At 40.5% G+C, this 230686-nt stretch carries 197 protein-coding genes, 3 tRNA genes and 2 pseudogenes (2 of these 202 only partly in view); 110 read left to right on the top strand and 92 right to left on the bottom strand.

The features are described from left to right. Positions 1-23, bottom strand: partial view of a M13 family metallopeptidase gene (locus ACST14_RS03910; protein WP_459460759.1) — the 5' portion only. It extends 2008 nt beyond the left edge of the window; only the first 23 of its 2031 coding nucleotides appear in the window; its start codon is at positions 21-23; its stop codon lies beyond the left edge, outside the window. Between the two features lie 57 nt (positions 24-80). Between ACST14_RS03910 and ACST14_RS03905 the strand changes: the two genes are divergently transcribed. Beyond that, on the top strand, positions 81-2114 hold the full coding sequence (locus ACST14_RS03905; RefSeq protein WP_459460757.1) for a prolyl oligopeptidase family serine peptidase: 2034 nt from the start codon (positions 81-83) through the stop codon (positions 2112-2114). Between the two features lie 118 nt (positions 2115-2232). On the opposite strand, the gene ACST14_RS03900 is transcribed toward ACST14_RS03905, so the two are convergent. Further along, positions 2233-3306 carry a Gfo/Idh/MocA family protein gene (locus ACST14_RS03900; RefSeq protein ID WP_459460755.1) on the bottom strand — a complete coding sequence of 358 codons (1074 nt, stop codon included), beginning with the start codon at positions 3304-3306 and terminating at the stop codon, positions 2233-2235. Between the two features lie 32 nt (positions 3307-3338). On the opposite strand from ACST14_RS03900, the gene ACST14_RS03895 reads away from it, so the two are divergent. Both ACST14_RS03895 and ACST14_RS03890 read left to right on the top strand, forming a co-directional pair. Further along, on the top strand, positions 3339-4301 hold the full coding sequence (locus tag ACST14_RS03895; RefSeq protein WP_459460752.1) for an alpha/beta hydrolase: 963 nt from the start codon (positions 3339-3341) through the stop codon (positions 4299-4301). Between the two features lie 55 nt (positions 4302-4356). Then, positions 4357-5247 carry a sugar phosphate isomerase/epimerase family protein gene (locus tag ACST14_RS03890; RefSeq protein WP_459460750.1) on the top strand — a complete coding sequence of 297 codons (891 nt, stop codon included), beginning with the start codon at positions 4357-4359 and terminating at the stop codon, positions 5245-5247. A 75-nt stretch (positions 5248-5322) separates the two neighbouring features. Here the strand turns inward: ACST14_RS03890 and ACST14_RS03885 are convergent, their stop codons facing one another. From ACST14_RS03885 to ACST14_RS03870, 4 genes are all read right to left on the bottom strand, one after another. After that, positions 5323-7239: an alpha-amylase family glycosyl hydrolase gene (locus tag ACST14_RS03885; RefSeq protein ID WP_459460748.1), complete on the bottom strand. Its 1917-nt coding sequence runs from the start codon at positions 7237-7239 to the stop codon at positions 5323-5325. Positions 7240-7245: 6 nt separating this feature from the next. Beyond that, a complete protein-coding gene (locus ACST14_RS03880; RefSeq protein WP_459460746.1) occupies positions 7246-8187 on the bottom strand; it encodes a carbohydrate kinase family protein in 942 nt (313 codons plus the stop codon). Next, on the bottom strand, positions 8184-9494 hold the full coding sequence (locus tag ACST14_RS03875; protein WP_459460744.1) for an MFS transporter: 1311 nt from the start codon (positions 9492-9494) through the stop codon (positions 8184-8186). Before ACST14_RS03875 ends, ACST14_RS03880 begins: the two co-directional genes overlap by 4 nt. A gap of 78 nt (positions 9495-9572) precedes the next feature. Next, positions 9573-10289, bottom strand: a complete 717-nt coding sequence (locus ACST14_RS03870; RefSeq protein ID WP_459460742.1) for an SDR family oxidoreductase — start codon at positions 10287-10289, stop codon at positions 9573-9575. Between the two features lie 124 nt (positions 10290-10413). On the opposite strand from ACST14_RS03870, the gene ACST14_RS03865 reads away from it, so the two are divergent. From ACST14_RS03865 to ACST14_RS03840, 6 genes are all read left to right on the top strand, one after another. Further along, positions 10414-10842, top strand: coding sequence for a CBS domain-containing protein (locus ACST14_RS03865; RefSeq protein ID WP_459460740.1), 429 nt, complete (start codon positions 10414-10416; stop codon positions 10840-10842). Continuing rightward, positions 10835-11668, top strand: coding sequence for a diacylglycerol/lipid kinase family protein (locus ACST14_RS03860; RefSeq protein WP_459460738.1), 834 nt, complete (start codon positions 10835-10837; stop codon positions 11666-11668). The genes ACST14_RS03865 and ACST14_RS03860 overlap by 8 nt, the downstream gene beginning before the upstream one ends. Further along, a complete protein-coding gene (locus ACST14_RS03855; RefSeq protein WP_459460736.1) occupies positions 11665-13083 on the top strand; it encodes an amidohydrolase in 1419 nt (472 codons plus the stop codon). Before ACST14_RS03860 ends, ACST14_RS03855 begins: the two co-directional genes overlap by 4 nt. 69 nt (positions 13084-13152) lie before the next feature. Continuing rightward, positions 13153-13488, top strand: coding sequence for an ArsR/SmtB family transcription factor (locus ACST14_RS03850; RefSeq protein WP_459460734.1), 336 nt, complete (start codon positions 13153-13155; stop codon positions 13486-13488). A gap of 1 nt (position 13489) precedes the next feature. Continuing rightward, on the top strand, positions 13490-14005 hold the full coding sequence (locus ACST14_RS03845; RefSeq protein WP_459460732.1) for an ArsI/CadI family heavy metal resistance metalloenzyme: 516 nt from the start codon (positions 13490-13492) through the stop codon (positions 14003-14005). Between the two features lie 25 nt (positions 14006-14030). Further along, positions 14031-14612 (top strand): low molecular weight phosphatase family protein, encoded by a 582-nt coding sequence (locus ACST14_RS03840; protein ID WP_459460730.1) that lies wholly within the window; start codon positions 14031-14033, stop codon positions 14610-14612. Positions 14613-14698: 86 nt separating this feature from the next. Here the strand turns inward: ACST14_RS03840 and ACST14_RS03835 are convergent, their stop codons facing one another. Further along, the gene (locus tag ACST14_RS03835) at positions 14699-15124 is read right to left on the bottom strand and encodes a YybH family protein (RefSeq protein WP_459460728.1); all 426 of its coding nucleotides are present in this window, start codon (positions 15122-15124) and stop codon (positions 14699-14701) included. A 234-nt stretch (positions 15125-15358) separates the two neighbouring features. Here ACST14_RS03835 and ACST14_RS03830 point away from each other — a divergent pair, with 234 nt between their 5' ends. The 13 genes and pseudogenes from ACST14_RS03830 to ACST14_RS03770 all read left to right on the top strand — a co-directional run bounded on the left by ACST14_RS03830 (position 15359) and on the right by ACST14_RS03770 (position 33169). Next, positions 15359-18181 carry a PQQ-dependent sugar dehydrogenase gene (locus tag ACST14_RS03830; protein WP_459460726.1) on the top strand — a complete coding sequence of 941 codons (2823 nt, stop codon included), beginning with the start codon at positions 15359-15361 and terminating at the stop codon, positions 18179-18181. 58 nt (positions 18182-18239) lie between these two features. Then, entirely contained in the window at positions 18240-19535 is a 1296-nt protein-coding gene (locus ACST14_RS03825; protein WP_459460724.1) for a glycoside hydrolase family 88/105 protein, read from the top strand. Position 19536: 1 nt separating this feature from the next. Continuing rightward, positions 19537-20301, top strand: coding sequence for an SDR family oxidoreductase (locus ACST14_RS03820; RefSeq protein WP_459460722.1), 765 nt, complete (start codon positions 19537-19539; stop codon positions 20299-20301). A gap of 161 nt (positions 20302-20462) precedes the next feature. Continuing rightward, positions 20463-21623 (top strand): glycoside hydrolase family 88 protein, encoded by a 1161-nt coding sequence (locus ACST14_RS03815; RefSeq protein WP_459460720.1) that lies wholly within the window; start codon positions 20463-20465, stop codon positions 21621-21623. A gap of 53 nt (positions 21624-21676) precedes the next feature. Continuing rightward, positions 21677-23200 (top strand): bifunctional phosphoribosylaminoimidazolecarboxamide formyltransferase/IMP cyclohydrolase, encoded by a 1524-nt coding sequence (purH, locus tag ACST14_RS03810; protein ID WP_459460718.1) that lies wholly within the window; start codon positions 21677-21679, stop codon positions 23198-23200. A gap of 92 nt (positions 23201-23292) precedes the next feature. Next, the gene (gene gyrB / locus ACST14_RS03805; protein ID WP_459460716.1) at positions 23293-25263 is read left to right on the top strand and encodes a DNA topoisomerase (ATP-hydrolyzing) subunit B; all 1971 of its coding nucleotides are present in this window, start codon (positions 23293-23295) and stop codon (positions 25261-25263) included. A 1-nt stretch (position 25264) separates the two neighbouring features. Further along, complete coding sequence (locus ACST14_RS03800) at positions 25265-25483, top strand: hypothetical protein (RefSeq protein ID WP_459460714.1); 219 nt, start codon at positions 25265-25267, stop codon at positions 25481-25483. Between the two features lie 3 nt (positions 25484-25486). Next, positions 25487-27775 carry a polyphosphate kinase 1 gene (gene ppk1 / locus ACST14_RS03795; RefSeq protein ID WP_459460712.1) on the top strand — a complete coding sequence of 763 codons (2289 nt, stop codon included), beginning with the start codon at positions 25487-25489 and terminating at the stop codon, positions 27773-27775. A gap of 24 nt (positions 27776-27799) precedes the next feature. Continuing rightward, positions 27800-29031: pseudogene (locus ACST14_RS03790) on the top strand (NupC/NupG family nucleoside CNT transporter). A 1-nt stretch (position 29032) separates the two neighbouring features. After that, a complete protein-coding gene (dnaG, locus tag ACST14_RS03785) occupies positions 29033-30985 on the top strand; it encodes a DNA primase (RefSeq protein WP_459460710.1) in 1953 nt (650 codons plus the stop codon). A gap of 17 nt (positions 30986-31002) precedes the next feature. Further along, a complete protein-coding gene (locus ACST14_RS03780; RefSeq protein WP_459460708.1) occupies positions 31003-31521 on the top strand; it encodes a hypothetical protein in 519 nt (172 codons plus the stop codon). Between the two features lie 74 nt (positions 31522-31595). Continuing rightward, complete coding sequence (locus tag ACST14_RS03775; RefSeq protein ID WP_459460706.1) at positions 31596-32696, top strand: hypothetical protein; 1101 nt, start codon at positions 31596-31598, stop codon at positions 32694-32696. A 44-nt stretch (positions 32697-32740) separates the two neighbouring features. Then, positions 32741-33169, top strand: coding sequence for a hypothetical protein (locus tag ACST14_RS03770; protein ID WP_459460704.1), 429 nt, complete (start codon positions 32741-32743; stop codon positions 33167-33169). Positions 33170-33205: 36 nt separating this feature from the next. On the opposite strand, the gene ACST14_RS03765 is transcribed toward ACST14_RS03770, so the two are convergent. Genes ACST14_RS03765 through ACST14_RS03755 form a run of 3 tightly spaced genes read right to left on the bottom strand, consistent with a single transcriptional unit; the run spans position 33206 to position 36562 of the window. Then, positions 33206-34258, bottom strand: a complete 1053-nt coding sequence (locus ACST14_RS03765; protein ID WP_459460702.1) for a sugar phosphate isomerase/epimerase family protein — start codon at positions 34256-34258, stop codon at positions 33206-33208. Positions 34259-34269: 11 nt separating this feature from the next. Next, positions 34270-35415, bottom strand: a complete 1146-nt coding sequence (locus ACST14_RS03760) for a Gfo/Idh/MocA family protein (protein ID WP_459460700.1) — start codon at positions 35413-35415, stop codon at positions 34270-34272. A gap of 7 nt (positions 35416-35422) precedes the next feature. Continuing rightward, positions 35423-36562 carry a Gfo/Idh/MocA family protein gene (locus tag ACST14_RS03755; RefSeq protein ID WP_459461252.1) on the bottom strand — a complete coding sequence of 380 codons (1140 nt, stop codon included), beginning with the start codon at positions 36560-36562 and terminating at the stop codon, positions 35423-35425. 272 nt (positions 36563-36834) lie between these two features. Between ACST14_RS03755 and ACST14_RS03750 the strand changes: the two genes are divergently transcribed. After that, positions 36835-38043, top strand: a complete 1209-nt coding sequence (locus ACST14_RS03750) for an MFS transporter (protein ID WP_459460698.1) — start codon at positions 36835-36837, stop codon at positions 38041-38043. A gap of 48 nt (positions 38044-38091) precedes the next feature. Further along, the gene (locus ACST14_RS03745; protein ID WP_459460696.1) at positions 38092-38667 is read left to right on the top strand and encodes a peptidylprolyl isomerase; all 576 of its coding nucleotides are present in this window, start codon (positions 38092-38094) and stop codon (positions 38665-38667) included. Here ACST14_RS03745 and ACST14_RS03740 read toward each other — a convergent pair. Continuing rightward, positions 38627-40288 carry a sodium:solute symporter family protein gene (locus ACST14_RS03740; RefSeq protein WP_459460694.1) on the bottom strand — a complete coding sequence of 554 codons (1662 nt, stop codon included), beginning with the start codon at positions 40286-40288 and terminating at the stop codon, positions 38627-38629. The genes ACST14_RS03745 and ACST14_RS03740 overlap by 41 nt on opposite strands. Before the next feature lie 183 nt (positions 40289-40471). Between ACST14_RS03740 and ACST14_RS03735 the strand changes: the two genes are divergently transcribed. From ACST14_RS03735 to ACST14_RS03690, 10 genes are all read left to right on the top strand, one after another. Continuing rightward, a tRNA-Leu gene (locus ACST14_RS03735) sits at positions 40472-40556 on the top strand. A 69-nt stretch (positions 40557-40625) separates the two neighbouring features. After that, the gene (locus ACST14_RS03730; RefSeq protein ID WP_459460692.1) at positions 40626-41966 is read left to right on the top strand and encodes a trigger factor; all 1341 of its coding nucleotides are present in this window, start codon (positions 40626-40628) and stop codon (positions 41964-41966) included. 131 nt (positions 41967-42097) lie between these two features. After that, complete coding sequence (locus ACST14_RS03725; protein ID WP_459460690.1) at positions 42098-42805, top strand: ClpP family protease; 708 nt, start codon at positions 42098-42100, stop codon at positions 42803-42805. Beyond that, the gene (gene clpX / locus ACST14_RS03720; RefSeq protein ID WP_459460688.1) at positions 42805-44052 is read left to right on the top strand and encodes an ATP-dependent Clp protease ATP-binding subunit ClpX; all 1248 of its coding nucleotides are present in this window, start codon (positions 42805-42807) and stop codon (positions 44050-44052) included. The genes ACST14_RS03725 and clpX overlap by 1 nt, the downstream gene beginning before the upstream one ends. A 4-nt stretch (positions 44053-44056) precedes the next feature. Further along, positions 44057-44392 (top strand): type II secretion system protein, encoded by a 336-nt coding sequence (locus ACST14_RS03715; protein WP_459460686.1) that lies wholly within the window; start codon positions 44057-44059, stop codon positions 44390-44392. Between the two features lie 75 nt (positions 44393-44467). Beyond that, a complete protein-coding gene (gene cmk, locus ACST14_RS03710; protein ID WP_459460684.1) occupies positions 44468-45154 on the top strand; it encodes a (d)CMP kinase in 687 nt (228 codons plus the stop codon). Between the two features lie 4 nt (positions 45155-45158). Beyond that, positions 45159-46115 carry an NAD(P)/FAD-dependent oxidoreductase gene (locus tag ACST14_RS03705; protein WP_459460682.1) on the top strand — a complete coding sequence of 319 codons (957 nt, stop codon included), beginning with the start codon at positions 45159-45161 and terminating at the stop codon, positions 46113-46115. A gap of 34 nt (positions 46116-46149) precedes the next feature. Continuing rightward, positions 46150-49170, top strand: a complete 3021-nt coding sequence (locus ACST14_RS03700; RefSeq protein ID WP_459460680.1) for a BamA/TamA family outer membrane protein — start codon at positions 46150-46152, stop codon at positions 49168-49170. Next, positions 49171-50823: a CotH kinase family protein gene (locus ACST14_RS03695; protein WP_459460678.1), complete on the top strand. Its 1653-nt coding sequence runs from the start codon at positions 49171-49173 to the stop codon at positions 50821-50823. Position 50824: 1 nt separating this feature from the next. Beyond that, complete coding sequence (locus ACST14_RS03690) at positions 50825-52072, top strand: glutamate-5-semialdehyde dehydrogenase (RefSeq protein WP_459460676.1); 1248 nt, start codon at positions 50825-50827, stop codon at positions 52070-52072. On the opposite strand, the gene ACST14_RS03685 is transcribed toward ACST14_RS03690, so the two are convergent. From ACST14_RS03685 to nusB, 6 genes are read right to left on the bottom strand one after another with little or no spacing between them, the layout of a single operon-like run. Beyond that, positions 52069-53877: a DNA polymerase III subunit gamma/tau gene (locus tag ACST14_RS03685; RefSeq protein WP_459460674.1), complete on the bottom strand. Its 1809-nt coding sequence runs from the start codon at positions 53875-53877 to the stop codon at positions 52069-52071. The two genes, ACST14_RS03690 and ACST14_RS03685, sit on opposite strands and share 4 nt — an antisense overlap. A 23-nt stretch (positions 53878-53900) precedes the next feature. Continuing rightward, entirely contained in the window at positions 53901-54500 is a 600-nt protein-coding gene (gene coaE / locus ACST14_RS03680; RefSeq protein WP_459460672.1) for a dephospho-CoA kinase, read from the bottom strand. 4 nt (positions 54501-54504) lie between these two features. Next, positions 54505-54807, bottom strand: a complete 303-nt coding sequence (gene yajC / locus ACST14_RS03675; protein WP_459460670.1) for a preprotein translocase subunit YajC — start codon at positions 54805-54807, stop codon at positions 54505-54507. A gap of 4 nt (positions 54808-54811) precedes the next feature. Continuing rightward, positions 54812-55252, bottom strand: coding sequence for a DUF1573 domain-containing protein (locus tag ACST14_RS03670; protein WP_459460668.1), 441 nt, complete (start codon positions 55250-55252; stop codon positions 54812-54814). A 1-nt stretch (position 55253) separates the two neighbouring features. Continuing rightward, positions 55254-55550 (bottom strand): YtxH domain-containing protein, encoded by a 297-nt coding sequence (locus tag ACST14_RS03665; protein WP_459460666.1) that lies wholly within the window; start codon positions 55548-55550, stop codon positions 55254-55256. Positions 55551-55552: 2 nt separating this feature from the next. Continuing rightward, positions 55553-56716, bottom strand: a complete 1164-nt coding sequence (gene nusB, locus ACST14_RS03660; RefSeq protein ID WP_459460664.1) for a transcription antitermination factor NusB — start codon at positions 56714-56716, stop codon at positions 55553-55555. Positions 56717-56805: 89 nt separating this feature from the next. Between nusB and ACST14_RS03655 the strand changes: the two genes are divergently transcribed. Next, on the top strand, positions 56806-58608 hold the full coding sequence (locus tag ACST14_RS03655; protein ID WP_459460662.1) for an ABC transporter ATP-binding protein: 1803 nt from the start codon (positions 56806-56808) through the stop codon (positions 58606-58608). On the opposite strand, the gene ACST14_RS03650 is transcribed toward ACST14_RS03655, so the two are convergent. Further along, the gene (locus ACST14_RS03650) at positions 58579-59886 is read right to left on the bottom strand and encodes a TolC family protein (protein WP_459460660.1); all 1308 of its coding nucleotides are present in this window, start codon (positions 59884-59886) and stop codon (positions 58579-58581) included. The two genes, ACST14_RS03655 and ACST14_RS03650, sit on opposite strands and share 30 nt — an antisense overlap. A gap of 117 nt (positions 59887-60003) precedes the next feature. Here ACST14_RS03650 and ACST14_RS03645 point away from each other — a divergent pair, with 117 nt between their 5' ends. Together ACST14_RS03645 and ACST14_RS03640 are read left to right on the top strand one after the other, a co-directional pair. Then, the gene (locus ACST14_RS03645; protein ID WP_459460658.1) at positions 60004-60816 is read left to right on the top strand and encodes an MOSC domain-containing protein; all 813 of its coding nucleotides are present in this window, start codon (positions 60004-60006) and stop codon (positions 60814-60816) included. A 151-nt stretch (positions 60817-60967) separates the two neighbouring features. After that, complete coding sequence (locus tag ACST14_RS03640) at positions 60968-62227, top strand: MFS transporter (protein ID WP_459460656.1); 1260 nt, start codon at positions 60968-60970, stop codon at positions 62225-62227. Between the two features lie 2 nt (positions 62228-62229). Here the strand turns inward: ACST14_RS03640 and ACST14_RS03635 are convergent, their stop codons facing one another. The 7 genes from ACST14_RS03635 to ACST14_RS03605 all read right to left on the bottom strand — a co-directional run bounded on the left by ACST14_RS03635 (position 62230) and on the right by ACST14_RS03605 (position 69672). Further along, positions 62230-62835, bottom strand: a complete 606-nt coding sequence (locus ACST14_RS03635) for a hypothetical protein (RefSeq protein WP_459460654.1) — start codon at positions 62833-62835, stop codon at positions 62230-62232. A gap of 12 nt (positions 62836-62847) precedes the next feature. Then, positions 62848-63141, bottom strand: a complete 294-nt coding sequence (locus ACST14_RS03630) for an autorepressor SdpR family transcription factor (RefSeq protein WP_459460652.1) — start codon at positions 63139-63141, stop codon at positions 62848-62850. Between the two features lie 53 nt (positions 63142-63194). Continuing rightward, positions 63195-64088 carry a hydroxypyruvate isomerase family protein gene (locus ACST14_RS03625; protein WP_459460650.1) on the bottom strand — a complete coding sequence of 298 codons (894 nt, stop codon included), beginning with the start codon at positions 64086-64088 and terminating at the stop codon, positions 63195-63197. Position 64089: 1 nt separating this feature from the next. Further along, positions 64090-67086, bottom strand: coding sequence for a PVC-type heme-binding CxxCH protein (locus tag ACST14_RS03620; protein ID WP_459460649.1), 2997 nt, complete (start codon positions 67084-67086; stop codon positions 64090-64092). A 4-nt stretch (positions 67087-67090) separates the two neighbouring features. Further along, on the bottom strand, positions 67091-67846 hold the full coding sequence (locus ACST14_RS03615) for an NIPSNAP family protein (protein ID WP_459460647.1): 756 nt from the start codon (positions 67844-67846) through the stop codon (positions 67091-67093). Positions 67847-67871: 25 nt separating this feature from the next. Continuing rightward, positions 67872-68444: a hypothetical protein gene (locus tag ACST14_RS03610; protein WP_459460645.1), complete on the bottom strand. Its 573-nt coding sequence runs from the start codon at positions 68442-68444 to the stop codon at positions 67872-67874. Between the two features lie 64 nt (positions 68445-68508). Beyond that, positions 68509-69672, bottom strand: coding sequence for a PepSY-like domain-containing protein (locus tag ACST14_RS03605; RefSeq protein ID WP_459460643.1), 1164 nt, complete (start codon positions 69670-69672; stop codon positions 68509-68511). A 375-nt stretch (positions 69673-70047) separates the two neighbouring features. Here ACST14_RS03605 and lgt point away from each other — a divergent pair, with 375 nt between their 5' ends. After that, the gene (gene lgt / locus ACST14_RS03600; RefSeq protein WP_459460641.1) at positions 70048-70875 is read left to right on the top strand and encodes a prolipoprotein diacylglyceryl transferase; all 828 of its coding nucleotides are present in this window, start codon (positions 70048-70050) and stop codon (positions 70873-70875) included. Here lgt and ACST14_RS03595 read toward each other — a convergent pair. From ACST14_RS03595 to ACST14_RS03580, 4 genes are read right to left on the bottom strand one after another with little or no spacing between them, the layout of a single operon-like run. Then, complete coding sequence (locus tag ACST14_RS03595) at positions 70872-72098, bottom strand: serine hydrolase (RefSeq protein ID WP_459460639.1); 1227 nt, start codon at positions 72096-72098, stop codon at positions 70872-70874. The two genes, lgt and ACST14_RS03595, sit on opposite strands and share 4 nt — an antisense overlap. Beyond that, the gene (locus ACST14_RS03590; protein WP_459460637.1) at positions 72091-73095 is read right to left on the bottom strand and encodes a PLP-dependent aminotransferase family protein; all 1005 of its coding nucleotides are present in this window, start codon (positions 73093-73095) and stop codon (positions 72091-72093) included. Before ACST14_RS03590 ends, ACST14_RS03595 begins: the two co-directional genes overlap by 8 nt. Next, a complete protein-coding gene (locus ACST14_RS03585; RefSeq protein WP_459460635.1) occupies positions 73092-74105 on the bottom strand; it encodes a dipeptide epimerase in 1014 nt (337 codons plus the stop codon). The genes ACST14_RS03590 and ACST14_RS03585 overlap by 4 nt, the downstream gene beginning before the upstream one ends. Positions 74106-74111: 6 nt before the next feature. Next, complete coding sequence (locus ACST14_RS03580) at positions 74112-75248, bottom strand: molybdopterin molybdotransferase MoeA (RefSeq protein WP_459460633.1); 1137 nt, start codon at positions 75246-75248, stop codon at positions 74112-74114. 84 nt (positions 75249-75332) lie between these two features. Here ACST14_RS03580 and moaC point away from each other — a divergent pair, with 84 nt between their 5' ends. Continuing rightward, the gene (gene moaC / locus ACST14_RS03575; protein WP_459460632.1) at positions 75333-75806 is read left to right on the top strand and encodes a cyclic pyranopterin monophosphate synthase MoaC; all 474 of its coding nucleotides are present in this window, start codon (positions 75333-75335) and stop codon (positions 75804-75806) included. 1 nt (position 75807) lies between these two features. Then, on the top strand, positions 75808-76461 hold the full coding sequence (locus ACST14_RS03570; RefSeq protein WP_459460631.1) for a thiamine diphosphokinase: 654 nt from the start codon (positions 75808-75810) through the stop codon (positions 76459-76461). On the opposite strand, the gene ACST14_RS03565 is transcribed toward ACST14_RS03570, so the two are convergent. After that, the gene (locus ACST14_RS03565) at positions 76436-77680 is read right to left on the bottom strand and encodes a replication-associated recombination protein A (RefSeq protein WP_459460630.1); all 1245 of its coding nucleotides are present in this window, start codon (positions 77678-77680) and stop codon (positions 76436-76438) included. The genes ACST14_RS03570 and ACST14_RS03565 overlap by 26 nt on opposite strands. Positions 77681-77754: 74 nt before the next feature. On the opposite strand from ACST14_RS03565, the gene ACST14_RS03560 reads away from it, so the two are divergent. From ACST14_RS03560 to ACST14_RS03525, 8 genes are all read left to right on the top strand, one after another. Beyond that, a complete protein-coding gene (locus ACST14_RS03560; RefSeq protein ID WP_459460629.1) occupies positions 77755-78678 on the top strand; it encodes a sugar phosphate isomerase/epimerase family protein in 924 nt (307 codons plus the stop codon). 9 nt (positions 78679-78687) lie between these two features. After that, complete coding sequence (locus tag ACST14_RS03555; protein ID WP_459460628.1) at positions 78688-80010, top strand: amidohydrolase; 1323 nt, start codon at positions 78688-78690, stop codon at positions 80008-80010. Positions 80011-80171: 161 nt separating this feature from the next. Next, positions 80172-82250 (top strand): bifunctional aldolase/short-chain dehydrogenase, encoded by a 2079-nt coding sequence (locus ACST14_RS03550; protein WP_459460627.1) that lies wholly within the window; start codon positions 80172-80174, stop codon positions 82248-82250. Then, positions 82250-83512 carry a TIM barrel protein gene (locus ACST14_RS03545; protein ID WP_459460625.1) on the top strand — a complete coding sequence of 421 codons (1263 nt, stop codon included), beginning with the start codon at positions 82250-82252 and terminating at the stop codon, positions 83510-83512. Before ACST14_RS03550 ends, ACST14_RS03545 begins: the two co-directional genes overlap by 1 nt. 3 nt (positions 83513-83515) lie before the next feature. Continuing rightward, complete coding sequence (locus ACST14_RS03540; RefSeq protein ID WP_459460623.1) at positions 83516-84799, top strand: FGGY-family carbohydrate kinase; 1284 nt, start codon at positions 83516-83518, stop codon at positions 84797-84799. Between the two features lies 1 nt (position 84800). Continuing rightward, entirely contained in the window at positions 84801-85514 is a 714-nt protein-coding gene (locus ACST14_RS03535) for a (Fe-S)-binding protein (protein WP_459460621.1), read from the top strand. Then, the gene (locus ACST14_RS03530; RefSeq protein WP_459460619.1) at positions 85507-86850 is read left to right on the top strand and encodes a lactate utilization protein B; all 1344 of its coding nucleotides are present in this window, start codon (positions 85507-85509) and stop codon (positions 86848-86850) included. Before ACST14_RS03535 ends, ACST14_RS03530 begins: the two co-directional genes overlap by 8 nt. Continuing rightward, the gene (locus tag ACST14_RS03525; protein ID WP_459460617.1) at positions 86847-87341 is read left to right on the top strand and encodes a LutC/YkgG family protein; all 495 of its coding nucleotides are present in this window, start codon (positions 86847-86849) and stop codon (positions 87339-87341) included. Before ACST14_RS03530 ends, ACST14_RS03525 begins: the two co-directional genes overlap by 4 nt. Here the strand turns inward: ACST14_RS03525 and ACST14_RS03520 are convergent. Continuing rightward, entirely contained in the window at positions 87334-88236 is a 903-nt protein-coding gene (locus tag ACST14_RS03520) for a hypothetical protein (protein ID WP_459460615.1), read from the bottom strand. The two genes, ACST14_RS03525 and ACST14_RS03520, sit on opposite strands and share 8 nt — an antisense overlap. A 113-nt stretch (positions 88237-88349) precedes the next feature. Here ACST14_RS03520 and ACST14_RS03515 point away from each other — a divergent pair, with 113 nt between their 5' ends. From ACST14_RS03515 to ACST14_RS03455, 13 genes are all read left to right on the top strand, one after another. After that, the gene (locus ACST14_RS03515) at positions 88350-91613 is read left to right on the top strand and encodes a WG repeat-containing protein (protein ID WP_459460613.1); all 3264 of its coding nucleotides are present in this window, start codon (positions 88350-88352) and stop codon (positions 91611-91613) included. Continuing rightward, on the top strand, positions 91614-93161 hold the full coding sequence (locus ACST14_RS03510) for a PQQ-binding-like beta-propeller repeat protein (protein WP_459460611.1): 1548 nt from the start codon (positions 91614-91616) through the stop codon (positions 93159-93161). After that, on the top strand, positions 93162-94211 hold the full coding sequence (locus ACST14_RS03505) for a LysM peptidoglycan-binding domain-containing protein (protein WP_459460609.1): 1050 nt from the start codon (positions 93162-93164) through the stop codon (positions 94209-94211). It abuts the gene before it with no gap. A 10-nt stretch (positions 94212-94221) separates the two neighbouring features. Continuing rightward, on the top strand, positions 94222-94659 hold the full coding sequence (locus tag ACST14_RS03500) for a glucosaminidase domain-containing protein (RefSeq protein ID WP_459460607.1): 438 nt from the start codon (positions 94222-94224) through the stop codon (positions 94657-94659). A gap of 4 nt (positions 94660-94663) precedes the next feature. Continuing rightward, positions 94664-95554 (top strand): hypothetical protein, encoded by an 891-nt coding sequence (locus ACST14_RS03495; RefSeq protein ID WP_459460605.1) that lies wholly within the window; start codon positions 94664-94666, stop codon positions 95552-95554. Further along, entirely contained in the window at positions 95529-97019 is a 1491-nt protein-coding gene (locus ACST14_RS03490; protein WP_459460603.1) for an MBOAT family O-acyltransferase, read from the top strand. The genes ACST14_RS03495 and ACST14_RS03490 overlap by 26 nt, the downstream gene beginning before the upstream one ends. Then, positions 97016-98452 carry a LysM peptidoglycan-binding domain-containing protein gene (locus ACST14_RS03485; protein WP_459460601.1) on the top strand — a complete coding sequence of 479 codons (1437 nt, stop codon included), beginning with the start codon at positions 97016-97018 and terminating at the stop codon, positions 98450-98452. The genes ACST14_RS03490 and ACST14_RS03485 overlap by 4 nt, the downstream gene beginning before the upstream one ends. Positions 98453-98487: 35 nt before the next feature. Continuing rightward, positions 98488-99744 carry a Gfo/Idh/MocA family oxidoreductase gene (locus ACST14_RS03480; RefSeq protein ID WP_459460599.1) on the top strand — a complete coding sequence of 419 codons (1257 nt, stop codon included), beginning with the start codon at positions 98488-98490 and terminating at the stop codon, positions 99742-99744. Between the two features lie 4 nt (positions 99745-99748). Continuing rightward, entirely contained in the window at positions 99749-102331 is a 2583-nt protein-coding gene (locus tag ACST14_RS03475) for a 3-keto-disaccharide hydrolase (protein ID WP_459460597.1), read from the top strand. A gap of 4 nt (positions 102332-102335) precedes the next feature. Next, positions 102336-102797 (top strand): (2Fe-2S)-binding protein, encoded by a 462-nt coding sequence (locus ACST14_RS03470; protein ID WP_459460595.1) that lies wholly within the window; start codon positions 102336-102338, stop codon positions 102795-102797. Beyond that, complete coding sequence (locus ACST14_RS03465) at positions 102794-104878, top strand: xanthine dehydrogenase family protein molybdopterin-binding subunit (protein ID WP_459460593.1); 2085 nt, start codon at positions 102794-102796, stop codon at positions 104876-104878. The genes ACST14_RS03470 and ACST14_RS03465 overlap by 4 nt, the downstream gene beginning before the upstream one ends. Then, positions 104879-105898, top strand: coding sequence for an acyltransferase (locus ACST14_RS03460; RefSeq protein WP_459460591.1), 1020 nt, complete (start codon positions 104879-104881; stop codon positions 105896-105898). It abuts the gene before it with no gap. A gap of 107 nt (positions 105899-106005) precedes the next feature. Beyond that, positions 106006-107133, top strand: a complete 1128-nt coding sequence (locus ACST14_RS03455) for a helix-turn-helix domain-containing protein (RefSeq protein WP_459460589.1) — start codon at positions 106006-106008, stop codon at positions 107131-107133. Between the two features lie 188 nt (positions 107134-107321). On the opposite strand, the gene ACST14_RS03450 is transcribed toward ACST14_RS03455, so the two are convergent. Genes ACST14_RS03450 through ACST14_RS03420 form a run of 7 tightly spaced genes read right to left on the bottom strand, consistent with a single transcriptional unit; the run spans position 107322 to position 115778 of the window. After that, positions 107322-107996, bottom strand: a complete 675-nt coding sequence (locus ACST14_RS03450) for an ABC transporter ATP-binding protein (protein ID WP_459460587.1) — start codon at positions 107994-107996, stop codon at positions 107322-107324. A 1-nt stretch (position 107997) separates the two neighbouring features. Beyond that, positions 107998-109251, bottom strand: coding sequence for an ABC transporter permease (locus ACST14_RS03445; RefSeq protein ID WP_459460585.1), 1254 nt, complete (start codon positions 109249-109251; stop codon positions 107998-108000). Then, positions 109251-110327, bottom strand: a complete 1077-nt coding sequence (locus ACST14_RS03440) for an efflux RND transporter periplasmic adaptor subunit (protein WP_459460583.1) — start codon at positions 110325-110327, stop codon at positions 109251-109253. Before ACST14_RS03440 ends, ACST14_RS03445 begins: the two co-directional genes overlap by 1 nt. Before the next feature lie 54 nt (positions 110328-110381). After that, positions 110382-111062: a peroxiredoxin family protein gene (locus ACST14_RS03435; RefSeq protein ID WP_459460581.1), complete on the bottom strand. Its 681-nt coding sequence runs from the start codon at positions 111060-111062 to the stop codon at positions 110382-110384. A 3-nt stretch (positions 111063-111065) separates the two neighbouring features. Then, positions 111066-111836 carry a fibrobacter succinogenes major paralogous domain-containing protein gene (locus ACST14_RS03430; protein ID WP_459460579.1) on the bottom strand — a complete coding sequence of 257 codons (771 nt, stop codon included), beginning with the start codon at positions 111834-111836 and terminating at the stop codon, positions 111066-111068. 4 nt (positions 111837-111840) lie between these two features. Beyond that, on the bottom strand, positions 111841-115101 hold the full coding sequence (locus tag ACST14_RS03425) for a hypothetical protein (RefSeq protein ID WP_459460577.1): 3261 nt from the start codon (positions 115099-115101) through the stop codon (positions 111841-111843). A 2-nt stretch (positions 115102-115103) separates the two neighbouring features. After that, positions 115104-115778, bottom strand: a complete 675-nt coding sequence (locus tag ACST14_RS03420) for a hypothetical protein (protein WP_459460575.1) — start codon at positions 115776-115778, stop codon at positions 115104-115106. A 265-nt stretch (positions 115779-116043) separates the two neighbouring features. On the opposite strand from ACST14_RS03420, the gene ACST14_RS03415 reads away from it, so the two are divergent. After that, entirely contained in the window at positions 116044-116742 is a 699-nt protein-coding gene (locus tag ACST14_RS03415; protein ID WP_459460573.1) for a 6-phosphogluconolactonase, read from the top strand. On the opposite strand, the gene ACST14_RS03410 is transcribed toward ACST14_RS03415, so the two are convergent. The 6 genes from ACST14_RS03410 to atpA all read right to left on the bottom strand — a co-directional run bounded on the left by ACST14_RS03410 (position 116739) and on the right by atpA (position 123011). Then, a complete protein-coding gene (locus tag ACST14_RS03410; RefSeq protein ID WP_459460571.1) occupies positions 116739-117782 on the bottom strand; it encodes a hypothetical protein in 1044 nt (347 codons plus the stop codon). The two genes, ACST14_RS03415 and ACST14_RS03410, sit on opposite strands and share 4 nt — an antisense overlap. Positions 117783-118246: 464 nt before the next feature. Continuing rightward, positions 118247-118318 (bottom strand) — tRNA-Arg (locus tag ACST14_RS03405). 62 nt (positions 118319-118380) lie between these two features. Beyond that, the gene (hflX, locus tag ACST14_RS03400) at positions 118381-119655 is read right to left on the bottom strand and encodes a GTPase HflX (RefSeq protein WP_459460569.1); all 1275 of its coding nucleotides are present in this window, start codon (positions 119653-119655) and stop codon (positions 118381-118383) included. A 60-nt stretch (positions 119656-119715) separates the two neighbouring features. Then, positions 119716-120537 (bottom strand): DUF2911 domain-containing protein, encoded by an 822-nt coding sequence (locus ACST14_RS03395; protein ID WP_459460567.1) that lies wholly within the window; start codon positions 120535-120537, stop codon positions 119716-119718. 2 nt (positions 120538-120539) lie between these two features. Then, positions 120540-121418 (bottom strand): ATP synthase F1 subunit gamma, encoded by an 879-nt coding sequence (atpG, locus tag ACST14_RS03390; protein WP_459460565.1) that lies wholly within the window; start codon positions 121416-121418, stop codon positions 120540-120542. Positions 121419-121430: 12 nt separating this feature from the next. After that, positions 121431-123011, bottom strand: a complete 1581-nt coding sequence (atpA, locus tag ACST14_RS03385; RefSeq protein ID WP_459460563.1) for a F0F1 ATP synthase subunit alpha — start codon at positions 123009-123011, stop codon at positions 121431-121433. Between the two features lie 255 nt (positions 123012-123266). On the opposite strand from atpA, the gene ACST14_RS03380 reads away from it, so the two are divergent. Genes ACST14_RS03380 through porD form a run of 8 tightly spaced genes read left to right on the top strand, consistent with a single transcriptional unit; the run spans position 123267 to position 131032 of the window. Beyond that, positions 123267-124004: an FKBP-type peptidyl-prolyl cis-trans isomerase gene (locus tag ACST14_RS03380; RefSeq protein ID WP_459460561.1), complete on the top strand. Its 738-nt coding sequence runs from the start codon at positions 123267-123269 to the stop codon at positions 124002-124004. A gap of 4 nt (positions 124005-124008) precedes the next feature. After that, positions 124009-126111: a carboxy terminal-processing peptidase gene (locus ACST14_RS03375; RefSeq protein ID WP_459460559.1), complete on the top strand. Its 2103-nt coding sequence runs from the start codon at positions 124009-124011 to the stop codon at positions 126109-126111. Further along, the gene (locus ACST14_RS03370; protein WP_459460557.1) at positions 126111-126911 is read left to right on the top strand and encodes an inositol monophosphatase family protein; all 801 of its coding nucleotides are present in this window, start codon (positions 126111-126113) and stop codon (positions 126909-126911) included. Before ACST14_RS03375 ends, ACST14_RS03370 begins: the two co-directional genes overlap by 1 nt. Position 126912: 1 nt before the next feature. Continuing rightward, positions 126913-127077 (top strand): FeoB-associated Cys-rich membrane protein, encoded by a 165-nt coding sequence (locus tag ACST14_RS03365; protein ID WP_459460555.1) that lies wholly within the window; start codon positions 126913-126915, stop codon positions 127075-127077. Then, complete coding sequence (locus ACST14_RS03360; protein WP_459460554.1) at positions 127064-128815, top strand: ABC transporter ATP-binding protein; 1752 nt, start codon at positions 127064-127066, stop codon at positions 128813-128815. The genes ACST14_RS03365 and ACST14_RS03360 overlap by 14 nt, the downstream gene beginning before the upstream one ends. 17 nt (positions 128816-128832) lie before the next feature. Further along, positions 128833-129723, top strand: coding sequence for an outer membrane protein assembly factor BamD (locus tag ACST14_RS03355; protein WP_459460552.1), 891 nt, complete (start codon positions 128833-128835; stop codon positions 129721-129723). A 48-nt stretch (positions 129724-129771) separates the two neighbouring features. Next, positions 129772-130098 carry a DNA-directed RNA polymerase subunit omega gene (locus ACST14_RS03350; protein ID WP_459460550.1) on the top strand — a complete coding sequence of 109 codons (327 nt, stop codon included), beginning with the start codon at positions 129772-129774 and terminating at the stop codon, positions 130096-130098. A 31-nt stretch (positions 130099-130129) separates the two neighbouring features. Beyond that, entirely contained in the window at positions 130130-131032 is a 903-nt protein-coding gene (porD, locus tag ACST14_RS03345) for a type IX secretion system protein PorD (protein ID WP_459460548.1), read from the top strand. 153 nt (positions 131033-131185) lie between these two features. Here the strand turns inward: porD and tilS are convergent, their stop codons facing one another. After that, positions 131186-132514, bottom strand: a complete 1329-nt coding sequence (gene tilS / locus ACST14_RS03340) for a tRNA lysidine(34) synthetase TilS (RefSeq protein WP_459460545.1) — start codon at positions 132512-132514, stop codon at positions 131186-131188. Between the two features lie 56 nt (positions 132515-132570). Here tilS and ACST14_RS03335 point away from each other — a divergent pair, with 56 nt between their 5' ends. Further along, on the top strand, positions 132571-134106 hold the full coding sequence (locus tag ACST14_RS03335) for an OstA-like protein (protein WP_459460543.1): 1536 nt from the start codon (positions 132571-132573) through the stop codon (positions 134104-134106). A 51-nt stretch (positions 134107-134157) separates the two neighbouring features. Next, the gene (locus ACST14_RS03330; RefSeq protein WP_459460541.1) at positions 134158-134508 is read left to right on the top strand and encodes a T9SS type A sorting domain-containing protein; all 351 of its coding nucleotides are present in this window, start codon (positions 134158-134160) and stop codon (positions 134506-134508) included. Between the two features lie 37 nt (positions 134509-134545). On the opposite strand, the gene htpG is transcribed toward ACST14_RS03330, so the two are convergent. Then, a complete protein-coding gene (htpG, locus tag ACST14_RS03325; RefSeq protein ID WP_459460539.1) occupies positions 134546-136363 on the bottom strand; it encodes a molecular chaperone HtpG in 1818 nt (605 codons plus the stop codon). A gap of 87 nt (positions 136364-136450) precedes the next feature. Between htpG and ACST14_RS03320 the strand changes: the two genes are divergently transcribed. The 4 genes from ACST14_RS03320 (at position 136451) to lpdA (ending at position 143322) form a co-directional block, all read left to right on the top strand. After that, positions 136451-137344 carry a type IX secretion system membrane protein PorP/SprF gene (locus ACST14_RS03320; protein WP_459460537.1) on the top strand — a complete coding sequence of 298 codons (894 nt, stop codon included), beginning with the start codon at positions 136451-136453 and terminating at the stop codon, positions 137342-137344. A gap of 252 nt (positions 137345-137596) precedes the next feature. Continuing rightward, positions 137597-140326: a 2-oxoglutarate dehydrogenase E1 component gene (locus ACST14_RS03315; RefSeq protein ID WP_459460535.1), complete on the top strand. Its 2730-nt coding sequence runs from the start codon at positions 137597-137599 to the stop codon at positions 140324-140326. Positions 140327-140336: 10 nt separating this feature from the next. Then, positions 140337-141869, top strand: coding sequence for a 2-oxoglutarate dehydrogenase complex dihydrolipoyllysine-residue succinyltransferase (gene odhB / locus ACST14_RS03310; RefSeq protein ID WP_459460533.1), 1533 nt, complete (start codon positions 140337-140339; stop codon positions 141867-141869). A gap of 46 nt (positions 141870-141915) precedes the next feature. Next, a complete protein-coding gene (gene lpdA, locus ACST14_RS03305; RefSeq protein WP_459460531.1) occupies positions 141916-143322 on the top strand; it encodes a dihydrolipoyl dehydrogenase in 1407 nt (468 codons plus the stop codon). 187 nt (positions 143323-143509) lie between these two features. Here lpdA and ACST14_RS03300 read toward each other — a convergent pair whose 3' ends face one another. From ACST14_RS03300 to asnS, 5 genes are read right to left on the bottom strand one after another with little or no spacing between them, the layout of a single operon-like run. Continuing rightward, positions 143510-144868 (bottom strand): MATE family efflux transporter, encoded by a 1359-nt coding sequence (locus tag ACST14_RS03300; protein WP_459460528.1) that lies wholly within the window; start codon positions 144866-144868, stop codon positions 143510-143512. A 1-nt stretch (position 144869) separates the two neighbouring features. After that, entirely contained in the window at positions 144870-146177 is a 1308-nt protein-coding gene (gene murA / locus ACST14_RS03295; protein ID WP_459460526.1) for a UDP-N-acetylglucosamine 1-carboxyvinyltransferase, read from the bottom strand. Positions 146178-146183: 6 nt separating this feature from the next. Further along, entirely contained in the window at positions 146184-146849 is a 666-nt protein-coding gene (locus ACST14_RS03290) for a DUF4290 domain-containing protein (RefSeq protein ID WP_459460524.1), read from the bottom strand. A gap of 12 nt (positions 146850-146861) precedes the next feature. Then, a complete protein-coding gene (locus tag ACST14_RS03285; protein ID WP_459460522.1) occupies positions 146862-147212 on the bottom strand; it encodes a diacylglycerol kinase family protein in 351 nt (116 codons plus the stop codon). Between the two features lies 1 nt (position 147213). Next, on the bottom strand, positions 147214-148644 hold the full coding sequence (asnS, locus tag ACST14_RS03280) for an asparagine--tRNA ligase (RefSeq protein WP_459461250.1): 1431 nt from the start codon (positions 148642-148644) through the stop codon (positions 147214-147216). Between the two features lie 133 nt (positions 148645-148777). Here asnS and rpoN point away from each other — a divergent pair, with 133 nt between their 5' ends. From rpoN to ACST14_RS03260, 4 genes are all read left to right on the top strand, one after another. Continuing rightward, positions 148778-150205, top strand: coding sequence for an RNA polymerase factor sigma-54 (gene rpoN, locus ACST14_RS03275; protein ID WP_459460520.1), 1428 nt, complete (start codon positions 148778-148780; stop codon positions 150203-150205). A 228-nt stretch (positions 150206-150433) separates the two neighbouring features. Further along, complete coding sequence (locus tag ACST14_RS03270) at positions 150434-150796, top strand: four helix bundle protein (protein WP_459460518.1); 363 nt, start codon at positions 150434-150436, stop codon at positions 150794-150796. A 146-nt stretch (positions 150797-150942) separates the two neighbouring features. Continuing rightward, entirely contained in the window at positions 150943-151713 is a 771-nt protein-coding gene (locus tag ACST14_RS03265; protein WP_459460516.1) for an enoyl-CoA hydratase/isomerase family protein, read from the top strand. 74 nt (positions 151714-151787) lie between these two features. After that, a tRNA-Arg gene (locus ACST14_RS03260) sits at positions 151788-151861 on the top strand. A gap of 360 nt (positions 151862-152221) precedes the next feature. Here the strand turns inward: ACST14_RS03260 and ACST14_RS03255 are convergent. Beyond that, entirely contained in the window at positions 152222-153478 is a 1257-nt protein-coding gene (locus ACST14_RS03255; protein ID WP_459460514.1) for a hypothetical protein, read from the bottom strand. Between the two features lie 239 nt (positions 153479-153717). Between ACST14_RS03255 and ACST14_RS03250 the strand changes: the two genes are divergently transcribed. Continuing rightward, the gene (locus tag ACST14_RS03250) at positions 153718-154929 is read left to right on the top strand and encodes a PQQ-dependent sugar dehydrogenase (protein ID WP_459460512.1); all 1212 of its coding nucleotides are present in this window, start codon (positions 153718-153720) and stop codon (positions 154927-154929) included. A 9-nt stretch (positions 154930-154938) separates the two neighbouring features. Next, the gene (locus ACST14_RS03245; protein ID WP_459460510.1) at positions 154939-155811 is read left to right on the top strand and encodes a bestrophin family protein; all 873 of its coding nucleotides are present in this window, start codon (positions 154939-154941) and stop codon (positions 155809-155811) included. Between the two features lie 6 nt (positions 155812-155817). Here ACST14_RS03245 and ACST14_RS03240 read toward each other — a convergent pair whose 3' ends face one another. The 3 genes from ACST14_RS03240 to ACST14_RS03230 form a co-directional block, all read right to left on the bottom strand. Beyond that, entirely contained in the window at positions 155818-157062 is a 1245-nt protein-coding gene (locus ACST14_RS03240; RefSeq protein WP_459460508.1) for an alkaline phosphatase family protein, read from the bottom strand. Next, positions 157059-158264: a DEAD/DEAH box helicase gene (locus ACST14_RS03235; RefSeq protein WP_459460506.1), complete on the bottom strand. Its 1206-nt coding sequence runs from the start codon at positions 158262-158264 to the stop codon at positions 157059-157061. The genes ACST14_RS03240 and ACST14_RS03235 overlap by 4 nt, the downstream gene beginning before the upstream one ends. A gap of 70 nt (positions 158265-158334) precedes the next feature. After that, on the bottom strand, positions 158335-159222 hold the full coding sequence (locus ACST14_RS03230; RefSeq protein WP_459460504.1) for a hypothetical protein: 888 nt from the start codon (positions 159220-159222) through the stop codon (positions 158335-158337). A 150-nt stretch (positions 159223-159372) separates the two neighbouring features. On the opposite strand from ACST14_RS03230, the gene ACST14_RS03225 reads away from it, so the two are divergent. Further along, positions 159373-160032 carry a hypothetical protein gene (locus ACST14_RS03225; RefSeq protein WP_459460502.1) on the top strand — a complete coding sequence of 220 codons (660 nt, stop codon included), beginning with the start codon at positions 159373-159375 and terminating at the stop codon, positions 160030-160032. On the opposite strand, the gene ACST14_RS03220 is transcribed toward ACST14_RS03225, so the two are convergent. The 4 genes from ACST14_RS03220 to rsmA are packed head-to-tail and all read right to left on the bottom strand — an operon-like array spanning position 160029 to position 163022. Next, complete coding sequence (locus tag ACST14_RS03220; RefSeq protein WP_459460501.1) at positions 160029-160355, bottom strand: nucleotide pyrophosphohydrolase; 327 nt, start codon at positions 160353-160355, stop codon at positions 160029-160031. The two genes, ACST14_RS03225 and ACST14_RS03220, sit on opposite strands and share 4 nt — an antisense overlap. Before the next feature lie 2 nt (positions 160356-160357). Beyond that, positions 160358-160807 (bottom strand): D-aminoacyl-tRNA deacylase, encoded by a 450-nt coding sequence (gene dtd, locus ACST14_RS03215; protein WP_459460499.1) that lies wholly within the window; start codon positions 160805-160807, stop codon positions 160358-160360. 3 nt (positions 160808-160810) lie between these two features. Beyond that, entirely contained in the window at positions 160811-162187 is a 1377-nt protein-coding gene (mgtE, locus tag ACST14_RS03210) for a magnesium transporter (protein ID WP_459460497.1), read from the bottom strand. A 52-nt stretch (positions 162188-162239) separates the two neighbouring features. Further along, positions 162240-163022, bottom strand: a complete 783-nt coding sequence (rsmA, locus tag ACST14_RS03205) for a 16S rRNA (adenine(1518)-N(6)/adenine(1519)-N(6))-dimethyltransferase RsmA (RefSeq protein WP_459460495.1) — start codon at positions 163020-163022, stop codon at positions 162240-162242. A 72-nt stretch (positions 163023-163094) separates the two neighbouring features. Between rsmA and ACST14_RS03200 the strand changes: the two genes are divergently transcribed. Beyond that, positions 163095-166262, top strand: a complete 3168-nt coding sequence (locus tag ACST14_RS03200; protein ID WP_459460493.1) for a PAS domain S-box protein — start codon at positions 163095-163097, stop codon at positions 166260-166262. 68 nt (positions 166263-166330) lie between these two features. Here ACST14_RS03200 and ACST14_RS03195 read toward each other — a convergent pair whose 3' ends face one another. Genes ACST14_RS03195 through ACST14_RS03185 form a run of 3 tightly spaced genes read right to left on the bottom strand, consistent with a single transcriptional unit; the run spans position 166331 to position 169097 of the window. Further along, entirely contained in the window at positions 166331-167689 is a 1359-nt protein-coding gene (locus ACST14_RS03195) for an aldehyde dehydrogenase (NADP(+)) (protein ID WP_459460491.1), read from the bottom strand. After that, positions 167689-168507: a fumarylacetoacetate hydrolase family protein gene (locus ACST14_RS03190; protein WP_459461248.1), complete on the bottom strand. Its 819-nt coding sequence runs from the start codon at positions 168505-168507 to the stop codon at positions 167689-167691. The genes ACST14_RS03195 and ACST14_RS03190 overlap by 1 nt, the downstream gene beginning before the upstream one ends. Before the next feature lie 5 nt (positions 168508-168512). Then, entirely contained in the window at positions 168513-169097 is a 585-nt protein-coding gene (locus ACST14_RS03185) for an IMPACT family protein (protein ID WP_459460489.1), read from the bottom strand. A gap of 22 nt (positions 169098-169119) precedes the next feature. On the opposite strand from ACST14_RS03185, the gene ACST14_RS03180 reads away from it, so the two are divergent. From ACST14_RS03180 to rocF, 3 genes are all read left to right on the top strand, one after another. Further along, entirely contained in the window at positions 169120-170670 is a 1551-nt protein-coding gene (locus tag ACST14_RS03180; protein WP_459460487.1) for an NFACT RNA binding domain-containing protein, read from the top strand. 62 nt (positions 170671-170732) lie between these two features. Next, positions 170733-172403, top strand: a complete 1671-nt coding sequence (locus ACST14_RS03175; RefSeq protein ID WP_459460485.1) for a sodium/sugar symporter — start codon at positions 170733-170735, stop codon at positions 172401-172403. A 340-nt stretch (positions 172404-172743) separates the two neighbouring features. Then, positions 172744-173691, top strand: a complete 948-nt coding sequence (rocF, locus tag ACST14_RS03170) for an arginase (protein WP_459460483.1) — start codon at positions 172744-172746, stop codon at positions 173689-173691. 144 nt (positions 173692-173835) lie between these two features. Here rocF and acs read toward each other — a convergent pair whose 3' ends face one another. From acs to ACST14_RS03155, 3 genes are read right to left on the bottom strand one after another with little or no spacing between them, the layout of a single operon-like run. Continuing rightward, entirely contained in the window at positions 173836-175725 is a 1890-nt protein-coding gene (gene acs / locus ACST14_RS03165; RefSeq protein ID WP_459460481.1) for an acetate--CoA ligase, read from the bottom strand. A 3-nt stretch (positions 175726-175728) separates the two neighbouring features. After that, positions 175729-175947, bottom strand: a complete 219-nt coding sequence (locus tag ACST14_RS03160) for a DUF6814 family protein (protein ID WP_459460479.1) — start codon at positions 175945-175947, stop codon at positions 175729-175731. 2 nt (positions 175948-175949) lie between these two features. Then, on the bottom strand, positions 175950-177419 hold the full coding sequence (locus ACST14_RS03155) for an MFS transporter (protein WP_459460477.1): 1470 nt from the start codon (positions 177417-177419) through the stop codon (positions 175950-175952). Between the two features lie 74 nt (positions 177420-177493). Between ACST14_RS03155 and ACST14_RS03150 the strand changes: the two genes are divergently transcribed. The 3 genes from ACST14_RS03150 (at position 177494) to miaA (ending at position 180266) form a co-directional block, all read left to right on the top strand. Next, positions 177494-177973, top strand: a complete 480-nt coding sequence (locus tag ACST14_RS03150) for a hypothetical protein (protein WP_459460475.1) — start codon at positions 177494-177496, stop codon at positions 177971-177973. Between the two features lie 76 nt (positions 177974-178049). Continuing rightward, on the top strand, positions 178050-179357 hold the full coding sequence (locus ACST14_RS03145; protein ID WP_459460473.1) for a DEAD/DEAH box helicase: 1308 nt from the start codon (positions 178050-178052) through the stop codon (positions 179355-179357). A gap of 3 nt (positions 179358-179360) precedes the next feature. Further along, a complete protein-coding gene (gene miaA, locus ACST14_RS03140; RefSeq protein ID WP_459460471.1) occupies positions 179361-180266 on the top strand; it encodes a tRNA (adenosine(37)-N6)-dimethylallyltransferase MiaA in 906 nt (301 codons plus the stop codon). Here the strand turns inward: miaA and ACST14_RS03135 are convergent. From ACST14_RS03135 to ACST14_RS03115, 5 genes are all read right to left on the bottom strand, one after another. Then, positions 180255-180527, bottom strand: coding sequence for a rhodanese-like domain-containing protein (locus ACST14_RS03135; RefSeq protein ID WP_459460469.1), 273 nt, complete (start codon positions 180525-180527; stop codon positions 180255-180257). The genes miaA and ACST14_RS03135 overlap by 12 nt on opposite strands. Position 180528: 1 nt before the next feature. Then, entirely contained in the window at positions 180529-180828 is a 300-nt protein-coding gene (locus ACST14_RS03130) for a rhodanese-like domain-containing protein (protein ID WP_459460467.1), read from the bottom strand. A gap of 4 nt (positions 180829-180832) precedes the next feature. Then, positions 180833-181603: a PASTA domain-containing protein gene (locus ACST14_RS03125; RefSeq protein ID WP_459460465.1), complete on the bottom strand. Its 771-nt coding sequence runs from the start codon at positions 181601-181603 to the stop codon at positions 180833-180835. 301 nt (positions 181604-181904) lie between these two features. Further along, a complete protein-coding gene (locus tag ACST14_RS03120) occupies positions 181905-183230 on the bottom strand; it encodes a Gfo/Idh/MocA family protein (protein WP_459460463.1) in 1326 nt (441 codons plus the stop codon). Between the two features lie 8 nt (positions 183231-183238). Beyond that, on the bottom strand, positions 183239-184606 hold the full coding sequence (locus ACST14_RS03115; protein WP_459460461.1) for a 3-keto-disaccharide hydrolase: 1368 nt from the start codon (positions 184604-184606) through the stop codon (positions 183239-183241). 164 nt (positions 184607-184770) lie between these two features. Here ACST14_RS03115 and ACST14_RS03110 point away from each other — a divergent pair, with 164 nt between their 5' ends. The 6 genes from ACST14_RS03110 to ACST14_RS03085 are packed head-to-tail and all read left to right on the top strand — an operon-like array spanning position 184771 to position 192548. Then, entirely contained in the window at positions 184771-185937 is a 1167-nt protein-coding gene (locus ACST14_RS03110; RefSeq protein WP_459460459.1) for a trans-sulfuration enzyme family protein, read from the top strand. After that, entirely contained in the window at positions 185937-187025 is a 1089-nt protein-coding gene (locus ACST14_RS03105; protein ID WP_459460457.1) for a complex I subunit 1/NuoH family protein, read from the top strand. Before ACST14_RS03110 ends, ACST14_RS03105 begins: the two co-directional genes overlap by 1 nt. Before the next feature lie 56 nt (positions 187026-187081). Beyond that, complete coding sequence (locus ACST14_RS03100; protein WP_459460455.1) at positions 187082-189487, top strand: TonB-dependent receptor; 2406 nt, start codon at positions 187082-187084, stop codon at positions 189485-189487. A gap of 1 nt (position 189488) precedes the next feature. After that, positions 189489-190637, top strand: a complete 1149-nt coding sequence (locus ACST14_RS03095; RefSeq protein ID WP_459460453.1) for a DUF4249 domain-containing protein — start codon at positions 189489-189491, stop codon at positions 190635-190637. Positions 190638-190672: 35 nt separating this feature from the next. Further along, positions 190673-191683: a ferrochelatase gene (gene hemH / locus ACST14_RS03090; protein WP_459460451.1), complete on the top strand. Its 1011-nt coding sequence runs from the start codon at positions 190673-190675 to the stop codon at positions 191681-191683. Between the two features lies 1 nt (position 191684). Next, positions 191685-192548, top strand: coding sequence for an EamA/RhaT family transporter (locus ACST14_RS03085; protein WP_459460449.1), 864 nt, complete (start codon positions 191685-191687; stop codon positions 192546-192548). A gap of 224 nt (positions 192549-192772) precedes the next feature. Here the strand turns inward: ACST14_RS03085 and ACST14_RS03080 are convergent, their stop codons facing one another. From ACST14_RS03080 to pdxA, 7 genes are all read right to left on the bottom strand, one after another. Next, positions 192773-193663, bottom strand: a complete 891-nt coding sequence (locus ACST14_RS03080) for a YicC/YloC family endoribonuclease (RefSeq protein WP_459460447.1) — start codon at positions 193661-193663, stop codon at positions 192773-192775. Next, on the bottom strand, positions 193660-196098 hold the full coding sequence (locus ACST14_RS03075) for a hypothetical protein (RefSeq protein ID WP_459460445.1): 2439 nt from the start codon (positions 196096-196098) through the stop codon (positions 193660-193662). The genes ACST14_RS03080 and ACST14_RS03075 overlap by 4 nt, the downstream gene beginning before the upstream one ends. A gap of 3 nt (positions 196099-196101) precedes the next feature. Then, positions 196102-196530: an FKBP-type peptidyl-prolyl cis-trans isomerase gene (locus ACST14_RS03070; protein ID WP_459460443.1), complete on the bottom strand. Its 429-nt coding sequence runs from the start codon at positions 196528-196530 to the stop codon at positions 196102-196104. Positions 196531-196665: 135 nt separating this feature from the next. After that, positions 196666-197154, bottom strand: coding sequence for a tetratricopeptide repeat protein (locus ACST14_RS03065; RefSeq protein ID WP_459460441.1), 489 nt, complete (start codon positions 197152-197154; stop codon positions 196666-196668). Further along, entirely contained in the window at positions 197151-199592 is a 2442-nt protein-coding gene (locus tag ACST14_RS03060) for an endonuclease MutS2 (protein ID WP_459460439.1), read from the bottom strand. Before ACST14_RS03060 ends, ACST14_RS03065 begins: the two co-directional genes overlap by 4 nt. Further along, on the bottom strand, positions 199589-200515 hold the full coding sequence (locus ACST14_RS03055; RefSeq protein WP_459460437.1) for an NAD(P)-dependent oxidoreductase: 927 nt from the start codon (positions 200513-200515) through the stop codon (positions 199589-199591). The genes ACST14_RS03060 and ACST14_RS03055 overlap by 4 nt, the downstream gene beginning before the upstream one ends. After that, positions 200508-201506 carry a 4-hydroxythreonine-4-phosphate dehydrogenase PdxA gene (gene pdxA / locus ACST14_RS03050; RefSeq protein ID WP_459460435.1) on the bottom strand — a complete coding sequence of 333 codons (999 nt, stop codon included), beginning with the start codon at positions 201504-201506 and terminating at the stop codon, positions 200508-200510. Before pdxA ends, ACST14_RS03055 begins: the two co-directional genes overlap by 8 nt. 186 nt (positions 201507-201692) lie before the next feature. Here pdxA and ACST14_RS03045 point away from each other — a divergent pair, with 186 nt between their 5' ends. The 5 genes from ACST14_RS03045 (at position 201693) to ACST14_RS03025 (ending at position 209244) form a co-directional block, all read left to right on the top strand. Then, a complete protein-coding gene (locus tag ACST14_RS03045; protein WP_459460433.1) occupies positions 201693-205553 on the top strand; it encodes a pyruvate carboxylase in 3861 nt (1286 codons plus the stop codon). Beyond that, on the top strand, positions 205553-206287 hold the full coding sequence (locus ACST14_RS03040; RefSeq protein ID WP_459460431.1) for a PI-PLC domain-containing protein: 735 nt from the start codon (positions 205553-205555) through the stop codon (positions 206285-206287). Before ACST14_RS03045 ends, ACST14_RS03040 begins: the two co-directional genes overlap by 1 nt. A 36-nt stretch (positions 206288-206323) precedes the next feature. Next, positions 206324-207208: a sugar phosphate isomerase/epimerase family protein gene (locus ACST14_RS03035; protein WP_459460428.1), complete on the top strand. Its 885-nt coding sequence runs from the start codon at positions 206324-206326 to the stop codon at positions 207206-207208. 23 nt (positions 207209-207231) lie between these two features. Further along, positions 207232-208446: a TCR/Tet family MFS transporter gene (locus ACST14_RS03030; protein WP_459460426.1), complete on the top strand. Its 1215-nt coding sequence runs from the start codon at positions 207232-207234 to the stop codon at positions 208444-208446. 66 nt (positions 208447-208512) lie between these two features. Then, positions 208513-209244: a LolA family protein gene (locus ACST14_RS03025; protein ID WP_459460424.1), complete on the top strand. Its 732-nt coding sequence runs from the start codon at positions 208513-208515 to the stop codon at positions 209242-209244. 43 nt (positions 209245-209287) lie between these two features. On the opposite strand, the gene ACST14_RS03020 is transcribed toward ACST14_RS03025, so the two are convergent. From ACST14_RS03020 to ACST14_RS03010, 3 genes are read right to left on the bottom strand one after another with little or no spacing between them, the layout of a single operon-like run. Next, on the bottom strand, positions 209288-210208 hold the full coding sequence (locus tag ACST14_RS03020) for a sugar phosphate isomerase/epimerase family protein (protein ID WP_459460422.1): 921 nt from the start codon (positions 210206-210208) through the stop codon (positions 209288-209290). A gap of 1 nt (position 210209) precedes the next feature. Next, positions 210210-210566, bottom strand: a complete 357-nt coding sequence (locus tag ACST14_RS03015; protein ID WP_459460420.1) for a transmembrane 220 family protein — start codon at positions 210564-210566, stop codon at positions 210210-210212. A 2-nt stretch (positions 210567-210568) separates the two neighbouring features. Beyond that, on the bottom strand, positions 210569-211273 hold the full coding sequence (locus tag ACST14_RS03010; protein ID WP_459460418.1) for a tetratricopeptide repeat protein: 705 nt from the start codon (positions 211271-211273) through the stop codon (positions 210569-210571). Positions 211274-211451: 178 nt separating this feature from the next. Here ACST14_RS03010 and fsa point away from each other — a divergent pair, with 178 nt between their 5' ends. Both fsa and ACST14_RS03000 read left to right on the top strand, forming a co-directional pair. Continuing rightward, positions 211452-212108, top strand: coding sequence for a fructose-6-phosphate aldolase (gene fsa / locus ACST14_RS03005; protein ID WP_459460416.1), 657 nt, complete (start codon positions 211452-211454; stop codon positions 212106-212108). An 18-nt stretch (positions 212109-212126) separates the two neighbouring features. Continuing rightward, on the top strand, positions 212127-212798 hold the full coding sequence (locus tag ACST14_RS03000; protein ID WP_459460414.1) for a cell division ATP-binding protein FtsE: 672 nt from the start codon (positions 212127-212129) through the stop codon (positions 212796-212798). Here ACST14_RS03000 and porX read toward each other — a convergent pair whose 3' ends face one another. Next, a complete protein-coding gene (porX, locus tag ACST14_RS02995; protein ID WP_459460412.1) occupies positions 212799-214364 on the bottom strand; it encodes a T9SS response regulator signal transducer PorX in 1566 nt (521 codons plus the stop codon). It abuts the gene before it with no gap. Between the two features lie 64 nt (positions 214365-214428). Between porX and ACST14_RS02990 the strand changes: the two genes are divergently transcribed. Next, complete coding sequence (locus tag ACST14_RS02990; RefSeq protein WP_459460410.1) at positions 214429-214710, top strand: iron-sulfur cluster biosynthesis family protein; 282 nt, start codon at positions 214429-214431, stop codon at positions 214708-214710. Continuing rightward, positions 214707-215597 carry a Ppx/GppA phosphatase family protein gene (locus ACST14_RS02985; RefSeq protein ID WP_459460408.1) on the top strand — a complete coding sequence of 297 codons (891 nt, stop codon included), beginning with the start codon at positions 214707-214709 and terminating at the stop codon, positions 215595-215597. Before ACST14_RS02990 ends, ACST14_RS02985 begins: the two co-directional genes overlap by 4 nt. Here the strand turns inward: ACST14_RS02985 and ACST14_RS02980 are convergent, their stop codons facing one another. From ACST14_RS02980 to ACST14_RS02960, 5 genes are all read right to left on the bottom strand, one after another. Continuing rightward, entirely contained in the window at positions 215598-216488 is an 891-nt protein-coding gene (locus ACST14_RS02980) for a DUF3078 domain-containing protein (protein ID WP_459460406.1), read from the bottom strand. 33 nt (positions 216489-216521) lie between these two features. Then, positions 216522-217400 carry an aldose epimerase family protein gene (locus ACST14_RS02975; protein WP_459460404.1) on the bottom strand — a complete coding sequence of 293 codons (879 nt, stop codon included), beginning with the start codon at positions 217398-217400 and terminating at the stop codon, positions 216522-216524. Next, positions 217391-218173: a TIGR02757 family protein gene (locus tag ACST14_RS02970; RefSeq protein WP_459460402.1), complete on the bottom strand. Its 783-nt coding sequence runs from the start codon at positions 218171-218173 to the stop codon at positions 217391-217393. Before ACST14_RS02970 ends, ACST14_RS02975 begins: the two co-directional genes overlap by 10 nt. A 162-nt stretch (positions 218174-218335) precedes the next feature. Continuing rightward, positions 218336-219208 carry a LysM peptidoglycan-binding domain-containing protein gene (locus ACST14_RS02965; RefSeq protein WP_459460400.1) on the bottom strand — a complete coding sequence of 291 codons (873 nt, stop codon included), beginning with the start codon at positions 219206-219208 and terminating at the stop codon, positions 218336-218338. Continuing rightward, the gene (locus ACST14_RS02960) at positions 219195-219854 is read right to left on the bottom strand and encodes a hypothetical protein (RefSeq protein ID WP_459460398.1); all 660 of its coding nucleotides are present in this window, start codon (positions 219852-219854) and stop codon (positions 219195-219197) included. The genes ACST14_RS02965 and ACST14_RS02960 overlap by 14 nt, the downstream gene beginning before the upstream one ends. Positions 219855-219918: 64 nt before the next feature. Here ACST14_RS02960 and kdsB point away from each other — a divergent pair, with 64 nt between their 5' ends. The 4 genes and pseudogenes from kdsB (at position 219919) to ACST14_RS02940 (ending at position 225792) form a co-directional block, all read left to right on the top strand. Beyond that, a complete protein-coding gene (gene kdsB / locus ACST14_RS02955) occupies positions 219919-220671 on the top strand; it encodes a 3-deoxy-manno-octulosonate cytidylyltransferase (protein WP_459460396.1) in 753 nt (250 codons plus the stop codon). 64 nt (positions 220672-220735) lie between these two features. After that, positions 220736-224490 (top strand): annotated as a pseudogene (metH, locus tag ACST14_RS02950) (methionine synthase). Continuing rightward, positions 224483-225436, top strand: coding sequence for a methylenetetrahydrofolate reductase [NAD(P)H] (gene metF, locus ACST14_RS02945; protein ID WP_459460394.1), 954 nt, complete (start codon positions 224483-224485; stop codon positions 225434-225436). Before metH ends, metF begins: the two are co-directional and overlap by 8 nt. Further along, the gene (locus tag ACST14_RS02940; RefSeq protein ID WP_459460392.1) at positions 225436-225792 is read left to right on the top strand and encodes a CoA-binding protein; all 357 of its coding nucleotides are present in this window, start codon (positions 225436-225438) and stop codon (positions 225790-225792) included. The genes metF and ACST14_RS02940 overlap by 1 nt, the downstream gene beginning before the upstream one ends. A 3-nt stretch (positions 225793-225795) precedes the next feature. Here the strand turns inward: ACST14_RS02940 and purS are convergent, their stop codons facing one another. Genes purS through selD form a run of 6 tightly spaced genes read right to left on the bottom strand, consistent with a single transcriptional unit; the run spans position 225796 to position 229903 of the window. Further along, entirely contained in the window at positions 225796-226047 is a 252-nt protein-coding gene (purS, locus tag ACST14_RS02935; protein WP_459460390.1) for a phosphoribosylformylglycinamidine synthase subunit PurS, read from the bottom strand. After that, positions 226044-226760: a CDP-diacylglycerol--serine O-phosphatidyltransferase gene (gene pssA, locus ACST14_RS02930; RefSeq protein ID WP_459460388.1), complete on the bottom strand. Its 717-nt coding sequence runs from the start codon at positions 226758-226760 to the stop codon at positions 226044-226046. Before pssA ends, purS begins: the two co-directional genes overlap by 4 nt. Next, a complete protein-coding gene (locus ACST14_RS02925) occupies positions 226757-227398 on the bottom strand; it encodes an MBL fold metallo-hydrolase (protein ID WP_459460386.1) in 642 nt (213 codons plus the stop codon). The genes pssA and ACST14_RS02925 overlap by 4 nt, the downstream gene beginning before the upstream one ends. 10 nt (positions 227399-227408) lie before the next feature. Then, the gene (locus ACST14_RS02920; RefSeq protein WP_459460384.1) at positions 227409-228107 is read right to left on the bottom strand and encodes an SAM-dependent methyltransferase; all 699 of its coding nucleotides are present in this window, start codon (positions 228105-228107) and stop codon (positions 227409-227411) included. Next, positions 228104-228865, bottom strand: a complete 762-nt coding sequence (locus ACST14_RS02915) for an alpha/beta fold hydrolase (protein ID WP_459460382.1) — start codon at positions 228863-228865, stop codon at positions 228104-228106. The genes ACST14_RS02920 and ACST14_RS02915 overlap by 4 nt, the downstream gene beginning before the upstream one ends. Continuing rightward, positions 228866-229903, bottom strand: a complete 1038-nt coding sequence (gene selD, locus ACST14_RS02910; protein ID WP_459460380.1) for a selenide, water dikinase SelD — start codon at positions 229901-229903, stop codon at positions 228866-228868. 245 nt (positions 229904-230148) lie between these two features. On the opposite strand from selD, the gene ACST14_RS02905 reads away from it, so the two are divergent. Beyond that, positions 230149-230686, top strand: partial view of a TonB-dependent receptor gene (locus ACST14_RS02905; RefSeq protein ID WP_459460378.1) — the 5' portion only. Its footprint extends 2825 nt past the window's final position; the window shows 538 of its 3363 coding nt (coding positions 1-538); it begins with the start codon at positions 230149-230151; its stop codon lies off the right edge, out of view.

Below are 230686 nucleotides of genomic sequence, written 5' to 3'. Positions count from 1 at the left end.
AGTTGTAAGTAATTATTTTTCATTTGAAAAAGGTTGATGTGACATTAAATTAATTAATTTAATGTATCTAAACTATCAATATGAAGAAATTGTTACTAATACTGTCCTGCTTTTTAGCATTTACCCTCTCTGTAAACGGCCAAAAGCCTATGTCACATGAGATCATGATTAAATGGAAAAAGATAGGAGCCCCCAAAATTTCCCCCGATGGGCGCTATGTGATTTATTCTCGCATCGAAACCTCCTACAATCTGGAGGAACAAACGTCCGATCTTTGGATTGCCTCAGCGGACGGTTCGTCAGAGCCACGAAAATTAACAAATTCAAAAGGCGGCGAAGACAATTACCAATGGTCAGCGGCTTCAGATAAAATCTATTTTGTTGCCAAACGTGATGGAGACGAGGCAGCTCAATTATATGTATTGCCTTTAGCCGGTGGTGAAGCCCAGCGCCTAACCTCACTTTCTACAGGCGTGAGTGATGTTAAATTTTCCGCAGATGGTTCACGAATCATATTCTCGAGCCGTGTTTTCCCAAAAGCTTTCAACGATTCAGCTAGCAAAAAGATGGCTGATGAAAAGAAGAAAATTAAGACCAAAGCCCGTGTCTATCAATCTTTCCCCGTGCGCTATTGGGACTCTTGGTTAGACGAGAAACAAGGGCATATCTTCGTAATGGATTTAAAATCTGGTGCTCAACCTTTGAATCTAATGGCGAATGTTTCCCTAGTTAATTCACTAGGATTCCGTTTAGGCTCCTATAATTTTGGCCCTGATGGCAAATCAGTCGTGTTTACGGCAACCACCGAATACAATACGACTGCTTATCAATCCGCTAAGTCGAACATTTATTCTGTTAGCGTATCGGGTGGTAAGGAGACGACCCTAGTGAATGACGAGACAGATTATTCAACTGCTGAATACACAGAGGATGGTAAATATTTGGTCGCAACCGGTTCTGCGATAGGGAATAAATTATACTATTTGAATCGCATGTATCGTTTCGATGCATCGTCTACGTCTGCCAAAAAAGAACTAGCCGCCACCCTGGATCGTCCCATCAATGATATGGAAATGGCTGGCTCATCTGTTTTTGCTAGCATCGAAGATCAAGGGATAGATCGAATAGTTGAAATTTCGGTGGCTGATGGTTCGATTAAACCCGTTTTAGGGGCTGAAACAGGATCATATACAGGACTAAGTCTTTCGGCTAAACCATCCATTTTCGCTTATTATTACCAATCTATTTTCTCTCCACCCGAGGTTTGGGTGTCTTCTGGCGGAATTGTGAAAGCAATTTCAAAGGCAAACGATGCTGTTTTAGCAGGTTTGGATTTACAGAAGCCGGAGGTGATTTGGACTAAAACATCCCGAGGCAAAAATATTCGATCCGTCGTTTTGAAACCAACTGGATTTGATGCTTCGAAGAAATATCCCTTGTTTGTACTAATGCACGGTGGGCCCGCCATATCTTTTAAGGATGTGTTCGGTTACCGTTGGAATCCGTACGTGCTAGGTTCCACTAACTATGTACTAGTGATGACAGATTATACAGGTTCTGTGGGTTATGGTGAGAAATTTACGCAGGATATTCAATTTGACCCGTTCAAAGGTCCAGGACAGGAAATCCAAGAAGCCGCAGCCGATGCTATCAAACGCTTCTCGTATATTGATGGCAGCAAACAAGCCGCTGGTGGTGCTTCTTACGGCGGTCACCTTGCGAACTGGATGCAGGCATCAACCTCACATTATAAATGTTTAATTGCACATGCGGGTTTAGTAAACTCTGAGGCACAATGGGGAACATCTGATGTGATTTGGGGTAGAGAATTAATGAATGGAGGTGCTCCTTGGGTACCTACCAAAACCTGGAAAGAACAAAACCCCATGCGCTTCGCGGCTAACTTCAAAACGCCTATGTTATTAACCGTGGGAGAAAATGATTTCCGTGTTCCTATTAACAATACCCTAGAAAACTGGAGTATTCATCAACGTCTTCAGATTCCAAGTAAGTTAATTGTCTTCCCTGGCGAGAACCATTGGATCCTAAATCCAGACAATTCGAAATTTCATTATTCGGAAATTCAGGGTTGGTTAGCTAAGTATTTAAACTAAATAAAAAAGGTCTCGATTTGAGACCTTTTTTATTTAGTTTAAATAGTCCGGAGTCTATAGTCCGGAGGTAAAAAGTATAAACTAGCGACTGAATCCCTCCGGACTAATTCCCTTCGGACTAACTTAGCCTAACCATCCCCCCCGTCTTCACCGACTCATCACAAGCAAAGGCAATTCGTAAACTATTCACCGCATCTTCCACGTGATCCGTTAGATCTACGTCGTCTTGAATGGCACGTAAGAAATAGGCCTGCTCGCGATCGCAAAGTCCTTGGTGATCAGGCTCATCGGTTAAGTTAACCCATTCGTCTTCTTTTGTAAATTCGTTTTTGGAATCAATATCTGCATGGTGTACACGGAGTGATTCAGTTTTGGTATGGGATTCCACGTCGTCTGATTTTCCTTCGCCACCGGCATTTTTAGCGACGATGGAAACGGATCCTTTTGGCCCAAAAACATCTTTTACAAAATACGCATTCTGCGAGATCATCGGTCCCCAGCCAGCTTCATACCAGCCTACGGAACCATCTTCGAAATGGATTTGAAGTTGACCGTAATTATAATTTCCTGCCGGAATATCTTCCGTCATTCTAGCACCGATGGCAGAAACGCGAAGAGGTTTAGAACGAGTCATTTGGCACATCACATCGATATAATGCACTCCACAGTCCACGATGGGGCTTAAGGATTTCATTAAATTCCGATGCACGTCCCACATATATCCGTGTGATTGTTGATTGAGGTTCATCCGCATCACGAGGGGTTTCCCCATCGTCTTCGCTATCTCAATGAATTTTATCCACGAGGGATGGTGGCGTAAAATATAACCTACCACTAGTTTTTTGCCACTTTTGCGAACGGCATTTGCCACATTAATGGCGCCTGCTAAAGAATCGGCAATCGGTTTTTCCAAGAATACATGGCATCCCGCTTCTAGGGCAGCAATGGAATATGCTTCGTGGGTATCCGGGTAGGTGGAGATGCAAACTGCATCGGGTTTTGAATCGGCAAGGGCGGTATAGTATTCGCTGTAGAGCTTTTGGCCACCACCTAATGCTTCATTCAACGTTTCTTTACTATTTCCAGGAGAAACGAGACCGCAAATTTCAAATCCAGCTAGGTTCTGGTAGGCTTTCGCATGGGAGGCTCCCATGTTTCCGCAACCCACTACGAGTACGCGTATATTTTTCATGTTAATCGATTTAGACCCTTAAATTAGGAAGAATGATTAGAATAATCGAATCTTCGCCTTTACAAATTATGCACAAACTCCTTATTTTCATCTTACTTAGTTCGTGGAGCCTTCAAGCCCAAAACAAAACGGGCATCACCGGGAAACCAGACACTTCTTTTGCCAATTATTCTGCCTGGCGGAGTCTGTTGAAAGAGGATTCTACGGTTCGGCTAGCCAAATATCAAAGTTCAAAGTGCAAAGTTCAAAGTTCAGTGTATAAGGTGATAGGAACGAGAAAATTAGTCGTGGATGAATATTCGATTTCCACCTCCCGCGTACAGCCTACGTTGCTTTTCTTCCACGGAGGCGGATGGCGCACGGGGCATCGTTCACAACACATTCCATTGGCGAAAGCCTTAGCTGACCGAGGTTATCGGGTCTTTTTAGTGGAATATCGCTTGTCCACCGAAGCCTTGTACCCGGCAGCTATGCAGGATGCTCAAGCGGCATTACAATGGGTTTCGAAGCGGAAGAATGTAGGAGAAATATATGTGGCGGGTTATTCAGCAGGTGGCCAAATGGCCGCACTTCTGGGATCTGTTCAAGATGAAAATACCTATGGTAAAGGAGTCAAAGTCGCAGCAGTAATTGATATAGATGGGATTTTGGCATTTATTCATCAGGAGTCGGGGGAGGGGGATGATAGTAAAAAGACATCGGCGGCGACCTATTATTTCGGATATAACAAAGTAGATGGTGAAGCTATTTGGAAAGAAGGTTCGGCGCTCAGTCATGTAACTAAAAGTGATCCCCCTGTGCTATTTTTGAATTCCGGTGTGGAAAGAATGCATGCAGGACGAACAGACTTTATGCATAAAATGGCAGCGTTAGGGATACATTCGGAGTATTATACCTTCGAAAAATCACCACACACCTTTGTTTTAATGAATCATTGGTTCGATCAGGTTGTAGATCGAATGGAACGTTTTATGAAGAATTTTCATAAAAATTAGTTATTGTATCAATAAAATACATTAACTTAGTGCCACTACTTCTAAACCTATTTTTATGAATTCCAGAAGAAAATTTCTTCAACAATCTAGCGCTTTCTTAGCGGCTAGTATTCTTGCCCCTCGTTTTTTGTCAGCTCAATCTTATACGAATCGCCCAGTAGGTATACAATTATTTACGTTTTTTGGCAAATTTGACCAAGATGTAAAGGGCAATTTGCAGAAAATTGCAGAATTGGGTTATACCGAAATTGAATCTGCATTCAGTATGTTACCAGGTTTCTACGGGATGAAGGGCAAAGAATTCATGACTTTGAATAAAGATTTAGGCCTAAACTGGGTATCACACCATGTGGTGGGAGCTCCTTTGAAGCCTCGTCCAGGCATGGATATGTCGCGTTTTCCTAAGATGTTGAATTTGCGAGATGATGCACAGCAAGCGGTAGACAATGCGGCGGAAGCGGGCGTGAAGTATTTAGTTTGCGCGAATATTCCGATTGAGACGAAAGACGAAGTCTCAGCTGCAGTAGTTACCTTGAATAAGACAGGGGAATTAGCGAAGAAAGCAGGTTTGACTTTTTGTTACCATAACCACGATGCAGAGTTTAAAGCAGTTGATGGCCAAAAAGCCTTCGACGTTTTTACCTCTCAAGTCCCTGCTGATCTATTGAAATTCGAATTAGACTTAGGTTGGGCTTCCAAGGCTGGAGTTGATATTATTGAATTATTTAAACAACATCCTGGCCGTTTCCCCTTATGCCATATTAAGGACTTTGACTCAGAATTTAAAAATATTCTCCCTGTGGGAGAGGGGGTGGTGAACTACAAGCGCATTTTTGATGCAGCTAAAACAGGGGGACTAGAACACTTCTTTGTAGAACATGATTTCCCGAAAGACGCTTTCGAAAGCCTTCGCATTAGCAAGAAGGCTTTGGACATAATTTTATAATCCGCCTACGTTTTTTAGTATTTAATGATTGAATTTAGAATCTGGAAAGACATCCCCTTATGGAGGATGTTTTTTTTATTTTAGGACATAAAATTGATAGGGAGCGAAGGCTAAATGCTCGTGATCCATGCCGATTGAAATAGTTTTACCGGACCAAAGATCCTTCATCTGATTCGCGCGTTCTCCGGACGCACCTAGTACATAATACGTAACGTCCTGTGCTTGCAAGCTAAAGTTGAATAGAAAATAGACTTTCTCTCCATTCAAATAGCGCTCAAAACCAATAATCGAGTTATTGTGAATCTCTAACCAATGGATATTTTTTAAGTCTGCTAGCACCTTCAAGGATTTACGCAGCTTAATCAATTTCTGTAGGTTAGTAAATACCTTATTTTCCACCGTATCCTTTTTATCGACTGCCGCATTTTTCTTCCAGTCAATTATAGGACGGTGCATCCAACGGTTATCATAGGATTTACCAGGATCTTCTAAATAAGCATAATCGTTTGTATAGGCTGCCTCATCCCCGTAGAACAACATGGGAACTCCCCCCACAAAAATGCTTTGGGCTTGCATCAGCGTTATTTTATCAATGGACGTCTGAATATCAGCCGCATTTTTAGAATGGATGGCCTTTTCTAGTCCGCAAAGAGACGCTAGTGATCCTGATAGTCGTGCATCCTGCGTTTTGGGATTAATAGCAAAAAGTGCTCCAGTTGCCGGAGACTCTATTCCACCACTGTAATAGTTTTTAACGTAAGACCGGTGATCGTAGGGGCTGTAACCTGACTGTTCTATCATCCAGTCATCATAACCTAAACCAATGTCATCATGACAGCGGGTGTAGGTTAACCAAGTCGCGCCTTTCGGTTTACGCACTAATTCATTTTGTGCATGACGCATCACTCGGATATCGCCTGTTGCGAGAGCATCCCATTGAACTGCCATTTGCGTTGCATTATAGGCAAAATCACATTCGTGTGTGGCGAAACGACCTGTCCCAAAATACTCCATAATCTGAGCCGGAGCCACAATCGCCTCGCCCAAAATGGCCATTCCAGGTGTCGCCACTTCCACACACATTTTAATGAGTTGTAATAATTGATGAGCTTCCGGTAAGTTTTGACAAGTCGTGCCCATTTGCTTCCAAATGAAGGCTGGCGCATCGATACGAACTACGTCTACCCCTAAATTCGCGTAGAAAAAAACGTTGGCTAGCATTTCTATGAAGACTTTGGGATTCGTATAATTCAAATCCCACTGGTACTGGTGAAACACACTCATCACCCATTTGTCTAATTTTTCGTCGTAGGTAAAACTTCCCGGCGAACTTTCTGGGAAAATTTCCGGCATCGATTCTTCCATCGCATCTGGGATTCGACGGTCATCGTACATATAGAAATAGTCTTGGTATTCTTTGATTCCCGCTTTTGCAAGTTTTGCCCATTCGTGGTGATGCGAGGTGTGATTTAGCACAATATCGATCATCAAATACATATCTTTTTGCTGCAATTCCTGCTGAAAAGCGCGCAAATCTTCAATGGTCCCTAGTTTTTCCTCTACTAGTCGAAAGTCTTCCACCGCATAACCCCCATCACTTTCGCCTTCTGGACTTTTGAATAAGGGCATCAGATGAAGAAAATTAACTCCTAACTTTTCCAAATAAGAAAGTTTCGCTGGCATGTCGTTGATTTTTCCGGCAAAGCGATCCACGTACAAACTCATTCCCACTAGATCTTGGCTCAAAAACCAATTCTCCTCTAATTTTGCCTTCGCTTCATCGCGCTTTTTTAAGGCAGGACTACGGTCTATATAGGCTTGAAAAATAGAATTAAGTAATTCTGCGAACAAAGGGCTATCTCCATAAATCGCTTTAAAATGCGCATGGATATCATCTAGATTAGCTGTCAAACGCTCTTGGAAGCCTAAGTCTTTAATCTTATGGTTTTTAATTAGCGAATTCGCCTGTTTTTGTAATGCGGAATTGTACACGGTATATTAATTAAAAATACTATTATTTAAGTTTTTAAAGGCCTCCATTGCCCCTAGGTATTCGCAGGTTCTGGCTCCGGCTTTGTTTGCGTTTTCAATCATCTTTTTCCAAGCAGAAAAATCAAGATCTTGGATTTTTAATCCATCTAATTGATAAAGTACAGCACCCACGAAGGCATCTCCAGCCCCCGTCGTGTCGACAGGATTTACTGGGATACTTGGTATAATGTATGTTTTATCTGCAAGACCTAACAAAGTACCTTCTTTACCTAGGGTAATCGCAAATACGCCGGTACATAAATTAACTAAAGAAGCCGTAGCCTCTTCTAAGGTCTCCGTCTCCGTGATAAGCATGGCTTCTTCATCTGAAAGCTTTGTGAAATCTGCCTCTTTTAGAAAGAGTAGACTCTGTTTGATAAACGAAGGAATTTTATCCCCAAACAATAAATGCCGATAATTGGGGTCAAAACTGATGATTTTGCCCTCTTTTTTAGCTCTTTCCTTCAAAGAATAATAGGCGGCATTTAAGGGGCCATCTAAAAAAGCTGTCGCAGATCCAAAGTGAACAATATTCGCCCCAGCTAGATCAATAGCCGCCACTTCTGATTCCGTTAATTCTGCATCAGCGCCGCGGTTAAACACAAAATCGCGCTCTCCATCTAACATGAGAGAAACGAAGGCAAACGTCGTGAAAGATTGCGAGTCTAAGTGAACGTGTTTCGTATCCACATGGAAATCTTGCATGACGGTGATCAGTTGGCGACCAAACGGATCGTCCCCTACTTTTGCACTTAATAAAACATCTCCACCTAAAGCACCTATCGCGGCTGCCACATTCGTGGGAGCACCTCCCGGTTTCTTTAAAAAATGTTGACCGTCTGACAAGCTTGAACCTTTATCAGTACAAATCATATCAATTAAGGCTTCGCCTATACAAATGACACTCATGCGGATTTTTTAGAAGGGGATGGTTGAATAAAAGCAGTGGCTAGGGCCGCTACGGCTAATAAAGCTCCTGCAAAGGTAATCGCATTTCTGGGATCGTTATCTAAAAAATGCTTTAAAATAAAGCCAAATGACAGATTCTGTAAGATCATCGGAATAACAATCATCATATTGATGATGCCCATATAAACCCCATAACGTTCCTTGGGAATATCGCTAACTACCAGTAAATAAGGGATTCCCATCATACTTGCCCAGCCGATTCCGAATCCAGAAATGGCAAAAAACAATAGATTCTTATTTTCGATATGAGGAAAGGCAAAAAATCCAGCTGCTGCTAAAATCAGGCAAATCATATGCACCGACTTTGCCCCATATTTCTTGGCAAAACCGGCTAGGGCTAGAGCAGACAAGAAGGTGACAATATTATACCAACCATTCACTAAGCCGGTCCAGGAAACCGCTTTTTCGTATAATTCTGGATTGCCTTTAGGTGTCGCATTCCAAACAGAAAGTGCAATACTTTTAGACGAGTTTTGCCAATAACAGAATAAGGCATACCATTGGAATAAATAAACCAAGGCTAATTGCCACATGACTTTAGGCATTTCGCCTATCGCATGAAAGATTTCAAAGATGGATTCAAGAACGCTTGATTTACGCGATCGAATCTCTGCTAATTCTTCTGCTGTAGGTTCGATTTCAGAAGTGGTATGCATGCTCCACCAGATCGATCCGATGGAACAAACCGCTCCTAAAAAGAAGGAGGCGTATACCCAGGTGGGTAGTGAACCGGTTTTTCCGATGAAGATCATAGGGAAAATGAAGAGGGAAAGGTTAGCTAGGGTTTGGCCAAAACCCGTAAAAAAACTCTGCATCTGAAAGCCCATCGGCTGCTGATCTTCATTTAATTTATCTGCCACAAACGCGCGATAGGGTTCCATCGCTGTATTATTTCCCGCATCAAGGATCCATAACAAACTGGCTGCCATCCACAAGGAGGAGCTAAATGGATATATAAGAAGGCAAATGCTGCAAATTAAGGCACCTATTAGGAAGAAGGGCTTGCGACGTCCCCATTTGGGATGCCAGGTGCTGTCGCTTAAGGCACCGATAAATGGTTGAATTAATAAACCTGTCACTGGGCCCGCTAGATTTAATAAGGGGATCTCGTCCGGACTCGCTCCTAGAAAGTCATAGATGGGATTTACAGCGCTCTGCTGCAGTCCAAAACTATATTGAATGCCAAAAAATCCAACATTCATGTTGATGATTTGGCTAAAACTTAGGGAGGGTTTCCAATTGGACATGTCTAGGATAGGGTTATTAGTAGATTAAATTTAAAAATTCTAACCTAGACCTGCAAGCTGTCCTACACTGTTAGCGAATTAATATTCTTGATTAAGCGGATGTATCATCAATTCGTCAATGACCACATGCGCCGGCTGATTCATCACATAATAGATACTGTTTGCCATATCTTCGGGACTGAGCCAGCCCTGGTGCGATGGATCCCCAGCAGGATCTGCATGAAAATGCGAATCTACTAATCCGGAATAGACCGTACTTACTTTTATACCGTCTTTTCTAACTTCTTTGCGCAATGCCTCTGTAAAGGCATGCTGGGCATATTTTGAAGCGCAATAAAGTGATCCACCATCAAAAACACGTTTCGCCACATCAGAGGCGATGGTAATGAAATGGCCTTTTTTTGCGGCTTTCATATGTGTCATTACTTTCTGAGAGAAAAGAAAAGTTCCTTTTACATTCGTATCGAATACTTGATCCCATTGCGTAGCAGAATAGGATTCCGTAGGGCCAAAAGCTCCAATCCCCGCATTATTGATCACAAAATCAATATGACCAAAGGTGTGTATCGTCTTTTCCACCGCGTCCGTCACAAAATTTTCATCCGAAACGTCTCCGTCAAAATACAAAGGACGATGTCCGATTTCCGTAATTTCAGCTGCTAAATCTTTTAATTCTCCTTTATTACGTGCTACTAGGCTTAATTGAAAATTGTTTGTAGCAAGTAAAAGAGCAAGTGCACGACCGATGCCACGAGAGGCTCCGGTGATGATGGCGGTAGGGAGGTTAGAGTTCATAATTTAAAATTACGTAATATTTCACTAATCTAGGAGTGAGCTTAAAATTTAATCAGTGTCGTTAAAATCTGTTGCTTATTGAATTATTTTTGTATTAATTTATATAATTCTAATCTACAAGACAATGAAAAAGGTAAATGACATTTTAACAAAAAAGGGAGCGGTAGTCATCTCTATTTCTTCTGATGCAAAGATTATTGAGGCTTTGCAATTAATGCAAGACAGTAATGTAGGTTCCGTGGTGGTTATGGATCAGGGAAAATACCGAGGAATTTTGACTGAGCGTGATTATGCTCGAAAGGTCATATTACTAGATAAAAATTCATCAGATACGCTCGTTTCTGAAATTATGTCGGTGGATTTACCAGGTGTGCAATTAGGAAGTTCGATCGAGGTCTGCATGATACTTATGTCAGAAAACAATATTCGCTACCTTCCTGTGATAGAAAATGGGGAGTTAGTTGGAATTATTTCTAGTAATGATTTGATTAAAGCTACGATTCAGGATCATTTGGAAACAATTGAACACTTGAAAAACTACATACATGCCTAGTAAAGTGGCATTTTTGATTAACCCATTAAAGCGGCTTCAATTGAACTCTTATGTAGCGTGGGTAAAAGCTAGAGTTCCTTTTCATTTGGAAGTTTTTGATCAAGTATGGCCCTCGGAGTTAGGTGATTTTGATCAAGTTTGGGTGATGGGGGGTGATGGCACATTTAACTATTTTGTAAATAAATATCCTTCAGTCGAGATTCCCATTGCCTTATTTAAAGGAGGAACCGGGAATGATTTTTACTGGAAATTATTCGGCGAACGATCTAGGCTGGCTCACTTAGAGGCGGTTCTAGCTGGACACGCCGAGGCCTTCGATGCCGGTTCATGCAATGGCCAGTTATTTTTAAATGGTGTCGGCATCGGAATTGAAGGAGAGGTCTTGAAATCGATGGACTCGATACGTTATTTTAAAGGCGGATTAGGATATTATTTGGCTGCCATACCGAACTTATTAAAGTTTAAAACCTATACTGTTTCCTATGGTGAAACGGCTCGTCGAGATGTCTTTTTATGCATGGTTTTTAACTCGTCTCGGGCAGGAGGAGGATTTCATTTTTTCCCCAAAGCTTCTGTACAAGACGGCCTGCTCGATATACTTTTCTGTCAGCCCATCCCTGTTTGGAAAAGACTTTATTATATGCCCATCATTCAATCTGGTAAACACGTAAACTTACCCATCGTCGAATTTTCTAGAGAGAAAAAGATCACCATAAAAACGAGTCGCGAGCTAAGTGCCCAAGTGGACGGAGAAGTCCAAACATCGGACGTATTTGATTTCTCCGTACTTCCTGCTAAATTTAAGTTCATCATACCTAAAACATGAAAAAAATACTTTTGCTTGCCCTTATAAGCCTACCAGTTTTTGCACAAGATGCTGACAAAAAGAAAGTCTTAGCCAGAATTCAACAACAAGAATCACACTACAGTGCCATCGCACAGAAAATCTGGAACTTCGCAGAAGTAGGGTATAAGGAAAAACAATCCTCGGCCTTATTGCAAGAAACCCTGAAACAAGCGGGATTTACTATTGAAACCGGAGTAGCTGGAATTCCTACCGCTTTTGTAGCGACTTATGGTCAAGGCAAACCGGTTATCGGGATTATGGCAGAATACGATGCTTTACCAGGTTTATCCCAGGATTCCATTCCGACCAAACGTTCTTTGGGAGGTTCTTCCGGACACGCTTGCGGCCACCATTTGTTTGGGACAGGTTCTTCAGCCGCAGCAATTGCAGTCAAAGAATGGCTGAAAGAGACAGGTGGAAAAGGAACCATTAAATTATACGGATGTCCTGCGGAAGAGGGTGGTTCGGGAAAAGTTTATATGGTTCGCGAGGGTTTATTTAACGACGCGGATGTGATGTTGCATTGGCATCCAAGTGACGCGAATTCGGTATCAACAGGTTCTTCTTTGGCCAATAAAACAGGTAAATTCCGATTCTATGGACTTTCCTCTCACGCAGCTGCCTCTCCCGAAAGAGGTCGTTCTGCACTAGATGCGGTGGAGGCAATGGACTTTATGGCGAATATGATGCGCGAACATGTTCCTTCCTCTACTCGAATTCACTATGTGATTACAAACGGAGGGAAAGCCCCTAATATCGTCCCTGATTTCGCTGAAGTATATTATTATGTGCGCTCACCGCAACGTGATATCGTAACGGATGTGTGGAATCGCTTGGAAAAAGCGGCAGAAGGCGCTGCTTTAGGTACCGGGACACGCTTTGAATTAGAAGTTATCGGTGGGGTATATGAAATTTTGCCAAACGATAAATTAGCTTCGGTCATGAATACAAACCTGCAAAATGTAGGAGGATATACATTAAATCCGACGGAATTAGCCTTTGCAAAACAAATTCAGCAAACGACGGGTATGTTGCAAACAGATTTAGCGTCCACCTCATCTGTGGTTCCGGGTCGTCCAGATCCGAGTGGTGGTGGTTCCACAGACGTTGGGGATGTAAGCTGGGTAGTGCCTACTATTGGTTTAGGAACAGCTACTTGGGTTCCAGGAACTTCAGCACACAGTTGGCAAGCGGTAGCTGCGGGCGGAACGAGCATCGGTAAAAAAGGAATGATGGTGGCTGCCAAAACCTTAGCCGCAACCGCCCTGGATCTATTTAAAAACCCTGCACTTATTGATGCTGCTAAAGCCGAATGGGCTAAACGCAAAGGGGCTGAGTTTAAATACAAAGCGCTTTTAGGAGATCGCAAACCGGCTTTGAATTATAGAGACTAAAAAATAAAAAGGCTTCGGCCTTTTTTATTTAGTTTATTCATCGTAATATTGCAATGTAATAATTGACCCATGGGAATCACTAAAACAGATCTGTTTACCGAAGAGCAAAATACCATCGCGCAAATGGCCAAAGTATTGGGTCATCCAGCCCGCGTAGCGATTTTGCAGTATTTGGTGAAATCAAATACCTGTATAAATGGCGATCTAGTTCACGAACTTGGCCTAGCGCAAGCGACTGTTTCGCAACACCTTCGGGAATTAAAAGAGGTTGGTTTTATCCAGGGAACTATCGAAGGGGTTTCGGTTTGTTATTGCATAAACCCAGAAAAATGGGCAGCCTTTAGCCAGCTTTTTGGGGAGTTTTTTGAAAATTATTTTGTTGCACAAAAATCAAACTGTTGTTAATATGTCTTTTCCACGAATGCACATCTCCTTGTATGTCAGCAATTTAGCGGTATCGGTGAATTTTTATTCTACTTTTTTCGGTCAACCTGCTACGAAAGTGAAGCCTGGCTATGCGAAATATGTGTTAGATAATCCAGCGTTAATTATTTCCTTTATTGAAAACCCAGAACGCGTTCAGGCAAATTTTGGCCACCTAGGTTTCCAATTGGAGACCTCTGAAGAAATGCAAGATCGTTTAGAAGTAGCTAGAAAACAGGGTATTGTTTCTAAAGAAGAAATAGGCACCTCTTGTTGCTATGCGGTACAAGATAAATTTTGGGCCACAGATCCAGATGGCGTTCAATGGGAAGTCTATTATTTCCACGAAGACGCAGAATTTAATGACCCACATTATGCCACACAAGATGCATCAGCTTGTTGCATGCCTCCAGAGGCAGCCGTTGTGGAAAAACCAAAATTAAAAATCGCCGAAGTTCAAGCCGCAAACGCTTGCGCTCCAGGCTCAGGATGTTGTTAAGATGAAGGATATTTTAAACCAAAATTTGGAACAAATTCTCTCCCTCGAAATTTCGGAGGAACGCAGAGGAATTTTACAAGTCTTGATTGATTACATCATAGACAAGCGTAAAAAAGAACAGCCCATTCGCTTGAATTTCATTTGCACGCACAATTCGCGTCGCTCACAATTCTCGCAAGTTTGGGCTCAAACCGCCGCTGATTATTTTCAAATCCCAGCTCAATGTTATTCCGGTGGAGTGGAAGTGACGGCTTGCAATGAACGCACTGTTGCGTCTTTAGAACGCATGGGTTTTATTATTTCCAAACACGGGCATTCGAATCCAATTTATTTTGCCCTACATACCCAAGATTCACGTCCTATAATTCTTTTCTCGAAATTATACGATGATGTCATCAATCCGCATGGTATTTTCGCTACCGTCATGACTTGTTCGCATGCCGACGAAAATTGTCCCTTCATTCCAGGTGCTGAAGCTCGCATTCCGGTGCGTTATGAGGATCCCAAAGCATTTGATGATACTCCCGAGGAGGCTGAGCGATATGATGAAAGGTCAAGGCAGATAGCGAGTGAGATGTTTTATGTGTTTTCAAGAATAGGAGTTTAGTCCGAAGGGAGAGAGTCCGAAGGAAAAAAGTCCGGAGGGAATGAGTCCGAAGTAAACATTCACCATTTACCATTTACCATTCTCTCCTACGAAGTATGATCTCTACAAATGAGCCATTTCCCATCAATCTTTTTCATCAATAACGTAAAATAGCCACCAGCATCGCCTACGGTAGGTCTGGTCAAATGCCAGCGACCTAATACATAAGCCGTTTTTCCTGCCGTAACATCTATTTCTTGTATATCGAAATCAAGTGTTCCCATCGCTTCTTTATTGGGATAGGATTTTAAATAGCGCTGCAAAGTAGCCTCCCACCCAGATACCACGCCTGATTTTCCAACAAATTTTAGGTTAGGGGATTTTTCGTAATATTCCATAAAGCCTTTGACATCACCTTTGTTCCATAATATAATCTGAATATTCAGGACAGATTTGATATCAGATTCGTCTTTATTTGTTTGAGCGAATAAGAGAGCGGGTAAGAAGAGGAGGAGGTAGGTTAGTGTTTTCATCTTGTAAATATATTTACAAAGTTCAAAGTTCAAAGAGCAAAGTTCAAAGTCTGGAGCAAATTTAACTGAATTTATCCCCATAGGGGATTCCAACTTTGAACTTTGAGCTTTGCTCTTTGCAATTCCCTGTCTACTAGCGACTACAGATTTCTGCATTTCGTCTCAATTTTGCCTACACATTTTTTTAAAACTAATTATTGTATCATTTTTGTAAAATACTAAACCTTCCATGCTATGAAGCAATTATTACTAGCTATTTCGCTAGCATTTATTTCAATATCTGCCTTAGCGCAGGCCCCAGATGAAAATCGTTTTGTTAAATCGGTCCTAGTGGACAAATTGGATGAGCCTATGGAGTTCACCTTTTTGCCGGATGGACGTATTCTTTTCGTTGAAAGAAAAGGCGATGTGAAGTCTTATGATACGAAGACCAAAGAAACGAAAACAATCGCTCATTTAAATGTGAATACAAAATACAAGAACCGCCTAGGTCAAGAGCGTGTGGCAGAGGAGGGATTGATGGGTATTGTTTTGGACCCTAACTTCAGTAAAAATCACTGGTTATATCTGTATTATGCCCATCCGACAGAGACGAAACACATTCTAGCGCGTATGGAATTACGTGGAGATGAGTTGTTAGTAGAGCAGCAAAAAGTGCTTTTAGAGGTTCCTACACAGCGCGAGGAATGTTGTCATACAGGTGGTGGAATGGTTTTTGACAAATCTGGAAACCTGTTCTTAACCGTAGGAAATAATACAAGTAATAGTAATTCAGATGGTTATGCGCCTATCGATGAGCGTACAGGTCAAGCGTATTGGGATGATCAGCGCGGTGCTTCGAATACGAATGATTTGCGTGGAAAGATTTTACGCATTCACCCAGAAGTGAATGGAACATATACCATTCCAAAAGGCAATTTATTTGCACAAGGCACGCCTAAAACGAAGCCAGAAATCTATACAATGGGTCACCGTAATCCTTGGAGACCTAGTATTGATTCGAAAACCGGCTTTTTATATTGGGGTGAAGTAGGCCCGGATGCATCGGTGGATTCAGAAAAAGGCCCGCGTGGTTATGATGAATTTAATCAGGCCAAAGGCCCAGGTTACTACGGTTGGCCCTATTTCATTGGAAATAATCAAGCTTATACGGATGTAAATTTTGAGACGATGGCTATTGGACCTAAGTTCAATCCAGCGGCCCCAATTAACGAATCCCCTAATAATACGGGTTTACGAGATTTGCCAGCGGCGACTAAGGCGATGATTTGGTATCCTTATGGAACATCAGATGAATTTCCATTAGTAGGTTCATCGGGTCGTTCGGCGACGGGTGGTCCTGTGTATAGAAAATCGGATTTTGCAGGTGCGAAACGTGCATTCCCTTCTTATTATGACGGAAAATGGTTAATTGTGGAGTTTATGCGTGGCTGGATTATGGCCGTAACAATGGACGAAAAAGGGGATTATAAGTCGATGGAGCGCTTTATGCCTTCGACGACTTTTGGTTCTGCGATCGATATGGACTTCAGTCCTGAAGGAGATTTATATGTATTAGAATATGGATCAGCATGGTTCCGTGGCAATGAAAATGCCCGTTTGGTTAAGATTGAATACCAAGGGGGTAACCGCAAGCCGTATGTAGAAGCGTCTGCAATGAAAAAGGCGGGTGCCGCTCCATTTACAACGACGCTTTCTGCGGAGGGTACAAAAGATTATGATGGTGATAAATTAAGCTATACTTGGACAGTGAAGAAGACGGGTGTATTCGTGAAGAGCCTAACAGGTGCTTCGCCCACCTTGAACTTAAAAGATCCCGGAAAATACGAGGTAGTTTTAAAGGCATCAGATCCGAAGGGGTTGTCTAATTCCACTTCTTTGGAAATATTAGTAGGAAATGAGGCCCCTGTAGTAGATATCGCAGTAGAAGGCAATAAGTCATTCTATTTCGAAGGACAGCCTCTTAAGTACAAAGTGAAGGTAGATGATAAGGAAGATGGATCTTTAGGAATGGGAATTCAGACCGAAGCCGTAGCAACGACGGTTGATTATATCGCTTCAGGTTATGATCCTATCGAGATGGCACAATCGCACCGAAAAGCAGATAGCGATTTACTGGCTTCTGCAGGTCTTCGTTTAATCAACGCGAGCGATTGTAAATCATGTCACCAAATGTCCCTTCGTTCCGTAGGACCTTCTTATAAGGAGGTAGCTGAGAAGTACAAAGGACAAGATATGGTAGAGAAATTATCTGATAAGGTGATTTCAGGTGGAATGGGAGTTTGGGGAGAGCATGCTATGTCTGCACACCCGAACATTTCGAAAGTGGATGCGAAAGCGATGGTGAATTATATCGTAAGTTTAGGCGATGCAAAAGCTAGCAACGCGATTGCTTTAGCTGGTGAATTAGGATTAAAGAAACCTGCAGATCAATCAGCATCGAAAGGAGTATTCATCGTTCGTGCGACTTATTTAGATAAAGGAAATAAGAAAATTGCTCCGGTTCAATCCGAGAAGTGGTTGTTCTTACGTCATCCAGCTTTAAATGTGGAGAAAGCAGATATCTCTAAAGGAATCATGCAATTAATTACCCCGGGACGTTCAACGAATATGGTAGGCCAAAATCCTTATTTGGGCTATAAAGATCTAGATTTAACAGGGATTTCAACGATTGAAATTGCTGCTTCGGCACAAGCGAGATCGAACGCTACTGGCGGTATCATTGAAATTCACTTGGATTCTCCTTCGGGGGCCATTATTGGTAAGACAACTGCCATTGAAGTGGCTCAAGGAGGTTTTGGCGGACCACCTGCAGCAGCAGCAACACCAGGAAAAGGGGCTCCACTAGGAACAGCTGTAGCTGCACCAGCAGCAACTGCCCCTTCAGCTGCGCCAGCTGCACCTGCGGGTCAAAGAAGAATGTCAGGCCCTGCTGCCCAAAAAGTAGCCATTCAAGCCACTTCTGGATCACATGATCTGTATTTTGTGGCAGTGAATCCGAAAGCGACAGAACAACAAATTGTCGTTCAGATTTCGGGTATTGAAATGAAAAAATAGTCATTCGATTATAGTAATTCTGGGGTTCTCTCTGCTTTAATAGAGAGAACCCCTTTTTATGCGCTATACATTTTTGTTCTTGTTGCTTTCCGGGGCTGTTTTTGGTCAAAAAAACATCATCGCCGTTTCTGATGCCACGGCGCCTTTACACGCCTTGCAGCCGGATTACCCCACCCCTTATGGCGCGCCCTCAGCCGAAAATATTCAAAAAACGATCGATCGAGTATTCACCTATTTAGAGGTCGCAACTCCGAATCGCTTTGTGGATAAGACGAGCGGAGCAGAGGTGAAAACATATAACGCGAATGCCATTTTTAGCAAAGGCGATTTTCGCCCCATTTCGTACGAATGGGGAGTGACTTATTCTGGGATGTTGGCCTTAACGGAGGTAACCGGTGATGTGAAATACAAAAACTATGTTTTTAATCGCTTGAATCTGATTAATTCGGGCGTTCCTGAGGCGATTAAGATTCCAGCCGGGCAATCCCACGTTTTACGAGGTTTAGTGCATCCTCGCGCCTTGGACGACATCGGAGCGATGGGAATGGCGGTTATTAAAGCAAAAAAAGCGGGCTTCACCACCGATATATCTTATATCACGAAACGTGCCTCGGATTTTATATTGAAAGAAGAGCATCGTTTGCCAGATCGAACTTTGGTTCGCATTCGTCCTTTGCAAAACACCATGTGGTTAGATGATGTGTATATGTCCATTCCAGCCTTATTGCAATTAGGGGAGTATGAGGAGGCCGTTTTTCAGTTTAATGCCTATCAAAAGCGGATGTTCAATCCAAGCCTGAATATATATATGCATGGCTATTTAGTAGATGCGTCAGAGCACCCTGAATTCCATTGGGGTCGTGCGAATGGCTGGGCCTTGTTAACGAATGCTGAATTAGTGGAGTATCTTCCGGCGAATCACCCGGCACGTCCAGAAATGCTAAAACAATTAAAAAATCATTTAAAAGGCTTGATGGCCTTGCAAGATGGAACCGGATTTTGGCATCAATTACTAGATAAAAACGATTCCTATTTAGAGACCTCTTGCACGGCGATTTATACCTATGTGATGGCCAAAGGAATCAATAAAGGCTGGTTAGATCCCAAAACCTTCGGCCCCGCAGCTATCTTAGGCTGGAATGCCGTGAATACCAAAGTAAACGAAAAAGGCCAGGTCGAAGGCACCTGCGTGGGTACAGGTTTGGCCTGGGATCCCGCTTTCTACTACCACCGACCAATTTCCCCTTATGCGGCACACGGCTACGGACCCGTTTTATTAGCTGGAGCAGCCATGTTGGATTTAGTGAAAAATTATACTTACCAAATCAACGATTCCGCCGTACATTTGAAATAACATGAAAAACCCATTTGATTTAACAGGTAAAATAGCGCTAGTTACAGGTTGTAAGCGAGGCATAGGAATGGCGATGGCTATAGGCCTGGCGGAGGCTGGTGCAGATATTATAGGAGTTTCGGCTAACTTAGAATTAGCGGGTTCTCAAGTGTCTACATCCGTCGAAGCCTTAGGTCGCAAGTTCAAAGCCTACCAAGCAGACTTTTCGAATCGTGATTCGCTCTACGCTTTTATCAAGCAGTTGAAGGCAGATTATCCACGCATCGATATTTTAGTAAATAATGCGGGGACCATTAAGCGCAATCCGGCTGCGGAGCATTCGGATGAATTTTGGGATGAAGTATTAGAAGTAAACCTTTCGTCTCAGTTTATTTTGAGCCGTGAAATAGGATCTATTATGCTAGCGAATGGCGGAGGCAAAATCATTTTCACTGCCTCCTTATTAAGTTTCCAAGGCGGCATTAATGTGCCGGGTTATGCGGCAAGTAAAGGCGGAATCGCTCGTTTAACGATGGCGCTGGCAAATGAGTGGGCAGGGAAGGGTGTGAATGTGAACGCGATTGCCCCAGGCTATATTTCAACAGATAATACGGCAGCTTTGCGGGAAGATAAAGATCGCAGCAGCTCCATTTTAGGACGAATACCGGCAGGACGTTGGGGAGAACCGGAGGACTTTAAAGGTCCAGTGGTTTTCTTAGCATCAGAAGCCGCTAACTATGTACATGGAACCATTTTGACCGTTGATGGCGGCTGGATGGGTCGGTAGGAGTCCGAAGTGAAGTAGTCCGTAGTCCGAAGGAAAAAAAGACCTTTGCAGTGAATTTTTATTTATTACTATTATCATTTTAATGTTTGTAATTGTCTATTAATTTTTAAATATTTCACTCCGGACTACGGACTCTTTTCCTTCGGACTGAATCTACACCTATGAAAAAAATCTTATTCCTCATTTTAATTTCCTCCTCCCTTTTCGCACAGAAAATCGACGTGGACAAACAAATCGCTTTAGCTGGTCAGCAATATCAACTCATGCTAGCTGCTCGACCAGATACAAGCACAACGATTCACTCCGCAAAACAAGATGGTTCGTATAGCAATAAGCCGTCTAGCTGGTGGTGTTCAGGATTTTTCCCGGGTGGACTTTGGTATTTATTTGAAAAGACAAAGGATCCGAAGTGGGAATCTGCGGCCAGATTATGGACGGCGGCTGTGAAGAAAGAGCAGTTTAATACGGGAACCCATGATTTAGGGTTTATGATGTTTGACTCCTTTGGAAACGGATTACGTTTAACGAAAGATCCGGAATATAAGAAGGTATTGATTCAGTCGGCGAAGTCTCTGGCGACGCGTTTTGATCCAAATATTGGTTTGATTAAGTCTTGGAATGGGTTTAAGGGCGGTTATAAATATCCCGTTATCATTGATAATATGATGAATTTGGATTTGTTATTCTGGGCTTCTACTGAGACTGGCGATCCACGTTTTCGTCAAATTGCGCTTACGCATGCAGACAATACAATGAAGCATCATTTTAGACCCGATTATTCGAGTTATCATGTGATTTGCTATGATGTGGATGGAAAGGTTTTGGCCAAAAAACAACACCAAGGCTACCAAGACGAATCTACCTGGACACGTGGACATGCCTGGGCGATGTACGGTTATGTGGAAATGTACCGTAATACGAAGGATTCGAAATACCTGGATTTCGCACAAAAAATCTCTGATTTCTATCTAAATCACCCCAATATACCGGCTGACAAGGTCCCTTATTGGGATTTTTATGCACCGAACATTCCTAGAGAAGAGCGCGATGCCTCAGCGGCTGCGATTGCAGCGTCTGCCTTGCTAGAATTGAGTACCTATTCAGGGGAAAAAGGGAAGCGCTACTATGCGGATGCGTTGAAGATGTTAGAATCACTTTCATCGCCGGCGTACCGGGCGGCTTTGGGCGAAAATAATCACTTCTTGATCAAGCACTGTGTGGGAGCGAAATCGTTGAATTCGGAGATTGATGTGCCGTTAATCTACGCGGATTACTATTATTTAGAGGGCTTGTTACGCTACCAAAAAATGGCTAAAAAATAGACGAATTTTGGGCTGAATTTCGTACCTTTGTGGCTTCAATTTTATCAAGCCCCATGTCAGTAAAGAAAATTCAATCAGCCTTAATTTCGGTGTATTACAAGGACGGTTTAGCGCCCATTATTCAAGAGCTTCATAAGAACGGAGTGATACTTTATTCTACGGGAGGGACGCAGTCTTTCATCGAAGAATTAGGTATTCCCGTGATTGCAGTCGAAGATTTAACGGGTTATCCGTCCATTTTTGGCGGTCGCGTTAAGACCCTACATCCGAAAGTTTTTGGTGGAATTTTGCACCGCCGTGATCTTCCTGAAGATGTTGCAGTGGCTAAACAATATGACATTCCAGCCTTAGATTTAGTGATGGTGGATTTGTATCCATTTGAAGAAACAGTAGCTTCTGGGGCTTCAGATGAGGATATTATCGAGAAAATTGACATTGGTGGAATTTCTTTAATCCGCGGTGGTGCGAAGAATTTTAACGATGTTTTAATCGTTTCCTCTCGTGATCAATACGCGGAGGTATCAGCGATTTTTGCAGCACACGGTTCTGCATCTACAACCTTAGAGGAGCGTAGAAGCTTTGCTGGTAAAGCATTCGCGGTTTCATCTCATTACGATGGAGCCATTCAACGTTATTTTGCAGGTCAATCAGCAGATTTAGCAAATTATACCACCTTGCCAGCGCACAGCTTACGATACGGAGAAAACCCGCATCAGCAAGGTAAATTCTATGGAGATTTAGCGTCATTATTTGATAAATTACACGGTAAGGAATTGTCTTACAATAACTTAGTTGACGTAGATGCGTGTCTTTCTCTTTTGGATGAGTTTAACGAAACAGCTTTCGTTATCATCAAACACATGAATGCCTGTGGTGTGGCGACGGGTTCAACGGTTAAAGAAGCCTATGATAAAGCACTTTCTTGTGATCCTATTTCTGCTTTTGGTGGAGTTTTAGCCACAAATAATACGGTGGATAAAGCGGCAGCCGAATCCATTAATCCATTATTCTGCGAGATTTTGATTGCTCCTGACTTTACCGTGGAGGCTATGGAAATCTTACAGACGAAGAAAAATCGTATTTTATTAAAACGAAATCAGGTTTCATTCCCTAAAGTGATGTTCAAAACCCTTTTGAATGGTGTTTTAGAGCAGGACAAAGATTTAGTGATGGAGGGTGTGGAAGATTTCAAAACAGTGACCAAACGCATTCCTACAGACGAGCAGATGCGCGCTTTAGCCTTTGCATTAAAGATCTGTAAGCACACGAAGTCGAATACAATCATTTTAGCGAATGACGGTCAGTTATTGGCTTCAGGAGTAGGCCAAACCTCTCGAGTAGACGCACTAAAACAAGCAATTGATAAGGCGAAGGAATTTGGCTTTGATTTAACTGGCGCAGTGATGGCTTCAGATGCTTTTTTCCCCTTTCCTGATTGCGTAGAAATTGCTGGTAATGCAGGCATTATAGCGGTTACACAGCCAGGAGGTTCCATCAAAGATCAAGATTCAATTAATTATTGCGATGCAAATGATTTAGCGATGGTAATGACGGGAATTCGTCACTTCAAACACTAGGATTATTCAGTTAAAATTACTATTTTTAAGGATTAAATTCAACAACAAATGCGGAGGTTTTATCCCTCCGTTTAACCCAGTTAAATAACATTATGTCAGAAGCACAAGATTCATCAGCTGAAGATCGGGCAAATTACGGTGCAGATAATATTCAAGTTTTAGAGGGATTAGAGGCGGTTCGTAAACGTCCTTCCATGTACATCGGTGATACCGGCTTTAAAGGTCTTCACCACTTGATTTGGGAGGTTGTCGATAACTCGATTGATGAGGCGTTAGCAGGTCATTGCGACATGATCAAAGTGACGATCAACACAGATAATTCCATTTTAGTAGAAGATAACGGTCGCGGTATCCCGACTGGAATGCACACGAAAGAAAAGCGTTCGGCCCTTGAGGTGGTAATGACGGTTCTTCACGCCGGCGGTAAATTTGATAAGGATACGTATAAAGTGTCAGGAGGTTTGCACGGTGTGGGTGTTTCCTGCGTAAATGCTTTATCGACTGATTTAAAAGTTACGGTTTACAGCCGTGATGGTAAAATTTACCAGCAAGAATACAAAATTGGTGTTCCTCAATACCCGGTGAAAGAAGTAGGAGTTACGGATCGCACGGGTACCTCGGTTTTATTTAAGCCGGATGAGACGATTTTCACTGTTACGGAATACAAGTACGAAACCGTTGCGGGTCGTTTACGTGAATTATCTTTCTTAAATGCTGGAATTCGTATTCAATTAACAGATTTGCGTGAATTAGATGAAGATGGCGAAGCGAAATCAGAAGAATTCTTTTCTGAAGGCGGCCTTCGTGAATTCGTTTTGTATTTAGATTCAACGCGTGAGCCATTACTTTCTGAGCCTATCTACATGGAAGGCGATAAGAATGGTGTTCCTGTTCAAGTGGCGATGATGTACAATACGTCTTACTCGGAGAACGTGGTTTCGTATGTGAATAACATTAATACAATCGAAGGAGGAACGCACGTAGCGGGTTTCCGTGGAGCATTGACGCGTACCTTGAAAAATTATGCAGATAAGTCAGGTGCGTTAGAAAAATTAAAAATTGATATCGCTGGGGATGATTTCCGTGAAGGTTTAACGGCGGTTATTTCAGTGAAAGTAGCTGAGCCTCAGTTTGAGGGCCAAACAAAAACCAAGCTAGGTAATGGTGAGGTTTCTGGTGCGGTTTCCTCTGCTATGTCAGATATGCTAGAGTCTTGGTTAGAAGAGCATCCTAGAGAGGCTCGTCAAATCGTGGCTAAAGTTATATTAGCTGCGCAAGCGCGTCACGCTGCTCGTAAGGCACGTGAAATGGTACAGCGTAAAACAGTTTTAGGTTCGAACTCTCTGCCAGGTAAACTAGCAGATTGCTCGGATTCTGATCCAGAAACATGTGAGATCTATCTTGTCGAGGGAGATTCAGCGGGTGGTACGGCGAAACAAGGTCGTAACCGTGCATTCCAAGCGATTCTTCCCTTACGTGGTAAGATTTTGAACGTAGAGAAAGCGCAAGAGTACCGTATCTACGAGAATGAAGAGATTAAAAATATGATTACAGCGTTAGGTGTTTCCTTCGGTAAAGATGGAGACGAGCGTGCGCTGAATATGGACAAATTACGTTACCACAAGGTGATAATCATGACCGATGCGGACGTTGACGGTAGTCACATTCGTACCTTGATTTTGACTTTCTTCTTCCGTTATATGCGGGAGTTAGTAGATCGTGGATGTATTTACATCGCTCAGCCACCGCTTTACCAAGTGAAGAAGGGGCAGCAAGTGCGTTATGTTTGGACAGAAGATCAACGGACACAAGCTATTCAGGAATTAGCCGGAGGAGGTAAAGAAGATAATGTGGGTGTTCAACGTTATAAGGGTCTTGGAGAGATGAATGCGGAACAATTGTGGGAAACGACAATGAATCCAGAATCTCGCACTTTGAAGCAAGTGACCGTAGAATCAGCGATTGATGCAGATTTGTTATTCTCTATGCTAATGGGTGATGAAGTAGCGCCACGTCGTGACTTTATTGAAAAGAATGCTAAATACGCTAAAGTAGACGTTTAGAATGAGTTTTGATTTTAAATCCTATCATTTGCGTGGCATTCACGCGGAAACCGTAGAGGAAAAGCAAAAGATCAATCAAGAGTTGAAGGACTTTTACAATTCCTTAACAGAGGAGGAGAAACGCTTGTTTAATTTAGAACTTCAGAAATTTTTAGCCACCGAAATGGGGCGATTAGGTTCTGATTACCAAGCAATTAAAAACCAAGTCCCTACTGAATAACATATGAGTGAATTAGATAAAATACTGAAACACGAAGACTCAAAAGATTCCCTTACTGGGAATCTTTTGTCATTACTCACGCCTACGAATTGGAAGATTAATTTGATGGCTCCTAGAGAGCAAAATCGGAAGACAGATAAGCCAACTCAAAAGTCGAATGAAACCATTGCTAAAGCGAAGTTTATCTCCCGAGATTTATCTTGGTTGAAGTTTGATGAACGCGTTTTAGATCAGGCTAGAGATAGTTCTAAATCCTTATTTGATCGGTTGAAATTCTTAGCCATTACGGCGTCTAATTTAGATGAGTTCTTTACTATCCGAATGGGTTCTTTGCTAAATTATATCGATTTAGGGAAAGAGAGAACGGATTATTGTGGCTTGCGTGAGATTCCCTTTAAGCAAGCGATAATTAATGAAGCACAGGAATTTACACAGGAGAAGCACCGTCTTTTCATGGAGGAAATTTTGCCCCTTTTTCCAGAGAATGGACTTTTATTAGCCTGCCTAGATGATTTAGATTCGGAGGAAAAAGAGGAAGTGGCGTCTTATTTTCAACGGACTATTTATCCGATGTTAACCCCGATGGTATTCGATCATACGCATACTTTCCCTAGTTTGCTGGCGAAGACCTTGATTTTTGGGGTAGTGACGGTAGGTCTTTCGGATAAGAAGAAGACGAGAAATGAAAAGGAACAAAAAATCTCTTTTGTCCAAATCCCTTTAAATCTAAAGCGTTTCTACGTGATTGAGCGGGAGGATAAAGTGTTATTTGTCCCTATTGAAGAAATTATTCGCCATCATTTACAGCTCTTGTATCGAAATGTGGAAATTGAATCCACGACTTTATTCCGCATCACGCGGAATGGGGATTTTGATTTAGTAGAGCATGAGGATTCGGATACGGATTTTGTTGATGAAGTAAAGAAGAAGATCAAGGATCGCCGTTTGGGTCGGGTAACCAGGGTAGAGGTGGAGAAGTTTCATTCGGAGTTCTTATTGACTGAAATGCTAAAGCGTTGGAATCTAGACCAGGTCGATATTTTTGTAAAGAACTCTATTTTGGACTTTACGTCTTTTTGGCAAATACTAAAACACCCGGAATTCAAATCACATCAGGCCATAAGTCCTGCGGTTGTTCCTGCCTTAGGCTTAAAATCAGTCGTGATTGATGATATTTTTGACACGATTAAGCGGGGTGATATCTTATTGCACCATCCGTATAATAATTTTGAGCCGGTCATTCAACTCTTAGAACAAGCGGCGGATGATCCGAATGTGCTAGCGATAAAGATAACGCTGTATCGTATTTCGAAAAATTCACGTATTTCGAGTGCCTTATTGCGCGCGGCTGAACAAGGGAAGCACGTTTCTGTTTTATTTGAGGTGAAAGCTCGTTTTGATGAGGAAAATAACATCAAAGAAGCAACGCGTTTACAGAAAGCAGGTTGTTTCGTGATTTATGGTATTCCAGGACTAAAAACCCACACGAAATTATTGCAAGTAATTCGTAATGAAGGAAATCACGTCGTGAGTTATGCCCATCTATCCTCTGGAAACTATAATGAGGATACGGCAAAATTATACACCGATATTGGTCTTTTAACAACTGATACGCGTATTACACAAGATATAGCCGAGTTCTTTAACGTAATTACGGGTCATTCGATGCCCACTCATTATGAGCATTTAATCACAGCGCCTCGCGATATGCGGAATCGCTTGATTGAAATGATCGAGAATGAGGTGAAAAATCACAAAGAAGGTTTGCCAGCGGGTATTTGCTGGAAAATTAATTCATTGCAAGATTTGAAGACGATGGAAGCGCTTTATAAAGCGTCGCAAGCAGGTTTGCCGGTCCTATTAATTGTGCGTGGAATTTGTTGTTTGCGTCCACAAAGGAAGGGCCTATCAGAAAACATCTTTATCAAGTCGATTGTGGGAGAATATTTAGAGCATACCCGACTTTATTATTTCCATAATGCAGGAGATCCTATCATTTATGGTGGTAGTGCGGATGTGATGGTTCGAAGCTTTGATAGACGTATTGAATCTCTTTTTGAATTAGTTAATACGCGGGCTAAAAATTTAGCTATCACCATCTTAGATTGGAATCTACGAGATACGAAGAATTCTTATGAGATGCAGGAAGATGGCACTTATTGGAAAATTGACAGTGATATTCCTTTTGATATTCATACGAAATTTTTTGAAATCAAAGAAGAGGATTTGGTTGCCGAATTAGCATTTGATAAATTTACTGTTAGCCTAGAATCAAAACTAGAAAAAAAATAGGCTGATTACACCAACAAAAAACACATGGAAAGATTTACTGGATTGCTCGGTATCGTATTGATTTTGGGCGTGGCATTTTTGATGTCCAATAACCGAAAAGCGATTAATTACCGGACAGTAGGAGTGGGTCTTTTATTACAGGTGTTGTTAGCTGTATTTATTTTAAAGACGGAGGTAGGCCAAAACCTCTTCCAGTGGTTAGGTGATTCCATCAATACCCTGTTAGGTCAGGCAGACAAAGGAGCCCAATTTGTGTTTGGTTCCTTAGTAAATCGCGACTTGATGATCAAGGCTTTTGGTCCAGGTAATGATTATATTTTCTTCTTTAAAGTAGTCCCTACCATCATTTTCGTGTCTGTATTAGTGAACATGTTCTACCATTTAGGAGTGCTTCAGCGCGTCGTTTCCTTCGTGGGTAAAGGTGTTCACTGGTTAATGGGTGTTAGTGGTGCAGAAGCACTTTCGAATGTAGCATCTACTTTCGTAGGCCAGGTAGAGGCCCAAATCATGATCAAGCCTTATTTAAAAAATATGACGAAATCGGAGTTGATGGCTTCGATGACCGGGTCTTTTGCCTGTATTGCTGGTGGTGTAATGGCTGTTTATATCTCTTTAGGAGTACCTGCTGCCTATTTATTAGCGGCTAGTTTAATGGCGGCTCCAGGAGCTCTAGTTATTTCCAAAATCATATTCCCTGAAACCGAGAAGTCGGAAACAGAAGGGGAAGTGAAATTAGAATTGACTAAAACACATGCAAATCTAGTGGACGCGATTGCTGCAGGTGCGAGCGAAGGTTTGAAAGTAGGGATGAATGTGATCGCGATGTTGATTGGATTTATTGCTTTGATCGCCTTAGTTGATCTAGGTTTAGGACATATCGGTGCTTGGATTAATTATCCAGAATTATCGATGAATACGATTTTAGGAAAAGTATTCTCCGTTTTCGCTTTTGCGATGGGCGTTCCAGCACAAGATGTCGAAGTAGCCGGAGCCCTAATGGGTAAGAAAATGGTCGTAAATGAATTCGTAGCGTATTTAGATATGGTACATTTGAAAGCGACATTAGACCCTAAGACGATAGCGATTACGAGTTTTGTGGTTTTGCTAATTTTTCTTCCGTTGCTATCCAAATCGGTGGTATCGGTGAATTAGCTCCATCACGTCGTTCAGACCTAGCAAAATTAGGTTTTAAAGCCTTGATTGCTGGGACGTTAGCTTCTTATTTATCTGCCACTTTAGCTGGTTTACTATTGTAATATGCGCATTGATCCCGAAACCGTCGAGCGAATAAAGCAAACGGCTGCGGTAGCAGACGTGATCGGGGATTATGTAACCATTAAGAAAAAGGGAGCGAACTATTGGGCTTGTTGTCCTTTTCACGGGGAGAAAACTCCGTCCTTCTCTATCTCACCCGCAAAGGGAATTTATAAATGTTTTGGTTGTGGTAAGGCCGGCGATTCTGTTCGTTTCGTCATGGATATGGAAGGCCTAGGTTATGGAGAGGCATTACGACATTTGGCCAAAAAATACGGCATCGACATCCAAGAAGAGGAAATGACTGACGACCAGCTCGTTCGTCAAAACGAACGCGAAAGTCTCCTGATCATACTCGAATACGCGAAAGAATTCTTCAAAAAACAATTATACGATACCGACGAAGGAAAATCCATCGCTTTGCCTTATTTCAAGGAACGGGGATTCTCAGATGCAACTTTGCAATCCTTTGATTTAGGCTATAGTCCAGAAGCTTGGGATGCTTTCTTGAAATCGGCCTTAAAACAAGGTTTTTCACAGGAAATCATCGAAAAAGCGGGGCTAGTCACCCAAAAGAATGACGACGGAAAGGTCTATGATCGCTTCCGCAATCGGGTGATATTTCCCATCCACAATGTGTCTGGGAAGATTATTGCCTTTGGCGCGCGTATCCTCCGCAATGATGCAAAGAATCAGGCAAAATACCTCAATTCCCCTGAGACCGAAGTATACCACAAGTCAGCGACACTCTATGGCATCGCGCAAGCGAAGAATGAAATTCGCACAAAAGACGTCTGTTACCTGGTAGAAGGGTATACAGATGTTATTTCCTTACATCAGGCCGGCATTAAAAATGTGGTGGCTTCGTCTGGAACTTCTTTAACCATTGAGCAGATCAAATTAATAGGTCGTTTCACGCAACACGTGACGGTGCTCTATGATGGTGATTCGGCGGGTATTAAGGCCGCTTTGAGAGGAATGGATTTAATCCTCGAAGAAGGTTTGCAAGTGAATTTAGTGGTGTTTCCGGAAGGGAATGATCCTGATTCATTCGTCAGAAAAATCGGCTCCGAGGCTTTCGTAGATTATATTAAAAAAGAAGCTAAGGATGTGATTTCCTTCCAGGCGAATCTCTTTAAGGAGGAAGCGGGGGACGATCCATTCAAAAAAGCAGAAATGATAAAAGAAATGGTGCAATCCATTTCCAAAATTCCTGATGCTATTCAGCGTAGTCTTTTCATTCAAAAGACCGCAGCCATGATGCGAATGGATGAAGACGTCTTATTAGCTGAATTAAATAAGATTCAGCTGAAGAAAATAAAGGGCGCAAGTTCAGATCCTCAACAAATCTCAGCGCAGCAATACGCGGAGGTAAGGGATCTTATTGAGCCGGTGGGAGCGGATCAGCCTTTAGAGGTTCAAAATCTAGCCTATTACCAAGAATTAGAATGTGTACGTTTGATGATCAATTATGGTCATTTGGAGATTAATCCGGAGAAGGCACCCGGTTTAACCTTAGTGCATTATCTAATTGATGAATTAGAGGGAACTGTTTTTCAGACGCCCTTATTTATTCGGATTTTGGACCTATGCAAAACGGAATTTAATGCCAAAAGAGCTCCTCAAGCAGATTTCTTCCTACATCACGCCGACGAAGAAATTCAGTCTTTCTCGATTAATATATCCTCCGATAAGCATTCTATTTCCTCTGAATGGAAGGACAAGCATGAGATTCGAGTGAATACGGATGAAGAAATGTTAGAGGATCTTGCTTACAAGAATGTTCTGCGCTTAAGAAAAGTGTATAATGATCAGCATTTACAGGAGACACTCTCGCATTTACAATCCTTGCAAGCAGATGCTCCAGAAATGAGTGAGGTCTTCAACGAATTCATTCGATTGAAAGAAATTCAGAAAAATATTTCCCAAGAATTAGGCACAGTAATCGAAAAATAGCCTATTTTTGCCATTGAATGAAAAAATTACTTGCCATAATGCTATTCGGTGTACTGCTTTACCAAGCGGGAGGATTTGCATTGCAGTATTTATCAGAAGGCAATACGGTAGCTATTGACCCTGAAACGGAAGAAACGGTAGTCGTTAAAATCCCGATCAACTTGCCCTATCAAACGGATTGGGTTTCAGCGGAAGAAGTCGAAGGTTCTGTTCGTCAAGGCGATGAATTCTATGAAATGAAGGAACGCAAGGTAGAAAATGACACCTTAGTGACGGTGATGGTAAAAGACCGTAACGCGCGTGAAAACTTCTTTGATTTAGCAGCGCAAGTGAACGAACATTTGACTGATGAGCCGGGTTCTACACCATCCAAAACGAAATTAATCAATACTTTAGTGAAAGAATATTGTGCTCAGTCTTCAGGCTGGGTATTTTATATTATGGAATGGCCTACTCCTTCAGAGGATCCCGTTCATCCTATTTTATCTACCCAAGACATCTCGTCTGATTTTTTCTCGCCGCCACGGCAAGCTTAATTTTTCTTTGATTCTCAATTAGCCTAGGACTAGTATGTCCCGGGAAATCGTGTATTATTTAAAATTTAAGCAAAATGAAAAATCTTTTATTATCACTCCTGTGTATAGGAGTATTTACGTTAAATTCTTCAGGTCAAGGTTGTGTAGCGGTTCGTCATATGAGCTGCTCCGTAGGAACAGGTGCAAATACAAATTCGATGATGCACCCCGGTCAATGGCAAGTTTCTCTAGGTTTCAGAAACCTACATTCGTATAAGCATTTTGTGGGTGCAGATTACCAGCCACAGCGCGAAGCAGCAAGTACGAATGTGATCAATGATTCACAGAGTTTTGATTTAGGGGTTACCTATTCGGTGACAGATCGTCTTTTATTAGCGGTTAATCTTCCTTTGAATTTTAATTACCGTACCTCGTTATATGAGCATTACGGTAATGCGATAACCGTTAATCCAGCGCAAAAGCGTTTCGGAACCATGGCAAATGGTATCGGTGATGCACGTTTAACAGCGTCTTATTGGTTATTAGATCCTTTGAAACACATGAAAGGAAATTTATCTGTTGGACTTGGATTGAAATTGCCTACTGGCGACTGGAAAGCAATGGATAAATTCCATAGAAGAGCAAGTGATGGGTCTGATTATACGATCGATAAACCAGTAGATCAATCGATTCAATTAGGTGACGGTGGCGTAGGGATTAACCTAGAAATTCAAGGCTACCAACAATTGTTTAGCCGTACTTCTCTGTACTACAACGCTTTCTATATGTCCAATCCGAAGAATGTGAATGATGCGGCTAATGTAGCACCAGATAAAGTGGTGACGGATGAGATAGTACGTTATATGTCAGTAGCAGATCAATATGCGGGTCGTGTAGGATTGAATTATGCGTTGGCTCCCAAAGCCGGTATTGGAGCAACCTTAGGTGCACGAATCGAAGGAGTTCCAGCTTATGATTTAATTGGAGATTCTGACGGCTTCCGTCGTCCAGGATATATCTTTTCGATCGAGCCTGGTATCAGCTATTCGACAGCTAAAAACACTTTTTTTGTTTCATTACCTATTGCCACTCAACGTAATCGTATTAAAAGTGCAAGTGATTGGGTGAATAATAAGCATGGTGACGCGGCTTTTGCAGATTATTTTATTTCAGCGACGGTGACGCATCGTTTCTGATAAATATCATTTTTTGAATTAAGCTCAATAAATAAATTTGCACCATGGTATCTATTAGCAAAACACGCCTACAAGCCTTAGTAACGGCTGCTTGGCTAAACCGCGCGATGATCGCAATGGTTTATATTTGGTTCGGATTTTTAAAAGTGTTAGGAACTTCTCCGGCAGAAGGATTAGTGACGAAGCTTTTTCATCTGACGCTCGAACCCATGATGGGAATTCAATCGTTTCTATTGATTTTAGGAATAGGGGAGTGTACCATTGGATTTTTGTGGTTATCCCCTCGGTTAACTAAATTAGCTTTTGGGCTAATGATCGTTCACATGTTTACGACATTTATGCCCGTTATATTTTTGCCAAACGAAACCTGGCAATCCTTTTTCAACTTAACACTAACTGGCCAATACATTATTAAGAATGTGGTCTTGTTATCTGCCGCTTGGTTTGTTTATATATTCTGGGAGAAAGAATAAAGAAAAAAAGCCCCCGACACGTCGGGGGCTTTTTTGTTATAGACCTAAAATCTTCTTATTGAACTCTTCGTCTGCTCCGGTTCCAGCGAAATCATCGAAGACCTTTTCAGTCGCTTTGATGATGTGGCTTGAGATAAATGGCGCACCTTCCGTCGCTCCTTGTACAGGATCTTTGATACAACATTCCCACTCTAAAACTGCCCATCCGTCGTATCCGTATTGGGTTAATTTAGAGAAGATGCTTTTGAAATCGACTTGACCGTCACCTAAAGAGCGGAAACGACCTGCACGATTGATCCAAGATTGGTATCCACCGTATACGCCTTGCTTTCCTGTTGGGTTGAACTCGGCGTCCTTGACGTGGAACATTTTGATGCGCTCGTGGTAAAAGTCGATGTATTGTTTGTAGTCCAAAGCCTGTAATACAAAATGCGATGGATCGTATAATATATTCGCGCGCTTGTGGCCTTTGACCTCGTCTAAGAACATCTCAAAAGTTACTCCATCGTGTAAATCTTCACCTGGGTGAATCTCGTAGCATAAATCCACATTGCATTCATCGAAGGTGTTCAAGATAGGTAACCAACGGCGACCTAATTCTTTAAATCCTTGCTCTACTAATCCAGCCGGGCGTTGTGGCCATGGATAAACCGTGTGCCACATCAAAGCGCCAGAGAACGTGGCGTGGGCATGTAAACCTAAGTTTTGAGATGCTTTAGCTGCATATTTCAATTGTTGGATCGCCCATTCCGTGCGAGCTTTTGGATTTCCTTTGACCGAATCCGGAGCAAAAGCATCGAATCCTAGATCATAAGCCGGATTTACCGCCACTAATTGACCTTGAAGGTGCGTCGATAATTCAGTAATTTGTAAGCCTTTAGCAGCTAACATTCCGACGATTTCATCGCAATAGGTCTTAGATTCTGCTGCTTTTTGCAAGTCAATGCAGCGGGAATCCCAAGACGGGATTTGTACTCCTTTGTAACCTAAAGAGGCTACCCAAGTCGTGATGCTGTCTAAAGAATTAAAGGGGGCTTCGTCGCCCATAAATTGTGCCAAAAATATCGCTGGCCCTTGTATCGTTTTCATATGGTAAAGGTTTAGATTTTAACCCATTTTTGAGAACGCGTTGAATCTAAAATGCGCTCGCATATTAATAATTCGCGGTATCCATCTGCAAAAGTGGGGTATTGGGGATTTTCAGGTTGCTTACCAGCTTCTACTGCTGCATAAACCTCCTTGAATAATTGCTTCGAAGTATCTGAGAAGCCTTCGTTATGTCCTCCAGGGAAGGTCATCAAAGCACTTGCTTCTGGGTAGGCTAAAGATGGATCGCGCATCAATACTTGATTCGCTTGATCACGGTTACCGATCCACATTTCGTTAGGCGACTCGGAATTGAAAGCAAAAGTCTTGTTTGATCCAGAAATTTCTAATTTCAACTGGTTCTTACGACCTGCTGAAACTTGAGATACCGTCACACAACCGCGGTTTCCATTGTCAAAACGTAATAAAACGTTCGCGTGGTCTTCTGTGTTAATGGCTACATCCGCATAATCTTCTGGTTGTAACATTTTGCCGGAATAAGTCTCTACTGGCTTTAAAGGCTTCTTACGCACTTTGTGAACCGTATTAAAATCAGCCATTACTTCCACCGTTTTCAAACCAGTAATGTATTCAATTACATCTAACAGGTGAGATCCAATATCGGCGATAGCACGTGAATCCCCTGATTTGTCCGGCTCTAAACGCCAGTTATAATCCGTATTGTAGAATAACCAGTCTTGTAAATAGCTACCGATGATCGAATAGATTTCGCCTAGATCACCTTTCTCGCGCATCGTCTTCATTTGACGAACTAGAGGGTAGTAGCGCAAATTAAAGTGAACTGCGTTGACTAAGCCTGTTTTTGCCGCTAATGCGACTAATTCTTCTGCTTCGTGTAAGTCTTTTGCCAAAGGTTTCTCACACACCACATGCTTCCCAGCTAATAAAGCCGCTTTCGACTGTGAATAGTGTAGGAAGTTAGGCGTACAGATGTGTACACACTGAATATCCTCTTGTTTTAATAGGTCTTCGAAGGTATACCAACGGCTGATGCCTAATTGTTTGGCTTTCGCTTCTGCTAGTTCGATAGTCACCTCGCAAAGCGCAGCGACTTCTATATTAGGTAAACGGCGTAAAGCCTCGATATGAGCGGGTCCGATAAATCCGGTTCCTACGATTCCAACTTTGATTTTAGTCATGGTTATATTATAGTTCAAATTTTGTCCACTTGTTTGTATTGTCTTGGGCTGATCTCACCACGTTTTCGATGAAAGCCATGCCCATAATTCCTTCGTCGATTCCTGGAAAATCGTACATTGGATCCTGTGCTTTTCCTTCCCATCTCGCTCTTAAGGCAAAAGCAAAGTTGCGGTAAATATTCGCAAACGTCTCCACATAACCTTCCGGGTGACCTGCAGGCTGACGTGTATGCGCATTAGCGGCAGGAGATAGCTGGCCTACGGCCGTACGAATAATCCGCGCTCCTTCGTCGCGCGTCCTAAACACCATCGTATTCGGCTCCATTTGGTGCCACGTAATTCCCGCCTTGCTTCCATAAATGCGGAAGTTGAAGTCATTCTCTTCGCCATTACAGATTTGAGAGCAATGCAAAATACCTTTAGCCCCATTATCATAATGGATTAAGATATTACCGTCGTCATCCAGAAGTCGACCCTCCACGAAGATGGTTAAATCCGCGCAAAGCTCTTTAATATGTAATCCGGTGATGTATTCGATCAAATTTTCGCAGTGAGTTCCGATGTCACCGATCGCACCCGCGGCACCGCAACGAGCTGGATCTGTTCTCCAAGCGGCTTGTTTTTGGCCGGTTGCTTCTACTAAGTCGATTAACCACCCTTGAGGATATTCCACGATGATCTTGCGAATTTCGCCTAATTGACCTGAGTCCACGAGGTGTTTCGCTTCTTTAACCATCGGATAGGCCGTATAATTATGCGTTAAAGCAAAAATCAAACCTGATTTATCGATGATTTTTTTTAGTTCTTTGGCTTCCGCTAAATTCAAGGTAGCCGGCTTATCGCAAACTACATGGAATCCATTTTCTAGGGCCATTTTAGCCGCCGGGAAATGCACGTGATTAGGGGTAACGATGGAAACGAAATCCATTCTTTCTCCTTCAGGTAATTCTTTTTCTTTCAGAATCATCTCCTCGTACGAACCATAAACCCGGTTTTCTGGAAGATATAAAGCGTTTCCTGTGGCTTTCGATTTCTCCGCGCTAGAACTAAAAGCGCCGCAAACTAATTCGATTTCTCCGTCTAATTGGGAACCGCGACGGTGAACTGCACCGATGAATGCCTCTTGACTTCCACCGATCATTCCCATTCTGATTTTCCTACTTTGGCGTGATTTTGCCTGTGTAGCAGAACCTCCTTGAATCATAATTTTAATAGATTTAGATATGTTACAAAAATAGAGCAAAATTTGGTTTTATAGCCTCTAAATAGCTCTTTTTTTAAAAAAGTATCAAAAATAATTGCCCATGCATGCCATTATCCCAAAAACTTTTTGTTTTTTTGTTACGATTTTTCTAATGAAGAATTTAATTTTTTAAAGATTAACCAAATCTAAACCTATTATTTAAACCCCAAACAATTATGAATCAAACGGTTAATGCCAATCGATTATTTTTGGCCTCCTGTTTTGCCTTGATTACTACTGCTTTCTCATTTAGTATTCGAGCAGGTATTTTACCGCAATTAGGACTAGAATTATCTTTGACTAATGAACAATTAGGTCATATAAATCAAATGTGGTTCCTAGGTTTTCCTATTTCCATGATTTTAGGAGGAGTTTTTTACACATCCGTAGGTCCTAAATTAATCATGCAAATTGCCCTGGTTGCGCATGCGGCTGGTATTTTATTAACTATTTATGCGGTTGATTATAATACCTTACTAATCTCGACACTATTAATTGGTTTAGGCAATGGTTGCACAGAAGCAGCTTGTAATCCGATGATTGCTGATGCCTATACAGGTAACGAGATGAGTAGTAAATTGAATCGTTTCCACATGTGGTTTCCCGGTGGAATTGTTGTGGGTTCATTGATTTCAAAGTTCATGACAGATGCAGGAATGGCTTGGCAAACACAAGTTTGGGTCATTATTATTCCTACAATTATTTATGCTGTTTTATTCTTTGGTCAAGCTTTCCCTAAACCTAAGGCGGATGCAAGTTCGACTATGGATAGTTTTAAAGCTATGCTAAATCCTTTGTATTTATTTATGGCGGCTTGCATGGCCTTAACAGCGATCTCAGAATTTGGTCCTCAGCAATGGGTAGGACCTATTTTAGCGAAAGCAGGAGCAAGTCCGATGTTAATTTTAGCCTTAGTAACAGGTTTGATGGCTGTAGGCCGTTATTTCGCTGGTTCTATTATTGCTAAAATCAATACGGTGGGTGTGTTATTAGGCTCAGCTATTTTTGCACTAGCTGGTCTATATATGATGAGTACTATGTCCGGAACTACTTTATATTTCGCAGCCTTTATCTATGCCTTAGGTATATGTTATTTCTGGCCAAATATGTTAGGTTATGTAGCTGAAGCGATGCCTAAAACAGGTGCTTTAGGTCTATCCATTATGGGTGGAATAGGTATGTTTTCGTCTTCTATGTTCCAGCCAATTATCGGCGGATGGATTGATAAGAATAAAGTAGCAGCAGTAAGTAGCGGCTTGACTGGTGATGTAGCTGATTTAGCTGCAGGGCAGGCAACACTATCTAATATGTTGTTATTCCCAGCGATCTTAATCGCGGCTTTTGCCGGTCTTTATTTCTTCGGAAAGAAAGTATCTCACGCTTAGTCTAGATTTTTAATTAATTTAGGGGGCTCTAAAGGCCCCCTTTTTTTTATGCGTTTTCTATTAGTTGTTCCCTTCTTGTTTTTTGCGTGTAAGCCTAATTGGAGGATTGATCCTGCCAAAGTAAAGGAAGAATTACAGGCGCAGGCAGCAGAAAACAAGGAGCGCAAAATAAAAGTAGAAACTCGTTTGGGTGACTTTGAGCTCGAATTGGATGATCGAACTCCCTTACATACGGTGAATTTTATTCGCTTGGTGAAGATGGGTTATTTCGAAGATCGCTATTTCTACCGCAATGTGTATGAAATAGGAATTCAAGGTGGAGGAGAATACTTTGATCGCTTGAATTTCTTGGTTCCTGCGGAATATTTGGATGAATTGAGGCCGGTAAGAGGTGCTATTGCCATGGCTCGTTATGACGAAGGAAATCCCTTGCAATCATCCTCGCCTACAGAATTTTTTATCGTGACAGACACAGAGCAGGCGAGTCGCTTTTATCGAAAATATGTGGTGTTTGGTAAAGTCACCAAAGGCATGGCTGTGGTAGATTCGATTAAAAAAGAACGCTCCTTCGATGAGAAACCGGTTATTCCGGTGAAGTTTTCGATGTCTGTTTTGGCCCCATAAAAAGACTTAAAACCAGGGCAATCGCCATCACTAATAAACAGCCTAAGACATTAAGCCAAAGGAAGGCCATCCAGTCCATTTTCCACGCATAAATCACGAAGGCTTCAGCAATCAATGCTGCGATAAACACCTGCGTTCCTGTCGTTCTGGGTAAATAAAAGGCACATAAAAAGATGCCTAAAATGGTTCCATAGAACCAAGAGCCCAAAATATTGACTACTTCAATCAGACTCCCCATATTGACGGCAAACTGAGCCACCACTAAACAGAGAATTCCCCAGCCTAGCGTAATTAATTTAGAGATCCACCAATAATGTTGATTTCCGCGATCAGGTGCTATAAATCGCTGATAGATGTCCACCATCGAGATAGAGGTCAATGAACCAAACGCTGAAGCCATCGAGCCCATAGAGGAAAGCAATATCATCGCGATGAGGAAACCGATGAATCCGATCGGTAAATGATCTATGATGTAGCGTAAGAATATGTAATTAGTGTCTTGAGCGTCTGTGTTTGGTTTAGCCGTTTTTAGGAGCGCTACTGCCTTTTCTTGGTTCTTCGTGGCTTGTTTATTCAAACCATCAAGACGATCAAAATCCTGCTGTAAAATGGCCGTTTTCTTCGCCTCAAAAATGGCTCCCTTTTCTTTATCAATGGCTTGATGTCCCGGAATAGTGCTAAAAATGGCATCTGTATTTTTATTGAAAAAAGTAGGAGGGGCGTTAAACTGGTAAAAAGTGAATACTAAAATTCCTACGAGCAAGATGAAAAACTGCATGGGGATTTTTAGAAATCCATTCATTAAAAGACCTTTCTTGATTTCTGAAGCTGAAACGCCTGAAAGGTAGCGGCCTACCTGACTTTGGTCCGTACCGAAATAAGAGAGCTGCAAAAAGAATCCACCGATAATTCCGGACCAAATATTATAGCGATTATTCAAATCAAACTTCCAATCAATCAGATTCACTTTGCCCATTTTGCCCGCAATCTGTAAGGATTCCTTCACCCCGATCCCATCCGGCAAAGAGGAAACAGCATAAAACCCGACGAAAACCATACCGACTAACACGACTGCCATCTGAAGCATTTGCGTATAGGAAATGGCTTTAGAGCCGCCTAGCATACAATAAGTAGTTACAATGGCTGCCGTGATGACGTTAGTCCAAGCTAAATCCCATCCTAATAAAGTGGATAAGATAATGGAGGGAGCTGCAATCGTGACCCCAGTAGATAAAGCACGTGGGATTAAAAATAAGAAGGAGGTGAGCACTCGGGTTTTGGCATCAAAACGTTTCTCTAAAAACTCATACGCAGTAAATACTTTCAACGAAAAATAATGAGGAATAAAGGTCACCGAGAGGATAATCATCGCGATCGGTAAACCTAAATAGAATTGCACAAATCGCATTCCATCATGGTAGGCCTGACCCGGAACAGACAAAAAAGTAATCGCAGAGGCCTGGGTGGCCATTACTGATAATAAAATGTGGTACCAAGGTAGTTCCCGATCTGCTAATAAAAATCCCTGTAAAGAATGTTTTGTTTGCTTTCCCTTCCAGCTACCATACGCCACAATTCCACCAATTGTGCACAATAAAATGATCCAATCTAGTACTTGCATTTATTTAAATGTTTCAGTCAGGTAGATAAATAAAAGAACGATTCCTCCTAAGAAGGCGAGCAAGGTTCCGTACCAGCGATTGAAATTCATAGCACACTAATTTTGTTCAAAGTTAATCCAATATTTATATTTAAAAGCTTTTGAAATTTTAAAATTGCTGACTACCTTTGCACTCCAAATTACGCGGGTGTGGTGGAATTGGTAGACATACCAGACTTAGGATCTGGCGCCGCGAGGCATGGGGGTTCGAGTCCCTTCACCCGTACCAATAGCAAGCCCTCAACACCAAAAAGGTTTTGAGGGTTTTATTTTAATAGCTAATTATAAATAAGAACAAATGAACATTTCACTTAACAAGGCAGGGGATTTAGAAGGTCGTTTGACCGTTGCAGTTTCACCAGCAGATTACGCGGAAAAAGTAGAGGCTAAATTGAAAGATTATCGCAAAAAAGCATCCATTAAAGGATTTCGTCCGGGTATGGTTCCAGTAGCGTTAGTGAAGAAATTATATGGTCAATCTGCTTTAGTAGACGAGATTAATCACTTGTTAGGCCATGCCGTTTCTGATTATATCAAGGAGAATAAATTGAACCTAGTAGGGGAGCCTTTGCCAGCAGTAGACGAGGCAGATGCAATCGATTGGGAAAAAGATACAGAATTCACTTTTCACTATGATCTAGGTTTCCACGGAGATTTTACGGTGGATTTGGCCAAAATCAAATCAATCAACTCTTACGAGATCAAAGCAGATAAGAAGGAAATCGAAGAAACGATCGAAAACCTGAAGAAGCAATTTGGTGATCAAACACATCCAGATTCAGTAGAAGACCGTGATTTAGTTTTCGGAACTTTCACACAAGGTGACTGGGTTGAGAAATCGGCTATTCCAATGCATGCCATCAATGATAAATCGAAAAAGGTTTTCATCGGTGCGAAAAAGGACGATACCTTGAAATTTGCAATTGATAAAGTGTTCGTAGATGCGAAAGCTTTAGCGCTTGCAACGGGTAAAAAAGAAGACGAAGTAGCTGATTTAACAGGCGAGGTTTCTTTCGTAGTGGAAGATATCACGCGTCAAGTTCCATCAGAATTGAATGTGGCGTTTTATGACAAAGTGCTAGGTGCTGGAAAAGCGACAGATGAGAAATCATTCCGCGAGCAAGTCGAAACAATTGTTACAGAGAACTACAAGCGTGAAGCAGACTATTTATTACGCATTGATGCAGAAAAGGCAATTTTAGAGCAAGTAAAAATCGCTCTACCAGAAGCATTTTTACGTACTTGGTTGATCCGTATCAACGAAGGTAAATTTACGGCGGAGCAAATTGATCAAGACTTTGATAATGTGAAAAAAGACATGCGTTGGAACTTGATTAAGAATGAAATCGCTGAGAAATTTGAGGTGAAAGTGGAATATGCTGAGGTGGTAGAGAAGGCAAAAGAAATGGTGCGTGGGCAATTTGGCGGATATTTATCGTCTAATGAGCCAGGTATCGAGGAGATGATCGAAAAAATAGCTATGGGTTATTTAAGTGATAAGTCGAAATCTGATAACTTCATGAATTTGTATAATCAAGCTTTCGCGGATAAAGTTTCTGCTGCAATCGTAGAAAATATTCCTCATAAAGTGACGAAAATAGATGTTGACAAATTTAAGGCGATCGCTGCGGCGCTTTAAACCTAGAATTGTCATCATTTTTTGAAAGCCCCGCATATCGCGGGGTTTTCTGTGAACTAAGGTTCGTATATTTGTGTTTTACTTATTAATTGCAGAAATATTTTAATTTTGATTTTTAAACATTGAGACCTATGTATCCAAAGGAGTTGTCATCAGAAGAGTTTCGCAAATATGCGGTTCACCACAGAGGTTTGAACGGTCTTGCGGTAGATCAGTATATGAATAATGTCGGAAGTCGTCCGATGCATCAAATCGACGATATGACGCAATATATCATTGAGGAACGTCCGATGCGTTTTGCTCAGATCGATGTATTTTCTCGTCTCATCATGGACCGCATCATCTTTATGGGTGTTCCGGTGGATGATTATATGGCGAATATCATCGTGGCTCAATTATTGTTCATGGAGTCCACAGATGCAAAAAAAGATATTGTAATGTACATTAATAGCCCAGGTGGTTCTGTTTATGCAGGTTTGGGTATTTATGATACGATGAATTATATCCGTCCTGAGGTAGCGACTGTATGTACTTCTCTTGCAGCCTCTATGGGTGCAGTTTTGTTAGCAGGTGGCGCAGCAGGTAAGCGTTCTGCTTTAGAGCATGCACGCGTTATGATTCACCAACCTTCAGGTGGTGCTCAAGGACAATCTCGTGATATCGAAATTACAGCGCGTGAAATCGTTAAAATTCGTCAAGAATTATATGAAATTTTATCGAAACACTCGGGTAAATCGTTCGAAGATATTGAACGCGATTCAGATCGTGACTATTGGATGAAAGCAGCTGAGGCGAAGGAATATGGTTTAATTGATGAGATCTTAACGAGAAAAGTCTAGTGGCTAGTAATAAAAAAACAAGTTGTTCTTTCTGTGGTCGTCCTAAAAGTGAGGTAGGCTTATTGCTTTCTGGAATCGATGGTCATATTTGCAACAACTGCTTGCAGCAGGGGTATGAAGTAGTGAAAGAGGAGTTAGGAGAAGCAGCAAAGGCGAAAGCGGGGACCAAGCATTCTTTTGAATTAGTGAAGCCTAAGGATTTGAAAGAATACTTAGATGAATATGTTATAGGCCAAGAAGAAGCGAAAAAGCATCTTTCTGTCGCGGTTTATAACCATTACAAACGTCTGATGCAGGTGCCCTCCACCGATGATGTGAAGATTGAGAAATCAAACATTTTGATGGTCGGAGAAACGGGAACGGGAAAAACGTATTTGGCTCGGACTTTGGCCCAAAAATTACAAGTTCCCTTCTGTATCGCCGATGCTACCGTTATTACGGAGGCTGGTTATGTAGGAGAAGATGTGGAAACCATATTAACGCGTCTTTTGCAAGCGGCTAATTATGACGTAGAAAAGGCGGAATGCGGTATTGTTTTCATTGATGAAATCGATAAAATTGCCCGCAAGTCGGATAATCCATCCATCACGCGTGATGTTTCAGGCGAGGGTGTTCAGCAAGCGCTTTTAAAATTATTAGAAGGTTCGATTGTGAACGTTCCCCCACAAGGCGGTCGTAAGCACCCAGACCAAAAAATGATTGCCGTTAATACGGAGAACATTTTATTTATTTGTGGCGGTGCTTTTGACGGTATTGGTCGCCACATCGCGAAGCGATTAAATTCCCGTCCGATCGGTTTCTCCGGTGATGATACTTTCCACGAATCTTTCGAGAAGGATCAGATCATGAAATATGTGACGGCGCAGGATTTGAAATCTTTTGGCCTAATTCCAGAATTATTAGGTCGCCTTCCGGTGGTAACTTACCTGAATCCATTAGACGAAACTGCCTTATTATCGATTTTAACTGAGCCTAAAAATGCCCTCGTAAAGCAATATGAGAAGCTTTTCGAAATGGAAGGCGTTCAATTAAGCTTCGAAAAGGATGCACTAGTTTACATGGTGGAACAAGCTATGCAATTTAAATTAGGGGCCCGCGGTTTACGTTCGATCATGGAGGCCGTGATGATAGATGCCATGTATGAGATCCCGTCTCAATCGGAAATTAAACAATTCGAGGTTGATTTAAACTATGCTAAATCGAAGTTCGAAAAAACGGTTTTTCATCAAATGAAAGTAGTCGCTTAGCTTCATGAAAAAGTTTCTATTTCTATTTTTTATCAGTTCATCCGCTTTTGCAGGGGAGGAAAACAAGCAACCCACAGCTATTCAAATGGCTCCTGTGGAGGTAATTGCACCGGTAAAAATTAAAAAACACATAAAGGTGGTAAAATCCACTGTGAAGCCTGAGATTAAAGTGACAAAAAAACCTGTGGAACCACGCGGGTGGCATCCTAAGTTAAAAATCGGCTTTACGCTAATTGCGTTAGGAGTCGTTTTAGTCATCATAGGTTTGGGATTCGTGGGTGGTTTGTCGGCCTTTATTGGCTTGCTATTCACTATTGCGGGATTACTGCAAACCTATTAAAATGGCAACGATTTAGTTCATTTTTTACCAAGTTTAGGGTAAGTACTTGTGCTGAAGCTAGTATAACATTTATTCATGTCTGATATTATCATAGCCCTCGATGGCTTTTCTTCTTGCGGAAAAAGTACCACTGCACGTCACGTAGCGGCGGCATTACATTATGCTTTTTTAGATACAGGGGCCATGTACCGAGCGGTGGCACTTTATTTTCATCGCCAAAAGGTAGATTTAGCTAATCTTGTAGCCGTGAAAGAAGCCCTTGCTCACGTAGAAATAACCTTTCATTTTAATCCTTCTAAGCAAGCCTCTGACACCATTTTAAATGGCGAAAATGTGGAAGTGGAGATTCGCAAAATGTACATTTCTGATTTAGTTAGTCAAGTGGCTGCCATTCCAGAAGTACGACATGCGATGGTAGCCCAACAGCAACGATTAGGTGAATTGAAAGGGATTGTAATGGATGGTCGTGACATAGGTACGGTTGTTTTCCCTCAGGCGGAATTGAAAATTTTCATGACAGCTGAGCCGCATATTCGGGCGCAACGAAGAAAATTAGAGCTTTTGCAAAAAGGGGAGGACTTGCCTTTAGACGAGATCATAGAAAATCTCCGTAAAAGGGATGAAATTGATTCGAACCGAAGCGAAGGTCCTTTGAAGCGAGCGGCAGATGCCATCGACTTAGATACCTCTTATCGCTCCATGGATGAACAAGTGGAGTTTGTTTTAGATCACGTTCGACGCGTGCAAGGTGAAAAGCGCTAATCCAATGATCATTGTGGGCCAGGGTTTAGCTGGTACGATTTTAGCTCACCATTTTCTGGAGGCTGATATTCCATTTGAGATTTGGGATTCTCCTGAAACGCATTTTAATTCCTCACAGGCTGCAGGTGGCATATTTAATCCAGTTACGGGTCGTAAGCTAGAGCAAACCTGGTTAGCCGACGAATTATTCAATTACCTATTCGATTTTTATCCTTGTTTAGAGTCGACCCTGGATGCGCAATTTTTTCATCCCATGCCTTTATTTAGGCCATTTGCGAATGAGGAAATGAAGACTTGGTTTATGGAACGCAAAGCCCAAATTCACCATGATTATTTACGATGGGAATCTGAGGGAGTTTGGGTAAATAAAGCAGGTTGGGTTGATGTGGCAAAGCTTTTGCGTGTTTCGCGCGCCTACTTCGAGGCAAGAGGCCTATTAAAAATTGGTATTTTTTCGGAACCTAATGGTATCTTTTGTGAAGGGTTTCATGGCCAACAAAACCCGCTATGGTCATGTTTGCCATTCTTACCTGCTAAGGGAGAATTGATGGAAATACGATCTTCTCAACCTTCTCAGGAGTATATTTTGAACAAAAATGGCTTTGTCGTGCCTCTGGGGAATCAACATTTCAAGGTAGGTGCAACTTATGGTTGGAAGGAGTATTCGAATAAAATTACGCCGGAGGCTTTTCAGGAGTTGCAGCAAAAATTAGCTGCAATGGGTTGCGATGAATTTGAATTAGTCAAGCAAAAGACGGGTATTAGGCCTGCCACACAAGATCGTCGGCCTTTTGTCGGGTTTCATCCATCTTGCCAGGCCGGTATCTTTAATGGATTCGGTTCGAAAGGGGTTTCTTTAATGCCTTATTTTGCCAAACAATGGACAGATGAAATACTAGGTAAAAAAAGCGTTCATCCTGAAGTATCAATTCGTCGATTTTATCATTTATTTTCCGTTTAAATCTGTAAATTTGGTTTTAAAGTCTTTAAGCCTAATGCACCTTTTAAAATCCGTTTTCTCGGCTATCCTTTTGATCTTGACTATTGGCTTATCAGAGCTAAAAGCACAGGGCTCTCAATGGGTTTCAGAAAATCACCGGATTCAATACCAGAAATTTCAATGGAAATTTGTGGGCAGCTCTAATTTTGAAATATATTATTTAGAGAAAAATGAGCTAATGGCTAAATCAACTTTGGCCTTTTTAGAAGCTGATTTTGTGCGAGTTACGGAGTTGATTTCTTATTCTCCGGTTCAAAAAGTGAAGATCTTTATTTATCCAAATCATGAATCCTGGTTACAAAGTAATAGTGGAATTTCTTTAGCTAATGCAAAGGATGTGGAGGAGGAGAATTTATCTAAATTTCGTGTCGAAATAGCTTTTAAAGATAATTTAGGCTCTTTTAAACAGGAACTAACTAAGCAGGTTGCCCGCGTTTATTTACAAGATCTCTTGTATGGAGGAACAGTGAGGGACATATTGCAAAACTCCTTACTTTTGAACGTTTCGGAATGGTATGTACTCGGTATGGCTGCCTATATTGCATCCGGGGACTCACCTGATATGAGACGTTTTACCTACCAAATCATTAGTGAGAATAAAATCCGAAAACTTCCTTTAGCGAAAGGTAAAGAGGCGGAATTATTAGGGCAATCGATCTGGTTCTATATAGCATCCACTTATGGTAAACAGTCCGTAGGTAATATTCTAAATTTAACTCGAATCATTCGCAATGAGCAATCTAGTATTTCGAGCACTATTCGTAAACCATTTTCTAAATTTCTAAAGGATTGGTTTGATTATTATTTAAATGACGCGAAACAGTTAGAAGTTAATTCTCAAAAAGTTTTCTCCACTGAGGAATTTAAGGTCTCTCAAACCTCTTTGAGTTCCTATCGCCTTAGTCCTGATGGTTTACATGAGGTTTGGGTGACGGACGAAGCGGGTCGATTCAGTGTTAATTTACATACCATAGGTCAAAGTAAAACTCAGATTATACTACAGTCAGGTTTGAAAGATGTTAATCGGGTTACTTCAGGTAAGGGGCCTCTGTTGTCTTGGAGTTCTAAAAATCAATTAGCTGTGTTATATTCAGATCAGGGGTATAGCTGGTTCAAGACATTTCAAATAGACAAATCTGGAAAATCGAAAGGGGAGGATAAAAAGAAGATAGCGAATCTGTCTTATTTAGACATGGAAATGTCTGCTAATGGGACTAAAATGCTAGTTCGGGTGATTGAAAAAGGCCAAGTGGATGTGGGGATTTATGATTTGAAACGAAATCGCTTGAATCCAGTGACGAAAGACGCTTTTGATGAAACAGAAGCACACTTTTTACCCGATAATCGAATTTTGTATTTGACTGATCGCTATATTGATTCTTTGCCTGCACCGGTAGCGCCATTTACGTCTGCCTTTATTTGGAGTCCGGATGAACCAGAAAATCCGTCTCGTTTGTTTTCCACTTCCGGACGCCTATTTAATTTTCAATTCAGATCGGATTCTATTGCCTATTTTTTACAAGCCCAAAATCAAGGCAATAGACTCATTCGCTTAAATTTGTCTGATACCACTTTTCAGCAAATGGCGGTGCGTTCCGTTGCTTGGGATAATTTCGAAATTTCACCTTCTGGAATTTCGAGTGTAGAAAATACCATACTGGTAGATAAAATTGCCCGCTATTCGTGGTCTAGTTTAGATGAATTGACTAATTCTACCTGGATACCCACTATTGTCGATCCCATCGTTTTAAATTCCATCGAACCGCTGCTGACAGAGACGAATGATCTTGCCAAAAAGTCAAGACGGGCACGTTTAGAACGCCAACAAACGATTCGATTAAAAAGAGAGCCTGGTAAATTAATAGGTCCCTTAGATTATGAAAATTCCTTCGTAATGAATAGCTCTGAAGGGCTATTTAAGTCAGATCCGATTAGAGGAATTGGCTATGCTTATGAGGTAAAAGCAAATGATCTGTTGGAAAATCACCTTTTTAAAGCAGGTATATTTTTGACTGCAAATCTTCGAAATACGGATCTTTGGGGGGAGTATAGTTATTTAGCTAACAAGTTAGATTGGACATTTAGGTATGATCGTAAAGTTTTAGGTCAGGATACGGAAGCAGATGCTCAGAAGATTCGATTTAATCGTTTTGCCTTGAGTGCGACTTATCCATTCAGTCTATTAAGTAGATTAACTGTCACTGGTACCTACTCGACTAACCGATTATTTAGTCAATATTCGTTAAATGCCCAGGAGGATTATTCAGGTTATGCAGGCACCCAATTGAATTATATATTTGATAATACGGTTCCCATGGGAGAAAATTTACGAACCGGTTTTAAATTCAGCTTTTTAGCCGAAGCGCACAAGGATATAATCAATACCGGTGATTTTGTTCGATTAGGCATGGATGCACGTTATTATAAGAAGCTGACTAACACCTTTTATTTAGCCACTCGCTTTTCAGCCTCTCATCAACTAGGCTCGAAAACACAAGCTTCTATGTTAGGAGGAATGGATAACTGGTTATTCAATATATCAGAGACCCGTAATCAAGAAACCCCACTGGGTTTAGACGGATTAGCAAATCGGGATATTTTTATGAGTCAATTTGTGGCTCCATTGAGAGGATTTGCCTTAAATAAGTTAAGTGGTAATAGCCATTTATTATTTAATGCCGAATTAAGAATTCCAGTGAAATCTTTACTATCCATGGAGTCCTCTTCTATTTTAAATTCGCTGCAACTTGTTGGTTTTACTGATGTCGGAACTGCCTGGTCTGGTTCTAGCCCATTTGCGAAATCGAATGGATTTAATACCAATATCTATGGTGGCAATACCAATCCTTTCCGAGCGACTGTTACCGATTACCGTAACCCTTTTTTAGTAGGATATGGAATCGGAGCTCGCGCGACGGTATTTGGTTACTTTGTTAAGTTAGATTACGCCTTTGGCCTAGAAAATAAGGAAGTTAAATCCCCCATCACCTATTTAACCCTCGGTTACGATTTTTAGATGAATAAAAACCTTTTTGTTCTTCTTTTATTGCCTTGGGCTCTTTTTTCCCAAAGTCTCAGCGTTTCAAATCTCCCTATCATTCGGATTAATACCAAAACTCGGGTTATTCAGGATGAACCTAAAATCCCCATAGTCATGGAGATTTTTGATAAAGGTCCAGGGAAATTAAATCAAGTATCTGATAGTCCAACTATTACGACCGTAGCTGGTATCGAATTCCGAGGGTCTACTTCGCAAGCCGATTTTTATTTTCTTCCGGGTTATGTTAAAAAGCCCTACGGAATTGAGTTGTGGGCCGATACCTCAGGTGTAATAGATAAAAAATTGTCATTGGTTCAAATGCCTGAGGAATCTGATTGGGTATTAAATGCGTCCTATAATGACCGTTCCTTTATGCGTGATTTTCTTGCCCAGATGATCGCCGGGCGTTTAGGCGTACTGAATAGTAAGACTAAATTTATCGAGCTAATCATTAATGATGAATACAAAGGAGTTTATGTCTTAATGGAGAAAATCAAGAAAGGGAAAAATCGCGTACCTATCTCTGATTTATACCCGACAGAAAATGCAGGGGATAATGTAACGGGTGGTTATATCCTGAAAATAGATAAGACAAGTGGTTCCCCTTCTACGACTTTTAAGAGTAATTATACGTCAGGTATACTTGCGACTCAAAAATGCGAATTTCAAATAGAATACCCGAAATATGGCATCATCACCCAGCAACAATTGATTTATATTCGAGATTATATCAATAAATGGGAACAGAAATTGATGACGGAGAATATGAATGATCCGAAAGCTAGTTTTAGGGATATGATGGATATGCCCTCCTTTGTTAATTATTTCATTTTGAATGAGGTAACCCGTAATGTGGACGGCTATCGATTGAGCACCTATTTATACAAGGACAAAGAGTCATTAGGTGGAAAGATTAAGATGGGTCCGGCTTGGGATTTTAACATTGCCTTTGGGAATGCTGACTATTTAAATGGCTGGAAAACGGATGGATTTGTCTACAAAGCAATGGAGACTGATGCGGGTTCCAAGGATTACTGGCAAGTGCCTTTTTGGTGGAATAAATTAATTCAAGATGCAAGTTTTCGTAAGGCTTTAGCCACACGCTGGAAGGATGTACGGTCTACTTTTCTGAATACGAACGCTATCTATGCCTCCATTGATTCGACTCAGACGGCATTAAAAGATCCACTATCGCGAAATTTTCAGAAGTACCCTTTAATGGGCAGGAAAATTTGGCCTAATTATTATGTGGGCTCTAGTTTAACAGATGAAGTAAATTGGTTGAAAAACTGGATTCAAGGTAGACTAACGTGGTTGGACGCCCAAATGACTCTTTTCGGCAGCCCTATTCTGGGTAATGAATTAGAGGAAACGCAGGCCATGGTGTATCCGAATCCCTCCAGAGGCTTATTTTATTGGAAATTTAGTTTAGAAAAATCTTCGACGGTGAATTATCAAGTCATTGATAACCAAGGACGTGTCCTAATTTCCTCAAAAAGCCTTAATTTTGAGGCTGGAGAGCAAATTTATCCTTTGGATTTATCTAGTTTACCGTCTAGTGCTTATATTCTTCAATGGACCACTGGAGAAGGATCCTGGCAAAAAATCAGATTAAACGTATCGAATTAAAATGTCTACTATACTAGATCAATTTCAGCGCACCCGTACAGCTGCATCCTCTTTAGCGATGGCAAGCGGGGAGTCCCGAAATGCGGTTCTTTTAAGTTTAGCATCCTTAATTCGTGAAAAATCAACCGCAATCCTTTTAGAGAATCAAAAGGATTTGGATCAAATGACTATCGATCATCCGATGCGCGATCGCCTTCAGTTGACTCAAGAAAGACTTGAAAATTTGGCTGATAGTGTCATTTCGGTGACTAAACTGCCAGATCCAAGTGGTCAAACCATATCGCAGAAAAAACTCGCTAATGGCTTAGAGCTCACTAAAGTCACAGTACCCCTTGGTGTAGTAGGGGTGATCTTTGAATCTCGGCCTAATGTAACGATCGATGTGGCTGCCTTATGTATCCGTTCCGGAAATGCTGCCGTTTTAAGGGGCGGAACTGACGCGCTGAATACGAATACTATTTTAGTTGATTTGATTCATCAGGCATTGACGCAGCAGGGAATTTCAGCCGATGTAGTGTATCTAATGCCTCCTGATCGGGAGCACGTAACTACGCTTTTGACGGCAGTTAAGTATATCGATGTGATTATTCCACGTGGTTCGGAGGCTTTAATTCAACGGGTTCGAAAGGAATCTCTCGTTCCTACGATCGAAACAGGTGCTGGAGTTTGCCATACCTATGTGGCGTCCTCAGCAGATATAAATATGGCGGTAGAGGTTGTGGTGAATGCCAAAGTATCCCGACCTTCAGTCTGCAATTCTCTAGATACTATTATCATTCATCAGTCGGTTGCAAGTCAATTCTTGACTCAGGTACTTGAACCCTTAGAGGCTTATTCGGTTAAGATTTTTGCTGATGAGCGATCTTTTTCAATTCTTGAAAAACTACCGTATCCTTTTTTAGAAAAGGCGAGTGAAGCTGATTTTGGACGGGAATTCTTGGATTTTGCTTGTTCTATAAAAGTTGTTAGCGATTCTCAAGAGGCGCTTGCTCATATTAGCACTTATTCATCCCGTCATTCGGAAGCGATTATTACCTCTGATGAGGTGGAAGCCCATTATTTTTTATCGGTAGTCGATGCAGCGGCCGTTTATTGGAATGCGTCTACACGATTTACGGATGGAGGAGAATTTGGCTTAGGAGCTGAAATAGGCATTTCTACTCAAAAATTACATGCCCGTGGCCCCTTCGCTTTGGAAAAATTAGTGACCGAAAAATGGATCGGCAAAGGACAAGGCCAAATTCGTTAAAATTCGTGATCTAATCCCATTCTTTGCTTCATTTCCACCAGAATCGGGTATTTTTGGGATAAGAAATCGTATTTATCCGACTGCGTATAGATCAACTTTTTATCGCTTACATCACCTGCCAGTATATCTAAACTGAGGTCAATGGCATCATTCTTCAGTTTTTCTCTTAATTGTGTGACTAATTCCAGTTTAAGGGAATCGTTAAATTGTTGCATTTGCGCTTCTCCTTCCACCTTCATATGAATGACTGAATCGATGAGACTAATTTCTCGGTTCATCATTACATACTTATTGATGAAATTGCCCTTTTTAAAGCCTTGGGCAATATTAGTCCAAACTAAATTAAGCTCCTCGAATGTAAATGGCTCTTTTTGCGCAATACCTTGATTAGCAGCCTCGCTACTTTCTTCACTTTGATTTGAGTTGGCTACCTTTTTCGCACTCCGTAAGCCATGACTTGAAGGTCTTGAAGCAGGAATTTCGATAAGATCTGGAGTTGCCGGAGTCGCCGGAGCTGTAATCTCTGCAGTAGGAATTTCTGGCTCGATGGCAATAGGCGCTTCAGCTACCGGTGCTTCAGCGGCGCGCGCTTCAATTATAGTCGCTGTAGCGGCTTCCACAGGAGCTACCGCAGCCGAGGCTATCGGTTTACTCTCAGACTTTTTTCCGGCGCCACCCTCCACCGCAGGTTGTGCTACTGGCTGATAGACCGACGGCAAATAATTAATTTTCAATAAGGTCAGTTCGACATGCAAACGAGAATTCTTGGCTGCTTTATAATGAATCTCACATTGAGAGCAAAGATTCATGGCTGATAATAAGAAAGAGGCTGAGTTCGATGCGCATTGCGTTTGGAATTTAGCTCGGTTCTCTTCACTTAATTCCATTAAGGCAAGCGTCTTAGGATCTTTTGCAAACAACAAATTACGGAAGTGCTCTGAAAGTCCAGCGATAAATTGTTGCCCATCGAAACCTTTGCGCATGATTTCGTCTAACAGAACAAGTGCATCCGTATGGTTTTGGTGGACGAAGAAATCAGTTAATTGGAAGTAATAATCACTGTCTAAAATATGCAAGTTCTCTAACACATCCGCGTGCTTGAGCGAATTATCAGTCGAATAGGTAACATTTAGGTCAAACATCGAGAGAGCATCTCTTAGTCCTCCGTCTGCTTTAATGGAAATCAATTCCAGGGCAGCGGGTTCAGCTGTGATTCCTTCTTTTTCGGCTATAGCAGATAGGTGTGACGCCATGTCTTTCCATTGGATGCGATTGAAATCAAAGATTTGGCAGCGCGATAGAATCGTAGGCAAAATCTTATGTTTTTCCGTAGTCGCAAGGATGAAAATCGCGTAGGATGGCGGCTCTTCTAAGGTCTTTAAAAAGGCATTGAAGGCGGAAGCAGAAAGCATATGAACCTCATCGATGATGTAGATCTTGTATTTTCCACTTTGAGGAGGATACCGAACTTGATCAATCAGGTTACGAATGTCTTCTACGGAATTATTCGACGCTGCATCTAATTCATGTATGGTTAACGAGGTATTTTCTTGGAATGATTGACAGGAGGAACATTTTCCACACGCTTCTCCATCTGCTCCTAATTCCTGGCAATTAATGGTCTTCGCTAAAATACGCGCACAAGTTGTTTTCCCCACTCCCCTTGGCCCACAAAATAAGAAGGCTTGCGCTAAGTGATTTGACTTAATCGCATTTTTGAGGGTAGTTGTGATATGACTTTGGCCTACCACTGAATCGAATTGGGTAGGGCGGTATTTACGCGCTGAAACGACAAAATTTTCCATAATCAAATTTACTTTTTAAAGCCTTAATTCCCAAATACCTCCATAATATTCATCACTTGTGGCCAAACTCGATCATTTTTACCATTCGTAATCACGAAATCAGCCCCCCAAAGGTAGTTTTTGGGTTGCGGTTGTAAGTCAATCATTTGCATCGTTTCCATATAACTCATCTGACTTCTTTTTTGAATATTTTGAATACGTTCGCTCAAAGGACAATCTACCGTAATCATCTGCGAAATATGTTCTGGTTTGGTCCGTGGAGTGATTAAGGCGGATTCATACAGGCAAAAGGGAGCTGCCGGTGTAGATGAGATCCAGTCTGCCGCCTGGCGACGAACAGCCGGATGAATGATGGAATTCAGTTGAGCGATATCGCCCGGATATTTCTGAAGTAATCCCTTGATCCACGCGCGATTATAGCTGCCATCTGGAAGATAGGATTTAGGGCCAAATTCAGCGATGATGGCCTCCTTTACCGCTTCATCCTTCTCGCATATCTCTCTGGCCACTTTATCGGCCTCAAAAACCGGAATGCCTAGGCATGAAAAAATCCGACAAATGGTTGATTTGCCGGATCCTATTCCGCCTGTAATTCCAATGAAAGGTTTCAGGCCTATGGTCATTATTTTATTCTTCTGTTAAACGAGACGATGCATCTTTAGAGACAGCTGTCTTTTCGAATACCATACGAACTCCTTTACTCGAATCAACTTCTACCACGATTGTTTTTTCGCGGATTGTCACAATAGTTCCATGTGCTCCTCCGATGGTAACGACTTTATCGCCAGTCTTTAATTCTTCGATGAATTTTTTCGCCTCTTTTGCTTTTTGTTGTTGTGGACGAATCATAAAGAAATAAAATACAACAAAAATTCCTCCAAAAAGGATGATTTGCATGTAGGCTGGACTTTGTGCTTGTAGTAATAACATTAGATTATTTTTTAGGTAAGACTTCTACTTTGAATGCCATCCTGTTCTCCGCTGGAAGCGTATTACAGTAGGCGGTAATGGTTTTTTGCAATTTGCCTTCTTTTCCTTTAGAATCAAATTTCACTCGAATGAAACCTTTTTCTCCAGGTTGAATGATGTCCGTACTCCATTTAGGTGTTGTACACCCGCAGGATGAATTCACAGAGATAATTTTCAAAGGCAGATTTCCCGTATTTCTAAAATTGAACGTATGAAAAACGCTATCCCCTTCGACTAATCGTCCTAATGAAACAGTAGGCTTATCTACTTTTAGAATCGGATGCTTGTCCTCACTCGGTTTTAAGGCTGCCGGTATAGCATTTTCGGTTGCATTGTTAGCCTCTTTTTGCTCGTTCGCACAGGATAAAATTCCGATTAGACAAAATAAAAGGAGGAATACACGCATCTTATTTAGCCTTAATTTGCGTCATCATTTTTTCCACGTCTTCTAGCAATTTTTCTGCTTTGATTTTCGCGTCTTGAACGACCTTTTTACCTTCCGATTTCGCTGTGGTTTCGATTACCTCTTTGCCATCCACGATATCGTTGATTAATTCTTTCAATTGATCACGGTATTTATTCAATTGGTAATACAATTTATTGCGGGTATTTTCTCCTTTATCAGGAGCATATAAAATTCCTACAATGGCTCCTGCAGTAGCTCCTACTACGAATGCCCAAAAAGATCTAGATGATTTGCTCATTTTTATTTATTAGCTATGTCGATTAATCCTCGACCAGATTTATTAATCACTTTTTCGTGAACTAAACGGCTCGAAACCACGTCTAAAATACCATTAATAAATTGGCCTGACTTAGGTGTCGAATAGTTTTTTGCTAGTTCGATGTACTCATTTATGCTTACTTTAACTGGAATGCTAGCGAATTTAACCATCTCGGCCAAGGCCATTTTTAAGATGATAAAATCCGAAACCGCTAGGCGATCAGATTCCCAATTTTTAGTTTGATCACCCACCCAAGCGCTTAATTGCTTGTCTTCGGTCACGCTGTAATCAAACAACTCCTCAAAGAATAATTTATCGTCCTCCCATTGGATCGCGAGTGGCTGTAAACTCATGTCCTCCAAAGCCTCTATTTTAAAGGTTTTGTTTGCCATGCTTTTTACCACATCCTTATTCAAAGACCAATTTAAATCTTTTTCCTCAAAATACTCTGTCATCGACTCGTGTTTTAAAAGGAAATTTTTCAACACATGTTTGACGAATTCTAAATCATCTTCAAACTTCTTGCCTGAGGTAGGAAGGTAAGTTAAGAAGGTTTCGTCCGTCAATATATTCTCGATAAATAATTTTTTGATTAAATTTTCTTCATCTTCCGACCAGCCAATGCGATTCTTATCGAAGGCGCGTTGTAAATCTCCCCATTTAGAAAGTATATAAAGCACTTTGTTTTTAGCTAACAAGGAAGTCTTCGTCGAATTTTCTAAAAGGCGTCTGTTTTCATCCCAAAGCGCAATTAAAGGCAATTGCTGTAAATAAAATAGAATTTTCAGGTACTGCTTATTGATTGATTCCACTTCCAAAACCATGTCCTTTTTCAGCTTTTCCGCAATTTGCTTAACATTAGCGTGGTAAGTTTGGAAAACCGATTGAGCTGCCTCTTGTGCTTCTACTGGAATTGTTTCTTCAGAAGTTATTTCTTGGAAATGCTCTTTTAATTGAATTTCGGCTAGTTGTCTTAGGCCCTCTAATCGAGGCATTTGATCCTCTTTAGAGACCATCAAGGATAAATCAGGCTGAAAAATGGTAGCTAAACCATCAAAAGCTAATTGATACTGGGCACGTTCTTGGGTATAGTAAGCATACAATTGTTGAAATGCTTTGACCCGTAGTAATCTCCTATTAACCATCCGAAAAAAAAAGAGCGTCTTGTTTTGAATCTCAAAATTAAGAATTTTAATTGATAAAGGTCCTATCTTTGCACTCAATTAATCTTTATATGGGCGCATTAAGTCATATCAATCAGTATTTTTGGAAATATAAATGGCTACTAATCCTAGGAATTCTATTTACGCTCTTCTCTAATTTTTTCGGTGTTTTTCCAGCGCAATTAGTCCGCTATGCCCTCGATTTAGTGACGGAAACAATCGACATCTATTTTCTTTTCAAAGGATTTACCCTCCAAACAGCTTTTTACGAAATCTTCGGATTCACTTTATTTTTCTATGGTGGCCTAATTATTTTGATGGCGATTATGAAGGGTGTTTTCCTCTTTTTAGTTCGTCAAACCCTGATTGTTATGTCTCGTCACATTGAATATGAATTAAAAAACGAGATTTATACGCATTACCAAACATTACCCTTGTCCTTCTACAGACAACAAAATACGGGCGATTTAATGGCTCGAATTTCTGAGGATGTGGGTAAAGTGCGCATGTATGTGGGCCCTAGTATGATGTATGGGCTTAATTTAATCACAGTCTTTATACTGGTGATTTATTCCATGTGGCAGGTTAATCAGAAATTAATGTGGTATGTGCTTTTGCCTTTACCAATCTTATCCTTGAGTATTTATTATGTGAATTCAGTGATTATAAAAAAATCGGAAGAGATTCAAGGAGCCTTATCGCAGATATCTACGTTTGCCCAAGAAGCATTCTCAGGAATTCGGGTATTAAAATCATTTGTACGTGAGAAAAGATCCGTGGATTCATTTGCCTTGGCATCCAATGAATACCGAGCAAAGTCCCTCGGTTTAGTGAAGGTGGATTCGCTATTTACCCCATTGATTGCATTGCTTGTAGGATTTTCCACGATTTTAGTAGTATTCATTGGCTCTCAAGAGGTCATAGCTGGTCGGATGAGTGTGGGAAATATCACCGAGTTCATTATGTATGTTTTCATGCTTACTTGGCCGGTGACTGCCCTAGGTTGGACAAGTTCTCAGATACAAAGAGCCGCTGCTTCTCAGAAGCGGATTAACGAATTTTTAGAGGCCAAATCTGAATTAACGATTGGAAAACAAATTCGCCAGGAGATAACTGGTAATTGGGAGTTCAAGGAAGTGAATTTCACCTATCCTGGATCTGACCGTCCTGTATTAGAAAACGTGAGTTTCAGGATTGATTCAGGAGAGTCGGTTGCTTTATTAGGCCAAACAGGTTCCGGAAAATCAACCGTAGCCTTGTTGATGGCGCGTTTTTATGATCCTATATCAGGTGAAATTTTACTGGATGGTATTTCCTTGAAAGATTGGGATATTGCCTGGGTTCGTTCTTTTGTGGGATTTGTGCCGCAAGATGTGTTTTTGTTTTCGACTAGTATTTCGGATAATATTCGTTTTGGGAATGATACACTGACGCAAGAAGCCATCGAAGTGGCAGCAAAGCAGGCTGATGTGTACGATAATATTATGGAGTTTCCAGATAAATTCGAAACGATTTTAGGGGAACGAGGAATTACTCTGTCAGGTGGCCAAAAACAGCGCGTTTCGATCGCTCGCGCTTTGGCAAAAAATCCTAAAATGCTTATCCTAGATGACTGCTTGTCCGCCGTAGATACGCATACCGAGCATACGATTTTAGAAAATTTAAAGCAGGTGACAGCAGGAAAATCTTCTTTGATTATCTCTCACCGCGTTTCATCTGCTCGCTTAGCGAACCGAATCTTTGTTTTATCAGAAGGGGCAATCTTAGAAAGTGGAAGCCACAAAGAATTAATGAAGAAGAAATCCTTGTATTTTGAGTTGTATCAGCAACAATTAAACGAGGAATTACATCAAGTTTCCGCTCAATCGAATTAATTCTATTTCCGCTGATTTAGCCGCGAATTTAGCTTCAATTAAACGCGTTTCAGCAGCCACAGCATTACGTTGCACTTCGCGTAATTCGTATGATGTTGCAATCCCTACTTTAAAACGATCAAAGGCGATGTCGATGTTTTGCTTCGCAATGGTATAATTTTCAGTTTCTAATTGAATCAAATTCATCGAATTCTCATAGGTAACATACGTTCTCTCTAAAGCCGATAATAGGGCATTTTTCAAGTCCTCGATTTGTATGGCGGCAATTTCTGCGTTTATTTTCGCATTTTGGATTCTACGTTTTTGGTTATATCCATCAAAAATATTGATCGTTGCCCTTAGGCCATAGTTGAACACATCACTACTTCCTTTTTCTACCCCAAAACCCGCACCATTCGCTACATTATTCATCGCATAGCCTGCTAGTAAATCGATTTGCGGTTTTTGTTGACTCTGTAAACTTTTAGTGTCTAAATCACTGATTTTTTTCGAAAGAATGGCGCCGATTAAGGTCGGATTTTGTGACAAGGCACTCATTTTCAATTCCCCTAACTTTAGTTTAGGTAGTAAGTCGATGTTCGTATTGATTTGAAAATCAGATTTGTAGTCTTTAATTAGAATAGTGTTGAATCCAATTTTAGTATTGGTGAAGGATTGCTCCTGAGCGATTAATAGCGCTTTGTCCTCGTTATAATCTACTTGAGCTGAATAATAGTCTACTTTAGAACCTTGACCCACCTCATAGCGATCTTTAGCTAATTTTAATCGATCATTTGATATTTCGAGGCCCTTTTTAAAGTTATTTACACGCAAATTTTGGCGAATTAGATCATAATAGGTAGACGAAATCAGCGCAATTAAGTTTTCGATGTTCGTTTCTGTTTGCTTAGCCCCTAAATTTTGTAATTCTTTGAAACGATCGCGCAGGATAAACATTCCTTGACCATCATAAAGAGTCCAGGCCATCACCACGCCCGCATTTCCAGAATTTGAATTAACACCAGATTGTACTAATGGAGGGCGCAAGCCGCCAAAAAACGACTGATCTAGACCCGAAATCGTATAATTTTTAGCAGCTGTACCCGTAATGGTGGGTAAAAATCCTGCATTCCCTAGGGTATTTTCATTAGCTGCGATTCGTTCCCTTTGTCTTGAAATCTGAATCGAATATTGCTTTGAAATTCCTTGTTGGATCGCTTCCTCTAATGTGATTACTTGTTGTGCTTGTACGAATAAAGGACATAAAATGGCAAGCAAGACTAAGCGGAAATGTTTCATAAGTATAGGTTGAATACAATCAATAAAACAAACTTATGAAAATCTTGTCACATTAGGAAGGCTAAAGCATACAAGTACTCATAGGGCTTTTTTATCAGAATAGCTTACATTTGTTCTATGATTTCTCATCTGTATATCTATCCCATCAAGTCCTTAGGGGCTATTTCGTTGCAAAATGCGGTCTTAGAGCGTGAAGGTTTACGTGGTGATCGCCGATTTATGTTGGTGGATGCTATGGGTAAATTTATCACGCAGCGGACTCGACCAGAATTAACGCGATTTATACTTTCTGAATCCGCTAACGGATTTCTGGTGAAGGATTCCGTAAGTGGTTTAGAGAAAGAATTAAATGAGAATCCCACCTTGGGTGCTTGGATTTCAATAGAGATTTGGGAAGATCAATTGCAGGCTCAGGAGGTTTTAGATGACTGGTCGTCTTGGTTTTCGGAGGCTTTATTAGAGGAAGTTAAATTAGTGCGAATTTCAGCTGAAAAACCGCGTGAAATAAAGCCAAAATACCAGACCGATTTAACTAAAAACACTTCATTCGCAGATTCTTTACCGCTTTTAGTAATCGGATCGGCGTCTTATCAGGCTTTGGAAGAACACTTGACTGAACCGATAGATCGCTTGCGATTTCGCCCTAATATCATAGTGAATTCAGCTGTTCCATTTGTGGAAGATACCTGGGCTGAAATAAAGATAGGGGAGGTTCATTTGTTTGGTGCCAAACCTTGTGCCCGATGTTCCTTAGTAAATGTAGATCCTCTCTCAGGCGAATCAGATAAAAAGACGTTAAAAGCATTGGCCTCTTTTCGGACAATCAATCATAAAGTCTTTTTTGGACAACAATTTGTACCTATTACTGTAGGATCTATACAAGTGGGTTCTGCCGTCGAGCTAATCGAAGCAAAGGACGCGGTTTATTAAAGTCAAATTTAGGCTTAGGAGCTCTATTTTATCGTCTTGCCTTTTTTGGTTACATTTGGGTTAACGTTCATTTTGTCCCGTTTGTCTTTTTCAGAGGATAAACGAGTCTGGGCAGATTTGGCATTTTGGAGTCCACTATTTTATCTTTTGCATGGGATTTTTTCAACATAAAGACGCTTATAAAGCATTGCAATTTCCAGAGTTTAGGGCTTACGTAACAGGAAACACGCTCTTTACCATTGCCTTGTTGATTCAAGAAGTTGTCTTAGCCTACGAGATATATAAGATTACCCATAATCCTTTGGCATTGGGTCTGATTGGCTTAGCAGAAGCTGTACCTTTTATTTCTTTGGTCTTGTTTGGAGGGCATTTTGCCGATAACCGAGATAAGAAAAAAATCATGCAGGTGACGCTTTCCCTCATCATCGCCTCCTCCATCTTTTTATTGTATTCGAGTTCGCAGCTTCGATCCGCAGATCCTGATTTTCATATTTATTCGATCTATGCGGTTATTTTTATCATTGGTCTTTCCAAAGGTTTTTTCAGCCCTGCCGCTTCCTCATTAAATCCTTTTTTAGTACCTAAAGAAGTGTTTGCGAATGCCGCAACGTGGAATAGCTCTTTTTGGCAATTAGGATCTATTTTAGGGCCAGGTGTGGCCGGATTTCTGTATGCTTATGCAGGTTTATCGGGCTCATTGATAACGGTTATTGCCTTATTGCTCGGTGTAATGGTGTGTATTTTTCAAATAGATAATCGCCCCGTACCTGTAAAAACCGTACATCATGAATCGATTTGGCACAGTTTACGAGAAGGCATTGCCTACGTTTTTAAGACCAAAATTATCCTCTATTCTATCTCCTTGGATTTGTTCTCGGTGCTTTTCGGTGGCGTGATAGCTATTTTGCCCATTTTTGCGGAGGACATTTTGAAAGTAGGAGCAGAAGGTTTGGGCATTTTAAGGGCTGCGCCTTCTGTAGGAGCCGTGGTAACAATGGTTACGTTAGTTTATTTCCCGCCTTTAAAACATGCTTGGAGAAATTTAATTTTGGCAATTGCAGGGTTCGGAATAGCCACTTTCGTATTCGGGCTATCGACTAATTTCTGGCTTTCAGTGACAGCTCTTTTTTTTACTGGGGCTTTTGATTCGATCAGCGTTGTGATTCGCCAAACCGTTCTTCGCTTCTATACTCCGGATGAAATGCGAGGTCGTGTATCCTCGGTAAACGGTGTTTTTGTGAGTACTTCGAATGAAATGGGAGCTTTTGAATCAGGTGTAGCGGCTAAGTTTTTCGGAACTGTTCCTTCCGTTTTAATTGGAGCGGGGGTGACGATGGTACTCGTTAGCCTAGTTGCGATTACCTCGAAAGAATTATTCGATTTGAATGTAGACCAAAAAATAAACGAATAATTTTATTCCGCAGTTTTTTGTTCTGCAGCCTTTAGTTTCTCTTCTTCTTCCGCCGCTTTTAGTGCCGCTGCCGCTTCCTCTGCTGCTTTCAGGGCCGCCGCTTCTTCAGCCGCGATTTTTGCTTTGTATTTTTCAATTCGTTCTGGCCAAGTTTTCAAGATATCAATGATTGATTTCTTAGATTCTTGTGCCCATTGAATGGTTTGGATTACCTGAATATTAGAAGCGTTTTCACCTAAAAGGCAAGGAAGGATTTTTATGTGCACATCCTCCATTTTCTTTTTAGATTTGATAATGGTCGCATCACAAGATAGGTGGTGTATAATTCCATCTGGAGTTTGACCCTCAGATACATAAAAATGATCCAATTGCTCTATTTGAATTGATTTTTCAGCAATTAAATCAGTTCCTTGAAAATGCAATTGATGAATAAAATCATCTCCCACAGCTATATAGGATACTCTTTTATTACCCGATTTTTCCGCAAAAAAATCACCAATTGATTGAAATAAGTTACGCTTTGATAAAGTCGTGATACCTACTCCTTTTGTGTTGGCTGGAAGATGTGAATGTATAAATTGGAATGTACTGGGCAGGTGAAAATTCATGTTAAAAAGAGATTAAATTTCAATTCTAATTTTAGGCTTAGGGAATTCAAAGTATTTAGAGAAGGACTGAAACCAGCCATGAATTACTTCAAAGCCAGTTTTGTCTAGTTTGTATTCAATAAATTGCCCTTTTTTATCGGCTTGGATTAGTTTTGCTTGTTTAAGCAGATCCAAGTGATGCGAAATGCTAGGTTTGCTCATATCAAACTGAGAGGCAATTTTTCCTGCATTTTGTGGGCCATTCACTAAGTATTGCAATATTTCTCTCCGGGTAGGGTCGTTTATTGCTTTGAATTTTGCGTCCATCTTAATTAGATAATTAAGCGAATGTCTAAATTAATTTTGACAAAAGCAAATAATTAGATATCTGATTTGCGGTACGCTTCAATTAAAGCTATTTCTCCTTCTTTTCCAGGTTTAGAATTTCCGTGTTCCATGCCTAAAACACCGGTAAATCCTTTTTGTTTTAAGTGTCTGAAAATATTTTGGTAATTTACCTCTCCTGTAGTGGGTTCTTTACGGCCCGGATTGTCCCCTATTTGTAGATAGGCGATTTCATCCCAGCATTTATCCATGTTTGCAATGATATTTCCTTCATTTCTTTGCATGTGATACATGTCAAATAGAATTTTGCAAGAAGGGGAACCTACTGCTCTGCAAAGGCTATATGTCTGATCAGAATAGCGTAAAAATAAGTCAGAGTTGTCGCTTAATGGTTCTAGAACCATCGTTAAGCCCGCAGGCTCTAAGATTTCTGCCGCACGTTTTAAGTTATCGATGACATGGCCTGTTTGTATGCCTATCGGTAGATCTCTAGTGAAATTACCCGGAACTACCGTGGCCCATTTCGCATTTACTCGCTTAGAGGTGTCCACCGCTTTTCGGCAAGAGTCAAGGAATAAATCGGTCCACTCTTTCTTACCAGTGGTCATGGTTTGCTTGTCAAAAAATCCATCGAATTTGATGACGAAAACACCCATCTTCATGTTTAGCTTAGCTAATTTTTCTCCGATCTTTTCTTGCAGCGCTACCGGTCTTCCCATGAGCTCATTGTCTTCTAAGGCAGTAAATCCTTGGTCATACATAAACTGCAGTTGATCTAATTCAGACGGCCCAGCGTGGTTTTTAAACATACCAAAATGCGGAGCGTAATTCAATTCAAATGGCTTCTCACGTGCAATGCTAGATCCTTTTGAAAGGGAAGGAATCAATAAACTTGCGCCTAAAATGGAGGCAAAATCACGACGATTCATCTTATTTTTTCTTTAAAGTGAATAAATATTCCATTAAATTAACTAATTCTGTTGTACTCATACCATCGGCTAAACCCTCAGGCATGAGTGATTCTGGTAATTGCTTGACTGATTTTAAAGCGGATGTTTTGAAGTTTTTCACCATTCCTCCTGGAATGCGTAAGACGATATCGGTTTCGTTTTTAGAAACAACTAATCCTTGAAACGTATCCCCTGATTTAGTTTTTACCTCGAAAGTCTCATAGCCAAAACCAATGCCCGCATTCGGATGCAATACCGACATGTACATTCCTTCTTTAGATAACTTGGTGCCTATTTCGCTTAGCTTTGGTCCAAAATCAATCCCCTCATTATTTACTAAGTGGCACATGGCGCAGGAATTAGAGTAGGCTATTTTACCTTTCACGGCATCCCCTGACATCTTAACTAATTCGGCCATCGCTGGATGTGATTTCTTAGTTTCAATTTGATGTTTGTCTAAATAACTATTTGCTCTAGTGCGAATGGACTTTCTCCAAGCCTTTTGAAGGCTTTCTACCACTAAAGGAACATAAGCGGATGTGAATTTCTTTTTATCTAATAAATCTAAGACAAATTCTTCTGTAGGATAGGCATTTCCTATCACGCGGGCAGCTTGCATCTGAACAGTTTTGTTAAATTTAGGATTCGAAGTTGCTTCAAATAATAATTGCGCAGATTCTGATTTTCCTTGGTAACGCAGCGACTCAATAAGGGCTAATTGCTCTGTTTCTTTGGCTGATAAGAATGTCGACCGAATGAGTTCAGCTCCTCCGGCTAAATTGTATAAAACTTGTCCCGCTTTCGTCTTTTCATTCCCAGAAATGATCATACCTAGAACGCGGGAGCTTTCCTCCTTTAATTGATAATAATCCACCAATTCAAGGAATTGCTTGCCGTTTATTTGCTTTAATAAACTAGATAGAACTTGTTTAGCTTCCGGATGACTGGCAATGTAGTCAGGTTTAACATGGCGAACAGCCTCAATTTGTAAAGTTATATCTGACGCAAATTTTCCACTAATTAGACCAAATAAGGCCTCCGATTTTTTCTCCCCAGGCATAAAATCCAAAGCGCGGAAATAAGCTAGCGATTTCGTATTTCCAATAATATCGATGAGTGCTGGAAGAGCTTTTTCTGTACGTGCTCTCCACACCATATCTGCATATCCTTTTGAATTCTCTGGCTTTAAAGTCATATAAGCCTCAAATCGCTCGTCCCAATTACCATCTGCACCAATGCCTAATGCTTCTAAATACCAACGATCTTGTCCATTATGGCGCATGGCTAAAGTAGCCCATAGTTTATTCACTTCATCCCCTGAAAGATGCCGCAAGGCAATCGCTAATTCTCTTCTGACAGAGGCATGCTGATCTTTTGCAGCATTTGTAGCTAGTGAAGCCCATTCTGCAAAAGGCTTCTGCTTGGCAGCTCGAATCGCCATCATTTTAAGGCTCGGATTAGACTGCTCGTAGGCTTTTTGAATAAATTCATTCGACCGAGGTCCTTGGTTTAATACCCAAAAAGCCCTGGCCCTAAAACGAGGATTTTCGTTCGTGTAGAAGTTCTTTTCAAGAACAGCATCTGCTCTCGAACCCATTTTTTTCAAAGCCTGAAAAGCGAGAAAGCGAGTTTCTAAATTAGGATTTTCTAAAGCCTTGAAGGCTGATTCTGGAGTGCTTAAATCCATGGCAGCTGTTTTGTAGGCATGACCTTTAGGTGCGATTCGGTAAATACGCCCTTTGGCTTGATCGCCTGCTTGGTGTCCACCCACACCTGGATCATACCAGTCAGCTACAAAAAGTGAACCATCTGGAGCGGCCGCGACATCTGCCGGTCTAAACCATTGATCTCTAGAGGAAATTAGGTTATTAATACGCGCTTCGTATCCGGCCCCCCAAGGTGTTGTCGCATAAGAACGTACTACATTGGGACCCGCATCCGTGTGAATCATTTTATTTTGAAACACTGTGGGCAGTAAATTGCCTTCATAAATAATCATTCCTGTAGGAGAGCCTGCACCGGTTTGTAATAAATTAGGCATAACTCCCGGATCATTCAAATGCCAGTGGCGCAAAGGAATCTCTTTTTCAATATTGGTTCGATTTACATTCCATCCTTCGCCGGTCATTTCATCCACGTAACCATAGTTTCCATGCTCGAAAACGGCATTAATTCGAACTCCTTTGTTGCCATCATCATCATTATCTGATTGCCAAAGTCCCCCATAAGAGTCCACAGCCACCTCATAATTATTTCTGAAATTATGTCCTAAAACCTCCACTTGACTTCCGTCTAGGTTACAACGGAAAACCATTCCCTGGCGGTATTTTTTGGGACCTATCGCATCCCCATCTTGATCTAAAACAGGATTGCCTTTCCCATCTAATAATTGCTTTCCTTCGTTCCCTAGATTAAAATAAAGTTTTCCATCAGGTCCAAAAGTAAAGGCATGCGCCCCATGATCATGCTGATCCCCTCCAATTCCGGAGAACATTACTTCCTTGCGATCTGCTTTTCCATCCCGATTATCATCGAACATTTTCCAGATATACGGACTTTGGGATACAATCACCATCGAATCTAAAACGGCTATACCTAAAGGGGCATTAATTTCAGGGGATTGATAAAATACTTTACGAGAATCCGCCAGACCATCGCCGTTTGTATCCTCTAATATCAAAATCCGATCCCCTTGTGGATTAGTTGGATTCCCATTAATTCCTGGACGATAATTATACGCTTCTAATACCCAAACGCGTCCTTTAGAATCCACGTCAATATTAGTGGGATTAATAAGCATCGGTTCTGAAGCGAAAGGCTTCACTTCTAAACCATCCGGAACTTGAAGTGTGGCTACCTTTAATTGAACAGAATCAGCTATTAATTTCTTGGTCTGAATCAATTTAGGAATTCCTAAGCTAACAAGACTAATCATCCCACCTAGGAATAGGAGCGGAGCATTTTTGGCTATTTTCATCGTATTATCGAATAGTTGAGAAGGAAGTAGGGGTCATAAACACGGACTCGATTTTCTCGATAATCTTGCCATCTTTTTCCGAGTCAGTAGATGCCTGTTTCCATTTCGGATCATTACCAAAAGCAGACCAATTAGCCTTCGCTGCTTCTTCAGATGAATGAGCTACTAAGTAAACTAATTTACTTTGAATGGTCGAATCTTTTTCTACCGTCATAAAGTAGGCGATGTTTTTAATGTCATGCGACTTAAAAATCTTCATTGTATGATTTCTGAATCGAGCTAATATAGCTGGGTTTCTGCCTGGTAATTGCGTATAAGTACGCAACTCGAAGCTTTGATTGATAGCGCTTCCTGAAGGCTTAATTTTAGGGCTAAAATCAGTTGCATTCATGAAAACGCTTTTTACTTTAGCCACAATTTTCCCTGTTTCTTCTGACTTTTTAGACACAATTTTCCATTCTGGATCACTGCTAAAATGCTTCCAAGAGGAATCGCGCGCAGCTTTAGATGGATAGGCTAAAATGTAGTAAAGAGTATTTTCTGTATTGTTAGTGGGTACCCAATAACCCACATTTGTCATGCCATGCTTTTCAAAGATTTTCGTCGTATGATTCGTGAATCTTTCAATTAAAGCGTCTAATCTGCCTGGGTGGCAATAGTAGATGCGCATTTCAAAATAACGATTGTCAGCTTTTTTTGCTTCCACAGCAAAATTGAATAGACCTGCGCAAAGCAAGGTCAAAAAGAATAATTTTTTCATAGGTTTATTTTAGGTTTGTACGAATTTACGGATTTAATCGTCTTTTCAGTAGTTTATCAATCATAAAAAAGATCATTTCCGGTTTTAAAGTTCTCCAATTAGGAATTTGTAAATTTCCGCCAAAATTAAGGTAATAATCAAGCTTATATTTGGCCCATTCCTCCTCCACAAATGGCGCAAAATGCATCGCTGCAATCCAGCCATCTTCCACATCTTCAAACCATTCAGCATAATAATCATCTTCCCACGATCCGTGAAAATTCAAGACATTTTCACCTACTAATATAAAATGTTTGATTCCTGCATCAACGAAATGATCTACAAGTGTCCGCTTTAAATGCATGACATCGTTATGAAGTGTATCATTCCACTCTCCAAACAATTCAATAATCGTGTATTTAGCGCTGTAGTCTGTGTAAAGGATCTTACAAAACAGGGTCTCTGACCCTATATCATCCCAAAGTGGATGAATATAATAGCCATAAATATCATTTTCATAGGTAGTTTCTGAATAATGTCTTCCAAAAAAAGGGGACTTTTTATCTCGTGCGGCGTTGTAAATGGATTCCCATTGGAACGATGGTTCAATGTTTTGCATACTCTAATTAAATAAAAAAGGCCTGCAAACGCAAGCCTTTTTCAGAACCTCAAATAATATAATCTTATAAAGCGATGGCCTTTTTAAATGCGCCATTTCCTTCGAATTCAAGTAGGTATTTTTTAGACGAGACTTCAATCACTACATGGAAGTGCATAATGGTTGAATCTCTAAATGCAATCGTCCCTTTTACAAGTACCCAACCAACATAGTTTGTAGTTAAATAGGATGTAATGGCTGCAGTTAAATCAGTTAATTTAAGCTCTTTAATTGTTAGAGAAGGAGGATTATGGCCCGATTTTGAGTGCGAATTAGCTACAGGTTGGAATTTTGCATCTAAGTGAAACTCTTTTTTTGTAGTACCTATCGTAACTCCCACGTGGTATTCTACAATAACGGAATCCTTCGAAATAGCAACGGCATAGTCCAAAGTGAATCCTGCTGCATTTGCATTTAAGAAGGCAGTTAATCCTGCCGGTAAGGTTTTCAATTCAATTTTAGTGAAGTTAGGAGCCTTAGTATTCACCTCTTTTGATTTTAAAATCTTTCCAGATGCATCAATGGCTAAATCATAAGGTACACCTACTTTTTCAACACGAATATGGTAGATTTCGACTCCTTTAGGGTCTTTAACTAATATCGCTCTTTTGAATGTATAAACTGAAATGGCAGATTTTACAGCTGCAGGTAGATCAGCTAGTGCAATTTCAGTAGCCGCAGGTGCTGGACCTTTTTTACCTGGTTTTCCTTGCATACCAGTAATTTGATGTAAGAAGGCTCCTGTCGCATCAAAGAAAACAGAATAGTGCTCTTTGTTGAAAACAAGTTCCACACGGTATCCTAATTTATCGCCTTTCGTTTTTTTCGAGGCATGCTCAATAGTTGCAGCAGGAAAATTAGTATCTAGGTAGGTCAAAACAGCAGCGGGCAAGTCCGTTTTTGCAATTTTAATGGCCTCTTCTTTTATGATTCCTTTGTTTGAAACAACCACTTGTGCTTCCATTGCAGCTGTAGTTACATTAGCTACATAGATGGCATTGGTTTGTAAGGAAGAATAATCGATAGTCATTGCTTTAGGATAAACCGTATTAACGGCCTGAGTCACTAAAACAGGAACATCTTGCGGAGCAAGGGCTTCCATGTTTTGCGGGTCTACATTTTGATCAGTAGTACATGCACTAAATGCAAGAACGGAAGCCAGGGCAAGTAGGGAAATTTTAGTTTTCATGTTTTTAAGATTTGATTCGGTTATCAAACGGTAATTACAATGCAATAATATAGTATAGATTTTAAAAATAGAAGAACAAGTGCAACCAATCGACGAATTGGCGCATCTAGTCTACGAAATTATCAGTTATTTGATAAATTATAGTACCTTGTATTGCAAAGTACTAAATTGATTGTATATTTGCATTCTATTCATCAAACCACATGAAAAAACGTATCCTAATCTTTTTCTTAGTTATTTTCTGCAGCTTTCAGGCCTTATCTTTAGGCTTCCCTCATCGCTTATATCCCGCGAAGTTTATTAAAAAGACTATCCAAGTATTTGTGAAAAACTCAAAGAAATAATGTTTAATTTTGGTTCAAATACTTGAGCTATATGAACTTATTATTTATTGAGTGGAATGCTGATCCTACGATTATTACCCTGTTGGGTTTTTCAATCCGTTGGTATGGATTGTGTTTTGCTTTAGCCTTTTTATCCGGTTTTCAGGTTGTGAGCTATATCTTCAAAAAAGAGGGGAGGCCCGTCGAGCAAGCTGATCAATTATTACTTTATACCATGGTGGGCACGGTGGTAGGAGCCAGAATGGGGCACTACTTCTTTTATGAATTTCCCTTACTGATGGCTGACCCTGTTCGGTTTTTTGTCCAAATGATTACCCCTCCATTTTCAGGTTTAGCCTCTCACGGTGCTGCGATTGGGCTATTTATAGCCTTTTATTTGTACACGAAGAAAAATGTAGGCCAATCGTATTTATACGTCACGGATCGGATAGTCATCGTTGCTGCTTTAGCGGGGTTCTTTATTCGTTTTGGCAATTTAATGAACTCAGAAATCATCGGAAAACCGACTGATATGCCTTGGGGTTTTAAGTTTTTACGTGATTTAGAGTTTAATCCGAGTGGTTTAGCCGCTTTTGTGTTGCCTCGTCATCCATCTCAGTTGTATGAGGCATTGTCTTGCCTGCTTTTGTTTTTCATTTTACTATATCTGTGGAATTTAAAAAAAGAAAAGACACAAGAGGGTGTAATGACTGGTATTTTTATGATTTTCGTGTTTACTCTGCGCTTTTTCTATGAGTTTCTGAAAGAAAACCAGAGTTCATTTGAGAATGGTTTAGCTTTGAATATGGGTCAAATTCTTTCTATTCCTGCGGTCCTTTTTGGCTTGGGTGTTCTTTTGTACGCAAAAAGAAAAGCTTAGTTCTTATAGTCGAATTTTAGGTGATCAAGATTAGGGAGATTCTTTTTAGGACGTTTTTCCTCGTAATCATAAATGACCTGCCCTAGGTTTTTGTAGAAAGGAAATCCGATTGTATCATAGTCATATTTCTCATCATTGAAGATTTCGTCTTCATTGCAAAGCATCACAGCTGTTACGATAAACTCTAGCTTTTTTTCGAAGTCGACTACATAGGCATTGTCTAATAAGAACCCATACGCGTCCCCCACTTTGTTAAATATTCGAATATTGGGGTTTAATACCGCATTTTTCTCCGAACCATAATACAGGAATTTGCAATAAGTGGCAAATTCATCTTTGTAAGCTGGGTCCTTCGATTCTGTCGGGTACATGGACATGTAGCGGTAAAGGAATTCGTAATCGGCTGGATTTAGTAGGAATCGTTCTTTTGTTGAAAAGGCTTCTGGAAGCATTAATCGTTGTAAAAACAGGTGCTGTGCTTGTAATGGATAAGCGTTTTTTAAGCTGAAGTCTAAAGGATGATCTTCTACCACACCCGCATCGCTCATCGTCCCTTTTCCTATTAAAATAGGGGAGTCGGAACTATAGGGTTTGTCATTAAATGCTTCCGCTTGCTTATAAAGGATTTTTTCGGAGGCATTTAGTAAAGTTATGGGGTTTGTATACTGATTTTCAAGTCGAGGAAGGGGCGTTTGGAGGCGGTGGGTGAGGCGAACTCCTTCGAAGCCTTTGGAGCGCATCGTTTCGTTGAAGGATTTTTGGCCTAAAAATTCATACAGACGATTGTATGCTTCATTATCTGATACTAATAATATCTTTTTGATGTAGTGTTCCACGCTCGGTAAACCTGAGGCAGCACTTGAATCACGCAAGATTTCCAATTGCGAGGGTCTATTTTTTAAGGTTTGAAGAGTAGATGACTTGTCTATTTTTAGGGCATTCAATTTTTCTAAGGCTAAAACACTCGCCGCTAGTTTTACCGTACTGGCCGGGTAAAAATATTCTGCCGAATCAGAACGGTAGGAATAGGTAGTTAGATGAGGCTTATTTTTCGTATCCCGATCAATCTGAGTATAGAGGATTTGAAGGCGGTATTTTTCCGGATTATCCGTTAATTTTTTGAATTTTTCCGGATGGGATAAAAGCAGTTGCTCCAGGATATTGGCAGGTTTTTGAGCGAATGCACTCAGGCTGATCAGCATTAAAAATAATAATTTACGCATAGCTTAAAATGGCTGCAGTGATTTTATCAATATCGGCTAGGGTGAGGCATGCCGGCAAAATGGCCCGGCAAACGGGCGGTGCAGTAATATCTGGATAGGCAAAATGGTTCACTAAGATGTCTGCCGTTTTTAGGTGCTCGAATAGGCCTGGAGCCTTAGAGCAGAAGGCAGGATATCCCGCTTCATAAGTGATGGCAACCTCTAATCCCCGTAAATTAGCCGCAAAACGTTGCGCTAATAAAGAGCTTTTCCGACTAAGTTCCTCATAAGCTTTCATCGAATGTATTCCGGCATAACAAAATGCTGGATTAGGTGGTGAAGAACCCACCCAAAAGGGGTCTTTCTTAATTTCTTCCATGTCTTGAGCGGAACCTAAAATCACACCTGCAGGAATGCCAAAGGCCTTCGAAAGCGATACCGTTTGCAATAAATGACCTGAACATGAAATATGTATGTCTTGTATTCCGGCCCGATGAGATTCGTCTACGATGAGAAAATTAGCGGGATCCATCTTCGCCGCAAAAGAAAAGTCAAAGGTGTTAATCCAAGGGGATCCAATTCCGTCAGAGGCTAAAATTTGACCTGTTCGATGGCTAGAAATCCACTTTGCATAAGTTCCTGCGAAAGGCAAATAGGGGTGTCTCCATAAGGCTGGATGTGCTTGCGGTGCAAGGTTTAGAGATAAACCTTTTTGCTGTGCATATTGAATGGCGATTTGGGCGGCGGCTAAGCCGGAGGAACATAAGGCTGCAGACTCCACACCAAAGTGAGTGGCCAAGGCCTTCTCAAATTCGTCCCAAATAGTGAACTGCAGATTATTGCGACGTGAGCTACCGAAGTTTTGGGAAAATTGCTTAACTCCTTCTGCTAAGGCCGATTTAAAGGTGGGATGGGATCCAATACTCAGGTAATTAGTTCCTCCCAGCCAAAGGTAATTGGATCCTTCAAAACTAATTTCCCTACCCGGAATGTGATGTTCTGTCAAACTATAACTCATACTAATTCAGCTCCGGTTCCAGGTAATTTTGCATAATTAACAACGCCATAATCGATGGTGATTCCTCTAGATATCGTATCATCTACTAATAAACAGCCATCCATGTCCACATAATCCAGCAGAGGTAATAGGTGCGCGATGGCTGAACAACCGATGGTCGATTCTGTCATGCATCCTACCATTACTTTCAAGCCTAAAGTTCTTGCTTTTTTGATCATCCGTAAGGCAGGTGTGAGTCCACCGCATTTCATCAATTTGATGTTAATGCCATGGAAATATCCCGCACATTTTTCTACATCGGACTCTAAAATACAGCTCTCATCTGCAATAATGGGCAGGGTTGATTCCTTGTACACCCGTTTCATTCCGTCCCAATTATCTGCTTTCAAGGGTTGTTCGATGAACTCGACTCCTAATTTTTGCAATTCGGGGGCGAAATAGATGGTTTGCTCAGGGGTCCAAGCTGTGTTTGCGTCGACCCGGAAAATGGCATTAGTTTCCTGGCGTAGTGCTTCCACGATTTCTAAATCGTCGTCTGTGCCTAATTTGATTTTATAGAGAGGGAAGGGAGTTTCCTGCATTTTGGCCACCATCTTTTCTACTTTATCGATCCCGATCGTGTAGTCCGTGATGGGGTTATTGGATATATCTAAATCCCAAATCTCATACAAGGGCTTATTATGTGTTTTTCCCCACAGGTCCCAATAGGCGACATCCAGCGCACAAAGTGCAAAAGGGTGCTCGTCTAGTAGGTTTTTAGACATCATCGCCCAGAAATCATGCGGATGAGGTAAAATATCGTGTGGCAACAAATCGATAATCGACTCAATTTGCGCCTTCATTTTTTCCATCGTCACCCCGTAATAGGGCGTCTCTGTTGCTTCCCCAAAACCACTTTTTCCATGCCAACTCAATTCCACAATTAACGTGGGTTGCACATCTCTCGACTCATGCGTGATGGTGAAAGTATGCTTTAGTGGCAGATCGAAAGTATGTAGTTTCAGTTCCATACAGGCTTATTTGAGTGGAATATAGGGCATTTTTTTTGATTTATCACCCGCTTTTTGCCAAACCAAACCATCCGCTCTCGACCAAGAAATCAAGTCACTTGAGCCATTGTGCGCTAAAACCTCTCCGTTTTCTACCGGAATCCACTGATCGACTTCTGCTGACGGCTTAGGTAAAAATTTAATCTCTTTGACGGCGTATTCAGGCCATTCTCCCGATACCCAAGGAAGGAAATAAACCCAGAAACAAGTGAGGGTTGAAATCGGATTACCCGGGAAGGCAAAAACTACTTTCCCATCATGACGTGTAGCCACGAGTAAAGGTTTTCCTGGTTTTTGGGAAATTTTATGAAATACGGTTTCGAATCCTGCTTCCGCTAAAACACCCGGCACTAAATCTTTTTTACCGGCAGAAACACCTCCAGATAATAAAATGATATCATTCGATTCGAGGGCTTTATCAATACTCGACTTAATTTTCTCCGCAGAATCTGTTAAATGACTTGAATTAGCTTTAAATCCTTTGGACAATAAAACCGACTTCAGCATCATCACATTAGAACTACGAATCTGGTGATCAGCGGGAGTTTCGTGTAATCCCACAATTTCATCCCCAGTCGAAAATATATGGACGTGAGGCTTCGATTCCACTTCAATATGTGCTTTTCCGACCGTCGCTGCAATAGCAATTTCGACCGGTCCGATTTTGGTTCTTTTCTTTACTAAAACGCTTCCAGCTTCCGCATCAGCGCCCTGCAAGTGAATGAATTGTCCTTTTTCAAGAGGAGTCTTCCCTATATAACTAGCAATCTTTTTTTCAATTTTAAGGTCTTCGATCTTGATAATTGCTTCCGTACCTCGAGGAGCCGTAGCACCTGTCATGATTTCCAAAGCGCCATCCATCTTTTTAATCGCTTTCACGGGTTCTCCAGCAAATAAAATACCTTCGATTTTCCAGGTGGGTGCGCTAATGTCTTTCACAGCGATTCCATCCATCATGACACGGTCAAAGGGAGGGAAGTCGCGATCAGCCACTATTTTCTCGGCGATGTTCATCCCCAAAGTTTTAGCCAAAGGCATTTTCTCTGTACGGAATGGGATGGTGATGTTTTTAAGGAGTTCAATCGCTTCAAGTGGGCTGATCATGTGTAGGGTTTTATCGTATTTGTTAAATTTCGCGATTTTTTGCTAATTCTCCCGTATTTTTGTCTTCTAAATTTCAAATCAGCTATGTCTATTGATTTTTCTCACTTGCAATCGGATGGCACCCCAGGAATGGTGGATGTTAGTGCAAAAAAGGATACGGTCCGTGAAGCAAGGGCACAATCCATCGTTTTTTTAGGAGCAGAAATCGTGCAGCATTTTGAGGCAGCAGGCTGGCAAAATAAGAAGGGGAGCATTCTGCAAACGGCTATAATTGCTGGCACGATGGCGGCGAAAAAGACATCTGATTTGATTCCTTTGTGTCATCCTTTGGGTTTAGACTCCTGCAAATTTGAGACGGAAGTCCAGGCAGACCAAATCGTCATTACGTGTATTTGTCGATTAGAAGCGAAGACGGGCGTGGAAATGGAGGCGCTAGTAGGCGCGTCAATAGCTGCATTAACCGTGTACGATATGTGTAAATCCGTATCTAAAGCTATCACCATTAAAGAAACCAAACTGATCTCTAAATCAGGAGGTAAATCAGATTTCAAAGCCTAACATGTCCTCACACCATATCATTCGAGACAAACAGGAACCCGCGCTCATCATAGCGAATGGGGAGGAGTGTTCGATGGATATGCTCGAGCAATTATTAGAATGGTCCCCTACGGTAGTGGTGCTGGACGGAGCTATAGCTCGCGTGATTTCTTTAGGGATCAAAGTGGATGTTTGGTTAGGCGATTTTGATCTTGCGCTTGAGAATGATTACAGTGATTATCCTTTGAAAAAAATACATACGCCAGATCAAAATTTAACCGATCTAGAAAAGGCTTTTGAATACTTGATGGCAGAGGGTTATCCGGCAGTGAATGTCGTTTGGGCTTCCGGCAGGCGGATGGATCATACCTTGAATAATTTTCATTCGATGGTTCGCTATGGCCGCTCGCTAAAAATTGTGTTTTTTGACAATTATTCAACGTCTTATTTATTGCCCTTTATGTTCGAGAAATGGTATCCAGCTAAAACGCCTATTTCTTTGATGCCTTATGGTGAGGCAATTCAAGTCAAGTCGTCTGGTTTATTATACGATTTAAACCATCCGGTTTTGAAACTGGGAATACAAACGAGTTCAAGTAATGAAACCCGAGAAGATGGAATCGTAAAAATTACCTATGAAGATGGGGCGCTTATTTTGATGGAGTGCCACGATTAATTTTGTCCTGCTCTAAGGGACTATAAAAGACCGGTCGATTAGGTACCTCTGGAAAGTAATTCTGTTCCACCCAATTTCCTGGAAAATCATGCGGATATTTATAATCCGCTCCATAATTTAAATCCTTCATCATTCTGGTGGGAGCATTGCGTAAATGCAAAGGCACCGGTAAATCCCCTGTTTGTTCTACATAAGCCATGGCCTTGTTGATGGCAGTGTAGGCCGAATTACTTTTAGGGGAGGTAGCTAGATAAATGACTGTTTGAGATAAAATAATCCGAGATTCTGGATTGCCAATCACCCGAATCGAATCGAAACAAGATTGAGCTAATAGTAGGGCATTTGGATTCGCTAATCCAATATCTTCCGAAGCTAAAATCAACAGTCGACGACCGATAAATTCCAAAGATTCTCCACCTGCTAACATCCGCGCTAACCAATAAACCGCCGCGTCTGGATCCGATCCGCGGATAGATTTAATGAAGGCCGAAATGATATCATAATGTTGTTCTCCGTCCTTGTCGTATTGGGCTAGATTCTTTTGTAATCGTTCCGTTACTAAGGCATTCGTTACCTCTAGCTCGTTTCCGCCTTCAGTGGTAATCAATAATTCGAATAGATTTAATAGCTTCCGGCCATCACCTCCGGAGAAATGAAATAAGGCATCCGTTTCGGTAAGCGTTATGGTTTTGTTTGCAAATAGAGAATCGGTGGCAATTGCTTTCAAGAGCATTTGGCTTAAATGCTCATTCGAAAGAGATTCCAACACGTAAACTTGACAACGGGATAAAAGGGCTGAGATAACTTCAAAGGATGGATTTTCTGTGGTAGCTCCCACTAAGGTGACGATTCCTTTTTCGACGGCATTCAATAAGGAATCCTGCTGCGATTTAGAGAAACGGTGAATCTCATCGATGAAAAGAATAGGGGATTGCGCCTCGAACATTCGATTTTTCTTAGCTAATTCGAGTGTTTCTCGTACCTCTTTTACGCCCGATTGCACAGCTGATAGCGAATACATCGTCCGCTTTAATGCCCCAGATAATAAAGTGGCCAATGTTGTTTTTCCGACCCCTGGAGGCCCCCAAAGAATACAAGATGGTAAATGTCCCGCCTCGATGGCCTTGCGCAGAGGTGCTTTAGATCCCACGACCTTTTCTTGGCCGATGTATTCATCTAAAGTAGTGGGGCGCATTCGTTCTGCGAGGGGCTGCATCATGTATCGAAGTTACGGGATTTTTGTAAAATAGAAATAGAATTTGTAGCTTGAACAACTAAATAAACCTATCATACATGAATCATTCAAGACGTTCCTTTTTGCGCAATTCGGCCATGGGCCTGGGCGCCATTGCATTTGCTTCCCCTGCCATGCAGGCTCTAGCAGCAGTTAAATACAAAAAATTAGTAGGAGTTCAGTTATACTCGGTTCGAGATGAGATGAAACGGGATCCGCAAGCGACCCTGAATGCTTTAGCAGAAATGGGTTATAAATATGTCGAGCACGCGAATTACATCGACCGTAAATTTTACGGATGGGAGGCTAAAGAATTCAAAAAGCGCCTTGATGATTTAGGGATGAAAATGCCTTCTGGTCACACCGTGATGGGGAAAAAGCATTGGGATGAAGGAAAAAATGAATTTACCGATCTTTGGAAATATACCGTGGATGATGCGGCTATTTTAGGTCAAGAATTAGTTATTAGTCCATCTATCGATATGGCGATTCGCAAGGATAAAAACTTGCTTTTGAAATACATGGATATTTTTAATAAGTCAGGGGAGTTATGCCTAAAATCGGGCATGCGATTCGGCTACCACAACCATGATTTCGAATTCTCTGAGAAACTAGAGGGTGAATTATTATACGATATCATGTTAAATAATACGGATCCTACCCTTGTAGCACAGCAATTAGACATAGGTAATATGATTAATGGCGGTGGAGTTCCAGCTGATGTAATGAAGAAATTCCCAGGTCGTTTCGTATCCATGCACGTAAAAGATGAAGTGCCTTCATCTGCGGGTCATGAGAAATTCGAATCCACTGTTTTAGGAAAAGGTTCCGGCCAAATCGACGTGAAAGCCCTAGTTAAATTAGGGGACAAAGAAGGAGGAACGAAGCATTTTATTATTGAACAAGAATCATACCAAGGATTAAAGCCATTGGATTGCATGAAGCAAGATTTAGCTGTGATGCGTGGATGGGGATATAAATAAAAAAGACAAATGAAAAAACTAGCCTTAATCGTTTTATTAGCTGCTCCCTTTTTAGTGGACGCACAATCCTCTTTAAAACCTGTTATTGCTCAAAAAGCGGATGCCTTGAAAGACAAGGTAATTGCATGGCGTCGTGATTTTCACGAACATCCTGAGCTAGGCAATCAAGAAGTTCGCACCGCCGGAATTGTGGCTGCACATCTACGTTCCTTGGGTATTGAGGTACAAGAAAAGGTAGCTTATACCGGAGTAGTAGGAATTCTCAAAGGAGGGAAACCTGGTCCAGTAGTAGCTTTACGCGCAGACATGGATGGATTACCTGTTACTGAGCGAGTGGATGTACCGTTTAAGTCTAAAGTTGTGACCGAATTTAATGGCCAAAAAACAGGTGTCATGCACGCTTGTGGACATGATTCACACGTGGCTATTTTAATGGCGGTGGCGGAAATTTTGGCGTCTGAAAAAGCGAATTTAGCCGGAACGGTGAAGTTTATTTTTCAACCAGCTGAAGAGGGTGTTTATAATGACAAAGGCGAGACAATTCTAGCGGGTGCTGAATTAATGGTAAAAGAGGGCGTGTTAGAAAATCCGAAAGTGGATGTGATATTTGGTTTACATATTGGCGCTGGAAATGACAATGGGGTGATTGAATACAAGCCAGGTGCAACGATGGCGGCCGTGGATCAGTTAGACATTAAGGTCAAAGGAAAACAAGCGCATGGCGCAAGTCCTTGGACCGGAATTGATCCGATTGTGATCTCCTCTCAAATCATTATGGGTTTGCAAACCATTGTATCTCGTTCAGTTAATATAACTGAAGATCCTGCGATTGTCACTGTGGGTGCGATTCACAGTGGTATTCGCCAAAATATCATTCCAGAATCTTCTCATATGATTGGTACCATTCGCACTTTTGGCACGGCGCAACGTGAATTAGTGCACCAACGTATCAAAGATATCGCAACGAACATTGCTGAAAGTGGTGGTGGAAAAGCGGATGTAACGATTGGAACAGGATATCCCATGACTTACAACAATCCTGAATTAGTTGAGAAAATGTTGCCCACCTTGCAAGGTGTGAATGGTAAAGATCGAGTAAGAACAGTTCCTGCACACACAGGTGCGGAGGATTTCTCCTTCTTCCAACAGAAAGTTCCTGGGTTCTTCTTCTTTTTAGGTGCGAGACCAGACAATAAAAAGGCGAACGAAGTGGCAGGTCACCACACACCAGACTTTCACCTAGATGAAGGACAATTCCAAGTCGGGGTTAAAGCCCTAGGCAGTTTAGTGGTAGACTACATGGAAATGGCGCAACCGAAGAAAAAGAAATAAGTGAGGAGACGCGATTATCGCGTCTCTTTTTTTATGATTTGTTTTCAAAACCTTTGGAAAAAATGTAATAAAAAAATTAAAAATAATTCGACTTTTCCTAGGTAGACTAGGACGGTTGAGCCCTTTTGTCTTTGTAGTTTAGAAAATAAAATAAATTCAACATGTACAATCACGTATCGTATCTCTGGGATGATGCTAAAGCAGCGGCGCTTGCCGGAAATGAAGTCGATTTATTCATCTACCGTTCCAATATTCTAGGAGCGGATTTACGCATTACTAATTATGGCGGGGGAAACACCTCTGTAAAAATACAGGATAAGGATCCTTTAACGGGTTCTGAGACGGAAGTAATGTGGATCAAAGGCTCTGGAGGTGATATCGGAACCTTGAAAAAATCAGGTTGCGCGGCATTGTATATGGACCGTTTGCTTTCATTGACTAGTGTGTACCGAGGTTTGGAACACGAAGATGAAATGGTGGAATTGTTTAATCATTGCATTTTTGATTTATCGTCCAAAGCCCCATCCATCGATACGCCATTACACGGCTTCTTGCCTTTCAAACATATTGATCACTTACATCCAGATGCGGCGATTGCGATCGCGGCGTCTAAAGATGGGGAGAAAATTACGAATGATTTGTTTGGTGGATTAATCGGTTGGGTAGGCTGGCAGCGTCCAGGCTTCGATTTAGGCTTGCAATTAAAAACTTGTTTAGAGGAGGCAGCTTCCCGCGGTGTTCAATTGCGTGGAATTATGCTAGGCTCTCATGGTTTGTTTACTTGGGGCGATACGTCCTATGCATGTTATCTGAATACCTTAGAGGTGATTGAGAAATGTGCAGAATACATTGAATCGAAAACTGCGAACGTTTTTGGAGGAGCTCGCATGTCATCGTTTTCTGCAGAGGAACGTGCTTTTAAGGCAGCTGCGCTAGCTCCAGTTCTTCGTGGATTTTGTTCCTCCCATGTGCAAATGGTGGGACATTTCTCGGATGACGAACGCGTGTTGCAATTCATTAATTCAAATGATTTAGATCGGTTAGCCCCTTTGGGAACATCGTGTCCGGACCACTTCTTACGGACGAAAATTTCGCCCTTGGTATTGGGATCGGATGTTTCGGTGGAGGCTTTGACGCCTTTGTTCGAGGATTACCGCATCATGTATGGCTCGTATTATGATTCTTGCAAGCATGCGAATTCTCCGGCGATGCGGGATCCGAATCCAGTGGTGATTTTATATCCTGGTTTGGGGATGTTTACGTTTGCCAAAGACAAACAAACCGCTCGCGTGGCCTCAGAATTTTATACCAATGCCATCAATGTGATGCGTGGCGCGGAGGCTATTTCCTCTTATACATCCTTGCCACGTCAGGAGGCTTTTAATATCGAGTATTGGTTGCTAGAAGAAGCGAAATTACAACGTATGCCGAAGCCAAAAGCTTTGTCAGGACGCATAGCGTTCGTGACAGGATCCGGCGGAGGAATTGGAAAGGCCATCGCGAAGAAAATGGCGCAAGAGGGTGCTTGCGTGATTTTGAATGACGTGAATGCGGAACGATTAGCGGAGGCTAAAGCGGAATTTGTGGGCTTGTTCGGCAAGGACGTAGTTTCCACAGTGATTGCGGATGTGACTAATCAAGAATCGATTGAGGAGGCGATGAAGCAAGCAGCATTGGATTTTGGTGGGGTAGATATTATCGTTAATAATGCAGGTATTTCGATTTCGAAAGGAATCTTAGAGCATACTCAGGCCGATTGGGACAAATTATATGATATTTTAGTGAAGGGTCAATACTTGGTATCACAGGCGGCGATTGCCGTGATGCGTAAGCAAGGATTGGGCGGCGATATCGTGAACATAGTTTCGAAAAATGCTTTTGTGGCGGGACCTAATAACGTGGGTTACGGTTCTGCAAAAGCAGCGCAGGCGCACATGACCCGTTTATTAGCTGCTGAATTAGGTCCAGATCACATTCGTGTGAATACGGTGAATCCAGATGCGGTGATTACTGATTCTAATATTTGGGCAGGAGGATGGGCCGAAGGTCGCGCGAAAGCCTATGGCATCACCGTGGCTGAATTACCTGCATACTATGCGAAACGTACGCTATTAAATGAATCTATTTTGCCGGATGATATCGCCAATGCGTGTTTTGCATTCGTGGGGGGCTTATTAAATAAGTCAACTGGAAATGCGTTGAACGTGGATGGGGGAGTAGCCGCAGGATTTTTAAGATAATGATGAATATCTCGAACCATAATGATGCTTTATTGGCGGGACACCATCGCCGCCTAGATTTCTTGAAATCAGAGGTGAACTTACCTACAGGGATTGTACAGAAATTAAAGGATTTCCAAATAGCTATTCCTTCTTGGGCATTAGGTACCGGAGGAACTCGTTTCGGTCGGTTCTCTGGCGGAGGCGAACCGCGAAATCTGGAAGAAAAAATAGCGGATGTAGGTTTGTTGCATTCCCTAAATCAATCATCTGGGGCGATTTCGTTGCATATTCCATGGGATATTCCTACGGATCCGGCTGCGATTCGTTCACTTGCAGCCCAACATGGTTTAGCCTTTGATGCGGTGAATTCAAATACCTTTCAAGATCAGGTAAATCAAGTGCATTCATATAAGTTTGGATCTTTGCAACATGTTTCTGCGGCGACTCGGAAACAAGCGATTGATCATAACATTGAAGTGATTAAGCAGGGGGTTTCGCTCGGTTCAAAGGCTTTAACGGTTTGGTTATCAGATGGATCCTGTTTCCCTGGCCAATTGAATTTCCGCCGAGCGTATGAGCGTACGGTGGATAGTTTGCGTGAGATTTATGCGGCTTTGCCGTCTGACTGGTCTTTGTATTTAGAATACAAAGCTTATGAGCCTAATTTCTATTCGACCACCGTCGGTGACTGGGGTGCGTCGTATTCGATGGTGAATAAATTAGGTCCTCAGGCGAAGACTTTGGTGGACTTAGGACATCATTTACCGAATGCGAACATCGAGCAAATCGTTTCTATTTTATTGATGGAGGGTAAATTAGGCGGTTTCCACTTCAACGATTCGAAATACGGAGATGATGATTTAACGGCCGGTTCGATTAAGCCCTATCAGTTATTCTTAATTTTCAATGAATTAGTGGATGGGATGGATGCGAAGGGAATGAATCATGCCCAAGATTTAGGCTGGATGATCGACGCTTCGCACAACGTAAAAGATCCATTAGAAGATTTATTGCAATCCGTGGAGGCGATTCAAATCGCTTACGCTCAGGCCTTATTAGTGGATCGAAAAGCTTTAGAAGCTGCCCGTGAAGCAAATGATGTGGTGCGTTGCCAAGAGATTTTACAAGCCGTATTCCGTACGGATGTTAGAGCTTTAGTAGCACAAGCACGCTTGGAATTAGGTGGAGCTTTAGATCCAATTGCCCTATTCCGTCAAGAAAATATGCGGGAGAAATTAATTAAGGACCGTGGAGCAAAAACGGTGGCTACTGGATTATAATCTATGAGTAGTAAAACACCTGTCATCGCGGTTTTTGACATTGGGAGGACCAATAAAAAGGTTTTTCTCTGGAATACTGCATTTCAGATTGTGTTCGAGAAACAGCAGCATTTTGCGGAGATTCAGGATGAAGATGGCTTTGCTTGTGAAGATCTTGCTGCGTTGCAACAATGGATTGTATCTACTTTCACGGAGCTCTGCCAAATGCCCGAGTTTGAGATTATCGGATTAAATTTTTCCGCTTATGGCGCCTCATTTGTTTATGTCGATCGCATGGGAGAACCTGTGGCTCCTTTATATAATTATTTAAAGCCTGTTTCAACGCCTTTTCCTTATGCAGATTATGGGGGAGAGGGGGAATTTGCTCGAAAGACCGCTTCGCCTATTTTAGGCAACTTAAATTCTGGATTACAGGTGTATGCGTCTACATTTCGTGCTTTTTGGCCGGAGGTTTTTAAGGCCTTACATTTACCTACTTATTTAGCGTCCCTCTTTACCGGGAAGCTTTTATCTGAAATTACTTCTATCGGTTGTCATACGGCTTTATGGGATTTCGACGAAGGTCAATATCATCCCTGGGTTTCAGTTATTGAAGATAAACTAGCGCCTATTTCTGCACAGACTAGCTTAGAAATAGATGGAATACATTTCGGTCTTGGTCTGCACGATTCATCGGCAGCTTTAGTGCCTTATTTACGTAGCAGACAGGATGAATTTGTGCTCTTATCGACCGGCACCTGGTGTATCGCGATGCATCCTTTTAATAAATCTCCTTTAACGGCGGATGAATTAGCGAACGATGTCTTGTGTTATTTACAGCCAAATGGCAAACCTGTTAAGGCTTCAAGATTGTTTGGTGGACATTTTCATGACGAGCAAGTGGCGCGAATGGAGGGTCATTTTGGAGGTTCTTTCCTGGATATGCGGTTTTCGGAGCGCGTTTTTTCTTTATCTGGCTCCGTTTCTTCCCCTTTCAAATGCGCGTTTGCGGCACGAAATCTGAATGATTTTCCGGATTTAGCTTCTGCGTATGATCAATTCATGGTAGATTTGGTAAGTCAACAAATCTATAGTTTGAACCTGCTTTTAAAAGATGCGCCGGTCAAACAATTGCTCGTGGATGGAGGTTTTAGTAAAAATGAATGGTACATGCGTTTATTAGCAAATGCATTTCCAACGGTTGAAATTTATGCGGCGGAAGTCGCACAAGCCAGTGCTTTGGGTGCTGCTTTACTGGTATATGAAGGAGAAATACCTCAGAATTTAATTCAATTGAAACGATTTTAACATGCGCGTTGCCCTGTTTGTCCCCTGCTATATTGATCAATTCTATCCGCAAGTAGCTGTGGCAAGTTTGGAATTATTGGAGAAACTTGGCTGTGAAGTAGTCGTTCCAAAAGATCAAACCTGCTGCGGCCAACCGATGGCAAATTCAGGTTTTGCATCTTCTACAAAGGGTTGCGACGCTAATTTTAGCCAAAATTTTGAAGGATTTGATTATATCGTGGGACCATCAGGATCTTGCGTTTTACATCTAAAGGAGCATCATCCTTCGGAAAAAATCCGAGCGTCGGTCTACGAGATTTGTGAGTTTTTGACGGATGTATTAAAAGTTACTAGCTTGTCTGCAAAATTTCCGCATCGGGTTGGATTGCACCAAAGTTGCCATGGACAGCGTGGTTTGCATTTAAGCTCAATGTCTGAACGTAATGAGAAACCCTTTTCTAAATTACAAGATTTACTAGCTAAGATTGACGGCATCGAAGTCGTTTTGCCGCAAAGGGAAGACGAGTGTTGTGGTTTTGGCGGCACTTTTTGTGTGACAGAAGAAGCTGTTTCAGTGAAGATGGGTCAAGATAGAATTAATGCACATGACGCAAATGCGGTGGACTATATTATCGGGGTAGATACCTCCTGTTTGATGCACATGGAAGGTATTTTGAGACGTCAAGGATCTAAAGTGCAAGTGAAACATATCGTAGAAATTTTGAATCATGCTTAGTCACGCGGAAGCTTCGGAGAATTTTATTGCGGATGCAGCCCGGACGGATTGGCATGATGAAACCTTGTGGCTAGTGCGCGAGAAACGGGATAAAGTTTCAAAAGTATTGCCAGAATGGGAAGACTTAAGGGAACATGCCTCGCAGATTAAAGATCATACTTTAGCGAATTTAGGGGAGTATTTACAGGCTTTTGAGGCCAAAGCTCAAGCTAACGGAATCACCGTTCATTGGGCCGCTGATGCGGCAGAGCATAATGCGATTGTTCACGAAATTATCGCAGCGCAAGGGTCGAAAATACTCGTCAAAAGTAAATCAATGTTAACGGAAGAATGCCATTTAAATGATTATTTGGCATCGAAAGGAATAGAAGTTATAGACACCGATTTAGGGGAACGAATCGTTCAATTTCGAAACGAAGCGCCTAGCCATATTGTGTTACCGGCAATTCACTTAAAGAAAGAGGATGTGGGGGAGACCTTTCATCAATTTTTAGGAACCCCTAAAGGTAATAAAGATCCACAATTCTTAACAGAGGCTGCACGTCAACATTTAAGGGGTCACTTTTTAGCTTCTGAAGTAGCCATAACGGGGGTCAACTTTGCCATCGCAGAAACAGGGGAGTTTGTGGTCTGTACAAATGAGGGGAATGCGGATATGGGTGCGCATTTAGCCAAAGTCCACATCGCCTGTATGGGCATCGAAAAAATCATCCCTAAACGAGCAGATTTAGCCGTGTTTTTACGACTACTCGCACGCAGTGCAACGGGCCAATTGATTACGACCTATTCATCGCATTTTCACCAACCACGCGAAGGTCAAGAAATGCATATTGTATTAATAGACAATGGTCGTACGCGCCAGCTCGCTGATCCGAAATACAAGAATTCACTGAAATGCATCCGCTGCGCGGCTTGTTTTAATACCTGCCCCGTGTATCGCCGAAGCGGTGGACATAGTTACCATCAACCAGTTGCTGGGCCGATTGGCTCTATTTTAGCGCCTAATATCGATAAGAAAGCGAATGTGGATTTGCCTTTTGCAAGTACGCTCTGCGGGTCCTGTTCGAACGTTTGTCCGGTAAAGATTAATATTCATGAGCAATTGTGGTTTTGGCGCCAAGATTTGATGACAGCTGGCTTAGCACCTGCCGCAAAATCCATCGGGATGAAGTTAATGGCATTCGTTTTATCAAATCCGGCCATTTATCGCCTAGGAGGCTCTCTCATTAGACGTTTCTCGGGAGTTTTAAACACGCGTTTAAATCCGTGGTATAAACAGCGGGAGATGCCAGTGGCGCCCAAAGAAAGTTTTCAAGAATGGTACAAAAAACGATGAGCGCAAGAGAACTAATTTTAGGAAAAATCGAACCTCTAGCGGAGTTGAAACACCCAGGTGCTTTTCAAGGCGCTTCGGTAGAGTTTGATTTTCGCGCTTCTTTAGCAGTGGTGGGTGCGCGTGTCGTTACCCCATCTGAGTTAGAAGAAATATTTCCTGGCCGTCGTCGCTATGACAAAACTTTAGATGGCTTGAGTTTAGCGGAAGTGGAGGTTTTAGAAATCGATGGAGATTTCGGTGTAGCTGAGAATGGGGCAATTTGGTTAACGGAGGAATCTTTGCCACATCGGGTAGCACCTTTCATTTGTCAGCATTTAGTGATAAACGTAAAAAAAATAGTTCCTCACATGCATGCAGCTTATGAGGAACTAGGAAAAGTCAAATCAAGTTTCGGATTGTTTTTATCGGGTCCTTCTAAGACCGCTGATATTGAGCAATCGCTTGTCATCGGTGCGCATGGCGCAAGGAGTTTGACGGTGGTAATTAATTAAGGTATTTAGCAATATCTGCTATTTTAAATGATACTACTGTTCCTCCTACTGCATCACACGCTTCTGGTAAATTAAACTCAATATGAAATTGAATTTCATCATTATTGAAATCAATGCCTAAATCATTCATTTTGTACACAGGGAGCCTTCCAAAATCGCTAAAACAATCCCTTGTTTCTGCTTCAGTTGAATAAACAGTAAAATCTCGCTTAATTCGCTCGTTAATTAATTTCAATAATTCTGTTTGATCTAAATTGAACAAAGTACTGTTTTGTACTTTAACGTATTTTCCATTTTTGTTTTGTGAAATTTCATAAATCCAATACATCTTACCATTGCGATCATTCGCATATCCAGTACTTACTGTTTTAAAATCGTTAAACAGGCAAGTTTTTTTTTCACCGTGTCCGTCTTCATTTTCAAATTCTGTCTCCATACAGGAAGCAGATGCATCACTAATAGAGGCGGCTTTTTCTGTTAGTAAGAATGGCATTAATTTGTCACTGTTTGCCCGATTCCAGTTACCGCTAATTCCCTCAGGACGGTAAGTGCCATTAAAGGTGCCTAATAATTTGTCAGAATCTGAATACTCGTTTAAAATAATTGAACCTGTATCGTCTATAGTGCCAGCCACTTTTATCGCAGTTCCTATAGTAGCATAGGCATAGCTTCCACTTAAAACATTACCCGTTTTAGTAAGCGTCATCGTTATTTGATATTTATTATTGATAGACCCTTCATAACTTTTTTTAAAGTCAGGGATATCAATTTTCTGGCTTGCTTTTAACGAATCAGCTGCCAGCGAATCAGTTAAGGATTTATCTTTTTTAGATTCACAAGAAGTGAATAAAAAGCATCCAATAACTAATGCAAAGTAGGGTATTGATTTTTTCATAATAGTCTGATTATTAATACGAAATTATGAGAAAAATTTAATTAGTGTTAATTTTAAATTAGATTATACTATTTGCTGTAGCCTATTTTACGCTTAATAAACGAAACATATCAATGAGAGGTTTTTTATTCTTTTTATTCTTTTTTTGTAGCATCTCCTTTTTGGGGTTTGGTCAGGTGCGTCATTTAAAAAGCGCAAAATCTTATATTGAAAAGGGAACTTATGACAAAGCGATAGAACGTATTATTACCTATGAGAATTCGGTGGGGATAAAATACGAATCTATCTATTATCGATATTTATTACAATCTAAGGTTGCAAAAAATATAGCAGATGTTGATTCTGCTGTTCATTTACTTCAGCTAGCCAAAACGATGTTTTCAGAGGATACTGATGAGAAAAAGAAAACATCGCTTTGTGAGGAATTACAAATTTGTGAGACTGATTTTCCCATCATAAGGCAAGAATTAGACGACCGTCTTTATGAACTTTGTAAAAAAGATAATTCAATTGAAAATATAAATTGGTTTATAATTAATCAATACCAAAGTCCTCATTTAGGTGAAGCAAAATTACTTCGTAATAAATTGGCCTTCGATCTTGCATTAGCTGAAAATACGGAATTTGGCTATTTAAATTTCACAAAAAAATACCCTGATTCAGATGAATTCTATGTAGCAAAAGATAGTATTGAATCCATTAATTATTCTGTTGCATTGAAGGGTAATTCCATTAGCTCTTTCCAACAATTTATTGATAAATTCCCTCGTTCACAAAAGATTACAATTGCTAAAAGTAAAATGTGGTTCATCGCCTATAACGATGCTCGTAACTTAAATACCAAACAATCTTATCGCGATTTTATTCGCAAATACCCCGCTTCAGACTTAGTGGATAAGGCACAATTAGCCATTGAATTACTAGATTGGGAAGTAGCATTGAAAGAAAATACTAAAGAAGGTTTTGTTTCTTTTTCTATTTCTTATCCTAAATCAGATAAACGTAAAATTGCGCTGGAGAAGATCGAAACGTTTGATTGGTTAAGTGCAACGAAAGAAGATACTAGTTTAGCATACGAAACTTTTTTAAGAGCTCACCCTTTAAGTGACCATAAATTAGAGGCATTGGCTTCAATTGAGAGACTAAAAGTGGTAGTGCCTTATTTGACTTCAAATCTTAAGTATAAATTATATGATCCTAAAAGTAGAAGTTTCGTTTCAGAAACATCTTATGATAATATCGAACCTATCGATAAGGAATTAGTAGTTGTCACAAACTTAGGTAAAAAAGGATTGGTTAATAAGCTGGGTCAATCGGTTACCATTGCCACCTATGATTGTTTTTGGCCTGTTGGTTCCACCCATTTAATTTTTCAATTAGGAACTAAGTTGGGATTAATGGATCGAAAAGGAGAAACAGTTATTCAACCTATTTATGACGATTTAGATTCGCAAGGGGATACTTTATTAATTAGCTCTATCAAAACAGGTAAAATTGTAAAAAAAGGTTTGATAGATTTAAAAGGAAAGGTGCTGATTGAAAATAAATTCAGAGAATTGTATTTTATAGGTGAAGATCAATTAGTGGTTAGCTTAGACAAAAAAGTGTATTATTTAGCTAACTCGAAAGGACAGTTATTGAGTATTCCATTTTCTTCAATTGATATTTCGCGCATCGTTGTAAGCAAAGGGAAATACGGGTATATCAATGGTCAGGGTAAATTTATCATTCCCGCCATCTATAACACTTTAAACACCGCAGGATCAGGTTATTATTTTGCAGAAAACGCGGAGAAAAAGAACGGATTATTGGATTCGTTGGGACGTGTCGTTATTCCATTTGATAAACATACTATTAGTAGTGTGGGAGAGGATATTTTTGCAATAAACAAATCACCTAATGCAGATAAATCAACCTATAATTTATTCAGTATTAAGACTAATAAGTTAGTTAGTTCTTTTCCTTTTGAACAAATAGGGCAATTCTCCGATGGTTTGTTGCGCGTTAAGTTGGCGGGAAAGAATGGATATGTCAATAAAGAGGGAAAGCTAGTAATTTCAACTGTTTATGATGATGTGGATAATTTATCTCAACCATTCGATGATGATTTTAGTCAATACCTATCTCAGGACATGCATGGCGAGGGAGAAGGTGATGGACCAGGGGAAATAGAGGATGAAGACTATGTTAGCGTGTATTGCTACACGGAGAGTCAAGCATTGAATTTAGACCCTATTTTTCGCTCATCTGCTGATTTTTCAGGAGGCCTGGCAAATGTAGCCATTGGTGAAAAAGTGGGATCCATTGATAAAAATGGTAAAATTATTGTGCCTATTATCTACGATTTTATCGCACCATTCAGAAATGGATTAGCTGTTGCCGTTACGAAAAAATCAGATGAAGAATTTGTGCCAGTTCTAATTTCGAAAACGGGTCAAATAGTTTTTGAGGGGTCAGTAATTATGACTTGGCTTGATTACGATAAAGTGCTCTTAATTGATCGTTCAGGGAATTTAGTGGAATACTCTATCCAAAATAATAAATACAAATCCATACAGGGAGAAATTTCTAATATTCAAAGATTTAAGGAGTATTTAACCTTTTCATACAAGGGGGCTACGATTTATTCGTCTATCGATTTTACTACCTGGTACGCAGACAAGAAAATTGATTTTTCAGCCTATGATGCGCAGCAATTTGTTCAATCTGGGAATACACATAGAATTGCCAAAGAATTTAATGAGGCTTTACTTGATTATCAAAAAGCCTTGCGAATATCTCCCAATAATTTTGATGCCTTATTAGGCATTGCAGAAAATTACAAAGATCAAAACAGTAGCTATAATGCTATCGGATATATTGATAAAGCCGTGCTCTATTCTAATACTTCGCAGAAATACAGAGCATTATCTTTAAAATATGAAATCTATAAAGGGCAATCGAATTGGACTGAAGCTATAAATGCGGCATCTGAAATTATTTACCTGAATTCTGTGGAGTTTAGTAAATCACAGTGGTACCTTGAAAGAGGATATTGTCGAATGAAGAGTAGCTCTTATAGTGATGCCATTGATGATTTTTCGACTTCGTTTCAAGGGGAGAATGCGGTTGAATCTGGACCTGGCTATAATTGGAGAGGAGTATGCTATTATGAATTAAAGATGTATCCTTATGCTGCATCTGATTATAAAAAGGCAACTCTATTAGGGGCTAGTCAATTTGATTCCGACAATAATATGGGAATATATTATACAAATTTGGGCTTCACATACCTCAAATTAAATAAAATGTCTGACGCCGAATTAGCCTTCAAAAGAGCATCTGGTTTAGGAAATCAAAATGCCGTTAGAGCTTTAAGAAATAATAATTTTAAATAAATGTGGGCACTATTTTTTCTTTTTGTTTTAATAACACTTGGTGCTTGTAATCAAAAAGCGGGAGAAAAAAAGTCTGTTCAAAAGAAAAAAGAAACTGCGATTCTATTGCCTGATGTATCCGCAACTAGTGTGGCAGATAATTTAACCTATGAAATTAAATTGTTGGATTCAGCAGGTCCAGGACTAGGCAATATAACTTCTAAATATAATCCTGAAAAAGGAGTTTTAGGATTTAGAGGAGCATTGACTCGTGATATGGTTTCTGAAGGTAGATTAAGTAAAAGGCCTTCAGAAGTTAAAATGGACTGGGAGTTTTCTACCGCTTACGATGGCAAGAAAACTAAATTTGGTGTTTGGGGTGGTGGAAATGGTTGGACAGGTCAGCCGCTCATTATTAATTGGGATTATAAAGGAATTCCAGCTAATGCGCTAGCTAATAAGCCAAAAGCTCAAAAGGAGGTGATAATTAGTTCTTTATGTGGTAAAATTTATTTTTTAAATTTTGATAATGGGGAACAATTACGACCAACTTTAGACACCCACAATCCCATTAAAGGAACGGCTATGTTTGATCCTGATTATACGGGTAATCTTTTAGTGGGGCAAGGTATTAATGAGACGGGAGAATTTGGATTTCGCATATTTGATGTTTTTAAAGGCAAGTTAGCTGCCTTCGTTTCTAGTTCAGATCGGGATGCTCACAGAGGATGGGGAGCATTTGATAGTTCTCCTATCAAGGTAGGTAATTATTATTTTTGGCCAGGTGAAAACGGTATTTTATATAAGTTTAGAATGCTGGATGGTAAGTATAAATTACACTCGAAATTAATTTATCATTCTAAGAAACCGAATAGATCTACACTGGGTATTGAGTCGAGCTTATCAGTTTATAAAAACTATGGATATTTTGGAGATAACCAAGGTAATATAGTTTGTGTGAACTTAGCTAGCTTAAAACCTGTTTGGTATTTTGATAATGTGGATGATTCAGACGCAACCATCGTAATAGAAGAGGAGAAGGGAAAACCTTATTTATATATTGGTTGTGAAGTGGATAAGCAGGGGGGATCGGGTTTTTCTTATTTGAGAAAATTGAATGCTTTGACGGGAGAGGAAGTTTGGTTAAATAAAATTCCTGCTCAATCAATCGTATTTAAAGAAAAGACATTTAACGGTGGTATGCTATCAACACCCTTGCTAGGTAAACACCAAGCAAAAAATCTGCTCTACATCTGTATTTCTCAGCCTAGTAAAAGTAGAGCAGGTCAATTAATGGCAGTAGATAAGGTATCTGGTCAAGTGAAGTTTACGACAAAGTTAAATGCCTATTCCTGGTCTTCTCCAGTTGGCTATTATACGAAAAAAGGGGAACCTTTTGTATTAATTGGGGATGTTGTGGGTAATATTTATTTAATAGATGGAATAACAGGGGAGAAGATTTTCTCCCAAAATTTAGGCGGTAATTTTGAAGCAAGTCCTGCGGTAATGGATGATCAACTGATTATAGGTTCGAGGGGAAATAAAATATATAAGTTTAAAATTATATAGATGAAAATTACTCAAATTATTGGCTTCTTTTTTTGCCTAAGCTTCATCGCTAAAGCCCAAGAAGTAGTGCCATTTACTCAAGTGGAGAATACCTATCATTTTTTATTGCATAAACCTGAAAATAAAGACAATCAGATTAAGCCAGTTATTTTATTTTTACATGGTCGAAGCCTTTCGGGCAGTAATTTAAATAAGGTAAAACAATACGGTATCATTGATGATATTGTACACAGAGGAAGAACAGTAGATGCCTATGTTGTCGCACCTCAAGTTCCATCTGGTCAATTTTGGAATCCTCAAAAATTAAAAGTTTTATTGGATTATGTTCACGAAAATTTCCCCACTGATAAATGTAAAGTATATGTAGTGGGAATGAGTTTAGGAGGTTATGGAACCATGGATTTTGTGGGAACCTATCCTGAAGAAGTTACGGCTGCTATGGCCTTGTGTGGTGGTGGAAATGTTAAAATGGCGGAGTCTTTAGCGAAGGTTCCTTTGTGGATAATGCATGGGAAGAAAGATGCTGCGGTGCCACATTCGGAGTCTGAAAAAGTATACAATGCGATTCAAAATTGTTGCGAAACTAATTTGACACGTTTTTCTAGTTTTCCAAACTATGGACATGGCGAGTTTGCTAGAGTTTTTTATGCTAAACAAATGTATGAATGGTTGTACCAATTCGAGAAAGATGAAATTACTACTGACAGATTAATGGATGTAGAAATTTTTGATACTAATTTGAAACACGTCTATACAGATAATAAACCAAAGAAGGTAGTAAAAATATCCCCGCCAAAGGATTCTGTTATTATTAAATCTGAAATTATAAAAGAAATTATAAAATTGGATTCGGTGGAGAAAATAGCGTTAATGCCTAAAAAGAAAAAGCAAGAAAATAAACCTGCTGAAGTTAAAATTTCAAAAGGAGACACTTATTATAGTATTGCCAAAAAGTATAAAATTTCCATCAAAGAATTGCTTAAGTATAATAAATTAACTGAAAAGGACCTTTTAAAGGAAGGTAAAAAAATCAAAATTCCTAAACGTTAATGAGCTAACTATGAAAAATTTCATTTTGATTGTCGGAATATTTTTGTCATTTTCCACTTGGGGTACCACTCCTGGTAATGTTGAAAAATATAGGAAATTCGTTGAATCCATGGCTTCTAAATATCAAATTCCTGTGAATTTAATACTAGGAGTTGGTATTTGTGAATCGGGATTTGGTACTTCAAATCATGCGAAAAGATTAAATAATTATTTTGGAATAAGAGGACGTTATTCTAAAGTATGGAAAACAACCTATTTGCATTATGATAAACCAGAAGACAGTATTGTCGCATTTTGTGATTTAGTTGCAAGGAAAAGATTTTATGAAAAATTAAAAGGAAATCCAGATGCAATGATTTGGGTAAAAGGCTTGGCCAAAGCTAATTATGCTGCGAATGGAAAGATTTGGACTAGGCTAGTAAAGAAAGCGATTGATTCAATAAAGTAGTAGAATGAAATCAAATAAAGGTTATTTAGTTTGGGCAAGCCTCTGTTTTATAGTGGTCAGCTCCTTGCTTTATATTTATAGTTATTCAGATCGCACCTTTACTGTAGGTGGCTATGAAATAAAAAAAATAATTAATTCTGTTATTAACGAAATTCAAATCGAGGATGAAATTCAGGCAGAAAATAAGCGCCCAATTCCAGCTAATTTAGTTGCAATTGATTCATCGGTAACTTTAATAAAGAGTAAAAATGATTCTTTAATTGACGAAGTGGCATCAACCCCCTCGTCAATAATGCCTGATAGCATTTTAAATGATTCTACCCATCATCGTATTTTATTATTAGGGGATTCGGAAGCCGGCGGAATGAAAAACATTTTGAATGATTATTGTCAAAGCAATGGACATAAACTCGTTGCTGCCATTGAATGGTATTCTGCCACCTCAGTTAATTTTGCAAAGGCTGATACAATTTCTAAGCTAATTGCGAGGTATAAACCTACTTATGTTTTTGTTATGTTTGGTTTAAATGAAGTGTTAGCTAGAGATGCGGCTTATAGAAAGGCAATGGCAAAACTATTTCAAAAGCGTTTAAGAAAGGTACCCTATGCTTGGATAGGTCCTACGAATTGGGGACAGGACTTTGTGGTTACGGATGCGTTTCGCGCCGCAGCTGATTCAGCTGCATTTTTTTCTTCAAAATCGCTTAAACTGCCTAAATCAAGTGATGGAAGACATCCATCACTATCTGGATATCGAATTTGGATGGCCAATATTGCTAACTGGCTACAAACATCTGCTAGATGGAAAATAAAGATGCTCCCCCCATCTCGAACGGGTTATCCAAGAAAATTTAAAATTATTGTATTTAATGCAGCTAAATTCAGAGGTTATTGAGTTGTTTAAGAGGATTCCTTTTGAACAATTAATTCGTGATTTATTTTTGTATTCAACTAAGGAGCCTTGGTTCTTTACCGAATTTTCTTTCCTCTTTGTTTTTGGAATTTTTGTCTTCTTTTATGCACTTATTTTCGACTGGAATGTAATTCGCAAATGTTATTTAGTCGCGTTTAGTCTATTTTTTTATTATAAATCTAGTGGCCCATTTTTAGCGCTTTTTATTACACAAGTTACCTTTGATTACATTTTTGCTCATTGGATTCAAAAGAAGGATGGTTTTACTAAAAAATTAATAGGCATTATTGCCATTCTATTTAGTCTCTCTTTTTTATTGTACTTTAAATACGCTAATTTCTTCATAGAAAATACGAATTCTCTTTTATTAACGCATTTTGAATTAATTGATCTATTCCTGCCCATAGGCATTTCATTCTATACCTTTCAGTCCATCTCTTATTTAGTAGATGTCTACCGAGGAGAAATTAAAGCATCCTCTAATTTCTTAGATTATGCTTTTTATATGACATTTTTTCCTCATTTAGTGGCAGGTCCCATTGTTCGGGCAAGTGATTTTTTAGGACAAGTAAATCATCCTAATAGACCTACGGCACTTGTATTTAAGGAAAGTTTTGTACGAATTATTTTAGGCTTAATTAAAAAATTATTTATCGCAGATTACTTAGCAAAATATGTAGATATGGTTTTTGCTACACCTTCATTTTATTCTGGGGGCGAAAATTTATTAGGTGTATTGGCTTACACTTTCCAAATCTATTTTGATTTTTCAGGATATTCTGATATTGCGATTGGTTTAGCGCTTCTCGTGGGTTATCGATTAAAAGAAAACTTTGAGAATCCCTATAATTCCACGAACATCACTGTTTTTTGGCGAAAATGGCATATTTCATTGTCATCTTGGTTACGAGATTATGTATATATTCCCCTTGGTGGAAATCGCAAAGGAGAATTTAATACGTATTTATTTTTATTATTGACGATGCTAATTGGTGGTTTTTGGCATGGAGCATCTTGGAAATTTGTTTTTTGGGGATTTGCTCATGGCCTAGCACTTGGAGTTCACAAATTGATTAAAAACTATTTGCCGGATCATTTTTTGATGAAGGGAATTGGTTGGCTAAGTACTTTCTCATTTGTTTCGTTTTGTTGGATATTTTTTAGAGCCAATGATTTCAACGCTGCGATTGAAATTATCCAACGTATTATTTATCATACGCAATGGGTTGATTTTAGTGGATTCTGGTTCTCTCGAGTTGAGATTTCATTGTTAATTCTTGCTGTATTTATTGTTGTTTTGATTCCTTTACATTGGAAGAAATGGAGTATCGAACGTTTATATCTTATTCCAGCTTTCTTTTGGATATTTTTCTTGTTAGTGGCCTTGCAATTGATCATTCAATTTAGAGATGAGGTAGTTCAACCTTTTATTTATTTCCAGTTTTGAGAAATGTACTCTTTTTCTTGTTACTAGTCTATACTGCCTTCGGTCAGTCTGATTCCACTGTTGTTTGTTTACCATGCAATCAAATTATAGAGGATCAGGCATTTAGTCATTTAAGAGATACTTGGAAAAAAAGGCCTATCAAAATTGTTCAATTAGGCGATTCTCATATCCAAATTGGTTATTTCTCCTCTCAATTTCGTGAGCTATTAAATTCAATAGAAAGGTTAAAAGGAACTGGAATTACTTTTCCTTATTCTTTAGCTAAAAGTGTGGATGGTGCTTTGTATAAGTCCAAAGCATCAGGCCATTGGATAGGAGATAATATACTCTCTACAAAACCTAGATTAGAGCTGGGTGTAACAGGATATTCTGTTAAAACCCTTGATTCTTCTGCTTCTATTTTATTTCAATTAAAAAATCCTCAATTGGATTTTTCGGAAATTAAAATTTGGTTTAATGCGACGGATAGCCTTTCATATCATCCTGATTTAGGGAGTGATTTTTATTGGAAAGAAACAGTTAAAGGGGAGTCTAAACTTGGTTATGCTCGTTTTGTTCGAACGAATAGGACTTCAACCATCCTTTTAAAATTGATTAAGCAAGATTCACTTGCGAATGAATTTCAATTTCACGGTTTGGAATTTGTGACTTCTAATTCTGGTGTTGAATATCATTCTTTAGGAGTTGTCGGGGCTCAATTCACTCATTTGATCCAACATACAAAACTTTGGAAGGAACAATTGAAATTGCTGGACCCGGATTTAGTGATCTTTTCCTATGGTACGAATGAAGCATATAATGGAAATTTTGACACCAATATCTACACAAAACAAGTCAATCGCTTTTTTGATGAATTAAGATCCCTTATGCCGTCTGTGGCAATTTTAGTGACTAGTCCACCGGACACTAGAAGTCGAAATAGAATACCTCAAAAACAGATCGAAATCATCGAGGCTCAGTCAATTTTGAAGAGCTCATTTTATGATTTAAATAAAGTGATGGGTGGTTTTGGTTCTTTTCAACCCTGGTTTGAGAAAAATTTATTTCTAAAGGATAAATTACATTTGAATAAGGAAGGTTATCAATTACAAGCCAAATTATTCATGATACCCTTTTTAAATCAATTAAAGTCTACCGTAGATTTAAGCGATTTGAAATCTGAAATGGAAACAATTGTTAAATCAATTAATAGAAGAGCGGTGTCTAAAGATTCTATTGTGAAAGATTCAATTGTGAAAGATTCAGTTGTATCAGTTGCAATAGTACTAAAGAAAAAAGTAGTTCAGAAAGAAGTTTACCATCTTGTTAAAAAAGGGGATACATTTTATAGCCTTGCTGCACGCTATCATGTAAAGGTAAATTCGTTAATAGAAAAGAACCGTCGAGTAAAATCTACAGCAATTCAACTAGGAGACAGGATTAGGATTAAGTAAATATTTACTATATTTAGAGCAAAACCTGTTTAATCATGTCAGTATCAAGAAGAAAATTTATAGGACAATCTGTTCTAGGTTTGGCTGCGTTTAGCATTGTGCCACGCCATGTATTAGGAAAGGGCTTTTTAGCTCCGTCAGATCAATTAACAAAAGCTATTATCGGTACCGGGGGAATGGGTCGCGGACATATTCCTTATGCTGGAACGCGCGTCGTAGCTATGTGTGATGTGGATAAGAAAAATCTGCAACTCGGTCTAGATAAAGTAGAAAAGGGTGTAAAATCGTTCCATGATTACCGGGAGATGATTCAATTGCCCGAAGTGGATATTGTCCACGTCGCTACTCCGCCACATTGGCATGGAATAATGGCTGCAGATGCTGCTAGAGCAGGTAAAGATATTTGGTGTGAGAAGCCTATGACCCGAACGATAGGGGAGGGAAAACGCTTAAAAGAGGCGGTTCAGCAGCACGGACGTATTTTTAGATTAAATACTTGGTTCCGATTTGAAGGTAATTTTTATGGTATGAATACCACGGTTAAGCCGATGAAAAAGGTGGTGGATTCGGGCTTATTAGGCTGGCCATTAAAGTTTACGGTAAGCAAGCATACTGGTTTTGATTGGAAGTTCTATTGGGTAGGGAAGACGGATTTAACTCCGCAGCCGGTGCCTTTGGAATTAGATTATGAGAGCTGGTTAGGACCTGCTCCGTATAAACCCTATCATGTACATCGTACCCATCAAACATTCCGGGGCTATTGGGATTATGATGGTGGTGCTTTGGGCGATATGGGACAACATTATATGGACCCAATTCAATATATGTTAGGCAAGGATAATGAGTCCCCGGTGTTCATCGAGGTGGATGCTCCGGTGCAAGATAAAGATGCCGTGGGTATTTTTAATCGCATTACGTATACCTATGCTGATGGATGCCAAATCGTTTTAGACGGCGAGGCGAAAGACGAGAAAGTGGCCTATATAGAAGGACCTAAAGGGAAACTTTACCGCAATATGCAATCAGATATTCCTGATTTAATGAAAAAATTAGCGGAGTTTCCGGATCCGGTGATGCAACAAACTGATTTTGTGGATTCTGTGAAGAATCGCAAGAAATTTGCGTTGAATGAGGAGAATGGATACCGTTCTTGTACACTTATTAATTTAGGTTTAATTGCCATGCGCGTACATCGCAATTTGAAATTCGATCCGATTAATCAAGTAATTGTGGGAGATGATGAGGCAAATCGCCTAATGGATCAACCGATGCGTGCACCTTATATTCTGTAAAATCATGAAATATATATTTTTACTTCTATTGTTCAGTTCTACCTTGTTGGCACAAGATCCGAGTCGGGTGGAACAAAATCGGTTGCGTATTTTGGCCCAAAAAGGGAAATTCAATACCCTTAAATCTGCGGCTTATGCACTAAAGGGGGTCTATGACCCTACCCAAGTGACAGAATCGTTTATCCTGGCTATTGCTAAAAATCGGGCTGAATTAGTAGCCTACTTAGCTATAGGTTTAACTGAAAATGCAGAAATGAAGACCTTGAGTCATTTGGATGCTGCTGTGTGGTTACAACAATATGCAAAATCACGACCTCAGGTTTCCGCCTTTATTTTGCGAAATTATTTGAGTGCACCTCGTGATTTAATAGCCTTAAAATCCGCTGCAAAAACGTGGGACGCAAATCACGCACGCGCTTTTGTGAAGGCGGTAGGCACCTACAAAGCATCCTGGGCTATCTCTGCTATGCCAATTGGATTTTCATCAGAAAAGGCACTGGCTATATTGCAATCAGAGGGTATAAAAGGTCTAGATGTTGTTTGGAATATGTTAGCCTTAGAAAAAGAGACTAACCTAGAGATTGCAGATTTTTGTACTTCTTTAAAAGCGAATGATTTCTTCAGAAAAGCAGTAGCCACTTATGACAATCTTTCTTTAGCTCAAAAGACGGTAATATTGGTGTATGGTTCTACAAGGCAATGGCCGGAGGTAAAACCCTTGGTTTGGCAATCTGTTCAATCAAATTTACCAACCCGTGCTGCTGCTTTTTACGCCTTGCCTTACTGGGTGAGTGTGACAGATTTTGATATTATTGCAGGTAAATTATCTGACGCTACTCTTGCTTCAGAAGTGAAGTCTTTGCAGCAGGCAATGACGGCTATTACCAAACAAGATGGCACGTTGAATAGTAAAATCACCGCTTTTGCTTTGAAGGCTAGCCATAAGGAAAATTGGATTCCTTTCGTTCAAGAATTAGAAAACATGACTTGGTTGTATGCTGAAGCTAAAAAGACGAAAATCGAAGAGGCGGTTCGTGCCTATGCTCGCATCAATGCGAAACTGTTCAAGAATGTAGATCAGCAAGTGCTGAACTACCGAAACGCCTTGGATTTAACGACGAATTTAGAAACACGCGAGCAGATCTTTAAAGGATTAGCGAAATGTAATTCTTTATCAGCTATGCGCACGCTTTACCTTGGTTTGCAAGACCCGAATGTACGTCAGGTTGCTGCTGATGGTCTTGCCTCTCTATATTTAGCTAATCCTAATTTAAGAGGTCAAATGACCAAGGATTGGGTGCAAGAGGGCTATGGGCAAATTAGTGAACCCGCTGTTCGCGAGAAAATCAATGAGGCATTTAAGATTTCAGACCGAGGTTTTTATTCTATGTATAATGGAGCTGATTTACGCGGCTGGAAGGGCCTCGTTGCTAATCCGGTGAAGCGTAGATTATTGTCAGCGGATACTTTGGCCTTATTACAGGTCAAAGCAGATAAAATCATGAATGCTGGATGGGAGGCAAAAGGAGAAGAACTGCATTTTACGGGTCATGGGGATAACTTGTGTTCGGTGAAAGACTACCAAGATTTTGAAATGTATGTGGACTGGAAAATTGAGAAAGCGGGCGATGCTGGTATCTATTTGAGAGGATCACCTCAGGTTCAGATTTGGGATATATCTCTGACAAAAGTAGGTGCTCAAGTGGGTTCTGGGGGATTATATAATAACCAAATCAATTCAAAGAATCCGTTGAAAGTAGCTGATAACCCAATAGATGAATGGAATACCTTCCGTATACTTATGAAAGGGGAGCGAGTAACGGTTTACTTAAATGGCGAATTAGTGGTGGATAATGTACTTTTAGAGAATTTTTGGGATCGCAAAATTCCTATTTTCGTGAAAGATGCGATCGAATTGCAGGCACATGGCAATCACATCGTTTATCGCAATATCTATGTGAAGGAATTGAAGGCTGAACCTATTTATGTGGCACCAGAAGCTGATTTTACCGCCTTATTCGATGGCTCATCCTTATTTAATTGGACGGGTAATACGACGGATTATTTCCCTTTAAATGGCGAATTAGTTATTGATCCGAAACGTGGCGGTAAAGGTAATTTGTATACCAAAAAAGAATACGGAGATTTCCATCTGAAATTAGATTTTCAATTAACTCCAGGCGCTAATAATGGTATAGGTATTCGGGCTCCTTTAGAAGGGGATGCGGCTTACTTGGGGATGGAATTACAGATCATGGATAATAGCGCACCTGTTTACGCAAAATTACAGCCTTATCAATACCATGGTTCTGTTTATGGAATCATCCCGGCTAAACTAGGTTTCTTAAAGCCTTTAGGGGAGTGGAATGAACAAGAGGTCATTGCTCAGGGGAATAAAATTAAAGTGATTTTGAATGGAGAAGTTATTGTTGATGGCGATATTGCGCTAGCGACGAAAGAGGGTACAGCAGATCATAGAGATCATCCTGGATTATTAAACAAAATGGGTCATATTGGGTTTTTAGGTCATGGCTCTCCTTTGAAGTTTAGAAACTTACGAATTAAAGAATTGATAAAGAAAAAATAAAATTATGGCGATCAATTGCACAGTTAACAAGAAAAAGGTCTCTCTGGATATCGATCCAAATACTCCCTTATTATGGGCTTTGAGAGATCATCTGTCCTTATTGGGGACTAAATATGGTTGTGGCATTGCGCAATGCGGTGCTTGCACGGTTTGGGTAAATGGGGAACCGACGCGTTCTTGTGTTTTGCCTATTTCAGCGGTATCAAATGCTCAAATCACGACTATCGAAGGATTAGATCCGGCTGGAAAGCATCCCGTACAAGTAGCTTGGGATGAATTAGATGTACCACAATGTGGGTATTGTCAAGCTGGCCAAATCATGACAGCCGCCGGTTTACTTAAAAAGAATCCACACCCATCTGATCAAGAAATTGTGGATGGAATGTCAGGAAATATTTGCCGCTGTGGGACTTATCACCGAATTCAAGAAGCCGTTAAACTAGCCTCTAAAAAAACAAAGAAATGAAAACTTCCAGAAGAGATTTTATACAAAAAACCGCCCTTTTTACTGGCGTATTTACCTTAGGTTTTGATTGGTTTTCAGCGGACGCCTCTGCTATGGAGGTGGTTGCTTCGGCAGGACGATTTAATGCCTTTTTATCAATCGATAGCCTAGGTAAAATCACCTTATTTTCTCCCAACCCAGAAATTGGACAAGGCATTAAAACGGCTTTTCCAGTAGTTGTGGCTGAAGAATTGGATGTTGATTGGGCGCAAGTTCAAGTAGAGCAGGCTAATTTAGATACAAAACTTTTTGAACGTCAATTAACAGGAGGAAGTGGTGCTTTAAAGCATTCCTGGGAGCGCTTGCGCAAAGCAGGAGCAACCGTTAGGAAAATGATGATGCAAGCCGCTGCCGATCAATGGAAAGTAGACGTTGCTAAATGTAAAACATCAAAAGGAGTTGTTCTTGGGCCTTCAGGCCAAAAGGCAACTTATGGCTCTTTAGCTGAGGCAGCCTCTAAATTGCCTATTCCTACGGAGGTTTCGTATAAAGATCGCAAGGACTATAAAATTATTGGAACGCGGGTAAAAGGCGTAGATAATAAAAATGTTGTTACGGGAAAGCCAATTTTTGGTATTGATATTAGAAAGCCGGGAATGGTATTTGCGCAAATCATACGCCCTCCATTTGGAGCAACTTTAAAATCATTTTCAGCTGAAGATGTGAAGAAAATGCCAGGTATACTTGATGTAGTTTCATTCAAGAATAAAGTGGCTATTGTAGGTTCATCCACCTATGAAATTTTGCAGGCTCGCGCTAGCTTGACTTGTGATTACGGCTCAGATGGGCCTCTTGAAAGCAATAGTACGCATGCAAAGTGGTTTGATGAAGGAATGAAATCCGATAAGGCTCAGGTGATGCGTAAAGACGGCGATTTTGCTGCTGCTTTAGCTAAGGCAGTAAAAGTAGTAGAGGCGACGTATGAATGTCCTTTTATTTCACATAGCCCTATGGAACCGATGAATTTCTTCGCTGATGTAAAGAAGGATTCAGTTCTGTTAGCTGGACCCACACAGGTTCCTCAACCCGCTCAAAAAGCGGTATCTGATCTTTTGAAAATCCCGGTTGATACTATTCAATTAGAAATTTCCAAAATGGGAGGAGGATTTGGTCGTCGCCTTAATAATGACTTTGTGCTGGAAGCAGCTGAATTATCTAGTATCATTCAAAAGCCTGTTTTGGTTATGTGGACAAGGGAAGACGACATGGCAGGTGGAATTTATCGCCCAGCAGCTCGTTACCATTTTAAAGCGGGTTTAGATGCTAATGGGAATATAACTGCCTTTTATTTACGTGGCGTAGGTCTGAATGCGGGTAATTCAACTCGTCAAGATAATTTCCCAGTTGGTGCTATTGAAAATGTGTTGATTGAATCATTTGATCAAAAATCAGCCGTAACAACAGGTCCATGGCGCGCACCAATCACTAATTTCTTAGGTTTTGCGGAACAAGCATTCCTAGATGAGGTGGCTGAAGTGGCTGGAAAAGATCCAGTGAAAATGCGTCTAGATTTGCTCGCAAGGGTAAAAACAAATCCAGTAGGAAAAATCACCTATGAGCCTGATCGTTTCGAGGAAGTGATCAAGCAAGTGGCTGAAAAAGCACAGTGGATGAAAAAACCGGGTGTTCATCAAGGCTTTAGTGTCTATTATTCTCATCTTTCCTACGTAGCCCAAATTGCGGAGGTCAAAGTAGAGAATGGAAAACCTAAAGTGACGAAAGTGACTGCCGTGACTGACTGTGGTGAAGTAATCAATTTAAGTGGGGCAGAAAACCAAGTAAAAGGTGCTATTATCGATGGCATGGGACATGCTTTATATGCAAAATTGAATTTCCAAGCCGGAGTGGCCGGTCCTCAAAATTTCAACGCATACCGCATGATTAGAGGTAATGAAGTGCCTGTAATCGATGCTTATTTTGTCAATAATGGTATTGCGCCTACTGGTTTAGGTGAACCAGCTTTGCCACCTACGGGCGGCTCCATTGCTAATGCCATTTATGCAGCTACTAAAAAGCGTCATTACAAGCAGCCATTCAGCTAAATGAAAATAAGCTGGCTAGATAATCTTCGGGTAAATGCAACAATTGGTGTGATTTTAATTCACGCCTCGGCGACGATTTTGTTTCGTTTTACCAAAGTTCCAGCAGATTATTGGTGGTTTGCAAATCTATACAATGGGGGTTATCGCTATGTGGTACCCATTTTTGTGATGTTGTCAGGAGCCTTACTTTTACCTCGAGAAGAAGCCATTGGGCCCTTTTTGAAGAAAAGTTTTATGCGGATAGTGTTGCCTTTTCTTTTTTATAACCTGATTTTCACCATCTTCAATTGGCAGGTACGGCTTCGAGGTAAGGCTTTCAGTTTTTTAGATGGATTAACCTGGTTAGGGGAGCAGTACTTTAAAGGAGCCTCGTACCATTTTTGGTACATCTATATGATTATCGGGATCTATTTGTTTATCCCTATCATTGGTCGTTGGATTCGATCCGCTCCAGAGTCGCATATTCAATACTTTTTAGGCATTTGGGGTCTGACGATATTGTTTAATAATCCCCATTTCCCTTATCTTAAATTGCCGGTTGCCTTGACAGATTTTACAGGATATGTCGGATATCTAGTGTTAGGATATTACCTGAGCACGAAAGAGTTTACATCTTCGGTGAAATGGAATGCCTTAATGATTTTTATTTTCGGCACTTTATGGACGATGCTTGGATCTTATTATTTCACCGCGGAGAGTGGTAAATTTTATGGTTTATTATATGCAAATTTTTCCCCTAGTGTGGTTCTAGCTACATCCGGTTTATTTTTGTTTTTTAGGTACCAAAACCTTGATATTCCATTACTCACTCCTTTTCGTGATTGGGTAAGTTCTCATAGTTATGGTATTTATTTAATACACATTCTAGTGCTTTTTTATTTAGCCAAAGCAGGTATATACGGTGAAATGCTACACCCTAGCATTGGTGTACCAGTAACCGCATTTACTTGCCTTGTAATTTCTGGCGGAATCGTTTGGGTATTGAGAAAAATACCCCTCATTAAAAACTTGGCGGGTTGATTTATTATGGGGGTATTTTTGTACATTCGTTAGAATACCTGTAACCACTCATACCTAACCATTTAATGCAAGAGATTTATAAGTTTGGACATAGCCTCGCTGTGTTCATGAGCTTTTTCATAATCCTGCTTTTACTGTCAAAATCCTCCGGCCCCTTCTTTAAGAGTCCGAAGCGATTTCTTTTTTTCTATTTTCTCATTTTCGGATTATTTACCTTACTTCATTATTGTTTATTTGTTGACTGGCATGTCGATATCGTAGCGGTATTATTCGGAAATTTTGACGCGTTTTTCTATTTACTTTATCCCCTTGCTTATTTCTATGTTCGTGGGATGGTAAAGGAAAATGCTTCTTTAGAGAAAAAAGACCTGCTTCACCTCCTTCCGTTTCTTATTCAACTTTTGGATATGTTACCCTACTCACTATCGACTTTCGCTCATAAAATTTCGATAGCTGAATTAGTGAAGTTTGACATTCATGAATTGGTCAAGCAACAGCTTGGTTTTTTCTTTACCTCTCGATTTCATTTTTACGTGAAATTAATTTTAAGCAGTCTATACATTTTTTATAGTTGCCAAGTATACCTTCGCTTTCGTCCTAAAAATGGCAAAAATTTCATCCTTCATTACTGGATTCCAGGCTTTCTATTTTTACAGGTATTTCTAGTTATTTTTTTAACCTATTTCTTTTTAATTGTTCCTAGTGGAAATCATTTTAAGTTAAACTATCAAGGAGACACGTCATGGAATTACCTAGGTCTTGGGTCCTATTTAATTCTATCTCTAAGTGTCTTCTATTTTCCTGAGTTCTTATATGCTCCTTATATTATTTCTGAACGTGAGGCTAAATTGAAAATTCCGAATTATGAATTATCGCCCGATAAACTTGTTGAAATTGAGACTAAATTAGATCTCTATTTAGAGGAGTTTAAGCCCTATTTAAAAGCGTCATTTTCATTAGCTCAGTTATCAGCGGCATTAGATATTCCCGTGCATCATTTTAGTTTCTATTTTAGAAAGACACAGCAGACTAATTTTTTAGAACAGAGAATGCTTTGGCGAATTCGACATGCGCAGGAATTAATCGATGCAGGTAAAGATAAAATTATCACCTTAGAAGCTATCGGTTTGGAATCTGGTTTTCAATCTAGAACGACCTTTTTTGTGAACTTTAAAGAAATAGTAGGCGAGTCCCCCTCTGCTTATGCTGAACGAAAAAGCAATTTTAAGCTCTAATTTCAAGGTATTTAGGTGATGTTTGTTCGGTATTTCGAAAATGGAACATACACTTCGTTATATTATTCTCCACGCGCCCAATTTATCAGTACTATTGTAAAAGCGGATTTGATAACGCCTAACCACTAGAAATAATAATAGAACAGATGAATGTAGGGAGCAAGGGTTATTGACCCTTTGCTCCTTTTTTATTTGATATGTCCGTCTTCCATCTCGATGATTCGAGTAGTTCTAGCAGCGAATTCATTATCATGCGTCACAATCAATAATGTTTGCTTGTACACGTCTGCTAATTCTTGGAAAATATTGAATACAATTTCTGAATTTTTTTTATCTAGGTTTCCTGTGGGTTCGTCTCCCATAATTAATAGGGGGTCATTGATCAGGGCACGCGCGATGGCGACCCGTTGTTTTTGTCCACCCGATAATTGATTTGGATCTTTTAACGCCTCATTTTCTATACCTAAAATTTTTAATTTTTCGTATGCCCTATGTTCGATTTCCTTTTCAGAATATTGACCTAGTTTTAAGCCAGGGAGCATGACATTTTTTAAGACAGAAAACTCATTAAGTAAGTAATGGAATTGAAAAACGAAGCCTATTTTTTCATTTCGAACGATAGCAAGTTCACTTTCTTTTTTATCTCGCATGAAAACTCCATCAATCATTAAATCCCCTTCGTAATCAGTATCCATCGTAGATAAGATATAGAGTAAAGTCGATTTGCCACATCCAGATCGGCCGATTACAGAAACAAACTCACTTTGATTAAGTGTGAAGCTGACTTTGTCTAAAACCTTTACGGTCATCGGATCGTGAAAGTATTTCGTAATATTTTTAGCCTCTAATACAACCTTGTTCATATTATTTCCCTCTAATGATGATGACTGGATCTATTCCACTAGCTTTTCTAGAAGGAAAGAATCCGGCAAAATAGGTGGTGATTAAAGCAAAAATTCCACCGATTAAATAGAATTTAGGATTGTAATTAATGGGGTAGGTTGTTATAGTAGGTAAGGATTCTGTGTTGAAGGGGATTTGGTCGATGAGCGATGATAAACCAAAGCCGAATATTAGACCCATCAATCCACCAAATATTCCAATACTTAAGGCAATTGAGATGAAAATTTTATTAACATCATTACCGGAAAAACCAACAGCTTTTAATATCGCAATGGAATCCATTTTTTCGTAAATCATCATATTGAGAATATTGTATATTCCGAATCCTGCCACTAATAAAAGTGTAATCCCTACCGCGTAGGAGATGAGAGTTCTAACGGAACTACCTGTTTCAAATTGCGAATTCGCCGCTTGAATATCCACGGCATTTAATTCATATATTTTTCGATACTCTTTAGCTACTTCAGGAGCCCATAAAATATCCTTTAATTTAACCTGTATGTCTGTTATGTAATTGCTTGGTTTTCCCACTAATTTTTGAGTCGTAGTTAAGGAGCAGTAACTCTGCACATTATCAAACTCTTGAATACCCGATTGGAACATACCCACTACTCGCAGGGCGACTATATCCCCTTTGCTAGTGGTGACCTGAATGACATCACCTATGTTTGCCATCATTTTTGTGGCCACCCCTTTACCTAGAATAATACTATTAGGGATATTTTTTAGGTCTATATAATTCCCAGATGTAACATAATCACTAAAATGGAACAGTCGATTTTCTTCCACTGGATCAATCCCAAAAATGGCTCCCGTCAAATCAACCGCACCTACATTATAAAATACTTGTGCATTGATTTTAGGCGCTACGCCTAAAACACGTTTATCCTTTTGAAGAGAAGCAATGATGGTTTTGCTATTGTTGATTCCTAATAATTCATTCTTAGGTTTAATAGAGGAGACGAAATTATGTCCTTTGGAATTAATATAGTCTACTGGCTGGGTTTCTGAAATTTTAATTTCCTTGTAAATACGTACATGAGCCGTTCGATTAGTAATCAAACCGTCTAACATATCATTTAGCCCAGACATGAAGCTTAGAACCGTAATAAACATGGTTATACTGATAGTCACACCTATAGCAGCGACAAGTGTTTGCTTCCATCTAGCAATTAATAGTGAAAAGGCGACCTGATAGACAAGTTTAAACTTCATTATTCTGGCTTTACGATTTCATCTTTGGCTTGAATGCCAGATAGAATCTCCGCTTTTTGGAAATCTTTTAACCCGATTTTTACAATTCGCTCTTCTCCGCTAGCTAAGATGACAATGGAATCATTTTTCAGGTAATTTCTAGGAATTAAAAGGGCATTTTCTTTTTTGCTCAATAAGATATTAGCCTCTAAATTGATGTTCGGGAATAATTTAGGAGGCGCCTTTGTGAATTTAGCCTCGACTAAAAACGTTTTGCTTCGCTCGTTCATTATTTCAGAGATCTTAGTTATTTTAGCCTCAAATACTTGTTTTTTATAGCTATCCAGCGTAATCAATACCATTTGTCCTTTTTGAACTCTCAAAATATCATTTTCATCTACTTGTAATTCAAGCACAAAATCCCGGTAATTACCAATTACCGCAATGGGAGTTTGTGGAGTAATAATTTCACCTTTTGATTTTAAAAGACTATATACAATCCCGTTCGTTTTAGATCTTAAGGTAAAATCCTGTGCCAGATTGGAAGAGATTTGTAAGTTTTTTTTCGCTTGCGAGGAGCTAAATTCCAGCACTCGCTTTAGATCCCTAAATTTTTGAATCGCGGATAAGTAGTTTGATTTAGAGGTCTGATAGGCTAATTCTTTTAGCTCATAATCTACTTTTGTTCCTATTTGTTGTCCCCAAAGATTTTTTTGGCGGGAATAAAGAGATGAATCAACACGGAATTTATTCTTAGCCGACTCTATCCCTAATTTAGCCTCATCTAATTTTCCCTGATTAGCAGATATATCGTTGAAATTAGCAGCTAATGCTGCATTTTCTGCTCCAAAACGTTGTGTTTCATTGGTTATCGTCAATAAGGCGCTTCCGACATGTACAGAATCCCCTTCTTTTACTAATATCTCATTAACAATACCGTTCACCGTTACAAAAGCCTGGTATTGATCTGCTGTTTTCAATACACCTGAGGCATAAATGGACTCAGTTAATGGGCCGGTACTAGGAAAGATTGATTCTTGTTTCTTCCCACACGAAAATAAGAGGATACCTAAAGCAAAAAGTATGACATGTTTCATAATTTGAAATTACCCAAAAAAGAGATAAGTCAGAATGATAAAAGTCATTTTATTCTAAAATAGATGTTCGAATTCGTTTAATTCAGACAGGTTTTCTGGAATCGCACTAATTGTTTTACTTTTTGTATTGACTAAATACAAGCTAGGAGTAGAGAATACCCCATAGTCTTTTCTGATTTTCGCATCGGCTTTTATGGGGATCCAATTCTCCGGAAAGCTCCAGGGATTCATCTCTTCATCGATCTGTAAGGCAATGACAGCTAATTTATTTTTGATAGAATAAGGAATTAAATCAATCAGTAATTCCGTGCAATGGAAACAAGATGGACTGTAGAATAATAGTAAAACGTTTTTTTTAGTTGATTTGTAATCGCTTAAACGGAATTCTTTTATCTCAATTTCAGGCGCCTTTTCACCCACCTGAAGCGATCGAATCTTTTGGATTTGCGCATTGATTTTTTCTTTAAATTTTGCAGGACAATCTGGATCAAGACTAAATTCTTCTAGTTTTTCAATCCAGGAATTTTTTCCAGTAGATGCTATTTTTAGGTAATAAAAATCGACGGCCTCTCCATAGCGAATGGAGGAATGTTTTTTTAACTCTCTGATGTGGATTATAACCTTTTCTATTGAAATGCGTTTTGCTTTGTGGTCTCCAAAAATGGGAAAATTTTCAGCCGATTGTTGCGCATACATACTAAATGACAAAAGGAAAAAACTAACGTATTTTATCATTGTTTAATCTCGAATACAACGAACCGAAAATCCAGCATCCTTATCATTATTGGATATTTGATTGTAAGTGCTTGTAGTATAAATGACTAAGGCTTTTCCTAAGTTTATATCGGTGGAGGTTGCACTCCAATAAAAAAATTTTGATCCCCTGTCAGTTAAAGCAGTGGATGTTCCTTGACTTATATACCCAGCAGCATGCATTTTTAGTGCTCCCGCATAAGCTTGTGCCCTTAAGTTAGCGCTATTGACATTAGTCCATTCCGTTACAGTTGGAATTCGCCATCCAGCACCTAATTCAAGCGTGCACGGATCTTTTATTGCCTCCCAATTCACCGTTCCCGTATTGGTATTCGTAGTTGGAAAACTTGGTGAGGTGACAGTGCCATTATTTTTATAGCCCTTTTTCTTATTGAACTGCCAATACCATCCGGCTGAAGCTTCCGTAGCATCGGTCTCAGATATAGCCTGATTTGTTGAACCTAAGTTTTGGGTAATCCAGCATTTTTCTGATCCACTGAGTGATGATTTAACCGTACCGTAGGTAACGGTTTTATTTTCTGCAGCCACCCCGTTTGCTGCAACATGAACTATGGTAAGCGTATTTCCACAAATAAAAGTGTATGTTTTTTTTCCAAAGCGCTCTAGACCCTTACCGCTACCTATTTTTCCACTATAATCGATATAAAGTGAAGAATTCGTAATCCGAAAACCAGATTTAGTTAATTGAGAAAAACTCAAAAATGGAATTAATAGTAAAATGAGGAAGCTTTTCATCCTTTTAGTAGAAATAATCAATTTGAATTCGGTCACTCACAATTAATGAATAAGCCTCATTGTTTGCCGGAATGTAAGTGAATGTTGTTCCCGAAAGACTAAAAGCAGTCTTTGATATTCTGACCCCATTAATATATAGTTTTAAAAGGGAGGTACTTGATTTGGTTTGGGTTAAGTTAAATACCGTTTGGCCTGCTGCTGCTGTATATTCATCGGATACGTCCCTAACTAAACTATAGTCTGTTCCGATTACCCCAGCGCTCATGGCGGATGTTCCATTTCCTTTTATCAATCCGGTTAACGTAGATGCGCCAGTTCCTCCGTTACTTACTCCTAAGGTGCCAGAGACGCCAGTCGTTAAAGGTAATCCGGTTAAATTAGTAGCTATTCCTGAGGCAGGAGTCCCTAAAACAGGAGTTGTTAAAGTAGGAGACGTTAACGTCTTATTGGTCAAGGTTTCTATGCCTGTTAGGCTTGCTTTTAAATTTAAGGCCGTTTGAGTGGCCGTGCTAATGGGTTTCAATAAGTCAGTCGTGTTATCAACATTGGTTAAACTGACCATTGCTTTTGTAATTCCAGATACCGTACCGGTGAAAGTAGGGGAGTCAATAGGCGCTTTCAACGCTAATGAAGCACTACTAGCTTTTGTATCTAAGGCTGTTTGGGTAGCGGAACTAATGGGTTTTAATAAATCGCTTGTATTATTAACATTGCCTAAGCCTACTTTAGTTGGACTTATTCCTGAAGCTATTTTTGCATCTGTAATAGCACCGCTAGCAATTTCTGGACTCGCCGCTGTTCCAGTTAAATCGCCGGCTAGCCTAATTTTGCCATTCAATAAGGTAGTGGCATCCACTGTTTTAGAGGCATCTACATAGGCCATGTTAGCTGCATCTGTGGCTAAGCTAGGTTGATCTGTTAAAGTTATTTTCTTTCCAGTTGGGAAAAGTAAGTTGCCCTGCATTGTACTGCCTGCTAATTGCACATAGCGGGCATCTGTGGTACCTATATTATTTGTAATCTCATTCCAACTAGTACTTACAAAAATGAAGGTTCGGCCATTATTAGAGCCAGTGGGATCGCCGGACACAATAAAAATATCTCCTTCTACAGGTGTTCCACTCGTTGTAAATGATCCACCATTATAGACACCTGTATAATTTCGTCCTAGTGAAATAGCAATCTCTCCTGCCGAATTAGGCGACACGCCATTCACTTTTTTAACGGTGCCTTTCAAGTCTAAGGCTGTTTGGGTAGCCGTGCTGATCGGCTTACTCGCATCCGAGGTATTGTTTACATTGCCTAAGCCCACCATTGTCGCTGTTATTCCGGATACGATCCCTGTGAAGGTTGGCGATAGGATTGGAGCTTTTAGGGCAAAACTTGTACTAACATCGGAGGCATTTGCTTTTAAGTCCAAAGCTGTTTGAGTAGCCGAACTAATGGGTTTATTCTCGTCACTTGTATTATTGACATTAGCAAGACCCACCATAGTTGCATCGATACCTGAAACAGTGCCTGTAAATGTAGGCGATGCGATAGGTGCCTTTAAATTCAAATCAGTAATATCTGCCTTTAATGCGAGATCGGTTGAGTTTGCTTTTAAGGCCAAAGCTGTATTAGACGCTTTCAAATCTAGTGCAGTTTGTGTAGCCGTGCTAACGGGTTTAGAAAGATCGGAGGTATTATCTACATTAGCTAAGCCCACCTTGGATGCACTGATACCAGCGGCTACTTTGGCATTTGTGATAACCCCTATCGCAATTTCAGGACTTGCTGCTGTCCCTGATAAGTCTCCAGCTAACCTAATTTTACCATTCACAAGTGTAGTAGCGTCGACTGTTTTAGAAGCATCTACATAGTCTTTATTTGCTGCATCTGTGGACGATGTGGGTAGATCAATTAGTGATATTTTTTTCCCAGACGGGAAAATCAGATTTCCTTGCAACGTACTGCCGGCTAATTGTACATACCTCGCATCTGTAGTGCCTATATTATTAGTTATTTCGTTCCAAACTGTATCCACGTAGATAAATGTTCGACCATTATTAGCACCATCTAGATCAGCAGAGACAATAAAAACATCGCCATCAACAGGTATTAACTTGGTTACGAAAACTCCTCCATTATATAGTCCTGTAAAATTATTGCCTAGGGAAATAGTTATTTCACCGCTCGCATTAGGCGTTACTCCATTCACTTTTTTAACGGTTCCTTTTAGGTCCAAAGCCGCTTGTGTAGCCGTACTAATTGGTTTTGTTAAATCGGTGGTATTGTTGACATTGGGAAGTCCCACCATCGTAGCACTTATTCCAGATACAATTCCAGTAAAAATAGGAGAGGCCAGGGGTGCCTTTAAATTCAAATCTGTCGTGTCAGCTTTTAGGGCTAAGTCAGATGCATTTGCTTTTAGGTCAACAGATGAAGTGCTAGCCTTTAAGTTTAAAGCCGCTTGTGTAGCCGTACTAATGGGTTTATTAAGATCAGAGGTGTTATTCACTAAGCCAAGACCCATTTTTGCTGGATTAATCCCAAAGGCAATTTTTTGATCCACCACACTCGAATCCTTCAGCTTAGCACTAAGAATTGCCCCATCAATGATTTTTTCCGATGTAATTGCATTTTCCTTAATAATGGGAGCCGTTGCTAAACCAGAAAGATCTCCTGATAATTTAATTTTTCCTGGAATAATTTCGGATGCCAAAGGGACATCATTTAAAATTAGTTGGTCTATTTGATTCTTTATTTCTAAGCGTAGAGTGGCTAAATCAGTCTGATTTAATAGGCCTGCATCATTCTGAAAATAGGATAAGCCTTTAGGGGAGCCTTTCACATTTAGGTAATCCACAGACTTCGCGTATAAGGCATAAGGGCTATATTGAAGTGTGGAACGACTAATTTCTGTAAAACTAGAGGCAGATGCGAATTTTACCTCCACCTGAAGCGTTTTAAGTGTATCTGACCACGAAATTTCATCAAAAGAATTTCGAGTGATTTTTAGTCCTTTACCAATAATGACATTGATTAATCCATAAACATCGGTTTGAGTGGTTTGGGTCTCTTGGTAATCAAGACGAGTTCCAGTTAATAGACTAAATTTTAATTGAATTGTAGTCTGGGCAAGGGGTTGACCTGTATAGTTATTTCCCGGCATCGAAATGGGAGTAGGGTCTAGAATTACGGCTTGGTAATTAATTCCCGTTTTTTGGCCAAAAGAAAATAGTGAAACGCCTAAAATTAGGATCGTATATAAGAAATTAGGCATAGTTATTTTAGTGGGGTATATTGAATGCCAAAACCGAAAGATGCCGGATTTATCGCAAATTGGCTACCATCATTTTGATTGATATTTAGTTGCCAAGCATTGGAGAAGTAGGTAAAAAGGGCCGTTTGGGAATTCACTTGTTTCGCAAGTTTCACATCAGCCCCTATTTGAAATTGAATACGATCAAATTGCTTGTTAGATTGCAAATTAAATACTCGATTTCCCATCTTTTGGGACCCTAATAGTAATTTATTTACTTGAATCAGGCTTCCGTACTGTAGACTATATCCGCGACCTAATCTTGATTTCATGCCGATTCCTACTTGTATTCCTACATAAGCGGTTGAATAGGAAAAGGGGGTATTTTGAGTTTCTCCTACTGAATTAAATTGGTTAATTGCTAGCCCAACTTGGTAGGTTAATTTTCTTAAAAATTTACTAGATGTTTTAACAGAATCAATCAATCGGTTCGTTCGTTGTATAGAAAGATGTAAACCTGCGTCAGGTTGAAAGGAATTTTCTGCTTTGCCCGCAGGACTTTGGTATCGGAAGCTAGCGGAATTAATTCCCATCTGGTAATTCCAATCTTGAGCCGCACTAGGTAGCGTACTCAAAATTGAAATTAAACAGACAAGTAATAAAATAAATAGAGGGGTTAGGTATTTTTTTGTACTCATGTTTTAGTGGTTAGTATCCTTAAGAATAACTGTGCAAACTACACAAAACGTTTTGAAATGAAGGGGCTAGAAATTAATTGTAATCTGGTAAAAAGCGCTAATTGTCTTTTGGAGGTTATGAAGTGCGAATTGAGACAGCTTATAAATGTGAGATTATCAAGAAACTGATAATCTCATTTTTCGATTAGGATTAGCTATTATTTAATTGCATTATCTTAAAATTGATCTATTTTTTATTTGGTATATTGCCAAAAAATTACGGAAAATGAAAATCACCTATTTAGCTAATTATGCCGAATTAAGTCAAAAGGCAGCACATTTAATAGCAGACGAAGTACAGAAAACCCCTGATTTATTGTTTTGTGCCGCAACCGGAGGAAGTCCTACAGGGATGTATGCAGAAATGGCTAAAGATAAATTGACTTATACTAAAATGCGTGTAATTAAGATGGATGAATGGGGAATTATACCATTGAGTCACCCTGATTCTTGTGAGTCTTACCTGATTAAACACCTGCTTGGGCCTTTAGAAATAGCTGACGACCGGTATACCTCTTTTGATACTGCTCCCGAAGTTGTTGAAGAAGAATGCCAGCGTTTAGGCCAGTTTATGAAAGCTAATGGACCTTTAGATATTTGTATTTTAGGATTAGGAAAAAATGGACATATTGCCTTTAATGAGCCAGCATCAAGCTTAAATCCAGATTTTCATAAAGCGGTGTTAGCTGAATCCACGATTGCGCATGACCCAGTACTTTCTCAAGGTTCAGAACCAGCTTATGGGCTTTGCGTGGGTATGGAGGGGATTATGCAATCAAAAAAAATCATCTTTTTGATTACTGGAAAAGGAAAACAGGATGCGGTTAAACGAATTATGGATCGTAAAATTGGAACAGATTGCCCGGCTTCATTTTTATGGATGCACCCTAATGTAGAATGTTTAATTGATTCATCTGCGATTTAATCCTTAAAGGGATGACGTTCTAACCAGTTTGTATTGGGCTCTAGCAAAGGAAAAATCCAAGATAGATTCTTGTGAATCAGTGAATTAGAATGCCGCATAAATCCATGTAATTGGATGGGTGTAGCTCCTATTGAACTTTTAATTTCAAGCGCTGTTCTACCTAAAATGATTCGTTCAAAGCCCTGTGAAATTCCACATCCGATGATATCATAAAGCATATTCAGATAGAGCATTTTCTCTCGTTGAATGGCATCATTATAGCCTAAAAAGTAAGTTTCTAATTCATTTCCATGACGAATAACGGTGGTGAAACCGACTAGCTCCCTCTCAAGATAATAACCACGTAGAATAAAGTCATCCCCCAGCTGTTTTTTGAAAATTGAAAAATGGCCCGAAGGTAATATAAAGGTATTAAAAGGGGCATTTTTAGCTACATGTAAATAGAGCGAATCGATAGATTCTTCGTTTTTAATTATTTCCTGCAGACTTAACTCTTTGGTGCTGATTTCTGCTCCCTTTTTACGACAACGCTTAAATTGATCTCGGTATTTTTTAGTCAAATCACCCACATAGTCCCCTTCATTTTTCCATGTAGGTCTAATTTCTACTACCATATTTGGCTGTGAACTAAACGGAAAATCATTTTCGAATGAAGACGTTTGGAATAGTTTTACTTGCTCTTCGTTGAAATCTTTGAATATGCTTAGGTGAGTTTTTTTAGGCCAAAAGCGGGTAATTTCCCTCAATTGTTCCAACACCTTTATATGATTTATAGTAGGTAAACAAGCATAGGCATTTTGGCCACTTAACATATTATTTCCCACTATGACTAATTTAGAAGCAAACTGCCGAAAGAGAAAATTTCTCAATTGAGTTAAGAAAAAGCTATCCCTTTCTCCAAAACTCGTCAATAAAGCTAAGTCTATTTCTTGAATCAAGGCAGTGGCTATCAACCTTTCCTCTTCAAAAATGCCAACAAATGTACATTGCATATTTAGTGGCGATGATTGCTCAAGAATACCTAAATATTTTTTCTGCAAGAAAATACACGATACTGACACCTGATCCCAAGATTCAGGTAAATCACTAATGCTTTTAAAAAGGTGATGGGTGTAAGTAATACTCAAGGATATTTATTCAACATATGTTTAACGTGGATAAGGAATTAATTGTTCCCAAATAAAATATAAAGAATGGTAAATGGTGAATGTCTCTTCAGGACTGACCACTGACAACTGTCGACTGGCTACTGAATACTGACGCTACGCGTAATCAAAGAACAAAGAGCAAAGCACAAAGAATTATAAATGGTGAATGGTAAATGGTGAATGTCTCCTCAGGACTCATTCCCTCCGGACTGACGCTACGCGTAATCAAAGAACAAAGAGCAAAGTACAAAGAATTATAAATGGTGAGTGGTAAATGGTGAATGTCTCCTTCGGACTCATTCCCTCCGGACTATCGACTAGTGACTAGCGACTAGTGACTGACGCTGCGCGTCATGTGGCCCCGCCGGGAATCGAACCCGGATCTAGCGTTTAGGAAACGCCTATTCTATCCGTTGAACTACAGCGCCAATTCCTTTTTATTCTTTGTGCTTTATGCTTTGTGCTTTCCAGAGCAATAGCTCTTTCAGAGCTATTGCTCTGGAGTATACCCATCATTATGCCCCATCAAGTGATTTCCCTCTAACCAGTTCGGGAAAATTTGCTGGTGTTTGTCTTGTATCATATTCATGATTGTCTCGCGAAGTTCTGCAAGATTACTGCGTTGTTCTGCGGAGATGAAGACCGTTTTAGGCGTATTGGTTTTCCAGTGCGTATTATTTAAAAAGACAGTCACTCGGTCCATCTTACTCAGTTGCGGCTCGCCGTCTATTCCGACTTCAGATCCTTCGAAGAAAATATCTTCCACAGGGAAGAGATCGATTTTGTTGAATACAAGAATGGTGGGTTTGTCACCTACACCCATTTCGTTTAAAATTCCTTGGACGACTTCGATTTGTTCCTCAAAATTAGGGTGAGAGATATCCACCACGTGTAATAATACATCCGCTTCGCGCACCTCATCTAGAGTCGATTTAAAGGACTCGATTAATAGGGTAGGGAGCTTACGAATGAAACCTACGGTATCTGTCAATAAAAATGGGATGTTATCCCAAACTACCTTGCGAACCGTAGAATCCACCGTTGCAAACAATTTATTTTCAGCGAAAACATCCACTTTAGCTAATTTCTGCATCAGTGTCGATTTACCCACGTTCGTATATCCCACTAAAGAAACACGGACCATACGGTCACGGTTTTTGCGTTGGGTATAGGACTGTTTGTCGATTGCTTCTAATTTATCCTTTAAAAAGGAAATGCGATCGTTAGCAATACGACGATCGGTTTCTAATTCTTTTTCACCTGGTCCACGCATACCTACTCCACCGCGTTGTTTGGAAAGGTGAGACCACATACGGGTAAGTCGCGGTAACATGTATTGGTATTGCGCGAGTTCAACCTGGGTTTTGGCCTGAATTGTTTTGGCACGCTGAGCAAATATGTTAAGAATCAATAAACTACGATCTAGTACCTTCATCTCTTTGCCCAAGAGTGAGATTTCATATTCGATGTTACGGACTTGTGATGGGCTTAAATCATCATCAAAAATGAGCATATCCACATCTTTCGCTATTATATAAGCAATAATCTCTTCTAATTTCCCCTTTCCTACGTAGGTGCGGTTATCGGGTTTAGCTAAGTTTTGTGTGAAACTTGCTAAGGTCAATACACCTGATGTTGAGGCTAAAAAGGCCAACTCCGCTAAATATTCCGACGTTTGCACCGTATTTTGTTTCTGCGTCGTAACAGCAACAAGTACCGCTGTCTCTTTTTCTTCTCCCGTACTAAATCCGTTTTCTTCCTTCATATCTGATGCTAAAAAAAGCCTTCCTGCTAAGAAAGGCTTTCATTGCGAATATAGTTCAATTTATAAACTTTGAATTAATTTTAAATTCAAGGTAACATAATCTTCATTTTTTCCTTCTTTGGCTAAGGCCATTGATTTTTCCGCACTTGCTTTCGCAGCTACTTTATTACCAGCTTTCGCTTGAATCTTAGCTTGTAAATGCCAAATCCAATAAGCGCTCGAATTTGCTTCAATAGCTTTAGCGACCCATTCCATTGCTTTATTTAAATCACGACCCGTTTCAAAATAATAAGAAGCAGATTCAAAATAAGGACGGGTATCTGCCGCCATGGCTTTATCTATAGATGCTACAATTTTAGAGTCAATATCTGTTTCCATTGGAATGGATACGCTTACTTTCTCCCAGGATAGCACTAAATCCATTTTGTTCGAAACAACGTTAGCAAAATGAATCGTAAATGATTCTACTGATTGGGATAAGGTAGTTGCAGCGATTTTGACTTTCAAGACATCTTCTTCTGGCTTGTAATTAAACACACCATTCGTTCCTTTACTGAAGATAACTTCCCAGGAATATTGTGACGGGATAGTTAACAACTGGTAGGTTCCGGCTTTTAGGGTTTGGCCTGCAATTTTAACATCTTCTCCTAAAGTTATGCTAGTAGGTGAATTAGCACCCGTACGCCATAATTTCCCGAAAGGAACAACATCTCCAAAAATTTTACGTCCTTTAATCACCGGGCGGGAGTATTTTACCTCCACTGATGACAAAGAAAAATCTTGTTTAATGCTTTGCGCAGGACTTGGTGAAGGCATTTTAATGCCTTGAGCTAATGCAGCTGTCGAAATAACCGATAATAGAATAAACAATAACTTTTTCATACTTATGCGCTTAATGCCTCTGCACCCCCTACGATCTCTAAAATTTCCTTCGTAATGGCTGCCTGACGTGAACGGTTATATTCTAATTTTAATGCCTTAATCAATTCACCTGCATTTTCTGTCGCTTTATCCATCGCTGTCATACGAGCGCCATGTTCAGAAGAATTGGACTCTAATAAGGCACGGAAAATGGACAATTTAATAGACTTGGGAATTAATTCAGAAATAATTTCTTCTTCGGTCGGCTCAAAGATATAATCTACTGAGCTAGCTTTTTCACCTGTTTCTGAGGCTACCAAAGGAAGTAATTGTTCTGTTTGAATAATTTGTGTGGCCACATTCTTCGAAAAGTTGAAGAGGATTTCCACTACATCATATTGCTTTTCAGTGAAGGATTTCAATACAGCCTCACCTATTTCACGTACGTTTGTGAAGTTCAAACGAGTGAAAATATCTGTATGTGCATCGTTCATTTTATAACCACGGCGAGCTAAATATTCTGCTCCTTTTTTGCCCAAAGATAAAACCTCCACATTCCCAGTTTCCTGAAGACGTGCATATTTCTCTTGAACTAAGGCCATGGTTGCTTTACCTACGTTCGCATTGAATGCGCCGCAAAGTCCACGATCCGATGTTACCACAATGATTAATGCATTTTTGATCTCCCGAACTTCTGTGAAAGGATTCTCCGCTCCAGCTTCTGATTGAGCAGAAACCGTTGCAATCATTTCCGCTAATTTCTTAGCATAAGGGCGCATTTGGTGTATGGCATCCTGAGCACGACGCAACTTCGCTGCCGAAACCATTTTCATGGCTTTGGTAATTTGCTGCGTCGAGTTGACGGATACAATTCTATTTCTTACTTCTTTTAAGGAAGCCATAGTGTTTTAATTTTATGCTTTGTATTTAGCTGCTACTTCATTACCTACACGCTTTAACGTGGCAGTTAATGTATCATCGTATTTACCTTGACCTAAAGCTTCTAATGTTGCTTTTTCTGTGGCACGTAAAACTTGAATAAAATCTTGTTCGAATTCACGAACTTTTTCTACAGGCACGTTATCTAAATTACCTGTTGTAGCTAAATAAATCATCGCAACTTGCTCTTCTACACGTTGTGGTGCGAATTGAGGTTGCTTTAACATCTCTAAGTTACGACGACCACGGTCGATCGTTAATTTAGTCGAGGCATCTAGATCAGATCCGAATTTAGAGAAGGCCTCTAATTCACGGAATTGAGCTTGATCTAATTTTAAGGTACCTGCTACCTTCTTCATTGACTTAATCTGTGCGTTACCACCTACACGAGAAACGGAGATACCTACGTTAATCGCTGGACGAATACCGGCGTTGAATAAGTTAGTTTCTAAGAAGATTTGACCATCTGTAATCGAAATTACGTTCGTTGGAATATAGGCAGAAACGTCACCCGCTTGTGTTTCAATGATCGGAAGAGCTGTTAAGCTACCGCCACCTTTCACTAAGTGTTTGATCGACTCTGGTAAATCATTCATGCTACGTGCAATCTCATCCGAGTTGTTAATCTTCGCAGCACGCTCTAATAAACGAGAGTGAAGGTAGAAAACGTCTCCTGGATACGCCTCACGTCCTGGTGGACGACGTAGTAATAGAGAAACTTCGCGGTAAGCAACTGCTTGCTTCGATAAGTCATCATAAACTACTAAAGCTGGACGACCTGTGTCACGGAAGAATTCTCCGATGGCAGCACCCGTAAATGGAGCGTAGAATTGCATCGGTGCAGGATCTCCTGCAGATGCTGAAACAACAACCGTGTAGTCCATCGCGCCAGCTTTACGAAGCGTTTGCTCGATTTGCTTAACGGTAGATGCTTTTTGACCAATGGCTACATAGATACAGAATACCGGCTCGCCTTTGTCGTAAAATTCTTTTTGATTAATGATTGTATCGATACAAACCGCAGTCTTACCCGTTTGACGGTCACCGATTACTAGCTCACGTTGTCCGCGACCTACGGGGATCATCGCATCGATTGCTTTGATACCTGATTGTAATGGTTCAGTTACTGGTTGACGGAAGATAACCCCTGGTGCTTTACGCTCTAAAGGCATCTCGTATAATTCTCCTGCGATAGGACCGTTTCCGTCGATAGGCTCACCTAAGGTGTTCACTACACGACCTAAAATTCCATCACCCACTTTAACAGAGGCAATCAGGTTAGTTCTTTTTACGGTATCACCCTCCTTTACAGAGCTAGAATCCCCTAATAATACAGCACCTACATTATCCTCTTCTAAGTTCAAGGCTAAAGCTTTTAGACCGTTTTCAAAAGCGATCAATTCACCTGCTTGTACATTTGATAGGCCATAAATACGTGCCACACCATCACCCACTTGGAGTACGGTACCTACTTCTTCTAATTCTGCTTGAGTCTTAGCTTGGGATAATTGTTCCCTTAAAATTGCTGAAACTTCGTCTGGTCTTACTGATGCCATATAAACTGGAGGGTTTTAGTAATTTATAATCTGATTTTACTAATTTATTTTGAATCAAATTTCGGGTGCAAAATTAGCTACGAAATTTGAATATTCCCATGATTTATCAAAATAAAAGTCGTTAATCATAAGACTTTTTAAAGAATTGAATTTGGGTGGCAATAAGGGGCATGTTAAATGCCGTTAAAATTCTTGAAAAAAAGGCAATTTTGCTTATCTTCGAATCTTTGAATAGAAATAAAATTAACATTAATTATGAAAATTAAATTGCTTGCCATTCTCTCTTGTTTCGTGTCTTTAACATCTATCGCTCAGACTAAGCCGAAAACTAAACCTAAATTGACCGTTTCAGTTACTAAAGTTCCCGTTAAGGAATTTTCGAATCAAGTAGATTCGGTTTCTTATGCAGTAGGCGTTTTAGTTGCGCAAAACTTTAAATCCCAAAAAGTGACCTTGAATCCAGCGATGGTGGCTAAAGGTTTTGAAGCTGCCACAAAAGGGGGAGCTTTAAAATTGACTGAGCAACAATGTCAAAGTATTGTTCAAAGCTATATGATGAAAAATCAAGAGTCACAAGCCTTAGAGCAATCGAAAGAATTTTTACCTAATAAAGAGGCTGGCGAGAAGTTTTTGGCAGAGAATAAAAAGAAAGATTCGATCATCGTAACCGAATCAGGTTTACAATATAAAATTATCAAGTTAGGAACGGGCCCTAAGCCAGTAGCGACAGATAAAGTGAAAACACATTACCATGGAACCTTGATTGATGGATTCGTGTTTGATTCCTCAGTGCAACGTGGCGAGCCGATTTCATTTCCAGTAAATGGAGTGATTCCAGGCTGGGTGGAAGCTTTACAATTAATGCCTGTAGGCTCGAAATTTAAATTATACATCCCGCAAAATCTGGCTTACGGTGTTCGAGGCGGTGGTCAAGCAATCAAACCTTATTCTGCTTTAGTTTTTGAAGTTGAATTATTAGAGATCGAAAAGTAAAACTATGAAGAAGATACTTCCTATTTTCATCCCACTTTCCCTTCTGGTTGTCTGGTTTATGCATGGTTCTGACTTGCAGAGCCAGGTGGTATACCAGGACGGGGATTTACAGCCATCCGCTTTACAGCGTAAGGTGGAAAGCAAAGTGTTTGAGATTTTAAGCAATTACCATTACCGTAAGATTCCGGTGAATGATTCGTTGTCTTCGAAAATCTTTGACGCTTATATCAAGCAATTAGACCCTAATAAGGTATTCTTTTTAGCAGATGATATGAAGGAATTAGAAAAGTATCGCTTTACGATTGATGAAGCACTTAATTTAGGGGATCTATCCTCTGCGTTTCAGATTTATAATACGTACCAAAAAAGGATGAAAGCGCGCTATGTTTTCATCAATGCCCAATTAGATAAGCCAACGGATTTTAGCCTTGATGAAACGTATCAGCCAAATCGCGAGAAAGCAGTTTGGGCGAATTCTGAGGCCGATTTAGATAATTATTGGCGTAAAGATTTGAAACGTCAATTGTTAGATTGGAAAATAGGTGGGAAAGCGGATACAACGTCTGTTCGTGAATTAAAGGAGCGTTACAAGCGTACCGAAAAATACATGGCTAAGACGAAATCGGAGGATGTTTTCCAAGTTTTCATGAATGCCTACACGGAAAGCATTGATCCTCACACGACCTACATGATCCCAAAAGCAGCGGAGGAATTTAATAAGGATATGTCCCAAAGTTTCGAAGGAATAGGAGCAACCCTTCGTTTAGATGGGGATTACGTAAGTATAGTAGACCTTGTTCCAGGTGGTCCGGCTTACCGTAGCAAGCAAGTTAATCCGAAAGACCGCATTGTAGGGGTAGCGCAAGGGGAGGATGGTAAATTTGTTGATATTATCGGTTGGTTTACAGATGATGCAGTTAAGCTAATTAGAGGTGCTAAAGGAACAGTAGTTCGATTAAAAATCTTACCTGGTTCGGGTGTAACAGGTTCGCCTACGACGGAAGTACGTATTGTTCGCGAGAAAATTAAATTAGAGGAGCAGACGGCTAAGAAGGAGATTTTGTTCCAAAAACAAGGCGAAAAAACCCTTAAAATCGGTTTAATCACCATCCCTATGTTCTACCGCGATTTCGAAGGGGCGCGTAATAATGAGGATGGATTTAAATCCACATCAGCAGATGTGCGCAAGTTTTTAGGGGAATTCAAAAAGGAAGGAATCGATGCTTTATTAATCGATCTGCGTAATAATGGGGGAGGTTCTCTAATAGAGGCAGTGGATTTAACGGGTTTATTCATAACGTCTGGTCCAGTGGTTCAGCGAAAAGAATCAACTGGCCAAATCACCCAAGAAAATGATGAAAATCCAGAATTAGTTTACGACGGCCCAATGGCTGTTTTGATCAACCGTTTCTCCGCTTCCGCTTCAGAAATTTTCGCGGGTGCTATTCAAGATTACCAGCGTGGTATTATCGTAGGGGAGCAATCTTATGGAAAAGGAACTGTTCAAAGTGTATTAGATTTAAGCCGTTTTGTGCGTTCTGAAAAGGAAAATCCAGGTGTTTTAAAAATTACGCTTGAGAAATTTTACCGAGTAACCGGAAGTTCAACCCAGCATAAAGGGGTTAGTCCTGATTTTGCTTTACCATCTGCCTTTTCGGCCGAAGAGTTTGGAGAGAGTTCTCAGCCTAGTGCTTTGCCTTGGGATATGATTCGGTCGACTACCTTTAAGAAGACAGGAAAAGTAAGCCCAACTACAATTAAACTTTTACAAACCGCCTTCCAATCGCGTCTTAAATCGAAGCCAGAACTTTTGAAATTGAAAGAAGATTTAGAGCGTTGGAAGAAGTTGAAGGAAACGAATTCGATAGCCCTGAATTATGATAAGCGTAAGAAAGAATTAGATGATCAAAAGAAAAAGCCGGATGAAACGCGAGCCGTAATGGATGTGATGGCCGGATCTGAATCGGTAGACGCAGACGGAAAGAAAGTGGAGTCGAAAGAAAAAGATAAGCATGCGAAGGATGCTTATCTGAAGGAGACGCAGCAAATTTTGGCTGATTGGGTAAAAAGACCTGCTGCTCCTGTAAAAACGGTGGCAAAAAAATAATGAAGCCTCTAGTTGACATTTTGGAAGAATCCTCAGTCCTGGTGAAAGAAACAGGGCAATGGATTCTACAACAGTCGACTCAGTTTAGTAGCTCCGACATTATTTATAAAGGGACGAATGATTTAGTTTCCTTCGTGGATCAACAAGCAGAAGCTAAATTAAAGCAGGGACTTTCTCAGATTTTTCCGGAAGCAGGATTCATTGCGGAAGAAACAGCTGCTACTTATGAAGACGTAGGGAATGGCTATTATTGGGTTATTGATCCTTTAGATGGCACCACGAATTTCTTGCATAAATTACCTGTTTTTGCCGTTTCAGTTGGATTGATTTTTGAAAAACAACCCATTCTAGGATTAATCTACGAGCCTAATCGGGATGAATTATTTACGGCAGTTAAGGGTAATGGGGCTCATTTAAATGGTTCCTCTATTCGAGTTTCACCAGAGAATTCTTTGTCTAAATCTTTATTAGCTACAGGATTTCCGTATTATGATTTTTCATATCAAGACCGATATTTGGATTTATTAAAGGAACTTATGCGTTCTTCACATGGTTTGAGACGCATGGGAGCAGCAGCGATAGATTTAGCCTATACGGCTTGCGGGCGCTTTGAGGGCTTCTTTGAAGCTAATTTGAAACCCTGGGATGTAGCTGCTGGAAAAATAATTATCGAAGAGGCTGGAGGAACGGTGACGAACTTCTCAGGAGGTCCAGAGGTTATTTTTTCTGGAGAAATTATTGGTGCAGGTCCTATATTTGCCGAATTTTTAGGAACTTTGCAATCGAAGTGGTTTGAATAACATGGAAAACGCAATCATCATTCTTGTATTTGCTTTAGCGCTGGTTTATCTGGGGCGAATGGTTTATATGCAGTTTTGGGGTAAAAATGCCGGTAATTGTGCCAAAGGTTGCGGAACATGTGCAGCTTCGTCCACTATCGATAAAATGAACAGTGAAAGAAGCTAATTCAGCCAAAATAATCGATTTTCAGATCATTAAACGTTTGTATGGCTTCATTCAGCCTTATCGTTTTCGCTTTTGGTTTTTGGTTTTTCTAATTCTCTGCATGGCGGGTATTTCTCCCGTTGTGCCCCTATTAATTCGCTATACCTTAGATAATTATTTAGGCCTAACCTTTCAGTCCGATTTGTTGCGCATGCTAGGTTGGATGCTTGGTGCCCTACTTTTGCAAACTTTTTTGCAGTTTTCAACCTCTTATTTGGCTGGTTATCTTGGCCAAACCGTTATTAGGGACATTCGCATCCAATTGTATGAGAAGATTGTTAATCTGCGCTTAGCTTTTTTTGATGCGACACCCATCGGTCGTTTAGTGACCAGAACCGTATCTGATATCGAAACACTGAACGATGTGTTTTCAGAGGGATTAGCTTCCATTGCGGGCGATTTATTGCAATTATTCCTCATCCTTGGGGTGATGTTTTATGCGGATTGGCGCTTGACCTTGATCATTATAGTCACCGTTCCTTTCATGGTATTTTCCACCTATGTGTTTAAGGAATACATAAAGAAGTCCTTTAATGAGGTGAGGACGGCAGTCGCAAATTTGAATTCTTTTGTTCAGGAACATATTTCAGGGATGTTAATTGTCCAAATGTTCCATGCTGAAAAGCAAGAATTAGCTAAATTCAATCGCATTAATGAGGAGCATCGGGATGCCAATATTCGAGGTATTTTCGCTTATTCAGTCTTTTTTCCGGTGGCGGACGTAATAGCGGCGATCGGAACAGGTCTCGTCGTTTGGGCCGCGTCCACCTATATTGTGAAGGAAGAAATGGGAGTAGGTACTTTGACTGCTTTCATCATGTTTATCAACCTTTTTTATCGCCCTATTCGTATGTTAGCGGACCGTTTTAATACTCTTCAAATGGGAATTGTGTCCACTGAACGTATATTAACACTTCTGGATTCGACTGATTATATTCAAAATAATGGCAGCATTGAGGCGGATCAAATCAAAGGGAAAATTGAATTTGCCGATGTTACCTTTGCCTATCAAGAGCCAGAATGGGTGGTTCGAAACGTAAGTTTCAAGGTAGAGGCCGGGAAGACGTGTGCGATTGTAGGGGCTACTGGAGCAGGTAAATCATCTATTATTGGATTATTAGGCCGTTTATATGATTGCCAAAGTGGTGAAATCAACATCGACGGCGTCGCCTTAACTTCGTATGAGATAGGATCCTTGCGTAAAAATATTGCGGTCGTATTACAGGATGTATTCCTATTTAGCTCTTCGATCGCTTATAATATTCATTTAGGGGATGAATCCATCACCCATGATAAAATGGTCGAGGCGGCTAAAGCGGTGGGCGTACACGAATTTATCCTTTCTTTACCTGGTGGGTATGATTACGAGGTCAAAGAACGGGGAGCAACCCTGAGTGTCGGTCAAAGGCAGTTGATTTCGTTTGTTCGTGCTTTGGTCCATAATCCTAAAATTATTGTTTTAGATGAAGCCACTTCCTCGGTGGATTCAGAGACTGAGGTTCTAATTCAACAGGCAATTTCTACTTTAATGAAAGGTCGTACCGCAGTAGTGATTGCACACCGTTTATCTACTATTCGAAATTCAGATCAAATATTAGTGATGGATAAAGGGGAAATTAAAGAGCGGGGGTCTCAGGATGAATTATTAGCTTTAGATGGGTTATATGCTCAACTCTATCATTTACAATTCAGAAAATAAACGTATCTTTGCGGCTTATGAATTTGAAAAATAAAATACTTATTGGTTTAGTCGCTTTACTTGGTTTAAGTGCCTGTGGAAAGTTCGAGAAGTTCAGAAAGAGCGCGAGTGTTCCTGCGAAATTTAAAGCCGCTGTCGACTATTACAAGAAGAAGGAGTTTGACAAGGCTGGGATTCTTTTCGACGAGGTTTTACCCTTATTAACAGGGGATTCCACTCAAGAAATGGCTACTTTTTACCAGGCGAAATGTGACTTTGAATTAAGTAATTATACGGTCGCAAATACTCACTTTAAACGTTTCTCAGAAGTTTTCTCTCGCAGTGAATACGCAGAAGAATCCATTTATATGGCGGCATTTTCGCTATACAAAGATTCCCCTACTTTTAATTTAGACCAAACAGGAACCCTATCTGCCATCAATGAATTGCAGAGTTATTTAAATAATTATCCTGAATCGAAATACCGGGAGGATTGCAGTGTCATGATTAGGGATTTGCGTAAGAAATTAGAAAAGAAAGCCTACGAGAAGGCTAAATTATACTATAAGACATCCCCCTTCAATATTGCTTCTTTGAAGTCTTCAGTGATTGAGATTACAAATTTTCAGCGAGATTTTCCGGATTCAGATTTTAACGAGGAGATGGCTTATTTCAAAGTGATCTCTCAATTTGAATTAGCAAAAAGTACGATTGAATACAAGCAGAAGGAGCGTTTTGAAGAAGTATTGAAATTCTATTTAGAGTTTATTGATAAATATCCACAAAGTTCATACTTGAAAACGGCTGAAAAATGGTATACGGAAAGTCAAAATCAAGTGACCCGTATTGCTAAAATTGAAGCAGAATACAAGGTATTGCAGGAAAGGGAGAAATCGAATACGTCGAAAATTGCCACCAGCCCGCAATAGTATTTCTTAAAAATTAACATTAAATTTGCTATCTTAAATTATATAGAGATGTCTAAGACACCAACAAATCCATCCATCATTACACGTGATGTAGACAAAATTGCTGCTAAAACTGGTAATGTGTACGAATCAATTTCGATTGTAGGTCAACGTGCTCGTCAAATTTCAAGCAAGATGAAAGAGGAATTATCAGGTAAATTATCTGAGTTTGCTTCATCGGTTGATAATTTGGAAGAGATCTTTGAGAACCGCGAGCAAATTGAAATCTCCAAATACTATGAGCGTATGCCTAAGCCATCTGCTCTAGCAATCGATGATTTTTTAAATGATAAAATTGATTTCAGAAACCGCGAAGAAGGTACGACTGAAAGCTAGATCAAATCACGTTGATTTAATTCAATAGATCATGAAATCAATACGATTTCTGTTCATATTCTTTTTAAGTTCTTGGGCTGTTCAGGCTCAAGAACTTTCTACTACTATCACCATCAGTACGGAGCAATTACAGCTCGATCAGCAAAGAGGCGGTTCTACTGTCTATGCTGAATTACAACGAACAATGCAGGAATTTATGAATGGCCGAAGATGGTCATCTGATAATTTTGCGACGGAAGAAAAAATCAAGCTAAATATCAATTTACTTTTAACGAAGTCCTCTGCCCAAGGTGACATCGAGGCTACAGCCCGTGTTCAAGTGCTAAGACCCGTTTTTGGAACTTCCTTCGAAACGGTTTTATTGAATCTAGTCGATAAGAGTTTCAATTTCAAATACCAATTAGGCAACCCCATTACGTATAACGACAATAGTTTCTCTGATAATTTGAGCTCATTGATGGCATTTTATTCCTATTTAGGCCTGACGTATTCCTATGATTCATTTGGTTTAAAAGGTGGGGATCCTTTTGTTCAAAAATTAAATAACCTCACGAATTTAGCCCAAAACTCCGGCTCAGGCTGGGGAATCATTTCAGATGTCCGAAGTAGAATGGGTGTTTCAGAGAACCTAATTAATCAAAATTTGCAGGCCATGCGCGATATCTACTATGACTATCATCGCCTCTATTTAGATAAAATGACGGAAAATCCAGATGCCACTAGAAAAGGGATTTTGGAGATTCTAAAGCAAATTCGACAAGTAAATACGTTGCGTCCTGGTGCAGCTAGTATTCGTGTCTTTTTTGATGCTAAATCTGAAGAAATAATTTCGATTCTGGACGAAGCTCCCTCCGCTGAGCGCCAGCAGGCTTTCACTTATTTGAGCACATTGGATCCGATTAGGACGGAGGCTTATCGCATTCTATTAAAATAAGAAAGGGCTCAAATGAGCCCTTTCTTATTTTAATAGAATGCTCTCAAAGAGCAAAGAGCAAAGTTCAAAGTTCAAAGAAAAAGTCCGGAGGAAATATTTCAAATACAATCCCCGCAGGGGATTCCGCCATTGAACTTTGCTCTTTGATTTGAATTAAAAAGCTCTGCTTTTTAATTCAAACACCGCTACCAATTCCGTCTTATCCGTTACCTTATTCCTGTTATCAATTCTTTGGCCTAAAATCCAGGCAACAGAACCTTTGCTTAAAAGAATCTGAGTGTTCTTTTTAATGGCCAAAGGAACTTTCTTATCTGTAAGAAAGTCAGATATTAACTTCTTTTGATTCATTCCAAGTGGACAAAACCAATCGCCCTCCTGCACTTTTCGGATTTCTAGTGGGAAGTCAAGTGTGTCTGCATCAAGGCAGGCCACATTCGGATCCGTTATTGCTTTCCAATCTGCCGTTTTTTCTTCAATGAATATATGTAACTCTCGATTACCTATTTGGATAATTTCATCTTCCTCTGAAATAACGATAGGTTTGTAATCGGCTTGGCTTTTAGTACTAATGATCCATTGCGCACGGTCAATATTTAGGCTATGACTAGGGGATTCAAAAATGGCTCCCACCTTATCCGTAGTTAAAATGGATTCAATTATGGCAGAATTAAAGTGATGTTTGAGTAATAATTCTGTTAGTAAAACGGCATTTTTAGGTGTTTTAGCAGGTAATTTAACGTGAGTAATTCCTGTGGAATCTGTTGAACACGATTCAGTAACGAATGCTTGAAGTTCGTCTTGCATCCAAGCTTCAATGCCTTTGATTTTTTGGCTGGTTGCGGCTAAGGTTTGCTCAAAATGAGGATTTAATTCCTGGAATTTTGGCATTATCTCATGACGTATAAAATTGCGAAGGTATTTTGTGGATTCGTTCGAAGAATCTTCTCGCCAAGCTAGTTTTTGGGAAACGACAAATTCAAAAATAGCGTCCTGGTTTGCAAATGACATAGGACGAATAAGGTAGCCAGATTTCACAGGAATTCCGTGGAAACCCGCGATTCCGCTGCCTCTGACTAGATTTATTAACATCGTCTCTGCGCTATCTAATAAGTGGTGACCAGTGGCAATGTAATCATAGCCTTCTTTGACGCGGATTTCTTCGAACCATTGGTAGCGTAAAATGCGTGCTGCCATTTGAGTTGAGATTTTTTCCTGTGCCGCAAATGCGTTCGTGTCGAAACAAATGGTGTGATAAGGGACTTTCAGCGTTTTAGCGAATTTCTTGACAAAAATCTCGTCTGCTAAGGATTCCTCACCACGTAGACTGAAGTTGACATGGGCGATGCCGAAATTGAATTTGGCCAAAGAAAACAGTTTACTAAGTACAACAGAGTCTATTCCACCACTTACTGTGATCAAAATTTTCTGATCGGCTTGGAATAAATTCTCTTTTTGGACAAAATGGATAAAATCTTCCAGCATAAAAATGGTAAATTGCGTGTTCAATGGAGCTACGAAATTAGCGATTCAATTTCAAGATGCGTTACAAAGGTTGGATTTTCCTGTTTTTTCTTCTCAGCTTACCGCTTTTCGCGCAAGCTCAGGGACAGCTATTGCAAGTTATTCGAGCTGATAGCTTAATCGGGATGCAACAAGATTTAATCATGCGTAAGACGTTAATTGGGCGTGTTTTGTTACAGCAAGGAACTACTACGCTTTCCTGTGATCAAGCCGTATTAAACTCTACTACGAATAATGTGGAAGCCTATGGGCACGTTCGGATTATTCAATCTGATACGGTGACAATTACAGGGGACACGGCACTATATAATGGTAATATGCGCCAGGCATTTATCAGCGGCCGGGTGAAATTAGATGATCATACGATTATCTTAAATACGCCTAAATTAGATTATGATCTAAACTCTAAAATGGCGATTTATCATTCTGGAGCTAGAATTATTGATAAAAAATCTACTCTAACTAGCCGAGAAGGTTTCTATAATACCGTGACGAAAAATTTTCTATTTAAAGAAAAAGTGAGAGTAATTGATAAGGATGGAGGTTCCGTTAAAGCGGATTCCTTAAAGTATAATACCTTATCGAAGGAGGCCTATTTTATAGCTCCTACGGAAATTATTACTAAAAAAGATACGGTTATTACTAGCCGAGGTTTTTATAATACGATTTCCAAAGTTTCTAATTTCACTGGTCGTTCCACTGCGAAAACAGATGAATATATTTTGACGGCAGATACCCTTTTCTATGATTCTCCTACACAAATAGGAGTAGCGAAAGGACGAGTAGAGTTTTTATCTCAAAAAGAAAAGGTGATCCTAAAAGGTGATAATGGTCGATATGCTGGTAAAACAGGAATCACTCGAGTCTATGGCCACGCTTGGATGCAGAATATCATGGAAAAAGATACGCTGTATTTGACGGCGGACACTTTGGTATCGGTTAATATTAAAAAGGATTCCATTCGGAAGCTATTTGCCTATAAAAATGTATTGATTTATAAGTCAGATCTATCTGGCAGGTGCGATTCTTTGGGCTATAATGTGCAAGATTCGATCATTCATTTTTACCAAAAACCCATTCTTTGGACCCAGGGTTCGCAATCTCAAGCCGATTCCATTTCCTTATTTATGGGAAACCAAAAGCTAAAAGAAATGCGTTTGCGAGGAAAGTCTTTCGTTATTTCAATTGATTCCGCGAATCAGTTTAATCAGATTAAAGGGCGTAAAATATGGGTACATTTTAAAGACGATTCGAAATTGAACCGGGTGAATGTAGAGGGGAATGGAGAGAGTATTTATTATGTCATTGACGATAAAAAAGTCACGACGGGTTTAAATCGAGTGGAGTGCAGTCGGATGAATCTGTTTTTTGAGGATAATGCGGTGAAGAAAATTGCCTTTATCACAAAACCCGAGGCGAAGTTTGTACCTCCTAAAGAATGGAAAGAAGATCTCCAGCAATTGGATGGTTTCCGATGGCGTATCACTGAAAAGCCATCTCTTCAAACGATTTTGAAACGAGTTGAATATCAACAACCTGTTAAAAAACCTTAAAAAAAATTAATTGGTCTGAATTTGTACTAAATTCGTTTCAACGATTTGAGAATGAAATTAGTATTGCGACATATCACTTTATTATTCCTCCTAGCATCTCTGCTGGGTTTTAAAAATGACACCTTGTTATACCAAGGGGATCGCATCTTTGTTTCTCATCTCTACCCGAATCCAGCAGCAGAATATGCAGTCGTTGATTATCAATTTTCTAGCAATAGCCTAGAGGTTAAAATTGCCTTCTATAATGTGCTTGGATTAGTGGTGAAGGAAGTGGAGCTAGATCGAGATGATCGTTCTGCTAAAATCTCTTTACGAGACTTAAACAGCGGTCTTTATATGTATCAGTTATTAGTGGATGGGAAACCAGTCGCCACGAAGAAGCTGATGGTTAGAAAGCAATAAAAAAAGAGCCGCATGTATCGCGGCTCTTTTCGTTTTATTAAAACCCACTCACCGTTCTTTTAATGAAGGCAGTTAAATCAGACCCTGTTAAGAGATTTTGGGATAATAAAGCTAGATCTGAGATCTGTTTCGCTAGCGCTTTTTGTTCGCTTTCGTCTTTTAATTCAGCTAGTTTACTAATCAACGGGTGATTAGCATTGATGGTAATGTTATAGGTGTTTGGCATCGAACCAAACATTCCCATTCCGCCACCACCTGTTTTCGACATTTCACTCATTCTGCGCATAAACTCATTTTGAGTGACAATAGCAGGTAATTCGTCTGGTGACATGGCCTCTACAGCTACCACTTTTTGTTTGTCATTTAGGGTTTCTTCGAAGACCTTCTTGACGCTCTCTTTCGCAGCATCAGATAAAATCGCTTCTAAGGTTATCCCGGTGTCAATTAATTTATCAACAGCATCAGCATCGACACGTTTCCATTGCGTCTTCTCTGTTTTAGACTCCATTGTGTTAATGAAGTGGCTGTCGATTAGGGTATCCAATTTAATGATGGAGTAACCTTTGTTTTGGGCGGATTGAATAAACGCATCTTGTTGCTCGACGTCGGTGGTATACAAGTAAACCTTGTTTCCATCTTTGTCAGTTTGGGCAGCTTGCACCTCTTCACTGTATTCGTCTAACGTAAAATATTTATTGTTCGTATCTTGTACCAAACAAAAATCTTTCGCTTTCTCTAAGAATTTCTCATCCGAGATCATTCCGTATTTTATGAAAAGACCAATGTTTGCGAATTTCTCTTCGAATGACGGACGATCCGATTTGAATAATTCGGCTAATTTATCCGCTACTTTCTTCGTGATATACGAGTTGATCTTTTTCACATTCGAATCTGCTTGTAAGAACGAGCGAGATACGTTTAAAGGAATATCTGGTGAATCGATTACCCCGTGCAATAACATTAAGAATTCAGGAACGATGTCTTTTACCTCATCTGTGATGAATACTTGACGACTGTAAAGTGAGATTTTTTCGCGTTGCAATTGCATCTCGTTCTTCACTTTTGGGAAGTATAAAATACCCGTTAAATTGAACGGATAATCCACATTTAAGTGAATCCAGAATAAAGGCTTCTCTTGGAATGGGTATAATTCTTCGTAGAATTTCAAGTAATCTTCGTCCGTTAAATCGGATGGAGACTTAGTCCAAATCGGATTTGGGTTATTGATTACCTTATCGCCAAACTCAATTTCAATCGGCAAGAACTTGCCATATTTTTCTAAGATGGACTTTAATTTGAACTCCTCTAAAAATTCTTCTGAATCCTCTGCGATGTGCAAGATGATATCCGTACCGCGTGTTTTCTTTTTTGCTGGTCCGATGGTGTATTCTGTCGAACCATCACATTTCCAGGTGGCAGCCTCAGCTCCATCTTGATAGGATTTAGAGATGATCTCTACTTCTTTTGCTACCATGAAGGCAGAATAGAAACCTAGACCAAAATGTCCGATAATTCCTTTGTCATCACCTTGATCCTTGTATTTCTCCACGAATTCCGTGGCACCAGAAAAGGCGATTTGATTAATATATTTCTTGATTTCTTCGGCGGTCATACCGATACCGTTATCCGAAATTGTGATCGTTTTTTTGTCTTTGTCAAAACTAACCTTCACCTTCAGTTCCCCTAATTCGCCGTTAAATTCACCAATGGAACTTAAGCGCTTGATTTTTTGGGACGCATCTACAGCGTTTGAAACTAGCTCACGAAGGAAAATCTCGTGATCCGAATAGAGAAATTTCTTGATGATGGGAAAAATGTTCTCGGTGTGAATGGAGATGTTACCTGTTTCTTTCATATTTTTAAAAATTAATAATTCTAAATTTGAACATCCTTTTGCAATTTTAATTCCAAGCTGGAGGGAGATGTCACATTGTCAGATTTTATGAGAATAATTGTCCTATTTTTTTTAGCGTCTTTCGTTGCGCAAGCCCAGCAAGAATCGTTGCGGATGGCCTATCCCTTTTTGCCTTTGGCCATTAATCCTGCGGATGCTGGTGTGATGAAGGTTTTTTCTGCCAAAGGTGTATTTCGTAAAAAGCCCTTATTCCAAACCTTAGGAGGCGCATCCTCCTCGCAGCAATTGATGAGCATCGATATGCCCCTGAAGAAGGGTGATTGGGGATTGGGATTTTTGGCCTTTAATACCGATCAATCTTTTGCGACACCTTCTGGAATGATTTCTTCAAATCTGGGTCTAGCAGCAGTTGTCTCGAAGCATATGGAATGGGGAAGGGGGAATCAGCTAAGTTATGGCATGAACGTGGGAATAAATCAATATCCAATTTTGGGAAAATTTGGAACCAGTGAAATGCTGGGAAGTATCGGACTGGGAGTTTCCTATCGTAAAGAGGCTTTAATGCTAGGTATTTCTAAGCCTTCTAATCGGCTGGATGGATTGGGCGATGCACCGCTGTACCTACAAGCCTCCTATTATTTTCCAGTGGCTGACTTGCATACCCTGAAAATTGGATCTGTTTTGCGAAAGGATCAGCAGACAAAAATTGATTTTAATGCCGTGTTTTGGATTCAAGAAAAGGTAGGTGTGGGATTATGGTACCAGCAGACGGGTTCGGAGTTTGGCGATCCAGCTTTATTAGGTTCAGTGGAGGTTCCATTAGGGCTTAATTTTAGAGTAGGTTATTCCTATGATTTTCTGGGTAAAAATGTATCGACTTTAGGAAGTTCGGCCATGAGTGAAGCATCTGGTTTTCACCAAATTTTTCTTCGATATGACCTTGATTTTGGTTTAGGAAAATTAGGGCAATTTCAGCCATAAAAGAATCCTGAAATTGTTGGTGATATAAAGAGAATTAATTGAAATTTTTAAAGAAATCGAAATACGTTTGTGTATGAGCTCATTTTCCTCAGAAATTTGTGCTCTTAAAGCTAAAAAACCCGGTGATAATTAGGGGGATTCGGCAAGCAAATAGTAAATTGCGTAGATTTTAGCATTAAGACAATGTTAAGAATTATACTAAACCAAAAACATTGAAACATTTCTTTGGCCTAAAGCCTAGAAAATTAACTTATGGATTCATTTTCCTACGTTGCCAATGCCGATACGCAAGTCATAGCTGACTTGTATGAGGCTTATAAACAAGATCCCAATTCAGTAGATAGCTCTTGGAGAGATTTCTTCAAGGGTTTTGACTTTTCTCAGACCTGGTTAGGCGAAGGAGCTCCTGCGGGTGCTGTTTCTTCAGATGCTACTCATGTTCAGAAGGAAATGGCTGTCATCTCCTTGATTAAAGCATTTCGTTCCAGGGGACACTTATTATCCAAAACGAATCCCGTTCGAGAGCGCAAGGATCGCAAGCCACGTTTATACTTGGCGGATTATTCTTTAACTGACGCTGATTTAGATACTGTTTTTCAAGCTGGTTCATTTATGGGCCTAGGCGCAGTGACATTACGAACCATTCAGGCTGCTTTGCATACCATTTATGCGGGAAGCATAGGCTTTGAATATTCTTACATTCGTGACGTTGAACAAAAAGAATGGTTGCGCAATAAGATTGAAAGGGAAGCGCTTTCCTTTAAACCCACTTTTGAAGAGAAGAAACATATTCTTCAGAAGATGAATGAGGCGGTTGTTTTTGAAAATTTCTTAGGTACAAAATATTTAGGCCAAAAGCGTTTCGGCTTAGAAGGTGGCGAAAGTACGATTGCCGGTTTAGATGCCATTATCAATGTGGCAGCTGATGCGGGTGTGAAAGAGGCGATGATTGGAATGGCGCATAGAGGTCGCTTAAATGTTTTGGCAAATATCATGCACAAATCCTACGAATCTATCTTTGATGGTTTCGAAGGAAATGTACCTAATGAGATCCACGGGGATGGCGACGTAAAATACCATTTAGGCTATTCAAGTAAGCATATCTCCCCTAAAGGAAGCGAGATCTCTTTAAAATTAGCCCCTAATCCGTCTCACTTAGAAGCAGTTAATCCTTTAGTAGAAGGTTTCTGCCGTGCGAGTGCGGATGCGCATTATGAGGGAGATTACGATAAAGTATTACCTATTTTAATCCATGGTGATGCAGCGGTTGCAGGCCAGGGAATCGTCTATGAGGTAACTCAAATGGCGAAATTAAACGGCTATGGTACGGGTGGAACAATTCACTTTGTCATCAATAACCAAGTAGGATTTACAACAGATTTTGAGGATGCGCGTTCTGCTATCTATTGTACGGATGTAGCTAAAATTATTGATTCACCCGTATTCCACGTCAATGGAGATGATCCAGAAGCAGTAGTTTTTGTGTCAAGAATGGCCGCAGAATACCGTCAAGAATTTAACCGCGATGTATTTGTGGATATGGTTTGTTACCGTCGTAATGGCCACAACGAATCAGATGAGCCTCGTTTTACGCAGCCTACTTTGTATGCGAACATTACGAATCATCCGAATCCTCGCGAAGTATACACGCAACAATTAATTAAGAATGGCGAGATCGAGGCGAAATTAGCCGAAGAAATGGATTCAGCTTTTAAAGCTGAATTACAAGCTCGTTTAGAGATGGTGAAGCAAAAAGTGAGCCCAGCTTATGTTCCTTTAAAATTAGATAACCGCTGGTCGACTTTACGTTTCTCGAATGAAACAGATTTTGATTCATCTCCTAAAACTTCGATTACGAAGGAGGTTGTTGATCAAGTTGCTAAAGCTTTAACGACTTTGCCAAAAGGGTTTACAGCCTTAAAACAAATCGATAAAGTTATCGCGGATCGCAAAGGGTATTTCGAAAAAGGCCAATTAAACTGGGCTACAGCGGAGTTATTAGCTTATGGTTCACTTCTTTTAGAAGGAAAGCCTGTTCGTTTATCAGGTCAAGATGTGCAACGGGGTACATTCTCACACCGACACGCAGTTTTACATGATGCGAATACAAATGAGAATTATAACTCATTAAACCACATAAAGGAAGGTCAAGAGCAAGCACAGATTTACAATTCTTTACTTTCCGAGTACGGAGTATTAGGTTTTGAATTCGGTTATGCCTTGGCTAATCCAGATGCCTTAGTGATTTGGGAAGCGCAGTTTGGTGACTTTGCAAATGGTGCCCAAACCATGATCGACCAATTCGTTTCTTCTCACGAATCGAAGTGGGGGACACAAAATGGTTTAGTGATGCTTTTGCCTCATGGATATGAGGGTCAAGGTCCAGAACATTCAAATGCTCGTCCAGAGCGTTTCTTGCAGTTATCTGCTGAAAATAATATGGTGGTGGCTAATTTAACCACTCCTGCTAATATATTCCACGCCTTACGTCGTCAATTGACTTGGGATTTCCGCAAGCCATTAGTGGTTATGTCGCCTAAATCAATTTTCCGTCACCCGAAGGTAGTTTCGCCCATCGAAGAATTCACGAAAGGTAAATTCCAAGAGGTTATCGGCGATAGCTATGTGGACAAAGCGAAAGTGAAAAAAGTATTACTTTGCTCAGGTAAAGTGTATTTTGATTTATTGGATCGTCAAGAAAAAGATAAGCGCAAGGATGTGGCAATTGTTCGTTTGGAACAATTACACCCATTCCCCACCAAGCAAGTAGAGGCAGAATTAGCGAAATACAAAGGCGCTGATGTATATTTTGTTCAGGAAGAACCGGAAAACATGGGCTATTGGTCATATGTGATCCGTGAATTTGGCTGGGCTAAATTTAAAGGTTTAGTAGCGCGTAAAAAATCTGCTTCTCCTGCGACTGGATTCTTAAAAGTGCACGGCGTAGAGCAAGCAAACCTGATTAACAAAGCATTCGAATAATAGAATTATCATGGCTATAGAAATGAAAGTACCCGCAGTGGGGGAGTCAATTACGGAAGTGACCGTTGCTACTTGGAATAAGAAGGAAGGCGATCATGTGAAGTTAGACGAGGTTTTGTGCGAATTAGAATCGGACAAAGCGACCTTTGAATTGCCTGCAGAGGCGGAAGGCGTGTTGCATATTGTGGCTAAAGAAGGCGATGTCCTTCCGATCGGTGCGATCATCTGTACGATAGAAGCAGGTGGAGCAACGGCTTCAGTAAAGGTAGCAGATGCTCCTGCAGCGGCTGTTGTGGCTGCACCGGCTCCTGTGGCGGCTTCGGCGCCAGTTTCCTCAGGTCCGACTTCTGTGTTAGAAATTAAAGTTCCAGCGGTAGGGGAGTCGATCACGGAAGTGACGGTTTCAGTTTGGAATAAAAAAACAGGGGATAGCGTTTCTTTAGACGAGGTACTTTGTGAATTAGAATCAGATAAAGCTACTTTTGAATTACCAGCTGAAGCGGCGGGTATTTTAGAGGTAATAGCTCAGCCAGGTGCGGTAGTTCCGATTGGAGGAATTTTAGCTAAAATCACGGTAGGTGGTGCGGTAGCGGTGGCAGACGTTGCGGATCCCGCTCCAGTTGCGGCGCAGTCTGCTCCGGCATCAGCTCCTGTTTCTTCAGGTGACGCTTCGTATGCCGCAGGTCATCCATCTCCAGCTGCAGCTAAAATATTAGATGAAAAAGGAATCGCCGCTGCTTCAGTAGCAGGTTCTGGCGTAGGTGGTAGAATTACAAAAGAAGATGCGGTATCAGCTACGCAACCGAGCGTTTCTGCACCGGCAGCTGTGGCTGCACCAGTTGCAGACCGTACACGTCGCGAAAAAATGAGTTCACTGCGTAAAACAGTGGCTCGTCGTTTAGTGGCAGTGAAGAATGAAACAGCGATGTTAACTACGTTTAACGAAGTAGACATGAAGCCTGTGATGGATCTTCGCGGTAAATACAAAGATAAATTCAAGGAGAAGCATGGCGTAGGTTTAGGCTTTATGTCCTTCTTTACGAAGGCCGTATGTGTCGCTTTAAAGGAGTATCCTTCTGTAAATGCTAAAATTGACGGCGAGGAAATCGTCTTCCACGATTATTGTGATATTTCGATTGCAGTTTCTGCGCCTAAAGGTCTAGTCGTTCCAGTGATTCGTTCTGCAGAGAATTTATCCCTAGCAGGAATCGAATCGGAAGTGGCCCGTTTAGCAGGAAAGGCTCGTGAGAATAAATTGAGTTTAGAAGAAATGAGTGGAGGTACTTTTACCATTACGAATGGTGGGGTATTCGGTTCGATGCTTTCTACACCGATCATTAACGCACCACAAGTGGCTATTTTAGGAATGCATAATATTGTGGAGCGTGCAGTAGTCGTAGATGGCCAAATCGTGGTTCGTCCGATTATGTACCTCGCATTATCTTATGACCACCGCATTATCGATGGTCGTGAGTCGGTTAGCTTCTTAGTTCGTTTAAAGCAATTATTAGAAGATCCAGCTCGTTTATTATTAGATATTTAATTAACAGAATAGGCCTTAGCGGGCCTATTCGCTTTCATTTGCCTATATGCAAGAATTTGATGTTGTAGTTATTGGTTCAGGCCCAGGAGGATACGTTTCGGCGATCCGTGCGGCTCAATTAGGATTTAAAGTAGCCATCGTGGAGAAATATGCTGTGATGGGTGGAACCTGTTTGAACGTAGGATGTATTCCTTCCAAAGCCCTTTTGGACTCATCAGAGCATTATTACAATGCTGTACACAGTTTTTCGGAGCATGGAATTGATGTAGCGAAACCCAAAATCAATTTTACTCAAATGATCGCCCGCAAGTCAGGCGTCGTAGAGAAAATGAACGGCGGAATCACGTATTTGATGAAGAAGAACAAGATTACGACCTTCCACGGTTTGGGATCATTCGACTCCTCTAAAACAGTAAAAGTAACTAAAGAGGACGGTAGTTCAGACGTCTTATCGGCTAAAAATATCATCATCGCAACGGGTTCTAAACCCACAATTTTGCCTTTCATTCCTGTCGACAAGGATCGCATTATCACGTCTACGGAGGCTTTGAAAATGAAAGAAATTCCGAAGCATTTAATCGTGATCGGCGCCGGTGTAATCGGTGCGGAATTAGGATCGGTTTATGCTCGTTTAGGTTCTAAAGTGTCCTTCATTGAATTTGCAGACAGCATGATTCCGACGATGGATAAAGCGATGGGGAAAGAATTACAAAAATCCATCGCTAAAATAGGTGCAGAATTCTATTTGTCGCACAAAGTGACTTCCGCAGCGGTTAAAGGCAAAGAAGTGACGGTGAAAGCGCTAGATGCATCTGGCAAAGAAGTAGAGATTAAAGGGGACTATTGCTTAGTTTGCATCGGTCGCCGCCCTTATACGGATGGATTGAACCTTGTTGCTGCAGGTTTAACGGCAGATGAGCGCGGTCGCATCGCAGTAGATGAACATACCTTGCAAACCTCGGTTCCAGGAATCTATGCCATTGGCGATGTGATTCGTGGAGCGATGTTAGCACACAAAGCAGAAGAGGAAGGCGTATTTGTAGCGGAAGTTATTGCAGGCCAAAAACCTCACATCAACTACAACCTCATCCCAGGTGTCGTATACACTTGGCCAGAAGTGGCATCAGTAGGTAAGACAGAACAAGAATTAAAAGCAGCTGGAATCGCATATAAAGAAGGTTCATTTCCCTTCAAAGCATTAGGTCGCGCCGTAGCATCCATGGATGTAGATGGTTTAGCCAAAGTGTTAGCAGATGCCAACACGGACGAAATTCTCGGTGTTCACATCATCGGCGCTCGTGCCGCAGATATGATCGCAGAAGCAGTCGTTGCCATGGAATTCCGTGCATCAGCTGAAGATGTCGCTCGTATGTCTCATGCTCACCCGACTTATACGGAGGCGATGAAAGAGGCTTGTTTAGCGGCTACGGCGAAGAGAGCGCTTCATTCTTAATGTTAAAGCATAGAGCATAAAGCATAAAGAATAAAGTTGGAATCGCCTTCGGCGATGAATTTTGGGAATGTAAATCAGCATTTCATAATACTAAAAAAGGGCTCGAAATTCGAGCCCTTTTTTCACGTACTTTATTCTTTATTCTTTGTGCTTTATGCTTTAGATAAAGTGCTTTATGCTTTACTGTTTACTCGACATCTAATTCTTCAAAATCAATCGTCTTCGCCCTGGCATAAAAACGCCACGATAATAATACAGAAGAGCAAATTAAACTTGCCGTTAATCCCATCCAGATCCCTGTGGCTCCTACGCCCAGGTATATTCCAATGTAGTAAGAAAGAGGTATACCAATGCCCCAATAGGAGAAAACGGTAATTCCAGTGGGGATATTAACGTCTTGTAAGCCACGCAGTAAGCCCAGGGAAACGGCCTGAATACCATCAAATAATTGAAATATGGCACCCCAAACCACAAGTGTCACCGCGATCGCAATCACCGATGCCTCTTGCGTATAACCGCGCACTAAAATGTCCCTACCGAAGAAGAAGACTAGTGCACAAAATCCCATGAACAAAATGGAGAGTACAAGTGCTGCGTTACCTGAGGTAAAAATGCCTTTCCGATTCCTTTCGCCTATATCTGCGCCCACTAAGATTCCGCCAGCAGCTGCAATTCCCGATGCCATCATGTAGGTCAATGATGCCATGTTGATCGCCACGATATGTGCCGCTTGGGCCGTCACTGAAATCCAACCCATCATCACAACCGCCATCCCAAAAGTTGCAATCTCAAAAAAGCCTTGCATACCAGACGGAATGCCAATTTTTAAGATTGTTTTTTCTAACACATTGGCATCTGCATGTACCTGCTTTTTCTGCAAATATTTACTAAAATCAGCAATTTTGAATAGATAAACGGCGAGGGCAATGGCCATTAAAATACGGGCCATTAAGGTCGCAATGCCAGCTCCAAGCAACCCCATAGCGGGAATGGCCCCCAGACCATTAATGAAAATGTGATTAAAAATGATATTGAAAATCAGGGCGGCTAGTGTAATATACATAGCTACAGAGGTTTTCTGCAAACCATCCGTAAAGCTTTTTAAAGCCGAAAACAAAAATATGGGTAATACGGAAATCGCTATTAAGGCTAGGTAGGGTAGGGTCAATGCTTTATTAGCCGAAGTCTGCTTAAATAAATCATAATTCATTCCCGCAAGCCCGATTAATAACATGGTGATTATACTCAAGAAGATGGCTACGCGGATATTAGCCCGTAATAAATTCCCGCATTCGGTGAAATCTCCTTCTGCATCTGATTTGGAAATCATGGGTGCCACAATCTGCAGGCAGATTAAGCCCACTACGGCAATCGTAAAGAATATACTTCCTGCCATACCAGATGCGCCTAAACTTTCGGCGGCACCTGTAGACATTTGCCCTACCTGAATGGTGTCGGCTAAACCCATGAGCATAACGCCGAGTTGACCCACAACAATTGGTGACGCCAATCGAATCGTCTGCTTAATTTTCGCCTGAAATTCCATATTAGATACGCACGATTTCTGCGCCGATGGCATTTAAACGGGTATCAATGTGTTGATATCCACGGTCGATTTGTTCGATATTATCGATGATCGAAGTGCCGTTTGCAGACATCGCAGCGATTAAAAGGGAAACTCCGGCACGAATATCTGGTGATGACATTTGGATTCCTTTTAACGTTTGCTTGCGATCAAAACCGACTACCGTAGCGCGGTGTGGATCACAAAGGATGATTTGGGCACCCATCTCGATCAAACGATCTACGAAGAATAGACGAGATTCGAACATTTTCTGGTGGATTAAGACCGTACCTTTGGCCTGAATCGCTGTCACTAAAATGATCGATAATAAGTCTGGAGTGAAACCTGGCCAAGGGTGGTCAGAGATCGTCAACATCGATCCATCGATGAAGTTTTCTAATTCATAGTGTTCTTGAGAAGGGATGAAAATATCATCTCCGCGGAACTCCATTTTAATTCCTAATTTCTTGAATACCTCTGGAATGATGCCTAATTCAGGGATTTGGCAGTTTTTGATGGTGATTTCAGACTGGGTCATCACCGCTAAACCGATAAAAGAACCGATCTCAATCATATCCGGAAGCATCGTGTGCTCCGTTCCGTGTAATACATCGACACCTTCAATAGTAAGCATGTTCGAACCGATGCCAGAGATTTTCGCTCCCATACGGTTTAACATTTTGCTCAATTGTTGCAAATAAGGCTCGCAAGCGGCATTATAGATGGTTGTTTTGCCTTTGGCTAAAACAGCTGCCATTAAAATATTTGCCGTTCCTGTTACCGATGCTTCGTCTAATAGCATGTAGGCGCCTTGTAATTCAGAGGCGTCTACTTCATAGATTCCACCATCTTCGGGGCTATAATTGAATTTAGCACCCAATTTCATAAAGCCAAAGAAGTGGGTATCCAATCTTCTGCGGCCAATTTTGTCTCCACCTGGGGAAGGGATACGTCCTTTTTTGAAGCGGGCCAAAGTAGGTCCTAATAACATCACCGATCCGCGAAGTGCCGCAGCTTTCTTCTTATAGGTATCTGAATCTAAATAATCGATATTGACTAAGGAGGCATCGAATTCAATGCTTGATTCCGATAAACGGCGCATACTCACGCCCATATCGCCTAATAAATCAATTAATTGATTTACGTCGCGAATGTTCGGGATATTGTGAATGGTGACAGGCTCTGCTGTCAATACCACGGCACACAAAATCTGTAATGCTTCGTTTTTAGCTCCTTGAGGAGTAATTTCTCCTTTCAAACGGCGGCCACCGGTTACTTTAAATGATGCCATAAATGATTACTTATTTTTACGGAAATTATTATTTCTGTTATTATTGTTATTGCTTCTGAAGTTATTCTTGCGGTAATTATTGTTGCGATTATTGTTATTGCTATTCGGATACTCTGGCGCATTATAAGCGTTTCTCGCGTTATTCGCCACTTTAGCATGACCTAAGCCCTCTTGAGATAATTCATCCACAATCGTGCCTAACAGGTTTTCTGACATCTCTTTGATATTTTGCCAAATAACCGCATCGTCCACCGACTCCTTATTCCAAGTCACATAGAAACCTTTCATTAAGCGGGCAATATAGGCCACTAAAATCTTTTTGTCTTCTACTTTTTCCTCCGCGATCGCGCGTAAAATCAATAATTCTACGTTACGTCCGTAATGTTTGAATTTCAGATTATGCTGATTATAAGCCACTTTACGTGGCGCTTTTCCTAAAGATTCTGGAGATGGAGGAGGGAAGGGGCTTTGTACATTCAGTTCAAAATTAGACATGATGTATAAATCATCCCAAAGCTTCTTCGAATAGTCTTGGCTATTATCCTTCATATTCGGGTGAATTTGCTTCATCACCTCCACCATTAAATAAGCGTATTTAGTCCTTTGCTCTTCGTCGGCAATGGTCAAAATGTAATTCACTAATTTTTGAACACTCGATCCGTATTCTTTCATATTTTGTTGCTCTTAAAGCATTAAATTCAATAATAAATGTGGGACTGCTACGATTGCAAACACAATAACCGCCCAAATAGCCATCATTAAAACAGCTCCAGCGGCATAATCTTTGGCCTTCTTCGCTAACTCATTCTGCTGAGGAGAGGCTAAGTCCGTTACCTTTTCTAAAGCTGAATTAAACAATTCTGCCACCCAAACTCCAGTCACCGCTAAGGAAATCCAAATCCATTCAGACCCGGTAAATTCTAGTTTCAGCCCCACATACACCACAATAATAGTGCTAATTAAGTGGAAACGTGCATTACGCTCCTGCTTAATAAGATCGATAATACCGTCGATAGCGTGTTTGAAACTACCCATCTTAAAATTCTGCTGTTTTAGGAGTCCGTGGGAAAGGAATCACGTCACGAATATTACTCATACCCGTTACAAATAGCACTAATCGTTCAAATCCAAGTCCAAAACCAGCATGTGGTGCAGAGCCAAATTGACGCGTTTCTAAATACCACCAAATCGATTCTTCTTCGATACCTACCTCTTTCGTACGTTGCAAAAGTTTCTCATAATTGTCCTCTCGTTGAGATCCTCCAATTATTTCACCAATTCCTGGGAATAAAACGTCCATCGCACGAACTGTTTTTCCGTCCTCATCTAACTTCATATAGAAAGCTTTGATGTCTTTCGGATAGTTCGTTAAGATAACAGGTTTTTTGAAATGTTTCTCTACTAAATAGCGCTCATGCTCTGATTGAAGGTCAATTCCCCACTCTACAGGATACACGAATTTACCATTTTTATGCGCTTTTGATTGCAATAATATGTCGATAGCAGCCGTATAGGTTAAGCGTTCGAATTCATTCTCCGTTACAAAACGTAATTTTTCAGACAAACTTAATTCTGATTGCTCTTCCTTCTTTTTTGTCTTTTCTTCTTCTATTAATCGCTTTTCTAAGAAAGCGATATCGTCTGCACAATGATCTAAAGCGTATTTTATACAGTATTTAGTGAAGTCTTCCGCTAAATCCATGTTATCTACTAATTCATTAAAGGCCACTTCTGGTTCGATCATCCAAAACTCAGCCAGGTGACGGGTGGTATTCGAATTTTCCGCTCGGAAAGTAGGTCCGAAGGTATAGACTTTGGACAAAGCCATCGCCCCTAATTCCCCCTCTAACTGACCAGAAACCGTTAAATTTGTTTCTTTACCAAAGAAATCTTCCTTATAATCTACCTTTCCATCCTCTGTTAATGGTGGATGAATAGGATCTAAAGTCGTCACGCGGAACATTTCCCCAGCTCCTTCCGCATCAGACCCCGTAATAATGGGCGTGTGTAAATAGAAGAAACCGTTATTGTTAAAATAGGTATGAATCGCGTAGGCCAAAGCATGGCGAATACGCAATATCGCAGAGAACGTATTCGTCCGCGGACGCAAGTGCGCAATCTCACGCAAAAACTCTAAAGAGTGCTTCTTAGGCTGTAAAGGGTATTTTTCTGGATCCGCTGTTCCATATACTTCGATGGAAACTACTTCTACCTCTACCGATTGACCTTGGCCCTGAGACGCGATTAATTTTCCGGTAACTGCGATACAAGAGCCTGTAGTAACCAATTTCAACGTTTCTTCTGAAACAGTTCCCTCTGTAACGACTGCTTGAATATTGTGGATGGTCGACCCATCATTGATCGCAATAAAAGCGACAGAAGAGGAAACTCTTTTCGTACGAACCCAACCTTTCACGACGATGCTTTGCTGCGTGGGTGTTAAACGTAGTATTTCTTTGATTTGCATAAATGACTCGGGCATTATTAATAAAAAGGCCTCAATAGAGGCAATAACCCTCAAAAATACGGATAAAAAACCGATTTATTTTATTTATTTGTAATTAAAAATCGGCTTATCTTTGGTGTAGATTATTAATACGATGCAGGGATTATCCTTAAAACAGAATCAACAACAAAACCTTTCTCCACAACAGATTCAATATATCAAGTTGTTGCAGATTCCTACGGCTGAATTAGCGGCTAGGATCGAGGAGGAATTAGCCGATAATCCGGCTTTAGAGGAGGGCTTGGATAATAATGCTGATCAAGAGCCGCGCGAAACCTTGGAAGATTTAGAAAGGGAGGAGATGGAAGTGGGGGATTATCTACAAGATGAATATGCAGGTTATAAAATGTCGGGGGACTCCTATGATCCGAATGAGGAGACACGGGAGCGACCTTTGGCGACTGAATCTAGTACGCAAGAGTATTTATTAAATCAAATCCGTTACGTAGTGCGCGATGAGCGGGAAGAAATTCTCGCCCAGCAAATCATCGGTTCCTTAGAGGAGGATGGTTATCTGCGTCGTAATATCGAAAGTATCGTGAATGATCTGGCCTTCACACAAGGATTTGAGACCGATTATGACGAGGTGGAACAGGTTTTATTCAAAGTACAATCGTTAGATCCAGCCGGAATTGCCGCGCGTAGTTTGCAGGAATGTTTATCTCTGCAATTGCATCGCAAGGAATCGGACACACCTGCACACCTATTAGCGATTCGTTTAGTTGATGATTTTTTTGAGGAGTTTTCCAAAAAACATTTCAATATTTTACTCGCCAAATTAGCCATTTCAGAAGAAGACCTTAAAAAAGCGATGCAAGTCATCACACATCTGAATCCCAAACCAGGAGGAGGAGACGATGCGCCCATCGCCCCTTATTTGCAACCTGATTTTATTATTAGCAACCAAAACGGGAAAATAGAGATCAAGATCAATGGTAAGAACGCACCGGAATTAAGAGTTTCTCGTGCCTTTCAAGAAATGTTACAAACCTACGATAAGGGCGATAAGAAGCAAAAAGATATCAAAGAGGCGGTAACCTTTATTAAGCATAAATTAGATTCGGCTTCTTGGTTTATTTCAGCTATTCAGCAACGTCAGGGGACTTTGATGAAGACGATGGAGAGTATTGTTGCCAAACAATATGACTTCTTTTTGACAGGGGACGAGTCGGTTTTGAAGCCGATGAAGATGAAAGAAATTGCGGCGATGATCGAAATGGATATCTCCACGGTCTCTCGGGTGGTTTCGGCGAAGTCGGTTCAAGCAGATTTTGGCATATATCCCCTAAAATATTTCTTCTCCGAAGGCATCACCCACGAATCGGGCGAAGATTTCTCTACGCGGGAGGTGAAGAACATTCTGCGGGAGATTATCGAACAAGAACCGAGCGCAGAACCTCATTCTGATGAAGATTTAGAGCAATTATTACTCGAACGAGGCTTCGTCGTGAAGCGCAGAACGGTGGCAAAATACCGTGATCAGTTGGGAATTCCTGTGGCGAGGTTGAGGAAACACCTTTAAATGGTGAATGGTGAATGAATGGTAAATGGCATTAAAATGGTAAATGGTAAATGGTAAATGAATGGTGAGTGGTAAATGAATGGTAAGTGGTGAATGGTGAGTGGTGAATGAATGGTAAGTGGTGAATGGTAAATGAATGGTAAATGGTAAATGGTAAATGTGGGGTCGCTTTTTATCAATTTGTTGATATGAAATGGGCGTAATTTATGCTAGTTTTCGTCCAAAAAAATGGCCACTAATCTGATACAAACAAAAACCTTTGCGTTTTCCTTACTTATCGTTTCGGTATTTAAAATCCTACAGGAAAACAGAGAATATATTTTATCCAAACAATTATTGAGATGCGCTACTTCTGTAGGAGCTATGGTTATGGAGGCTGATCATGCAGAATCTAGAGCAGACTTTAAGCATAAAATGAGTATTGCACAAAAGGAAATCAATGAATCCATTTATTGGTTAAAGCTTTTAGAAGCAGCTAAATATCTTTCTCCAGAACAATTATTTTTACCATTGAAAGAAGCGAACGATATTTTGCATATCATTACAAGGATTTTAATAACAGTAAAGCAAAACATAAAACTGAACACGTAATAGATTCCATCATTCACCATTTAACACTCGCCATTTACCATTTTAATGCCATTAACCATTCATTTGCCATTCACCACTCACCATTTACCATTCATTTACCATTCACCATTTACCATTCACCACTTACCATTTAAATGCCATTTAACATGAATTTTTTAAAGCTTCACCGAAACGGTCCCATTTGGACTTTAACATTAAATCGTCCTGAGGTATATAATGCCTTGAATGCAGGATTAATTCACGAAATCAGGGAGGTGGCAGAAGCGGCTCAAATTGATGATGAGGTACGTGTCTTGGTTATCACGGGAGAAGGGAAGGCCTTCTGTTCGGGCGCTGATTTGAAATCGGGTGTGAGCGATCCTAATTTAGGAAATGTTTTACGCACCACGTATAATCCCATGATCTCTGCTTTACGCGGTTTGAATAAACCTGTGATAGGTGCGATAAATGGAGTGGCAGCAGGAGCTGGCTGTAGTTTAGCTTTAGCCTGTGATTATATTATCGCAAAAGAGGACGCCTATTTTTCTGAATTATTTGTCCAAATAGGTTTGGCTATGGACGCGGGTTCCACCGCCTTTTTGATGCAATCAGTAGGTTATCACCGCGCCTTTGATTTAGCTACGACAGGACGTAAAGTAGGAGCCAAAGAGGCAAAAGAGATTGGATTAGTGGCAGAAGTAGTTTCTGAGCAAGAGTGGGAAGAAAAGGTGCATGAAATAGCATTAGCCTTTTCGAAAAAAGCCACCTTGTCCATCTCGTTGATGAAGCGTTCTTTGCAAAGGGCTTATAATCAGGATTTAGCGGCGACTCTAGCTTCGGAGGCGGAGGAGCAAACCATCTTAGGAAAGAGTGAGGACTTCGCAGAAGGCGTGATGGCCTTTATGCAGAAAAGGGCTCCTCATTTCAAAGGGAAATAATTTTCAGAAAATATTGACTGCTTTTTTTTCATTTTGCCAAAGAAATCCTACCTTTGCAATCCCATAAGGGCAATGGTTGCGTAGCTCAATTGGATAGAGCATCTCACTACGGATGAGAAGGTTTGGGGTTCGAGTCCCTACGCGACCACAGAATGCATTTTCAATAGCCTCTAAATCAATCATTTAGGGGTTATTTAATTTAATGGTACAACATAGGTACAACAAATAGCAATTTTCCTCTCCTTTCATCCAGTTACTTTCGATTACACAATACAGCTGCTTCTATAGTAAATAATACTTGTTTATGTGTATGAGAGAAGAGGTGTACACACATCCCCATTGTTTATGTCTTTTCAGAGCCAAATGTAATTTGCTTCCAGTAATATATATAGCATTAAAGAATTATTTGTTTACAAAAAAGCCATCATTTCTGATGGCTTTTATTAGTTTTGGACAGAGCAAAAAATAAATTGTGGAGGATTTTTTTGTATAAATTCTAAATGCGTTTTTATTTAGGAATTATACTTCCCCCATGGAAATAAACAGGGCTGTTATTTGGAGGAAATCTAAAGCTACTGTCACTGAAATATAATTGATACTCTCCTTTAGGTATGTTTACCGATCCAGTATAATTTACTGTTACATTATTGGTGAAAACCAATTTTGGTTGCACATTTCCAGGTGTTGATCCTATCAAAATAGTAGAATATTTCCCCCCATTTAATGCCGCAACAGGAACAAATACAATAAATTGGCCATATACCCCAAGTGGTAAAGTATTGCTTGGCACTTCAATTGTTTGAAACTGATAGGCCGAACTGTAAATATTATATTTATCTAATCCACCTGATGTAGTTGGAATAAGGCCAGAAAATATAGCTGGTTGTGAACTTCCCCAACCTGGATAGCTTAGGTAAGCATTCATTTGGGCATCAAATGTTGATTGAACTTGAGAAGGAGAACCTAACAACATGCCTCTAAAGAAAGATCCTGGTATTTCCTTAGAAGCCATATAATTTGCAAGGGCGGTGCGAGGTCCTGCCTCATTAGTTTCCACAAATACATAAGCCCTAAATTGTCCATCTGAAGCAGTTGCTGCTGTTAATTGTGCGCCATAGGATGTGCCATTGCTGTTGGTAGCAAAAGCTCTCACATAGTAAGTCATGTTAGGAATTAATCCAGTAATTGAACTAGTAAAGGCTCCTGTTGATGTTCCATCTGAAACAGCTTTACTGTTGGCTATTGTTGGATTTTGATTCGTGCTCCAGCAAACACCTCTGGCAGTAATACTTTCGCCCCCATCAGCACTAACATTACCACCGCTTACTGCACTAGTATTTGTAAGTGAGGAAATGGCGGTGGTTGTAATTGTGGGTAATGAAGACAACGTTTTAAAGGTTGTAACACTACTATAACCTGTTCCGACAGAGTTTGTTGCATACAATCTTAGATTATAAGTTGTTCCTGGCATAAGTCCTGTTATTGAACCAGAGATAGTTCCTGAACCAGTTCCTTCTGAAGTCTTACTGTTTAAAATACTAGGCGTTTTATAAGTTGAACTCCAACAAACGCCTTTTTCAATAATTGACTCTCCTCCATCTGAAGTTATTGAACCGCTAACTGTTGCAGTATTTGACGTAATATTGGATGGTTGAGACAATGTTACTACGGGAGCAACTTTTGGTGCCTCTTCTTGTTTACATTGGAAAAAAGAAAAACTAATAATAAAGAGAGCAAATTTTGAGTAACAATAAATTTTTTTCATGATAAATGTATATCAATATATAGTTAGAAAATTAATCAATAGGCCATCCCTCGATAAAAAAATGTGATTTAACGTATCTAAGTTAAAATAAATTATACAACTTGATTTCTAGAATGGGCTATATTTTTTATTTGATAAGTTTTGATTTCCTACGCGACCACAGAATTGAAAAGACTTGTACATCTGTGCAGGTCTTTTTTGTTTTTTCTTCTATCTTTAACCCAACCTATTTACATACTATGAAGAAAATTCTTAGCCTGTGCTTATTAGCACCCTCCCTTATTTTTGCGCAAGAAATTAAAGTACCCACAGGATTTCACGTGAGTGAAATTGGAAAAGATCTTGGCTCTGCACGTCATTTAGCTGTTTCTAAACAGGGTGATGTCTATGTGAAATTATCCAAATTGAAAGATGGAAATGGGATCCTTTTATTGAAGGATAAGGACAAAGATGGAGTTTATGAGGATAAGACAATGTTTGGTAATTATACCGGTACTGGAATTGCGATTCATGATGATTATTTCTATGCTTCATCGAATAAAGGTGTTTTTCGGTATGCTTTGAATGCGAATGGGGAAGTGGCGGATTGGAATAAATTCGAAACGATTGTGAATGCTTTGCCAGATCACGGTCGTGACAATGCGAAAACCTTTGTTTTCGATCAGGAGCGAAAAAATATTTATGTAACGATTGGTTCTTGGAATGATGCTTGTCGCGAGGCTGGAACTGGTAAGGGTATGAGCCCATGTGCGATTTTGGATTCAGCGGGTGGTGTTTGGCGTTTTGATGCGAATAAATTGAACCAGGGATTTGCTGATGGGACGCGTTTTGCGACCGGTTTAAAGAATGCGGTGGGGATTGTTTGGAATAATTCGACGAAGTCCTTGTTTGCGATGGCACACGGAAGAGGTCAATTCCATGATTTTTATCCACAATATTATACGCCAAAACAAAGCCAGGAGCTTCCTTCAGAAGCGATATATGAATTCAAAAAAGACGGTGATGATGCAGGTTGGCCTTATATTTATTATGATCACTTCCAAAAGAAGAAGATTGTAGCTCCTGAATATGGGGGCGATGGAAAGAAGACGGGTGGCGAAAAAGCATTAGATCCGGTAGTCGCATTCCCTGCCCACATGGGACCGAATGATCTTCTTTTCTACACAGGTACTAGTTTTCCAGCTCGCTATAAAAATGGGGCGTTCATCGCCTTTCACGGTCAATCAGCTGAATTAAAGAAGGGCTATTTCGTCGCTTTTGTCCCTTTTAAAAATGGAAAGCCGTCCGGTGCTTGGGAAATCTTTGCTGATAATTTTTCAGGCCAAGATTTAGCTAAACCGACTGGGCCTATCGAACACCGCCCTTGTGGACTTGCCCAAGGACCAGATGGTTCCTTGTTTGTGAGTGATGATTTGAATGGGAGTATTTGGAAAATAAGCTATAAGAAATAGGTATTAAAAATGGTTCAATACAATACAAAAGACTGGATAACCTTTATTTTTCGTTTTCATCAATCGGATACTTTTCGAAAATTATTGCCTTTAATGATAGTAATTGGGGTGTATTCAGGATTGATATGCTTTTTAGAAGAAGAAGTTTTTCACCTTGGGGAGGATAGTTTAGTTAAAAACATTTCTGTGATGCACAGCATGTTAGGATTTGTTATCTCTTTATTACTGGCCTATCGGACGAATACGGCGTATGATCGTTGGTGGGAAGGACGAAAATTATGGGGTAATTTGGTAAATAACAGTAGAAATTTAGCTTTGAAAATAGCCGTCATCTTAGAAAGTGAAATAGATCGTCACTTTTTTCAAAAAGTGATCCCTTTGTATGCTCACATCCTTCAAAAATATTTATCAGATGATGAGGCAGGTTTAGTTCTTTTCGAAGGTCTTGATTTAGATATTGACCATACGAAACATAAACCTAATCAGGTGGCGAAAATGCTCTTTAAAAAGACGGATGAATTATATAAATCGGGTAAAATCTCAGGACATCAATTGCTTTATTTAAATGCCGAATTACAATCTTTTACAGACGTATGTGGTGCTTGTGAGCGTATTAAAAACACACCTATTCCTTATTCTTATAGTGCTTTCATTAAGAAATTCATCTTCTTCTATGTGATGACTTTGCCTTTTAGCTATACCTTTATTTTGAGTTACTATGTGATTCCTGTAGTAGTTTTTATTTTTTACGTATTAGCTAGTTTGGAGTTAATTGCGGATGAAATCGAGGATCCGTTTGGTAACGATGCGAATGATTTACCTATGGAAAAGATTGCGGCTAATATTAAAAAGCACGTGGACGAAATATTCGCATCGAAATAAAATATCCTACTTCAAGGCCTTTTGCAATACCTGAATATTTCCGTCAATAGCTTTAGGATCGAATTGTAATCCTAAGATTTTGGCTACGAAAGGATAGACGTTTACGTTCTCGAATCCGTCCAGTTTTAGTCCTTGTTTAATGGCTGGTCCCCAGGCCTGAAAGCTAGCGCGCATTTCAGGTAAAGCGGTATCAAAGCCGTGTTTGCCTTTCGAGGTTTTGCGAGTAGATAGGTTGAATACTTGTGGGAGTTTTGGCACTAATAATAAATCCCCTAAACGATTATAACGATCATCTGATTTACGGTAATGCCAATGTGCAGGCGTTTCATCCATCTTATACGTCGTAAAACGCGTATCCTTCTTTAATTCCTGGTAAGTCGAGTCAATTTTCGAAGGATTTTTTGCATACACATGCAGCAAGGCATCGCCCCAAGGCACCTGAAAGTCAGCGGTATTCAAAGGCGCAGGTTTACCGATGGTATTCACATTATCCACTTCTTTCATCCCATGGTCGGAGACAAAAACAAAGTTGATGGGAAGTCCTAAGGGAGCAACTGCCGCCTCTAGATCCGCGATGGCCTTATCCACAAACTGAACTGAATTAATCACCCGAGGATCTTCTGGGCCAAATTCATGGGCATCGTGATCTACCTCTGGAAAATAAAAGGTAATTAAATGTGGACGTTTGTCTGCCGGTAGGGAAAGCCAATTCTTAACCTGGGCGATACGGGTTTTGATATCAATTACCTCATTATAAACGTAGTAATAAGAGGGATAAGTGTCTTGAATGTTTGCGTCCGAAGCCACCCAATAGAAACTAGCCGAAATCATCTGCTGTTTTTCAGCTAATACCCACAGCGGAGTTCCTCCATACCATTTTCCTTCACCCACCATCTTCTTGTTCGACATGCGGTATTCCTGACCTGAATTCACGTCTAAATACGTGTTATCTACTAATCCGTGGTGCGCTGGGTATAATCCGGTAGCGATAGAATAGTGATTTGGAAAAGTTAAGGATGGGTAAGAGGCTTGCATGTAGTTTGCCTTGACCCCGATTGATTCTTTAGATTGTAGAAATTTAGCGTCGTATTTATGGGAGAAATCAGAACGGAAACCATCCGCAGAAATTAAAATAACATAAGGCTTTTCTTGTTGAATTTTTGCGTTAGAACGACCGGCAATAATATGCTGAGTAGTGTCTTGAGCCCAGCTTGATAAGCTGAAAAACAACAATAGAGCAATTATTCTCATGATTTCTTTTTCCAAAAATTTCCGCCGCCGGACTTTCCGCCACCTGATTTAAATCCACCTCCAGATTTACCTTTATATCCGCCAAAAGTACTTTTCTGAGCCGCTGGGTTATATTCCGGTGTCTCGCCAAACTCTTCCGGCACGGCCGCCTTCGTCACTTCTTTTTCTAATAAATCTTCAATCGTCTTAAACTTCCGTTGCTCGGATTCTGTAATGAACGTATAAGCTGTTCCCTTCGTTTGCGCACGCGCGGTACGACCGATGCGGTGGATATAATCCTCTCCGTCATTTGGCACATCGTAATTAATGACTAATTCGATTTCGTCGATATCAATTCCACGGCTCAAAATATCCGTTGCCACTAATATCTTCGTTTTCTTATTTCTAAAGTCTTGCATTACTTGTTCACGCACCTCTTGCTCTAAATCAGAGTGAATCTCCTCTACAGAGAATCTAGCACGCTTTAAATCCGATGTCAGGGATTTAACATTCTGCTTTTTAGAACAAAAAACAATTACGCGGGTATACTCCTGAAGTTTTAATAAATGCTTTACCAGTGGACTCTTTTGCTTTTCATACACCACAAATGCCTCTTGAACAATTTGCTCAGGTGGTTTCGAAACGGCGATATTGATTTCAACTGGATTATCTAATAGTTTTTGGGCCAAAGTCTTCATCCTAGGCGCAAAAGTCGCCGAGAACAACAAATTCTGTCTCTTTTCTGGCAAGAAGGAAATGATCTTCATCAAATCATCTGAGAAACCCATATCGAGCATTCTGTCCGCCTCGTCTAGTACTAAATAACTGCAATGTTTTAGGTTCACGTAACCCATATTTAAATGGGCAATCATTCGACCTGGAGTACATACAACAATATCCACACCACTGGTCAAAGCCGTTTTCTCTGTCGTAAAGGAATTACCATCTCCACCACCATAAATAGCGATCGAGCTCACATTTGCGAAATAGCCTAAACCTTCCATGTTGCCAGCAATCTGGATGGCCAGTTCGCGGGTAGGAACGATAATTAGTGCATTGATGTGATCCTCTGGATGAGGTTCAGTGATTAATTTGTGAATGATGGGAAGCAAAAAAGCGGCGGTTTTGCCGGTTCCTGTTTGGGCTGAGGCTAAAATGTCACGGCCCGCTAAAATGGGTTGTATAACTTGGGATTGTACCGGTGTAGCGGTCTTGTATCCCATAGAACTGATACCGTCTAATAGTTTTGGGCTGAGCCCGAGTTCTTCAAATGTCAAAGTATGTGTGTTTATTTTACCTTCTGATAGGTGGACAATCAATACTTCGATCTAAATGGAAGATTAACTGAAATTGAGTAACAAAATAATGATCCACTAAGTTCGTCGCATATTCTGACGGAATGAGTAATCGGGTGGTTAATTCGGTCTTAGGAGGTTGATTTTTAGGCGCTGCAAAAAGATTCCCTAATTGAGTTCTAAGGCTTGCTTCAAAACCAAAATCCATAAAGTCATTCAATCGATATCGAAATCCAACACCTACGGGTATCGAAAAGCCAATGGATGGAACTGTTTCATTGAAATTACGAATCGGATTAGTGGGGTAATCACTCGCTATGATGTCTGCATAGCTTCTCCAGGATGCGTCCGGTATTCCAGCTCCTCCTAAGGAATCTAATTGATAAAGTTCTGTATTACTTGAAACCAAGGCTAGGCCAGCAGATAAATAAGGAGAGAAGCGGTTACGCTTCATATAATTTTGTTGGTTGCCATTCAATTCTACTAGGCCAGAAATGCCGAATTCGACGATATCATTTCTGAATCGGAAACGTAAATCAGGTGTTCTAGGGATTAGGGCCGAATTATCAAAGGTATAATCATTTCCCGCTAAACGGATGTAATTTAAATTACCCTTAATACTAAAGTTTTTGCTGACGTGTCGCGTTAAATGCGCTCCTACATTAAATCGACTTTGGTCATTGACTAATCGATTAAAGATTGGCAATTCATCATTTAAACTATAATAATGCGAACTGCCCGCTCCGAAGCCAATGGATGTATGTGGGTTAAATGTCGATTTTTTGAAACCTGTTCCTCCTTTTTTACCAATTTTCCAAAATTGGCCGTGAGTTGCAGAACTGAAAGCCAAGGTAATTAGTAGGATAAATGAACTTATTCGTAGCATATGATGCGAATTTTTTAAACGTCAAAAACAAATATACTCATAAATCAATAAACGTTAAGTTCTTCGATTTATTTTGCGACGCTAATTTGGAATATTTCTAACTTGCTTCTGACCGGAAGCTTCGGTAATTTTAACTATAATTCTGTAACCATGAAAAAAATCATACTCATCTTGTCCTTGGCTGTTTTAGGCGCTTGTAACTCTAATTCTGACATAAGTGTTCCCTCCGAAAACTTAAATGAAGTATTAGCCTGCGTAGATGCAAAGGGCCTAATCGCTAAATACGGAGCAAAGTCAGTCATTTTAGATACGTCCATAGTCACAGGCGATGACACCTTAAAGGGAGCGGTTATTTTCTCCGGAACGGCGAAACAAGCGAATGTTTTCTTTCATGATGGAAAGATTTCAGATGTAAGTATTCAGGGGGAGAGTTCTGCTTGGAAGACTGCATCAGGTCTTTACCTAGGCTTATCCTTGCAGGAAGTGGAGAAAATTAATGCAAAGAATTTTACGATTTCAGGTTTTGACTGGGCACATGGAGGTTCCGTAGTTTCTTGGGAAGGCGGAAAGCTTGCCGGAGATAGTACCTTGACTCACCTAGTTTCGTTCCGTAATAAGCGCCAAAACATTTCCATCGAGGAATTCAAAAAAGTATCGGGAGAAGCAGAATTCGATGTGCGTCATACGGCTATTCAACAAATGAATCCAGCCTTAGAGCAAATCACAATTTTGAAACCCTATATCCCGACGAAAGAAGAAGGGAAGGGGATTGCTAAAAAGATCGAATCCAGCCAAATTCCTGTTCGCTAATTTAATTTAGGGTTATTCTTGTGGCGGTCAGCATCGCGTTCCGTCTTTTTTAACAGGTTCTGCTTCAGCGCCTCTTCTAGGTTAATGCCCGTTTGATTCGCTAAACAAATCAATACAAATAGCACATCGGCCATTTCATCGCCTAGGTCTTTATTTTTATCTGACTCTTTTTCAGATTGTTCCCCATAGCGTCTTGCGATGATGCGAGCCACTTCACCCACTTCTTCTGTCAGCATCGCCATATTCGTTAACTCGCTGAAATAGCGAACACCTACGGTTTTAATCCACTCATCTACTTGTTTTTGCGCGTTCGAGATCGTCATAATTAAGGATTTTTAGAGTCGATGATAATGGTGACGGGTCCGTCGTTTGTTAAATCGATTTGCATATCTGCACCGAAGACGCCGGTTTTTATTTTTTGGCCTAATTTAACTGATAGTGATTCAATCATCAATTCATACAATGGAATAGCTTGTTCTGGCCGCGCAGATGATAGAAAACTAGGGCGATTACCTTTTTGTGTAGCCGCATAGAGTGTGAACTGACTGACTAATAATAGTTCGCCGTTAATCGCCTGTAAGTCAAGATTCATTTTGCCCTCCTCATCTGAGAAAATACGCAAACCTGCTATTTTACTGGATAAATAAGCTACATCTTCCAATGTATCATCCACATGGATGCCCAGTAAGACTAAAAAACCCTGTTGAATGGAGGAGTATAAGTTCCCATCAATGTGCAGACTAGCTTGACTAACGCGTTGGATGACCGCTATCATCTCTTATAAAAGCCAGTAAACAATCAGGAAATAGACCCCATAACCTAAAATGTCGTTCGTAGTCGTGATGAATGGACCAGAAGCCACCGCTGGATTAATCTTTAATTGATTTAAGACCAAAGGAGTAATGGTTCCCATTAAACTTGCCAGCATTACCACGGCGAATAGTGAAAGCGAAACGGTTGCCGATAGCATAATTTCTCCTGAATCAACTAATAAAGAACATCCGAAGGCGAAAATGGCAGCGATTAAGGCATTGATTAAAGCGACAACGAGTACTTTTTGGAGACGTTTGCCTAGGGTAGTATCCAAACCACTTTTATCTGCTAAGGATTGTACAATTAAGGAGGATGATTGTATACCCACATTTCCACCCGTAGATCCGATTAAGGGAATGAATGCTGAGATGGCTGGTAAGATTGCGATCGTATCATCAAAGCGATCGATGATCTTCGCTGCAATAAAACTACCCACCATTCCGCCTATTAACCAAGGAAGACGGGAACGAACTAATAACCAAACTGAGTCATCTTCTTCTACATCTTCCGAGATACCGGCCATTACTTGGATATCTTCTTGAGCGGATTCCGTAATAAAATCGACCACGTCATCGATTGTAATTCGACCTAATAAGCGCCCTTGAATGTTAATCACTGGGATAGCTTCTAAATCGTATTTCTGCATTAAGTCAGCCACTTCTTCTCCAGACGCATAGGTCTGAACAGAAACGATTTCATCATCTTCGTAGACATCTGCAATTTTAGAACCGCGTTTCGCTAAGATGATTTTCTTTAAAGAAACAGTTCCTAAAAGAAGCCCATCATCATCAATCACATATACCGAATACACCTTCTCCACATCTTCCGCTTGTTTCCGGATTTCCTCCACACATTCGGTAACTGTTTGGCTTATATTGATCTTAATTAATTCTTTCTGCATTAAACCGCCCGCACAATCTTCGTCGTAATGCATTAAGTCGATAATGAATCGAGCTTGTTCGCGGTCTTTTAAAAGGGCGATAACTTCCTCGCGCACTTTAACCGGTTGTTCATTTAAAATATCTACCGCATCATCGGAATCGATTACATTAATGTAAGTGGCAATTTCCTTCGATGTGAAGTTCTTTAGGAATTTTTTGCGGTCATCTGAATCAAGTGTTGAGATGATTTCAGCCGCAATTTTTGTGTCGATTAGCAGGACTAAATACCTCGCCTCGTCCGTAGTTAATTCAATTAAAATATGGGTGATATCGGCTGGAAAAAGTTCATCCAGCTTCAATAGTAGTTCCTCATTCGCCTGATTTTCGATCAGCAGGCGGATGTCCTCTATGAACTCTTTCGTAAGTTCAAACGGAAGGTGTTGTGGGTTTACTACTTCCATGGTTTGAGGTGATTTTTAAATTAAACACTGCAAATTACTAAAATTAGATCGATTAAGCGCCTAGGTAGCCATTATCTTTCCATAAATTGGTTAATTCGGTGAATTCGGGGACACCTAATTGTTCTGCTCTTTTAGATAGAAGTGAATGTTCAGGTAATTGCAAGGCTCTTAGTGCATTACGTAAAGTTTTACGTCGTTGATTGAAGGCCATTTTAATTAAAGACTTGAATTTAGCCGGATCGCATGCAAGTTTTTTGTCCCAATTTCGTACAAGGCGAATGACGCCAGAGTTGACTTTGGGCGGAGGAGTAAATACTTCTGGTCCTAAGCTAAATAGGTATTCAATATCGTAGTGAGCCTGTAAAAGCACACTTAAAATGCCGTAATCCTTATTGCCTGGTTTTGCCGCTAAACGAACGGCTACTTCTTTTTGCAGCATTCCTACCACCTCGATGCATTGGTCTTTGTATTCTAATACGCGGAAGAAGATTTGGGTGGAGATGAAATAAGGGAAATTACCTACGATGGCGAATTTTTCTTCTCCAAAAATATTTTCCAAAGGATAGCGCAAAAAGTCCCCATCGATTAATCGTGGACCCGTAAACTCTAGATAGTTTTTACGTAAATAGTCGACGGATTCTTTATCGATTTCGATGAGAGAGGTTTCATATTCGGTTTTTTTGACCAAAAACTGCGTCAATACACCCATTCCAGGACCAATCTCTAACACTTTTGTGTAAGCTCCAGCCGGCTGCAATCCATCCACGATGCGCTTTGCCGCGTCTAAATCATTTAAAAAATGTTGTCCTAAACTCTTTTTTGCTCTTACTTGCACCGGGTCTCTGGGGTTTAAGGGGTAAAATTAAGCCCTTTTTCGTACATTTAAGCAAAATTTCCGATTTAAGGTATGGAGGATAGGAATGCCCTGATTAAAACATTGGATTCTCTGAAGCTTTTTGGCATCATTATGGCGCTCGATGGCACCATTACGCATGCAAATGACTTTACGCATCAATTACTAGGTTATAATCCAGCGGAATTAAACGGAAAGGACTTCTTTACGACACTCGTGCCTGATGGGGAGAGTGAAACTCGTCGCATTGCATTTAACAAAGCAATTCAGGCGGGTGGTTTATTCGAAGAGCGAGAACGGAATTATAGGACAAAATCTGGGTCCATTAAATGGGTAGAAGTAGCTTCTACCGTGGTGAGTGAAAATTTCCTCAGCATCATAGGGGAGGATGTCAGCGAAAAGAAGAAGGTATCAGAAGCCCTGACTCGTTCTAATACTCAATTACAAGACTTAATTAATAATACAACTGACTTAATCCAAATCACCGGGGTGACCGGACGCTTTCTGTTTGTTAACCGGGCCTGGTTAGAGACGATGGGTTACAGCGAGGAAGAGGCGAAGGATTTAAAAATTCAGGATGTGCTGCATCCCGAGTTTGCACACCAGACTCAGACACAATTTGACGCTTTAGCTAAGGGAGAGGATATTCCGGAATTTACGGCTGTTTTTAGACGTAAAGATGGACGTCGGTTATACGTAACAGGTTCTGCTACCTGTCGTTTTGAGCGGGGTACTCCTACAGCCTATCGCTGTATTTTGCATAATTCAACGGCAAAAGTACGAGCTGAGCGCGCTAATAAATTATTCTCCTCGATCTCCCAGGTGGCGATTAATTCGTCTAATCTAGATGATTTGTTTGTGAACATTCACAAGCAATTAGGGGAGGTGATCGACGTGAAGAACTTCTTTATTGCGCAATACGATCCCGGGAAAAGTTTTATTTATTTCCCTTACTACATTGATGAATACTTTAATTCCAGAGTGCATTTCACGAAGCGTCGTCTAGGGAATGGCTTGACGGAATATGCGTTGATGGCGAATAAGCCCCTGATTTTACACGATGACGATATTCACCAGTTAGCTGCAGAGAAGAAGATTTATCTGTATGGTGTGGTTCCCAAAGTCATGCTATGTGTTCCCCTTCGCATCGGGGACCGCGTGACAGGAATCATTGGAGTTAAATCGTATGAGCGGGCTAATAAATACGAGAACCGAGATCTAGAATTATTAGACTTTATATCGGGGCAAGTGGCGATTGCGATTTCGAGGAAGCAGTCAGAAGAGGCTTTGGGAAGAGAAACAGCTCGATTAAATGCTATTTTCGATAGTTCATCTCACTTAATGTGGTCCGTGAATAAGCGCTTAATGTTAATGAGCTTTAACCACGATTACTCCGATTTATTAGAGCAAGAGCTGGGGATGAAACCTCAATTAAACATCAGCTCGGAAACGATGGGCTTTAAGCTGATGTCACAGGAGGAGCGTAAAGTACTAGAAGAGCATTATAAATTAGCCTTTAAGGGCGCTAAACAGCATTTTGAATTACGCATTCACAAGAAAGATGATTTCGATCGCTGGTTAGAAGTATATTTGAACCCCATTTTAGATCAAGGAATTATTTCGGAGGTTTCGGGTATTGCACGGGATATTACGGATTTGAAGAAGTACCAAATAGAACTCGTCGAGGCGCGCGAACAAGCGGAACACTCGCTGCAGGTGAAGGAACAGTTTTTAGCGAATATGTCCCACGAAATTCGTACGCCCATGAATGGAGTGATCGGGATGGTGGATCTCTTGTGCGACACCCCATTAGACGAAGATCAGCGTGATTATTTGCAAACGATTCGTAAGTCGTCTGAAACGCTATTACATATTTTGAATGATATTCTGGATTTGGCCAAAATCGAGGCAGGCAAGATGGTGCTGCATCCGACCGACATTCTGTTAGAAGATGTTTTCGATCGATTGATGGCTTTGTTTACGCCATTAGCGCATCAAAAGGGGAATAAGGTTTCTTATCGTTTAGATGATAAGGTTCCAGCCTATGTCAAGGTGGATGAAACACGTTTATTGCAGATTCTTTCGAATTTGACCTCCAATGCCTTGAAATTTACGGAGAATGGATCCGTTAAAATTGCGGTGAAAGTGAAAGAAGTGAAGTCGGATAGTACAGAATTAGAAGTACGCGTAAGTGATAATGGAATTGGTATTAGTGCAGCTAATCTAGAAAAGCTCTTTAATGCCTTCCAACAAGTAGATAATTCCACCTCTAAAAATTATGGAGGTACCGGTTTAGGACTAGCCATTTCCCGTGAGTTCTGTAAGATGATGGACGGAGAGATCGGTGTAGAGTCTGAGGAGGGAAAAGGAAGTACGTTTTGGTTTACTATCAAACTAGCCAAAGGGGATTCTGCTTTAGCTACTAAAACGAAGCGTAATGAGACTCCTAAAATCTCAGGAAGTTTGCATTCGGTTCACGCCCGTGTATTATTAGTGGATGATAATGCCACGAATCGCAAGGTGGCAGGTCAGATTCTACTGAAGGCCGGTTGTGAGGTGATCTTGGCATCTAGTGGTCAGGACGCGATTTCTGTGTTACAAAATGACATAAATTTCGATTTGGTATTAATGGATATCCAAATGCCAGAGATGGATGGAATGGAAACGACTCGCCGCTTAAAAGCTTTAAGTTTAGCTACACTTCCACCTATCGTGGCGATGACGGCTTATGCGATGAAGGAAGACCGGGAGCGATTTTTAGCGGCGGGAATGGATGATTATTTAGCAAAACCAATCCGAGCGCAACAGCTGATTCAAACGGTTACGCGCTGGGTATCTGATGGACATGCTTCTGTGGAAGATACGACAGAGGCGACTGGTTTTGTCGTGGACGAGGAGGTTCTTGCATCGCTTTCTGATGCGGTGGGCGGCGATCCAGCTTTCGTAAAAAGTATGCTGGAAGAGTTTATTGTGGAGGCCAAAGAACAAGTAGCCGCTGCTATTCTCTTTCATTCGGAGTCGAATTGCAAAGGTGTTCAATCCGAACTACATACCCTTAAAGGGAATTCGGGTACTTTAGGCGCTTCTCAGGTGCACTCCCTCTGTGAGAAGATTGAAATAAAGGCGAAGGTCTGCGATTTTGAACATTTCGCTAAAGAGATCGTTGATTTGCAAATTGCTTTGAAGAATTTTGAAGACGCCATTAAAGCCAAATTCGCTTAGTCCGGAGGAAACATTTCTGAAATCATCCCCGCAGGGGATTCTAACTCTGCTCTTTGAACTTTGCTCTTTTAACTTTGATTCTGAAGGCAAACCATCCTCACAAACCGATAAACAGCCTGCGTGCCCACACTGGTACTCCGCGAGTCCGTTGTCGCCGGGAAAGGTCCACCATGGACCATCGCACCAGAAACTTCGACGCCTGTGGGGAAACCGTTAAATAACAATCGTCCTACTTTTTGCAATAAGGCATCTATGAGATCTTCCGAAATTTCATTTTTAGTTCCGTGAATAGTTCCCGTTAATTGTCCGTCTATAGATTCGATGAAGCTTAACAACTCCATTTCATCTTCTACTACTATGGCGACAGTACATGGCCCGAAAACCTCTTCTAAAATCTCGCGATTTGCGGTGGCAGCATCTGCTACAAACAAGGCCGGGGAGGGTAAATCACGGGTTGTTAATTTTTTAGAATTTTTAGCCAGATTTGAAACGCCGGCAGCATAGGCATCAGCGATTCCGGGTGTTAAAAATGTTCCTAAAGGTAATTTATCTAATTCCGAGGCAAGCAAATCGAGGAAGCCCGCGTCTTTTTTCTGTAAAATAAGTAAGCCAGGATTGGTGCAAAACTGTCCTACACCCATGCAAACTGAACCAGCAAGTGCGGCAGCTAAGGCGGTTGGATTTTCGGCGATTTTTTGGGACAAAAGTACCACTGGATTCACACTACCCATTTCAGCATAGACAGGAATGGGATGAGGTCTACGAACAGCAAGGTCATAAATAGCTTTTCCGCCGCGATACGAACCTGTAAATCCTACCGCTGAAATGTCTAGGTGCTGTACTAAATGAGATCCTACTTCGTGAGATGAACCATGAATTAAAGCGAAAACTCCAGCGGGTAAACCACAAGAGGCTACTGCTTTGGAAATAGCGGAACCCACTAAATCCCCTGTTTTAGGGTGTGCAGGATGTGCCTTGAAAATGACAGGGCATCCGGCAGCTAACGCAGAAATGGTATCTCCACCGGCCACTGAAAAAGCTAATGGGAAGTTGCTGGCACCAAAAACGGCGACTGGGCCTAGAGGGATTTGGGTTAAAAATAAATCTGGTTTAGGTAAAGGAGCGCGATCTGGCATGGCTGGATCATGGATCTCCTTTTTCCAGGCGGGATTCGAGATGAAATCAGCAAAAGCCTGGATTTGACCTGTAGTACGACCTCTTTCGCCAGTAATTCTGGCTTCTGGAAGATGAGATTCCGAACAAGCTGTTTGGATTAATTCGTCACCTAAAGCGAGAATTTCGCGGGAAATGGCTTGTAGAAACGTAGCGCGATCTGAATCCGAAATTCGGCGATATATAGGAAAAGCAGCTTTCGCTGCAGCAATGGCTGAGTCAATTTCTGAAAGGGTGGCGTCTGTATAATTCATTAGGCTACGGTGTTAATTAAGGTTCCAATGGGTTCAATTGTAATGTGAATGGTATCTCCAGCTTGTAAGGTGAAGGGTGGATCTGGAACGATACAAGTGCCTGTCATCAAGTAAACGCCAGTCGGGAAGGACATTTCGCGGGTTAAATAGTCGATTAATTCAGCATGCGAACGCTTCATTTGGGAGATTTCGATGTCCCCTTGGAAGACGCTTTGGCCGTTTCTGTGAATTTCCATCACGATGACAGTGTTAGGTGCTAAAGGAGTTTCCGTCACTAATAAGCAGGGTCCGAGGCCGGCAGCTGCGTCATATACTTTGGCCTGAGGCAAATACAAAGGGTTTTCGCCTTCGATATCTCGTGAACTCATGTCGTTTCCGATGCTATAGCCGGCTAATTCACCGTGCTTATTGACGAAAAGTGTCAATTCAGGTTCAGGTACATTCCAAAGTGAATCCTTTCGAATCCGCACCTTTCCGCCAGAGCCGACAGAACGCAAACGATTTCCCTTGTAAAATATCTCCGGACGAACGGCGTCGTATACCTTATCGTAAAATGTGTCGCCACCCGACTCTTTGGATTCTTCCATGCGAGCCACTTTGCTGCGCAGATAGGTCACTCCAGCCGCCCAAATTTCTTGCGAATCGATAGGGCAGAGGGTATTTTCGATTTTGGCCTGAACACCATGTAAGAGATGCATCGAGCAAACCTCAAATAAATTCTTTTGATTAATGAAATCATCCCAGTTTCCGGGTACAGAACAAACCAGTCCTTGCTGATTCTGCAATTGAATTCCGGTGGTAGTTAAATAGATTTTTATGCTGTTCATAGGTTATTTAAAGAGGCATCAATCTCCGCTGCGTGGCGAGATGGATAGGTCAATTCATAGGTACAAAGATTATCAATTACTTGATTTACTATTTGAATCGGATGTTTTTTGCAAATTTTCATCACTTCATTCAGCTGTGCATAGGAAAATGTGAGGCTGCGAAGTAACATAGGCTCTTTCTCATAAATTTCCGCTTGAGCTAAGGCATCGATCGCCCCTTCTTTATAGGCGTGAATGAGTCCGGGAACCCCGAGTAAAGTTCCGCCAAAATACCGGACCACAGCAACTAAAATATAATGCACATTTTGGGATAAAATAGTATTCAAAATGGGCTTTCCTGCGCTTCCTGAAGGTTCGCCATCGTCATTTGACCGAGCATCCTCTGGAGTAAATCCTAAGCGATAGGCATAACAAATATGTCTCGCTTTCGGATGTGCTTCTTTTAAGGAAGCTAAATGGCTTTTGATTTCTTCCAAATCTTTCACCGGATATGCCCAACTGATGAATTTACTTCCTTTATCTTTGTAAAGTCCTTCAGCAGGTTTCGCGATGGTGAGATAGGAGTCGGGTATCGATGACATGAGGATAAATTTAAGCTAAGCCATGCACAATAACTATTATTTTCTACGGATTTTATCGAGCCATTTAAGGCAGATATTGATGTATGCGCGCTTAAAACAGTGTTTTTCGCAGGATAAAGACGAATTAGTTTTGGGTTTTGAACGCCAAAATGGCGATGATTTCTATATCAAATGCTCCCTAGGACCCCAATTCTCCAGTCTTCAGTTTCCAGAATCCTTCCATCGAGCTGGTCGAAATTCCATTGATCTTTTCTCTGATTTATTGTTAGCGGAAGTGCAGGAAGTAGAAATGTATGAGAATGAACGAGCCTTTGGAGTACATTTTTTAGGGAATTATGTGTTAGTTTTTAAACTTTTTGGCAATCGCGCTAACCTGATTTTATACCGCGATGGGGAATATGATTCTCAGTTCCAAAAGCGCCTTAAAAAGGACGATGAGCTTTTATTAAGCTCCATTTCTCGTAAGATTGATCAAAGTTTTGAAGCTTTTCAGGAAGCCGATGGCGACTATTTTCCCTTGTTTCCGACACTCGGTAAAGAAGGTCAAGCCTGGCTTGCGCTTCAGGGATTTGAGCAGGCGAACCTAAAAGATCGCTGGGCATTATTGCAAAAGATGCTTTCTATTCTAGAAGAGGGGTCTTTTTATGTGATGTCCACGCCTAAAGGAATTGGTTTTACTTTATTCCCACCTTCCTCTGAACCGCTTTTTCATTCGACAGATCCCATTGCCGCGCTGAACCAATTTTATTTACTGCATTATTCGGTAGGGGAGTTTACGAGGGAAAAAAGACAGGTGCAGGATGGTTTAGAAAGGAATTTAGCCAAATCCCTTTTGTATTTACAAGAATTGGAGAAACAGAGGGTGATACGGGAGACCAATGTGCCTTTTGAAGAGATAGGTAATATTTTAATGGCTTATTTGCATTTAATACCTTCGGGGGAATCAAAGGTGACTTTGGAAGACTTCTATCGAAATCAGCCCATTACAATTAAGTTAAATGCGACGTTAAGCCCAGCAGCGAATGCCGAGAATTATTATCGAAAGGCGAAGAATTTCTCCAAAGAATTAGCGCATTGGGAAGAAAATATTTCCCGAAAGCAGCAAGAAATTGCTGATTTACAAACGAAATTAGCGGCTTTGGAATTAGTGGAAACGCGCAAAGGCTTAAAGCCTTATTTGCAAGTCACTGTAGCAAAGAATGCAACGGAGGAATTGCCATTTAAGCAGTTTGAGGTAGAGGGTTGGGCGATTTGGGTGGGCAAAAATGCTAAAAATAATGATCTACTAACTCTGAAATATGCAAAGAAACAAGATATCTGGTTGCACGCTAGAGACGTGTCAGGTTCACATGTGATTATTCGTAATCCCCAGAATCGTACGGTTCCAGCCTTCGTCATCGAAAAGGCGGCAAGCTTAGCGGCTTATTTCTCCAAAAGACAAACAGAATCGCTCTGCCCCGTGATAGTTACCTCTAAAAAATTCGTACGAAAAACGAAGGATTTACTTCCCGGTATGGTGATCGTGGATCGAGAAGAAGAGGTAGTTTTAGTGAAACCAGAGCTTTGGGATTAGCACAATTCCGATAAAAACCTTAATTTAGACAATTAAAGACCAAAAATTAACTACAAAACTCTATGCAATCAAACGGTTTACAAACACTAGATTACCTCGTTTTCCTATTTTATTTCGTGGTAGTAGCAGGTTACGGCTATTGGATTTACAACAAGAAAAAATCCGAATTATCTGATTCAAATGACTTCTTTTTAGCCGAAGGTTCTTTAACCTGGTGGGCAATTGGTGCTTCATTAATCGCCTCTAATATCTCTGCAGAGCAATTTATTGGTATGTCAGGAAACGGTTTTAGATTAGGTCTAGCCATTGCGACATACGAGTGGATGGCTGCGGCAACGCTGTTAATCGTGGCGATTTTCTTCATGCCTATTTATTTGAAGAACAAAATCTTCACAATGCCTCAGTTCCTGTCCCAACGTTACTCGCCTACGGTGAGTTTAATCATGGCTGTTTTCTGGTTAATGTTATATGTGGCCGTTAATTTAACCTCTATATTATATTTAGGAGCCCTTGCGATAACAACTATTTCGGGAATTGACATGCAACTTTGTATGATCGGAATGTCTATTTTTGCCGTGCTTATCACCTTGGGAGGCATGAAAGTAATTGGATATACGGATGTTATTCAGGTGTTCTTTTTGATCTTAGGAGGTCTTGCGACCACCTATTTAGCTTTGCAAATGGTTTCTGATCACTTCGGTGGTGAAGGTATGATGAGCGGTATGAGTCATTTATTGACAAAAGCGCCTGAACACTTCCACATGATTTTAAACAAGGACAATGCCAATTATCCATCTCTTCCAGGTTTAACGGTGTTAATCGGGGGTATGTGGATTATCAACTTGAACTATTGGGGTTGTAATCAATACATCACACAGCGCGCTTTAGGAGCTGATCTTCCTACAGCACGTAAGGGTATCTTATTTGCGGCATTCTTAAAATTATTAATGCCTATCATCGTGGTTTTACCCGGTATCGCTGCGTATTTATTGCACAAGGATGGCATGTTTCAACAGGAAATGTTAAAAGATGGCGTAATCAATCAAGACAGTGCTTATCCTGTGTTATTGAACTTGTTGCCAGCTGGTTTAAAAGGACTTTCATTTGCGGCTTTAACGGCTGCGGTGGTTGCTTCGATGGCAGGTAAAGCGAATTCGATTTCAACGATTTTCACTTTGGACATCTACAAAAAATACTTAAATACGAACGCTACAGAGAAGCAATTAGTTTCAGTGGGTCGTATCGCCATTATAGGTGCGATGGTATTAGCGATTGTTATTGCTCCATTTATGGGTATTGATAAAAAAGGAGGCTTTGAATTCATTCAAGAATATACGGGTTATGTTTCTCCCGGTATTTTTGCCTTGTTTATTTTAGGATTCTTCTGGAAGAGAACGACTTCGAATGCGGCTTTATTTGCCTTAATCGGAGGTGTAACCTTCTCTATTCTAACCAAATATATTCCAACTTGGACTGGCGTAAATGATTGCATGTTCTACACGGCCTTTTTAGATGGTGATGTGTACATGATTCCATTTATGGACCGCATGGGCTGGGTGTTTATTTTCTGCGTGGTTTCAATGGTGATTATTTCATTAGCTGATCCTGCTAGCAAGAATAACCCTAAAGGTTTAGAGATTGATGCCAAAATGTTCAAACTCGAGCCGTCCTTCATTTTTGGAGCGGTCGTTGTGGTGATGGCGATTGTGGCTTTGTATACCTACTTCTGGTAAAAATTTCAGGTAAGCGTTTTAAAATTGTGCTGTGCAATAATTTTGTAAACGCTTACCTGAAAATTTTTCTGTGGACTCATTGACTTCTAAAACTTAAAGCACAAAGCATAAAGCACAAAGAATAAAGTAGGAATCCCCTTCGGGGATGACTTTAGAATTGTTTTTTAATTGACTAAGCTGCGAAGCAGCGACTCATTGACTAAGCTGCGCAGCAGCGACTAAGACGAAGTCGACTAAGTCACAAAGTGACGACTAAGTTGCGAAGCAACGACTCATTGACTAAGCTGCGAAGCAGCGACTCATTGACTAAGCTGCGAAGCAGCGACTACATCAATAAACCATGCTCATCAAACTACTCAAAAATAGATCTGATATTGGTGCGGGTACGCGGGGCTCAGATATGGGAATTGATGCATTAGAAATTGCAGCAATAAACCAGGAAGATGATTTTTTTCATCGACACCTTTTTGAGGACATCGCTACTCACAATGAAACTATTTACCAGAAGAATACGAATAGTTTTGCCAAAAGAATAGAGCATGTACAGCAGCAATGCGATCGGGTATGTAATTCAGTGGCAAATAATTTACAACAGGGCTATTTTCCGCTAGTATTATCTGGCGATCATTCATCAGCCCTAGGGGTCATTAGCGGTATTAAAAAAGCTTATCCCGAAAAGAAATTAGGGGTAATTTGGATTGACGCACACGCAGACTTACACTCCCCCTATACATCTCCCTCCGGAAATATTCATGGAATGCCCTTAGCTGCAGCCATGCATCTAGATAATTTAGACTGTAGCGTAAATCAAGTTTCAAAAGAAACAGTTGAATCGTGGCAGGAATTAAAAAATATTGGTGTTTTGGGTCCTAAAATGGCGCCTGAACATGTAGTGTATTTTGGTTTACGAGATTTTGAATATGCGGAAGAATTTCTTTTAAATCAGTTAGGTATCATGCATTTCAAAGTGGAGGAAATGCGAAATTTCGGAATTGAAAATTCCGTTCAAAAAGCCATCCGCCAGCTAGAAACTGCCGATATTATTTTCATTTCTTTTGACGTAGATTCCCTTGATTGTGATCAAATATCCTATGGCACGGGAACTCCGGTGAAATCGGGCTTTAGTGCTGAAGAAGTTTCTACACTTCTTGAATTGGTTATTTCGACCGGGAAAGTAATTTGTCTAGAAGTAGCAGAAATTAATCCACTTCTAGATAATAAGGGGAATAAAATGGCTGAAACGGCTTTTAGTATTTTGGCCAAAGTGGAGAAGCAAATAACTCAATAGGCAAAAATCAAAGTTCAAAGAGCAATGTTCAAAGAATATAAATTAAACATTTCTGAATGTATTCCCGTAGGGAATTCTAGCTTTGAACTTTGAACTTTGCTCTTTGAACTTTTATTTCCGGAGCTTTATAAAACGAAACGCGTTTTATAAGGCTCCGGAAATAATCGCCTCCACCACACCCGGATCCAGCAAAGTAGACGTATCCCCTAGGCTACCAAATTCTCCCTCAGCCACTTTGCGTAAGATCCGACGCATAATTTTGCCAGATCGGGTTTTAGGTAGACCAGTGACAAATTGAATCTTATCAGGTTTCGCTATGGGTCCTATGACGCGGGTTACGGTGGCCAAAATGTCTTTGCGCATTAGACTGTCATTCTCCGGCATATGCTCACAGATGACATAGGCATAGATTCCTTGTCCTTTGACATCATGTGGAAAACCGACAACAGCTGATTCTACTACGCCTGTGTGCATATTGATAGCATTTTCCACTTCAGCCGTGCCTATGCGGTGACCTGAGATGTTCATTACATCGTCTACGCGCCCAGTAATTCGGTAATAACCATCTTCATCCCTCATGCAGCCATCCCCAGTGAAATATAAGCCTGGATAAGTGGCAAAGTAGGTAGATTTGCAACGCTCATGGTCTCCATACGTAGTGCGGATGATTCCAGGCCAAGGGAATTTGATACATAAATTTCCATTTACATTATTTCCTTCAATTTCCTTGCCGTTTTCGTCTACTAAGATAGGTTGAACGCCAGGCAATGGTAAAGTCGCGTAGGCAGGCTTTAATGGCGTAATTCCAGCGATGGGGGAGATCATGTGCCCTCCAGTCTCCGTTTGCCACCAGGTATCGACGATGGGGCAATTGCCGTGACCTACTTTGTCATTATACCAATGCCAGGCTTCTTCGTTCAAAGGCTCGCCTACAGATCCTAAAACGCGCAAGGAGCTTAGGTCTTTGTTCGTGACAAACTCATTACCCATGCCCATGAGTGACCTGATGGCGGTAGGTGCCGTGTAGAATATATTGACTTGATGTCTTTTTATGATGTCCCAAAAACGCCCAGCATCAGGATAAGTAGGCACTCCCTCGAAAAGTACAGAAATGGCTCCGTTTAAAAGTGGACCATATACTAAATAGGAGTGACCCGTAATCCAACCAATATCCGCGGTGCAAAAATAGACTTCACCGGGGTTATATTGGAATACATTTGCAAAAGTATAAGCGGTATAAACCATGTAGCCCCCGCAGGTATGAACCACGCCTTTGGGCTTCCCTGTGGATCCTGAAGTATATAAAATAAATAAGGGATCCTCGGAATTCATGATCTCTGGTGCGCATGTATCAGCAGCCTCATGTTCTGCCTCATCCCACCAAATATCCCGGCCCTCTAACATAGCTACAGGGGTATTCGTACGACGTTTCACGATTACTTTTTCTACTGATGGACAAAGTGCTATGGCGTCATCCACCGTTTCCTTCATCGGGATCATTTTGTTTCCTCTAAGGGCTCCATCCGTTGTCAGGATCACTTTGCAGGCTGAATCATTGATTCTGTCTGAGATAGATTGGGCAGAAAATCCGCCAAAAACCACGGAGTGAATGGCCCCAATTCGAGCACAAGCTAAAACAGCAATGGCTAATTCAGGGATCATGGGCATGTAAATACATACGCGATCGCCTTTTAGAACGCCTTGAGATTTTAAGACATTGGACATTTTGCAAACTCGTGCGTGCAGTTCGCGATAAGTCAAGGTTATGGCTGCATCACTGGCCTCATTAGGCTCGTAGATAATGGCTGCTTGATCTGGTATCGTGCTTAAATGACGATCTAGGCAATTTGTTGTGATATTTAATTGACCATCTTCAAACCATTTGACCGAATAATCGTTAAAATTCCAATTCAATACTTTTGTGAATGGCTTAGACCATTCAAATTCATTCGCGATGCCTGCCCAAAATTTTTCGGGCTCCTGCACGCTTAATTCATACGTTTTTTGGTAGTCTACTAGGTCTTTAATTCTCATAATTTAAATTTTATCAAATTCTCCATGAAAGGCATAAAAGCCAAAAAGGCTCATGCCGATCGAAATTAATGGGGCTAAAACGAAGGTATAAATAATGGCAGGAACTAGGTCATTCCCACCTTTGGCCCATAAAGGAACCGCTTGAAAATAAATCAAATAAATGCCAGCACCGATTCCTAAACCGATCCAAACTATTCCCAAAATACGTTTTAATAGGTTCATAATTATGCTTTTCTATCTGATTTGATATAAATAATTCCAATTACTACACAGACGCTAATGAGGGCAATCGGGTAGTTTAATCCTTCTAAATAAGGCTTTTCAAAGCCACCAGCTGCGCTTGCATTAGAAACCAGAAAAGTGGCAATAGCAGGCATTAATCCGCCAAAAACGCCATTGCCAATATGATAGGGAAGGGACATCGACGTATAGCGAATTTTAGTAGGAAACATTTCCACTAAAAAGGCGGCGATAGGCCCATAAGCCATAGTTACGAAAGAAATAAGGCAAAAAACATAGCCTATCAAAATCCATTGATCCGTCTTATTAATTTTAATGGTGATTTTAGACTCCGTTTTCTCTGTTGAAATCTCTGTGATGACATTCTTGTAAGAGCTTCCATCTGTAAAATCCTTCGAAATCGTGGTTGTTTTACCGCTAAGAATCATCTTTCCTGAACCAGGAACCACTGTTTTATTCGTAATATCTACTGTTTTATACATTTGGTCAAAAATAGGACGATAAGAGAATACCGCGATAATCATTCCTGCCATCATAATGCCCTTTCTACCAATTTTATCAGATAAAGCACCAAAAAAGATAAATAAGGGGGTTCCCAATAATAGCCCTATGACTAAAATAGTATTGGTTTGAATATCATCCAGATTACAGATTTTTAAAAGGAAAGTCTGCGCATAAAATTGTCCGGTATACCAAACCAATCCTTGTCCCATTGTAGCTCCAAACAACGCTAAAAGGACATATTTTAAATTTAATTTATTGCCAAAAGATTCTTTTAACGGGTTTTTGCTGATTTTCCCCTCCGCTTTTGCCTGAGCAAACATGGGTGATTCCTCCATATTTTTACGGATCAATAAAGAAACTAAAACCATCACAATAGAAACTAGAAAAGGAATTCGCCAGCCATAGTCATCAAATGCCTCCTTACTTAAAGACGCTCTAGTTGCCATAATAACTGCTAGCGAAATGACTAAACCCAAAGTAGCTGTTGTTTGAATCCAAGAGGTAAAAAATCCCCGTCTCTCTGGAGGTGCATGTTCAGCCACATAGGTTGCCGCACCGCCATATTCTCCTCCTAGGGCAAGCCCTTGCAATAAGCGCAAGGTTAATACTAAAATGGGCGCCCAAGCCCCGATGGTGGCATAAGAGGGGATCAAACCAATGGCGAAGGTTGCCCCGCCCATCAGCATTAGGGTCACCATAAACGTATACTTTCGACCTATTAAATCACCTAATCGACCGAAGACTAATGCGCCAAAGGGTCTAACGACAAAACCGGCGGCAAAAGTGGCTAAGGTGTTTAAAAAGGCGGCAGTTGGATTATCTGTTGGAAAAAATTTTGTCGATAAAACTGTAGCTAAACTTCCGAAAATATAGAAATCGTACCACTCAATTAAAGTACCCACAGACGACGCGCTAATGATATACGCGAGGCTTTGTTTTTTGGTAGTCATTATTATTAAATAGGTTTTAACAAATCTACTATTTTCGCCTTAATTCTGCTAAATTTGACCTAAATATCTTGTCTATGTTTAACGAAACGCAACGTTTTACCCAGTGGTGGTTATGGCTTATTCTCATAGGAGTTTGGGCTTCCATGGTTTATTCGATTGTAACTGCACCTTCGCAAACAGATGCAGCCGCTTATGTGTCTTTTGGAATAGGTATTTTGTTGCCGCTACTTTTCTGGCAGATGAAATTAACTACGCGTATCACGCAGGAAGGTATTTATGTCCGCTTTTTCCCGTTTCATTTCAAGGAAAAATTCTTTGACTGGGATTCCATTTCAGCTAGCTATGTGAGAACTTATAGCCCTCTGTTAGAATATGGTGGCTGGGGAATTAAATATAGCTTTAAGGGCAGCGGTCTCGTGTACAATACCTCCGGAAATGTCGGCTTACAATTGAATTTTAAAGACGGCGAACCGGTATTAATTGGCACCCAAAAAGGGGAGGAGATCAATGCCAAATTAGTCGAGATGGGACGTTTAATCGAATCTGTTAAATAAAAGGCGTATCTTTGCGCCACATTATGAGGATGTTTGTTATTATTTCATTGCTCATAACACATCTTTATACATTTTTATGTCATTCGAAGCATTACACCTCATTGAGCCTATTTTAAAGGCGCTCAAAGAAGAGGGTTATACTAATCCAACCCCTATTCAAGCTCAATCTATCCCTATCGTCCTTCGTGGAACCGATTTATTAGGTTGTGCCCAAACCGGAACTGGTAAAACAGCAGCCTTTACGCTGCCCATCATTCAACTTTTAGAGGAGAATAAATCCTTCCAAAAAAATAAGAAAGTGCGTGCCCTAATTGTTACGCCCACACGGGAGTTAGCGATTCAGATCGGCGAAAGCTTCCGGGCCTATGCACGTCATACGGATTTGAAATATGCCGTTATTTTTGGAGGTGTAGGCCAAAGTCCCCAAGTTTCAGCCATCCGCAGCGGCGCTGACGTGGTGATTGCAACTCCTGGTCGTCTTTTGGACTTAATGAACCAACGTTTATTATCCATCGCAGACGTAGAATACTTCGTTTTAGATGAGGCAGACCGCATGCTGGACATGGGTTTTATCCACGACGTGAAGAAATTATTAGCTGCTCTGCCGCACAAGCGTCAGTCCCTATTCTTCTCGGCTACCATGCCCCCGGAAATTGTCAAATTATCCGGAAGTATCTTGCGTAACCCAGCCTCCGTATCTGTTACCCCCGTTTCTTCCACGGTCGAAATCATTAATCAATCCGTTTATTTTGTTGATAAAGGAAACAAGAATGATCTTTTGTTAGACATTTTGCAGGACACGTCGATTAAAACGGCCTTAGTCTTTACCCGTACGAAACACGGCGCGGACAAAGTGGTGAAGGTCTTATTAAAGGCAAGCATCAGAGCAGAGGCGATTCACGGGAATAAGTCCCAAAATGCCCGCCAAAGCGCCCTTAAAAACTTCAAAGCCCAAACTACCCGCGTACTTGTTGCTACCGACATCGCCGCTCGTGGTATTGATATTGATGAATTAGAATATGTAATCAACTTCGAATTATCGAACATCGCAGAAACCTATGTTCACCGAATCGGTCGTACAGGCCGTGCTGGTGCAAAAGGCGCCGCGATTTCCTTCTGTGATATCGAGGAGAAAGCGTATTTAAAAGATATTGAGAAATTAATCGGCAAAAAGATTCCAGTCGTGGAAGCGCACAAATATCCAATGCGGGTATTACACGTAGAAAAAGCGGCTAAAAAACCTCAAGGTCCACCCCGTAATGGCGGCGGCGGTAACGGTGCTCCCCGTTCAGGCGCTCCTGCAGCTGCTGACGCGAAGCCTCCTCGCTCTTTTGATAAAGCAAGCGCCGGCCGTAAATGGTATGGTAAGAAAAATACCTATTAATATTTGAAACCATCGAAAAAAATATTGCTCGTCATCGTAGGTCCCACGGCAGTCGGAAAGACCGCGCTTTGTGTTGATTTAGCGAAGCACCTACAGACGGACATTATTTCAGCTGATTCGCGTCAATTTTATCGTGAATTAGCCATCGGTACAGCTAAACCCTCCATAACTGAGCAGGGTGGCGTAAAACATCATTTTATCGATTCTCATTCCGTGGGGGAATATTTTACTCCAGGTGATTTCGAGCGTGAATCGACAAAGCTATTAAACACCTTGTTTAAAAAGCAGGATATTGTCATCGCCACCGGTGGCTCAGGATTGTATATCAAAGCACTTATCGAAGGATTGGATGAAATGCCAGAGGCAGATTTAGTTTTGAGAGAATCGCTGAATAATCGTTTGCAGCAAGAAGGTTTGTGGGCCTTGTTTTCAGAATTAAAGACCTTAGATCCAGATTATGCGGCAAAAGTAGATTCCAAAAATCCACAACGCGTGGTTCGGGCCTTAGAAGTTTGTTTGTCTACTGGAAAGCCCTACTCTGAATTTCGTTTGGCTACAAAACCCGAAAGACCTTTTCAAGTCATCAAGATTTGTTTAGAACGTCCTCGCGAGGAATTATATGCCCGAATTGATCAGCGTATGGATCAAATGTTAGCTGAGGGTTTGATGGAGGAAGCGAAGGCTTTTGAGGATAAGCAACATTTATATGCTTTGAAAACCCTAGGTTATAAGGAAATCTACGGATTTCTGAGAGGTGAATATAACGAGGAAGAAATGATCCGTTTATTAAAGAGAAATAATCGACATTATGCGAAGAAGCAAATGACTTGGTTTAGAAACCAAGATGAGTTTACTTACTTGCATCCTTCTAATGCCTTTGTGGAGATATTGAAGCGATTAGAGGCTTAAATAGGCTTCTAGGCCGCCTTCGAGGTGGTCGATATTTGTGAAGCCTTTGGCCTTCAATAATCGTAATGCAATTAGACTCTGCGTTCCATTGTAGCAGATAATCATCCACGATTTTTCGATTGAAATCTCCGCTATTCTTTCCAAAAGTACATCCAATGGAACGTGAAAACCTCCTAAATTAAAGTCGTCCCATTCTCTGTGCGTCCGTATATCTAGGAGGTTTAATTGATGTAATTCTTTTTTGAATTGCGACGCAATCATCTTAATATCCAGCTGCCTGCCACGCCACCATGCCGCCTAATACATTGCGTACATTTGTATAGCCTTCTGCTGTTAAATAGTCTTTTGCACGACCAGAACGAGCTCCTGAGCGGCAATGGATTAAAATCTCTTCATTTTTCAAATGAACCATTTCATCTAAACGATCTGGCAATTCACCTAAGGGAATTAATATAGCACCGATATTGAATTCATCAAACTCATATTCTTCGCGTACATCAAACAAATGTAAGGCTTCGCCTTTATCCATTCGCTCTTTTAATTCATCGATTGTAATATCCATAGTATTAATTATTTCCGTCACCTACTACCCAAACATCAATCGTATCTCCCGGATGAATACTCGTTCCGTCACAAGTCGAACATGTTTGTTTGAATACAGTTCCCGCTTCTAAATCACTATTAGCTTCATAGGTCACACGGCCTAATTTTAAATTCATTCCCGCTAAAATAATCGACACCTCGTCTATCGGCTTTCCGATCAAATCAGGTAATTCAATTTCCGCATCTGCCGTTCCATTTCCGATATACAAATCGACCTCCGTTCCTTTAGGGATACTATTTCCAGCCGCAATTTTACGTCCCAAAGCCTGCATATCAATCACCTCTTTCAATCTCGGATCATTTACCTGATGCACAATCCCTTTTTTCAATCCCGCAATGACCAATTGCTGTTCCGCACTTCTCACCGATAACCCTATTAGGTTAGGCATAGAGATCGTAGGGGGAGTTTCGGAATTAATGGTAATATATATTTTACGTCCTGATTTGACCAAAGCATTAGGCAATGGATACTGTGACAAAATAGTCAAAGGGGGCTTATTAGCTACAAAAGTGCAGTCTGATATCTCGAATTCAAGGTTATTCGCATCAACCGATTCCTCCATCTTATCCATCGTCAAACCTTTTAAATTAGGTACTTTGATAGTTTCTCCATGGTGAGTGCTCCAGGGTAAATAGACGAAAAAGAAACCAAAAAATAGCACTAAAAACAACGTCACCAGAATGGCTAGGTGTAGGTAAAAGTCCTTTTTTGATTTAGTTGAAATGATTGCCATGGAGCGAAAAATCTTTTATAATGCAATTTACAAAATCTTATTAAAGCATAAAGCATAAAGCATAAAGAATAAAGTCAGTATTGCAGTAGTATGACCTAATATTTACATTAATCATCAAAAAGGAGCTTTTGCTTCCTTTTTGATCCCAACTTTATTCTTTATGCTTTATGCTCTATTCTTTTCAGACCACTCTCTACTCTGTTAAACAAAAAAGGGGCATGCGCCCCAATTTTGCAAATATCTCTACTCTATAATCTATACTCTATTATCTAAACACTGTCCACTGCCCACTGTCCACTGTCTAATACTTAAAAACCTTATCTCCCGCCATCACCTCTTGCGTTTTCTCATCAAAAGTAACGCGTTGTCCCGTGCGGTAAGCCGCATTTGACATGATAGTTGCGATAGAGTGTTGGTATCCAGCCTCGATAGGAGCATTAGGCGTTTTGCGAGAACGAACACATTCCATCCAGTTTTTCACGTGGTTGAAAGTTAGAACGTCTCCACCTGTATCTGCATCTGTAGCCACCTTTGCACCTTCGATTTTCATCGTAGGTAATAAGTTCGCTTGTAAGCCCATGGCTTTTGCCTCGCGCTCACGAAGTCCACCGTTTGGTGAGATTGTGTTTGTGTCTAAGTTTAGTTCACCTCCATTTGAGTAGTAAATTTCTTTTGTACCGCCTGCTGAATTAGAGAAGCGAGAGGTGAATTGAACTTGGAATCCTTTGGTTCCTTTGCCATAATCCATTACCACTGTCATGGTATCGGCATTAACACGACCATCATTCCATTGGTAAATTCCACCATTGGCTACAACTGAGTTTGGGTGTGAAAGACCTGAGAACCAGTGTACCGTATCGATTTGGTGCGACATCCATTGACCTGCAATTCCAGAAGAATAAGGCCAAAATAAGCGGTATTCTAAATATTTACGAGGATCAAATTTGTCAGCTGGACGGTTCATTAAGAAACGCTTCCAATCAATATCTGATTCTTTTAATATGCTCGTTAATTCGGGACGTCTCCAGCGAGCTGGTTGATTGACATTCCACATTAATTCGACCATTTTGATATCGCCAAACTTACCAGATTTAATGAATTCGTCTGCCGCCCAATAGTTCTCGCCAGAACGACGTTGTGATCCGATTTGAACGATTTTTTTAGAATCCTTTACGGCTTTTAAAACAGCACGGTTATCTTCCATGGTTTCTGCCAAAGGCTTCTCCGTATAGGTATCACAACCCGCTTTTACCGCCTCGATGGTGTGTAAAGCATGTTGAAAATCCGCTGTAGAAATAAAAACAGCATCAATTCCACCAGCAGCGTACAACTCTTCGTTGTTCCGGTAGGTCTTAATACTTCCACCCAATTCCTTCTCAAGATATGCTTTCCCTTCATCGCGTCTGCGGTTCCAAAGATCCGATAATGCGACCATCTCAAAGTTCATACCTTTAGCTAATGCCTTGAATGGTGGCACATGGGATGCGCGATGACGATCTGAAAAACCTACGCAAGCAACACGTACGCGGTCATTTGCGCCTAAAATCTTGCTATAAGATTTTGGACTAAATGCTAAAGTTCCAAGGGAAGCTAAAGCACCTTTGTGGATAAATTCTCTTCTTTCCATTGTTTGGTTTAGTTAATTTCTCTGATTTTGATGTTTTTATAGAATACGGAATCCCCGTGCTCTTGGAATAAGATGGCGCCAGAATCTTGTGCACCAAAGCCATCCCATACTTTATGCTTGCTATGAGCCACCAATACTTTAAAAATATTGCTCTTACGCTCATATTCGATCACTTTAAAGCCATTTAGCCAGTGTTGGACGATATTATTTGGATAAACAATAATACGACCTTGGTTCCATTCGCCTATTTTCTTTTGAAAACGACCATCAATTTTATTCGAAGGGATGATGTCATATAAACTCGCCAAAGTTCTGTTACCCACCGTGCCTAACTTCGCATCCGGATGTTTCGCGTCATCTAAAACTTGGTATTCTAATCCGATCGCGGACTTACCTGAATTATAGGATTCGTTTACGAAATACTTCACGCCCGAATTTGCGCCTTCCGTTAACTTGAAATCAAAAGTTAATTCGAAAGCAGCGAATTTGTCATTTGTAAGAATGTCGCCTCCGTTTCCTGATTCTTTTCCACCTGAGCTGTTTACGTGTAAGGTACCGTCTTCTACCGTCCAAACCGATGGTGGAGCAGTTGTCTTGAACGCCGAGCGGAATCCTGTTAAATCTTTTCCGTTGAATAATAAGCGAAAACCTTGCGCTTGTTCTTGAGAAGACACATTATTAAGCAGGTAGTTATCTACGACTACTTTGTTGTCCAAAGGACGTACTTGCATATCTTTCCCCGTTTGGATTCGGATGTTTTTCCACATCACCTGCATTCCCGGTTTCATGTCTGCATAAATCGCGTGCACTTGGAAGGCAATGAAACCTTTAGCCGTCATATCATCGACTAAATAGGATACAGGAACCTCGTTTATCCAAGTGCGAATCGTAGTTCCAATCGCCTCGATACGGTAATGGTTCCAAACATCCCCTAATTTAAAGGCTTTCTTCGCCTCTGGCTTAAGTTCGTTTTGTGCTAACCATCCACGTCTTGCTTCATCATAGATTCCACCTGACCATCCTCTAGTAGAGGGATCGATTTCTGCTTGGTAACCATGTACACGACCATTTTGGTATTCAGGAATAGACAGGCTTCTGAATTGAACGCCTGAATTCATTTTGTTGTCTACTTTTACGTCGAATTCTAAAATAAAATCACCGTATTCTTGTTCGGTAGCCATGAAGGAATTAGGAGTTTTCGCCACGGTAGTTCCTACCATTACTCCATCTACCACTTCATATTTAGCTTGTCCATTCAGTTGCTTGAAACCTTTAAAGGTTTTTCCGTCGAAAAGGTTGGTCCATTTTTGAGTCTGTGCATTTAGGGATCCAACCGCTAAAAACATACTCAAAAAAGGTATAATCAATTTTTTCATAGTTTATTTTGTTTTATTAACAAGGCTTATATCTTCGAAATTTACTCAATTATCTTAAAATAATTTACTTTCTGTAGGGTGGATAATCAGGTCAGGAAAATAGTGCTAACCGAGAAGTATATTTACTAAGTATTCTATTAAATTTGTAGATTAAATTAAAGAACATGCAAAAACAGACTAAAGCTATTCGCATTCAAACGGAAAGATCTCAAAATAGAGAGCACTCGGTTCCTTTATACTTGACTTCTAGCTTTACATTTGAAGATGCAGAGCAGGGAAGAGCGGTTTTTGCGGAGGAAATGGCGGGGAACATCTATTCGCGTTATATGAATCCTAATGTGGATGAATTCGTGGAGAAGATGAATATGCTGGAAAATGCAGAAGACGGAATCGCTTTTTCTACGGGAATGGCGGCCATTTTTGCTTCCATGGCTGGTTTGTTAAAGTCGGGTGATCACATCGTAGCTTCGAACGCTTTATTTGGATCTTGTATTCAGATTTTGACCAAAATCACCTCTAAATGGGGAATCGAATGTACTTTCGTACCCGGTGCAGATATAAACGCTTGGAAGGCGGCGATAAAACCGAATACGAAATTTTTATTTTGTGAATCCCCTTCTAATCCAGGTTTAGAACTAATAGACTTAAAAGAATTAGCCGCTTTAAAAGAAGGGAAAGATTTAATTCTAGCAGTAGACAACTGTTTTGCGACGCCTATTTTACAAACACCCTTGGATTTAGGGGCAGATTTAGTGATTCACTCAGCGACTAAATATATTGATGGCCAAGGCCGAGTTTTAGGAGGAGTTATCTGTGGTAAAAAGGTGTATATCGACGAAATTCGTTTCTTTGCGCGCCACACTGGTCCATCGATGTCACCATTTAATGCGTGGATACTATCTAAAAGTTTGGAATTATTAGACTTAAGAATGCAGAAGCATTCTGAAAATGCGATGGCATTAGCGGAAGCTTTGGAAGGACATAAAGCCTTACATCAAGTCAAATATCCTTTTTTAAAATCCCATCCACAATACGAATTAGCGAAACGTCAAATGAAGTACGGTGGCGGTATTCTAACCATCGATATGAAAGGCGGATTCGACAAGGTCAATGAATTTAGTCAATTACTAAAAATAGCTTCTATTTCTCCCAATTTAGGCGATTCTAGAACGATTATCACACATCCAGCTTCGACAACTCATGCTAAAATAGCTCCTGAAGAGAAAGTTGCATTAGGTATTACACCTGGATTAGTTCGCATAGCAGTAGGTTTAGAATCGATCGAAGACTTAAAGGCAGATTTCATTCAAGCTCTTAATCTGATTAGCTAATGTGGATCGCACTGATCTTTTGTTTGCTTTTGTTGACCGTGAATGTCGTGATAGGCGTTTATGTGGAGCGAAAGCTATCTGCTTTTATGCAGGATCGATTAGGGCCTATGGATGTAGGTAAATGGGGCTTGTTGCAGGTTTTTGCAGATCTATTGAAGTTAATCCAAAAAGAGGACATCGTTCCCGAAAATGCGCAGAAGCGCCTGTTTTTAATTGCACCTTGGATTATATTCTTATCTGTATTTGGCGCGTTTTCTGTCATTCCTTTTAGTTCTGGTACATTCTTACAGGGTAGCCAAACTGAAATGGGAATTATGCTCTTAATGGGTATTGTTTCTTTAGATAGTTTAGGCGTTTTATTGGCCGGTTGGGCCTCTAATAACAAGTATTCCCTTTTAGGAGCTATTCGTTCCGCAGCCCAATTAGTATCCTATGAAATCCCTTTAGGATTAACGATTTTGTGTGTAGTCCTTATTTCTGGTTCGTTAAATCTGCAAGATATTTCAATTCAACAGGGCATATTTGCTGCTGAGCCTCAGTATTTATTTGGTATTAAAAGCCTTGGAATTGATGTTACACATTCAGGCGGTATTTTAACGTGGAATATTATTCGTATGCCCCTATTTTTCTTTTTATTTATTATCTATTTCATTGCCTCCTTAGCAGAAGCTAATCGGGCTCCTTTTGACATTCCGGAAGCGGAATCAGAGTTAGTGGGTGGGTTTCATACCGAGTATGCCGGTATGCGCTGGGCGCTATTGTTCTTGTCGGAATATGGGATCATGCTTTTGGTGAGTGTTTTAGGTGTTATTTTATTCTGGGGATCTTGGTATTCCCCTTTTCCTAATATCGGACCACTTCGATTAGCTGATTGGACGAATGGTGAACCAGGAACGATCTATGCTTCCGTGATAGGCTTCATTTGGATTATGATGAAATCGTATATTTTGATTGCTCTCCAAATGTGGATTCGTTGGACTCTCCCAAGACTTCGCGTCGATCAACTCATGTATTTGTGCTGGAAGGTGCTGACCCCCTTTGCCCTGATTTTCGTCGCAATATCCGCTCTTTGGTCGCTACTTATGTAAGGAATCCCCTTAAATTTTTGTTTATTTACAGAATTGCGTTTGCAAACCTATATTCTATGATCAAATTTTTACCCAAAGTCCTTTGCCTTGGACTTTTATTTGTCCTTTCGCATAAAAGCATTGCACAAACAACATCCTTGCCCTCTGTTTTCGGAAAAGTTATCGATGCCTCCACCGGAGAGCCTTTAAAAGGGGCTGATATTTCCGTGGATTTTAAAAAATCTGGAGTTACAACTGATTCATTGGGCCAGTATAAAGTTTATTTGCCTTATGGAGAATGGGTTTTAAAGGTGAGTTATGTAGGATATAATCCGTTTCGTACGAAAGTCTATATTAAAGCGAATACCGAATTAAATGTGGAGTTAAATAATGTAACGAAGCAATTAGAGGAGGTTATCGTGTCGAGCGCTTCGACGAAGCGTGATATTCAGACGCCTTCTTTAGGGGTCACCGTTCTAAGCTTGAAAGGAATCAAGAAATTACCTACTATGATGGGGGAGGTCGACGTGATTCGTAGTTTACAATCTCTTCCGGGTGTTTCTTCCGTAGGAGAAGGTGCGAACGGGTTGAATATTAGGGGTTCTAATGTAGACCAAAACCTCATCTACATTGACGATACGCCCATTTTCAATCCGACACACATGTTCGGTTTATTCTCTGTTTTTGCTTCAGACGCCATTCGTGATTTAGAGTTGTATAAAGGGGGCGTTCCATCGCGTTTTGGTGGTCGTACGGCATCAGTTTTAGACATTAAGATGATCGAGCCGAATACAGAAAAATTCAAAATGCAAGGTGGTATTGGTTTGGTTTCGAACCGAGTGATGGCCGAAATTCCAATCATTAAAGAGAAGTTATCCATTTTAGTTGCAGGTCGTTTATCGGTAAATGACTTTATGTTCAAATGGTTTGCACCTGATTATTTAAAAAACTTGCGGGCAAATTTCTCTGATATCGCAACGAAAATTTATTACCGTCCTAACACAAAGAATACCATTTCAATTTCCTCTTACTTGAGTCACGATTACTATCGGGTAGATTCGTTGTTCAGTATTGAGAACGTGATAGCGAAGCAAACATCCTTTAATTATGGCCATCAGAATGCAGCGATTCATTGGAATCATTATTTCTCGCCTAAATTAAATATGATGGTGAGTGGATCGTTGACTGATTATACGACCAAAACCTTTGCACCGGATACGGTAAATACCATTGATTTAAAAAGTTTCATTTTATACCGCAACTTGACGGCTAGTTTTGATTATCAGCCGCGTGAGAATCATAAGATGAATTTTGGTATAACAGGTACACGTTATGATATAGATCCTGGAAATTTAAATGAAGGAGTCGTTTCTAGAGTAGCTACCGTTAAATTACCGTTAGAACAATCCTATGAAATAGGCATCTTTGCTGACGACGAATGGACCCTTAGTCCTAAATTCACGGTGCAAGCGGGTTTACGCTATTCTCAATATTACCGGATGGGCGCTGGGACCATCAATGAATATGTGCCTGGCCAAGTACCTTCTTTAAACTCTATCGTTAAAAAAACAACTTATGGGGATGGAGAAGTGATGGCTTCTTATGGTGGATTTGAACCTCGTTTAACCATGAAATATTCATTAGCGGAGAATACCACTATGAAATTTGGGTATAATCGCCAACAGCAATTCTTCCAATTATTATCGAATAATACAACACCTTTGCCTACTTCACGTTGGAAAACGGCAGACACTTTTATCAAACCTCAGCAAAGTGATTTTCTTTCCTTAGGCTTGTTTAAAACCTTTAATGAAAATGTATACGAGGCGTCTGTTGAGACCTATTATCGTGATGTGAGAAATACATTAGACTTTGTTTCCGGAGCTAATTTGCAATTGAATCCGAACATTGAGACTCAATTAATTACGGGCAAAAGCAAGGCTTATGGGATGGAATTGATGGTTCAAAAGAAGAAAGGTGAAGTCTCAGGTTGGGTTTCTTATACCTATGCGCGCGCATTCAATCAAATGATCGGGGATTATCCAGAGGTGCAGGCGATCAATGGAGGTGACTGGTTTGCTACGAATTATGATAAGCCGCATACCTTCAATATGATGTTGAACATTCAGCCTACGACTCACCATAGTTTTTCGTTCACTTTAGCTTATAATACAGGTCGTCCTTTCTCCTCTCCATCTGGATCGTATGAGATTGGGGGCAAGAAATTCCCCGTATTTGCCGAAAGAAACAATGATCGAATTCGGGATTATCACCGCTTAGATTTTTCTTGGACGATTAATAATCCTTCGATGCGTAAACAACGTTGGGAAGGTAGTTGGGTGTTTACTATTTATAATTTATATGGTCGCCAAAATCCCTACTCCGTCTTCTTTAAATCTACTAAGAATGGTTTGAGAGCTTACGAATTAAGTGTATTCGCCTCTCCATTTATCTCACTTACCTATAATTTCAAATTCTTCTAATATGTCTTTATCTCTCAAAAATATAAGTTTTTACGTGTTGCTAATTGGGATAGTGACTTGGGCTTGCGTAAATCCGATTAAAGATTTTGTGCAAATTGATGCCACATCCTTCACGACCATCGAAGCTGATATTTCGGACGACGCACAATTGAGTAAGGTGCGTTTGACCAGTTCGTCGAATCGTTTGGTCTCACAATTAGCACTTCCTATTTCAAAAGCAGTGGTGTATGTGACGGATCAAAGTGGTGTTAAAACAAACTTTTCGGAAGGAATTCCTTTAGGTACATATTATCCTTCAGCTGGATTTAAAGGAGTGGTGGGTTCGACTTACAAGTTGTATGTGAAGATGTTAACGGGTCAAACCTATGAAAGTACGGCGGAGACGATGAAAGGAGTACCTGAAATAGAAAACGCGATTACCCGTTTTGAGATCTTTGATCAATATTCTAAAGTAGATGTACGTCGAGCAGGATTTTCCGTTTATTTGGATTTCAAGGATATGCCATCAGAGGGCGATTTTTATCTTTGGAACTGGAAAAATTATCGAAATGCAAGTTTTTGCGCAACTTGTACGGATGGAGGTAAATTTGATTTTAAAAAACTAGATTGTGTTCAACCTAAATTTCCTACGGATGCCATCCTTAATTACATGTGTGATGGAAATTGCTGGGATATTAATACCAATAATGATTTGAATGTTTTCTCCGATGTTTTAACTAATGGCCAAAGAGTAGTGGGTCGCCAAGTGGCTCGTATTCCATTCGATAATTGGACTCCTTATTATTTCCGATTAGAGCAACGCTCGATTACGAAAAATGCTTTTGCCTTTTATCAATCATTAATCTCGCAAGTGCAATCGTCTGGATCTTTGTTTGATGTGCCAGCTGAAACACGTTTCAGCTTAAATATTAAATCATTAACTACACCTTCAGAGCGCGTATTGGGCATATTTAATGTATTTTCAGTGCGAAAGAAAATCTTTTATATCGATCGTAGAAAGAATATTCCAGTAGGAGAAGAGCCTATTATTTCCATTATCCCTGGTGAAACTTATACATGTCCTCCGGGATCGGTGGGATGCTTGGAAAAGGCGCCTTGCGTCGAATCACCTATCAGAACAAAAATTACGCCGGAAGGTTGGGTATTCTAGTTTTTTAGGCAGAAATTTGTGCTTTAATTAAAACTATGATCGGAGTTTTGTTAGTCAATCTGGGTACTCCAGATGATCCAGGTACACCTAGTGTACGTAAGTATTTACGGGAGTTTTTAATGGATGGTCGAGTAATTGATATTCCTTATCCTTTCCGTTACTTGTTAGTCAATGGAATTATTGCTCCATTTAGAGCGCCTCAATCTGCGAAGATTTATAAAGAACTTTGGGAAGAGCGTGGATCTCCGCTTAAATTCTATGGAGAGGATGTCTGCGCGTCCTTACAAACAACGTTAGGGGACGAATATATGGTTCGCTTAGCGATGCGCTACCAAACTCCAGATTTAAAAACGGCTTTAGCAGAAATGAAAGCGGCGAATTTAAAGAAATTAATCGTCATCCCTTTCTTTCCTCAATATGCCTCAGCGACCACAGGCTCTATTTATGAGCGGGTGATGGAATTGATGTCGGATTGGCAAATAATGCCTTCCTTATCGCTTGTGAGCTATTTTTATCAGCATCCGATTTTTGCCAAATACTTCGCAGACAAAGCAGCTAACTACCAAAAAGACGTTGACTTTGATTACTATTTATTCTCCTACCACGGAGTTCCCGAACGACACATTCGTAAAGGTGATATCACGAAGAATACCTGTGTGTTTGGTGCTTGTTGCGAGACCATCACTGAAAAGAATCACGGTTGCTACCGCGCCCAGTGCCATGAAACCACGCGTCTGATTGCAAAAGAGATGGGATTGAAACCAGGAACCTTTGGGACAGCATTTCAAAGCCGTTTAGGACGCGATCCTTGGTTACAACCCTATACGGATGAAACGATTAAAAAACTAGTGAAAGAAGGCAAGAAGAAGATTCTTGCGTTCTCGCCAGCCTTCGTTGCAGATTGTTTAGAGACGACCATAGAAGTAGGAGAGGAGTATAAAGAATTATTTGAAGAAGCGGGTGGAGAACACTGGCAATTAGTAGAAAGTTTAAATAATTCTCCGGAATGGGTGGCTCTTTTAGAGGATCTAGTTAAGAAATCATAACATGCATTATTTAATTCTAACGATTGTATTTTCAGTCTTGTTACTGGTGAATTTTCGTGCTCACGCGAAATTTAACATCGATACCCGAATTGCCATATTATTGAACTACCCTGTCTGTTTTCTGACCGGCTACTTTCACCAAATGAATGTAATTCCCTTTCATTGGCCATCTACTGGCTATTCCATGGGAATTATTGGAATTGGAATTGGTTTTGTGATCACATTTCTATTGTCCGGATATTCCACCGTAAAGAATGGAATGGCGCCTACCTCCTTAGCGAATAATATCTCTTTAGTGATTCCGGTGATGGTGAATTTATTCATTTGGAAAACAGGGGGAGACGTAACGATGTCAGTCACTGCAGGACTCGTCTTGTCATTTGCCTCCATCTATTTTTGTAGCCCATCTGTTTCAGGATCCTTACAAAAGCCAGTTATTTGGGCTTTAGTGGCTGTTTTTATCGCTTATGGTATCACCAATACGGCCTTTAATTACTTGAATGCGGCGATTGTTCAGCAGGTAGGTGGAAGTATCTCTTTCACGTTGATGTTGTTATTAGGTTCTATGGCTACGTCTGCTATTGTTCTAGCCTATTGGACTTTTACAGGTGGTGTTACTTGGTCCCTACGTTCTGTTTTAGCCGCTATTCCTTTAGGCTTACCTAATTTCTTCTCGTTCTATTTCTTGTTAAAGGCATTGGATGCGTATCAACAAAACGGAGCGGTGGTTTTAACGATTTATAATTTAGGGGTGATCCTTTTAAGTGCACTTACTGCTCTAATCTTCTTTAAGGAGAGGTTGACGATTAAACAGTGGGTTGGGATTGGGTTAGGGTGTGCTGGAATTGCGTTGATTATCTTATAAATTTCAAAGTTCAAAAAGCAAAGTTCAAATTTGGAATTAAAAAAGGGAGCGCAGCTCCCTTTTTTAATGGTATTTGAAATGTTTCATACTTCGTTGCGCAGCAAAATCCACCTTTATTCTTTGTGCTTTGTGCTCTATTCTTTTCCTTCAGACTAAGCCGAAGGCGACTCATTGACTAAATTGCGAAGCAATGACTAGACTAATGTTTTACAGTCGCAAAGCGACTATAAAACATTAGCTGTTTGCTCCTTTATCTTCTCCAGCTCGTCCTTCATATTCACCACTAGGCGTTGAATGGTTGAATCATTCGCCTTCGAGCCGATGGTATTGATTTCGCGGCCAATTTCTTGCGCCATAAAGTTGAGTTTTTTCCCGTTTCCCTCTTCTAAAATCTCGATGAAATAGTCAAGGTGAGTGGCAAGACGAACTTTTTCTTCTGATATGTCGAATTTTTCGATGTAATAAACGACTTCTTGTTCGAAGCGGTTTTTATCGAAATCTTCTTTCAATCCAAGTTCTAAAAGTGCGTTGCGCATCCTTTCGCGGATGCCTGGCATACGGATTTTATCTTGTTCTAAGACTTGTGCTAAACCAGATTTTATGGAGGCGATGTATTCGCGGAATTTATCTTCTACGACCTTGCCTTCGCGTGCACGGAATTCTTTACATTCTTTTACAGCTTCTTGAACGGCCTCAAATACGACCTTCCATAAAGCTTCTATTTCGTCATCGTTATCTTGTGAATTGTCAGACGAATGTAAGCTGGGCATAGACATAGCCTGTAAATACAAGGCATTTTCGTCTATATTTTGTACCCCTAATTCAGTTGCTAAACGTTTTAATTCCGCAAAATAGGTGGAAATCTGTCCCTGTGGTAAAATACTTTGCTCTACGTTCTCTGTATTTTTCTGCAAGTGCAAATTCAATTCCATTTTACCTCGCTCTAATTGTTGCGTTAGGTAATTTCGGATGTCGATCTCTTTTGCAGAAAGTGATTTAGGAACGCGGCAAAAGATATCAATAAACTTCGAGTTTAAGCTTTTTACTTCGACACGGATTTGAAGGTCTTGGATTTCTTTTTGGGATTTTCCAAAGCCCGTCATGGAGTAGATCATATTGTTTCTTTTTTGGCCTTAGCCGCTTGGTAAAATGCAAATGCAATAAATAAAAGCATTGCAATAGAAGCCCCTAAGTCAATTTTGTTTCCAGTAATAACGGAAACGGGAGCGAATTTGAATTCGATTGTATGTTTGCCAGCAGGTATAGCTAAACCGCGTAAAACGTAATCAGCTTGCACGTGATTGGCTTCTTTCCCGTCGATATAAGTTTTCCAGTCCTTATTTCCACGGTAGTAAATTTCAGAGAAAACAGCGAAGCTAGGGTCTTTAGACTCGGAACTATAACTCAAATGATTAGGCTTGTAGGAGGTTAAGGTAATACGTCCGTCTGTTTTGAAGGAAGCTGCGGATACGAAAGCCGCGTCTTTTTGTTCTACTAACGCGACTGTGCGCGGGTCTATTTTTCCAATACCATTTAAAGCCTCATCAGCAGATGGAACTAAAGTGACTGCAGAAACAAACCAGGCGTTTCCTAAAGCACCTGGATTAACTTGTGGCGCTAATTGACCGGTTGAATCTGGACTTAGAATGTATTTTGTATTCAGCATATTCAGGATGTTCGTTTGCCCTGGATTAGCCGTGAATTGTTTTTCGATAAGTTCTTGGTAACGACGTAGTTTTGCCGCGTGATAGCCACCCACCGATTGATGGTAATAGGAGGTAGTTGCATCGCTCATAAAATTAGTGGCGACATTAACTACGCGGAAATGGGTGGAGTCTTGTAGAATTTTTTGATCAGCTGGAGTAGGAAGGATTTGTTCGTCTAAAGTCGCTTTAGAAACAAAGAATTCTTTGCCAAAATACCGTTTTGCCACCGGCGTTAAATCAAATATCCCTAATAATACTAAAGCAATTAGCCAGATAGATTTTTTAACTTTTCCCGTACTAGCAATCCACAAAATACCTGTTCCTATCAATACAATAAAGAAACTGCGGAAAGCATCGGATTGAAATAATTCGATACGGTCTAGTTGAATGCTTCTCCAGATTTGGTTATTTAAAGAGGTATCTTGGATTAGGGCTCCACCAAAGTTAGGGCCTTTAAAGTCTAAAAATAGGTCGGGTGCTAGGCCAAAAAACAAGGCTAATCCTCCGCTCAATCCTGCTGCATACAACAAGGGTTTCTTGATTTCAGTCCAGCTTGATTTCTGTTGGATGAATCGAATCAATCCTAAAATACCTAAAGTCACAAAGCCCAATTGTACGAAAGAAAGCACCATCGTAATGGCTCTAAACTTATTAAATAAGGGAAAGTATTGGAATAGAATCGTGTTAAAGAAGAAGTATTTTCCCCAGGCAAAAGTAATAAATAGGGCGGTAAACCCAATAATCCACCATTTTTCAGCGGACTTAATGTAGAAGGCTCCGAATAAAAACAAGAAAATAACTAAAGCCCCAGCATAGGCAGGACCTGCCGTATAACTTTGATCGCCCCAATAAGCTGGGCCTTTCTCTACGAATCCTAAAGCTTGCTCGTCAGGAATACCGGCATTAGTCATGGTTTGGTAGGTATTCGAAGCGGTTCCACCTAAATCTCCAGCTGAGGCGCCTCCCATGAAATTAGGGATCAACAAGGTGCCCGTTTCGGCGATTCCGTAGGACCAATCGAAGGCATAGGTTTGGTCTAAACCATCCCCACGCGATTTATTTGCTTTTAATTCAGATGCACCACGCGTCGTTTCTTTCGCATACTCGTAGTTGTTCCAAAGGCGCATCGAGTGTGTTCCTAACGCTAAAGCCAAGCCCAAGCCCATTAATAACCCTCGTTTTAACCATTCTAAAATCGTTTTTTGAAGGATGGCTTGGTATAGGGTATAGATTTTATAAAATCCGATGATGAAGAATAGGTAATAGGTTATTTGTACGTGATTAGCGTATAATTCCAGGGCCATACCTAGCGTAAATAAGGCAGCTCCCAGCCATTTTCGATTGCCCCAACCCAGTTTTATACCCGCTAAAACGATAGGAGCATAAGCTAAGGCTAACACTTTTGAAGTGTGTCCAGCTGGAATGATAACCATATTGTACGTCGCAAACGCGTAAAATACGGCGCCAGCGAAACCTAAAATAGGGGAGGCTCCCATCGCCCAAAGCAAAATATACATCCCTAACATCTGAAGGAAAAGTAAGTTCACGGGACTTGGAAGGAGATTGGTAATGAAAGATCCTATTTTGGCAGAAATCGAATAAGGATAAGATCCTGAAATCTGATACGTAGGCATACCGCCAAACATAGAGTTCGACCACCAGGCATCTTCGCCGGTCTTAGCTTTGTACTGAACGCTCTCCTGTGCCGCTGCCTGGGCTTGCTGAATATCGTGTTGGACTAATACTTTTCCCTGCAGAACGGGTCCACAATAAATAAAAGCAATCAATAGGAAGCCCAAAAGAACCATCCCATGGGGGGCAAAGGAGCGCAAATTAATTTTCATATCTTATGAGATCGATACTAATTCAAGTTCAAAAGTTAAATCACGGCCAGCTAATGGGTGATTTGCATCTAAAGTTACATGTGAATCGGTTAAATCAGTGATGACAACCTCTACTACGTGGCCACCATCTTGGTGCATTGATAAGGACGAACCTAACTCTAATTCGATGTGTGAAGGAATTTGGGCACGCTCTAAAGTCACCGTATTTTCAGGTGAATGTTCACCATAAGCCTCAGCCGCTGGGATTATTACAGTCTTTTTCTCGCCGATTGTCATTCCGGTCACGCCATCATCAAAACCTTTGATGACCATACCTGAACCTAATTTGAATTCAAGGGGAGTTTTTCCTACAGAAGAGTCAAAAATAGAACCGTCCGTGTGTTTACCTGTGTAGTGTACGGCAACCTGGTCGCCGGTTTTTGCAATAGACATAATGAATCGTTATAAATGGAAAATAAGCTACAAATAACACGAATTTTCACAGGCTTTCAAAGCAAATGGACCCACCATTTACCATTCATCATTCACCATCTCCTCTTTCTACTCTCTAATCTCTTATCTACTTTGCTATTTGCAAATTGATCTTTGGTATTGGATTGAAAGCGTATCCCCCAACTCAATCGCCGTATTGAAATCAAGACAGGCGTCATCTAATAAACCTAAATGCAAAAGAGAAAAGCCGCGGTTGTAATAGGTTTCGGCATAATATGGATAGCGGATAATCGATTGAGAAAAGTCTCTAATCGCCCCTTTGTCGTTGCCTAGTTTTGATTTGTAATAACCTCGATAGAAAAAATAGTCTGCGTTAGTGGAATCAAGGCGAATGGCCTTGGTTAAGTCAGAAATGGCTCCCGAATATTGTTCCATTGCTCCGCGTGAAAAGGCTCTAGCAAAGTATATTTCCGGGTTTTTCGGGTCTTTTGAAAGGGCTACAGAGAAATTATAGGTGGCTTGTTCGTATTTTTCTTGTTGGATTTGACTAAGGCCAACAGCATATTTCAGCATGCAAGAGCTGAAGAAAAAGAGCGAAAATAGAAGGGCTAAAATTCGGATCATTTAAATTGAATGAGGGTGATTCCCGCACCACCTCGGTCTGCATGTTCGTCCGTTATCGACTTAATTTCTTTGTAACGCCGTAATTGTTCACGTATCAAGGTACGTAGAATTCCGTCACCTTTTCCGTGCAATATTTGCACATCTGTAACACCTAAAAGTAGGCAATCGTTGATGTATTGGTCTAAAATCACATATACTTCCTCTCCTCGTTTCCCCCTAACATCCAGTTTAAGCTGGAATTGGGCCATTCGGTCGTTGATATCGATGCCACGTAAGGGTGCGGTGCTTTTCTTCTGTTGTTTAGGTGCGACGATTTTTTGTAGGCGGTTTAATTTAATCGTGCTACGAATGGCACCTAGCGAAATCATGGCGTCTTTTCCTTTCAGTTCGAGAATTTGTCCCAAAGTCGGTTCGTCACCACTCCCTTTAATCACAACCCAATCTCCCACAGCGATGGGGGAGTTTGCATAGACGATTCCTGGTGTTTCGGAAACGACCTTTAATGGGGCTACCGTTTTTAATTCTTTTTGAACAAATTGTTCTAAATCTGCACGTAATTCTTTGGTCTTTTCTTTGTCAGCCGCTTTCTCTTTAATCTGGCGTATGGTTTGTTCAATGCGTTGATTCGCTTCCTGAATAATCTTTTTAGCTTCCGTTTTCGCGGCATTTAACATCGCCTTTTGTTCCTCTTGTACATGGTTTTTCAAGCGCTCGTAATTTTCCTTAATGGATATCGCTTGTTCGTTTGCGAGGGCTAAACTGGCATTTTTACTTTCCCAAATCTGCTTCTCCGTCTCTGTTTCCAATAAAAGTTTATCAAAGTCCACCTGTTTTTTGCCTAATTTCTTGCGGGCATTTTCGATGATGGCTTTGGGTAGACCTATTTTTTGGGCGATTTCAAAGGCAAAAGAACTACCCGGTTTTCCCATGTCCAGGATGAATTGAGGCTCTAGGTGTTCCGTGTCGTAACGCATGGCGGCGTTGAAGAGACCTTTTTGGCGATCTGCTAAGGTTTTTAAATTACCAAAGTGCGTATTTATTGCACCAAAACAGCCCTTATCCGCTAACTTCTCTAGGATAGACTCTGCAATGGCGCCTCCCAGAGAAGGTTCCGTTCCAGTACCAAATTCATCCACTAAAATCAAGGTATTTTCATTGACGTGCTGCAAGAAATGCCGCATATTACTCAAGTGAGAGGAATAGGTACTTAATTCATTCTCCAGGTTTTGTTCGTCTCCCATATCAAGGAAGAGTTGGGAGAAGAATCCCATCGTGCTTCCCTCAGCTAAGGGAACTAAACAGCCGGATTGAAAGAGGAATTGCAAAAGGCCTACCGTGCTTAAAGTCACTGATTTACCTCCGGCATTAGGTCCAGAGACAACCATGATTCGTCTTTCGTCTTCTAGACGAATCGTCAAAGGCATTATCTTTTTGCCAATTTTTTCGAGTGATTTCTCCAAAAGGGGATGTCTCGCATCGGTCCAGTTAACAATCGGTTTATCTTGAATAAACGTGGGCTTGATGGCTTTGTGTTCGGTACCCCAGAGGGCTTTGGCCCGAATAAAATCAATCAATCCTAACCACGAAAATGAGTGTGCTAAAAAGGGCGTTAAGGGACGTATGCGATCCGATAATTTGGATAAAATTTGTATAACTTCTCGTCTCTCAGCGGATTCCAACGATTTAATTTCATTGTTCATCGCTAGGGCATCTGCAGGCTCTAAAAACACCGTTTTACCGGTATCTGATTCGTCCTGAACGAAACCTTTAATCTTGCGTTTATGCTCCGCCGCTAAAGGAATCACCATTCGACCATTACGTACAGTCAGGGAAAAATCTTTGCTTACCCAGCCCTCTTTATAAGCCTGGCTTAGGTACGAATCGAGTTTCTTCCGAAGTCCTTGTTCCTCCGCAATTCGTTTGCGTCTTAAATCTCCCAAAGCAGGGGAGGCCGTTTCCTTGATTTGACCATTGGTATCAAAAACCCGGTCTAAATCTTGAATAATTGGCAGAATTTGTCTGAAATCTCCATTACTTTCTGCGCCTTTGGCGAGAAAATGCTGGGTAATCTTGTGAATTTCAGGATATTCAGCCTCATCAATCCCTGCAAAGAAGCGGATTGTTTCGTATAATACGCTCAAAGCTCGCTGCCAATCTCTCCACTCATCTGCCGATAAATAATGACCCTCTAATGCCAATGGGCTTAAATAGGAGCGCAAATCGATGTAATCTACCTGCGGAAATTCACCGCCATGCTCCCCTAAAATCCGCCCCATTTCATCCACTTGCTCTACCCATTGTTTTACCAAAGGAAAACGGTCAGAAAAGCGCATTTTATCGGCATATTCTTGCCCCATCGGACTCAAGCAAATTTGCTTAATTTCCTCTTTAATCTGGTTGAATCCCAGTTTTTCAGCAAGATTAACGGGGTAATTCATAGAGAAAAATGCGCTTTTATTTTTTGGAGTAATACCTCGTTAATTTTAAAATAACTTTCCGTGGTCCAGCCCGCTACATGTGGACTAAAAATGGTCGCTGGATAGGCGGCTATTTCGGTAAAAATCTCTTTTTCGACGGGAGACCAAGTCGACAATTTTTCGTTAGGTAATACGTCTAAAGCTAGTCCTCTAATTTGTCCTGAACGCAAACCTTGCAGTAAGGGTTCAAGTGGAGAAATAGGCCCCCTAGAGCTATTGATAAATAAAATAGGCTTTTTAAAGGACTCGATAAAGGAAGGTGTAACCAGTCCGCGAGTCTCTGAAGTCAAAGGAATATGTAGGCTTAGAATGTCGGCTTCTTCGAAAATTTGTGCGAGAGAAGCAGGAAAATCAAGCGATGGCGCATATTTATCATAAGCTAAAATCTTCATTCCAAAACCTGAAAGCCGTGACGCAACCGCCTTACCCATATTTCCGTATCCAATAATCCCGATTGTTTTGCCTTTGATCTCAAATCCTCTATTCCCTTCTCTTTCCCACAATCCGTGTCGAATCTCCGTATCTGAAGTATGCAATTTATGTGCTAAGGAGAGGATTTGGCCGATTACGTGTTCAGCCACCGCATCAGCATTACCCTCGTTTGCCGCAAAAACAGCAATTCCGCGCGCTAAACAAGCCTCTAAATCAACTAAATCTAATCCCGCTCCAGCTCGCGCTATGAAGGATAAATGAGTGTTTTCTAGTATGTCAGCGGTGATTTTGAATTTACTACGAATGACTAATCCATCGAATGATGGCAAAATGCGTCTAAACTCATCTGCGCTCAATCCCAAACGAGTTTCTACCTCGAAGCCTAATTTCGTCAGTCCTTCCGCCATCGAAGGATGAACTTCGTCGACAATCAAAACTTGCTTATTATGCATTCATTCGGTTTTTTACAAGATCTAAGGCTAAAAACATAGCCTGTAAGAAGGAACCAGGGTCTGCCACATTTTGGCCTGCAATATCATAAGCCGTGCCATGATCTGGGGACGTACGAATAACAGGTAATCCTGCCGTAAAATTGATGCCGGAATCGAAGGCAATGTATTTAAAAGGAATTAATCCTTGATCGTGGTACATGCCTAAAACCCCATCAAAATCTTTAAATTGAGCTTTTCCGAAGAACCCATCCGCTGAATAAGGCCCTAAAACCAAATTCCCCTTTTTTCTGAATTCCTCTACAACAGGTTGAATAATCTCTAATTCCTCCTGGCCTAAAAGTCCAGAATCTCCCGCATGTGGATTTAAACCTAATACGGCTAAACGCGGTTTTTCAATCGAGAAATCTTCCTTCAAACTCTTTAAGAACAATTGAATTTTTGTGCGCAAAAGATCAGCGCTAAGTGCCTTCGAAACCTCTAATAAAGGTATATGACCCGTAGCCACGCCCATGCGAAGATTTTCAGAAACAAGCATCATTAGTGATGATTTTGCCTCAAATCGTTCAGTAAAATATTCCGTATGTCCTGGGAATTTAAATTCCTCCGATTGTATGTTGTGTTTATTAATAGGAGCGGTGACTACTGCTGCAATTACCCCCCGATCTAAATCATTCGAAGCGCGTTCTAAACAGTCAAATGCTGCTTTTCCAGCTTCTTTTGTCTCTTTCCCGGGTTCAACTTCGGTGCTAGAATCATCCCAGCAATTAATGACATAGCTTCCGCCTGATTTCGCTTCAGATGCGTCTTGTATCGAATCGATTGACCACTCCTTTAATTCAAATTTTTGGCGATAAAAATCCAGTACTTTGGCAGAACCATAAATCAAAGGCGTACACCACTTTAGGATCCGCGGACTCGCTAAGGATTTCAAGATTACTTCAGGACCGATGCCGTTGTAATCACCTAGGGTTATGCCAATAATGGGTTTCATTCAACTGGGTTTTTTGTTCGACCTGCAAGTTAAGAAATTTCGCAGGAAGCCGATAGAATTATTTTATTTAGTAATGAACCCAATAATAATTGTAAATTTTTAAGTTTCACCAAATAAAATAGGGCAAATCATGCAATTTTCGCAATATATTTAGCATTTTTGTTATAATTCTCTAATTGATTTATTATGCCAAAATCATACGTTAAGAAAATCTCCAGTTTGCTAATCGCCAACCGTGGCGAGATTGCGATTCGAATCATGCGCGCTGCATCCGAGTTAGGAATACGCACCGTGGCTGTTTATACGTTCGAAGATCGCTATTCTTTGCACCGGTATAAAGCTGATGAAGCTTACCAAATCGGTAAGGACGACGAACCATTAAAGCCTTATTTGGATATTGAAGGATTGATTTCCTTGTGTAAATCTAAAAAGATTGATGCGATTCACCCGGGCTATGGTTTTCTTTCTGAAAACGTAGGTTTAGCGAGACGTTGTAGAGAAGAAGGGATTGTTTTTGTGGGTCCCTCTCCAGAGGCGATGAATGCTTTGGGAGATAAAGTAGCTGCGAAAGTGGCAGCTTTGAAGGCGAATGTGCCCATGATTGAGGATTCTAAAGGGGATTTGTCGGATTATTCTTTGGCCTTATCCGAAGCGAAACGAATTAAATTTCCAGTGATGGTGAAAGCCGCTGCCGGTGGCGGCGGACGAGGAATGCGGGTGGTGAGAACGGAAGCGGAATTAGAAAAAGCCTACCAAGAAGCAAAGAATGAGGCGAAAAATGCGTTTGGGAATGATACGTTATTCATTGAGAAATTCATTGATGATCCGAAACATATTGAGGTTCAATTATTAGGGGATCAACACGGAAATTTAGTCCATTTGTATGAGCGCGATTGCTCCGTGCAAAGACGTTTCCAAAAGGTGGTGGAGATCGCTCCGTCCTTTGGTTTAAAAGAAGAAACAAAACAAAAATTATACGCTTACGCGCTTTCAATAGGCAAGGCGGTGAATTATTATAATGCTGGAACGGTTGAATTTCTAGTCGATAAAGAGGAGAATATCTTTTTTATTGAAGTAAATCCACGAATTCAGGTGGAGCACACGATTACGGAAGAAGTGACAGGTATCGACATCGTGCGCACACAGATTCTGATCGCCCAAAATTACAAATTATCTGATCCTGGTATTTTCATTCAAAACCAAGAGGATATCCCTTTAAAGGGCTTTGCGATTCAGTGTCGCATTACGACGGAAGATCCTGCGAATGGATTTAAACCAGATTTTGGTACGATTATCGCCTACAGAAATGCAGCTGGTTTTGGTATTCGTCTAGACGAGGGATCTTCGTATCCAGGGGTGAAAATTTCCCCTTATTTCGATTCGATGTTAGTGAAGGTATCGGCCAAAGGCCGCACGCTTCGCGGTGCGTCCGAACGCTTAAACCGCGCGTTGACAGAATTCCGTATCCGTGGCGTAAAAACAAACATCCCGTTCTTACGCAACGTTATCACGCACCCTGTCTTCCAAGAAGGCCATTGCACGGTGCCTTTCATTGCAAACCACCCAGAACTATTCAATTTCAAGCCGACCCGCGACCGCTCTACTAAGGCGATTCGCTACCTAGGCGAGGTAATTGTCAATGGAAATCCGGATGTTAAATTTAAGCCAACGGCTCCATTCCGCACACCGATCATCCCTTACGTGGATCCCATGTCGGTATATCCGAAAGGAAACAAAGCTTTATTAACGGAAATGGGTGCGGAGAAATTTTCGAAACACATCCGGGATGCGAAGCAAATTTATTTTACGGATACGACTTTCCGTGACGGACATCAATCGCTCTTAGCGACACGTGTGCGTACTCAAGATATGTTAGCCGTGGCGGACGGTTTTGCAAAATCCTTCCCTCAATTATTTTCGATGGAGGTATGGGGTGGCGCGACCTTCGACGTGGCGATGCGATTCTTACAAGAATCCCCCTGGAAGCGCTTGCAAGAATTCCGCGAGGCCATGCCGAACATGTTATTGCAAATGCTTTTCCGCGGCTCGAATGCCGTGGGATACTCGGCATATCCTGATAATTTGATTGAGAAATTCGTGGAGAAATCCTCCGAAGCCGGAGTTGATGTCTTCCGTATTTTCGATTCCTTGAACTGGATCGATGCGATGAAAGTTTCGATCAAAGCCGTTCGGGAACGCACACCAGGCATCGCAGAAGCAGCTATTTGCTATACGGGCGATGTATTTACGAACGATAAATACAATCTGCAATACTACGTCGATATGGCGCGTCAGCTGGAAGATGTAGGAGCACACATGTTGTGCATTAAAGACATGGCAGGTCTTTTACGTCCATTCCAAGCAGAGAAACTAGTAACAGAATTAAAGAAAGCAGTTGATATACCTATTCACTTGCACACACACGATACGGCCTCTGTTCAATCGGCGACCTATTTGAAGGCGATTGAAGCGGGAGTGGATATTGTGGATGGCGCTTTAGGAGCGATGTCTGGTTTGACGTCCCAGCCTAACTTGAACTCCTTAGTAGCCATGATGCAAGGACATCCGAAGGCTTCTGATTTGGATTTAGATTTATTGAATGAATACTCAAATTATTGGGAAGCGGTGCGTACGATGTATGCGCCATTTGAATCGGAATTGAAGGCTGGAACTGCTGAGGTTTACAATAATGAGATTCCAGGTGGACAATATACGAACCTACGTGGCCAGGCGATTGCGCTGGGAGTGGGCGATAAGTTTGAGCAATTGAAGCGAAATTACACGGAAGCGAATACGCTTTTTGGCGATATTGTGAAGGTGACACCGTCCTCGAAAGTGGTAGGGGATATGGCGATTTTTATGACCGCTAATTCCTTAACGGCGGAGGATGTGTATGCTAAAGGTGCCACTTTATCCTTCCCTGAATCAGTCAAAGATTTCTTTAAGGGTGGTTTAGGTCAGCCTTACCAAGGATTTCCGAAACAATTACAGGAGATTATTTTGAAAGGCGAGCATGCTATCGAGGGTCGACCAAACGATCATTTGGCACCCATCGATTTTGATGCTGATTTCAAAGCATTTACGAAGAAATTCTCCGAAGCTGAGGGTGGATTCTACGATTACTTATCTTACAAAATGTATCCCAAAGTCTACGAAGACTTCTACAAGAATTCCGCCTTATTTGGCGAATTATCAGCTTTACCTACACCAGCTTTCTTCTATGGTTTAAAGCAGGATGAGGAAATTATGATCACGATTGAGCCAGGTAAAACGATCATCGTGAAGTTCTTGTATATGTCGGAAGCAGATGAATCAGGCATGCGCAATGTGACCTTTGAATTGAATGGTCAGGCGCGCCGGATTAAGATATTGGACAAAAATGTCAAGGTAGAACGAGCGCAACACGCGAAAGCGAAGGCTAAAGGAGATATTGGAGCCCCATTGCAAGGACGTTTATCCCGTATCTTAGTAAAACCAGGAGACGAGGTTAAATTAAATGCTCCACTTTATGTGATCGAGGCAATGAAGATGGAATCGATCGTATCAGCTCCATTTGAAGGAATTATTGGAAACGTATTGTTGACTGAAGGAACGGTAGTAGAGCAGGATGATTTAGTCCTGATCTTAGAAGAAGCAAAACTTCCGGAGCCTAACGTAGAAGAATATTTATTCGTTTATGGAACCTTGCGCCGCGATTGTGGAAACGACTTACATCGCTTAATCGCCCGTAATTCAGATTACATCGGCATGGCGACCTATCAAGGCCAAATGTACCAAGTAGCCGATTATCCAGGAATTATTCCTTCACAAGAGGCTAAAGATCAAGTGGTGGGGGAATTGTATTTATTATCTAATACGATCAAATTATTGAACGTTTTAGATGAATACGAGGAGTATAATGCCGAAAAACCAAGTGAGAGTTTATTTGTTCGCGAACAAGTAAAAGTGAACCTAAAAGGAAAGCAAATTGAAACTTACGCGTATTTATACAATAAAAAAATCGATCCTAAAACGCGCATTGCGTCAGGGGACTATGTAAAAGGCTAATGAAAAAAATCGCTCTTTTTTGTTTATTGTCACTCGCCCTAAACGCGCAAAGCCCACTGCTAAAGGCGCATGCTCATAATGATTACGAACATGAGCGACCATTTTTTGAGGCGTTTCAGCTGGGATTTGGTTCTATCGAATCGGATGTATATGCAGTCAATGGGGAATTATTAGTGGGACATGAGCGATCTTCCTTAGCCCTAAATAGAACTTTAAAGAATTTGTATATTGATCCTATTATAGCGGTTTTAAAGGCAAATAAAGAAGGAAATTTTCATCAGTTACTGATTGATTCAAAGACTCCCTCGGATTCCACTTTACCTTTAATCATTGCGGCTTTTAAACCTTACGCTGAATTGTTGCAAAAAAAAGGATTTCGAATTGTCATCTCCGGAAATCGACCAAAACCTGCCCAATACATTGAATCCCCCGTTTGGATTACATTTGATGGCCGCTCAGATGAGCCTTTCCCGACCAATAAGGTGATTTTAGAGAGTGAATCCCTATTTAAATTTGGTTTTTGGAACGGTCAAGGACCTATTCCTGCTCCTTTGAAAGAAAAACTAAAAACCTACGTTGATAAAGTACACGCAAACGGCCGAAAAGTTCGTTTATGGGCCACGCCAGATTCACTATTAGGCTATCAAGCTTTAGTAGATATAGGCGTGGATTACATCGGTACGGATAAACTCAGTTTGCTAGCGGATTATTTAAAATTAGGAAGCAGTAAATAAACTGATTTACAGGCTTTTATGTAAAAACCTCATCCTATGACAACTAGACGCGAATTCCTCGTAAAATCCTCTTTATTTTCGGTAGCACTTAGTCTTCCTTTTTCAGTTCAAGCTAAGAAAACCTATTCTTTAGGCTATTCTTCTATCACGTGGAGTGGGCAAGATGAACAAGCGATTAAAGAGGTGGCCAGTTTAGGATTTAAAGGAATTCAATTACGTGCTAATACCTTTGCGAAATACGGAGAAAATCCAGCTGCGCTAAAGGCCTTAATCGATCAATCAGGCTTGCAATTGTGCATGTTTTCGAGCGGAAGTGTAGAAATTGATCCAGCTAAAGTGGATGCATCCATTGCGCAACACGTAAAACATGCCACGTTTGTAAAAGCCTTAGGGGGAACTTCCATTCAGTTAACGAATTCTTTACGCAAGAAAGGGGTGAAACCAGAGGATAAGGATTTAATCCGTTTAGCTGAAGTAATGAACGAGATCGGTGCCCAAACAAAGAAATTAGGCATTCAAGCCACCTACCACAACCATATGGACCAGTTTGGAGAAACTCCAGAGGAGGTAGATTTGCTAGTTCAACATATGGATCCATCTAAAATCAAATTGCTTTTAGATGTGGCGCATTATTTCCAAGGCGGTGGTAATCCAGCTGATGCTGTTTTGAAATACCAGAAAGTACTTCATTCTTTACACGTGAAGGATGTCCGTCAGACGGAGCCTCGTTATCGTTTCGTCGAATTAGGGCAAGGAAAAGTGAATTTAGAAGAGGTATTTGCGAATTTAGACAAAATTAAATTCAAAGGATTTGCGATTGTAGAATTAGATGGGGTACCTGATCCAGGAAAAACGCCCTTATCTTGTGCTGAAACTAGTAAGCAGTTTTTAAAAGATACAATTCATTATCCTTTTTCTTAAATTGCAGCCTAATGTAAAATCAAATGGCGAGTAAAAAGAATCCTGCAATAGGATTTATCTTCATTACCTTATTAATTGACGTTCTCGGAATTGGATTAATTATCCCTGTCTTACCTACCTTAATCAAAGGTTTCGTAGGCGGTGATATTTCCGTAGCCTCGCAATACGCAGGTTGGCTAATGGCCTCTTATGCCATTATGCAATTTCTATTCTCACCCATTTTAGGTGGGCTTTCAGACCAAGTGGGACGTCGACCGGTGATTTTAGCCTCCCTCTTTGGCTTTACGATTGATTATCTAGTCTTAGCTTTTGCGCCTAACATACTTTGGTTATTTATCGGACGTATTATGTCAGGTATCACCGGAGCTAGCTTTACAACGGCTCAAGCCTATATTGCCGATGTTTCTAAACCGGAAGATCGCGCGAAGAATTTTGGTGTGGTAGGCGCTGCCTTTGGTATTGGATTTATTATTGGACCTGCGGTAGGAGGGATGTTAGCCTCGTATGGGGATCGAATTCCGTTCTTCGCCGCCGCAGCCTTAACCCTGATAAATGGTATTTATGGCTATTTTATCTTGCCTGAATCACTCGCTAAATCGAATAGAAGAGCCTTTGATATAAAGCGGGCTAATCCACTCGGTTCTTTAAAGAATTTGACAAAATATCCGGTAATCGCCGGTTTAGTAGGAGCCTTTTTCTGCCTTCAATTAGCCGGACAAGTACATCCGAGTACCTGGTCTTACTTTACGATGAAGGTTTTTGGTTGGACTCCAGATCAGGTGGGTTATTCCTTAGCCTTTGTAGGTTTAATTGTGGCGATTGTTCAGGGAGGTTTGGCCCGTATCATTATGCCAAAACTAGGCGAAATTCGCGCTATTTCTTACGGCCTTCTGTTATATGGATTTGGCTTTTTCTTGTTCGCCTATGCCACTAAATCGTGGATGATGTATGCCTTTATGATTCCCTTCGGGTTAGGTGGTATTGCTGGTCCTGCGCTCCAAAGTTTAATCACCCAACAAGTAGGTGCAGATGAGCAAGGTGAATTACAAGGAGGATTAACAAGTTTGCAGTCCATTACGACTATTTTTGGCCCTTTATTAGCCTCTAATTTATTTGCCTATTTTGCTTCCGAACAAGCACCTATTTTATTTCCTGGTGCGGCTTTCTTTATGGCCGCCATCCTCGTCCTAATAGGTTGGCTTATTGTCATGCGATCAATTCCGAAGAAACACGCATAAAAATAGTATGAATGGTAATCAAGCTATCCTATTTTACCTTAACTTTCGAAAATAAACCCCTATAAAATGAAATTAACGATCAAATCAATCTGCCTAGTGGCAGGAATGCTTTTCGCTTTTGTTGCGTCTGCGCAATCTACAGAAGAAATTCTAGCGAAACACGAAGCTGCGATGGGTGGCTTAGATAAGTGGGCTACTGTTAAAACGGCAGTCGTAAAAAACAAGTTCAGTGTACAAGGAATGGACATTGAAAGTAAAACATCTTTAGTGATTGGACAATCTTTCCGTACTGAAATTGAAGTAATGGGAAATAAAATCATTACAGTAATTGATGGAGATAAAGGTTGGATGAATCGCCCTGCGATGATGGGTGGAACAGGTGAGCCGGAAGTTATGCCTTCTGACCAAGTAAAAATGGCTAGTTCTCAAAAGTTCTTAGGTTCTATACTAACTAATGCTAAAAAAGATGGGTATAAAATCGAGTTAGTTTCTAAGGAGAAATTAGATGGAGCTGATGTGTATTTATTAACAGTCACTAAACCATCTGGCGAAGATAGTAAAGTGTATGTTTCTACTGCGACGAATTTCGTAGTAAAGACTCAAGCTAAAGTTCAAGCGAATGGACAAGAAGTAGATTCAGAAGTAAGCTTCTCGAACTATAAAATGGTCAATGGTTTGGCTTTTCCTCATACGGTGGAAACGGCTAACCCGATGGGTGGCATGATGACAGTGGAGACGGTTTCGGTTGAAATTAATCCTACACTTGATCCTGTTATCTTTGCAAAACCAGGTAAGTAATAAAAGAAATAGCAAAAAGGGCTTCAGAAATGAAGCCCTTTTTTTATGGTAAAAATTGTTGGATGTGATTCCTGGCGCTTCGAATGGCTTTGTCAATATCCTCATCTGAGCCTTCATAGGCCTTATCTTCGACTTCAATCACGATGGGACCTCTGTAACGCACATCATTTAATGCAGAGATAAATTTACCCCAATTGATATCCCCTAAACCAGGAATTTTGGGTGAATGATATTCTAAGGGATTAGCCAGAATCCCCACTCGATTTAATTTATCTTGATACACTTTGATATCCTTCAAATGTACGTGGTGTATCCGATCCGCATAGTGATAAATAGGGTAGGTATAATCCATCATTTGGAACACCATATGAGAGGGATCGTAATTTAGACCAAAATTCGCCGACGGAATAATAGTAAATAATTCATCCCAAATCTTAGGCGTTGTCATTAAATTCTTTCCTCCTGGCCACTCATCATCCGTAAAGAACATCGGACAATTCTCAATGCCTATTTTGATTTTTAATGAATCAGCTAAGGCAATAATTTCTGGCCAAACCTCAGCGAAACGACTAATATTATAAGCCACACTTTTCGTATAATCACGTCCCACAAAGGTATTTACGCGTTCAATACCTAAAACGGAAGCTGCCTTAATGACTTTTTTAATGTGCTCTCTGTAAAATGCGGCCTGCGTTTCATCTGGGTCAAGTGGATTAGGGTAGTAGCCCAAAGCCGAAATTTTCACCGGATGCGTAGCTAATTTAGCTTTCAAATCTAGCTGATCCTCCCGTGTCATTTGATCTACAGCAATATGCGAAACGCCGGCATACCTGCGCGCGTCTTTTGATGAAGCTGGCCAGCACATGACTTCTACACAAGCAAAATTTTGCTGTTTGGCATAGTCTAAAACCTCAAAAAGACTTTTATTAGGAAGAATCGCAGAGACAAAACCAAGTTCTAACATGTTATTTCTTTTTTTCTAATCCGTAAAATAGCGCAAATGAAGCTGTTGCAATCCAAAGACCCACGGCCTCTCTAGCTAATTCCTGATTATGTGTTTTCATACTTAATCCATCCGTCAAAAATCCTTCCCAAGCGGTCATTCCCATCCATAATTGCAAGCCTGCAAAAAGAGATAAGCAGAATAAAACGATTAAAAGTTCAAGATTTGTTTTTCCCCGCATGGCTTGCAAGGATGTATACACGGCTGTGGCATACACAGGAACCCATAAAATGGGATCGGGGTCATTAAATTGCCAATAGGCGAAAAGTGAGAATACGATGCTAAAAAAGGCCCCTAGGATAAATTGTATCTTTCTCATGGTTATTGACATAGGTTTTTAACGGCTTCGGCTGCGCCAGGATAAACAAGTTTTTGAGCTTGTTTGAACGCTAGACACGCTTTGTCGTTTTGATTTGATTTGATATAACTTAATCCTAAAGCATAATAAGCTTTTCCAAAAGCGGGGTTAATGTCCGCTGCCTTCGCAAAATCAGCGATGGCGGCTGCATAATTTTCCTCTTGAAATAAAATATTTCCTCGGTTATAGTAGGCATTGATTTCTTTAGGCGCTAAGCTTATGGCCTTCGTAAAATCTGCTTTTGCATTCATTGGTTTAGCAAGTGCGGCTTGTATAATTCCTCTTTGCAGGTATCCTGCACTCGAATCGGGCTGAGATGCGATGGCTTTATCCGTAGGAGCAAGTGCTTTATCCCAAACCCCTTGTTCCATTAAAACCGCTCCTAAATTCAATTGAGATGTATATAAAGAGGGTTTTAATTCAATTGCCTTACGATAAGCCGCTTCAGCTTCTGGGTAATTTTTTTCTTGAAATAGAATGACACCCTGTAAGTTATACGCCTCTGCCAAACCAGGATTTTTTTCAATCGCTTTTTGTAGTGCTTCTTTAGCAGAAACAGCTTCCCCTTTCTGTAAGCGAGCTTTCGCTTCCTCTAACCAAGCCTCTCCTGAAGTAGAACAAGCCCATGTAATGAATAGGCTTAAAAATAGAATCGTTTTTTTCATCATTTAAAGTTAAGGTGCTAATCCAAAAAAACGATATTTATTTTGAAAAAAGCCGCTTTTTTGTCATCTTTGTGATGGCAAATTACCAGCTCCCGCTGAATCCCCCAGGTCTTGATCGAAGCAAGGGTAGGTCGGTCGTAGCGGTGAATTTGCCATTTTTTTGTTATTAAAAATCTGACCTATGAAATTTTTTATCGATACAGCGAATTTAGCTCAAATCAAGGAAGCACAAGATTTAGGTGTTTTGGATGGTGTTACAACTAACCCCTCTTTAATGGCTAAAGAAGGAATTACTGGAAAAGACCAAGTTTTACGTCATTACAAAGCGATTTGTGATATCGTCGATGGGGATGTTTCTGCCGAAGTAATTGCGACTGATTATGAAGGGATGATTCGTGAAGGCGAAGAATTAGCTGAATTAGACGATAAAATTGTAGTGAAGATTCCTATCATCAAGGACGGTATTAAGGCCTTGAAATATTTTTCTGAAAGAGGTATTAAAACAAATTGCACGCTAGTTTTCTCTGCAGGCCAAGCTTTATTAGCCGCAAAAGCCGGTGCAACCTATGTTTCCCCTTTTATTGGCCGCCTAGATGATATATCCTATGACGGTATTGAATTAATCGAACAAATTCGGTTGATTTACGATAATTACGAGTTCGAAACACAAATCTTGGCAGCCTCAGTTCGTCACCCAATGCATATTATTAAATGTGCAGAAGCTGCTGCAGATGTCATGACTGGTCCATTATCTGCCATGTTAGCACTTTTAAAGCACCCGTTGACAGATTCGGGTTTAGCTCAGTTTTTAGCCGATCACGCAAAAGTAAATTCTTAATAAACCTAGGCGATTCTTATGTCTGTTTTATCTTTTGAACAAGTAACTATTTCTCAAGAAGGCGTTAATACGCTAGAAGACATTAATTTAACGATTAATGAAGGGGATTTTTATTATTTAATCGGTAAAACGGGGAGTGGAAAAAGTACATTGTTTCGCAGTATAATTGCTGAAATAGGTATTCAATCAGGTAATGCAACGGTGGCAGGATATTCCTTGAACACGATTACTCAATCTGATGTGCCATTTTTGAGACGAAAATTAGGTTTCGTCTTCCAAGACTTTCAATTATTAACAGATCGTGATGTAGAGAAGAATTTATCTTTTGTTTTAGAGGCCACGGGCCATAAAAACAAAGAGGAAATTCGCTTTAAAATTGAGGAGGTTTTAAGCCGAGTGGGTATGAGTTCTGCGATTTCGAAACGCATTCATCGCTTATCTGGCGGAGAGCAGCAACGTATTTGTATTGCGCGTGCCATCTTAAATAATCCTGTTTTATTGCTAGCTGATGAGCCTACGGGGCATTTAGATCCGGAGGTTTCTTTGGAAATTATGCAATTATTTAAGGAGCTGAATCAAAGTGGAATGGCCATTATAATGGCAAGTCACGATTATAATACCATGGCTAAAGTTCCAGGCCAAATCCTCAAATGCGAAGGTGGTAAAATCTTCCCTGTCTCGAGTCTCTAACTATTTTCCTGTATAATAGATGACGGGAATGATACATTCCTCTAAGGAAATTCCCCCGTGCTGGAAGGTATTTCGGTAGTGGTTTACGTATTGATTGTAATTGTTTGGATAGGCAAACATATTGTCTTCTTTGGCAAAAACATAGGTTGTAGATACATTCGGTTTAGGTAAGAAAATATTCTCTGGCTTCCGGCAAACCATCATTTTATTCGCATTATCCCAATTTAGATTCTTGCCTTGCTTGTAACGTAAATTCGTGTTCGTATTTCTATCCCCTACAATTTTAATCGGATTTTGAACTCGGATCATTCCATGATCTGTGGTGATAATCACTCGACCCTTTTTCTCTGCGATCTTCTTTAATAAATCAAACAGGGGGGAATGCTGAAACCAACTCGCTGTTAAACTACGGTAGGCAGACTCATCTGGAGCTAATTCCTTGATCATCGCCATGTCCGTACGCGCATGCGAAAGCATATCAACGAAATTATAGACGATGACATTTAAGTCATTGGTTGCCAATTTATTGAAATTGTCCACTAATTGTTTTCCCTGGTATTGATGGATAATCTTGTGATAGGAGCTTTTAGCATTGATTTTTAAACGCTTTAATTGCTCTTGTAAATAAAATTCTTCGTGCTTATTGAATCCTTCTTCATCGTCTGAGTCCCCTAAATCAAAGACCCATTTATCTGGATAATTTTTAGCGATCTCAGAGGGCATCATCCCAGCAAAGATGGAATTTCTCGCGTAAGCGGTCGTGGTAGGTAAGATAGAATAATAGGTATCTTCTGACTCTAATCGGAAATATTCTTGGATGTATTTGTCCAAAGTTTTCCATTGATCAAAGCGCAGATTATCGATTAAAATAAAATAGAGTGGACTCTTGTCATTTATTTTTGGGAATACATGCTTACGCAGCATTAAATGAGAAAGAACTGGAGTTTCAGTATCCGGCTTCAGTAACCAACCTTCGTATTTTTTCTCAATGAATTTACTAAAATGGGCATTTGCTTCATTTTTTTGGTTGTTCAAAACCTCTGCCATTGATTTATTCTCCGTGGTGTCGATTTCAAGTTCCCAATACACGAGTTTTTCATAAATTTCGGTCCACTCTTTTGCATTCAAATGATCCTGATACTGCATTGATAAAGCTGAAAACTCTTGCTGGTAGGTTATATTAGTTTTACCCTCTTCCAATCTTTTCTTATCAAAAATTCGCTTAACAGAAAGTAATAATTGATTCGGATTGAGTGGTTTGATCAAGTAATCGGCAATTTTAGAGCCGATGGCGTCCTCCATTAATTCCTCTTCTTCTGATTTTGTGATCATGATGACAGGAAGGTTTGGGCGGATTTTTTTGATATGTAATAAAACCTCAAGGCCGGACATGCCAGGCATATTTTCATCTAGGAATAAGATGTCGAACTTTTGAGTTTCTACTAATTCTATGGCGTCGGATCCGGAATTAACGGTATATACTTCGTATCCTTTGCCCTCTAAAAACAAAATATAGGGTTTCAATAAATCGATTTCATCGTCTGCCCAAAGTATTTTATACGTCATCGTCCTTTTATTTACCTTTCGAGCCTAAAATTAGCTAATTTTACAACGACATCCTCGTTAATACATGTTAATAGATACGCCTGTACATTTGACAGATTCTGCCTTAGAAAATCTTCGACTCATTACGTTTCCGGAGCCCTTTCTTCGTATAGGAATGCGTGGAGGTACGTGTGGAGGAACCTACGTTTTAGGCTTTGATTCAAAGACAGCTAATGACGAGGAGTATTTAATTGAAAATATACCGGTCATTATTGATCGAAGGGAATTACTTTTTGTCCTAGGGACTGAGATCAGTTTTGAAGCCCAAGGGAATGGTTTTTTTCTTCATAAACCCGCTAAATCATGAAATTTGCTGCCATTGACATCGGTTCAAATGCCGCTCGCCTTCAAATCTCAAGTGTCTTAGAAAATGAAGGAGTGATTAGTTTTAAACGAATTGAATATGTTCGTTTTGCCCTTCGTTTAGGACATGACGTATTTAGTGATGGCCTGATTTCACCTGAATCAGAGGTTCGTATCTTCAAGTTAATGCACGCCTATAAATTATTGATGGACTTACATGAAGTGAAGGATTATGCCATTTGTGCTACATCTGCGATGCGAGAGGCCTCAAACTCTGCGGACATCATTACACGTATTCATAAGACTTTGGATATGAAAATTCAATTAATTGATGGTAGTCGTGAGGCAGAATTAATTAATGATGTGGTTGTTCAATCATTACATTTTAAGAAAAATTATTTACATATCGATGTAGGTGGGGGTAGTACTGAATTAAACATCTATAGCAATCGAGTGAAATTAGCCTCTAAATCATTTAAAATTGGTTCAGTTCGGCTATTAGAGGGGACAGAAAAGGAAGGGGATTGGGAGAAAATGCGAAACTGGATTGCCCAGCAAAAAAGTTTGATTTCGGGTGATATTGAGGCCATTGGAACGGGTGGAAACATCGCAAAATTATTGAATCTTTCAAAACCTGCGCCGGAGGAAAAGTCGATGAGTTTTGATGCGCTGTTTGAAATAGCAGCCTATGTGGGTTCTTTTTCTTTTGAAGATCGAGTGAATAAATTACGTCTTAATACGGACCGTGCGGACGTAATTGTTCCTGCAGCTTCCATTTATTTAACAGCGATGGAATTAGGTGGATGTAAGACGATTTTAGTTCCTGATTTAGGGCTAAAAGATGGAATCATACAAATGCTGTATGATCGCTACCTAAACAGAAAGAAATAATTATTTTTCGATTCGGTAAACGAGGCCCATCGATAGGACTTGAGAAAATTGCCAACTAGGATCCTGGTCATAATCTCGGAATAGCACGATCTGCATATTTGTGCTCACATATTTGTTCACTTTCATGGTTATATTCGCATCTAAGCGGTGAACGATGCTGTTGGAAAGATTTAGTCTGAAGTAATCGATTAAGGCTGAATATCTGGCTTTTAGGTTGATATTTTCCCACACATCTTTGTCTATATTGACCAGGTACTGAAAGACGAATTGATTTCTAATATTGTCTCCAGGTTTTTCTAGACCATACAATCCAGCTCTGGAGATGGCTTGATCGAAGACAAAGGTTTGGCGTAAACTTCCAATACCTATTCGCGTATAAAAGGACTTATCCGGATGGTATTCTAGACCCATGGAGGAGGTTAAATAGGCCGGAGCAAAGAGACTCGAAATCAAAGAGTCAACCGGAGCGCCAGCTTTGTTTTTCTTTCCGTATTCATATCCATTGAAGAATTGAGTTTGAAAGTTAGTCGAGCCATAAAAGTCCCATTTAGGGCTGATACGATAACCGGCTTTAAATTCGTACGCAATTCGGTCGATGTTTTTGCGGAGACTTTGGGTACGGTTTTGGAGAAATCCTACTTGTAAATTAAGATCAGAATTTAATCGCCAGGATTCATTCGAAACGTTCGCTGTATGATTTAAATACCATCCGATTGCCAGCGTATTCGTTCCACCACCTTTCCAGTTATCACTGAAACTGGATTGATTTAAATTAATTCCTGAGGTCATCACTTGCTTCCATTTATTAGCTGTCGAATCTGCTTTCGATTCCCCTAATGCGGGGCTAAAAGCGGATAAGCAGAGCAAAATGATAAGCGAAATTAACTTCATGTGACAAAGGTACAAAAAAGCTGTTTGAATGGTTTATTTTCCTATCGATAAACGGATCTGACCGGAGAAGACCTCATCTGGAGCTAATTCTACTAGTCCATCTCCTGTATTAAAGGCATCGGTATTTGCTGTCATGGGTTCAATAGCCACCGATGTATAGCCTTCTGGCTGGAATACCACTAGGAAGGGAAATTGAATAGACGATTGCTCTAAAAATAAGGACCTCTGGTGCTTCGTATCGATAAATTCAGTGAGGTGTTTTTCTTGAGATTCTAATCGAAAAACATGATCAATCTTTTCTGTTGCGAATTTAAAATGTTGTTTTCCGTTTAGATTTTCCTCTTGTAAGGGGATCATTTGGGAGTCAGATAAAAAACGACTAATCGGTTTGAATTTGATCTCTAAATCTTCTGCAGACGTGTCAGGAAAAGAAAAATAGGGGTGCCAGCCACAAGCAAATGGGAGAGAACTTGTCCCCGTATTTTTAGCCTCGAATGTAATTTCTAAACTCCCTGAGTCTTGAAGCGTGTAGGTATAACGGAAAGTAAAAGGGAAGGGGTAATTAGGCTCTTCGCCTGAATAGGCGTGTATTAGGGTGATCGAATTTTCGGATACTTGCTCTACATCGAAGCTTGCCCTTGCTAGTAAACCATGAATAGCATTGCCCAGATCAGGTTCGTTGATAGGTAATTGGTAATTTTTTCCTTTGAAGGAATAATTGCCATTTCGCACGCGATTAACCCAGGGAGTTAACAAGGAACTGGGATGATACGGATTGCTTTCTAATGGGTATTTTTCGCTACCTGGAAGGTCTATGAGTGACAGACCAGCAAGGTGTAATTCGATTAAGCTGGCGCCCACTTGTGGGTTAATGATGGCGTAATCCCCCGTTTTTGTATTTTTTATTTCCATAGTGTTTTATCTTCGATGCCCATTCCATAGAGGGCAAAATCATATTTAACGGGATCTGATGGATCTAATTCTCGTAAGGTATTAGTTAGTGCCAAAGCCGTTTTCCAGTTTGCCTTCTCTTCTTTCATTAATCCTAATTGGCTTGCCGTGCGCATGGCATGTACATCGAGTGGACAAACTAATTGAGATGGCTTAATACTGGACCAAAGCCCAAAATCTACTCCCGCCTCATCTTTTCTTACCATCCACCGCAAAAACATGTTGATGCGTTTACAGGCAGAGTTTTTCTTAGGGGATGCAATGTGTTTTTTCGTTCGCTCCGGGGCCCATTCTGAATCGAAAAAATAAGAATAAAACCCATTAAGTCCATTTTCAACCGTTAAGTCAGTCCCTTTTAAGCCATGTGTGAACGCCGTTTCTAGTGAATGATTGCCTCTGTAATGTCTTTGAAAAAATTCGATAAAATAGAGCGTGTCTGAATATTGGAAGGTTCTGTGTTTAAATGATTCAAATCGTTTTAAATCAGTTGATTGATGATTTAAGATAAATTCATAAGGAGATCCATCCATCAATTCGATGAGCTGGTGAGCATTTTGAAGAATTGTTTTTCGTTGCCCCCAGGCTAAAATCGCCACCCAAAATCCCATAATTTCTATATCCTGTAGGCGACTAAATGAGCGAGGGATTTGAATAGGGTCGTGTTCGATGAATCGCGGATGATTGAAAAAAGCGAATTTCTCTTCTAAGATGGCCGCTATTTTTCCGTGAATCATTTTCGACTAAAAAAAGCGATAACTCTAGATGGAATAGAAAATACCCAAACCAAAATAGTCACCGCCGTGGAGAATACGGCTATAAAAGGGTAGGATAGGATAAAAATTATTTCAAAAACTACGTTACTAGCCGTAATTGGCCTTTTTCTCTTTGTCATAAATCTACTGTAATAAATAAGAGATTTCAGCCCTCACGCGCTTATCCACTGCATTTAATTTTTCAAAAGCTTTAGGAGAAAGTTTGATAATTACCTTAGAATCTCCATTCGGTAAACGGCCAATAACCTTCACCCAAATACTTTGGTTATTTGTGAGGTTTTTTACTAAAACCAACGTACCAATAGGTGCAGTACGGTGTAAGGCTAAGAATTTACCCGAATTATCTGGCACATCGATCAACTCCGCGATCCCAGTTTCAATCTTCTTTTTAATGTCTTCTGGTCCTTTTTCTTTTGCTGGAGCTGCTGGTTCTGTTGCAGGAGCGGTAGCTGTAGTAGATGCTTTCGCAGGCAATAGGTTAGTCTTATCTACGGAAATAGTTGATTTAGAAGCTGATGGATCTGAGACAATCAGGCGTTGACCTTCTTGCAAACGATCTGACGTTAAATTATTCCATTTACGCAAATCCGCCATGGTCACTTTGTGCATGTTAGCGACGGAAAGAAGCCCTTGTTTACTGGCTACAATGTGGATTTCGGCTTCTTTAGGGGCATCCGTTTTAGGGGCATCAGCGACTTTTTCTTTCGCCATTTTAGGCGTAGGATTGCTTTCCTCTAGATAATGCAAAGGAATATATACGATTTCCCCTGTTTTCACTGGAATTTCAACCTCTGAATTAGCAGCCTTGAATTCTGTTAGAGATAAATTATAGCGTTTTAAAATTGAGAATAGCGAATGTTTAGGCCCTACTTTGAATAGCAAAAAAGTCTTATTGTTTTCTTTTTTTAAGCCTAAGGAATCTAGCGTAGTAGCCTGCAAGCTGGTGCTTAAGCCTACTATAAACGCTAAAATGAGAGTTAATTTATAGTTTTTCATAAATAACTAGTTTGATTTTGTCCTTTACAAAGATCAACTGATCATTTAGCAAAGTAAAGGTATGGTAACCGATGGCATCTCCTTCAGCGATTAGTTCGTGAACTAAGGTCTCGAAGGCTAAATTACAAACCCTGAGGTAGTTTTTCCAGCCATTATCGTAAAGATAATAAGAAAATATTAGCTTATCCTCACCTTCAAAATAATCCAATCCTTTCGCAATGTTTTCGTTGAATTGTTGTTTGAAAAATGTTTGAAAGTCTTTGAAATAGTCTTGGCTTTCTTCGTAATGCTGGGGTGTTTGGAAGTTGAAAGGGCTTTCTGAGTTTAAAGCGTACGGTTTTTCTTCTTTTAAAAGTTCGATGGGCTTGAGTGAATAGGTTTTGATCGATTCGATACCCGGATTCTTGCTCTGTTGTAATTTGATGAAAACCGCCTGGTTTTCATCCCCTGATTGAAAGTTTAATTGTGCATAGTCCGCTGGAGCTTTACCTAAAAGCTCCATATTTTTAGAACTTACTTCATACGAATGCCAAAATGCGTTCCCGTTTCCTCTCGTTTCTATCCACAAACGTGGCTGTTCTGGGGTTCCCCAGTAGCGGATACTCCAGATCGGTTCTTTAAAGGAATGTTCGAAAAATGCGGACAAAGGGTCGAAAGTTTGGAAATTATGTGCAAATTTGGCAAAATTCTACCGAAAAAACGTAATTATTATGATGCACGGCAAAAAGGTGGTCGCGATTATTCCGGCCCGTTTCGCGTCTTCTCGCTTTCCTGGAAAACCGCTAGTAGATCTAGGAGGAAAGCCGATGATTCAGCGTACGTATGATCGTGTGAAGGCGGTAGAGGGTTTTGATCGAATTGTAATTGCTACGGATGATCAACGCATTTTTGATGCGGCCCAAAGTTTCGGTGCAGAGGTTATGCTGACATCTACTAGCCATATCACCGGAACGGATCGTTGTGCAGAAGTCTTAAGTCGTTTAGGAGAATCGGTCGATTATGTCATTAATATTCAGGGAGATGAACCCTTTATTGAACCTGAACAGCTAAGAGAAGTGGCGGCAGGCTTCGCTTCTGGAGCGCCTATTTTAACGCTCATTAAGAAAATAACGGATACGGAAACACTTTTTAATAGTAATACCCCTAAGGTTGTTTGCGATGGGGAGGGCAATGCCTTGTATTTTTCGCGCCAAACGATTCCTTTTCTACGAGGTGTTGATCCGAAAGATTGGTTAGAAAAACATACCTTTTTCAAACACATCGGATTATATGCCTATCGGGCAGATATTTTGCCGGGATTAAGCGCCTTAAAACCGACCCCTTTAGAGTTAGCGGAATCCTTAGAACAGTTGCGCTGGGTTCAAAATGGCATTCGAATTAAGGCTATAGAAACGCAATTTGAAACGATAGGAATTGATTCTCCGGAAGATGTAGAAAAAATTCAAAAAATGGGCCTCTTGTAGCCTGAAAAGCCGTATATTTGCTAGATTTTTGGCATAAACCTTAGTCCAAAGATCATTCTTACACATGCAAAGACCGAATATAAAAGACGTATTACGCGAAAAGATTTTAATTCTTGACGGCGCAATGGGTTCTTTAATATAACAATATAATTTAACAGATGCCGATTACCGGGGAGAACGGTTCAAAAGCTTTCCGCATGAAGTAAAAGGAAATAATGATTTATTAACGATCACGCGTCCAGATGTGATCAAAGAAATCCACGCAAAATACTTTGCGGCTGGGGCCGATATTGCCGAAACAAATACCTTCTCTGGGACTTCCATTGCCATGGCGGATTACTACATGGAGGAGTTCGTGTATGAATTAAATTTTGAGTCTGCGAAAATTGCGCGCGAAGTGGCGGATGAATATACTGCCAAAGATCCTTCAAAACCTCGTTACGTAGCTGGATCCATTGGACCTACGAATCGGACGCTTTCTTTATCGCCAGATGTAAATGATCCTGGTTTTAGGGCGGTTACATTTGATGAATTAGTGATCGCTTATACCGAACAAATTCAGGGTTTAGTAGACGGAGGGGCGGATTTACTGCTAGTTGAAACTATTTTTGATACCTTGAATGCGAAGGCCGCTTTATTTGCCATCGATCAATTCTTTAAACAAAATCCTTCGAAGCCTTATTTACCTGTCATGGTTTCAGGTACGATTACGGATGCCTCTGGACGTACCTTATCTGGTCAAACTACCGAGGCTTTTTTAACTTCCATTTCCCACATGCCTTTACTTTCGGTCGGCTTAAATTGCGCTTTAGGTGCAGATTTAATGCGTCCTTATGTGAAGATCTTGAATGATAAATCCCCTTTCTTCGTTTCAGCACACCCGAATGCGGGTTTGCCGAACGAAATGGGAGAATACGATCAGTCGCCTTCAGAAATGGCGGTGATTATTGACGATTTCTTAGAAAATGGCTTTTTAAATATTATTGGTGGCTGCTGTGGTACGACGCCAGCGCATATCCAGGCAATTGCAGAAGTAGCTGCTAAGCACAGGCCGCACGTGATTCCTGTGGCGAATGAAAATCAGCAATTATCCGGGTTAGAGCCTTTGGAGATTACCGAATTGACTAGATTCGTCAATATTGGTGAGCGTTGCAATGTGACGGGATCGAAGAAATTTGCCCGTTTAATTCGGGAAGAAAAGTTTGAAGAAGCTATTTCGGTGGCGCGGGAGCAAGTGGATGGTGGAGCGCAGATTTTGGACATTAACATGGACGAGGGGATGATTGATGGCGTAAAGATGATGCCACAATTCTTGAATTTATTGATGTCAGAACCTGATATCGCCCGTTTGCCTATCATGATTGATTCCTCTAAGTGGGAGGTAATTGAAGCAGGTTTGAAATGTGTACAAGGTAAATCGGTGGTTAACTCGATCTCGTTGAAAGAGGGGGAGGAGAAATTTATCGAGTCTGCGAATTTAGTGAAGATGTACGGTGCTTCCGTAGTGGTCATGGCCTTTGATGAAACAGGGCAAGCTGATTCTTACGAACGTCGTATCGAGATTTGCAAAAGAGCCTACGATATTTTAGTTGATAAAGTAGGTTTGCCTGCTCAGGATATCATTTTTGATCCGAATATTTTAACGGTCGCGACGGGAATCGAGGAGCATAATAACTATGCGGTTGATTTCATTAAAGCGACAAAATGGATTAAAGAGAACTTGCCTCATGCAAAAGTATCGGGTGGTGTTTCTAATATTTCCTTCTCTTTCCGTGGTAACGAATTAGTGCGGGAGGCAATGCACACGGTTTTCTTATATCATGCGATTAAAGCAGGAATGGATATGGGAATTGTCAACGCCAGCCAATTAGGTGTTTACGATGACATTGATACAGTGCTACGTGATTTGTGCGAGGATGTTTTATTGAATAGAAATCCGGAATCAACAGAGAAATTAGTGACCTATGCAGAAACAGTTAAATCTGCTGGGAAAGAGGTAGTAGTGGATGATGCTTGGAGAAAAGAACCGGTTAATAAGCGTTTGCAACACGCTTTAATTAAAGGTTTGACGGAATTTATTGATGAAGATGTCGAAGAAGCTCGTCAATTAGTAGAGCGCCCGATTCAAGTAATTGAGGGTCCTTTGATGGACGGAATGAACGTGGTGGGGGATTTGTTTGGAGAAGGAAAAATGTTCTTGCCTCAGGTCGTGAAATCTGCGCGGGTGATGAAGAAGGCGGTTGCTTATTTATTGCCGTTTATTGAGGCTGGAAAACAAGGTGGGGAGAGTTCTTCTGCGGGAAAGATATTGATGGCTACTGTGAAAGGGGATGTGCATGATATTGGAAAGAATATTGTGGGTGTGGTTTTGGCCTGTAATAATTACGAAGTGATCGACATCGGAGTCATGGTGCCTTGCGATAAGATTTTAGCGGCGGCGAAAGAGCATAACGTCGATATTATCTATCTGGTCTGATTACGCCGTCCTTAGATGAGATGGTTTATGTGGCCAAAGAAATGGAGCGACTTGGTTTCAAAGTTCCTCTTTTAATCGGAGGGGCAACTACGTCCCGTATTCATACGGCTGTAAAAATTGACCCACATTATTCAGGACCTGTTATTCACGTTTTAGACGCCTCCCGTTCCGTACCAGTAGCGGGACGATTATTGCAAAGTGAATTAACTTCTCAAGAAATCTTTAACGAGATTAAAACAGAATATGCTGAATTGAGAACGGCTCACGCAGCCCGTCAACAAGAGAAAAATTACTTATCCATCGATCAGGCTCGTGCAAAATCGAGCGGAATTGATTGGACAGGATTTAAAGCGAAACAACCGTCCTTCTTAGGAGTAAAGTATTTTGAAGATTATTCCTTAGAAGAAATCGCGAAATACATCGATTGGACACCGTTCTTCTCTACTTGGCAGTTATCAGGTAAATACCCGCGTATTTTTGATAACGAGGTGGTAGGAATAGAGGCGAAGAAATTATTCGATGATGCGCAAGCCTTATTGAAAGAGATTATTGCTAATAAATCGCTTCAGGCGAAGGCAGCGCTAGGTTTCTTCCCAGCAAACTCGCTAGGGGACGATATTATTTTACATGATTATGTGGAGAAGGCTTTAGAGGTGGCTTGTGAAAAACACGGATCGCATAAGCAGAATTCGTATGAGATTGAAATCAAGGACGAATCTTCCGATAAGAGCCAATGGCTGCATCATTTACGTCAGCAAGGCCAGAAAGCCAGCACGCTGCCGAATCGCTGTTTAAGTGATTTTGTGGCTCCTTTGAACTCAGGTCAGACGGATTATGTGGGTGCTTTTGCGGTAACGACGGGTCTAGGGATTGAATTGCTTTTAGATAAATACGAAAAAGAACATGACGATTATAATTCGATCATGGTGAAGGCTTTAGCGGATCGTTTAGCGGAAGCCTTTGCAGAATTATTGCATGAGCGTGTTCGCAGGGAGTTCTGGGGCTATGCATCGGAAGAGCATTTAAGCAATGAAGATTTAATTTCAGAGAAGTATGACGGCATTCGTCCTGCTCCAGGTTATCCGGCTTGTCCTGATCACACGGAGAAGAAGCGTTTATTCGAATTGTTGGATGCGGAGAAGCAAATCGGAATTCAATTAACGGAGAGTTATGCGATGTATCCGGCCTCTGCGGTGTCTGGATTCTATTTTTCACATCCGGAGAGTACGTATTTTGGCTTAGGAAAGATTGCCAAAGACCAAATAACAGATTATGCGAAACGCAAAGGCATGTCGGTAGACGACATCGAAAAATGGTTAAGCCCGGTTTTGAATTATGACTAAGATTACGAAATATTTTGAGCAAGCGGCAGGGAAAACACTTTTCTCGATCGAGATCATTCCACCGATGAAAGGCCAGCACTTGGGCGAATTAATGTCGCATATTGAGCCATTGATGGAGTTTAAGCCTCCCTTTATTGAGGTGACCTATCACCGGGAAGAATATGTAGAGAAAGTTATTGATGGCTTTTCTAAGCGCATTCCCATTCGCAAGCGTCCAGGTACCCTAGGAATCTGTGCTTCGATCATGCAACGTTTTCAAATCGAAGCGGTACCTCACGTTATATGTGGTGGTTTTACCCAAGAAGAGACAGAAGATTTTTTAATCGATTTGCACTATTTAGGTATAGAAAATGCCTTATTATTACGTGGAGATCAGGAAAAAGGAGAAAGTCATTTTGTGCCTAAACCGGGTGGACATGCCTATGCGAACGAATTAGTAGCGCAAGTTGCGGCGATGAACCAGGGTATTTTATTACACGAGGAGACGGAATCCTTACCTACGAATTTCTGTATAGGGGTTGCTGGTTATCCAGAGAAGCATATCGATGCCGTTTCTTTTGAAGATGATCTACAGTACTTGAAGCAAAAAGTAGATGCAGGTGCGGATTATATCGTGACGCAGATGTTCTTTGATAATTCGAAATACTTTGATTTTGTTAAAAAATGTCGCGAAATGGGCATTAAAGTGCCTATTATCCCGGGATTAAAACCTTTAGCGACAGAACGTCAATTAGAGATTTTACCGGAGATTTTCCATTTAGAAATTCCATCGGAATTTGTTTCTGAAGCGCGTAAATGCGCGAATAATGCGGCAATCAAGCAATTAGGTATTGAATGGGCGGTGCAGCAAGGAAAAGAATTGATTCAAGCCGGAGTTCCAGCGCTTCATTTCTATACGATGAGTAAATCCGATAGTGTGAGAGCCATCGCCGAAAAATTATTCTAATGAAAGTCTTAGTCTATGGTGCAAGTACGAATCCGAGTCGATATGCTTATATGGCCACCGAATTGTTATTGCAACATAAGCATGATGTGTCACTTGTAGGAATAAAAGAAGGGGAAGTCTTAGGGCTCTCTATTCAACAGGATCAACCTTTGTTGCAGGATATAGACACCGTCACTTTGTACGTGGGTCCTTCGAATCAGGATGGCCTTTTCGAATACCTCCAGGCTTTAGCCCCTAAGCGAGTTATTTTCAATCCAGGAACCGAAAATCCGGATCTCGAGAGGGAATTACAAAAAGTGGGAATTCAAACAGAAGAGTCCTGCACACTGGTTTTATTGCATACAGGCCAGTTTTAGGATCTATTGAGCTGTTAACGTAAACTCAAATTCCTCCATAATCAAGTTTGCTAACAATTTCTTGCACGCATTCGTTACGACCTCGTTTGCCTCCGCTTCTGATGCAGCGTCCACACTTAACGTGATATGCTTACCGATACGAACGTCTCCCACTTGGTTAATGCCTAAGTTTTGTAAGCCAATTAATACGGCTTTCCCTTGAGGATCAAGGATTTCTTTTTGAGGCATTACGTTGATTTCAGCTAAGAATTTCATTTTTTGTCTGGATTTATAAGGAAAAGTAGGCCGGATAGAAGGATATATGACATCACTAAAACCGGAATTGCTGCAAATTTAAGCATAACAAGGGCAGCAATGCAAAAAATAAGGAAAATGAATTTCACTTGATTGCTTTTCCAATCCCAGGTTGTAAACTTAAAGGCTAATAAGGGCAATTCACAGACTAATAAATAGCTCATGATGACTGCATAGATTAATAGGCCTTGGAACTGAAGAATATACGAACTGAATTCTGGTTGGAAGCGCAGAATTAAAGGTAAAGATGCGATTAAAAGGCCATTGGCCGGAGTAGGGACTCCGATGAATTGATCGCTTTGGCGTGTATCAATATTGAATTTTGCTAAACGATAGGCTGACATCAACACTAAGGCAAAAACCATAAATGGCTTATAGAATCCGAATAGACCGACACTGCATTGTGTTCCACAGCTTTGCTCCACTAAAGCAAATAAGATAAAAGCGGGTAATACGCCGAATGAGACCATATCCGCCAATGAATCAAGCTGTTTTCCAAGCTCAGAATAAGCCTGCAACGCGCGCGCTAAAAATCCATCGAAAAAATCACATATAAGTGAAATGAAGATACAATAGGAGGCACTCACTAAATCGCCTTGCATCACGAACCAAATTCCGATACAACCAGCCAGCAAATTGCCAAGCGTTAATAGGTTAGGGATTTCTTTTTTCATGCTTTTACGTATGGATTGGATACTTTTTCTTGACCTATGGTGGTGCTTCCGCCATGTCCTGGGTAAACAATCGTAGATTCTGGCAAGGTATATAATTTCGTTTGAATGCTATGCACTAAATCAGCGTGATTGCATAAAGCGAAGTCAGTTCTACCTATACTTTGTCTAAATAACACATCTCCATCAAACAAAAGGCCTTCTTTTTCAAAATACAAAGCGATATGTCCAGGCGCATGACCCGGCACGAATAAAATCTTGATTTCCATTTCTCCAATCTGCAGAATTTGATCGTCCTCGTACCAAACATCTACCTCAGAAGGTTGGTAATGCGGAAACCCGTACACCTGTGCTCGATTCGAGGAATCTTTCAGCAAAGGTTCATCTTTTGGATGGAGGTAGAAAGGAATCTTATATTCTTGTCTAAAATACTCCACACCTAATACGTGATCGATGTGCGCGTGAGTATTCAGGATATGGGTTAGCGTAATGTTTTTTTCTTCGATGAAGTTTTTTAGCGTTAGGCGCTCCTCGTACGTATAGCAACCTGGATCAACGATAATACCTATTCCCTGTGAATCCCAAATGACATAGGTATTTTCTCGGAATTGATTTAAGGTGAAAGCTTGGTGGAAAATCATAAGGTTGAATTTATTTTCCTAAAAGGAATATACAAGGTTTTTTGTGTAAATCTGGTTGTGCTTTAGCCCAGTCCTGTGCTTTCTTTGTTTGGACAAATCCAGAAGGAGCGGTCACATCACAAGCTATGCAAATGAAGGAATCTGGCGCGCATTGTGCGATTAAGTCTTCTAAGAGCGCATTGTTTCTATATGGTGTTTCGATGAAAATCTGCGTTTGCCCCCCTTTTGACACTTCTCGATCTAGTTGTTCTATTTTTCGAATTCTTTCCGCTTTATCGATGGGTAAGTAGCCGATGAAGGCGAAATTTTGGCCTGAAAAACCAGATCCCATTAAACCTAATAAGATAGAGGAGGGGCCTACTAAAGGAATGACTTCGTAACCCTGTTGTTGTGCGATGGATACTGCCAAAGCGCCTGGATCTGCTACCCCAGGACAACCGGCTTCCGAAATAATACCGATATATTCGACTGCAGCATGCTTTTTGTAAAAGTCGGTGACTATACCCGGCTGAGTATCTTTATCTAAAATCTCAAAAATCAATTCGTCTATTGAAATACCTAGTTTTAATTCACTGATAAATCGCCTGGCTGTCCGCACATTTTCGACTAAAAAATGCTTTGTCTGCAGAATGGCTGCTAAGATTTGAGGACTTAGTACATTAGAGGATGTATTTTCAGCAATTGGGCAGGGGATGAGGTAAATTTTCATAAATACGATTGTAGCGCCTGCAAAAATAGCTCAGGTTGTTCCGCTTGTACCCAATGGCCAGCCCCCGGAATTTCTACTAGTTCAAAATTAGGGAAAATTTCTGCAATGTATCGCTCGTCTTCCGGCTGAATGTAATGGGAATCGGCTCCTTTTATGAAGAGTGCTTCTGTTTCTGAGGCTTTTTTGACCCATAATTCGTGGCCCACTACATCAATATTTTTAGTAATCACCTGTAGGTTGATGCGCCAAGCGAATTGTTGCTCTGCATTTCTGTAGAGATTTTTAAGCAAAAATTGACGAACGCCTTCTTTCTCCTCGAATCGTTTCAGATGCTCATTTGCCGCTTGACGACTTTCCAGTGTAATTAAATCTAAACTATTTAATCCTTCTAAAATGTGCGTATGGTGAACCGGATAGAATTTAGGTGCTATGTCCACGATGATAATTTTGCTGGCGATACCTGGATTTTGTAAATCGAATTGCATCACTACTTTACCTCCCATGCTATGTCCGATGAGGATAGGCTTTTCTAATTGATGTTCCTGAATGAATTCCAAAAGATCATCAGCCATCACTTGGTAATTTAATTCATCGTCCCAGGGAGATTGACCATGGTTTCTTTGGTCCAAAAGAAAAACCCGGTGATCATCTGAAATAGCTTTTCCAAAACCTAGCCAATTATCAGATGAGCCAAAAATTCCGTGTAGAATGATGACTGGTGTTCCTGTTTCTCCAAGTGCGCGATAAAATAATTTCATTTAGGAAAGGTATATAGCTTTTTCTTTAGCCTCTGTTAATTCTCCAATCGGACTTAATTCGAAACCGTTCTCCAGCGCAAAGGCTTCAAATTCGGCCGTATGTTCTGCTTCTACCGCAATCAATAATCCTCCAGAGGTCTGTGGATCTGCTCCGATATAGCGTTGGCGTTCAGAGAACTCCTCACTTAGGCGATCGCCGTAGCTGGCTAAATTACGTGCAGTTCCACCAGGGAAGCAGTTGAGGTCTAAATAATGATCTATGTTTGGGAGCAGGGGAAGATTTTCAAAGGCAATTTTAGCACTTAAACCTGATCCATCTGCCATTTCTACTAAGTGACCAAATAAACCAAAGCCTGTCACATCTGTTAAAGATTTCACATAGCTTAAGGGCCCCAGCTTTTCTCCAAAAGAATTCAAGGTGCTCATCTGCTTCACCGCTCGACCTAAGTCGCCAGGGCTAACGATTCCTCGTTTTTGGCCAGTAGATAAAATACCCACACCCAAGGGCTTCGTTAAATACAAAATACAGTCTTTCGTGGCCGTATCATTTTGCTTTAAATGTTCTTTGCGCACTTTACCCGTTACAGCCAGCCCAAAAATCGGTTCCGGAGAATCGATCGAGTGACCTCCAGCTAAAGGAATTCCCGCTTCTGCACAGGCGGCCCTACCGCCTTCAAGGACTTGCGCTGCGATTTCAGGAGCTAATTTGTCAATTGGCCAGCCTAAAATGGCAATGGCCATTAATGGAGTTCCACCCATCGCATATATATCAGAAATGGCATTAGTAGCCGCTATCTTTCCAAAATCAAAAGGATCATCCACAATCGGCATGAAAAAATCCGTCGTCGAAATAACCGCCTCCCCATTTTGCCAGTCAAAAACAGCTGCATCATCCCGACTTTCATTTCCGACTAATAAAAGGGGGTGATTAGCCTTCGGTTTGTCTGATTTTAGTATTTTATCTAAAATCTGTGGCGATATTTTACATCCGCAACCCGCGCCGTGGCTAAAAGAAGTTAATTTGATATTTCCTGACATCTTACATTTTTATACTGTAAAATTATTCTTTAAATAATTAAAAATTAAGTTTATGTTAAATAAATGCGGTTAATAGGACTATAAGAGGCTGCTTCTGTTGGGATATTGCATGTTTTTTCCATTTTAGTCCTAAATATCAATGTGTTACCCTTATTTTATGAAAAATAGTTTTTGGAGTATTTGATTTTTCTCCTTTATTTTGCTGTTGCATTACTTAATTAACTTTATAACTAAATTTCAATTTTATGCAAAGAAGGTTTATTACTAAATCAGTGTTATTAGGAGCGTTTTTTGCTCTTATTATGGCGCTACCTATTGGGCAAGCCTTTGCTCAGGGGTCTACAACATCCGCTTTGTCGGGTACAGTTGTGGATGAAAAAGGTGAAGGATTACCAGGTGCTACGGTAATCGCAATCCACGAACCTACGGGTTCTCGTTACGGTGCTTCCACTCGTGGGGATGGCCGTTACAACATTGTTAACATGCGTGTAGGTGGTCCATATAAAGTGACTGTTTCATTCGTAGGTTACAAAGAATCTGTTCAATCAGGTATTTCTTTGACTTTAGCTCAAGAACTTAGCCAGAATTTCAAATTAGCATTAAATCAAGCTCAATTAGAAGAAGTTAAGGTTGTTGCATCTCGTTCATCTGTGATTAACTCAGGTCGTACAGGTGCTGCTACTACGGTTTCTAATAGCTCAATCACTACTTTACCTACGTTGAATCGTTCACTAGGTGATTTTGCTCGTTTAGATCCACGTGCAAATGGTTTGAACTTTGCAG

This window comes from Aquirufa sp. A-Brett2-15D (genome assembly GCF_054558735.1).
The sequence above is the reverse complement of the archived record's forward strand: the minus strand, read 5'-3'. Positions and strand labels throughout refer to the sequence as shown.

Excerpts from the sequence above, each read along its gene's own strand:
- ACST14_RS03905 (WP_459460757.1), top strand. The coding sequence starts at position 81 with ATGAAGAAATTGTTACTAATACTGTCCTGCTTTTTAGCATTTACCCTC.
- ACST14_RS03900 (WP_459460755.1), bottom strand. The coding sequence starts at position 3,306 with ATGAAAAATATACGCGTACTCGTAGTGGGTTGCGGAAACATGGGAGCC.
- ACST14_RS03895 (WP_459460752.1), top strand. The coding sequence starts at position 3,339 with ATGATTAGAATAATCGAATCTTCGCCTTTACAAATTATGCACAAACTC.
- ACST14_RS03890 (WP_459460750.1), top strand. The coding sequence starts at position 4,357 with ATGAATTCCAGAAGAAAATTTCTTCAACAATCTAGCGCTTTCTTAGCG.
- ACST14_RS03880 (WP_459460746.1), bottom strand. The coding sequence starts at position 8,187 with ATGAGTGTCATTTGTATAGGCGAAGCCTTAATTGATATGATTTGTACT.
- ACST14_RS03875 (WP_459460744.1), bottom strand. The coding sequence starts at position 9,494 with ATGTCCAATTGGAAACCCTCCCTAAGTTTTAGCCAAATCATCAACATG.
- ACST14_RS03870 (WP_459460742.1), bottom strand. The coding sequence starts at position 10,289 with ATGAACTCTAACCTCCCTACCGCCATCATCACCGGAGCCTCTCGTGGC.
- ACST14_RS03865 (WP_459460740.1), top strand. The coding sequence starts at position 10,414 with ATGAAAAAGGTAAATGACATTTTAACAAAAAAGGGAGCGGTAGTCATC.
- ACST14_RS03860 (WP_459460738.1), top strand. The coding sequence starts at position 10,835 with ATGCCTAGTAAAGTGGCATTTTTGATTAACCCATTAAAGCGGCTTCAA.
- ACST14_RS03855 (WP_459460736.1), top strand. The coding sequence starts at position 11,665 with ATGAAAAAAATACTTTTGCTTGCCCTTATAAGCCTACCAGTTTTTGCA.
- ACST14_RS03850 (WP_459460734.1), top strand. The coding sequence starts at position 13,153 with ATGGGAATCACTAAAACAGATCTGTTTACCGAAGAGCAAAATACCATC.
- ACST14_RS03845 (WP_459460732.1), top strand. The coding sequence starts at position 13,490 with ATGTCTTTTCCACGAATGCACATCTCCTTGTATGTCAGCAATTTAGCG.
- ACST14_RS03835 (WP_459460728.1), bottom strand. The coding sequence starts at position 15,124 with ATGAAAACACTAACCTACCTCCTCCTCTTCTTACCCGCTCTCTTATTC.
- ACST14_RS03830 (WP_459460726.1), top strand. The coding sequence starts at position 15,359 with ATGAAGCAATTATTACTAGCTATTTCGCTAGCATTTATTTCAATATCT.
- ACST14_RS03825 (WP_459460724.1), top strand. The coding sequence starts at position 18,240 with ATGCGCTATACATTTTTGTTCTTGTTGCTTTCCGGGGCTGTTTTTGGT.
- ACST14_RS03820 (WP_459460722.1), top strand. The coding sequence starts at position 19,537 with ATGAAAAACCCATTTGATTTAACAGGTAAAATAGCGCTAGTTACAGGT.
- ACST14_RS03815 (WP_459460720.1), top strand. The coding sequence starts at position 20,463 with ATGAAAAAAATCTTATTCCTCATTTTAATTTCCTCCTCCCTTTTCGCA.
- purH (WP_459460718.1), top strand. The coding sequence starts at position 21,677 with ATGTCAGTAAAGAAAATTCAATCAGCCTTAATTTCGGTGTATTACAAG.
- gyrB (WP_459460716.1), top strand. The coding sequence starts at position 23,293 with ATGTCAGAAGCACAAGATTCATCAGCTGAAGATCGGGCAAATTACGGT.
- ACST14_RS03800 (WP_459460714.1), top strand. The coding sequence starts at position 25,265 with ATGAGTTTTGATTTTAAATCCTATCATTTGCGTGGCATTCACGCGGAA.
- ppk1 (WP_459460712.1), top strand. The coding sequence starts at position 25,487 with ATGAGTGAATTAGATAAAATACTGAAACACGAAGACTCAAAAGATTCC.
- dnaG (WP_459460710.1), top strand. The coding sequence starts at position 29,033 with ATGCGCATTGATCCCGAAACCGTCGAGCGAATAAAGCAAACGGCTGCG.
- ACST14_RS03780 (WP_459460708.1), top strand. The coding sequence starts at position 31,003 with ATGAAAAAATTACTTGCCATAATGCTATTCGGTGTACTGCTTTACCAA.
- ACST14_RS03775 (WP_459460706.1), top strand. The coding sequence starts at position 31,596 with ATGAAAAATCTTTTATTATCACTCCTGTGTATAGGAGTATTTACGTTA.
- ACST14_RS03770 (WP_459460704.1), top strand. The coding sequence starts at position 32,741 with ATGGTATCTATTAGCAAAACACGCCTACAAGCCTTAGTAACGGCTGCT.
- ACST14_RS03765 (WP_459460702.1), bottom strand. The coding sequence starts at position 34,258 with ATGAAAACGATACAAGGGCCAGCGATATTTTTGGCACAATTTATGGGC.
- ACST14_RS03760 (WP_459460700.1), bottom strand. The coding sequence starts at position 35,415 with ATGACTAAAATCAAAGTTGGAATCGTAGGAACCGGATTTATCGGACCC.
- ACST14_RS03755 (WP_459461252.1), bottom strand. The coding sequence starts at position 36,562 with ATGGGAATGATCGGTGGAAGTCAAGAGGCATTCATCGGTGCAGTTCAC.
- ACST14_RS03750 (WP_459460698.1), top strand. The coding sequence starts at position 36,835 with ATGAATCAAACGGTTAATGCCAATCGATTATTTTTGGCCTCCTGTTTT.
- ACST14_RS03745 (WP_459460696.1), top strand. The coding sequence starts at position 38,092 with ATGCGTTTTCTATTAGTTGTTCCCTTCTTGTTTTTTGCGTGTAAGCCT.
- ACST14_RS03740 (WP_459460694.1), bottom strand. The coding sequence starts at position 40,288 with ATGCAAGTACTAGATTGGATCATTTTATTGTGCACAATTGGTGGAATT.
- ACST14_RS03730 (WP_459460692.1), top strand. The coding sequence starts at position 40,626 with ATGAACATTTCACTTAACAAGGCAGGGGATTTAGAAGGTCGTTTGACC.
- ACST14_RS03725 (WP_459460690.1), top strand. The coding sequence starts at position 42,098 with ATGTATCCAAAGGAGTTGTCATCAGAAGAGTTTCGCAAATATGCGGTT.
- ACST14_RS03715 (WP_459460686.1), top strand. The coding sequence starts at position 44,057 with ATGAAAAAGTTTCTATTTCTATTTTTTATCAGTTCATCCGCTTTTGCA.
- cmk (WP_459460684.1), top strand. The coding sequence starts at position 44,468 with ATGTCTGATATTATCATAGCCCTCGATGGCTTTTCTTCTTGCGGAAAA.
- ACST14_RS03705 (WP_459460682.1), top strand. The coding sequence starts at position 45,159 with ATGATCATTGTGGGCCAGGGTTTAGCTGGTACGATTTTAGCTCACCAT.
- ACST14_RS03700 (WP_459460680.1), top strand. The coding sequence starts at position 46,150 with ATGCACCTTTTAAAATCCGTTTTCTCGGCTATCCTTTTGATCTTGACT.
- ACST14_RS03695 (WP_459460678.1), top strand. The coding sequence starts at position 49,171 with ATGAATAAAAACCTTTTTGTTCTTCTTTTATTGCCTTGGGCTCTTTTT.
- ACST14_RS03690 (WP_459460676.1), top strand. The coding sequence starts at position 50,825 with ATGTCTACTATACTAGATCAATTTCAGCGCACCCGTACAGCTGCATCC.
- ACST14_RS03685 (WP_459460674.1), bottom strand. The coding sequence starts at position 53,877 with ATGGAAAATTTTGTCGTTTCAGCGCGTAAATACCGCCCTACCCAATTC.
- coaE (WP_459460672.1), bottom strand. The coding sequence starts at position 54,500 with ATGACCATAGGCCTGAAACCTTTCATTGGAATTACAGGCGGAATAGGA.
- yajC (WP_459460670.1), bottom strand. The coding sequence starts at position 54,807 with ATGTTATTACTACAAGCACAAAGTCCAGCCTACATGCAAATCATCCTT.
- ACST14_RS03670 (WP_459460668.1), bottom strand. The coding sequence starts at position 55,252 with ATGCGTGTATTCCTCCTTTTATTTTGTCTAATCGGAATTTTATCCTGT.
- ACST14_RS03665 (WP_459460666.1), bottom strand. The coding sequence starts at position 55,550 with ATGAGCAAATCATCTAGATCTTTTTGGGCATTCGTAGTAGGAGCTACT.
- nusB (WP_459460664.1), bottom strand. The coding sequence starts at position 56,716 with ATGGTTAATAGGAGATTACTACGGGTCAAAGCATTTCAACAATTGTAT.
- ACST14_RS03655 (WP_459460662.1), top strand. The coding sequence starts at position 56,806 with ATGGGCGCATTAAGTCATATCAATCAGTATTTTTGGAAATATAAATGG.
- ACST14_RS03650 (WP_459460660.1), bottom strand. The coding sequence starts at position 59,886 with ATGAAACATTTCCGCTTAGTCTTGCTTGCCATTTTATGTCCTTTATTC.
- ACST14_RS03645 (WP_459460658.1), top strand. The coding sequence starts at position 60,004 with ATGATTTCTCATCTGTATATCTATCCCATCAAGTCCTTAGGGGCTATT.
- ACST14_RS03640 (WP_459460656.1), top strand. The coding sequence starts at position 60,968 with ATGGGATTTTTTCAACATAAAGACGCTTATAAAGCATTGCAATTTCCA.
- ACST14_RS03635 (WP_459460654.1), bottom strand. The coding sequence starts at position 62,835 with ATGAATTTTCACCTGCCCAGTACATTCCAATTTATACATTCACATCTT.
- ACST14_RS03630 (WP_459460652.1), bottom strand. The coding sequence starts at position 63,141 with ATGGACGCAAAATTCAAAGCAATAAACGACCCTACCCGGAGAGAAATA.
- ACST14_RS03625 (WP_459460650.1), bottom strand. The coding sequence starts at position 64,088 with ATGAATCGTCGTGATTTTGCCTCCATTTTAGGCGCAAGTTTATTGATT.
- ACST14_RS03620 (WP_459460649.1), bottom strand. The coding sequence starts at position 67,086 with ATGAAAATAGCCAAAAATGCTCCGCTCCTATTCCTAGGTGGGATGATT.
- ACST14_RS03615 (WP_459460647.1), bottom strand. The coding sequence starts at position 67,846 with ATGAAAAAATTATTCTTTTTGACCTTGCTTTGCGCAGGTCTATTCAAT.
- ACST14_RS03610 (WP_459460645.1), bottom strand. The coding sequence starts at position 68,444 with ATGCAAAACATTGAACCATCGTTCCAATGGGAATCCATTTACAACGCC.
- ACST14_RS03605 (WP_459460643.1), bottom strand. The coding sequence starts at position 69,672 with ATGAAAACTAAAATTTCCCTACTTGCCCTGGCTTCCGTTCTTGCATTT.
- lgt (WP_459460641.1), top strand. The coding sequence starts at position 70,048 with ATGAACTTATTATTTATTGAGTGGAATGCTGATCCTACGATTATTACC.
- ACST14_RS03595 (WP_459460639.1), bottom strand. The coding sequence starts at position 72,098 with ATGCGTAAATTATTATTTTTAATGCTGATCAGCCTGAGTGCATTCGCT.
- ACST14_RS03590 (WP_459460637.1), bottom strand. The coding sequence starts at position 73,095 with ATGAGTTATAGTTTGACAGAACATCACATTCCGGGTAGGGAAATTAGT.
- ACST14_RS03585 (WP_459460635.1), bottom strand. The coding sequence starts at position 74,105 with ATGGAACTGAAACTACATACTTTCGATCTGCCACTAAAGCATACTTTC.
- ACST14_RS03580 (WP_459460633.1), bottom strand. The coding sequence starts at position 75,248 with ATGATCAGCCCACTTGAAGCGATTGAACTCCTTAAAAACATCACCATC.
- moaC (WP_459460632.1), top strand. The coding sequence starts at position 75,333 with ATGTCTATTGATTTTTCTCACTTGCAATCGGATGGCACCCCAGGAATG.
- ACST14_RS03570 (WP_459460631.1), top strand. The coding sequence starts at position 75,808 with ATGTCCTCACACCATATCATTCGAGACAAACAGGAACCCGCGCTCATC.
- ACST14_RS03565 (WP_459460630.1), bottom strand. The coding sequence starts at position 77,680 with ATGATGCAGCCCCTCGCAGAACGAATGCGCCCCACTACTTTAGATGAA.
- ACST14_RS03560 (WP_459460629.1), top strand. The coding sequence starts at position 77,755 with ATGAATCATTCAAGACGTTCCTTTTTGCGCAATTCGGCCATGGGCCTG.
- ACST14_RS03555 (WP_459460628.1), top strand. The coding sequence starts at position 78,688 with ATGAAAAAACTAGCCTTAATCGTTTTATTAGCTGCTCCCTTTTTAGTG.
- ACST14_RS03550 (WP_459460627.1), top strand. The coding sequence starts at position 80,172 with ATGTACAATCACGTATCGTATCTCTGGGATGATGCTAAAGCAGCGGCG.
- ACST14_RS03545 (WP_459460625.1), top strand. The coding sequence starts at position 82,250 with ATGATGAATATCTCGAACCATAATGATGCTTTATTGGCGGGACACCAT.
- ACST14_RS03540 (WP_459460623.1), top strand. The coding sequence starts at position 83,516 with ATGAGTAGTAAAACACCTGTCATCGCGGTTTTTGACATTGGGAGGACC.
- ACST14_RS03535 (WP_459460621.1), top strand. The coding sequence starts at position 84,801 with ATGCGCGTTGCCCTGTTTGTCCCCTGCTATATTGATCAATTCTATCCG.
- ACST14_RS03530 (WP_459460619.1), top strand. The coding sequence starts at position 85,507 with ATGCTTAGTCACGCGGAAGCTTCGGAGAATTTTATTGCGGATGCAGCC.
- ACST14_RS03525 (WP_459460617.1), top strand. The coding sequence starts at position 86,847 with ATGAGCGCAAGAGAACTAATTTTAGGAAAAATCGAACCTCTAGCGGAG.
- ACST14_RS03520 (WP_459460615.1), bottom strand. The coding sequence starts at position 88,236 with ATGAAAAAATCAATACCCTACTTTGCATTAGTTATTGGATGCTTTTTA.
- ACST14_RS03515 (WP_459460613.1), top strand. The coding sequence starts at position 88,350 with ATGAGAGGTTTTTTATTCTTTTTATTCTTTTTTTGTAGCATCTCCTTT.
- ACST14_RS03510 (WP_459460611.1), top strand. The coding sequence starts at position 91,614 with ATGTGGGCACTATTTTTTCTTTTTGTTTTAATAACACTTGGTGCTTGT.
- ACST14_RS03505 (WP_459460609.1), top strand. The coding sequence starts at position 93,162 with ATGAAAATTACTCAAATTATTGGCTTCTTTTTTTGCCTAAGCTTCATC.
- ACST14_RS03500 (WP_459460607.1), top strand. The coding sequence starts at position 94,222 with ATGAAAAATTTCATTTTGATTGTCGGAATATTTTTGTCATTTTCCACT.
- ACST14_RS03495 (WP_459460605.1), top strand. The coding sequence starts at position 94,664 with ATGAAATCAAATAAAGGTTATTTAGTTTGGGCAAGCCTCTGTTTTATA.
- ACST14_RS03490 (WP_459460603.1), top strand. The coding sequence starts at position 95,529 with ATGCAGCTAAATTCAGAGGTTATTGAGTTGTTTAAGAGGATTCCTTTT.
- ACST14_RS03480 (WP_459460599.1), top strand. The coding sequence starts at position 98,488 with ATGTCAGTATCAAGAAGAAAATTTATAGGACAATCTGTTCTAGGTTTG.
- ACST14_RS03475 (WP_459460597.1), top strand. The coding sequence starts at position 99,749 with ATGAAATATATATTTTTACTTCTATTGTTCAGTTCTACCTTGTTGGCA.
- ACST14_RS03470 (WP_459460595.1), top strand. The coding sequence starts at position 102,336 with ATGGCGATCAATTGCACAGTTAACAAGAAAAAGGTCTCTCTGGATATC.
- ACST14_RS03465 (WP_459460593.1), top strand. The coding sequence starts at position 102,794 with ATGAAAACTTCCAGAAGAGATTTTATACAAAAAACCGCCCTTTTTACT.
- ACST14_RS03460 (WP_459460591.1), top strand. The coding sequence starts at position 104,879 with ATGAAAATAAGCTGGCTAGATAATCTTCGGGTAAATGCAACAATTGGT.
- ACST14_RS03455 (WP_459460589.1), top strand. The coding sequence starts at position 106,006 with ATGAGCTTTTTCATAATCCTGCTTTTACTGTCAAAATCCTCCGGCCCC.
- ACST14_RS03450 (WP_459460587.1), bottom strand. The coding sequence starts at position 107,996 with ATGAACAAGGTTGTATTAGAGGCTAAAAATATTACGAAATACTTTCAC.
- ACST14_RS03445 (WP_459460585.1), bottom strand. The coding sequence starts at position 109,251 with ATGAAGTTTAAACTTGTCTATCAGGTCGCCTTTTCACTATTAATTGCT.
- ACST14_RS03440 (WP_459460583.1), bottom strand. The coding sequence starts at position 110,327 with ATGAAACATGTCATACTTTTTGCTTTAGGTATCCTCTTATTTTCGTGT.
- ACST14_RS03435 (WP_459460581.1), bottom strand. The coding sequence starts at position 111,062 with ATGATAAAATACGTTAGTTTTTTCCTTTTGTCATTTAGTATGTATGCG.
- ACST14_RS03430 (WP_459460579.1), bottom strand. The coding sequence starts at position 111,836 with ATGAAAAGCTTCCTCATTTTACTATTAATTCCATTTTTGAGTTTTTCT.
- ACST14_RS03425 (WP_459460577.1), bottom strand. The coding sequence starts at position 115,101 with ATGCCTAATTTCTTATATACGATCCTAATTTTAGGCGTTTCACTATTT.
- ACST14_RS03420 (WP_459460575.1), bottom strand. The coding sequence starts at position 115,778 with ATGAGTACAAAAAAATACCTAACCCCTCTATTTATTTTATTACTTGTC.
- ACST14_RS03415 (WP_459460573.1), top strand. The coding sequence starts at position 116,044 with ATGAAAATCACCTATTTAGCTAATTATGCCGAATTAAGTCAAAAGGCA.
- hflX (WP_459460569.1), bottom strand. The coding sequence starts at position 119,655 with ATGAAGGAAGAAAACGGATTTAGTACGGGAGAAGAAAAAGAGACAGCG.
- ACST14_RS03395 (WP_459460567.1), bottom strand. The coding sequence starts at position 120,537 with ATGAAAAAGTTATTGTTTATTCTATTATCGGTTATTTCGACAGCTGCA.
- atpG (WP_459460565.1), bottom strand. The coding sequence starts at position 121,418 with ATGGCTTCCTTAAAAGAAGTAAGAAATAGAATTGTATCCGTCAACTCG.
- atpA (WP_459460563.1), bottom strand. The coding sequence starts at position 123,011 with ATGGCATCAGTAAGACCAGACGAAGTTTCAGCAATTTTAAGGGAACAA.
- ACST14_RS03380 (WP_459460561.1), top strand. The coding sequence starts at position 123,267 with ATGAAAATTAAATTGCTTGCCATTCTCTCTTGTTTCGTGTCTTTAACA.
- ACST14_RS03375 (WP_459460559.1), top strand. The coding sequence starts at position 124,009 with ATGAAGAAGATACTTCCTATTTTCATCCCACTTTCCCTTCTGGTTGTC.
- ACST14_RS03370 (WP_459460557.1), top strand. The coding sequence starts at position 126,111 with ATGAAGCCTCTAGTTGACATTTTGGAAGAATCCTCAGTCCTGGTGAAA.
- ACST14_RS03365 (WP_459460555.1), top strand. The coding sequence starts at position 126,913 with ATGGAAAACGCAATCATCATTCTTGTATTTGCTTTAGCGCTGGTTTAT.
- ACST14_RS03355 (WP_459460552.1), top strand. The coding sequence starts at position 128,833 with ATGAATTTGAAAAATAAAATACTTATTGGTTTAGTCGCTTTACTTGGT.
- ACST14_RS03350 (WP_459460550.1), top strand. The coding sequence starts at position 129,772 with ATGTCTAAGACACCAACAAATCCATCCATCATTACACGTGATGTAGAC.
- porD (WP_459460548.1), top strand. The coding sequence starts at position 130,130 with ATGAAATCAATACGATTTCTGTTCATATTCTTTTTAAGTTCTTGGGCT.
- tilS (WP_459460545.1), bottom strand. The coding sequence starts at position 132,514 with ATGCTGGAAGATTTTATCCATTTTGTCCAAAAAGAGAATTTATTCCAA.
- ACST14_RS03335 (WP_459460543.1), top strand. The coding sequence starts at position 132,571 with ATGCGTTACAAAGGTTGGATTTTCCTGTTTTTTCTTCTCAGCTTACCG.
- ACST14_RS03330 (WP_459460541.1), top strand. The coding sequence starts at position 134,158 with ATGAAATTAGTATTGCGACATATCACTTTATTATTCCTCCTAGCATCT.
- htpG (WP_459460539.1), bottom strand. The coding sequence starts at position 136,363 with ATGAAAGAAACAGGTAACATCTCCATTCACACCGAGAACATTTTTCCC.
- ACST14_RS03320 (WP_459460537.1), top strand. The coding sequence starts at position 136,451 with ATGAGAATAATTGTCCTATTTTTTTTAGCGTCTTTCGTTGCGCAAGCC.
- ACST14_RS03315 (WP_459460535.1), top strand. The coding sequence starts at position 137,597 with ATGGATTCATTTTCCTACGTTGCCAATGCCGATACGCAAGTCATAGCT.
- odhB (WP_459460533.1), top strand. The coding sequence starts at position 140,337 with ATGGCTATAGAAATGAAAGTACCCGCAGTGGGGGAGTCAATTACGGAA.
- lpdA (WP_459460531.1), top strand. The coding sequence starts at position 141,916 with ATGCAAGAATTTGATGTTGTAGTTATTGGTTCAGGCCCAGGAGGATAC.
- ACST14_RS03300 (WP_459460528.1), bottom strand. The coding sequence starts at position 144,868 with ATGGAATTTCAGGCGAAAATTAAGCAGACGATTCGATTGGCGTCACCA.
- murA (WP_459460526.1), bottom strand. The coding sequence starts at position 146,177 with ATGGCATCATTTAAAGTAACCGGTGGCCGCCGTTTGAAAGGAGAAATT.
- ACST14_RS03290 (WP_459460524.1), bottom strand. The coding sequence starts at position 146,849 with ATGAAAGAATACGGATCGAGTGTTCAAAAATTAGTGAATTACATTTTG.
- ACST14_RS03285 (WP_459460522.1), bottom strand. The coding sequence starts at position 147,212 with ATGGGTAGTTTCAAACACGCTATCGACGGTATTATCGATCTTATTAAG.
- asnS (WP_459461250.1), bottom strand. The coding sequence starts at position 148,644 with ATGCAAATCAAAGAAATACTACGTTTAACACCCACGCAGCAAAGCATC.
- rpoN (WP_459460520.1), top strand. The coding sequence starts at position 148,778 with ATGCAGGGATTATCCTTAAAACAGAATCAACAACAAAACCTTTCTCCA.
- ACST14_RS03270 (WP_459460518.1), top strand. The coding sequence starts at position 150,434 with ATGGCCACTAATCTGATACAAACAAAAACCTTTGCGTTTTCCTTACTT.
- ACST14_RS03265 (WP_459460516.1), top strand. The coding sequence starts at position 150,943 with ATGAATTTTTTAAAGCTTCACCGAAACGGTCCCATTTGGACTTTAACA.
- ACST14_RS03255 (WP_459460514.1), bottom strand. The coding sequence starts at position 153,478 with ATGAAAAAAATTTATTGTTACTCAAAATTTGCTCTCTTTATTATTAGT.
- ACST14_RS03250 (WP_459460512.1), top strand. The coding sequence starts at position 153,718 with ATGAAGAAAATTCTTAGCCTGTGCTTATTAGCACCCTCCCTTATTTTT.
- ACST14_RS03245 (WP_459460510.1), top strand. The coding sequence starts at position 154,939 with ATGGTTCAATACAATACAAAAGACTGGATAACCTTTATTTTTCGTTTT.
- ACST14_RS03240 (WP_459460508.1), bottom strand. The coding sequence starts at position 157,062 with ATGAGAATAATTGCTCTATTGTTGTTTTTCAGCTTATCAAGCTGGGCT.
- ACST14_RS03235 (WP_459460506.1), bottom strand. The coding sequence starts at position 158,264 with ATGGGATACAAGACCGCTACACCGGTACAATCCCAAGTTATACAACCC.
- ACST14_RS03230 (WP_459460504.1), bottom strand. The coding sequence starts at position 159,222 with ATGCTACGAATAAGTTCATTTATCCTACTAATTACCTTGGCTTTCAGT.
- ACST14_RS03225 (WP_459460502.1), top strand. The coding sequence starts at position 159,373 with ATGAAAAAAATCATACTCATCTTGTCCTTGGCTGTTTTAGGCGCTTGT.
- ACST14_RS03220 (WP_459460501.1), bottom strand. The coding sequence starts at position 160,355 with ATGACGATCTCGAACGCGCAAAAACAAGTAGATGAGTGGATTAAAACC.
- dtd (WP_459460499.1), bottom strand. The coding sequence starts at position 160,807 with ATGATAGCGGTCATCCAACGCGTTAGTCAAGCTAGTCTGCACATTGAT.
- mgtE (WP_459460497.1), bottom strand. The coding sequence starts at position 162,187 with ATGGAAGTAGTAAACCCACAACACCTTCCGTTTGAACTTACGAAAGAG.
- ACST14_RS03200 (WP_459460493.1), top strand. The coding sequence starts at position 163,095 with ATGGAGGATAGGAATGCCCTGATTAAAACATTGGATTCTCTGAAGCTT.
- ACST14_RS03195 (WP_459460491.1), bottom strand. The coding sequence starts at position 167,689 with ATGAATTATACAGACGCCACCCTTTCAGAAATTGACTCAGCCATTGCT.
- ACST14_RS03185 (WP_459460489.1), bottom strand. The coding sequence starts at position 169,097 with ATGTCATCGATACCCGACTCCTATCTCACCATCGCGAAACCTGCTGAA.
- ACST14_RS03180 (WP_459460487.1), top strand. The coding sequence starts at position 169,120 with ATGCACAATAACTATTATTTTCTACGGATTTTATCGAGCCATTTAAGG.
- ACST14_RS03175 (WP_459460485.1), top strand. The coding sequence starts at position 170,733 with ATGCAATCAAACGGTTTACAAACACTAGATTACCTCGTTTTCCTATTT.
- rocF (WP_459460483.1), top strand. The coding sequence starts at position 172,744 with ATGCTCATCAAACTACTCAAAAATAGATCTGATATTGGTGCGGGTACG.
- acs (WP_459460481.1), bottom strand. The coding sequence starts at position 175,725 with ATGAGAATTAAAGACCTAGTAGACTACCAAAAAACGTATGAATTAAGC.
- ACST14_RS03160 (WP_459460479.1), bottom strand. The coding sequence starts at position 175,947 with ATGAACCTATTAAAACGTATTTTGGGAATAGTTTGGATCGGTTTAGGA.
- ACST14_RS03155 (WP_459460477.1), bottom strand. The coding sequence starts at position 177,419 with ATGACTACCAAAAAACAAAGCCTCGCGTATATCATTAGCGCGTCGTCT.
- ACST14_RS03150 (WP_459460475.1), top strand. The coding sequence starts at position 177,494 with ATGTTTAACGAAACGCAACGTTTTACCCAGTGGTGGTTATGGCTTATT.
- ACST14_RS03145 (WP_459460473.1), top strand. The coding sequence starts at position 178,050 with ATGTCATTCGAAGCATTACACCTCATTGAGCCTATTTTAAAGGCGCTC.
- ACST14_RS03135 (WP_459460469.1), bottom strand. The coding sequence starts at position 180,527 with ATGATTGCGTCGCAATTCAAAAAAGAATTACATCAATTAAACCTCCTA.
- ACST14_RS03130 (WP_459460467.1), bottom strand. The coding sequence starts at position 180,828 with ATGGATATTACAATCGATGAATTAAAAGAGCGAATGGATAAAGGCGAA.
- ACST14_RS03125 (WP_459460465.1), bottom strand. The coding sequence starts at position 181,603 with ATGGCAATCATTTCAACTAAATCAAAAAAGGACTTTTACCTACACCTA.
- ACST14_RS03120 (WP_459460463.1), bottom strand. The coding sequence starts at position 183,230 with ATGGAAAGAAGAGAATTTATCCACAAAGGTGCTTTAGCTTCCCTTGGA.
- ACST14_RS03115 (WP_459460461.1), bottom strand. The coding sequence starts at position 184,606 with ATGAAAAAATTGATTATACCTTTTTTGAGTATGTTTTTAGCGGTTGGA.
- ACST14_RS03110 (WP_459460459.1), top strand. The coding sequence starts at position 184,771 with ATGCAAAAACAGACTAAAGCTATTCGCATTCAAACGGAAAGATCTCAA.
- ACST14_RS03105 (WP_459460457.1), top strand. The coding sequence starts at position 185,937 with ATGTGGATCGCACTGATCTTTTGTTTGCTTTTGTTGACCGTGAATGTC.
- ACST14_RS03100 (WP_459460455.1), top strand. The coding sequence starts at position 187,082 with ATGATCAAATTTTTACCCAAAGTCCTTTGCCTTGGACTTTTATTTGTC.
- ACST14_RS03095 (WP_459460453.1), top strand. The coding sequence starts at position 189,489 with ATGTCTTTATCTCTCAAAAATATAAGTTTTTACGTGTTGCTAATTGGG.
- hemH (WP_459460451.1), top strand. The coding sequence starts at position 190,673 with ATGATCGGAGTTTTGTTAGTCAATCTGGGTACTCCAGATGATCCAGGT.
- ACST14_RS03085 (WP_459460449.1), top strand. The coding sequence starts at position 191,685 with ATGCATTATTTAATTCTAACGATTGTATTTTCAGTCTTGTTACTGGTG.
- ACST14_RS03080 (WP_459460447.1), bottom strand. The coding sequence starts at position 193,663 with ATGATCTACTCCATGACGGGCTTTGGAAAATCCCAAAAAGAAATCCAA.
- ACST14_RS03075 (WP_459460445.1), bottom strand. The coding sequence starts at position 196,098 with ATGAAAATTAATTTGCGCTCCTTTGCCCCCCATGGGATGGTTCTTTTG.
- ACST14_RS03070 (WP_459460443.1), bottom strand. The coding sequence starts at position 196,530 with ATGTCTATTGCAAAAACCGGCGACCAGGTTGCCGTACACTACACAGGT.
- ACST14_RS03065 (WP_459460441.1), bottom strand. The coding sequence starts at position 197,154 with ATGATCCGAATTTTAGCCCTTCTATTTTCGCTCTTTTTCTTCAGCTCT.
- ACST14_RS03060 (WP_459460439.1), bottom strand. The coding sequence starts at position 199,592 with ATGAATTACCCCGTTAATCTTGCTGAAAAACTGGGATTCAACCAGATT.
- ACST14_RS03055 (WP_459460437.1), bottom strand. The coding sequence starts at position 200,515 with ATGCATAATAAGCAAGTTTTGATTGTCGACGAAGTTCATCCTTCGATG.
- pdxA (WP_459460435.1), bottom strand. The coding sequence starts at position 201,506 with ATGAAACCCATTATTGGCATAACCCTAGGTGATTACAACGGCATCGGT.
- ACST14_RS03045 (WP_459460433.1), top strand. The coding sequence starts at position 201,693 with ATGCCAAAATCATACGTTAAGAAAATCTCCAGTTTGCTAATCGCCAAC.
- ACST14_RS03040 (WP_459460431.1), top strand. The coding sequence starts at position 205,553 with ATGAAAAAAATCGCTCTTTTTTGTTTATTGTCACTCGCCCTAAACGCG.
- ACST14_RS03035 (WP_459460428.1), top strand. The coding sequence starts at position 206,324 with ATGACAACTAGACGCGAATTCCTCGTAAAATCCTCTTTATTTTCGGTA.
- ACST14_RS03030 (WP_459460426.1), top strand. The coding sequence starts at position 207,232 with ATGGCGAGTAAAAAGAATCCTGCAATAGGATTTATCTTCATTACCTTA.
- ACST14_RS03025 (WP_459460424.1), top strand. The coding sequence starts at position 208,513 with ATGAAATTAACGATCAAATCAATCTGCCTAGTGGCAGGAATGCTTTTC.
- ACST14_RS03020 (WP_459460422.1), bottom strand. The coding sequence starts at position 210,208 with ATGTTAGAACTTGGTTTTGTCTCTGCGATTCTTCCTAATAAAAGTCTT.
- ACST14_RS03015 (WP_459460420.1), bottom strand. The coding sequence starts at position 210,566 with ATGAGAAAGATACAATTTATCCTAGGGGCCTTTTTTAGCATCGTATTC.
- ACST14_RS03010 (WP_459460418.1), bottom strand. The coding sequence starts at position 211,273 with ATGATGAAAAAAACGATTCTATTTTTAAGCCTATTCATTACATGGGCT.
- fsa (WP_459460416.1), top strand. The coding sequence starts at position 211,452 with ATGAAATTTTTTATCGATACAGCGAATTTAGCTCAAATCAAGGAAGCA.
- ACST14_RS03000 (WP_459460414.1), top strand. The coding sequence starts at position 212,127 with ATGTCTGTTTTATCTTTTGAACAAGTAACTATTTCTCAAGAAGGCGTT.
- porX (WP_459460412.1), bottom strand. The coding sequence starts at position 214,364 with ATGACGTATAAAATACTTTGGGCAGACGATGAAATCGATTTATTGAAA.
- ACST14_RS02990 (WP_459460410.1), top strand. The coding sequence starts at position 214,429 with ATGTTAATAGATACGCCTGTACATTTGACAGATTCTGCCTTAGAAAAT.
- ACST14_RS02985 (WP_459460408.1), top strand. The coding sequence starts at position 214,707 with ATGAAATTTGCTGCCATTGACATCGGTTCAAATGCCGCTCGCCTTCAA.
- ACST14_RS02980 (WP_459460406.1), bottom strand. The coding sequence starts at position 216,488 with ATGAAGTTAATTTCGCTTATCATTTTGCTCTGCTTATCCGCTTTTAGC.
- ACST14_RS02975 (WP_459460404.1), bottom strand. The coding sequence starts at position 217,400 with ATGGAAATAAAAAATACAAAAACGGGGGATTACGCCATCATTAACCCA.
- ACST14_RS02970 (WP_459460402.1), bottom strand. The coding sequence starts at position 218,173 with ATGATTCACGGAAAAATAGCGGCCATCTTAGAAGAGAAATTCGCTTTT.
- ACST14_RS02965 (WP_459460400.1), bottom strand. The coding sequence starts at position 219,208 with ATGAAAAACTATAAATTAACTCTCATTTTAGCGTTTATAGTAGGCTTA.
- kdsB (WP_459460396.1), top strand. The coding sequence starts at position 219,919 with ATGATGCACGGCAAAAAGGTGGTCGCGATTATTCCGGCCCGTTTCGCG.
- metF (WP_459460394.1), top strand. The coding sequence starts at position 224,483 with ATGACTAAGATTACGAAATATTTTGAGCAAGCGGCAGGGAAAACACTT.
- ACST14_RS02940 (WP_459460392.1), top strand. The coding sequence starts at position 225,436 with ATGAAAGTCTTAGTCTATGGTGCAAGTACGAATCCGAGTCGATATGCT.
- purS (WP_459460390.1), bottom strand. The coding sequence starts at position 226,047 with ATGAAATTCTTAGCTGAAATCAACGTAATGCCTCAAAAAGAAATCCTT.
- pssA (WP_459460388.1), bottom strand. The coding sequence starts at position 226,760 with ATGAAAAAAGAAATCCCTAACCTATTAACGCTTGGCAATTTGCTGGCT.
- ACST14_RS02925 (WP_459460386.1), bottom strand. The coding sequence starts at position 227,398 with ATGATTTTCCACCAAGCTTTCACCTTAAATCAATTCCGAGAAAATACC.
- ACST14_RS02920 (WP_459460384.1), bottom strand. The coding sequence starts at position 228,107 with ATGAAAATTTACCTCATCCCCTGCCCAATTGCTGAAAATACATCCTCT.
- ACST14_RS02915 (WP_459460382.1), bottom strand. The coding sequence starts at position 228,865 with ATGAAATTATTTTATCGCGCACTTGGAGAAACAGGAACACCAGTCATC.
- selD (WP_459460380.1), bottom strand. The coding sequence starts at position 229,903 with ATGTCAGGAAATATCAAATTAACTTCTTTTAGCCACGGCGCGGGTTGC.